The sequence below is a fragment of the Arthrobacter sp. Ha26 genome, assembly GCF_059091705.1.
Genome location: NZ_JBNHGX010000001.1, coordinates 959,457 through 1,151,882 on the forward strand (window position 1 = coordinate 959,457; position 192,426 = coordinate 1,151,882).

Below are 192,426 nucleotides of genomic sequence, written 5' to 3' on the forward strand. Positions count from 1 at the left end.
ACTCCCCCCACCCTCCTTCCCTACACTTTTCATAAAGCAGAATCTAAATTCCACAAAGCGGAAACCGACCGAGAGGCCGGGGAAGCAGGGGAATATGGATCAAAGCCCTCCCCGGAAGGACCTACGATGACGTACACAGTGAACTGCTCCATCCTCCTTACGGAGCTGCCCCTGCTCGAGCGCCCTGCCGCCGCCAAGGCAGCGGGCTTCGATGCCGTCGAGTTCTGGTGGCCCTTCGAAAGCTCCGTACCCTCCGACACCCAGGTCACCGAATTCGAGAACGCCATCACGGACGCCGGCGTCCAGCTCACCGGCCTGAACTTCAACGCCGGCAACATGCCCGGCGGTGACCGCGGCCTGGTGTCCTGGAAGGGACGCTGCTCCGAGTTCAAGGACAACATCGACGTTGTCGCCGGCATCGGCGAGCGCCTGGGCTGCAAAGCCTTCAACGCCCTCTACGGCAACTGCCAGGACGACTTCACCCCCGAAGAGCAGGACGAGCTCGCCGTCAAGAACCTCGCCGCAGCAGCAGAAGGCGTGGCCCGGATCGGCGGCACCGTCCTCCTCGAACCCGTCAGCGGCGCACCCAGGTACCCGCTCCTCACAGCCGACGACGCACTCCAGGTCATCGCCCGCGTCAAGGCCGAGGCCGGCGCAACCAACGTCAGGCTCCTCGCGGACTTCTACCACCTGTCCGTCAACGGCGACGACGTCGAATCCGTCATCGAGAACCACGCCAAGGACTTCGGCCACATCCAGATCGCGGACAACCCCGGCCGCGGCGCCCCGGGCACCGGCACCCTCCCGCTCGGCGAATGGATCGCCCGCAGCCGCGAACTCGGGTTCGAGGGCTACATCGGCCTCGAGTACAAGGAACCGCAGGAAACGGCCTTCAGCTGGGCCATCCGCCAGCGGATCTCCCAGTAACGGTCCCACCCCCGGGCTCGACCACCGCACCACCACACAGACTTTCCAGAAAGAGAACATCATGAGCAACGTTGCAGTTATTGGACTCGGAATCATGGGCCTGCCCATGGCCATCAACCTGGTCAAGGCCGGCCACACCGTCACCGGCTTCAACCGCAGCCAGGACAAGATCGACAAGCTCGTCTCCGAAGGCGGAAAGGGTGCCACCAGCATCGCCGACGCCGTCAAGGAGGCCGACGTCGTCATCACCATGGTGCCGGACTCCCCCGACGTGGAAGGCGTCGTCAGCGGCGAAGAAGGCGTGTTCGCCCACGCCAAAAAGGGCACGCTCTGGATCGACGCGTCAAGCATCCGCCCCGACGTCGCCAAGCGCCTTTCGGACGAAGCGCGCGAAGCCGGCATCCGCCCGCTCGACGCCCCGGTTTCCGGCGGCGAACAGGGCGCCATCGACGCCGTCCTCTCCATCATGGTCGGCGGCGACAAGGAAGACTTCGACGCCGCCGCCGAGGTGCTGAACGCCGTCGGCAAGACCATCGTCCACGTCGGCCCCTCCGGCTCCGGCCAGACCGTCAAGGCAGCCAACCAGCTCATCGTCGCCGTCAACATCGAGGTCCTCGGCGAGGCCATCGCCTTCCTCGAGGCCTACGGCGTGGACACCGACGCCGCCCTCAAGGTCCTTGGCGGCGGCCTGGCCGGCTCCAAGGTCCTGGATCAGAAGGGCCAGAAGATGCTGGACCGCAACTTCGACCCCGGCTTCCGCCTCGCCCTGCACCACAAGGACCTGGGCATCGTCACCTCCGCCGCCCGCGAAGCCAACGTCGCCGTCCCCCTCGGCGCCGTCGTCGCACAGCTCGTCGCCGCCACCGTCAACCAGGGCGACGGCGCACTGGACCACTCGGGACTCTTCAAGCAGGTCCTCCAGCTCAGCGGCCGGGAGTAACCCCGGCGCCAAGGCGCAATAACAAGCACAACCAGGGCAGCCGCCGTCGTGGATCACGACGGCGGCTCCCCCACTACACCCAAAAACAGACTTTCAAGCTTCCAAGGAGCACACCATGAGCAAGATGCGTACCGTTGATGCAGCGGTTGCCATCCTGGAAAAGGAAGGCGCCATCGAGGCGTTCGGCCTGCCAGGCGCGGCAATCAACCCCTTCTACTCCGCCATGCGCGCCCACGGCGGCATCCGCCACACCCTGGCCCGCCATGTTGAAGGCGCCAGCCACATGGCCGACGGCTTCAGCCGCGCCAAGGACGGCAACATCGGCATCTGCATCGGCACCTCCGGCCCCGCCGGCACCGACATGATCACCGGCCTCTACGCCGCCTGGGCCGATTCCATCCCCATGCTCTGCATCACTGGCCAGGCCCCGGTGGCCAAGCTGCACAAGGAAGACTTCCAGGCCGTGGACATCGAGTCCATCGCCAAGCCCGTCACCAAGATGGCCATGACCATCCTGGAGCCCGGCCAGGTTCCCGGCGCCTTCCAGAAGGCCTTCCAGCTGATGCGCTCCGGCCGCCCCGGCCCCGTGCTGCTGGACCTGCCCATCGACGTGCAGCTGGCCGAGATCGAATTCGACATCGACACGTACGAGCCGCTGCCGATCGAGAAGCCCAAGGCATCCCGCAAGCAGCTGGAAAAGGCCCTGGACATGCTGACGGCAGCCCAGCACCCGCTGATCGTGGCGGGCGGCGGCATCATCAACGCCGGCGCCTCCGCACAGCTGGTGGAACTGGCCGAAATCCTGAACGTTCCGGTCATCCCAACCCTGATGGGCTGGGGCACCATCCCCGACGACCACCAGCTCATGGCCGGCATGGTGGGCCTGCAGACCTCGCACCGCTACGGCAACGAGAACTACCTGCACAGCGACTTCGTGATCGGCATCGGCAACCGCTGGGCCAACCGCCACACCGGCGGCCTGGAGACCTACACGGCCGGTCGGAAGTTCGTTCACATCGACATCGAGCCCACGCAGATCGGCCGCGTGTTCTCGCCGGACCTGGGCATCGCGTCCGACGCCGGCGCGGCGCTGGCAGGGCTGGTTGAGCTCGCCAAGGAGCGCAAGGCGGCCGGGTCCCTGCCGGACTACAGCGGCTGGGTTGCCGAATGCCAGGAGCGCAAGGCCTCACTGCACCGCAAGACGCACTTCGAGAACATCCCCATCAAGCCGCAGCGGGTGTACGAGGAGATGAACAAGGCCTTCGGCCGCGACACCATCTACGTGTCCACCATCGGCCTGTCCCAGATCGCCGGTGCCCAGATGCTGCACGTCTTCGGCCCGCGCAAGTGGATCAACGCCGGCCAGGCAGGACCCCTGGGCTGGACCGCTCCGGCCGCGCTCGGCGTCGCACGTTCCAACCCGGACGAGACCGTGGTGGCCCTCTCCGGCGATTACGACTTCCAGTTCATGATCGAGGAACTGGCCGTGGGCGCGCAGTTCAACCTGCCGTACATCCACGTGGTGGTGAACAACTCCTACCTGGGCCTCATCCGCCAGTCGCAGCGCGGGTTCAACATGGAGCAGAACGTGTCCCTGGCGTTCGACAACATCAACTCACCCGAGACCAACGGCTACGGCGTGGACCACCTGAAGGTGGCCGAGGGCCTGGGGTGCAAGGCAGTGCGCGTGGAGGACCCCAACGACCTCGCCGCCGCCTTCGACAAAGCCAAGGCACTGATGGGCGAGTTCCAGGTTCCCGTGGTGGTGGAAGTGATCCTGGAAAAGATCACCAACATCTCCATGGGTGTGGAAATCAACGCGGTGAACGAGTTCGAGGATCTTGCCGAGTCCGCCGCCGACGCCCCCACCGCCATCCTGGCCCTGCAGGCGTGAACCTGCAGGCCTGAAAGAGGAAAGACAGCCATGCGGATCGTCATTGCCCCGGACAAGTTCAAGGGATCCCTGTCCGCTCCGGACGTCTGCAAGCACCTGGAAAAGGGCTTGCAGCGCGGAGCGGGCGGGAACCTTGAGGTCCTCCGGATTCCCGTAGCCGACGGCGGTGAGGGCACCCTGGATGCCGCCGTCGGCTCCGGATTCACCCGCCGGAGTGCCGAAGTGGCGGGACCCGTCGGCGAACCGGTCACGGCCGACTTCGCCGTCCGGGGCAATGAGGCGGTCATCGAAATGGCGGCCGCCTCGGGCCTGGCCCTGCTCCCCGCCGGAGCGTTGGTTGGGGGACGGCCGGGCCCGGCAGCGGCGCGCACGGCCACGAGCCTTGGGACGGGCCAGCTCATCCGCGCCGCCTTGGACGCAGGCTGCAACCGCATCATCCTCGGCGTGGGCGGCAGCGCCAACACCGATGGCGGCGCCGGAGTCCTCCAGGGGCTCGGCGCACGGTTCCTCGATGCGGATGGCAATGAACTTCCGCCAGGTGGTGCTGCTTTGGCGCACCTGGACCGGATCAACTTCAGCGGGTTCGAACCCCGGCTGAGGAACACACGCTTTGTGCTGGCGTCCGACGTCGACAATCCCCTGCTGGGCGCCCAGGGCGCCGCTGCGATTTTCGGCCCGCAGAAGGGCGCAGCACAACAGGACGTCGACTTGCTCGACGCCGCCCTGGCCAGGTTTGTCGAAGTCCTGGCCAGGGAAATCGGTCCTCGCGCACAAAAGGCGGCGGAAGCCCCGGGCGCCGGGGCAGCCGGAGGCGTTGGCTACGCAGCCATCGCCGTACTGGCCGCCACCCGCCGCCCGGGCATCGACGTCGTCCTCGAATTCACGGGGCTGGCTGACCGGCTGGGCGGCGCCGACCTGGTGATCACCGGCGAAGGCAGCCTGGACGAGCAAAGCCTGCTGGGCAAAACGCCCATGGGCGTTGCGCGGGCAGCCGCGGCCCAAGGCGTACCCGTGATCGCCGTCTGCGGCCGGACCACGCTTGGGGCGGGCCAGGCGAACGCCGCAGGATTCGAAGATGTTTACGCTTTGACCGAACTCGAAAGCAATGTAGACAGGTGCATAGCAGAGGCTTCGCAGCTTCTGGAGCAGCTGGGCACGCAGATCAGCGGACGGCTGGCGGCCAACACGCCGGCCGGCACCGCTACCACCAAGGAGGACCTCCATGTCTGAAGAACGTTTTGACCTGGTCATCCGCGGCCAGCGCATCCTCACCACCGCCGGCCTGGCACCCCGGGAAGTGGGTGTCCGCGGCGGAAAGATCGTGGCCCTCGAGCCGCTGGGCAACGGCCTGGCCGGCGCCGAGGTCATCGAACTGGCCGACGACGAAACCCTGATCCCGGGTCTCGTGGACACCCACGTCCACGTCAATGAGCCCGGCCGCACCGAGTGGGAGGGCTTCGCCTCCGCCACCCGGGCCGCGGCAGCGGGCGGCGTGACCACCATCATCGACATGCCGCTGAACTCCGTGCCGCCCACCACCACCGTGGAAAACCTCAAGCTCAAGCGCGAAGTTGCCGAGGACCAAGCCTTCATCGACGTCGGATTCTGGGGCGGCGCGATCCCCGGCAACAAGGGAGACCTGCGCGCGCTGCACGATGAGGGCGTATTCGGCTTCAAATGCTTCCTGCTGCACTCCGGCGTGGACGAGTTCCCGCACCTGGACGCGGACGAAATGGAGGAGGACATGGCGGAGCTGAAGTCCTTCGATTCGCTGATGATCGTGCACGCCGAGGACTCGCACGCCATCGACCGCGCCCCGCACCCGGGCGGCGACCACTACTCCACCTTCCTGGCCTCCCGCCCCCGCGGCGCCGAGAACAAGGCCATCGCCGAGGTCATCGAACGGGCCCGCTGGACCGGTGCGCGTGCGCACATCCTGCACCTCTCGTCGTCGGACGCCCTGCCCATGATCGCCTCAGCCAAGCGCGACGGCGTGAAGCTCACCGTGGAGACCTGCCCGCACTACCTCACGCTGATGGCGGAAGAAATCCCCGACGGCGCCACCGCCTACAAGTGCTGCCCGCCCATCCGTGAGGCCTCCAACCGGGAGCTGCTGTGGCAGGGCCTGCTGGACGGCACCATCGACTGCATCGTCTCGGACCACTCCCCCTCCACCCTGGACCTGAAGGACCTGGAGAACGGCGACTTCGCCGTGGCCTGGGGCGGCGTCTCATCGCTGCAGCTGGGGCTGTCCCTGATCTGGACCGAGGCCCGGCACCGCGGCATCCCGCTGGAGCAGGTTGTCAGCTGGATGGGCGCGAAGCCCGCCGCGCTGGCCCGGCTCACCAACAAGGGCCAGCTGGCGCTGGGCTACGACGCGGACTTCGCCGTCTTCGCCCCGGACGAGGCGTTTGTGGTGGACGTGTCCAAGCTCAAGCACAAGAACCCGATCACCCCCTACGACGGCAAGGCCCTCTCCGGCGTGGTCCGCAAGACCTTCCTGCGCGGCACCCCAGTGGACGGCCAGACCCCCACGGGCAAGCTGATCCGCCGCGGCGGAGTCTAAGGACGCGCCATGGCAGTGGAAGCTCACTATCCGGGGGCGGGGGCGCGGCCAGGATTGCATTCACGGAAGGCCGCTGCCCGCGGCCTCGCTGTGTGGGTGGTTCCCGAAGAAGGCACCAGCCCCGAACTGCTGGCCCGCGCCGCCCAACTGGTCCTGGCCCGGGCCCTACAAACTGCTCCGGAGGCGGAAGTCCACTGGCCTGCCGCCGGAGCCCCCACGTCCGGGGTCTCCGCTGAAACGGAAGGCGCTGCAGACGACTCCTCTCGCAGTACTTCCGCAGCGGAGAACCCCGGCACTCCCGGCGAGGCACCTGGCGGGCTGCTCAACGGGTCCCTCGACGGGTCCCTCAACGGGTCCCTGGAGGAGGCACGTCGTGGGGCACCTGCAGAGGCACCGGGCGAGGACGACGGCGGCACGCGGCTGCCGCCGTCGGCCGGACCTGTCAGCCGGGTGGCCGTAGACCTGGCCGCCGACCAGGTCCTGCTCGACGGCGCACCCGTGGCGCTGACCGGCGTCGAGTTCAAAGTGCTCCGGTACCTGGTGACGCACCTGTCCCGGACCGTGGGGCGGGAGGAACTCCAGGAGTTCCTCGACTCCTTCGAAACCCCCGGCGCCTCAGCCCGGTCCATCGACGTCTACGTGGGCCGCATCCGCCGGAAACTTGGCAATGCCCGCCATGCCGTGGCCACCGTCCGGGGCGGCGGCTACCGGTTTATGCCGGGCGCCTGCGCAACTGTGCGGGGTCCGGCGGAATACTGCATATGACGCAGGAGTTGTACGACTAAGCGGGAACCCGCTTCACTTGATGTTTTGCCATTACCTGACAAAGACTTCCAAAGGAACGCCATGAGCCAGACCCTGACCACCAAGCTTCAGCCCGGAACCCAGGCCCCTGATTTCACCCTTCAGGACGCCCAGGGCCGCCAGACTGCGTTGGCCGACTACCGTGGCAAGAACGTCATCGTGTACTTCTACCCCAAGGCCGCCACCCCCGGCTGCACCACCGAGGCCTGCGACTTCCGCGACAGCCTGGCCTCCCTGCAGGGCAAGGGCTACGAAGTCATTGGCATCTCCCCCGACGCCCCCGAGGCACTGGCCGGCTTCACCGGCGACTTCTCCCTCACCTTCCCCCTGCTCTCCGACGAGGACCACTCGGTTGCCCTGGCCTACGGCGCCTGGGGCGAGAAGCTGGTGGACGGCGAGATCGTCGAGGGCATCGTCCGCTCCACTGTTGTGGTGGACCCCGAAGGCAAGGTCACGCTCGCCCAGTACCAGGTGCAGGCCCAGGGCCACGTGGCAGCGCTGAAAGACGCCCTGGGAATCTAGCCCTCCCCCCGGACGCCCCATCACGTCCTGCGGCTTTCCCCCGGGCGCCCCATCACGTCCTGCGGCTTTCGCCCGGACGCCCCATCACGTCCCGCAGCTTTCCCCCGGGCGTTTAACCCTCCGGGTGCGCGGTCCCCGCCGCCTCCGCATATTCTGCCGACACCCGGCGGTACACCGGGGTCAGGAACGCCAGCAGGGCAGCGGCAATCATGATGATCCCCGCGATCAGGAACACCAGGGCTATACCGCGCGAGGTGCCCTCGCCCAAGAGCGGCTCCAACTGGGCCGCGCCCTCGGCGGACCGCGCGTAGGGGATGATCCAGAACTGGGCAATCGGGGCAATGAGGAATGACGTGATGGGCGCTGCCGCAGACTCAAACGCCATGCCGAATCCGAACACCCTCCCCTGCCGCTCCAGCGGCACCACCCGCTGGATGACGGTCTGTTCGGCGGCCTCCACCACCGGGATCAGCACCAGGTACAGCCAGATCCCCGCGATATACAGCCATGCCCATTCGCGCAGGGTGAAGACCGCGCCGAGGAGCCCCATGGCCGCTACCGCCAGGAGCAGGCTGCGCAGCGGGTTGGACCCCAGGCCGAACTTGCCGATCAACGCCCCGCCAATGATGAAGCCGGTGGAGCCGAGCGCGAAGACCATCCCCCACACTTCCACGGGGAACATCTCCAGGCCGTAAGGGTCCATAAGCGCCATGTAGACGCCGCCGATGAAGTTGTTGAACGTGGAGAAAAGGATCAGCGCGAACAGCCCGGAAATGGCCAGCACTGCGGCGAGGGAGCCGCGGAAGTCGAAGCTGCCGTGTGCGTCTGTTGCCGCCGCACGCACTTCCTCAGGCATGCGGAGGGTGAGCAGGTGCGCGAAGGCGAGCGCCGTGAGGACGAGTGCGACGACGATGGTCCAGCCCATGCCCAGCAGTCCCACCGACAGCCCCGAAAGCAGCGAGGTGACGATAAACGCGAGCCCCTGCACCATGCCCACCACCCCGTTCGCGTTGGCGCGCCGGTCCGGCTCGATGAGGATGGTGACAGTGGTGGACAGTGCGATATTGCGCATGTTCTCCACCACCGCGCCCACCAGGATGACCACCATAAAGACCCAGAACCACGGCCCTGCCAGGTCCAGCAACGCGGCGGCAGGCGTGAGCAGGAACATCACTCCGGACAGCACAAACATCACCAGGGTGAAACCGGCGGCGAAACGCATCACGGCGAGCTTGCGGTAGCGGTCCACGAAGGTGCCGAAGCTGATGCTGGACAGGGCAATCAGCAGCATATACGCGCCACCCACCACCCCGGTGGCAATCACGTTGCGGGTCTCCAGGTACACCCAGAAGGTCAGCGCAAACCACAGATAGCTGGTGGTGACATTGGCAAGGGCAGTGTTCACCAAAATCCCCGCGAAGGTGCGGGACCGTTCGGCCGGGGTGCGCAGGGAAGTGTCAACGGCGTCAGGCTCGGCCAGGCGCAAAGCGTCGCCGTCGTCGGGCGGTGTGGAGGTGCCGGTGATGTCCTCGCGAAGGCTTTTCCCGCCGTCGGGAACCGCAGCGGCCCTGCCTGGGGCCGGGTCCTGCTCGGTCATGGGTTCCAGTGTAGTGACCACCAGGAGGAGCCGACAGGGTCCGGCCCGGAATTAGGGAGGCCACACCGCCCCTCCGTTGCCTGGCTTTCAGGCCAGTGACAGGATGGCCGCATGGTGATCGAGGTCCGTCCGGCTACCGACTTTGAGGACGTCCGGGCGCTGGTGGGGCCCAAGCGGCCCGACGCCAACGTCTGCTGGTGCCTGAGCTACCGCATCCCGTCCAGACAGAACCAGGCCTTGCGCGGCACCGACCGCGGAGACCTGGTGAGGGAGTTGGTGGCCCAGGATCCCCCGCCGGGCGTTGTGGCGTACGACGACGGCGAACCCGTGGGGTGGGCAGCGGTCCACCCGCGTTCGGACACGAGCTTCGCCGGCAACCGGAAAATCCCGCACGTGGACGGCCTGGACGTGTGGTCGGTGTGGTGCATCCGGGTGCGTCCCGGGCATCGGGGCCAGGGCATTTCACACCAGCTGTTGAAGGGCGCCATAGACATGGCCCGTAGCTACGGGGCACCGGCCATCGAGGGCTACCCGGTGGACAACCAGGGGCAGAAAGTCGATCTCACCATGGCCTACGTCGGCACCCGGAAACTCTTCGAGGACGCGGGCTTCGCCAAAGCGGCGGACACGGAATCGGTACTCAACGGCTTCCCGCGCGTGCTGATGCGGCTGAAGCTGGGAAGTTAGGCAAGTGTCAGGGTTTCTTCCGCCAGTTATTCGGCCAGTCCTCGTCGATGGCCCAGAGAGCCAGGAGCAGGGCATCCATTGTCATGAGTCCGGCGATGAGGTACGCCCACCCCGTATACCAAGCCATTGCAATCTCCTGACTGTATCCCCCAGCCACTCGATTGCTCCTAAGTGTGGCACCTAAACCACCGCTGCGGAACGCCCCAAACCCACACTCTTGAAAAGGGCCTCCAGCCTGTTTTGCGCCTCGGTCTCCACCTTGAGGCGGCGCGTCAGCTTCTCCACCTGGGCGGACATCTCCTCACCCACCGGAAGCCGGTCACCCGGCCAGCTTGACGCCTCCCGCGACTCCGCAAGTGCCTGCGCAAGCGCGTTGGCCGCGGCACGCACCTTCCGTGAGTGGAAGTAAACGCGCAGCAACGCCCTGCCCTTGTCCAGGCCCGCACGCAGCACGTCACGTGGTACCGGCCTGCCCGGCTTTGGGCCGGACGCCGGCTCGCCCGGCTGTTGCCCTGATGCCGGCGCGGTGGCAGGTGCCGCCGCAATCCAGTCCTTGATGTTGGTGTTTTCCATGGCTGCTTCGCCTTCCCGCAAGCCGTCCAGCCCCCGGGCGGTCGCCGTCGACCTCACCCGGGGAACCTGCTGTCTGCTTTGAGTGTGGCGGGCCTTCCTCAACGTCCAGGCAAGCCGGTCCAAAGATTTACGCAAGATCCGGCAAGGAGGCCCGAGGGCGAGCGCAAGACGGCTCGCCGGCAACAGCAAAGGCAGGGCCGATCGGCGCAAATCCGCAGGAGTCAATTCAGGGCTGTGAAGCCCGCGACATGCCCTGATGCGGTTAATACTGTAGAAGTAGACGTATGGTCTCTGCCCCCGAAATCCGTCGCGCCGTTGTCATCGAGGATGACCCGGACATCCGCGGGCTCCTGGTCCGTGTCCTGGTAAAGCAAGGCTTCGACGTGACCGAAGCCGGCGCCGGCTTGCCGGGCGTGGAGGAAGTCCGCCGCCGCCAGCCTGACCTGGTCACACTGGACCTGAACCTGCCGGACATTGACGGCCTCGAAGTGTGCAAGCTGCTCCGTGAATTCTCCGACGCCTTCATCGTGATGCTCACAGCACGCGCCGACGAACTGGACAAGCTGACCGGCCTGGACAACGGGGCGGACGAGTACATCAGCAAGCCGTTTAGCCCTCGGGAGCTCCAGTCGCGCATCAACGCACTCTTCCGCCGACGGCCCTCCCCCGCCGCCGATTCCGCCACCCGCAGCGAACTGGAACGCGCCACGGAGGTCCAGCAAAGCCTCCTCCCCAAGGAGGACATCCGCGTGGACGGCTACGACGTTGCCGGCGCCTTCCGCCCCTCCCGCAGCGTGGGCGGGGACTTCTACGACTGGTACCAGACATCCGACGGACTCCACCTGACCTTCGCGGACGCCATGGGCAAGGGCATGGGCGCGGCACTCATCGCGGCAACGGTCCGGGCGGTCATGCGCTCCCGGGGGCACCGGACGGACCTCGACAACGCCTTCGCTTCGGCCAGCAAGGCGATCGCTGCGGACCTGGACTCCTCCAACTCATTCGTCACCTTGTTCCATGCGCGGCTGGACGCAGCGTCGGGAACAGTGAGCTATGTGGACGCCGGGCATGGACTTGCGCTGCACGTCCGCTCCGCCGGGGCTGCTGACCGGCTCCCCTCAGCCGGTCCCCCGGTGGGCGCCTGGTCCGGCTCACAGTGGCCGCAATCCACCCTGGAACTCGCCCCCGGAGATTCCCTGGTGGTGGTCAGCGACGGCGTGCTGGACGTCTTCGATTCGGTAGAGGACTTCACCGAAGCAGTCCGCCGCGCCACCCAGGGCCAGCCTTCGGCGCAAGCCGTGAGCAGCGCCATCCTTGCCCTGGCCCCTGCCGAGACTGCCGAGGATGACGTGACAGTCGTCGTCGTCCGCCGGCTGGCGGTAGAGTCCGCGGCATGACCCGCTTCTGGACCCGGCTGGTTGTGGTGCTTACGGTCATCACCGGACTCAACTACGTCGCCTGGCGCTGGGCCGCGTCCCTCAACTGGGAGGCCTGGTGGATAGCCCTGCCCCTGGTGATCGCCGAGACCTACAGCCTGATCGACGTCATGCTCTTCGGCATGACGGTGTGGAAGCTCAAAGTCCGCAAGGCCGCTCCACAGCCACCGCATGATGCCACTGTCGACGTCTTCATCACCACCTACAACGAAGACCTGGACATGGTGATGACCACCGCCCTGGCCGCCCAGAAGATCCGGCACCCGCACAGCACCTGGATCCTGGACGACGGCGCACGCCCCGAGCTGAAGGCACTCGCCGAACAGCACGGCCTGGGCTACGTTACCCGCAGTGAGGATTGGACCAAGGACCTTCCCCGGCACGCCAAGGCCGGCAACCTGAACAACGCCCTGATGCAGACCCACGGCGAATTCCTCCTGATCCTGGACGCGGACCAGATCCCCGAGCCCGACATCCTGGAAAAAACCCTCGGCTACTTCAACAACCGCCGCGTCGCGCTGGTCCAGACGCCGCAGTACTTCAGCAACGTCCCCGCCAGCGATCCGCTCGGCAGCCAGGCACCCCTCTTCTACGGCCCCATCCAGCAGGGCAAGGACGGCTGGAACGCCGCCTTCTTCTGCGGCTCCAACGCCATCCTGCGCCGCGAAGCCCTGATGCAGCTGGGCCTGGTGGGCTACGTGAAGGAAACCGAGAAAAGCATCCGCCGGGCGCTGGCCGCCTCCCGCTCGGCCATCAAGCAGGCCCGGAAGTCCGCGGACGTGGAGACTCCCCTGGTTGCCCAGGTGCTCGACGAAGTGGAGGCCGCCACCCGGGAAGCCCAGCAGGAGCTGGACGACGGCGGAGCACTGAGCGAGATCACCTACCGGGTCCGCCGCCGCGTGGACGCCGCCGTGCAGACCCTGGTGATGGCCGACGTCGAAGCCCTCCAGGCAGACCTCGAGGAAATCGCCGCCATGGAACTGGCCCACGTGGGCGAGTCCGGCGTTCCCGTGGTTGCGGACGATGCCGTCCAGCGCATGTCCGCCCGCGACTGGTCGCCACTGGGTGCCCTGGAGTCCGTCCAGGCCGTCCTGGACGCGCTGTCCGTGGAACGCAATGACGAAGCCCAGCCCGTAATGCCGCTGGCCACCATCTCCGTGACCGAGGACATGGCCACGGCCATGCGCATGCACGCCATGGGCTGGGAGAGCGTCTACCACCACGAGATCCTGGCCTACGGGCTGGCCCCCGAGGACCTGAAGACCATGCTCACGCAGCGCCTGCGCTGGGCCCAGGGCACCATCCAGGTGCTGCTGCGGGAGAACCCGCTGGTGCAGAAGGGCCTCAAGCTCGGCCAGCGGCTCATGTACTTCGCCACCATGTGGACCTACCTCAGCGGCTACGCGGCGGTCATCTACTTCGCGGCGCCCATCATCTACCTGCTCCTGGGCATCCTGCCGGTGACGAGCCTGAGCGGGGACTTCTTCGTCCGGTTCATCCCGTTCATGGTGGCCAACCAGTTACTGTTCGCCGTTGCCGGCCGGGGCATCCCCACCTGGCGCGGCCAGCAGTACAGCCTTGCCCTGTTCCCCACCTGGATCAAGGCGTGCTCGACGGCGGCCCGCAACGTATGGTTCGGCCGTCCCCTCGGCTTTGCCGTCACCCCTAAAGCGCGCCAGAGCGGCGGGCCCAGCTGGAGCCTCGTCCAGCCACAGATTGTGGTGTCCGTGCTGCTGGCCGTGGCCGCCGTCGTCGGCCTCATCCGCCTGGCCACGGGCCTCGCGGAACCGCTGGGCACCCTGGTGAATGTTGCCTGGGTCATCTTCGACCTGGTGGTGATGAGCATCCTGGTGCGCGCAGTGCTTTACAAGGGTTATGAGCCGGCCGCAGAACCGGCGGTTGTTACAGAGAGGAATCCAGATGGAGCTTAGCTATGAGGTCAAGGACTCGTATGCGGAGGTCAAGGCGGACGGGCGGCTGAACATGGTCTCCGCGCCGAAGCTTCGCGAGTTTGTTACCGACGTAATCGCAGGCGGGTCCAACCGGATCGTGGTGAACCTGGAAAATACGGCGTTTATGGACTCCTCGGGCCTCGGGGCGCTCATCGGCTGCCTGAAGGCGGCCCGGCAGGCGGGCGGGGACCTGCGGATCGCCGCTGTGCAGCCGCAGGTGAAGATGGTTTTGCAGCTCACCAGCATGGACAAGGTCCTGACGGCCTACGGTACCGCCGAGGAGGCGTTCGGCGATGACTGAGGTCCTTGCGTCCCGCAGCTTCCGCGGGCTGGCGGCCGAGCACGCGATCGAGGCCGTCCACAATGATCTGGACAGCCTCTGGCTGGACGTTCCGTTCGTGCAGGACATGGACCAGATGACGTTTACCACCGCCGTGATTGAGTCCGCCTCCAACATCATCCAGCACGCGGAGCCCGCCGGGCAGGATCCGGTGGAGCTGGGCGTGGACATCACAGTCCGGCCTACGCTCCTGCAGGCCCGCGTGAGCGCCTACCACGCCAAGCCGCCCTTCGGGCCGATGGAACCCACCGCGCAGGATGAGGAGGCGGAGTCCGGCCGTGGCCTGGCGTTGATCCAGGCGCTGGTCACCACCGTTATCTTCGAGCGGCAGGACGGCACCAATACCTGGGTCCTGACCCGGACGTCCCAGGGCTGACCAGCCTGCGCAGGACTTCTAGGCTTCGGACGGGAACAACACCGATACCGTGGTACCGCCTCCAGGGGTATCCGTGATGGCCAGTTCTCCGCCGTGCGCCTGGGCAATCCTGCGGCAGGTCGCCAGGCCCAGCCCCGTCCCGGGGCCGTCGCCGGCCCGGTGCAGCCGCACCAGGGGCTCCACCACCTTGGCGCGGTCCTCCGGGAGGATGCCCTTGCCGTTGTCGGCCACCTGGACAGTGACTCCCCTGGGGCAACGGGTGGCAGTAACCGTCACTTTGAGGTCCCGCTGCCCATCCCGGTAGTTCAGTGAGTTGGCGAGCAGGTTCTGCACCATGGTGCGCAGCTGGCCCTGGTCGGCGTACAGCTTGGAGTCCTCGCACAGGATGCCGCTGCCCAGGCCGAGGTCCAACCCGAGGTCCTGCACCGCCTCGGCGGTCACTGCCAACAGGGATACCTGTTCCCGGTTCAGCTGTCCGTCGGCCCGGGAGTAGTCGAGAACGTCGTCCAAGGTGCTCAACATGCGCTGGCCTCCGCTGCCGATGTGCTCCAGGTACTCCTTGGCCGGGTGGCTATGGGGAATCCCGGGATCATCTTCCGCCAACTCCACGTATCCAAGGATGGTGGTGAGCGGAGTGCGAAGGTCGTGGCTGACCCGGCCGGCAAACTCGGCCAGCATGGCGTTGCTGCGCTGGAGTTCCGCAAGGGCCTCGTTGAGCTGCAGCGTCCGGTGCTGCAGCTCAAGAAGCTCCACCACCTGATGCGCCAATACTTCCACCAGCTCGATCTGCTCACGCGTGGGAAGCCCGGCGGCATCGGAAAACACGCAGAGAGAGCCCAAAACCAGCCCGCTGGAAGTCTTGAGAGGTACGGAGGCATAGAAGCGGACTTCCGCGGTCTCCCCCGTCACAAACGGGTTGGAGGCAAAGCGCGGATCCCGGGAGGCGTCCCGCACCACGGTTGTCCCGGGATCGAGGAACACGCTGGCGCACATGGAATCCTCGCGGGAGCAGATGCCCGCATCAATGCCCGAGGCGGCAATCTGCAGCTGTTGGTCAGAGGTGATGATGTTGACCACGCTGTACGGGACCGAGCACAATGACGCAGCCAGCCGCACCAGGTTGTTCAGGGCCGCACGGGCCCGTTCGTCAGGCAGCTCCGGAAGCTGCCCCGCAGCGGCAGGCAACAGCCCGTACTCCCGCAGGTCAAGGTCCCGCGCGTACTCCCGATCGGTCAGCATTTGCATAGCCGTCCCGTCCATCTTCATCTTGTGTCCCCAGCGTTACCGGCCGAGCCCGCGGCTCTCCCGTGATGATACCGGCTGGGTCTCGGGTGCTGCTGTAATCTCTTGACACGACCACCGGGTTCAACTTCAATATTACGTATGCTGAAATAACAGTTCCATGATGCGGAAGCCTTGTTGGCCGTTTTCGGTGACAGGGCGCCGGACATTCCGGCCTCCGCATAGCCGTCACCGTGGATGCCAGCATTTGTCACCGAGGAAGCAGCCAGCATGAAGCTTGCCGAATTCAACACTGCGGATCCCGAGCGGGCCGCGGAAACACTTAAGCCCTGCATCGACGTCCAGCGCTGGGTGGACACCGTAGCGGCCGCCCGGCCCTTTTCCAGCCGGGAAGCGCTCCTGGCATTCGCCACTGAAGCCGCGAATCCGTTCACTTCGGCGGAGGTTGAGTCCGCCATGGTGCATCATCCACGGATCGGCGAACGCCCGACGGCGGCCAGCACCGAAGCGTCCATGTCCCGTTCCGAGCAGGCTGGCGTAGACCCCGCGGACGCCGGCATTGCGCAGGCTCTGGCCCAGGGCAACAGGGATTACGAGGAGAAGTTCGGCCGGGTCTTCCTGATCCGGGCTGCCGGACGCACCGCCCCCGAGATCCTGCAGGCCCTGAAGGAGCGGCTGGAAAACTCCCCTGCCGAAGAAGACAGCATCGTGGCCCAGCAGCTGCGCGAAATTGCCGTTCTGCGGCTCGAAGGACTGATCACCGAATGAGCGTTTCGCACGTCACCACCCATATCCTCGACACCGGTGCCGGACGCCCGGCGGCGGGAGTCGCCGTCGTACTGTTCAAAAACGACGGCGGCACCTGGCAGGAGCTGGCCGGCTCCACCACCGACGCGGATGGCCGCGCGAAGGACCTGGGCCCCGAGCAGCTGGAGCCCGGGCACTACAAACTCAACTTCGCCACCGGAAGCTACTACGCGGGGCTGCAGACCCCCACCTTCTTCCCGGAGGTGGACCTTGTGTTCGAAGTCACGGGCTCCGAGCATTACCACGTCCCCCTGCTGCTCAGCCCGTTCGCCTACTCGACGTACCGCGGCAGCTAACCCCCGTTGCCCTATCACATACGGTCCCCAAACCGGGGTTTTCGTAGCCGTAACTGATAGGGCAACCGCGGAAATGTAGGCTTGATGCATGCCTTCTGAACAACCCGCCGCCGAGCGCCGCGAGGTCACCGTCCGCCGCGCCCCCAAGTATGTGCCGTTCCTCATCCTGGGCGCACTGGTGGGCGTAGCAGTGGCGGCCGCCGTGGCTTACGGCCTGCCCGCAACCCCGGAGTTCGACCCCGGCTCGGTGTTCGGATTCTTCCTGGTGCTGTTCGCCGGCGCGGGAGCGATCCTGGGCGCCGCCCTGGCACTGGTTCTGGACCGCCGGAGCGTCAAGCGGCAGCAGCGGGCAGTGGTGGAAGCGGTTCCCGACTCCGAACCCGATCCGGACAACCAGCAGTAGCCGGTCACAAACGGGCGGCCGGAAAAGTCATAGCGCATATCGTGAGATAATCGACCAGTGGCACGCGGCGATGGAAAACTTTCCCATGATCTTCTCCCTGGCGAAAAAGGCCCGCAGGACGCCTGTGGCGTTTTCGGAGTCTGGGCACCAGGTGAAGAAGTAGCAAAACTTACCTATTACGGGCTGTATGCACTGCAGCACCGCGGTCAGGAGTCGGCTGGTATAGCCACCAGCGACGGCAACCGGATCAACGTCTACAAGGACATGGGCCTCGTCTCCCAGGTCTTCGACGAGACCACCCTGAACACCCTCACCGGCCACCTCGCCGTGGGGCACTGCCGCTACTCCACCACCGGGGCCAGCCACTGGGCCAACGCCCAGCCCACCCTTGGCGCCACCAGCACCGGCACGGTGGCCCTGGCGCACAACGGCAACCTCACCAACACCGCCGAGCTCAACGCCATGATCCAGGAACGCAACGGCGGCCAGCTCACCGGCGAAATGAAGCAGGGCAACACCTCGGACACCGCCCTGGTCACGGCCCTGCTGGAGGGCGAGCCGGGCAAGTCCCTCGAAGACACGGCCATCGAACTCCTGCCCAAAATCAAGGGCGGCTTCTGCTTCGTCTTTATGGACGAGGGCACCCTCTACGCTGCACGCGACACCTTCGGTATCCGCCCGCTGGTCCTGGGCAGGCTGGAGCGCGGCTGGGTTGTGGCCTCCGAGCAGTCCGCACTCGCCACCGTGGGCGCAAGCTACATCCGCGAGATCGAGCCCGGCGAGTTCATCGCCATCGACGAGCAGGGTGTCCGGTCCCAGCGCTTCGCGGAGCCGACGCCGGCGGGCTGCGTTTTCGAGTACGTCTACCTTGCGCGTCCGGACGCCGCCATCGCAGGACGCTCCGTCTACGAGTCCCGTGTGGAGATGGGCCGCCAGCTGGCCCGGGAAAACACGCAGGTGGCGGACATTGTGATCCCCGTTCCGGAATCCGGCACCCCCGCCGCCGTAGGCTACGCCGAAGAATCCGGCATCCCGTTCGCCCACGGCTTCGTGAAGAACTCCTACGTGGGCCGCACCTTCATCCAGCCCTCGCAGACGCTGCGCCAGCTGGGCATCCGGCTCAAGCTCAACGCGCTCGAATCCGTGATCCGCGGCAAGCGCGTGGTGGTGGTGGATGACTCGATCGTCCGCGGCAACACCCAGCGCGCCATCGTCCGGATGCTCCGTGAAGCCGGTGCGGCCGCCGTCCACGTCAAGATTTCCTCCCCGCCCGTGCAGTGGCCCTGCTTCTACGGCATCGACTTCGCCTCGCGTGCGGAGCTGATCGCCAACGGCGCCACCATCGAAGAGATTTCCCAGGCGATCGGCGCGGATTCGCTGGCCTACATCTCTGAGGACGGCATGATCGGCGCCACCCGCCAGCCGCGGGAGCGCCTCTGCACCGCCTGCTTCACGGGCAAGTACCCCATCGAGCTCCCAGGCTCGGACAAGCTGGGCAAGAACCTCCTCGAACGCACGGACCTCGGCGGCCTGAAGCCCTCGCCGTCGTCCCTTCCGGGCGAAACGGCCGCACTCGCGGTGGACTCCGAGGAGGACCCCTCGGAGAAGCCCGGCGCCACAGGCTGCGATCCGGGGCCAGACTCCGAATTCGAGAATTTGCTGACCGAAGCCGACCTTGTGCCAGACGTGCACGCCGCCACCACCGGCGCTGACAAGAAAGAGTCCGTATGACTTCCGCTGCCCCCGCCTCCGGCAACTCCGCCGGCATCACTTACGCGTCCGCAGGCGTGGATGTCGAAGCCGGCGACCGCGCCGTCGAGCTGATGAAGGGTGCCGTCAAGGCAACCCACAACTCCTCGGTGATCGGCGGGGTGGGCGGCTTCGCCGGCCTCTACGACGTCTCCCGGCTCCTGACCTACAAGAAGCCGCTGCTGGCCACTTCCACCGACGGCGTGGGCACCAAGGTAGCCATCGCCCAGGCCATGAACATCCACGACACCATCGGCTTCGACCTCGTGGGCATGGTGGTGGACGACATCGTGGTGGTTGGCGCAGAGCCGCTGTACATGACGGACTACATCGCCTGCGGCAAGGTAGTCCCCGAGCGCATCGCCGATATTGTCCGCGGCATCGCCGCCGCCTGCTCCGTAGCCGGCACGGCATTGGTGGGCGGGGAAACCGCCGAGCACCCCGGCCTGCTGGGCGAGCACGAATACGACGTCGCCGGTGCTGCCACCGGTGTGGTTGAAGCTGATCTGCTCCTGGGACCGGACCGTGTCCGCGCCGGGGACGTTGTGATCGGCATGGCTTCTTCCGGCCTCCACTCCAACGGCTATTCCCTGGTCCGCCGCGTGATCAACCACGCCGGCTGGGCACTGGACCGCCAGGTCTCCGAACTCGGCCGCACCCTGGGCGAGGAGCTCCTCGAGCCCACCCGCGTCTACGCTGCTGACTGCCTGGACCTGGCCCGCGCCTTCCCCGTCACCGGAACTTCCGCTGTGCACGGCTTCAGCCACGTCACCGGCGGCGGCCTCGCCGCCAACCTGGCCCGCGTACTCCCCCAGGGCCTCGTGGCCACCGTGGACCGCGCCACCTGGGAGCTGCCGGCCATCTTCAAGCTGGTCTCCGAGCTGGGCAACGTGCCGCTGGCAGACCTGGAGCGCACCCTCAACCTGGGCGTGGGCATGGTGGCCATCGTGTCCGCCGACGCCGCCGACGCCGCGGTTGCCCGCCTCAACGAGCGGGGCCTTCCGTCCTGGATCATGGGCACCGTCACCGAGGATTCGGAATCGATCCTGAAGTCCGGCCCGGACTACGTTCAGGGCGCCAAGGGCGTGGACGGCGGCGCAGTCCGGCTGGTCAACGCCTACGCCTAAACCTGGCTGTCCCTCGAGTCCATCGAGTGCTGCGTCACCGCCCTTTTGAAGCTCCAATAGGGCGGTGACGGAGCACTCGATGCTTTAACCCGGCACCGCGACTTGTGAATCCGGCATCGATGGACCCGCGCGAGCACTTGCGTTAATGCGAATGATTATTGTTAGTATGAGGACCGATCCATGAGTCCTGCTACGAAACGATGTCCTGATGCCTGCATGCGCCCTATCGGTGAAGAACCTCGCACTTACGTATGCCGGGCGCCGGATAATCCATGACCTGACGTTTTCCCTCCAAGCCGGCGAGAGTGTTGCGCTGCTCGGGGCCTCGGGATCGGGAAAGTCGCTGACTGCTTCTGCCCTGATGGGTACCGTGCCGGACGGGATCCCCGTGAATGGGCAGATCTCCTTTGGGGGCGGCGCCGGCGAGAGGCTGGCATCGGGCGCTGCGCCAGCCGCGCTCATCAGCCAGGACCCGCAGACTTCCCTAAATCCGCTGGTACCGGTCGGTCAACAATTGATGATTCCCCTGCGAAGGTCCGGAGTGAGCCGGCGTGAAGCGCGGCGTTCGGCGGCGCTGATGCTGGCGCGGGCCGGGTTGGAAAACCCGGAGGAGATCATGCTGCGCTACACCGGTGAACTCTCGGGCGGGCAGCTGCAGCGGGTCTGTATCGCCCTGGCCCTGGCATGCCGCAGCACCATCCTGATAGCAGACGAACCCACCACAGCCCTGGACGCCGTCACCCGGCACACCGTTCTTGCGGCCCTCGCCGCATGGGGTGCCGGGGGCCGCAGCCTCCTCTTCATCACCCACGACCTTCCCGCCGTAGCTTCCCTGTGCAGCCGTGCACTGGTGATGGAAGGCGGGCGGATCGTGGAAGCGGCCCCGATGGCAGAGCTGCTGCTTAGTCCCCGCCATCCCTACACGAAGCGGCTCCTCCGGGCGGCCACGGCTGACTCGCTTTCACTGGCAGCTGCCGGAACAGGGGCATCGGCAGTATCGCGGGCAACTGCGGGAAAGCTGACGGGCGCCGCAAACCCGGCACATCCTGGAACGGCCGTGGCAGCATGACCGGGGCCCTGGTCGCGGACAACATCTCCTTCAGGTACAGCAGGCGAGGCCTTCCCGGCCGGAAACCAGCGGACGCCATGAGGAACGTCACCCTGCGCCTGACACCCGGAACCGGCACCGCGCTGGTGGGAAGCTCCGGCTCCGGCAAATCCACACTGGTGCGGATCATGCTGGCCCTGGCAAAACCAAGCACCGGTACGGTCACTCTTGGCGAGCAGGCAATACTGCCCGGACCTGCCCGCCGCCTCCGCTGGTACCGCCGGGCAGTCCAGTACATTCCGCAGAATCCGGCCGGGAGCCTGGACCCTCGGATGACCGTTTCGCAGCTGCTGCTGGAACCGCTGCGGCAACTGCGGGTGGAAGGTAACCACAGGGAGCTGGCGGGCCAGGCCCTGGAGCGGGTGGAGTTGCCGGCTTCGATGATGCAAAGCAGGCCGGGCGAGCTGTCCGGCGGCCAGAACCAAAGGGTGGCCATCGCCCGCGCCCTGGCAGTGAAACCCGCCTATCTGTTGGCAGACGAACCCGTCAGCGGCCTGGACCTGCCCTTGCGCGATTCCGTCCTCGAACTCCTGGACCGGCTGGTGCACGAGGAAGGCCTCGGATTGCTCCTGGTAACCCACGATCTTGCCACCGCCGCGAGGATGTGCGGCAGCACCGCCGTCTTGTCCGAAGGCCGCATCGTGGAACAAGGACCAACGAACTTGGTGCTGGCAGCTCCCGTCAGCCCGGCCGCCGTCGCCCTGGTCCAGGCGGCAGCTGCCGCGCGCCTTCCACACGCAGTCCCGGCGGCTGCCCCCTAGCACCCTCACTCCTGCTGGAGAGCCAGCACACCAACCCGTTCTCCCCTACCTGACCAGCGCCCGGCGCCGGCCACCTCCCACAACCTCACATCTGCCGAACAGGAAATCACCGTGCCCAAAAACCGACTTAGCACAGGGGTGGCCACACTTTCAGCCCTGCTGCTCGCCACCAGTCTGACCGGATGCTTCGCGGGGACCCCACAGGCGGACAGCGGCGAGGGTGCCGGCCGGATCAAACTGGCCATGCTCCAACCTCCCCGGTCCGGGTTGTCGCCGCTGAGCGATGACGCCTATAAGCTCTCACGCTGGAAGACGGCCGAGACCCTGGTGGAGCTGGACAATCTGGGCGAAGCGCGGCCCGCCTTGGCCACCGGGTGGCAGCAGGTGGATCAGACGTCGTGGCGCTTCGCTTTGCGCGACGGCGTGACGTTCCATGATGGAACCGCCATGACGTCTGCCGAGGTTGTTGCCTCCCTCATGGCCGCAGCAAAGGCCAGCCCCAAGCCAAGGATCCTGGACGGTGTGGAGCTGACTGCCCGGGCGGACGGCCCGGCTGCCCTAACCGTGACCACCGCGACGCCCGACCCCCTTTTGCCGCAGCGGCTGTCCGGTCCACAGCTGGCCATCCTTGCAGGCTCGGCGTACCAGCAGGGCGGTGTGGTTGACCCCGTGAACGCCGGGACGGGGCCCTTCCGGCTGGTTTCGGTCCAGGGCACTTCGTCGGCGAGATTGGACCGTTTCGACGGGTATTGGGGCGAACGGGCGGAAGCCGACGGCGTGGACGTGCAATTCGTTCCGGATGGAACCGCCAGGGCAGCCGCGCTGCGGACCGGGGATGCGGACATCGTGGAAGCCATCCCCGTGGGCCAAACCGCCGGGATCGACCCCGCACTGGTGCATGAGGTCCCCATGCCGCGGACCAACACCCTCTACCTGAACACGGCATCCGGTCCCTTTGCTGATCCGGCCATGCGCGCCGCGGCCCGGGAAGCGATCGACGCCGGCACCATCGTGGACCGGGTCTATGAGGGCCGGGCAGACAAAGCCGCCGGCCTGCTGGGCCCCGCACTGCCCTGGGCAGCGGAGGAGCGGAACAGCAGCGACTATGCCGCAACCTTGGCCACCCGGGCCCGGGCCAATGCAGCCAACGCAGCCACCGGGAAGACCATCCGGCTCGGCACCTTCACGGACCGCGCTGAACTGCCCGAGGTTGCCGTCCAGCTCGAGCAGCAGCTGGAAGCCGCCGGATTCATCGTGGAGCAGGACGTCCGCGAGTACCAGCACATCGAGGCGGACGCGCTGGCCGGCAAGTTCGACGCCTTCATCCTTTCCCGGGCTACGGTGCTCGATTCGGGCGATCCTGTTGCTTACCTCTACAGCGACTTCTCCTGCACCGGCTCCTTCAACATCTCGCAGTTCTGTGATCCAGAAGTGGACGCCGCCCTCGCCAAAGCCGCCGGCATTCCCGCCGGCCCCGAGCGCCGCGCCGCCACCGCGGCAGTTGAAAGCCTCATCCTGGCCCGCGATGCCGCCATGCCGCTCCTGCACGAACGCGTCATCCAAGGGGAGTCCAGCCGGGTGCGCGGGGCGGAGCGGGATCCGCGGGAGCGGGCCCTGATTAGCAGCAGGACCGGGATCAGCAGTCCCACGGAGGACGCCGGCAGCACGGGCGCCACAAAATGATGCTCGCCGGCAGGGACTTCCTGATAACCACCGCCTCGCGGACCGGGGCCCTGCTGGGGCTGGTGGTGCTGATCGGAATGCTGCCGTGGCTCTCCGGCCGCGGCGCCGAATACACCATCCTCCGCGCCCGGTACTCGGACAGGGAACCCACACCGGAGGCCCTGGCCGCCATCCGCAATGAGCTCGGCCTCGACCAGGGTCCTATCGCCATGTTGCTGTCCTGGATCCAAGGGGTTTTCGCCGGCGACCTCGGGACGTCGTGGATCAGCAACACTGCTGTTGGGCCCGGGGTAGCGGCCGCATTGGGCGTTTCGGTGACGCTGATGGGATTCGCCATCGCGGCGGGGATGTTCATTGCGCTGCTGATCTGTATACCGGCCGTGGTGGATGGCGTCCGGCAACAACGCAGGCCCGCGTCCGGAGCCCTGGCCGCCGCCCTCACCTCCCTGCCGGAGTTCCTCCTCGCCGCCATGCTGCTCGTGGCAGGTTCCATCTGGCTCCGGTGGTTCCCCCCTTTCGGTTGGCAGGGACCGGAGTACGCCGTCCTGCCGGCCCTCTCGCTCGGGATACCTGCGGGCGGCCTTGTCGGACTGCTCCTGTCCGATGCCCTCCGTTCCGGATTCGGTGAAAAATGGATGGCCACGTGGCGCTTGGCAGGCGCGGGCCCCGTGAAACTCATGGCGGCCGTGCTCCGGCGCGCGCTGCCGTCCGTGTTGCCGCAGGTGGGGCTGGTCCTTATCGGCCTGACCGGTGGGGCCGTCGCGGTGGAAAAGGTGTACGCCATCCCGGGGCTTGGACGCGCACTCCTGGGGGCAGCCAGCGCCCAGGACATCCCCACTCTCCAAGCTGGAATGCTGGCTCTGCTGGGTCTGGCACTGCTGGTGGGAACGCTGACGACGGCGGCCCGGTACCTTCTGATCGGCCCTGCGGTCCGCTTCGGCACACTTCCGCTGCCGGCACCGTCACGAGCCGGGAACCGCCGCCATCTGGCCGGACCGGTAGTTGCTGCAGCCACACTGCTGCTGATGATCGGAGCGGGGCTGCTCCGCGACCCCTACACTTCTGCCCACGCAAGGCTGGCCGCACCTACGTGGGCGCTGCCGTTCGGGGCGGACGCGGCCGGCCGGGATCTGCTGGCCCGGGTGGGGCATGGGGTGCTGGGAACACTGGGGACCGCCTTGGCAGTGGTCCTCGTGTGCCTGGCCGTGGGAATCGCCGTCGGCTTGTTCCCGCGCGCCGCCGCCGGGCCCCTCGAGGTGACCAACGCGGCGCCGCCAATCCTCGCCGGATTAGTCGTCGCGGCCATCACCGGTCCGTCTGCCCAAGGCGCGGCGCTGGCCGTGGCCGCCGTCAGCTGGGCCCCTTTGGCTGCGCACACGGCCGCCCTTGCGCACGAGGCGCGGGCGCAGCCGTACATGCAGATCCTTCCGGTACTGGGAGTGGGCCGGGCCCGTATAGTGCTCCGTTATATCCTGCCCGCGGTAGCCAGGCCCCTGGTTCGCCATGCGATGCTTCGGCTGCCGGGCATCGCCCTTGCCCTTGCCGCACTCGGGTTCCTTGGCCTGGGCCCGCAGCAACCCTCACCCGAGTGGGGGCTCATCCTGGCGGAGGGCATCGGCTACGTGGAACGGGCCCCGTGGGCCGTCTTGGCTCCGGCGTCAGCACTGGTCCTGGCATCGGTACTGGCGGTAGGACTGGCCGAAGCGGATGCCAACCCACGGCATCAAGCAAGGACCCGGAGCTCAGAGGGTAGCGTTACCAACTCAATCACAAGGAATGTGAGATAGAGCACTCCTATCCCTTGACTGCTAAGCATACTTAGCTTTAGGCTCGGAGTTATGGAAGAGCAGTACCGGAGCCGGTATGGGGGTTCTTCTCCAAGGTCAGTGACAGTGGACCTTGACGGGGCAACTACGGCCCGCCTGGCCGAACTTCGGCTGCTTCCCACCGCCGTCGGCGGACAGTAAGAAACCAGAAAAGTCCGTGTTTCCACACGGCCATGCAACACGACGCTGGGGCGTTCAGCCGGTCGCGACTCACCAAGGATGTGCGGGTCAAAACTAGGGAGCAACAATGTCCATCATGCGCAAAATCACTGCAGCTGCAGCAGGATCACTTTTCATCGTTGGAGCGGTCGCAGGCCCCTCTCAGGCTCAGCAGGAAGGCCTTGTCAATGTGAATGTCGGTGACGTCACTATTCTTGAGGACGTTAACGTGGCCGTGGCCGCAAACCTGGTTGCCAACATCTGCAATATCGATGTCGATGTCGTCGTACTCGCCGACAATGGAGAGGGCGCGAAGAACTTCGTTTGTACTACTGGCCGCGGGCACGGCCAAGAAATCGAAATCATCCAAGTGTAGTTGACGATCGGCTCGAACTGCCCCGGTCCCCGGAAGGGGCCGGGGCACTCGCTGAATGGGGTCGGTTGTCGCGCTCCACAAGAACCTTCAAGGACTCCAAGTCTTCAAAACGCAGCAAAAAGCCCGCCTGCCTGCGCCGATAATACGGCGCGGGCAGACGGGCTTTATAACTGAGGTCAGCACCCAGGGTCCGGCCGGATCCGGGTGCCGAAAAAGAAGCGCTGCACTGGTCCGGTCAATAGACCCGGATCCGTTCGTGCGGCGGCGTCACAGGGCTGCCAGGTAAGGCAGGAACCTAGCGACAACTAGCCGATCCGACGGGTGTCTACCTCGTCGTCGTCTTCTTCCAAATCATCCGCGTACTTATCCACATAAGCCGAATAGTCCGGTTCAACCGGTTCGTTCGCATAATGGCTCGTGGCACGACTGCTTGGGCCCGTCAGCTCACGCTGAAGTGCCGAATAGTCAGTGTTCGGGGAGTAGTACTTGATATCCCGAGCCTGCTTGGTAGCTTTTGCCTTTTGACGGCCGCGCCCCATGGCGTGACCCCCTTTTGTACTTGGACCGGAGGTGGTCACCTTGGCGTAGGTGAGGCCCCGGAATGTTTGGTCAATTTGTCGTACACCTAGATTACATGCTTTCTACTGCCCCTGCGTGCCAGTTGGGGCCCGGTATCGCCACATGCAGTACCATTCCGGCCCAATCAGCGCGGGAATCCGGTTTTTTTCTTCGGTAGAGTCGCATATGCAACCGCTGGTACCGGCCGGCAAAAACAGCTGCCCGAGCGGATAAACGCAGGAGGATGCACCCGTGGACCACCAGGACGTCCCGCCCAAGCCCAGCTCTCCGCCCACCGCCGGCCTCCCTCAGATCCCGGCCGCGGAGTACGGCCCGCCACCCGCCGAGCCGCCCGTGCGGAAGCAAGGCCAAGGCGACCTTCCCCGCGGTCCGGTGGCCGGGCAAAGCCATGGAAACAGCCGGACGTTCTGGAAGGTGTTTTTCGTTGTGGTCCTGCTCGCCGTCATCGGATCCCTGGTGTGGCTCGCCACGTGGCTGAACTCCAACGGGCCCCAGAACGAGTCAAATCCCGCCGTCCGGGGAACGCTGGAGACCACCGTCACGCCCCCGGCAACTCCACTGCCCCTGCCGCGCGAGGTAGAGCCCGCCGCTTATGCCCTGGGCGACTGCTTCACGGATTTTCACCCCGAAGCCCTGAGATCCACCGTAGTGCCTTGCGATACAGGCCATTCCGCCCAGCTGGTGGCAGTGTTCCGCTACCCCGAAAATGACGATTATCCGGGCGCGGAGGCACTCAAGGCGAAAGCCCTGGAAGCATGCCAGGCGGCAAAACTGGGGCCTGCTGCAGACCAGTTCACGCTGAATTACGAGCGGAGCTTTCCCAGCTCCACCAGCTGGGACTCAGGGGATCGAAGGGTGGACTGCTACGTGACGTCGCCGGCCGGGAACAACGTCAACGCAAGCGTGCTGCCCTAGCGCTTTTGCAGCACCAGGGCAACAGCGCCGCGTTTCGGCGGGACTGAGCCTACCCGCGAGACTGACCCTTCCGGCGGCGTGAGCCTGCCGGCGGGCCAGTCTTTCGGAAGCCCTAATCCTTCCGGCGGACCACCAGTCCGGTCCCCGGAGCCGCGCCGGCCCCGGCTGTGGACAGCGCCTCGAGGCGCTCGATGGTGAGCTCATCGACGTCGGTTGCCGTGTCCACCAGCACAGTATCCCCGTCGGCGATTTCGCCGGAGAGGATTGCCTTGGCCAGGCGGTCGCCGATCTCCCGCTGGACCAGCCGGCGCAGCGGACGCGCACCGTAAGCGGAGTCGAAGCCGGACATCGCCAGCCAGGCGCGGGCGCCATCTGTGACGTCGAGGGTGAGCCGCCGGTCGTGCAGCCTCTTGCCGAGTTCGGCCACCTGCAGTTCAACGATGCGGGCCAGATCCTCCACTGACAGCGGGTCGAACAGCACCACTTCGTCCAGCCGGTTCAGGAACTCCGGCTTGAACGAGGCGTTCACTGTAGCCATGACTGCATTCCGCTTGGCCTCCGCGTCCAGCGACGGGTCCACCAGGAACTGGCTGCCCAGGTTGGAGGTCAGCACCAGGATGGCATTGCGGAAGTCCACGGTGCGGCCCTGGCCGTCGGTGAGGCGGCCGTCGTCGAGCACCTGCAGGAGGATGTCGAAGACCTCCGGGTGGGCCTTCTCCACCTCGTCCAGCAGAATGACCGAGTAGGGGCGCCGGCGGACCGCTTCAGTCAGCTGGCCGCCTTCCTCGTAGCCCACGTATCCCGGAGGCGCACCCACAAGCCGGGCCACCGAGTGCTTCTCGCCGTACTCGGACATATCGATCCGCACCATGGCGTGGTCGTCGTCGAACAGGAAGTCCGCCAGGGCCTTGGCCAGCTCGGTCTTACCGACGCCGGTGGGGCCCAGGAACAGGAACGAACCCGTGGGGCGGTTGGGGTCGCTGATGCCCGCGCGGGCGCGCCGTACGGCATCGGACACCGCCGTCACGGCCTTCTTCTGGCCGATGAGCCGCTTCCCGAGCTCCTCCTCCATGTGGAGCAGCTTCTGGCTTTCCCCCTGCAGCATCCGGCCGGCGGGGATGCCGGTCCAGGCGGAGATGACTTCGGCAATGTCGTCCGCGGTCACCTGCTCGGCCACCATCTGTGAGGATTTATCGGCGACGGCGGCCTCAGCTTCCGCGGCGGCGTTCAGCTCGCGCTCCAGCGCCGGGATCTCGCCGTAGAGAATGCGTGACGCCGTCTCCAGGTCACCTTCGCGCTGTGCCTTGTCCGCGGTGGAGCGGAGTTCGTCCAGCTTTGCCTTGAGGTCGCCTACCCGGTTGAGGCCGGCCTTTTCGGCCTCCCAGCGGGCGTTTAGGGCTGCGAGCTCCTCTTCCTTGTCCGCCTTGTCCGCGCGGAGCGCCGCGAGGCGTTCCACGGATGCTGCGTCCGACTCGCCTTCCAGGGCCAGCTCCTCCATGGTGAGCCGGTCCACGGCGCGGCGAAGCTGGTCGATTTCCTCGGGGGCCGAGTCGATCTCCATCCGCAACCGGGATGCGGCCTCATCCACGAGGTCGATGGCCTTGTCCGGCAATTGACGGCCCGAAATATAGCGGTTGGACAGTGCGGCGGCAGCTACCAGGGCTGAGTCGGCGATAGCCACCTTGTGGTGCGCCTCGTAGCGCTCCTTCAGGCCGCGGAGGATACCGATGGTGTCCTCGACGCTGGGCTCCCCCACGTATACCTGCTGGAAGCGGCGCTCCAGCGCCGGGTCCTTTTCGATGTTCTCGCGGTACTCATCCAGCGTGGTGGCGCCGATAAGCCGCAGCTCGCCGCGAGCCAGCATGGGCTTTAGCATGTTGCCGGCGTCCATGGAGGACTCCCCGGTTGCGCCGGCGCCCACCACCGTGTGGATCTCGTCGATGAACGTGACGATCTGGCCTTCGGAGTTCTTGATCTCCTCCAGCACAGCCTTGAGGCGCTCCTCGAACTCGCCGCGGTATTTGGCACCGGCCACCATGGAGGCAAGGTCCAGGGCGATCAGCGTTTTGCCACGCAGGCTTTCGGGAACGTCGCCGGCCACAATGCGCTGGGCCAGGCCTTCCACCACGGCAGTCTTGCCGACGCCGGGCTCGCCGATGATCACCGGGTTGTTCTTGGTGCGGCGGCTCAGGACCTGGACGATCCGGCGGATTTCCGTATCGCGGCCGATAACGGGATCGAGCTTCCCGGCACGGGCCATGGCGGTGAGGTCGGTGCCGAACTTCTCGAGGGACTGGAAGGTGTTCTCCGGGTCAGGGCTCGTGACCTTCCGGTCTCCGCGGACACCCGGCAGCGCGGCGAGCAATGCCTCATGGGAGGCACCGGCGTCGCGCAGTAAACGCGCTGCAGCGTCATTCCCGGCCGAGAGGCCCAGGAGGAGCACCTCGGTGGAGACGAACGTATCGCCCAGCCGGTCCGCCTCCTCCTTGGCATTCTGGATGGCCTGCAGGGCCGGCCGTGACAGCTGGGCCTGCTGGCTGGAACCGCCGGAGGTGGCGGGCAGGGCCTTGATGGCGCTGCTCGCCTGGACGCTGACGGCATCCGGGTCGGCGCCGGTGGCACGAAGAAGCGCCACGGCAACGCCTTCGCGCTGGTCCATCAGCGCCTTGAGCAGGTGGGCGGGCTCCACCTGGGGGTTACCGATAGTGGAGGCGTTCATGGCGGCAGCCGACAGAGCCTCCTGGCTCTTGGTGGTGAATTTGACGTCCAAAGAGAGCTCCTTTCCGGGGCAGTTGATCTAGGTTGAGTCTACTACGCTCAACTTTGCTTGGCATGCTTTTTATTTCCTGTTTGCCCACAGCGAACCGGCGTGCCGCGGCCACGGTCTATTTTCGTTTCCAACGCGTCCGGTTCACTTTAGGATCACCGTGTGACCGGCGGAAGGTGCCGCCGGCTAACGGGAGACGGGACAGGCAATGAAAAAGTTTGTTGTTCTCTACATCGCGCCTCAGTCAGCACAAGCGCAAATGGCGGAGAGCTCGCAGGAAGCCGCCCAGGAGGGAATGAAGGCCTGGATGACTTGGGCCGAGCGGGTCGGCGACGGCATGGTGGACCTGGGCACTCCGTTAGGGGCCGGAAAGGAGCTCATGGCAACCGGCTCGACCAATACCAACACCGGAGTAGCCGGCTACACAATCCTCCAGGCTGAGGACCTGGAAGGCGCGCAGGCACTGCTTGATGGCCACCCGCATCTGATGATGCCCGACGCCAGCATCCAGGTGTATGAATCGCTCGATCTGCCGGGCATGTAGACCGGCTGCAGCACGTCCAGCAGCGCCGGTACGGCCAAAAGAAAGAGCGTGCAAAGCAACCGGCGGGCGGCTCCCCCCAGAAGTCGCCCGCCGGTTGCTTTCACCCGCCCACGGGCAACTTTACCGGCTCTTGTGATACTTGTCACCAGATGTGACTAACCTGTAATTTCTCCCGCAGGTACCGGGTTAAGCCGGGTATACCGCCACTGCGGTCGCTTTCACTACGAAGTGCACGGACAGCCCGGGAGCCAACCCCAGGTCTGCTGAAGCAGCCGGAGTGACGTCGGCCGCGAGGTTTCCTGCCCTGACCCGGACGACGTCGCCGTACGGTTCAAGCTCGGTCAGGGTCACCTCGAACGAATTGCGCGGGCTCCCGTGGGCATCGTCGAGGAACACGGAAACAGCCGACGGCGGGAACGCGGCTACGGCTTCATCGTTCCCTTCGCCGGGAGGCCAGGGGTCCTCCACGTGGCCCGCAACGGACCAGCCCTCGGCGGTCCTGATCCCGTCACCGGCCAGGGTCCCGGCCATCAGGTTCAACCCCGCCAGCCCTGCCGCGAACGCGCTGCGCGGACGCTGGAGCACGTCCCGGGTGGGACCCTCCTCGGTAATCCGGCCGTTCTCCAGGATGATGACCCGGTCGGCCAGCATCAGGGCGTCCAGGACGTCATGGGTGATGATGATCGCCTGCCGGCCGGCCAGGACCCGCTTGAGCAGGCGCCGCAGGAGGGGCGCCGAGTGGATGTCCAGCGCTGCCATGGGTTCGTCCAGGAGAAGGAGCCCGGGGTCGGCAGCGAGCGCCCGGGCAACGGCAACACGTTGGGCCTGGCCGCCGGACAGCTCCGCGGGGCGGCGGGCCTGGAGATCCAGCGCGCCCACTTCGGCGAGCCAGCGCAGCGCGTCAGCCTTGGCCCGCTGCCTGGATACACCCGCGCTGCGGGGCCCGAACGCCACGTTGTCCAGCGCGCTCAGGTGCGGGAACAGCAGGGGTTCCTGGGCGAGCAACGCAGTGCCCCGGTGATGTGGCGGTGTCCATGTTCCGCTGCCCGCTGAGAGTTCAAACAGCGTCCGGCTGTTGAGCTCCGCCCGGCCACTGTCCGGCCGGAGCAGGCCCGCGGCGACGGACAGCAGGGTGGACTTTCCGGCCCCGTTCGGACCCATCACGGCCACCGTCTCCGTGGGTCCCACCTGGAGGGCCACGTCGAATCCCCGCCCGGCCACTGCTGCCTCGAGGGTGAACGTCACGGGACATCCCTGCCCTGCGCGGGAGCCGTCGTCGTCCGTTGCTTCCAGAAAGCCAGGCCGCCTCCCGAAGGCTGCCGGTAGGCGAGCGCCACTACGGCAACTGCCACGGCCACGAGCACCAGGGAAAGTGCGACGGCGGCGTCCGGGTCAGATTCACGCTGCAGGTAGATTTCCAGCGGCAGGGTCCGTGTCACCCCTTGCAGGCTGCCCGCGAAAGTCAGCGTGGCGCCAAATTCACCAAGGCTGCGGGCAAAGGACAGTACCGCCCCGGAGGCCAGCCCGGGCAGCACCAGCGGGAGCGTGACGCGGCGGAAAACCCGGCCGGGTGACGCGCCAAGGGTTGCCGCCACGGCCTCGTACCGTTCGCCGCCGGTCCGCAACGCACCCTCCAGGCTGACCACGAGGAACGGCAGGGCCACAAACGTCTGGGCAAGGACCACGGCGGTGGTGGAGAAGGCGATCTGCAGGCCGAGAACCTCGAGTGACCGCCCCAGAAGGCCCTGGCGGCCAAAGGTGTAGAGCAGTGCCAGGCCGCCCACCACCGGCGGCAGCACCAGCGGGAGCAGCACCAGCGAGCGCAGGAGGCCCTGCAGCCGGAACCTTCCGCGGGCCAGGACCAGGGCCAGCGGCACGCCGAGCACGATGCACAGGACTGTACTGGCGGCGGACGTGCGCAGGCTGAGGCCGAGTGCGGACAGGGCCGATTCGGAGGTGACCAGGGGAAGGAAATCCGTCCAGTTGACCCTGGCTGCCATGGCGAACAGCGGCAGGATCACCACCACTGCGGCCAGGACCGCCACAAGGTAGGTCCAGCGCGGAACACTTCGGTAGGCGTGGCTCATTGTGTGGCGCTCACTGTGGACTGCTCTCACCTTGGGGCTGCCTCACTGCTGGCCGCGGCCAAACCCGGCTTCGGCCAGCACGTGTTGGCCTTCGGTGCTGGCCACAAGATCGAGGAATGCCCGCGAAGCCTGGCTGTTCCCGCTGTTGGCCAGCACAGCGATCGGATAGCTGTTGCTGGCAGCCGCAGCTTCCGGAAAGGCCACGCCTTCCACTTTTCCTGCCGCCGCCTTAAGGTCCGTGATGTATACCAGTCCGGCGTCCGCTTCCCCGGAGATGACCTTTCCGAGCACATCCGTCACGGAGTTTTCCTCGCTGACGGGACGCAGTTGCGTTCCCGTCTTCTGTGCAACGGCGGCGGCAGCAGCTCCGCAGGGGACCTGCTGCGCACACTGGACCAGCCGGGTTCCCGGTTTGGCGAGGTCGGTGAAGGAACGGATGCCTGCCGGGTTGCCGGGCGGGACGGCAATGGCGAGGGTGTTGGTGGCGAAAATCCGGGGTTGACCGTCCACCAGCCCTGCCTGCTGCAGCTTGTCCATGTTCCTGGTGTCCGCTGACGCGAACACGTCTGCCGGGGCACCCTGGCTGATCTGGGTGGCGAGGTCTGCCGAGCCGGCGAAACTGAGGGTGACGGTGGAGCCCGGATGCCCGGCTTCGTAGGACTTTGCCAGCTCCGTGAAGCTGGCTTTGAGGGAGGCGGCGGCGAACACGGTCAGGGTATTCTTTCCGTCGCTTGCGGCAGATGAACCATCGGCAGCCGAACCAGTGGAACATCCTGCCAATCCCAGCAATAAGGCGATGGCGGCCGACAATCCGCTGAGCCTTGTCACAGGGCCTTCCCCTGGGGTGTCTCAATGATCACGGTGGTGGCTTTGACCACGGCGGTGGCCACCGAGCCGGGTTCCAGGCCCAGGTCACGGACGGCCTCGCTGCTCATCAGGGATACCACCCGGAAGGGTCCGCACTGCAGCTCCACCTGCGCCATCACCTTGTCCATGGTGATGCCGGTGACCAGTCCCACGAACCGGTTCCGCGCGGAACTGCCGGTCCGGTGGGGATCATCGGGCAGTTGGGCAAGTTTCCGTGCGTGCCGGGCCAGCTCCAGGCCATCCACGGCCAACCGGCCGCCGTCATCCCTTATGGGTGTGAGCGAGCCGTTGTCCAGCCACCGCCGCACCGTATCGTCGCTGACGCCGAGGAACCGGGCTGCCTCCGAAACGCGGATGATCGTCATCCCCTCAGCATAAGGGCGCAGGTGCGGTTCAAAAAGCACTGTTACTCCCGCATCTTCGACTTGTTGGCGTTGAGGTGGTTACGGCCGGATCGCAAACTAGACTTCCTGCATGGCCGTCTACATAGATCCGCCGCTCTGGCCTGCCCATGGAACGCACTTTTCGCACCTCGTCTCGGACTCATCGCTGGCTGAACTGCACACTTTCGCAGCTGCAGCAGGCATTCCGGAGCGCGCGTTTGACGGTGACCACTACGACGTTCCGGAGCGACGCTACGACGAGCTGGTGGCTTCCGGCGCGGTTCCGGTCGAGGCCCGCGTCCTGGTCCGCAAACTGATCGCCAGCGGCCTGCGCATCCCCGCCCGCCAGCGGAACAAGTCCCTCAAGGTGCCGCTGTTCAACCGGTGGGATGCCATCATGCCCGGCCAGGACGCGCTCTTCCTGGACCTCCTGGACCGCTGGAGCGAGCCGCACCGCCGGTACCACCGCTGCACCCACCTGCTCTCGGTACTGGAAGCCCTGGATCTGCTCACCGACCCCGCCGACGCGCCCCGCACCGTGCTGCTGGCCGCCTGGTTCCATGACGCCGTGTACCGCGGTGTGGCGGGCCAGGATGAGGAGGAGTCGGCCCGCCTCGCGGAAGCGCGGCTGTATGCCGCCGGCCTTCCGGAGGCGGAGGTTGCCGAGGTGGCACGGCTGGTGCGGCTGACGTCGGACCACCGCCCGGAGCCAGGGGACGACGACGGCGCCCTCCTCTGTGACGCGGACCTTTCCGTCCTGGGCGGGGAACCAGGCGCGTATGCCCGCTACGTAGCGGACGTCCGCCACGACTATGCGCACATCGGGGACGCCGACTTCGCTGCCGGACGCGCCGCCGTCGTACGCCATCTGCTGGAACTTGACCCGCTGTTCCACACCCGGCGGGCCAAACAGTTGTGGCAGGATGCCGCACACCGCAACCTGTTGGGAGAACTGGCGTGAACGCATCCACCTCAAGCCCGCGCCACACCCTGACCGCGAGCGCCGCGCACCGGCAGCTGCCCTACGCAGTCCGGTTCGACTGGGGGCTCGACGGCGCCAGGACCATCACCTCCGGGGCCGATCTCGCCGTGGTGGTGGACATCCTGTCCTTCAGCACCTGCGTCAGCATCGCCCTCGACCGGGGTGCCGAGGTTTTCCCATTTCCTTGGAAGGACACCCGGGCGGAGGACTTCGCCGCCCACCACCAGGCCGACCTCGCAGGTCCCCGCAATGGCGGCGGGCTCAGCCTCTCGCCTGCGAGCTTCCGGGCCGCGCAGTCACTCAGGCGCGTGGTGCTGCCCTCCCCCAACGGTTCGGCGCTCTGCCACGAGCTGGCGGACCACGTCCCGGTGGTGGCCGCCGCCTGCCTGCGCAATGCGGGGGCAACAGCGGACTGGGTGGCTGCCAATCTGCCGCCGGATGCGGTGATCGCCGTGGTTGCCGCCGGCGAACGCTGGCCGGAAGGCACCCTCCGCCCGGCCGTGGAGGACCAGATCGGGGCGGGAGCCTTTATTGCCGGCCTCGCGGCTGCCGGCAAGGGCGGTTATGAGGCGGAGGTTGGCCGGCACGGCTATTCCCCGGAGGCCATCGCCGCCGCGGCAGTGTTCGAGGCTGCGGAACCGAGGCTCCGCGAGATGCTGCACGGCTGTTCCAGCGGACTCGAATTGTCCGGTGCGGGGTACGGGGGCGACGTGGATATCGCTGCGGAGCTGGATGACAGTGACGCCGTAGCAATCCTGGCGAATGGAGTATTCAGGCCGCGTTGAACGTCCGTGACCGTTAATTGGCCTGCGGGGGACGGCGCTGGTGCCCGCCAGCTTTACCCTTTACGGCCACCGCCCGGGAATGCAACACTGCTCGGATGACCTTGCGCATCCAAGCCATCAGCATCGATTCAACCGATCCGAAAGTGCCCGCGGACTTCTGGGAAAAGGCGCTGGGATGGCGCCGCACCTACGAGGCAGAGGACGAGATTGTCCTTGAACCGCCGGCCGGCAGCCCTGAAGACGGCGTGTCCCCGGACCTGCTCTTCCTCAAAGTGCCCGAGCGCAAGGAACTCAAGAACCGGGTCCACCTGGACCTGCGGCCCCAGGACAGGGACGCAGAAGTCGCCCGGCTGGAAGCCCTTGGCGCCAGCCGCGTTTCAGTCGGCCAGGGCCCGGACGTCACCTGGGTGGTGATGGCGGACCCGGACGGGAACGAGTTTTGCATCCTGCGCGCGCTGCGGCCGGATGAACGGGCAGGGTAAACCCGCCGGCTCGCCCATCTGCCGGATCCCGACTAAGCCTGCCAGCAGGCCTAACGGTACGTGGGCACAAACGGCGCGCTGGTGGGAACAATCTGCTTGCCCAGCGGCATCAAAGACACCGGAATAAGCTTCAGGTTGGCGATGGCCAGCGGGATGCCGACGATGGTGACAGCCATGGCGAACGCGGTGACCACGTGGCCGATCGCGATCCAGATGCCGGCCACCAGCAGCCAGATCACGTTGCCCAGCAGTGAGAACACGCCGGTGCCACCGGGCTTGTCCACCACCGTCCGGCCGAACGGCCACAAAGTGTAGGACGCAATCCTGAACGAGGCGATGCCCCACGGGATGGTGACAATCAGCAGGCAGCAGATCACCCCCGCGGCGAAATAGCCCAGCGCAAGCCAGAAGCCGCCAAAAACCAGCCAGATGATATTGAGCAGTGTCTTCATTTACCCATTGTGCCCCGGAGGCACTGACAAAAGGATGGGGGTCTGCCCAGAGCGGCCCCTGAACCAAAGCTGCACGGCGGCTAACCCGCGGCCATACCGGGGCTACACCGGGGCGGCTGCGCCTTTGGCCGCGCGGACAAAGGCGCGGATCTTGGCCAGGTCCTTGACCCCCCGGGACGCTTCCACCCCGGAGGAGACGTCCACACCCCATGCATGGGCTGCTGTGGTGGCCTCGCCCACGTTGACCGGGTTCAACCCTCCGGCCAGGAGCCAGTGGCGTCCTTGAAGCACAGGAAGCGCGGCAACTGAGGCGTAGTCCCAGGCTTCACCCGAGCCGGGCACGGCGGCGTCGATCAGCAGCAGGTCCTCGCCCCAGTCCTCAAGCTCCTCTGGAGTGGCACCCATGGTGACTGCCCTGATCAGCTTCATGCCGGCGTCGTGCACCGTTGCCACGTCCTCGCGGGACCGGGGGCCGTGCAGCTGGATCCATTCCAGCCCCGCGGCCCGGGCGATAGCCACAGCATCGGCCACCGGTTCATCACGGAACACCCCGATCGGCGCTACGCCTGCCGGGACCCCTGCACGCAAGGAGGACGCCTGCGAGGGCGACACCACGCGGGGACTGGCCGTGAGGACGAAACCGACGGCGTCCGCCCCGGCATCGACTGCTTCGCGGACTGATTCAGGCGTGCTGAGACCACACACTTTAACGAACATTCCCGGCTCCTTCAGGCTGCTTTCGTGTTGTCCCCCCGGAGGAGAGTAGCAGGGAAGGGCCCAACCCGCGACGGCGGGACACCGGCGCGGGAACTAGGCTGAGCGCATGGAGATTATCCGCTTTGCAGACCTTAAACCGGAGCCCTGGCGCAATGGTGGCGGCGTCACCCGCCAGTTGGCCAGCAAACCCGCGGCCGGATCGGCGCAGGACGGCAGCTGGGACTGGCGGGTCAGCATCGCGGATGTCAGCAAGGCCGGCGATTTCTCCCCTTTTCCGGGCATGGAGCGCGTGCTGACAGTGGTGGAGGGCGAGCTGCTGCTGCTGACCGTGGATGGCGCGGAACACCCCCTGGAGAAGTACCGTCCATTTCGTTTCCCGGGCGGGGCCGCCACCCAGGCATCCCTTCCAACCGGCGATATCCGGGACCTCAACGTCATTACGCGCGCCGGAAGCTTCAAGGGCTACACCTCCATCATTGAACTTTCGAAGAAGCGCGCAAAGCCGCTCTTTCAAGACTCGATCGGGATCCTGCTGCAGGGGCAAGCCACGGTTGCCGTTGGAGCGGGCGAACCCGAACCCCTGGCGCGATACGACGCCGTGGTGGGCTCCGACGCCGACACCCCCGAGGTTCTGGGCCGCGGATTCCTGGCAGTGGTCTCGATCGACCCCACCGAGGACGGACCCGGCCGGCAGTAGGCCAGCCTCGCCTTCAGTAGCAGAGCCTTTCCACACTGGTCACTCCCTGCAGCCGTCCCTAGACTCGGCCTATGACCACTTCATCCTTCAATGCGCTCCTGTCCACCCAGATCGGCAACGAATTCACGGCATCGCAGCAGTACATTGCGGTGGCCACCTGGTTTGCCAACCAGGATCTCCCCCAGCTGGCCCGCTACTTCTACAGGCAGTCGGTTGAGGAGCGGAACCACGCCATGATGATGGTGCAGTACATGCTGGACCGGGACATCGCCTTCACCATCCCGGGCGTTCCTGCCGTCCGCAACGACTTCGCCTCCGTCACCGAGCCGCTGGCCCTCGCCCTGCAGCAGGAAAAGGAAGTCACCAAGAACATCGAGGACCTGTTCAGGGCCGCACGCGGTGAGAATGACGCCTTGGGCGAGCAGTTTATGCTCTGGTTCCTAAAGGAGCAGGTGGAGGAAGTCGCCTCCATGACCACGCTCCTGAACATCGCCGAGCGGGCGGACAACCTGTTCGACATTGAGAACTTCATCGCCCGGGAAACCGTGGGTGACGGCGGCCGCGATGCTGCCGCTCCCGTTGCTGCCGGCGGCACCCTCTAAGTTCCACACCGGGGTGATGTGGTGAGGTTGGGCACCACTGCTGGCTGCCCGGCGTCGGGTGTTGCTACGCTGGAAGCCAAGGCTCCGCACGGGAGCCTCCGGACGACGGTTCAGTACCCGGTATGCGACAAGACTGGCCAAAGGATCTGTCATGTCGTGGGTAATCCTTCTTCTCTCCGGCGCACTTGAAGCGGTGTGGGCCGCTTCCCTGCACCGCGCGTCCCAGGTTTCCGGCCGTCGCCGCATCGCCCCCGCTGCCTTGTTCCTGGTCTCCGTCGCGGCCAGCACCGGCGGCCTGGCCATCGCCATGCAGTCCATCCCCACCGGCACGGCCTACGCCGTTTGGGTGGGCGTGGGCGTGGTGCTCACCTCGGCGTACGCCATAGTCACGCGGGTGGAGCGCCCGACGGCGGCGCGCCTCCTCCTGCTGTCCGGCATCGCCGTGTGCGTGGTCGGGCTGAAGGTGGTGGCGTGATGCTGCGGCGTTCGGTTCCCTGGCTGGTTCTGTTGGCCTCGGCCGTGCTGGAGGCAGTGTGGGCAACAGCCCTGGGCCTGTCCGACGGCTTCAGCAAACCCCTGCCCACCCTGGTTTTCGCCCTCACCGCCACCCTGAGCATGCTGGGCCTTGGCATGGCCATCCGGCACATCCCGCTGGGCACCGCGTATGCCGTCTGGGTGGGGATTGGGGCAGCACTGACCGTTGGCTGGGCCATGGCCACCGGAGTGGAACCCTTCAGCGTGCTCAAGGTGGTATTCATTGCCGGCATCGTGGGCTGCGCCGCCGGGCTCAAGGCGCTGCCCGGCGGAGCCGACAGCCCCGAGCCTGAACCTGCCGCCACCTCCGCCTCCACCCGCTGAGTCTCGCCACCTGAGTCTCCCCACCTTTGTCTCCCCACCTTTCAGGACGGCCGACGGCGCGTCCCGGCAAAACGCCGTCGGCCACGGCTTCCCGCGTGCGATAGGTGGGGTGAGTCAGCCCTCGAAATCTGGGCGGTCTAGGATTTTGCCATGGACTCCCCCGAGATCACCCAGGCGATGGACGCCCTCCGCGCCAGGCTGGCTGCCGGCACCCGGACCGTGCTTGGCATCACCGGCGCGCCCGGGTCCGGAAAATCCACCTTCGCGGAATGGATCCGGCAGCAGTTGGGCCCGGGCACGGCCGTCGTGGTTCCCATGGACGGCTTCCACCTGGGCAACGCCATCATTGACGGCACGCCACTGCGGCAGCGGAAGGGCGCCATCGACACGTTCGACGTCGGCGGGTACCTTTCGCTGCTCCGCCGCCTGGTGCGCCGGGACGAGCCAGTGGTCTACGCCCCGGAATTCCGGCGCACCATCGACGAACCGGTAGCTGCCTCCATCGCAGTTCCCGCCGACGTTCCGCTGGTGATCACGGAAGGCAATTACCTGCTGGCGGAACAGGAACCGTGGAAGGAAGTCCGGGCGCAGCTGGATGAAGTATGGTTCGTGGACACTCCCCCGGCCCTGCGGCTCCAGCGCCTCGTGGAACGGCACGTCTCATTCGGGATGGACCAGGCCGCCGCCGTCGCTTGGGCCACCGGCCCGGACGAGGTAAACGCAATGCTTATCCAAGCAACCCGGCCGGCAGCAGACCGCATCATCCCTTGGGATTAGGCCCGACGGAATACAGCAGGCCCGGACGAGGTTCTTGGCTTGGACAACTCGAATGATGGGAGCATGTTCATGGCAGCAACGGTCCGGCTCGGCGACGGCCTCGATGTCAGCCCGCTCGGTTTCGGCGGAATGGCCCTCACACCCGTGTACGGGGAGGTGGATCCCGAAGACGCACTCCGGACGCTGCATCACGCCGTCGACTCCGGTGTCAGCTTTATTGACACCGCGGACATCTACGGCGGAGGCAGCAATGAGGAGCTGATTTCGCGGCTGCTGAAAGAGCGGCGGGACGAGATCCAGCTGGCCACCAAGTTCGGCCTGGTGGGAACGCCGGCGGACGGGTACACGGACATCCGCGGCGACGCCGGGTACATCCGGCAGGCCGTTGACCGCAGCCTGCAACGGCTGGGCACTGACGTGATCGACCTCTACTACATGCACCGCCGTGACCTCCGCGTTCCGATTGTGGAAACCGTGGAGGCCATGGCGGAGCTTGTGCAGCAGGGCAAGGTCAAGCACCTGGGGCTCTCCGAGGTGACAGCGCAGGAGCTCCAGGAAGCGTCCGCTGTACACCCCATTGCGGCGGTCCAGAGTGAATGGTCCATCTGGAGCCGCGACGTGGAACGCAACGTTGTTCCTGCCGCGGCCGCCCTGGGAGTCGGCTTTGTGCCGTACTCGCCGCTGGGCCGGGGATTCCTCACCGGCACCGTTGACGCTGCCAGCCTGGGCGAGAAGGACTTCCGACGCCGGATCCCCCGTTTCGCCCTCGACGCTGCCGATGCCAACCGGGCGGTGGTGGCCACCGTCCAGTCCGTGGCGGACGAACTGGATGCCACACCTGCCCAGGTGGCCCTGGCCTGGCTGCTCACGCAAGGCAAGCACCTGGGCCTGCCAGTGGTCCCCATCCCCGGCACGCGCAAAACGCACCGGATCGACGAAAACCTTGGCGCACTCGACCTGGAACTGACCCCGGCGCAACGGGACGCACTGGGCGAAGCCTCGGACGCCGTCGTCGGCTCCCGCTCGGCGGACGCCAACTGGGTATCTGAAGGCCGGGAGTAACCAGGCCGCGAACAGGCGTCCCTAGACTGAAGCCCATGGACTCACTTGTTTACGACCTGCCCGCGCTGACCATCCGCCGGATCTCGGTCAGCGGGATGGACAACAACGTGTACCTGCTGACCGCCAAAGCCAGCGGTGCGCAGGTGTTGATCGACGCCGCCGACGACCTTCCGGCCATCCAGCAGCTGCTGCGGGACGGTGCCGCGGACTCGTCGGCCACCCCACGGCTCGCGCTGATCGCCACCACCCACCAGCACTGGGACCACATCCGGGCGCTGAAGGAGCTGGTGGACGCCACGGGAGCGCCCGCAGCTGCAGGAGAGGACGACGCCGAGGCGTTGCCTGTTCCGGTGGACCGCCGCCTTGGGCACGGGGACCGGGTTGCCGTGGACGGCTTTGATCTAAAGGCTGTCCACTTGCGCGGGCACACCCCGGGTTCCATCGCGTTGGTGTACGAGGACCCTGAAGGGCGAACGCACATCTTCTCCGGCGACTCGCTGTTTCCCGGCGGCGTGGGCAATACGCAGAAGGATCCGGCGCGGTTCAACCAGCTTTTGGCTGACGTGACCGAGCGGCTGTTTGGCGCCTACCAGGATTCAACAATCGTCCACCCGGGCCACGGCAAACCCACCACGCTTGGTGCTGAGCGCCCGCATCTGGACGAGTGGCGCGCCCGCGGCTGGTAAGCCCGTCTGGAATCCGCCGCGAAGCTGGACGGCCGCTGGAGGATCCCCGAAGCGGCCGTCCATTCACGCAGCTAAAATCTGAATACCTTAGCGGCCGCGGCGTTCGTTCGATGCCGGAGCGGAAGCACGGCGCGGACCGCTGCGCGCGGGACGGCCGGAACCGCCACCGTTGCCCGCACTGAAGGACCCGCCGGACGTCCCACCGGTGTTCGAGGACCAGACGGCCTTGCTGCCGCCGGTTGCGGCGGCACCTGCGGAGCGCTGGCCACCCGTGCGGGCACCTGCACCGGCTGCTGCTGCACGCTGCCCGGTGGCGGGACGGCCGCTGCGCTGCCCGCCTGAGGTAGCCGGACGGCCGGAGGAAGCCGGACGGCCGGTTCCGCCGCGGGGAGCGTCGCTGCGGGTCACGCGGGACTCTGCACGACCGTCTGAACCGCGGCCAGCCGATGCACGGCCACCTGCTGCGGGGACGTCGTTGCGGTGAGTCGAAGCGGTGCCGCGGCCACGGGCGTTGCGGCGTGCCGCTGCTGCGGCAATGGCGCGGTCCTCGTTCTGCTCGGCAACTTTGTCGAACGCTGCACGGGCTTCCGTGCGGCCTTCAAAAGCTGCTGCCCGACGCTCAGCACGGGGAACATCGGTGCGGGGAGCTTCAGCAGAAACTTTGCCGCGCCCACCACGGCCGCCGCGGCCACCGGCAGACGGCGCAGCCTGGCGGCGTGCGCGCTTACGCTCGGCGTTGGCGCCGGTGGAGGTGCCGCCGCCCTGCTGTGCGGCCTTCTTGGCCAGCAGTGCTGCGCGGGTCCGCGGATCGATCTTGTCGGCCATTTCGCCCACGAGTTCGGCAACCAGCGGGGAGGTTGCGGTGACGCGCTCGAAGTTCACGTCTACGCCGGCGGCCTTCATGAGCTTCTTCACGTCGGTCTGCTGCTCCGGCAGGGTGATGGTCACCACGGTGCCATCGGAACCGGCGCGGGCGGTACGGCCTGAACGGTGCAGGTAGGCCTTGTGCTCGGTGGGCGGATCAACGTGGATGACCAGTTCGACGTCGTCCACATGCACACCGCGGGCGGCGACGTCGGTGGCCACCAGGACGCGCACGTCGCCGGAGGAGAACTCGGCGAGGTTGCGGTCACGGGCATTCTGGGAGAGGTTGCCGTGCAGGTCCACGGCGGGGATCCCGGCGTCGGTCAGGGTTTTGGCCAGCTTGCGGGCGTGGTGCTTGGTCCGCATAAAGAGGACGCGGCGGCCGGCGCCCGAGGCGAGCTCAACAATCAGCTGCTTCTTGACGGTCTGGTCGTTGACCACCAGCACGTGGTGCTCCATAGTGGTGACCGCTGCCTGCGGATCGTCCACCGAGTGGGTGAGCGGGTTGGACAGGTAGCGCTCGACGATCTTGTCCACGCCGTTGTCCAGGGTGGCGGAGAAGAGCAGACGCTGGCCCTGGCTGGGGGTCATGTCCATGAGCTTCTTCACCACGGGCAGGAAGCCGAGGTCGGCCATGTGGTCGGCCTCGTCCAGGACAGTGATTTCCACTGCCTCGAGGGTGAGGATGCGCTGGCGGATCAGGTCCTCCAGGCGGCCGGGGCAGGCGATGACGATGTCGACGCCGGCGCGCAGGGCCTTCTCCTGGCGCGCCTGGGAGATGCCGCCGTAGATCACGGTGGTGTTCAGGCCGGCAGCCTTGGCCAGCGGCTCGATGGTGGCGTTGATCTGGGTAGCCAGCTCACGCGTGGGTGCAAGGACCAGTCCCATGGGGCGGCCGGGCTTGCGGAAGTACGGGGCTTCCCGCTCGGCCAGGCGCGCCACCAGCGGGATGGCGAACGCAATGGTCTTGCCGGAGCCGGTGCGGCCGCGGCCCAGGACGTCGCGTCCTGCCAGCGTGTCCGGGAGGGTCTTCACCTGGATGGGGAACGGGGTTTCGATTCCCTGGGCGGTGAGGGTGTCGGCAAGGGCCTTGGGCGTGCCGAGGGCAGCAAAAGTAGTCAAAGTCAAAGGTCTTTCAGGCGGTATCCGTGCGGATATCGGCCCCAACGCCGGTTGGCCCAGGGGTTCGCCGAAGAAAATTCAGGTGATCAACCAGCCTGCTGCCGCTTATGCAAAGCGGCGGCCGGGACCAAATGGAACGCGTTCATCGACGCAGGATGTGCCTCTCACATGAAAAAAGCCCCGCCCCCTAAATGAAGGGGTACATGGGCATCACTGCACATCAAGTTCCACCAGTCTACCATCCCGGGCTCCCTCCCCTTTCCGGCCCTGCCTTTCTCCAGCCCTCCCGTTGCCAACACCGTGGCCGCAGGGCAGGGTTGAGTCATGACGGAACACGCGGCCCACCAGCACGAACACCAGGCAACGCACGACGCCGGCCCCGGCCTTTCGGATGACGGCAGCGGTCAGGGATTGGGCGGTCAGGGATTGGGCGGCGAGGAAGCGGGCAGCCAGGGTATCCGGGACGCGGCATCCCTGTGGGACGAGCGGTACCGCACCAAACCCCAGATCTGGAGCGGCAAGCCGAACCCCCAGCTGGTCCGGGAAGCCGGGGGTCTCCGCCCTGGACATGCGCTGGACCTCGGCTGCGGGGAAGGCGCGGACGCCATTTGGCTTGCCCAGCACGGCTGGACCGTCACCGCCGTCGACGTCTCCGCGGTGGCACTGGAACGTGCCCACGGCCACGAGAAGGCGGCGCTGGCGCGCGAAAGCGTGCATGCCGCGGAGGGCGCCATCGCCAGCCGGATCCATTGGCAGCAGGCCGACCTTGAGGAGTGGCAGCCCCAGGACTCGTATGATCTTGTGACCTCGCAGTTCCTGCACTCCCAGGAGCTGGCCTGGCAGGGACCGCTCCGGACAGCCGCGGCGGCCGTCAAGCCAGGCGGAACCCTGCTGGTGGTGGGCCACCACCCGGACCGGCTGCCGCCATGGGGTGGGGCCCACACCCACCACACCATGTTCTACACCGCCGATGAACTGGTCCGGGAGCTGGGACTGGACGGCCCCGACTGGCAGCTCGAAGTGCAGACCAGCCGGGAACGGCCTGTGACCGGGCCCGAGGGCCAGCAGGCCACCATCGCGGATGTGGTGGTCCGGGCCAGCAGGCTCCCCTGAGTGCTTCGTCGAGGAGTCCTGCATTGAGGAGTCCTGACTGCGGGTTACTCCACCGCCGCCCGGCTGGTGACTCTCGGCGCGACGGCAACCGCGGCTGCGGCGAGCACGGCGGTCAGTGCAAAAACCCCGGCGAAGGATTCCATCGTCGTCGTGAATGCCGCAAACACGATGCCCGTGGTGGCCAGGGCCAGCGCCCCGCCCAGGGAGTCCGAGATGGACATGGCTGAACTGTTGAAGCCCTCGTTCTCCTTGCTTGAAAGCGCCAGGGTCATGACGCTCAGCCGCGGGTAGAGGAGGCCCATGCCGCCGCCGGCCAGCATCCATCCGGCGATGACGACGACGGGTGGCCAGTGCAGCCCGGCGGTTGCCAGTGCCAGGAGCACGGCGCCCAGGACCATGAAGGAGCCGATGCGGACGGCGCGGCTGTGGGACAACCGGGTGCCCAGCCGGCCCTGGACGGCCGACGCTCCCGCCCACGACAGGGCCCCGCCGGTGAGGGTAAGGCCCGCAAAGGTGGGCGAAAAGGCGTACTGCTCAATCAGCAGGTACGGCAGGTAAACCTCCGCGCCGAAGAACCCGGCGGATGCCAGCCCGCGCACCAGGATGACGCTGGGCAGGCCGCGCCGGGCGGCAAGCGTTCCCAGCGGCACCAGTGGCCGCACGGCCACCAGCGCAATTACGACGGCGGCCACCGCCAACAGTGCCGGCGCTGCCGCGAAGCCGGGGAGGCGGACCTCCCGCGAGAGGTTGAGTCCCAGCACGGCCAGCGCGGCCAGGATCGCCCAGGCGAGCCGGCCCGGCGCCCACGGGGTGGGAGGCTGCTCCGGGGCCGTGCCCTGTTCCTGGGCGGGCACCAGATTCCGCAGCACCGGGACGATCATTACGAGCGCTGGAATGACCAGGCCCACCACGCCCAGGAAGACCCAGTGCCAGCTCAACACCTGCGCCACGATGCCGGCGGCAAAGGGCCCCACCAGGGACGGGACCACCCAGGCCGCGGAGAAGGCTGCGAAGATTTTCGGGTGCAGCAGGCCGGGGTAGATGCGCGCCACCAACACGTACAGCGCTACCGTCAGGGCGCCGCCACCAAGCCCCTGCACCAGCCTGCCGGCCACGAGCAGCGGCATGGACACGGCGGTGCCGGCGATCAGCAGGCCCATGACGAACAGCGCCACGGAGGCATACAGGGGAACGGTGGGGCCACGCCGGTCGGACCAGTTTCCCGCCGCCACCATGCCGATCACGCCGGTGGCCAGCGGGCCGGCGAAGGCCAGGGCGTAAAGGTCCGCGCCGTGCAGTTCACGGCTCACCACGGGCATGATGGTGGTCACCGCGAGGGACTCGAAGGCAGCCAGGAACACCAAGGCACACGTGCCGATAGTCACCCACAGGTATGGCCGCTGCAGGATGCCGGCACGGGTATCTGCCGGTGGAAGGGTTGTGTCGCGCACGCTTCTGCCCGATCGCTTGTTCTTGGACGTGCACCACAGCTTAGCTGCCGGGTACGACAGGCCTACCCGGCGCCCGCCACGGCGGCAGGAACAATGACCCGGCCGGTGGCCGTGGAGTCCCGGTTCAGCATCCAACCCACCCGCTTAACGGTGCTGAGCATCACCACGCTTTCCACCAGCTCGATCCCCGGGATCCGCTGCTGCAGGGCAAGCTCGGCATTCATTACATCGGCCAGTGACTGAAGCCACATCACGATCACAAAGTTGGTGCGGCCCGTGGTCGAGGCACTGAGCCGGAGGTTACGGAGACCCCTGAGCTCGGCGGCGGCAGCCTCATGCTGGCCAGGGGGCACGTTGGCGAACCACTGGCACGTTACGGGATAGCCGGAAAACTTCTGCGCCACCTCGCAGCGGAAGGACAGCATCCTGCTGGCGAGGACCCGGTTCAGCTGGCGCTGGACGGTTGCGGGGTTGCGTCCCAGCCCTCGGGCGATATCGGCCGCCGTCGCACGCCCATCCCGCGCGAGGAAGGGAAGGAGCGCCAGATGGCTTTCCGGCAATGGCTCCACGATCGATTCCGGCGGCGCCGATCCGGCCGCTTCAGGGCCCGCCTTTGCCTGCAGCGCCGCGATCTGGGCACGGGAAAGGACGTTCAACCGCCAGGCGTAGCCGCCCGAATGCAGCCTGGTGCAGAGGGCGGTCTGGTACTTCAGCAGGCCCGCAATCTCCTGGAGCCGGGAGGCCACGGCCGAGGTGAAATCCTCCAGCGACTGGGTGAGGACGGTCAGCATCAGGTCCCGGTTGCTGGCGGCCTCCTCGATGGTGACAATCTCCGGGACCGCGGCCAGGGCTTCGGTCACCTCGGCGCGCCGGTGCATATCGCAGTCCACGTCCACAAGTGCCAGGCACATCTGCTTGGGGTCGCCCATCAGGTGGGCTGTTACCCACGCCGCTCCCGAGCCATGAATCCGTTCCCACCGGGCCGCAAGCGTGGTGGCGTGAACGCCCAGGATTTCGCCTGCATCCGCCCAGCTGATCCTTGGCGCAATCTCGAGGGCGTTGACGAGCGCGAGGTCCTCCTCACTCAGTTCCATGCCCTCATTCTTCCGCACCGCTGCATAAAACGTGGAAGAGAAGAAGGGCTCCTGCATTTTTCGAGCAGTTCGGGAACATGTGAACCGAGTCACCCCACACTTGATTCAACTGATTCTTTGGAGGAGCATCAATGACCATCACATCCGCGGCCAGGGAGCTGCAACCCGAACTGACCCGGTTCCGCCACGCCATGCACCAGGAGCCGGAAATCGGCCTTGACCTGCCGCAGACCCAGGAGAAAGTCCTCCAGGCGCTGGACGGGCTCCCTTACGAAATCACTCTGGGCAAGGAGACGACGTCGGTCACCGCCGTACTGCGGGGCACCGGCAGCACAGCCGCCGGCAAGACTGCCGAAGCCGGGCAGGATCTCCCAGCGAGGCCATCCGTCCTCCTCCGCGCGGACATGGACGGCCTCCCCGTCCAGGAAAAAACCGGCGTCGACTACACCTCCCGCGTCGACGGGGCCATGCACGCCTGCGGCCACGACCTGCACACGGCCATGCTGACCGGCGCCGCAACGCTGCTGGCCGAGAACCGGCACCGGCTGGCCGGCGACGTCGTCCTGATGTTCCAGCCCGGCGAGGAAGGGTACGACGGCGCCAGCTACATGATCCGCGAAGGGGTCCTGGATGCGCCCGGCCGCCGGGTGGACGCCGCGTACGGCATGCACGTGTTCTCCGCACTCGAACCGCACGGCACCTTCGCCACCAAACCGGGCGTAATGCTCAGTGCTTCCGACGGCCTCGTAGTCACGGTTCTCGGCGCTGGCGGCCACGGCTCCGCACCACACGCCGCGAAGGATCCCGTGACGGCTGCGGCGGAAATGGTCACCGCGCTGCAGGTCATGGTCACGCGCCAGTTCAACATGTTCGATCCCGTAGTCCTGTCCGTCGGCGTCCTCCACGCCGGCACCAAGCGGAACGTCATCCCGGAAACGGCCCGGATCGAAGCCACCATCCGCACATTCTCCGAAGCCTCCCGCCGGAAGCTGATGGACTCGATTCCGCGCCTGCTCCAGGGGATCGCCTCCGCGCACGGTCTGGAGGTGGACGTTGACTACCAGCAGGAATACCCGCTCACCATCACGGACGAGGATGAAACGCACACTGCCGAGAACGTCATCACCGAAATGTTCAGCGACTCCCGGCTGTCCCGCTGGGCCACTCCCCTGAGCGGCTCGGAGGACTTCTCCAGGGTACTGGCCGAAGTACCCGGCACCTTCATCGGCCTTAGCGCTGTCCCGCGCGGCGCTGACCACGCGGCCTCGCCGTTTAACCACTCACCCTATGCAACGTTCGACGACGGCGTGCTGGCTGACGGCGCCGCCCTCTATGCGGAACTCGCCATGCAGCGCCTGGCCGCACTTTCCACCACCAGCACCAACTCCTGATCCACCCTTCCAGGAAGAGAACTGAGATGACCACTATCGCCAACCCGCAGCGCACCGCGCGCACAGCATTGCGGAAAACCATCGTTGGTACCGGCATCGGCAACGCCGTGGAATGGTACGACTGGGCGATCTACGCCACCTTTACCCCCTTCATAGCCAGCCAGTTGTTCAGCAAGGCGGACCCGGCGTCGGCTGTGCTGTCCACCCTGGCGATCTTCGCCGTCGGCTTCGTTGCCCGGCCCTTCGGCGGTTTCCTGTTCGGCTGGATCGGCGACCGCGTGGGCCGCAAGACGTCCATGACCCTGGCGGTGGGGTTGGCGTCGCTCGGCAGCCTCATGATCGGCATCGCCCCCACCTTCGCGAGCATCGGCGCCTGGGCGTCCCTGATGCTGCTGGTGGCGCGGCTGATCCAGGGCCTGGCGCACGGCGGTGAGCTGCCGTCGTCGCAGACGTATCTGTCCGAGATGGCGCCGAAGGAAAAGCGCGGCTTCTGGGCCACTCTGATCTACACCTCGGGCACCATGGGGATCCTGTTCGGCACGCTGCTGGGCGCAGTCCTGAACATGGCGCTGAGCACTGACGCCATGAACGCCTGGGGCTCGCGGATCCCGTTCCTGATCGGCGCGGCACTGGGCCTGTACGCACTGATCATGCGGTCCCGGCTGCACGAGACCCAGGCGTTCGAGAGCGAATCCGTCCGGGAGAAGCGCGCTCCGATCTGGCCGCAGGTTGTCCGCCACCGGAAGCAGGCCCTGCAGGTCATCGGCCTGACGGTCGGGCTCACGGTGATCTACTACATCTGGGGCGTCGTGGCCCCCAGCTACGCCACCACTGCACTGAAGATCGACCGGGGTGAAGCCCTCTGGGCCGGCGTCATCGGCAACATTGTGTTCATCGCGGCACTGCCGGTGTGGGGCAAACTCTCGGACCGCATTGGGCGCAAGAAGGTGCTCTGGTCCGGTGCCATCGGGTCAGCCGTGATGCACTTCCCCATGACCTGGCTGCTGAAGGACTCCGCCTGGCAGCTGGCCGTCAGTATGTCCGTGATGCTGATCTTCATCGCCGCGAGCGCGGCGATTGTGCCGGCCGTGTACGCCGAACTCTTCCCCACCAGCATCCGGACCGTGGGTGTGGGTGTCCCGTACTCCATCTGCGTGGCGCTCTTCGGCGGCACCGCCCCGTACCTGCAGCAGTGGCTGGGTACCACCCTCCACATGCCGGACCTGTTCAACGTCTACGCCGTGCTGCTGCTGGCGGTCAGCGCAGCGTTTGTCTTCACCATCCCGGAGACGAAGGGCAAGGATCTCACCCACTGATTCTCCCAAGTATGTAGCAGCAAGTGTCGTTATGTGCGCGGTCATGACGACACTTGCTGCTACCCAGTTGGATCACCGACGAAGCGGTCCCGTCCGGCCCGGTAACCGAACACGGCCGCGAGCAGGCCCACGGCCAGGAAGAGGATGCCGCCGGCGGTGAACGCGCCGGTGGACTGGTGCAACTGGCCCACCATCAAGGTTCCTGTTGAACCCAGGCCGTAGCCCACGCCCTGCATCATTCCCGAAAGGTGGGCTGCCGTGTGCCCGTCGCGGGTGCGCAGCATGATCATGGTCAGAGCCACCGCCGTGAGGCTGCCCTGGCCCAGTCCCAAAAGTCCGGCCCACACCCAGATCAGCTCCAGCGGGCCGAAAATGCTCAGCGCAAAGCCGCCGCCGGTCATCAGCGCCACCACAGTGTTGATGGCCCGTTGGTCCCGGAACCCCGCCGCAAGCGCCGGCGCAAACAGCGAGCCGAGCATCTGCAGCACAATACTCACGGACACGATCAGCCCCGCCGTAGCGCCATCCACACCGCGTTCCCGCAGGATGGGCGCCAGCCAGGCGAACACGCTGAAGGACATCATCGCCTGCAGCACCATGAAGATGGTGACCTGCCAGGCCACCGGCGAGCGCCACACGTTCACGCCGTCCTTCACTGCCTGGTGCCGCACGGCCCGTTGCCGGACAGCCACGGGCAGGAACAGGAAAAGGACGACGGCGGCGGGCAGCGCCCAGAACCACAGGGCCTGCGTCCACTCCCCCGTCGCCGTGTAGACGGGGTAAGTGAAGCCGGCTCCGAGGGCTGCGGAGGCACAGATAGCTGTGGTGTAGAGCCCGCCCATCAGGCCCAGACGATGAGGGAAGTCGCGTTTAACGAGCCCGGGAAGCAGCACATTGCACAGGGCGATGGCCGCGCCGCAGGCAGCGGTTCCGGCCAATAGGGCCGGCAGGTGCGGCGGTCCGGCCGGGCGGAGCAGGAGCCCCGCCGTGAGGACGGCCATCGCACCGAGGAGGACGCGTTCGGCGCCGAACCGGCGCGCGAGGACCGGGGCGAGGGGCGCGAAGACGCCCAGCAGTGTCACCGGGACGGTGGTCAGCACTACAACCGCCCACCCGGGCAGCGCCGTCTGGGACGTGACCTCCGGAAGGACCGCCGAAAAACTGGAGAAGAGCGTCCGCAGGTTCAGGCCGATCAGGACCAGGCACAGGCCCAGATAGACGAGGGCCCTTCGGCTTCCCGTCCGGGTTGGTTCCGGCGCAGGCAGTTCATCAATCCCGGCATCCACCAGGTTGTCCGGCCGGGCCTGTTGTGCCTGCCGGGGCCCCGGCACGCGATCCCCGGACCGCCGCTTTTTCGCCGCTGCGTCTGTAGCTTCCGTCACCCGCCCATTCTTGCAGGACGACCCGAGCGACGAAGTTATCCACATAGGGCAACCGGCACCGGCCGGCCTAGCAGCCCGGGTCATAGGTTGGAAGGTATGAGCGACGTCGAACAACCCAGCCCGGACCCGCCCCTGCAGGATCAGCTACCGCCGACCGGGACGGACCGCGGGGCGATCGGAAGTCTGGTCCTTGCTTTCCTTGCACCTGTCAGCATCGGGATCACAGGACCCATCGGCATGTTCACCATGCTGCTGACTGCGGGCCCCTCTGCGCATACCGAACTGACTTGGCTGGCACCTGTAATCTTCTGGAGCCTCCCCCTGCTTGTCGGTATCAGCTCCGTCTCGCTCGGCCGTTCGACCCTTCGGAAGTGCCGGCCACGGTCCAGCAGCTGGGTGGTGGCCGTGATATCTCTGTCGTGGATGACGGTCTTCTTCGCCGTGAGTGCGATTTGCACGCTGCAATTCCTCCTTGGAGCAGGCTTCTTTTGACACACCCACGGTTGACTCCCCGACGCCTTCCTTACTTTCCGTCCTCCGGCCGCCGGTATTCTGGAGGGGATGAGTGAATCCCCAGAAACCCCCCAGCCGCAGCATGTCCCGAGGCCGGTGACCCCCGGCACGCAGGCTTCCTATGGCACATACGGCGGCCGGCCGGTCAGCTTCGTCCGCCGCGGAACCCGCCTTCAGGGACGCCGCCAGGCGGCCTGGGAACTGCATGCCGAGCGGTGGGCCGTGAACGTCCCCCGCCATGTAGCCAACACCTCCGTCCACCCCGACTACACCTTTGACGCCGAGGCGGAATTCGGCCGCAAGGCACCCCTCATCGTCGAAATCGGCTCCGGCCTGGGTGACGCCATTTGCCACGCCGCCGAGCAGAACCCGGACACGGACTTCCTCGCCGTGGAGGTCTACACCCCCGGGCTCGCAAACACCCTCATCAAGATCAACAGCCGCGGCCTTAGCAACGTCCGGGTAGTTGAGGCCAACGCGCCGGAAGTGTTGGCCACCATGCTGCCGGAGGGCTCGGTCAGCGAACTGTGGGTTTTCTTTCCCGACCCCTGGCACAAGTCACGGCACCACAAACGGCGCCTCATCCAGCCCGAGTTCGCCGAACTCGCGGCGCGGGCGCTCAAAAAAGGCGGGCTCTGGCGGATCGCCACGGACTGGTCCAACTACGCGGTCCACGTCCGCGACGTGCTGGCGGACTCGAAGGACTTCGAAAACCTGCACACCGGCGAACGCCGCGGACCCGAAAGCCCGCTGACGCAGGTGTGGCAGTCCGGTGTGGAGTCAGTGGTGGGAGGAGCCCCGGTCCGGGAAGGCCGCGCCCCGGTCAGCACCGAGCACACCGGGCCCAACGAGGGCGTGGATGAGACCGGCGGCTGGGCGCCGCGTTTCGAGGGCCGGATCCGGACGAGCTTCGAGGCCAAAGCGCATGAAGCAGGACGGCTGATCTTCGACCTCTGCTACCGCCGGCGGTAACCCCGGCGCAGGCAAACAGTTGCCGAAAGCCAGCGCCGGTACCCCCCGGGCGATAGTTCACGGGTCAGCCCACGCTGATGGAGCCCACAATCTCTTTCAGCATGCCCAGTCTCGGCTCCATCTCCGGGTTGCTGTAAGGCCAGATGACCACCACACCAATGAAGCGCCCCCGTTCCCACACGCCTACTGTGGCCGCCACCTTTCCCTGCCCTTCGGCGTCGTCGTAGCCCACCACGACGGCGTACGCGGCTTTGCCGGGAAGGCCCAGTTCGCCTTCGGTGAGCAGCGTGCCGCCCTTGTCCTCAAGGTAGAAGACGGCCATAAGGTGCGCCCAGCCGTTGGCCTGCGACGGCCCTTGGACGGAGGTGTCGTCCTTGATGACGGTGACCAGGATGTCCCCCAGCAGCCCGTACTGTTCGGTGTTGGGGCCGGCCGTGGAGTCTTCCAGGACCTGCGTGTGCTCCGGGAAATCTGCTGTGAACCCCAGCGGGGACTCGATGTGGACTGTCATGGTTGCTCCTTGTACAGGGTAAGGCGGTAGGCAGGTACGGCAGGGCCGGGTTGCGGGGCTGCGGTAGGTGGCCGCCCTTACAGCCTCTCCAGACGGGTGTCGTTGGGGACCTTGTAGTAGGTGGAGACGTTGGTGGTGGCCTGGTTCTCGGTCTTGATTTCGACCTCGCCCAGTTTGACATCGAAGCCTGCCTCGTTGGAGGCGGTGACCACGCTGTTGACCTGGACCGTGGCCGAGCCGGCCTCATAAAGCTTCGCCGCATCACGCGCTGCTCCCGAGTCATTCCCCTGCGCGACGTTCCGCAGGTAGCTGTCGATCACGGCTTTGTTCTCCGCTGAATAGTCCACGTCGATCTTGACGGTGCCTTGGGTCCCGACGCTGATGGAGGACTCAACCTTGGCCGCCTTCACGTCCGTGCCTGTGGTGGCACCCTGGGCAACCGTCCCGTCCATGGATACTGAGACGGAGTCGATCTTGTTGTCCTTGTCCATGGTCAGCTCAAGCCCGCCCTTGCCGGACGCTTCGAAGGTGCGGCCATCCAGGTTGAGCTTGCCCTGCGCGGACACCTCTCCGCTGGCGGTGGAGGTTCCGTCGGTCAGGTTCCGCTCGTAGGCGAGGTCCAGCTTTGCCGAGCCTGATGCGGCGCCGGCCTCACCCTCGGCTTCCAGGGAAAGGGTGCCTTTGGCCTTGTCCGTCTGGCCGGTGGACCCGTTGTCGCCGGCTGCCTCGTTAGTGGTGTCCAGGATGTAGCCGGGCGGGTTGCCGGCCACGTCCTTGATCTCGCCCACGCTGTCCGGCGGCAGGTCCCGGTACATCTGCTCACGTGCGGCCTTGGCCTCCTCCACACTGCCGAAGGTGTACTCGCGGGAGACCTGCCCGTTCAAGGTCACGCCAGCGGTTCCGGAGGTGTCGTTGACGCCGAGCCCCATGTTTCCGTAAACCTTCATGGTGGCCGAGCCGTCAGCGTTCTCCACCACTTCGGTCCCCACTTCCGCGCCCCCGTGCACCCAGGCCACGCGTGCGTCGATGGACGCCTTGCCCGTCTCGGAATAGACCGGGATGTCGGCCCTGGCGAGGTCCTGGAGATGCTCTTTCGCCAGCTCCTGCGCTGACTGCGGGATACCGCCGTCCATCCGCATGAGGTCCTCGGCGAACGGGCCGTCCGGGCCTTCACCCTCGATGAGGTACTGCCGGTCGGCAGCGGAAAGGCCGGCCCACCATTCCGCCTGCTGTTCCGGGCCGGCGTCCAGCATCCGCTCCAGCCCGGCTTCCAGCTCCCGGCGGCGCTCCGCCGCAGCGGCGGCTGCGGCAGCCTGCTTCTCCAGCCAGGCCTCAGCCCGGCTGGCCATGGAACTGATCCGGTCCCGGAAACCAGTGCCGCCGCCTCCGCCGGATTGGTTCGAAGCCTTCTCCTGCTCTTCCGCCTGCCGCAGCAGAAGCCGGGAATTTTCCCGCAGGCTGGACACCACCTTGTCCAACCCGGGTCGGTGGCTTCCGGCCCACTCCTGCCGGAACCGGTCGCCGTCCCGCCCCTTCCACGGCGCCGACTGGATCTGGCTCTGCAGGGAAGTCGCCCGGGTGCTCAGCACTGATGCAGCCTTGTCAGCCGCTTTCGCCAAGGCACGCAGCTGGCTAACGTCAGCGCCGTAAAAGGTCATGGTTGTTCCCCCGGGGTCCGTGCCTCGTCAATCGATGGCCTTATCGTGGCATACCGGACCGGACCGGGCGATGGGGATCGCTCCCCATCCGGCCGCAGAGTCCGGCCGTTCAAGACCCGGACCGCATGCTCCACACGTATTCCACATAGTCGTCCCGCCGGCTGGCCCGGACCTCCTCCGCGTGGCACGATGGCGGTGTGCGGGGTACCGTTCGCGCTTTGGCGCCGGCATAAAGGAACAGCGATCAAAAGAGAACTGAAGCAGGCTGCGGACGCGGCAGAGAATGTCACCAACTCCCGCACCCTTGAGCTGCTGGCGAGGGGCGGGTTTGCGGCCGGTGGCCTCCTTCATCTGCTGGTGGGGGCCATCGCCATACGGCTGGCCATGGGCGGCACCGGGAATGCCGATTTCAGCGGCGCCGTAGCTGAGCTCGCTACCCAGCCCGCAGGGCCCTTCCTGTTGTGGGCCAGCTTCGCCGCCTGCGCTGCCCTTGCCCTGTGGCAGGCCGGCGACGCCATCTTCGACTACAACCATCTCCCAACCAAGAAAAAGGCTGGGAAGAAGGCCAAAGCAGCCGCGCAGGCTCTCGTGTACGCGGGTCTTGCCCTGACGTTGGTGTCCTTCGCGCGCGGCACGGGCACAAGCGGGGACAACCAGGAGACGGCCAGCGATCTTACCGCCTCGTTGATGAAGACTCCCGGCGGCATTGCACTGCTGGTCCTGCTGGGCGCCGGCATCGCGATAACCGGGGTGGCCTACGGCATCCGCGGCGTGCGGAAGTCCTTCGAGAAGCAGCTGGTGATGCCCGCCTCCCCCGCCGCACGGAACGCCGTCACTGCGCTGGGCGTGAGCGGGTACGTGGCCAAGGGAACAGTGCTGCTGCTGACCGGGCTGCTCATTGCCATCGCCACCCTTGAGGCGCATCCTGAGGAATCCACCGGACTGGACGGCGCCCTGCGGGCACTGCGCGACCAGCCCTTTGGCCTGTACGTCCTGGCGGCCGTGGGCGCGGGACTGATCTGTTACGGCGCCTACATGGTGGTCCGGGCGCGCCTGGCAAAGATGATCAACTAACGGGACGGCTGGCCTGCGGGTCGCCAGCCGTTGGCCCGCATGGGTGAACGTCTAGGGTTGGACCATGCCCCAGGTACGCGCAGAACGCCTCATCCGCATCGACCCGGACACCGCATTCGCGTTTTCCCAGACCACCGGCGGGTTCCGGCTGAAGTGGGACCCGTTCATCTCCGGCCAACATTTCCTGGGCGGAGCTGTGAGCGCGGGCAAGGGCGTGCGCACGCGAACCCGCTCCCGCCTGGGCCTGGGGATGGTCAGCGAATACGTCTCCTACACCCCGCCCAGGAACGTGGGCATGACCATGGTGTCCGGCCCCTGGTTCTTCGAAAACTTCGGCGGCGGCTGGCGGTTCACGGCGGACGACGGCGGCACGCGGGCAGTCTGGAAGTACACGTTCTCCTGCCGCCCTGCAGTGTTGCGGCCGGTGATGGAGCGGATGGGCGCCTGGCTGCTGGGGCGGGAAATCGAGAAAAGGATCGAAGCGTTTGCCCGCGCCTGCGAGAACCCGGCCCTGGTGGCAGAGTTCCGCCTGCTGGAACAGGGCAGCGTGAACGGGAAGCAGCAGCAGGCTACGGAACGGTAATCACGGCAACGGCATGCTGGGTGCCGTCCCGCAGTTCCACGCTGGAGATGCTGCCCAGCTGGATGGGTGTTGCCCCGGTGACCCTGACCCGGCCGCTGGGCGTAGCTGTCCACGCGCAGGCGCGGTCCTCGCTTCCGGACCGGTCACGGACCCACAGTGACAAGGTGCCGTCAGCCGGGAGGCTGCTGCCGTTCACTGCCAGTTCTGTCCCCCAGGTTTTCCGGGCCAGGTCGATGCTGAACTGCAGCCCGCCGCCTGACTGGACCGAATAGGTAGCGTCGGGCCGCGGCGCCCGGCCCAGCACCGGACCCACGGCGAGTCCTACGGCAAGGCACGCAGCGGCGACTGCGCCCGCCAGGGCCGCCCACCGCCGTCGTACTTTACGACGGCGCCGCGCCAGTTCGGACAGGAGTGCCACCGGGGCAGTTGCTGGTGCAGCGGCGACCGGGGCGTGCGGACCCGCGGTCAGGGCCACTGCATCGGGTACGGGCAGGGCGTCCAGCAGCACGGGCACCTTCTCCAGCCGGCCCAGCTCCTCCCGGCACTGTGCGCACCCACGGAGATGGTCCTCGAAACTCTTCAGGTCCACGGCATCGAGCCCGCCCAGCAGGTAGGCACCCAGGAGTTGATGGAGCCCGTTCACCGTTCCACCCCCATTTCGTCCAGGATGGTCCGCAGCGCGCGGACGGCGTAGTAGGCGCGCGATTTCACCGTTCCGCTGGGGATGTTCAACTGCACGGCGGCCTCGTTGACGGTGAAGCGGCGGTAATGGAGGGCCACCAGGACATCCCGGTGCTCCGAGCTGAGGCGAAGAAGTGCCTCCTCCACCAGCACCCGGTTCAACAGTTCGTCCACCCGCTCCACGGCTTCGGCGTGATCGTTGAGCCCATCATCCAGCGCCTCCGCCGGACGCCGCTGGGCACGGCGGTAGTTGTCGATCATGATGTTCCTGGCTGTCCGGAACAGGTAGCTGCGCAGGCTGCCGGTTATCTGGGGAGCATGCTGCCAGACGCGGAGCACCGTTTCCTGGACCACGTCCTCGGCAAGCTGCGGGTCGCGGGAGGCGCTGAGCACAAAGCGGCGGAGGGCCGCACCATGTTCCCGGTAGATGGACTTCACCACCTCCTCATCAAGCGGCATCCCAGGACCTCCTGTCCCAGCCTCCGGCACGGCTGTTCCGCGCTTCCCGGCTGTTACGACGCCGCCAGCCGGGATTTGGTTCATCCTGAACCATTCTTCACCCTGGCGCGTCGTACTGGTTAGCGTCCGGCGACCGGCGCCGGGCACCATCAAAGGAGCAACCCATGAAACAGCATGTGGGGGCAGGTTTCGCCATCCTGGCCCTGACGGCGGCCCTGAGCGGATGCGCCGGCGGCAGCGGAAACTCTCCAGCTGCCAGCCCACCTGTCACAGCCGGCTCACCTGCCGCTTCGGCAACCGCCCCGGCTGCCTCTGTGTCCCCGCCCTCCGCATCGTCATCCTCAACGGCGAGTGCAGGCGTAGACCTGAAGACCGCATCCTCAAGCGCGGGCACCATCGTGGTGGACGCTAAAGGCAAAAGCCTCTATTTCTTCACCAAGGACGTGAAGGACTCGGGCACCAGCGCTTGCACCGGCGCATGCCTGACCGCGTGGCCGCCGCTCATCACCACCTCTGATACACCCAAGGTGGAAGGGGTCACCGGGAAGGTTGGCACCATCCCCACGCCGGAAGGCGCCAAACAGGTAACCCTGAACGGCATGCCGCTGTACTACTTCGCCAAAGACACCAAGGCCGGCGACGTGCTGGGCCAAGGCGTCAACGATGTCTGGTATCTCGCGGATCCGTCCGGCGAAATGATCAAGAAGATGGCCGCCTCCGGCTACTGACGGAACCGTCCCTCCAGGTTGATATCAGGGCACGGGGACGGCAGGCAGCGTCACCGGCAGGGGAACCTGCGGAGTGGCAGGCACCTCCGGTGACTTGCCCAGGCCGTTCTCGATGTGCTCGGGGAGTGCCCCGGGCAGGGTTTTGGAAGCGGGAACTTCCCCGGGCTTTCCCGGGGAAGTTCGCTGGCCCTTGCCGGTCGACGCAGCAGCGGGACTGTCCGACGGCGGGGCGGCCGGCGAATGCGCGGCCGCAGGGTCCGCGGGGATTGACGCCGGGTCCCCGGGGGCAGCTCCGGCCGGCACCGTTCGGGCGGGAACCGCCCCGGCGGGAGCCGTGGGCATTGGCGTGGCAGGCTGCCCTGCCTGATCGCTGGCGGGAGTTGCGGCGGAGCCGCTGATAAAGGCTGTGACAGCCCGGTTGAGCTGGGTAAACGAGTCGCGGATGCCCTGGTCCGATGCGGCGGCAACAGCGCTGCCGGCTCCGAGCGAAACCGCCACGGACAAGGTGGTGAGGGCAATCCGGCGCTTGGCCCTGCGGCGGGCTGCGAGCTCGTCAAGGGGAGCCGGGGATGCACCCGCTGCGGGTGCCGCCGTTGTTCCGGCAGGGGCGGCAGTCATCAGTGCCAGCAGCTCCGCGGAAGGCCCCGGTGCTGCGGTGCCCAGTGCCTGGAGTTCCAGGAGGACGGGGCGGAGTTGGCTGTCGCCGCCGAAGTCCGCTTCCAGCAGCAGCTGGTCTACTGCCCCGTCGCGGCGGGGTCCTGCGGTGTCACTCATGGTTTGCCTGGTTTCTTTTGACCGTCTGTGCTTTGAGGTTTTGAAGGGCCCTGCGTTGAAGCTGTTTGATGGCTCCCTCACTTTTGCCCATGATGCCGGCCACCTGTTCGATGGACAGGTCCGCCACGACGCGCAAGGCCAGCACTTCCTGGTGTTCGTCGCTGAGCCCCTCCAGCAGGGCTGCGGCGGCACCGTTCAGCTCCACCGCCTGTTCTTCCGCGGAGGGTGTGCTGCGGCGGTCCTCCAGCGGATCGTAGGGAGTCAGCTGCGGCCTGCGTTCCAGCCGCCGGTAGTGGTCCACCATACGGGCGTGGGCGATGGAGAAAAGCAGCGACTTTGCGCCCTGCAGGCCACCGGTGAGGCCGTTGATCTTCGGAAAGAAGGCCAGGAAGACGTCCTGGGTGACCGCTTCGGGATCGTCCACGCCGCGTGCCTTGAGATACCCCAGTACAGGGCCGGCGAAGGTCCGGTAGGCAACGCCGAACAGCGCCGCCGGGTCGGTTCCGGCGGCGTCGTCGAATATGTCGGTCTCTTTTTGGGCCAAAGTGTCTAGCACCAGCGGCTCCTCCATCCCGGGACGCGGCCATGCGCGTCCCGGTTTAGGCTGCGGTCTGCGGGTCCCTCCCGACCTGCCCGGCTGCCTCCGGGCGGCCTCCCCGGACATGGATTCCGGGCCGCGGGTGATGATCGTCAAGATCGGGACAGCCGTACTGCGGGAAAACGGAATCTGACCGGTTTCCCGCAGTACACACTAGCTAAGGCCGCTTAGCGGACCGAAACGGAGGGCGCGTCCACGGCTGCGCTGCCGCCGTCGACGGATGCACCGGGAACGCCGGGAACTGCAGGCACGGCGGGCACTGCGCGCTCGCCGTCGGCACCCGGAACAGCGGGGACTGCCGGAACGGCAGGCAGTTCAGGGCGCTTCACGTCAACAGCGGCGGAACCGGTTGCTTCGGGGCCGGCCTTTGCGGCTGCGTCAGCCTGCGCTACGACGTCGGTGCAGAAGCTTTCGATGTTCGCCTCACCCTGCGCGGCAATGGCCAGCGAGGAGAAGCCTTCGGAGGAAGCGTTCAGGCCACCGTTGGTGAAGGCGGTGCAGAGACCGAAGGAAGCGGCACCGGCAGCATCCACGGCGGTGCCGGCTGCGGCGGAGGCAGAGGCCTGGGCAGCGACGTTTTCGTCGGAAACGGCGGCGTCCCCGGTGGCTTCTGCATCAGCATCGGCCTTGGCATCGGCGGCCACATCCGCAGCGGACGCGGCGGTTGCCTGTGCTTCAGCGGCAGCTTCTGCTGCAAGCTTCGGGGCCGGGGCACCGAAAAGGTCGTGGGCGGTCTGCTGTGCTTCGGTGGGGAGGACACCGGACACAGCGGCGGCTCCGGTTCCGCCCACGGCGATGGTGCCGGCGGCCAGTACTCCGGCGGCGACTTTGCTGGTGGCGAGAACGGTGAACAACGACATAAGACACTCCAAAACCTAGACAACACGTTGCATTCAGACCCGGCGTGCGGGCCCATCACCTCCTACATCGCAGGGGCCGGCGGAAAGGTTACGGGCGGGCAGAATCTTTTTTCGGGGGGCCCTTCCAGGAGGCGCTGCCGGACCAGGCAGGGAGGCCGCTGCGGCGGCGTTACGATCGAGGCATGCCCGCAAACCCTGAGCCACAAAAGAAGCCCGGCACCTGGCAGCTGATGGTGGACAACAACAAGGCCCTCCTGCTCCGGAAGACCGGCAAGGACACCACGCATTGGGCTGGGAAGGCCCGCGCTGCCGGAATACGGGACGACGGCGGGCTCCGCCGCTGGATGCGCGAGGAATTCGGCGTCACCGGATATGCGCAGTACGCGGTGTCCTGGGAAATGTTCGGGTACCCGGACTTCATGCTGCGGGACGCCGACGAACTGATCGACGGCCAGTACGCGAACCATCCGCAGCTGCGGCCCATCGCGGACGCAATCCTGGCGTGGGCGGCTGCCACCGACGGCGTGGGGATCCAGATGCGGAAGGGCTATGTGTCGCTCCACAGCCGGCGTCGGAAGTTCGCCCAGGTCACCAGGACCACCAACAACGCCGTGGACGTGACACTCCGCTTTGAGGCACCTGCGCCCCGCGCGGCTGGCGCTCCTGAAAAGGGCAGGATCGAGCCCATCAAAACCCGGGCCGATGATCCGTTCACCCGCCGGGTCCGGATCACCTCCGTAGACCAGGTGGACGACGAACTGGTGGAAATCCTGGCAACGGCCCTGGACCAGAACAGCTGACGGTGCCTTCTATGCCGGACTACCGGCCGCCAGCTGCAGCACCCGGGCCGGGGCGGGCACCCACGGAGCCGCGCCGGACCAGGGTTGCGGTAAATTCCGGCTTGGCAGCGGGGGCTTTCCTGCCTTGGATCTGGCGAATGAGGGCATCAGCTGCGGCAACGCCCATCTCGTAGACGGGCTGGGCTATGACCGTCAGCGGCGGGGTGGTGAGCCGGGTCCAGGCGAAGTCGTCGTACATCAGGAACGACACATCGTCCGGGATCGAGAGGCCCAGGTCCTGGATTGCCTCGACCACGCTGAGTCCGATGAGCCCGTCAGAGGCAATGATGGCAGTGGCCGGATCGGGCTGTTGCAGCAGCTCCCGGGTGATTTTCTTGATGGACTCAGGACCGCCGGCGTTGAGCCTGACCAGGTCCTCGGGCTGGGAAAGTCCTGCTTCCTCGAAGGCGCGCTTCATGCCGTCCCGCCGGTCCGAGATCTGCGAAGAGTCCAACGGCAAGCCGGCGAAGTAGGGCTCTTCTGTTCGAATGGTGGAGATGAAGGCTATTCGGCGGTGCCCCTCCTGGATCAGGTACTTGGTGGACTCGTAGGAAATTCCCTCCATTTCCACCGCTACCGTGTCAACATCCACCCCCGAGGCTTTGCGGTCCAGGAGCACCAACGGCCGCCCCGATGTGTGAACGTTTTCCAGATGCCCGGTATCAACTGACGACGCCGGAGCGATGATCAGGCCATCTACACGCTTGTCCAGCAGCACCTTGACTGCTTCGACTTCTGCCGCGGTGTCCTCGTCCGTATTGACCAGGATGACGTTGAAGCCGCTTTTCTTCGCAGTATCGGTGATCCCCCTGGTGGCGAGGCCGAAGTGCGGGTTTTCGATGTCGCCAACCACCACGCCGATGGTGTTTGATTTCCCCGTGTTCATGCTGCGGGCGAGTTCGTTTGGGCGGTAGTTCAGCTCCTCGGCCGCTGCCAGTACACGCTCCCGCACGTCATCGCTGACGGCGCCGTAATTTCCCAGGGCGCGGGCCGCCTGGGCCTTCGACACCTGTGCGGCCTTGGCGACGTCGGCGACGGTTACGTCCCGCCGCCGTGAAGCGTCAGTACTCATTTCGGCCTTTCCCGATGGGCGCTTGACGCCCTTTTGTGGCTTGGGTTACATTTCTATCAATCGTGTGAGTCCGGTCTCAATCGTAGGGACTGAGACCGGACTCAGCAAGAGGTACCAGCAAAGCAATACCGCTACGGCGGATCACGATCTCCATCTCCCGCTCCTCCCGATTGGAAAACTCGCTGTGTTTACTCGAAAAACTTTCCGTCCTGCGACAGCCGTCGCAGCGGCCGTTGCCGCGGTCCTGGCACTCTCCGCCTGCGGATCCTCCACCCCCGCCTCATCCACGTCAGCGGACAACCCCTACGGCCTGATTCAGCCCGGCTCCATCCGGGTAGCCAGCCTGGGCGATTCGAAGCCCTACACCTTCACCGACGCCCAAGGTAAGTTCACGGGCTTCGACGTCGAACTTTTTACGGATGTGGCCCATCGGGCCGGTGTAGACAACGTGGTCTTCACGGGCCAGGACTTCTCCGGCCTGCTGGCCGCAGTGGCGAACGGCCAGTTCGATGCCGGCGTCGCTGCCATCGGCATCACGGACAAGCGCAAGGAGACCGTGGACTTCTCCAACGGCTATCTCGCCGGATACCTGACCATCATCACTACTAAATCTTCCGGCATCAGCGGCCCGGAAGGGCTTTCCGGGAAGCGCCTGGGCGTCGTCCAGGGAACCCTCCAGGAAGCCTACGCCGTAAAGAACTTCACCAATGCCAGCCTCGTCCGGTTCCCGGACAACAACACCGCAGTCTCCGCGGTCAACAGTGGAGCAGTGGACGCCCACTTCCTGGACTACGAGGCCGCCAAGTCCTACCAGGAACAGTTTGGGCTGGTGAGCGCCGCGGACATCCCGTCCTTTGATGCTCCAGCCGGCTTCGCCATCGCCAAGGGCAAGACCGAGTTCAAGGAGGCCCTGAACAAGGGCCTGGCCGAAGCCATGGAGGACGGCACCTGGAAGAAGCTTTACCAGAAGTGGTTCCCGGGCTCCCCGATGCCCGAGCAGTACCTCCCCAAAGCCGAGCAAACAGCAAGCCCGGCCCCCAGCAAGTAACCCTCCCAAGGTTGCGGGGGCGGCCGGCCACCGGACCACCGCCCGGCATGCCGCCCCCGTTCCACCAGCTAACCTCCATCAGCCAACAACCGTCTGAGAGCAACCATGGACTGGCTCAACACCATCATCCGCACCTTCTTCGACTTCGGGGCAATGGCCGAAGTCCTGCCCCAGCTTCTGGCCGTGGGCCTCCTTAATACCCTCATCATCTCCGTCGCCGCGACCGTTATCGGCCTTGTGCTTGGCATGATCGTGGCCGTTATGGGCATCTCGCCATCGCGGTGGCTGCGGGTCCCGGCCCGGATTTACACCGACCTGTTCCGTGGACTGCCGGCCATCCTGACCATCCTGCTGATCGGCCAGGGCTTCGCCCGGCTCAGCCAGTCCATCTTCGGCCCGTCACCCTACCCGCTGGGCATTATCGCGCTGAGCCTGATCGCCAGTGCCTACATCGGCGAGATCTTCCGCGCCGGTATCCAAAGCGTGGACAAGGGCCAGGGCGAGGCATGCCGCGCCCTGGGCATGAGCTACGGCAAATCCATGGCCCTGGTGGTCATTCCCCAAGGCATCCGCCGGGTACTCCCGGCCCTGGTGAACCAGTTCATCGCGATCGTCAAAGACTCCTCACTGGTCTATTTCCTCGGGCTGCTGGTCAGCGAGCGCGAACTCTTCCGCGTCGGCCAGGACGCGGCGGTTCTCTCGGGGAACCTCTCCCCGTTGGTCATGGCCGGGGTCTTCTACCTCATCATCACGGTGCCGCTCACGCACCTGGTGAACTACTTTGACAGCCGCTTCCGGGCAGGAAAGCGGCGTCCGACGGCTCCGTCCAGCGGCCTGAACGAAGTCAAGGAACTCGACGCGGCCTCGCCGCTCACTACCGGGAGCAACACATGATCACCAGCACCAGCACCACCCCAGCAGCCGGTATCCAGACCTTCCACGGCTCGAGCCTGGAACTGAAAAACCTGACCATGGCGTACGGGGACATCGAGGTCCTGCGCAACGTCAGCCTCACAGTGGCCCCCGGCACCACCACCTGCATTATCGGGCCATCCGGTTCCGGTAAGTCCACCCTTCTTCGGGGTGTCAACAGGCTGCATGAACCCAAAAGCGGGGACGTGCTCCTGGCCGGCGAAAGTGCTCTGAAGGTCAACCCGGACGTCCTGCGCGCCCGGATCGGGATGGTGTTCCAGCACTTCAACCTCTTCCCGGACCACACTGCCCTGGAGAACGTGGCCCTGGCCCTGTGGAGTGTGAAGAAAATGTCCAAGGCAGAGGCCCGGGAACACGCCCGCCGCCGGCTGGCCGAAGTGGGCCTCGCCGAACGCGCCGACCACCGCCCCCGCGACCTCTCCGGCGGGCAGCAGCAGCGCGTAGCCATCGCCCGCGCCCTCGCCATGGAACCGGAAGTGATGCTCTTCGATGAGGCAACCAGCGCCCTGGACCCCGAGCTCGTCAAGGGTGTCCTGACCCTCATGGCGTCGCTCGCCAAACGCGGCATGACCATGGTCGTCGTCACCCATGAAATGGGCTTCGCCCGCAAAGTCGCCGACCAAGTGGTCTTTATGGACGAAGGGGAAGTAGTCGAAGCAGGCACGCCAGCGGAGATCTTCGACAACCCCAAGAGTGAGCGCCTCCAACGCTTCCTCTCCGAGGTGCTGTGATGGGAACCGCAGCGAGCGCCCCCATCCGTACCGCCGTCGTCGGTTTCGGGATTTCCGGACGGGTCTTTCACGCACCCCTGATCGAGGCAGACCCCTCCTTTTCACTTGAGGTGATTGTCACCGCAGATCCACAGCGTGCTGCCGCAGCCGCGGCCCGGTACCCGAAGGCAAAGATCATCCCAACGCCCGAGGCCCTGTTCGCGCTGGCCGCGGACCTTGACCTGGTGGTCCTGGGCACCCCTCCTGTCACCCACTTCGACCTGGCCGCCCGCGCAATGGCTCATGGGCTCCACGTCGTAGTGGATAAGCCTTTCGTCACCGCATCAGGCCACGGGGAGGAACTCGTGGCCAAAGCAGCCGACGCCGGCGTGCAGCTGACAGTCTTCCAGAACCGCCGCTGGGACGCTGATTTCCTGACCCTCAAAAAGCTCCTGGACGCAGGCGCGCTCGGCGAAGTGCGGAGTTTCGAGTCGAGGTTCGAGTGGTGGCGTCCGGAGGGTTTCGGAAACTGGCGCGACTCCGCCACCACATCCGAAGGTGGCGGCATCCTTCACGACCTCGGCGCCCACCTCATTGACCAGGCGGTCCAACTGTTCGGGCCGGTGGCACACAGCTACGGCGAAACGGGCCACCACGCGCCGCACCCCGAGGCGGCGGAGACGGAAGCCTTCGTGTCGCTGCTTCATGAATCCGGGGTCCGCACGCGGTTGTGGATGAACGGCATGGCCGCCCAGGTGGGCCCCCGCTTCCATGTCCTCGGCTCGAAAGCCGGCTACACAAAGTGGGGCCTGGACGGCCAGGAAGCAGCGCTAAGCGCCGGGCTGACGCCGTCGGATACGGCCTATGGGGTGGACCCCCAGGAGTCTTGGGGGCTCCTGGGCGTCGACGGCCAATCATCAGCCGTGCCTGCCGGGCGCGGGGCGTATCCGGAGTTCTACCGGCTCCTGGCCGGTGCGATCCTGACCGGTTCCCCGCTCCCGGTCGACCCGGCCGACGCCGTCGAAGTTTTGAAAGTCATTGAAGAAGTCCATGCCCTTGCCTGACGCACCGCGTCACGGCAGATCTTCCAACCCAGGAAAGCGAGTCTCCATGTCCTCCGCAAGCCCCGCCACCAAGGTCGTCGTCATCGGCGGCGGAATTCTTGGTGCTTCGACCTCCGCGCACCTCGCCCAGGGCGGCGCGCAGGTAACACTTGTCACAGCCGGCCCGCTCGCGAACGGGGCCTCCGGCCGCTCCATCGCATGGCTGAACTCCTCTGGTGCCCGCTCCGCGGAATACCACTACCTTCGGATGCTTGCCATTGACCGCTACCGCACCTGGAGCGCCCGCCATCCCGAGAGCAGCGCCTACCTGCGGTTTGATGGCGCACTGAAGTGGGCGGGCCCTGAGGAAACCTTCCGCGAGACCTTCGCCTTCGAGCGCTCCGGCGGGTACCACTCCCTCTGGGTGGACCGTACCGACGTTGCCCGGATCGCACCGGATGTCAACGCCGATGCCGTGGCCGAAGAAGGAGCCATCTACAACCCGGGTGAAGGCTGGATCAACATGCCCGACTTCATCCCCGCGCTGGTGGCCGGGGCGGTAGCCCAAGGCGCGGAGGTCATCGAAAATGCCGGCGAGGTGCGGGTTGACGTGCAGGACGGCGCCGCGACCGGTGTAGTACTTGGCGACGGGACGCGGTTGGCCGCCGACCAGGTGGTGCTGGCAACCGGCGGCGAAGTTCCCGCTCAGCTCGCCGCCCTGGGCGTGACTGTTCCGGATGCAACCCCCGGCGCCTTCGTGGTGTTCACCGAACCGGTCGACGTGAAAGTAACAACCGTGCTCAACACCCCCCGCGTCGCGGTGCGGCCCACGCCTGATGGCAGGCTGGTACTCGATGCGGATTGGGCAGAGCAGTCGGTCATCATCGAGGACGACGGCTCGTTCACGGTTCCCGAGGAGTCCGTGCAGGGCCTGCTCGATGAGGCATCGAAGGTGCTCGCCGGAAATCCCCGGCTGACCGCCCAGCGGGTGGCTGCAGGCCTGAAACCCATTCCCGGTGACGGCGAACCCGTGGTTGGCCCGGTGCCATCGATATCAGGACTGCACACGGTATTCACCCATTCCGGAGCAACGCTTGGGCTTATCCTCGGTGAACTCCTCGCCGAGGAGATCCTCACCGGAACCCCTTCTCCTGTGCTCAGGTCCTTCCGCCTTGACCGCTTCGACTCCGGCACCGCCACCCCGGAGACCGTGGGCACGGGCGCCTGGGCGCCGGTGCACCACAGCTAGCAGGTGCACCACAGCTAGCAGGCCGGGAAGTGGTGCAGGCCGGGGCCTCCGCCACTTCCCGGACCAGGTGCGGCTTCCCGGTGCCTGCGGTGGCGCCCGGAGTGCCGTACCAGCCCCAGTTCGTTGCCTGATCACATCGCGCCGACGGTAATAAGCCCGCGGCACGCCCTCCCCCGCGGGCGAACTAAGATGGATCAGATAACCAACCACCGGCTCCGCCCCGCCGCGGCCTGTTGAAAGTAGCGCGCACCATTCCATCCCAACCGGACGAAAGTACGGCACTGGCAATACAGACCCCCGCCATTAACGACCGTTCCCTGGCGGCCGGACTGGCGTATGCCATGGGCAGCCGCGTGTCCGGCATCACGTTCGACCCCGGCACGGGCCTCATGCTGGGCAAGGTCCGCGGCGGCGCGGACGTACCCTATTCCACCACCGCCAAACTGGTCCGCAAGGGCGGTGGCTGGAGCTGCACTGTGGGGGTGTGCAGCTGCCCGGTCCGGAAGGACTGCAAGCACGTGGCGGCGCTGCTTTTCGCGGCGGAGGACAATCCGGCTACCCGCGTCCAGCTGCTGTCGCCGGGCACCGCCACCCAGGTTTCGCGCGAGCCATCGGCTGCTGTCTCCGATTGGGAGAAGGCGCTCAGCCCCCTGATCTCCCAGCCCGGCGCCACACCCTCAACCAGCGGTGTCCCGCTGGCACTCCAGTTCGAGATAGAGGAGCCGGCCCCGCACTTCTCCTATACAGGACGGCGGGATCCCCTGCGCGGCGTCCGGCAGCTGAAGGCCCGCCCGGTGATCATGGGCGCGAAGGGCAAGTGGATCCGTGGTGACGTCTCCTGGAACACCCTGAGCTACCTGAACTTCCGGCGCGAGTGCAATGAATCGCACGTGGAGTGGATGCAGGAGTTCCTCGCTGCCCACTCCGCCTCGGCCAGCCGGATGCAGAACTCCTCCGGCTTGTGGCTGGGCCTGAACACCTACTCCGGAAAGAACGTGTGGAGCCTGCTCTCGGACGCCGGGAAGATCGGGCTGGCACTCGTTAACTCCAAGGGCAGCGAACCTGTGCGGCTCGCGGAGTCTCCCGCCGCCGTCGGCCTTAACCTGGGGCGTTACGGCACTTCCGCTACTGACAGCGCCGACGCCGGGCAAGGCACCCGCGCCCAGGAGCAGGCGTCCGACGCCGGCCTGGAGCTCGCGCCCACCATCACCGTTGAGGGGGAGGACATCGATCCCGCCTCCGTGGGAACAATCGGCCGCCCCGCCCACGGCATCTTCTTCACCTCCGGGGAGGCCGCCCTGCCCGGGGTTCCCGACCCTGACGGCAGCATTACGCTTGCACCCCTGGAAGGCGGCCTGAGCGAGGAGCTGCTGGCGTTCGTCACCGCCGGCAGCACCCTGCACATCCCCGCCAAGGACGAGACCCGCTTCCTCACCGGCTTCTATCCCAAGCTCAAGCAGACCGCCCGGGTCACCGCCCGTGATGAATCCGTTTCGCTGCCTGCCCTGGCCGTCCCCACGCTCTCGCTGCTCGCCAACTACGGCGCCGACCACAGGGTGCGGCTGCACTGGGAGTGGCACTACAAGACCGGAAACCTCGTAACAGCCCAGCCCCTGTGGCGGCACCCCGGCGACCACGGTTACCGCGACGACACTGCCGAAGCCCGCATCTTGGAGGGCGTCGGCCGGCCGTGGGAAGTGGTTCCGGCCTTGGGCGAATCCGCCCCCGGCGGCTGGGGCACTCCCCGGCTCGCGGCATCCGTGGAGCTGAAGGGCCTGGACACACTCGCCTTCACCGAAGAGGTGCTCCCCCGCCTGCGGCAGGCTCCGGACGTGGACGTGGATACAGCCGGCCAGATCGCGGACTACCGCGAGGCCGAGGAAGCGCCGGTGGTTTCGATTTCCACCAAGGCCACCGAACAGCGCGACTGGTTCGACCTCGGCATCCAGATTTCGCTGGAGGGCCAGCCGGTGTCCTTCGCGGCGGTGTTTTCCGCGCTGGCCGCGGGGCAGACCAAGATGCTGCTGCCCAGCGGCGCCTACTTCTCCCTGGACCTGCCCGAGCTGCACCAGCTGCGCGCTCTGATCGAGGAAGCCCGCTCGCTGCAGGACAACAAGGATGCGCCGCTGCAGATCAGCCGCTTCCAGGCCGGGCTCTGGGATGAGCTGGCGCAGCTTGGGATCGTGGACGAGCAGGCCGCGGCCTGGCGCTCGGCAGTGGGCGGATTGCTGGAGGGCGGCGTGGAGGGATTGCCCCTGCCGGCCACGCTCAACGCGGACCTGCGCCCTTATCAGCTGGAGGGCTTCAATTGGCTCACCTTCCTGTATAAGCACAGCCTGGGTGGGATTCTCGCCGATGACATGGGCCTGGGCAAGACGGTGCAGGCCCTCGCGCTGATGTGCGCGGCGAAGGAACTGGCCCTGTCCGGCGCTGAAAGCAACAGCGCCTCCGACGGCGTCGGCCCCACTGGCGATAACCTCGCCGACGCCATCGCAACAGCGAGCCAGCCCGACGCCGGCGCTCCCTTTTTGGTGGTGGCGCCCACCAGCGTCGTGGGCAACTGGGCGCTGGAGGCAGCGCGGTTCGCTCCCGGCCTGAAGGTGCACGCCGTCAGCGAGACCTTCGCCAAGAGCAGCCAGGTTCCGGCCGAGGCACTTGCCGGCGCGGACATCGTGATCACGTCCTACGCGCTGTTCCGGATTGACTACGAAGCTTACGCCTCCCGGAAATGGGCGGGCCTGGTGCTGGACGAGGCCCAGTTCGTGAAGAACCACCAGTCCAAGGCATACCAGTGCGCGCGGAAACTCCCGGCCGCTTTCAAGCTGGCCATCACGGGCACGCCGCTGGAGAACAACCTCATGGAGTTTTGGGCCCTCACGTCCATCGTGGCGCCGGGCCTGTTTTCCAGTCCAAAGCGCTTCGCGGAGTACTACCAGAAGCCCGTGGAGAAAAACGGCGACAAGGGGCAGCTGGACAAGCTCCGACGTCGGGTCCGTCCGCTGATGATGCGCCGCACCAAGGACCAGGTGATCAAGGACCTGCCGCCCAAGCAGGAGCAGATCCTCGAGGTGGTGCTGAATCCGCGCCACCAGAAGGTGTACCAGACGCACCTGCAGCGGGAACGGCAGAAGATCCTGGGGCTGATCGAGGACGTCAACAAGAACCGCTTCACCATTTTCCAGTCGCTGACCCTGCTGCGGCAGCTCAGCCTTGACGCCTCGCTGGTGGACCCGGCACTGACTGCGGTCCGGTCCAGCAAGCTGGACGTGCTGTTCGAGCAGCTGGAGGACCTGGTGGCGGAGGGTCACCGCGCCCTGATCTTCAGCCAGTTCACCGGGTTCCTCGGGAAGGTCCGCGAGCGGCTGGACGAGGAGAAGATCGAATACTGCTACCTCGACGGCGGCACCCGCAACCGTGCCGACGTGGTGAGTGAGTTCAAGAACGGCACCGCGCCGGTGTTCCTGATTTCCCTGAAGGCCGGCGGTTTTGGCCTCAACCTCACCGAGGCCGACTACGTGTTCCTGCTGGATCCGTGGTGGAACCCTGCCTCCGAGGCGCAGGCCGTGGACCGGACCCACCGGATCGGGCAGGCCCGGAACGTGATGGTCTACCGGCTCGTAGCCAAGGACACGATCGAAGAAAAGGTCATGGCGCTGAAGGCCCGGAAGTCGCAGCTGTTCGCCGATGTCATGGAGGGCGACGCCCTGGCCGGGGGTGCCATCACGGCCGAAGACCTGGCGGGGCTGTTCCAGGAGTAGGGCCGCATCCCCTTCCAGTCTCGACGCGGTAGTGGAGGTCCGCGACGGGAACCTGGTCTGCAGCGAGCCGTGGGGATCAAGGCAGGCACGACAAAAGGGCCAAGCCTTGAAACTATAAGCCAGCGGCTGCTGGCACCGGTCCAAGGTTTGGCCCTCTGCCTGACTCGTATTCCGGGCGCCCCCACCCGGAATTCTTTTAGTGCGCGCTAGGCGCGCTGCGGCGAACCGAGCTCCACCGGATCTTCGTCTGTCAGGTAGGCCAGCTCCGAGTGGGCAGCGAGGTCGATGCCGCGCATCTCGTCCTCCGGCTTGATGCGCAGCCCAACGGTTTTGTCCAGGACCTTGGCCAGGACCCAGGTGATACCGAAGGAGTAAACCAGGACGGAGACGGTTGCCAGCGCCTGGACCCCCAGCAGTTCGACGCCGCCGCCATAGAAGAGGCCGCTGACACCGTTGGGTGCAGCATCCGTGGCGAACAGGCCGATCAGCAGGGTTCCGAGGATGCCGCCCACGAGGTGGACGCCGACCACGTCGAGCGAATCGTCAAAGCCGAGCCGGAACTTCAATTCGATGGCGAGGGAGCAGACGGCCCCGGCAATCAGACCGATGGCGACTGCGCCGAGCGGGCTGACTGCACCACAGGCGGGCGTGATGGCTACCAGGGCCGAAATCAGGCCGGAAGCCGCCCCCATGCTGGTGGCCGCTCCGTGGCGGATCCGCTCAACAAGTGCCCAGGCGAGGAGCCCGGCGGAGGCCGCAACAGCGGTGTTCAGGAAGACGACCGACGCCGACTGGCCAGCGGAAAGTGCGGAACCGGCGTTGAAGCCGAACCAGCCCACCCACAGCAGCCCTGCCCCGATGAGGACCAGTGGCCGGCTGTGCGGCTTGGTGTGTTCCATCTTCGGCCAGCCCGAGCTCTTGCCGAGGACCAGTGCCAGGGCCAGGGCGGCAGCGCCGGCGTTCATGTGCACCGCCGTGCCGCCGGCGAAGTCGATGGCCTTGATGCCGTTGGCGATCCAGCCGCCCGTCACGCTGCCGTCGGCCGAGGAGAAGGCGAATACCCAGTGCGCGATGGGGAAGTAGACAATGGTGGCCCAGATGCCGGCGAACAGCATCCACGCGCCGAACTTCATGCGGCCGGCAGCGGCTCCCGCAACCAGGGCCGTGGTGACACAGGCGAAGAAGAGCTGGAAGGCTGCGAACAGGATCACCGGGATGGACGCCTCGTCATCCGCGGCCAGCAGCTGCCCCATGCCCGGGAATTCCGTAACGTCACCGATCAGTCCCATCCCGGATACGGAGTTTCCGAAGGCCATTGAGTAGCCGAAGAGAGCCCAGAGGACGGCCACCAGGCTGGCACCGCCAAAGCACATCATCATCATGTTGAGGATGCGGCGCGAGCCCACCATTCCCCCGTAAAACAGGGCCAGGGCGGGAATCATCATGCAGACCAGCGCGGAGCTGGCCAAAATCCAAGCGACATTTCCCGAATCCATGGGAAACCCCTTTCGTGATGCGAAGAGAGAACGGTAAGTTGCCGTCAGAGCCGCTCCGAAGGAGGGACGCGGGGTAGATTCCACGTTCAAGGAGGGCGGCTTTTGCCGTCGTGCTCCCACTGTATGGCGCCCACTTTTGGCTAGGTTTCGGGGGTGTTAAATGATGGTTTAAGTTATTCACGCCTGAGTTTCAGCAGTCCCACTGATTGCAGCGCAGGTGGGTGGAGTACGACAGCCGCGGGGCAAGCGCCGCTTCCATCGCGGGCACGCGGCTATGCTGGGGAAAACCCGGAGGCAGCACGGCACGGGCATGGGACGGGGCCTGGTCATTGGCCGCGGAAGGACAGGGGCATGGCGCGAGCGACAGTGCAGGACGTCGCCAAAACGGCAGGAGTATCTGTCGGGACGGTGTCACGCGTCCTGAATGGCAGTCCTGCCGTCAGCGCCGCGAGCAAAGAAAAGGTGGCGGGGGCCATCCGAAAGCTGAATTACCGCCCCCTCGCTTCTGCGCGGGACCTGCGCCGCGACCGGACCATGCGTATTTTGGCCCTCGCCAAAAACCTTAACTCCCCCGTGATCAGCGAAGCGTTCCGCGGGTTCGGTGACGCCGCCGCGATGTCCGGCTACGTCAGCCTCATTGCACCCACGTCCGGGGACCTGGAACGTGAACAGCAGTTGGTGGACATGCTGCGCAACGGCTCGGTGGATGGCTTGGTCCTGTTTTCGCCCACCATGCCCGATGCCGAGGTGGAAGCCCTGGCGGGGCAGTTGAGCGTAGTTCAGGTCTGCGAAATCGTTGATTCCGAGGCGGCGTTTGGTGTTTCCATCGACGACCGGCAGGCCGCCTTCGACATCACGCAGCACCTCATCCGAACGGGTGGCCGCCGCTTGGCGATGATTGGCAACAGGCTGGCCCGGTCCGGACGGCTGCGGGAGGAAGGCTTCCACCAGGCATTGGCCCAAGCAGGCTTGTCACCGGACCATCTGTTGTTCGGAGAGGGCGAGTTCGACTTCCACGCCGGGCGCCATCTCGCAAAGCGGCTCCTGCAGCTGGACCCGCTGCCGGATGCCGTATTCTGCGGCAGCGATACCGTGGCCGCCGGATGCGTCCGGGAAATCACCGACGCAGGTTTCAGGGTTCCGGGGGACATCGCGGTGGCGGGTTTTGACGATTCCATCCAGGCGGAGATGTGCGTCCCCGAACTGACCACCATCAGGCAGCCGGCCTACGACATGGGCAAAGTGGCCTTTGCGGCGCTCTTCGAACGGATGACGGAGCCGGGCGAGCACCGCCGCGGCCGCACGTTCCTCCCGCATGAGCTCGTGGTCCGCGATTCAACAAGGGGTTAGCACAGGGGGTTGACAGCCCTCGGGGACGGCTGACAGACTTTTTGGAATCGATTCCACGGGCGCGGCCGAGAGGCTGCCGCCACATGGCACACCTCTCCCTGCTAACGAATAAGGATCATTTTGGACAACGAGCAGCATTCGTCAGCGCAGCCCGCCGGCCTCCCGGAAGGAGCACCGGCAGAGGAGCTGCGGGTAGGCGTCGTTGGTATCGGCTGGGCGGGCCAGCAGCACCTGAAGGCCTACGCTGACATGGATGGTGTCCGCATCGTGTCGCTGGCCGGGATGGAACAGGAACTCCGCGACTCCCTCCAGGCCGAATACTCCATTCCCAACGCCTTCGCCGACTGGAAGGACATGCTGGACAACGGCGGCCTGGACGCCATCAGCGTGGCAGTGCCCACCTTCCTGCACGCACCCATCGCCGTCGCCGCCCTGGAACGGGGAATCCACGTGCTGAGCGAAAAGCCCATTGCACGCAACGCGGTCGAGGGCCAGGCCATGGTTGACGCGGCCCGCAAAGCCGGACGCGTCCTCGATGTCGCCTTCAACCACCGCCGGCGCGGCGACATCCAGGCCCTCAAGGGCGTCATCGACGCGGGCGGGCTGGGCCGTCCGTACTACGCCAAGGCATCCTGGCTGCGCCGGTCCGGCATCCCCACCCTGGGCAGTTGGTTCACCAACCCGGAGCTAGCCGGCGGCGGACCGCTGGCGGATATCGGGGTCCACGCCCTGGACTACGCCCTGCACCTGCTGGGCGAACCGAAAGTCGTGGCCGTCTCGGCTGCCACCCACTCGGAGCTGGGCCCGCAAGGAAGGGGCGGCGGGAAGGCGTACTCCGCCCTGGCCTCCAGCCACGCGTTCGAGGTGGAAGACTTCGCCTCCGCGTTCCTCCGGCTGGAAGGCGGCGGAACGCTCCTGATCGAGGCGAGCTGGGCCACTTATCGGGAAACGGACGACCTCCTGGAGTTCACCGTCTACGGGACCGACGGCGGCGCCGAACTCAAGGTGCAGGGCGCGCCCTTCCCGGCCGTGGGCCAGCTGCGGGTGTTCACGGACAAGGACGGCGAAAGTGCCGATTACGTGCCGCCGGTGCTGCCGGGGCGCGCCCACGACGCCGTGGTGGAAGACTTCGTCACGGCAGTGCGCGGCGGTGAGGCAGTGTGGGGCGGGCATGACGGCTCCCTGGCGCTCTACCGCGCACAGATCATCGACGCGTGCTACCAGTCCGCGCTGGAGCAGAAGGAGGTCCGACTCTAATGAACGGCAAATTGAGGATCCGGGTGTGGAACGAAGGTGTCCATGAGGCCATCAACGAGCCATCCCACATCGGTGACATCTATCCGGACGGCATCCACGGCGCCATCGCCGCGGGCCTCCGCTCCCACTACCCTGACGCGGACATCACGACGGCGGTGCTGGCCACCGATGATGAGCATGGCCTGGACGAGGAGGTGCTCGCCGAGACGGATGTCCTGCTCTGGTGGGGGCACATGGCCCACCATGAGGTGAGCGACGCCGTCGTCGAACGCGTCCACCGGCACGTCCTGGGCGGCATGGGACTGATCGTGCTCCACTCGGGGCACTTCGCGAAGGTGTTTACCAAACTGCTGGGCACCAGCTGCTCGCTGGCCTGGCGGAACGACGGCGAGCGCGAACTGGTGTGGACCGTGAAGCCGTCGCACCCCATCGCCGAGGGTGTGGACAGCCCCATCGTCATTCCCGAGCAGGAGATGTACGGCGAGCTCTTCGACATCCCCGACCCGGACGACCTGATCTTCATCAGCTCGTTCGCCGGCGGCGAGGTGTTCCGCTCCGGCGTTACCTTCACCCGGGGCAAGGGCCGCATCTTCTACTTCAGCCCGGGAGACCAGGAGTACCCGGTGTACCACCACCCGCAGATCCAGCGGGTCCTCGCCAACGGTGTGAAGTGGGCGGCCCAACCCGGGCTGCGCCGCGCGGCGCCGGAAGTCACCAACCCTGCCCGGGACTGGTTCGGCCAGGGCTAGGAAAGGTCGGGTGCGGCAGGGCGGTGCGCCTCCCGCAGCCGCGCCACGAGTGAGGCAGCCAGCAGCGCCGTGGCCAGTTCCAGTCCGATGACGAGCAGCAGCTGGCCGCTGCCCGTCTGGCTTGCAAGAGCGGACGACGCCGGCCTGCCGCCGTGGACGTGCCCGGCACCTCCCGCGCCGAGCAGCAGCACCGTATGCAGGGCCACCATCGCCAACGCAGAGAGGGCCACCTGATGCAGCGCGTCCACCCTGCTGTGCCGCCAGATATGGACCGTGCACGGCACGCAGACTGCCGCGAGCGCCACCATCAGGACGCCCAGCCACATGCCATGGCGTCCGGTTGCGGCCAACCACAGGTGCGCAGCGCACGAAGCTGCGGTGACCACGGCGCAGGCGCGGGGATGCAGTACGGGACCGCCGGCACGTACCCGTCCCGCCGTCGTCGGCCCTCCCCGCACGCTGGAGACGATGCCTGCCGCGGTGCTAATGGCAGGAGCCACCGGCGCTGCCCTCGCTGTGGCAGGCGGCGGCCTGCTGGTTCGGATTGGCGGGCACGTCCAGCACCGGACTGCGGTCGAAGAAGCCTTCCGGGCGCAGCTTGAAGCCCACCGTGTCCACGGGCATGATGGGCCAGTCCTCCACCCGGGGGAAGTGGGTGAGGCCGAAGGTGTGCCAGAGCACGATGTCCTGGCCGTCGATTGCGCGGTCCTGCGCCACATACGCGGGCAGGCCAGCTCCGCCGGAGTGCTGGTTGACGAAGTCGCCGGTGGGGTAGAGCTCGTTTTCCGCGTACCGGGTGACCCACAGGTCCTTGGTGGCGAAGGCTGCGCGCCGTGCGATGGACGATTCCGGGTCCGCGAGCAGCGTGGGCTGGTTCTGGGAATGGAGCTTGTAACCCACAGGCTCGCCCAGCCGGTTGCGGGATTCTGGGTTGGAAATGATCCAGGTGCGGCCCGCCCTTGCGTCAGCTTCGCGGACTGCTTCGGATTCACGGGCCAGCACAGTGCGCTTGCGGGAGAAGGCGTTGCCGCGCTCATTCCCTGGTCCCATCGGCTGCCGGACCACGTCCTCTTCTTCCACGCGGTTGGTGAACCCGTCGACGGCCATGTCCAGCCGGGCGCTGAAGAGGTGCTGGTGGAAGGGCGCGCCCAGGCCCGGGGCGAGCTGGGAGATGTTGTCCGAGCCACCCTCGGGGAAGGCGGATGTGAAGACCACGCCGGTTGCCTTCGCCTCGAACTCGATGGTGCCGTCCAGGTAGAGGTACCAGTAGAAGCCGTAGTCGTAGTTGCCGATGGTGGTGAAGAAGGAGATGACCAGCCTGCGGTTGCGTCGGGTGTAGTTGATTCCGGTCCAGAGGTCGGAGTGTTTGGAGAGGATGCCCCAGTCCTCCTCGTGCATGCAGATGCCGTTGCGGATTTCCCGAGGGTTGCCGAAGGCGTCGGAGATGACGGGGCTGAGGTAGGTGATATCGCCCAGGCAGTCACAGCCCAGTTCAAGCGAGTTGGCGTACTGGCCCACGAGGTATTCGCCGGTGTCGAAGTAGTTCTGCCAGGACCGGATGGGCGACGGGTCGCCGTACGGAACCACCATCTCCGCGATCGACGCGCGGTTGATGATGGGACGCAGCCGGTCGCCGTCGCGAAAGGACAGGTTATGCAGCACCACACCCTCGCGGACATCAAAACCCACGTCCACGCTCCACTTCTCCCACTCCACATGGTTGCCGCCGGTGACGGCGAAGCTTGGACCTTCGGGCTGGGTGATGCTGAGGGGCTTCTGCGTGGTCCGCAGCGGGCCGGTCAGTTCCGGGTCCGTGTAGTTGCCGTGCTCCGCCGGGATGGGCATCACACCGAGGTCGATCACCTGGGTGACTTCCCTGCCCACCACATCCACGTACGCCACCAGCCCGTCCACAGGGTGGGCCCAGGCACTGTCCTCGGGAAAATCCTGGACGAAAGCCAGGCCGCGGAGGATGCGCCGGCCCTTCTCCCCTGCGTATTCGAACACCCCGGCGGACAGGGGCGCCACCCGCACCTTTGCCACGTCGAGTTCCCTGGCGCCAAGGGCGTCCAGCCAGCGCTGGTCGGTGGCGAGCAGCGCCTCCACCACCTCGAACTCCTCCTCAAGGACGGGAAGTTCGCCGGTCACCGCGGTGTCGAGTACGACGGCGGATTCCACCTTTTGGTGCGTAAGGGAGACGATGAGGTCGCGTGGCGCAGCCCCGGAGACGTCGTGGAGAAAGACGCGGAAGCGCCGGTCCTCCTGCTGGTTCGTGCCGGCTTCGGCCACCACTGCTCCCCTGGGCGGATCCAGCAGGCCCAGGTAGGCAATCCGGTGCTGCGGGCCAAGGAGGCCTTCGGACTGCAGGAGGGACCGGACCTCGAGGATCTCGGCTGCGGTGGCAAGGCGGAAGGCTGATGCTGTGTCAACGGGGGCAGTCGTCATGGTGGAACCTTTGGTCGGACCGTTTCGGGTCAGCCGGTTTATTTTCTATAGGTGTAGAGAATAAGCTGAACGTAAGATGGCTCACAAGGGGTTTGGGCAAAATATTTCCGGGGAGAAGCTGCGGTGCCAAAGATTGTCGACCATAACGAGCGGCGCCTGGAACTGGTGGATGCCACGTGGCGGATCATCGCCCGCAATGGCCTGGAAGGTGCCACGATGCGCGAGATTGCAATGGAAGCGGGCTTCGCCAACGGCGCCCTCAAGCCCTACTTTCCCACCAAGGACACCTTGCTCGAATTTGCCTTCAGCCACGTCTTCAACCGGACCAACCAGCGGATTGCCGGGGTTACCGCCGGCCAGACCGGCATGAGGGCGCTGCGCTCGTTTTGCCTTGAGGTGCTTCCCCTCGATGAGGAGCGCATCAACGAGGCGCGGATCGTGATCCCCTTCTGGCAGAGAGCCGTCAACGATGCGCAAAAGGCTTTGATCCATCAGCAGTCGATGGAGGAGTGGCTCCACTCCATCCGGCGCTACCTCGCGGAGGCGCGGGACGCAGGCGACGTGAGTACCGCCGTCGACGACGACGACCTGGCCGGCCAGCTCCTGAACATGCTGCTGGGCGCGCAGATCGAGGCAGCCCTGGCTCCTGCAGGCCGTACGGAGTTCGGACACCGCCGACAGCTCGAGGGCTTCCTCGCCCTGCTGAGCCAGCCGCCGCGCCGATGAGGAACATTCCCCTGGCCATTCCCGCCGGCATCGACACCCCGGACGTCCTGGTGGACGTTGACATCCTGGACCGGAACATCGCGCGGATGGCCGCAGCCGTACAGGAGAAGGGGCTCGTCCTGCGCCCGCATGCCAAGACCCACAAGATCCCGGAGATCGCCGCCCGCCAGCTTGCGGCGGGGGCGGCTGGGCTGACCGTGGCCTCCATCGGCGAGGCGGAAGTGTTCGCCGCGGCCGGAGTGGAAGACCTCTTCATCGCTTACCCCTTGTGGGCCTCGCCGCACAAGGCCGGGCGCCTGCGGCGGCTGGCGGCAACCGCGAAAATTTCAGTAGGGGTGGACTCGGCGGCCGGAGCCTCAGCGCTGGGTGCAGGCCTTGGCGGCGCGGCCGGGGAGTTCAACGTGCTGGTGGAGATCGACAGCGGCCACCACCGCAGCGGCGTGCGCCCCGAAGCGGCAGCAGCCGTTGCCCGGGCCGCATCCGGCGCCGGCCTCAAGGTGGCAGGGGTCTTCACCTTTCCCGGTCACAGCTATGCCCCCGGGATGCCTGCCGAAGCCGCGGCCCAGGAGCAGGATGCCCTGAAGCAGGCAGCTGAAGCGCTGGGCGCGGCAGGCTTCGAGGCAGCCGTGCGAAGCGGAGGGTCCACTCCGACGGCACTCCTCACCGCATCCTCCGCCGCCACCGAAGTACGCCCCGGCGTCTACGTGTTCGGCGATGCCCAGCAGCTGGAGCTGGGCCGTTGCGCACTGGAAGAGATCGCACTGACCGTTGCAGCCACCGTGGTCAGCCACCACAGCACCGCTCCGGGTACCCTGCCGCGTTTTATCCTCGACGCCGGGAGCAAGATCCTGGGCAGCGACCGGCCCGCCTGGGCCACCGGATTCGGCCGCCTGCCGGACCACCTCGGCGCAAGGATCACAGCACTGTCCGAACACCACGCCACGGTGGAATGGCACGACGACGGTCCACCGCCCCCAGTGGGCACGAGGCTCCGGGTGGTCCCCAACCACGTATGCCTTGCCGTCAACCTCGTGGACGACGTCGCCGTGGTAAGCCAGGGGGAGCTTGTGGACCGCTGGGTTGTGGCAGCCCGGGGGAAGAACAAGTAGCGAGGGAAATTCTTTTTTCGCCAACCGTTGAAAAAAGATGCCGCCCGGCGCTACCCTTTGAGGACTGTGTTCCCGGACACAGTCCCGGGGAACGTCAGATGGCCGCCGTCGACAGGAACACCATGCCAGCAGCAACCGCTCCCGCAGCACACCGCACCTCGGCACACCCCACCTCGGTACACCGTGCAGCAAGCAGTCCGTCAGTCCACGATCCCCGCGCCGGCCAGGACGTCACCACCAGCGTTGCCCGGACCTTTGATGACTGGAAGCACCTGGTTGCCGAGTCCTTTGTGCCGCTCACGGCCCGCACGGCAGACGTGGATGGGTTCCGCGGTCAGCTGCGCTCGAGGGTGCTGGACCGGATGTCCATTGTAGAAGTCACTGCCACATCCCATGATGTCCATCGCACCCCGGCACTCATTGCCCAGGCCGGCCAGCGCTACTTTAAGCTCAACCTCCAGCTCGAGGGCACCGGCCTGTTAATCCAGGACAACCGCGAAGCGCTCCTCCAGCCCGGCGATCTGGCCATCTATGACACCAACCGCCCCTATACCCTGGCCTTCGAAGAACGGGCCCGGATGATGGTGGTGATGTTCCCCTGCGATGCCCTCGCGCTGCCTACGGACTACGTTGGCCAGCTCTCCGCCGTGAGGATGGCCGGCAATACAGGCCTCAGCGGCATCGTGGGACAGTTCATCCGCCAGCTCTCCCAAAACCTTGACGTCCTCAGCGGCCCCAGCGGTTCACGGCTGGCCGCCAACGCCCTGGACCTGGTGTCCACCATGCTGCATTCTGAAATGGACATCGCCCCGGACCGGATGAAGCCGCAGGCATTGCTGGCTGCGTCGGTCCGCGAATACATCGAGGCCAATCTATCCGATCCGCTGCTGTCTCCGGCGAGCATCGCGGCCGCACATTTCATTTCAACGAGGCACCTCCACAACGTCTTCCACGAATCCGGCATCACCGTGGCCAGCTGGATCCGGAGCCAGCGCCTTGATGGCGCACGCCGCGACCTGCGGGATCCCCTGCACGCCGGAAAGTCCGTCAGCGCGGTGGCTGCGGCCTGGGGCTTCCTTGATGCAGCCCACTTCAGCCGCACCTTCCGTGACGCTTTCGGTTTGTCCCCCACTGACTGGCGCCGCCAGGCCTGACATCAGCTACGCGGGGGCCAGGGGCGTACGACGGCGGGCGGCTTAGATCAGTCCCTGCGCCAGCATGGCGTCGGCAACTTTTACAAAGCCTCCGATGTTGGCGCCGAGGACGTAGTCGCCGGGTGCGCCGTATTCCTCCGCGGTGGCCGCGCACAGGTCATGGATTCCCACCATGATGTCCGTCAGCCGCTGTTCGGTGTGTTCAAAGGACCAGGAGTCCCGGCTGGCATTCTGCTGCATCTCCAGTGCGGAGGTGGCAACTCCCCCGGCGTTGGCTGCCTTGCCCGGGGCGAAAAGGACGCCTGCCTGCTGGAAGACGGCGACGGCGTCGGGAGTGCTCGGCATATTGGCCCCTTCACCCACGGCGAGCAGGCCGCCCCGCACCAGGGCGGCGGCAGCGGCGCCGTCGAGCTCGTTCTGGGTGGCGCACGGCAGTGCCACGGTGGCGCCGGCATCCCAGACGGAACCGCCGTCGATATAGCTGGCGCCCGGCCTGCGGACGCCGTACTCCTTGAGCCGGGCGCGCTCCACTTCCTTGACCTGGCGCAGCAGCGGAACGTCGATCCCGGCTTCGTCCACGATGTAGCCGCTGGAGTCCGAGCAGGCCACCACCGTGGCGCCCAGGGCCTCAGCTTTGGCGATGGCATTGATGGCCACATTTCCGGAACCGGACACCACCACGCGCTGCCCATCAAAGGAGAGCCCGCGGGTCTTGAGCATCTCGCTGGTGAAGATGACTGTCCCGAACCCGGTGGCTTCCGGCCGCACCAGGGAGCCGCCCCAGGAGATCCCCTTGCCGGTGAGCACGCCGGATTCATAGCGGTTGGTGATGCGCTTGTACTGGCCGAAGAGGTAGCCGATTTCGCGGCCGCCCACGCCGATGTCCCCGGCTGGAACGTCGGTGTACTCGCCAATATGGCGGTAGAGCTCTGTCATAAAGGACTGGCAGAACCGCATCACCTCGGCGTCGCTGCGTCCGCGGGGGTCGAAGTCCGAGCCGCCCTTGCCGCCGCCGATGGGCATGCCGGTCAGTGCGTTTTTGAAGATCTGTTCAAAGCCGAGGAACTTTACGATGCCCAGGTTCACTGAGGGGTGGAACCGCAGCCCGCCTTTGTACGGCCCCAGCGCCGAGTTGAATTCCACCCGGAAGCCGCGGTTGATCTGCACCCTGCCGTAATCATCAGTCCAGGGGACGCGGAAAATGATCTGCCGCTCGGGTTCGCAGAGCCGTTCAAGGATGGCTGCTTCGAGGAATTCGGGGTGGCGGTCGTGGACCGGTCCGAGGCTTTCGAAGACCTCAGTGATGGCTTGGTGGAATTCCGCCTCACCAGGGTTCCGGGCGAGGACTGTATCCCTGATGGCCGTCAACCGTGCATCCATGAATTCTTCCTTACGTGGCCGGGCATGGGGCGGCCACGGAGGCGGCAGTCCCAGAAGGTTTACATTTCAACTTATCCGATTGCGACTGCAGACTGTTAGAAGAGCATGTCCGCTTCCGCTATTCTCCGTATTGTGACAGCAAAATTTCACTTTACGGAAGCGGTAGTGGATGCTTCCCACTGCCGGGAGGCCTCCTGATGCCGTATATCTGCCTCCTTCTCTCTGGCGCCCCGCTCCTGGTCAACGGCCTGGCAACGCTGGGGCATCTACCCCGTCGGGACGCCGGGGTACTTAGCCTGCTGGTGGGATGCGTCCAGCTCGCACTCGCCACGGGATACCTCATGAGTGCGGGAGGCGGCACCACCATACTGATGGGTGCGGCCGGCATGGTCCTGTTTGGCCTGACATACGCGTATGTGGGACTGGACACCGTGCTTGGCCTCGGCTCCAGGGGGCTGGGCTGGTTCTGCGGCATGGTGGCGGTTGTCGGGCTGCTCCTTTCAGCGGCATGGCTTCGGGACGACCCCGTGCTGTCCGTCCTTTGGCTGTGCTGGTCGGCACTGTGGGCGCTGCTTTTCGTATCGATGGCCCTGGGCCTGGCCCACGTGGACCGGTTCACCGGCTGGGCGCTTGTCCTCGCCAGCCAGGTGACCGCCACGGTTCCGGCCTTTTTGGGGCTGGCCGGGCTATGGCCGCGCAGCCCCCCGGTTGCTGCCGGTGCGGCAGTGTTACTGGCGGGGTTGTTCGTCGCCGCCAGCGTCCTGGCCCGGCGGACCCGGGCCCCACGCGGAACGGCCTGCCCGGATGCAGGTGCATCCGGCCAGGCCGCCGGTGGTTCTCCCGCCGGTTTGGCTGAGTACCCGGCAGAGGAAGTTGCGCGTTAGCGGGCGTGCCCCAGGCTGTGGAACCGCTGCCGCCGCTCGATTCGGGCCTCCACGAGGACCCCGGCGGCGAACATCACCGGGACAGCCGCCAGCAGGGCCGCGGCCGTTTCCGCGCTGCCTCCGATCAATGCAGTGAAGTTGCTGATCACCAGGGACAGCACCCACGCCAGCAGCAGGGTGGCAAGGGCGGGCGCCAGGAGGGTCTGCCACACCTGGCCTGCCACCCGTTCGCGCCGGAAAAAGCCCACTACAGCCACCGAACAGAGGATGTACAGCACCAGGAGCGCGGCCACAGCGACTCCGCTGAACCAGGAAAACAGGGTGAGGACGGGGTCCAGTGCGAGCAGGGCGAAGGGAACCACCAGTCCGACGGCGGTGGCGGTCTGGATCCGGGCAGCTGCAGCAGGTGCACGGTGCCGGTTGGTCCGGGCCAGGACGGCCGGCATGGAGCCTTGGAGCGCCAGCGAGTGGAGGTAGCGGTTGATGCCGTTGTGGAAGGCGATGATGCCCGCGAGCAGGGATGTCACCAGCAGGATGCCTGTGGCGATACCGGCCCATGGTCCGAACAGTTCCACCATGGGAGCCAGCACAAAGCTGGTGGAGTCGCCTGATTCCAGTGCTGCACCGGCGGCGTCCATGACCCGGGTGGCGCCGTAGTAGCTGACCAACATCCAGGAGATAAAGGAGAAAAAGACGGCGATCACGGCCACTGAAAGGTAGGTGGCCCGCGCTACGGTGCGGTCGGCGTCCTTGGCTTCGGCCGAATAGATGGCCGTGGACTCGAAGCCGAACATGGAGGCCACGGCAAACATGATGGCTACGCCCGGGGCCCCCGCAGCGATGGCTTCAGGGGAGAAGGACGCCGCGATGCTGATTCCCTCCGGACCGCCGCCGCTGAACAGCACCGTGAAGCCGAACATCAGCAGGACAGCCACTTCGAGCCCCACGAGCAGGGCCAGGACCTTCGCGCCGACCTCAATATTAAGCGAACCCAGCACCCGGACACCCGCCATCGTGGCCAGCGCCAGCAGCCACCAGGGGACGCCGACGCCAACCGAAGCCAACAACCCGGAGAATGCCGCACCATACAGCCCGTACATCGCGGCCTGCACCGTGCTGTAGGCCAGCAGGGCAAGCCAGGCTGCGCCCGCTCCGGTCTTTCGGCCGAACGCCGCCGTCACGTATGCATAAAATGCGCCGTTGGCCTGGATCCTGCGGCTCATGGCCACGAATCCCACGGCGAAGATGACAATAATGACGCCGACAATCAGGTAGGCGCCCGGGGCGCCGGCACCGTTGCCGAGCGCAGCAGCCAGGGGTGACGCACCGGCGATCCCCGTCAGGGGCGCCTGGGCGGACAGAACGAAGAACAGGATTCCCATAACGCCGATGCTGCCGGCACGGAGGGCGGTGGAGTGCTCCTTTGCGGGGCTTGCGTCGGCGGTCCGGGACTCGGAACTCGAAATACTCATTGGATCCTTCTTAACGGTCATGAGCGTTGGAAGAGGTGGGGGTGATCAGTCCGTGCACCATTGAAATCAGCATGGCAGCAGGCGGGCCTGATGGTTTTGTCTGGCAGCGATCAGTTGTTGTCCGTGAGCGCAACGTGGCGGTCAGGCGGGAAGAACCCTGACGCGATCCCGGCCCGGCACGGGCTGGCGCCGCCACCTGACATGCCCCCTCCGTGGCATACTGCCGTAACAGTCACTGCCGGATCCGCCGGCCGAAGGTCGGGAGGGGTCCCTTCATGCAGGAATTCGTCGGTGTGGATGAAACGGCGCGGCAGCACGTCGTCGAGGCCCTTGCCAAGGCTGGCATGGACGCCGGACCTGACTTTCGGCGTCGGCTCGACCGGCATCTTCCGGACCTCGTCCGCCTCTTCCATTCCCTCTACGGCTCACGCGAGGACTGGCTGGACCAGCTCACCGCACTGGTCCTGCAGAGCGCCCGCTTCTGGCAGGAACGCCCGGCCGGGTTGAAGGCGATCGACGCGGAGCGGGAAGCGGACTCCGGCTGGTTCCTGGCCGGCAACATGCTGGGCGGGGTCTGCTACGTGGACCGGTACGCCGAAAGCCTGGAAGGAGTACGCAGCCGCATTCCGTACTTCAAAGAATTGGGCCTGACGTACCTGCACCTCATGCCGCTGTTCCTGGCACCGGAGCCCCACTCCGACGGTGGCTATGCGGTCTCCAGCTACCGGGAGGTCAACCCGAAACTGGGCACTATGGAGCAATTGCGCGACCTCGCCGCCGAACTGAAAGCCAACGGGATCAGCCTGGTGGTGGACTTCATCTTCAACCACACCTCCGATGAGCACGAGTGGGCGCGTAAGGCGGCCGCCGGAGATCCGGAGTACAGCGGCTACTACTGGATTTTCCCGGACCGCACCATGCCGGACGCCTTCGAGCAGGACGTCCGGGAGATTTTCCCCGAGAACCACGCGGGGTCCTTCATCCAGATGGAGGACGGCCGCTGGGTCTGGGCAACATTCCACACCTACCAATGGGACCTGAACTACTCCAACCCGGAAGTTTTCCGCGCCATGGCCGGGGAGATGCTGTTCCTGGCCAACCAAGGTGTGGACATCCTGCGCATGGACGCCGTGGCCTTCATCTGGAAACAGCTGGGAACGCCCTGCGAAAACCTGCCCGAGGCCCATACGCTGCTGCAGGCCTTCAACGCGGTGTGCCGGCTGGCGGCGCCGTCCCTGCTGTTCAAGTCCGAAGCCATCGTGCACCCGGACGAGGTGGCCCGCTACATCGATCCGGCTGAGTGCCAGATCTCCTACAACCCGCTGCAGATGGCGCTCATTTGGGAGTCGTTGGCCACCCGCGATGTTTCGCTCCTGGCCCAGGCGCTGCAGCGCCGGCACAACATCCCGGACGGCACTTCCTGGGTGAACTACGTCCGCAGCCATGACGACATCGGCTGGACCTTCGCCGACGAGGACGCGGCCGAGCTGGGCATTGACGGCTTCAACCACCGCCGCTTCCTGAACTCCTTTTACGTCAACCGGTTCCCCGGCAGCTTCGCCCGCGGCGTGCCTTTCCAGGACAATCCCAAGACGGGTGACTGCAGGATTTCCGGCACGACAGCGTCCCTGTGCGGCATGGAGGTTGAACCCGCAGAGGCTGTGGAGCGGATCCTCCTGGCCCACTCGGTGGCCTTCAGCACCGGAGGCATTCCCCTGCTGTACCTGGGCGACGAGGTGGGCCAGGTCAACGACTACAGCTATGCCTCGGAACCGGGACACGAGGCGGACAGCCGCTGGGTCCACCGGCCGCGCTATCCTGTCGAACAGTATGCCCGCCGCCATGATCCTTCCACTCCCGAAGGCGCCGTCTATGCGGGGCTGAAGCGGATGATCGACGTCCGTGGAGCCACTCCCGAACTGGCGGGCACCAGGCTGGTGGACTTTGCCACCAACAACCGCGGCGTCCTGGCCTACCAGCGGCCCGGCAGGCGCGATCCATCAGGCCCGGAATCAACGGTCCTGGCGCTGGCCAACTTCAGCGACCATCCCCAGACCCTGCCCGCCGGAACCTTCTCCGGATACGCAACCGCCGCCGTCGACCTCCTCTCCGAAGCGGCGCTGCAGCTGCATGAGGGCGTGACGCTGCTCCCGCGCCAGTACCTCTGGCTGCGCGTCACGCCGGTGTAGCATCGGAGGTCCGTTTTCCCAACGGACCTCCGCGCATGAAACCATACGGATCATGGCCTCGAAGATTGCGTACCAGGGTGAGCCCGGCGCCAACTCCAATATCGCGTGTCAGCAGATGTTCCCGGGCATGGAAAGCGTGCCCTGTGCCAGCTTTGAGGACGCTTTCGAGCTCGTGGCCAGCGGCGAGGCTGAGCTGGCCATGATCCCCATCGAGAACTCGATCGCCGGCCGGGTGGCGGACATCCACATCCTGCTGCCGCAGTCCAACCTGCAGATTGTGGGCGAGTTCTTCCTGCCCATCCATTTCGACCTGCTGGGCATCCCGGGCAGCAGCATCGAGGATGCCACCGAGGTCCACAGCCATATCCATGCCCTGGGCCAGTGCCGGAAGCTGATCCGCGAGCACGGGCTCAAGCCGGTCATTGCCGGTGATACCGCAGGGTCGGCCCGCGAAGTGGCCGAGTGGAATGATCCGCGCAAGCTCTCCCTCGCTCCCCCGCTGGCCGCGCAGATCTACGGCCTGGAGGTGCTGGCATCCCGGGTTGAGGACGATCCTTCCAACACCACCCGCTTTGTGGTCCTGGCACGGGAAACCGAGCCGCCGGCCCGGGACGAACTGCCCGGACCGGCGGTCACCAGCTTTGTGTTCCGCGTCCGCAACGTCCCCTCGGCGCTGTACAAGGCCCTGGGCGGCTTCGCGACCAACGGTGTGAACATGACCCGGCTGGAAAGCTACATGGTGGGCAATGAGTTCGCCGCCACCATGTTTATGGCGGACGTCGAAGGACACCCCGAGGACCTGCCGCTGAAGCTGGCCCTCGAGGAACTGGACTTCTTCACCACCGAGGTGCGGATCCTCGGCGTCTACGCGGCCGCGGAGTACAGGACGGCTCAGACCGTCAACGGCTGACCTGTGGCCTTGCCCGGCTTCAGCAGGGCAGCGAAGAATTCTCCGAGTTCACCGGTTGCGGTGAGCGGCAGGACATTAGCCACGTACTGGTCCGGGCGCACCACCACCACCACGCCGCCACGGTCCAGGCCGCGGAGATCGAAGATGTCTGCGCCGGGATCGGTGGCATATACCTTCTCGTAGTCCGTCAGCTTGAACGGGCCCACCTGCGGCTTGAAGACGGCGGGAACCTTCCCGATGTCCGTGGCGGTGTGCGGCTGCTGGTAAATCACCTTTACATCGAACCAGGCGTCCGGATCCGCGTCCGACGGCGTCGCAGCCAAGGGTGAGTCCGGCGAGTTTGCGATCCACTCGGCAAAGTCCGCCACGCCTGAGTGGGCACCCGCCGGTGCGGCATCCGCAAAGACGTAGATGCGCCAGCGGCCGTCCGCCGTGGCATGGTGCCCAAGGTGGATCGGGTTGGTGTCGCCAACACGGACCACGGGCGCCGACTTGAAGCGCTTTCCTACCGGAAAGCCCGTGGCCAGGTCCTGGTGCTTGGCCGGGGCCACCAGCATGGAGGGCGCGTATTCCGTCATGAACCCGGCCGGGAACTCAGCGGTGCGCACGTAGAAGTCCTCGAGGTCCGAGGGGTTTTCGAATTCCTCGGGCTTCTTGGCCATCATGGTGGACCATTCCTTATCGAAGTCGATGAGGTTCTTTGCCACCACCTGGCGTTCTGCCGAGTAGGTGGAGAGCAGGCTCTCCGGGCTGCGGCCTTCCAGCACGTGGCCCAGCTTCCAGGCGATGTTGAAGCCGTCCTGCATGGAAACGTTCATGCCCTGGCCGGCCTTGGCGCTGTGGGTGTGGCAGGCGTCGCCGGTGATGAACACCCTCGGCGTCCGCGTACCGCGCTCTTCCGGCAGGACGTCGTCGAACCTGTCCGTGAGCCGGTGCCCCACTTCGTAGACGCTGTGCCACGCCACGTTCCGTACGTCCAGGGTGTAGGGATGGAGGATCTCGTTGGCCTTGTGGATGATCTGCTCGATGCTGGTGTTGCGCACGGCGTGGTGGGTGGCCGGGTCCACCTCGCCCAGGTCCACGTACATACGGAACAGATGTCCGCCTTCCCGTGGAATCAGCAGGATGCTGCCCTTTTCGCCCTGGATGGCACACTTGGTGCGGATATCGGGGAAGTCGGTGACGGCGAGGGTGTCCATCACACCCCAGGCGTGGTTGGCCTGGTCCCCGGCGAGGGTGCAGCCGATCGCTGCCCGTACTTTGCTCCGGGCGCCGTCGGCTCCGACCACATATTTGGCCCGCACTACGCGTTCCTGCCCTTCGTTTGGCCCGGCGGTGTGCAGGAGCGTCACGCTCACCGGGTATGCGCCCTGGTCCGCGATGCTGAGGGACTGGAATTCGTAGCCGAAGTCGGGCTTCAGGCGGGTGGGCGAGTTGGCGGCAAACTCGGCGAAGTAGTCCAGGACGCGGGCCTGGTTGACAATGAGGTGCGGGAATTCGCTGACGCCCGTCGCGTCGTCCACGGCGCGGGCGGCCCGGACGATGTTGGAGTGGTTGGCGGGGTCCGGCTTCCAGAACGCCATCTCGGTGATGCGGTAGGCCTCGGCGATAATCCGTTCCGCGAACCCGAAGGCCTGGAAGGTCTCGACGCTGCGCGCCTGGATGCCGTCGGCCTGACCGATGGCGAGCCGCCCCGGACGGCGCTCGATGATCCGCGTGGTGACGTTCGGGAACATGGAGAGCTGCGCTGCGGCGAGCATGCCCGCAGGTCCGGTGCCGACAATCAGGACGTCAACTTCTTCAGGGAGTTCATCAGGCCTGTTGAGGCCGACGCCGGCTGCCGGCTTTACCCGCGGGTCTCCGGATACGTAACCGTGGTGATGAAACTGCACGGGATTCCTCACTTCGTTGTGTGGCTGGTCGGCCAAATTGATGTTCGATAATAGAACTCGGGTTTCCATATGAGAAAAACCAGCTGTGGAGCACCACTGTACGCCACGTGTGACGAAGACGACAAGGGCGGAAAATTGCGCGGCACCAAGGGGTTGACAAAGGTGTAGACCCGGGGCGACAGTGATCGTATACGATTTCGTACTTCAGTAGGAGGCGCTTTGGAGCAGGTCAACGGGGACACCCTCGCAGCGGCAAGGAAGGTGATTGCGGTGCATATCAACTACCCCAGCCGCGCTGCCCAGCGGGGACGCACGCCGGCCCAGCCGTCCTACTTCCTTAAGCCGTCCTCATCGCTGTCCCTGACGGGTAGCGGCGTGGAACGCCCTGCGGGATGCGAGCTGCTGGGCTACGAGGGCGAGATTGCACTGGTGATCGGCAAGGCCGCCCGCCGCGTCGGCATCGAGGACGCGTGGAGCCACGTTGCCGCCGTCACCGCCAGCAACGACCTCGGCGTGTACGACCTTCGCTACGCGGACAAGGGCTCCAACCTCCGCTCCAAGGGCGGGGACGGGTTCACTCCCGTGGGCCCGGCGCTGATCCCGGCAGACGCCCTCGACCCTTCCAGGCTTCGGATCCGCACCTGGCACAACGGCGAACTCGTCCAGGATGACACCACGGAGGACCTGCTGTTCCCGTTCCCCCGGCTCGTGGCGGACCTCTCCCAGCTGCTCACTCTCGAAGAGGGGGACATCATCCTCACCGGTACCCCGGCCGGCGCCTCCGTGGCCAGGCCCGGCGACGTACTGGAGGTGGAGGTCTCGGCCGGTGACCTCACCACTGGCCGTCTGGTCACCATGGTGGAGGAAGGCACCACGCCGTTCGCCGACTTTGGTGCCGGGCCCCAGGTTGATGACGTGCAGCGTGAGGAGGCATGGGGTTCGCGCGAAGCCGCCGGCCTCCCGGCCGTCGAAGAGGCTGAGGCGGGGGCCGCCGTCGTTCCCGCCCTCTCCCCCGAACTGAAGGCCAAGCTGGAGTCCGTTGCCACGGCCACCCTGTCGTCCCAGATGCGCAAGCGTGGCCTTAACAACGTCAGCATCGACGGGTTGCAGGCCACCCGCCCGGACCGCCGCGTGGTGGGCCTGGCCCGGACCCTCCGGTATGTCCCCAACCGTGAAGACCTGTTCCAAACCCATGGCGGCGGGTTCAACGCCCAGAAGCGTGCCATCGATTCCGTGAACGAGGGCGAAATCCTGGTTATGGAAGCCCGCGGCGAAAAGGGCACCGGAACCGTAGGGGACATCCTGGCCCTGCGCGCCCAGGTCCGCGGCGCCGCGGCCATCATTACCGACGGCGGCGTCCGCGACTACACCGCCGTGGCCGGGCTGGAAATGCCCACCTACTTCGCCAACCCGCACCCGGCAGTGCTGGGCCGCCGCCACATCCCGTGGGACACGGACATCACCATCGCCTGCGGCGGCGCCACTGTCCAGCCGGGGGACATTATCGTGGCCGACTCCGATGGCATCCTGGTGATTCCGCCCGCCATCGCCGAAGAACTCGTGGACGACTGCATCACCCAGGAACAGGAAGAAACCTTCATCTTCGAGATGGTCAAGCAGGGCAACAGCGTGGACGGCCTCTACCCGATGAACGCCGACTGGCAGGCCAAGTACCAGGAATGGAAGGCAGGCACCATGAAACCAGAAGCAGGCCAGCCCGATGACTGAAACAGGGCTGCTTGCCGACAGTAAGTCAGAACAGGCTTACCGGGCCGTCAAGGCGCGGATCATCGAGGGGACCTACACCCCCGGGTACCGCCTGGTCCTGGGCACTATCGCCAAGGACCTGGGATTCAGCGTGGTTCCGGTCCGCGAAGCCATCCGCCGGCTCGAGGCCGAAGGCCTGGTGACGTTCGAACGCAATGTCGGCGCCACCGTGGCCGGGATCGATCCCACCGAATACCTCTACACCATGCAGACATTGAGCATCGTGGAAGGCGCCGCCACGGCTTTGTCCGCTCCCCTGATCGATTCGGTGGCCATTGCCCGGGCCCGCGCCGTGAACGAGGAGATGCGAGAGTGCCTGGAGCACTTTGACCCCGTCCGCTTCACGCAGCTCAACCAGGACTTCCACAGCGTCCTGTTCGAGCACTGCCCCAACCCGCACATCCTGGACCTGGTGCACCGCGGCTGGAACCGGCTGGCATCCTTGCGGTCCTCCACGTTCCGCTTCGTTCCCGGACGCGCCCACGATTCTGTGGACGAGCACGAGGCACTGCTCCAGCTCATCGAAACCGGAGCAGACGCCGACTCGATCGAAAAAGCAGCCCGCCTGCACCGTTCCGCCACCCTGGACGCCTACCTCGCCCAGGCCAAGCACTAGTAAGGACTTCAACGATGACGACCTCTGCAGAAACCGCCCAGCACTACGTGCCGCAGGACCTCCCCACCCACATCCAGCACTACATCAACGGCCAGTTCGTTGACTCCGTGGGCGGCAAGACCTTCGACGTGCTTGATCCGGTGTCCAACCAAAACTACGCCACCGCCGCTGCCGGCCAGAAGGAGGACATCGACCTCGCCGTCGCCGCTGCCCGCGAAGCGTTCACCAACGGCCCGTGGCCGAAAATGAAGCCGCGCGAGCGTGCCCGCATCCTGAACAGGATCGCCGACGCCGTCGAGGCCCAGGAAGCCCGGCTCGCCGAACTGGAAACTTTCGACACCGGCCTGCCCATCACGCAGGCCAAGGGCCAGGCCCTGCGCGCCGCGGAGAACTTCCGTTTTTTCGCGGACCTCATCGTGGCCCAGTTTGACGACGCCATGAAGGTCCCGGGTTCGCAGATCAACTACGTGAACCGCAAGCCCATCGGCGTCGCCGGGCTTATCACCCCGTGGAACACCCCGTTCATGCTGGAGTCCTGGAAGCTGGCCCCGGCGCTGGCCACCGGCAACACCGTGGTCCTCAAGCCCGCGGAGTTCACCCCTCTCTCGGCCTCGTTGTGGGCCACCATCTTCAAGGAAGCGGGCCTGCCGGACGGCGTCTTCAACCTGGTCAACGGCCTGGGCGAGGAAGCCGGGGACGCCCTGGTCAAGCACCCGGACGTCCCGCTGATCTCCTTCACCGGTGAGACCACCACGGGCCAGACGATCTTCCGCAACGCCGCCGCCAACCTCAAGGGCCTGTCCATGGAGCTCGGCGGCAAGTCCCCCTGCGTCGTGTTCGCCGACGCCGACGTGGACGCCGCCATCGATTCCGCACTGTTCGGGGTCTTCTCCCTCAACGGCGAGCGCTGCACCGCCGGCTCCCGCATCCTGGTGGAACGCGCCATCTACGACGAGTTCTGCGACAAGTACGCCGCCCGGGCAAAGAACATCGTGGTGGGCGATCCCCACGACCCCAAGACCGAGGTGGGCGCCCTGGTCCACCCGGAGCACTACGAGAAGGTGGCCTCCTACGTGGAGATCGGAAAGTCCGAGGGCCGGCTGCTGGCCGGCGGCGGACGGCCCGAAGGCCTCCCGGAAGGCAACTACATCGCACCCACGGTGTTTGCCGACGTCGCGCCTGACGCCCGGATCTTCCAGGAGGAGATCTTCGGCCCCGTCGTGGCCATCACCCCGTTCGAGAACGACGAGGAGGCCCTCGCCCTGGCCAACAACACCAAATACGGGCTGGCCGCATACATCTGGACCCAGAACCTCACCCGGGCCCACAACTTCTCGCAGAACGTGGAGGCCGGCATGGTGTGGCTGAACAGCCATAACGTCCGCGACCTGCGCACCCCGTTCGGCGGCGTCAAGGCCTCCGGGCTGGGCCATGAGGGCGGCTACCGCTCCATCGACTTCTACACCGACCAGCAGGCCGTGCACATCACACTCGGTTCCGTCCACACTCCCAAGTTCGGCAGCGTCGAAGACTCGGCCGCCAACGAAGGCTAGTCGCCGGCACCCACGCCGACCAGCCGCCGTCGTACCTTCCCGAAACCTGCTCAAAGAAGAGAGACCATCATGACCAACTTCGTTCCCACACCTTCTGTCCCTGCTCCGGACATCGTCCGCTGCGCCTACATGGAAATCGTGGTCACCGACCTCGCCAAGTCCCGTGAGTTCTACGTTGACGTCCTGGGCCTGCACGTCACCGAAGAAGACGAGAACGCGATCTACCTGCGTTCCCTGGAGGAGTTCATCCACCACAACCTTGTGCTCCGCAAGGGACCCACCGCCGCCGTTGCCGCCTTCGCCTACCGGGTGAAGTCCCCCGCCGAAGTGGACGCCGCCGAGGCCTACTACAAGGAACTCGGCTGCCGGGTGGAGCGCCGCAAGGAAGGTTTCACAAGGGGCATCGGCGATTCCGTCCGCGTCGAGGACCCGCTGGGCTTCCCCTACGAGTTCTTCTACGACGTGGAGCACGTGGAGCGCCTCACCCAGCGCTACGACCTCTACTCCGCCGGGGAACTGGTCCGCCTCGACCACTTCAACCAGGTCACCCCCGACGTCCCCCGCGGCCGCGCCTACCTCGAAGACCTCGGCTTCCGCGTCTCAGAAGACATCAAGGACTCCGACGGCGTCACCTACGCGGCCTGGATGCACCGCAAGCAGACCGTCCACGACACCGCCCTCACCGGCGGCAACGGACCCCGCATGCACCACGTCGCGTTCGCCACCCACGAGAAGCACAACATCATCCAGATTTGCGACAAGATGGGCGCCCTGCGCATCAGCGACCGCATCGAACGCGGCCCCGGCCGGCACGGCGTGTCCAATGCGTTCTACCTCTACATCCTGGACCCGGACGGGCACCGCATCGAGATCTACACCCAGGACTACTACACCGGCGACCCGGACAACCCCACCATCACCTGGGACGTCCACGACAACCAGCGCCGCGACTGGTGGGGCAACCCCGTGGTCCCGTCCTGGTACACCGAGGCCTCCCTGGTCCTGGACCTGGACGGCAACCCCCAGCCGGTCATCGAACGCGAGGAAAAGAGCGAAATGGCGGTCACTGTCGGTGCCGACGGCTTCTCCTACACCCGCAAGGACGGGGCCCCGGAAGAGGACCGGACCGGTTTTAAGCTGGGGGCGCAGCTGTAGCCATGCTGGATGCCAAGACGATCGAGGCCATCGCCGACGAACTGCTCGAAGCCGGCCGTTCCCGGACGCCCGTTCCCCGCCTGACAGCCCGCTACCCCCACATGACCGTGGAGGACTCCTACGCGGTGCAGCAGTTGTGGCGGCGCCGGAACGAGGAAGCGGGCCGGACCCTGGTGGGCCGCAAGATCGGCCTCACGTCCAAGGCAATGCAGGATGCCACCGGCATCACAGAACCGGATTACGGGGCCATCTTCGATGACATGGTGCTGGAAACCGGCTGCTCGGTGCAGTGGGACCAGTACACCCACCCGCGGGTGGAAGTGGAGCTCGCGTTCGTTTTGAAGGACGGGCTCAAGGGTCCGGGCGTGACCATCTTCGATGTCCTGAAGGCCACCGACTACGTGGTTCCGGCCCTCGAAATCCTGGATTCCAGGATCGAGATGGAGGGCCGGACCATCGTTGACACCATCTCGGACAACGCCGCGATGGGCGCCATGGTGATCGGCGGCAACCCGGTCAAACCCGACGCGATCGACCTGCGCTGGGTTTCGGCGATTCTCTACAAGAACCAGACCGTCGAGGAAACCGGGGTAGCCGCCGGCGTCCTTGACCACCCCGCCAACGGCGTGCACTGGCTGGCCAACAAGATCGCCGCCCACGGCGATTCGCTCAAGGCCGGGGACATCATCCTCGCCGGCTCGTTCACCCGCCCGATGTGGTGCTACAAGGGCGACACCGTCCACGCCGACTACGGACCCCTCGGGAGTGTCACATGCCGTTTCGAATAGAAGACACTTTCCGGTCAGCGCTCGCTGCGCAAAAGCAAAAGGGCAAGGCAGGCCGGCCGCTGGCCGGGATGTGGGTCTGCTCCGGCAGCCCGCTGATCGCCGAACTCTGCGCCGGGTCGGGCATGGACTGGCTGTTGGTGGATGCCGAGCACAGCCCCAACGGGCTTGAATCCATCCTCGCCCAGCTCCAGGCCACCTACGGTTACCCGGTCCACACCCTCGTCCGGCCGCCCGTCAACGACACCGTGATCATCAAGCAGTACCTGGACCTGGGCGTCCAGAACCTGCTCATCCCCATGGTCAATTCCGTTGCTGAAGCGGAGGCAGCAGTGGCCGCCACCCGTTACCCGCCCCAGGGCGTCCGCGGTGTGGGCTCGGCGCTGGCCCGGGCCGCCCGGTGGAGCCGGGTCCCCGACTACCTTGCCCGGGCCGGCGACACCATCAGCGTGACGGTACAGATCGAATCGACGGCAGCCGTCGAGGCGGTCGAGGACATCCTCAAGGTGGACGGCGTGGACGCCGTCTTCATCGGCCCCTCCGACCTCGCCGCGTCCATGGGCCTGCTGGGACAGCAGGAACACCCCGAGGTGCGCGCCGCCGTCGAACAGTGCCTGTCCGCCGCCCGCGCTGCGGGGAAGCCCGCCGGCGTGAACGCCTTCAACCCGGACACCGCCCAGCACTACCTCGCCAAGGGCGCCAACTTCATCCTGGTGGGCGCCGACGTCGCCATCCTCGCCCGCGGCTCCGAAGCCCTCGCGGCGAAGTACATCCCGCAGGACCCGGTGGTTAAGCCCGTCGAAACCCCCACCAGCTACTGACCTGGTCAGCAACTGCGGCGCCGGCCACGGCGCGCTTCTGGCCCATGATTGGCGGCGGGACCTCGGCAACTCCGGGGTCCCGCCGCCGTTTGTGCCGCAAAAGTGGGCCAGTTCTGACGAGGCTGTTCCCTCCACAACAAGGGTCCTGCGCTGAATAACCAGAGCCGGGCCGGGGTCCTCGCGCACACTGAGGAGTAACACGTTTTGCCATCTAGCAATCGCCTGACTACTCGAAGTGGAGTACACCTTGGAAACTTATGACGCGCTTCTGGCGTCCATCAGCCCCGTGGCCGGCACCGGCCGGGCCATCCTGGACCCGGCCACCGGCGAAACCGTTGGCGAGGCGCCCATCCACACCCTCGAATACCTGGAACAGGCCGTTGCCGGGGCGCAGGCAACGCAGCCGGCCTGGGCTGCCTTGGGCCACGACGGCAGGTCCGCTGCCCTGCTCAAAGCAGCCGACGCCGTCGAACGGTCCGCGGAAGAACTCGCCCGCCTGCTCTCCCGCGAGCAGGGCAAGCCGCTGAACGGCCCCAACGCCCGCTTCGAAGTCGGCGCCTGCGCTGCCTGGCTCCGCGCCGCAGCCACCATCGCACTGGAGCCCGAAACGCTCGTGGACGACGGCGAAACCTACGCGGAGCTGCACTACAAGCCCATCGGCGTGGTCGGTGCCATCGGCCCCTGGAACTGGCCCATGATGATCACCGTCTGGCAGATCGCCCCCGCCCTGCGCATGGGCAACGCCGTGGTGGTCAAGCCGTCCGGCAACACCCCGCTCAGCGTCCTGGCCCTGATCAAAGTCATCAACGAGGAACTGCCGGAAGGCGTCCTGTCAGCAGTTTCCTGCGGCCGCGAGGTGGGGGCCCGCCTCACCAACCACCCCGCCATCGGTAAGATCATGTTCACCGGCTCCACCGCCGCGGGAAAGGCGATCATCAAGTCCTCCGCGGACACGGTCAAGCGGCTCACCCTGGAACTGGGCGGCAACGACGCCGGCATCGTCCTGCCCGACGCCGACCCCAAAGCCATCGCCCAGGACCTCTTCTGGGGCGCCTTCATCAACACCGGCCAGACCTGCGCCGCCCTCAAACGCCTCTACGTTCATACGGACATCTATGACGCGGTCTGCGAAGAACTCACCAACGTCGCCGCGGCGATGCCCATGGGCAACGGCCTGGACGAGGACAGCGTCCTGGGCCCGCTGCAGAACAAGTCACAGTTCGACGTCGTGGCGAACCTCGTGGAGGCGGCGAGGGCTTCCGGCGCCCGCATCCTGCTCGGCGGCAACCCGGACACCACCCAGCCCGGCTACTTCTACCCCACCACGCTGGTGGCGGACATCGACAACGGCAATCCGCTGGTGGCCGAGGAACAGTTCGGCCCCGCCCTGCCCATCATCCGCTACAGCACCGTGGACGAGGCCGTGGGGATGGCGAACGCGCTCGACGTCGGGCTGGGCGCCTCAGTCTGGTCCTCCGACCTTCCCGCGGCCCGGGAGGTAGCCTCCCGCATCCAGGCCGGCACCGTCTGGATCAACAAGCACGGCGTGGTGGACCCGCGGATCCCGTTCGGCGGTGCCAAGCAGTCCGGCTATGGCCTGGAGTTCGGCGTCGAAGGCCTCAAGGCCCTGGGAGTGCCGCAGGTCATCAACGGCTAAGCCTCCGCCCGGCCGCCCCCGCCCTGCTCAAAGCGCTACCCCATCGCCGGAGCGGCGGCGGTCCGGCCGGAGAGCTGACGGCGCGCCCAGCGTGCCAGCTTCTTGCCCTTGCCTTTCCACCAGTTGTCCTCATCCTTGTCGTGGTGCAGGCGGAAGATGATGGCCATCAGCACGAACATCCCCATCACGACATCGATCCAGGACGCCAGCACCAAGGCGATCAGCACGGTCACGCCGTTGGCAATGATGGACGGAACGGCCAACGTCCGGAAAACGGTGCTGGCCACGTAGCGCCGGTGGGACCGCGGGACGGACAGGGCACGCACCATATCGAAGCACACGCACACCACCACCACGGTCTGGCCGAGGGCCAGCAGGATCTGGCCCGGAAGTGAACCGCTGAACGCTGCCACAGCTTCCATGCCCGGGCTCATCGGACATCCCCGGCGCCGTCACGGCAGGGAACCTGCCCATGGGTACCAAACATAAAAACCCCCAGAAACTTGGAACCACTGCCGCTGGTCCAGCGGCAGTGGTTCCATTCAAGTTTCCGGAGGTGGAAGCGTCACGAGTAGTAGGTACTCTATTTTCGGCCGGCTCCCCTAGGTGGCTTACCTACTGGCCGATGGCACGCGGCCGCCAAACCACCACGGCCTGGGACCTCGGGCGCGGACGCTGGCCACGGGCAAGGGTCACCACATCACCCGCCGCGCCCGCCGCGAAGATCCGTGAGTCGAAGGACTGCTGGCGCCGGCTGAGTTCTTCGGCGAGCTCGGAAACCCGTCGCTGCAGGGCGGCCACCTGGTTCTCAAGTTCCAGGATCCGTTTGATGCCTTCGAGCGAGACGCCCTCCTGGGACAGCCGCTGAACCTCGCGCAGCATATTGACGTCCCGCTGCGAGTACCGGCGGGACTTCCCGGGCGCACGGCTGGGCGAAACGATGCCCAGCCGGTCGTACTGCCGCAGCGTCTGGGGGTGCATGTCCGCCAGTTCAGCCGCCACCGAGATCACGAAGATGGGCTGGTCTGAGTTGATGTCCACGGCTCACCCCGCTGCTAAAGCCGGGCCTTGGCGGCCAAGCCCTCACGGACGTCGGCTCCGGACGTGGCCTCGGCAAACGCCTTGACCGCGGCTTCGGCTTCCTTGTTCAGGTTCTTGGGAACGGCGACGTCGATGGTCACCAGCAGGTCGCCGGTCCCCTTCGACGTCTTCACGCCTTTGCCCTTCACCCGCAGCGTACGGCCCGACGGCGTCCCGGCCGGAACGCGGACCCGCACCTTTTCGCCCTCGATGGTGGGCACCTCGACGTCTGCGCCCAAAGCCGCCTCCGGGAAGGTGACCGGGACGTGGATGCGCAGGTTGTCGCCGTCGCGCGTGTAGAAGGGGTGCGGCTGGACCGCAACGGTCACCACCAGGTCACCGTTGCCCGCAGGACCGGGCTGGCCCTTTCCGCGGACCCGAACCTTCTGGCCGTCCTTGATGCCGGCCGGGACACGGACGTCGATGACCTCACCGCTCGGCTCGCGCAGGCCGATCTGGGTGCCGCGGATGGAACCGGCAAACGAAATGCTGGTGGAGGCGGTGCGGTCCGCGCCCTTCTGCGGGGCACGCTGGAATCCGGTCTGGCCGAAGCCGCCACCAAACAGGTCGGCGAACTCGGGCGGGATGCCGCCGGAGGACGGGTTGAAGCCGCCCGCATGCCTGCCGGTGTTGCCCGTAAAGAGGCCGCCGAACAGGTCCTCGAACCCGCCGTTGGTGGCACCGCCGCCGCCTGGAGCGAAGCGGGCACCGCCTCCCATCGCCCGGATGGCGTCGTACTGCTGGCGCTCGTCCGGATCGGAAAGGACAGAATAAGCCTCGGAGATGTCCTTGAACTTCTTCTCGGAAGCAGTGTTCCCCGAGTTCGTATCAGGGTGGTGCTGCCGCGCAAGCTTCCGGTAGGCCTTCTTGATGTCGGCGTCGGAAGCGTCCTTGGCAACACCAAGGATCTTGTAAAAGTCCTTGTCCACCCAATCCTGGCTAGCCAATGGCGTTTCCTTTCGAAGTCTTCTAACTAGCAGCTCTCCGCGGTACAGGGGCCCCCGCCCCTTCGCGTGGCGGCTGGTCCTTGCGGACCTCAGCCGCCACGCTCCGGCAGGCCCGATGCCACTCCCGGGGCCCCTGTACCGCTGCGAGCTTTGTGGTTACCTCACCTTAGGCGAGATGACCGCCGGCGCGGAGGCCGGATAGGGGGCGGCGGTGTGGAGGGCACCGCGGAGCGGGCACCGCCCCCTATCCGGCGTAGCGCCGGAAGTACCCCGACTACGCAGGGACCGCGACGATGACCTGGGCTGCGCGGAGGACTCGTTCGCCGGACTTGTAGCCGGACCGGAGTACCTGGCTGACCGTGTCCACTTCGAGGTCCTCGCCCGGCTGCTGGATGAGGGCCTCGTGGATGGTGGGATCGAACTCCACTCCGGTCTCATCGATGCGTACCAGCCCGTACGTCTTCAGCGCGTTCTCCAGCTTCATGGCGATCGCGGCGAAGGGTCCGTCCGTGAGGTCACCGTGCTGGCGGGCGGCGTCGATATCGTCCAATACCGGCAGCAGTGAGTTCAGGACGCCGATGACGGCCATCTCCCCTGCCACGGCCCGGTCGCGTTCAACGCGCTTGCGGTAGTTGACGTACTCGGCCTGCAGGCGGAGGAGGTCGTTCTTCAGCTCGGCCGCCTCGGTGCTGCCGGCACTTGCCGGGACGCCCTGGGCTACGGATTCCTCCGCCGGCACCTCGATGCCGTTGAGGATTTCCTCAGCCTGGGCCAGCGCGTCGCCATCGTCACCGGAACCCGCAGGACCGGCGCCGGGGGCAGTGTTTCCGCCGTCAGCGTGACCGTCCTCGGGGTGCCGGGCCTTGCCGGTCACCGGGTCAACCTTGCGGTTGTCCCGGATGACCGGTTCGCCGTTGCCCTGCTTGGCCTCCTGGAGGTGCTCTTCACGGGGTGACGTGTTGTGCTCTTCCTCGTTACCGTGATGCGGCATGGTTACTTCTTCGCTTCGTCTTCGTCGATGATTTCGGCGTCAACGATGTCCTCGTCGGCAGCTTTGTCCCCGCCTGCGGCACCAGCGGCTCCTTCAGCACCTGCGGAGGCGCCTGCGCCGTCCGGCGAACCGGCCTGGGCGTAGATGGCCTCGCCCAGCTTGGTCTGCGAGGCCTGCAGCTTCTCGAAGGCGGACTTCACCGCGGCGTCGTCGGTGCCTTCGAGCGCCTTCTTGAGATCGTCGACGTCGGTCTGAACCTCGGTCTTGACCTCTTCAGGCAGCTTGTCCGCGTTGTCGGCGATGAGCTTGTCCACGGAGTAGGCGAGCTGCTCGGCGGAGTTGCGGGTATCGGTTGCCTCGCGGCGGGCCTTGTCCTCGGCTGCGTGCTCCTCGGCGTCACGGACCATGCGGTCGATGTCCTCCTTGGACAGCGCGGTGCCGCCGGTGATGGTCATGGACTGTTCCTTGCCGGTGCCCTTGTCCTTTGCGGAGACGTGGACGATGCCGTTGGCGTCGATGTCGAAGGTGACCTCGATCTGCGGGATGCCGCGCGGCGCGGGGGCGATGCCCGTCAATTCGAACGTACCCAGCGGCTTGTTGTCGCGGGTGAACTCACGCTCGCCCTGGAAGACCTGGATTGCCACGGACGGCTGGTTGTCGTCAGCGGTGGTGAAGGTCTCGGACCGCTTGGTGGGGATGGCGGTGTTGCGTTCGATCAGGTGCGTCATCACGCCACCCTTGGTTTCGATGCCGAGGGACAGCGGGGTGACGTCGATCAGCAGGACGTCCTTGCGCTCACCCTTGAGGACACCGGCCTGGAGGGCTGCGCCAACGGCCACAACCTCATCCGGGTTCACGCCCTTGTTCGGCTCCTTGCCGCCGGCGAGTTCCTTGACCAGGTCGTAGACGGCCGGCATACGGGTGGAGCCACCCACGAGGACGATGTGGTTGATGTCGGAGAGCTTGATGCCCGCTTCCTTGATCACATCGTGGAACGGCTTCTTGGTGCGCTCGAGCAGGTCCTTGGTGAGGTCCTGGAACTTGGCGCGGGTCAGCTGCTCATCCAGGTGGACCGGGCCGTCGGGGGTGACGGACAGGTACTGGAGGGAGACGTTGGTGCTGGTGGAGGAGGAAAGTTCCTTCTTCGCCTGCTCAGCTGCTTCGCGGAGGCGCTGCAGGGCGATCTTGTCCTTGGACAGGTCGATGCCCTTGACCTTGAGCTGGTTCAGCAGGTAGTCAACGACGCGCTGGTCCCAGTCGTCGCCGCCCAGGCGGTTGTCACCGGCGGTGGCGCGGACCTGGATGGTGGAGAAGTTGTCTTCGTCCTTGCCGACTTCCAGCAGGGAGACGTCGAAGGTACCGCCACCGAGGTCGAAGACCAGGATGAGTTCGTCTTCCTTGCCCTTGTCCAGGCCGTAGGCGAGTGCCGCGGCGGTGGGCTCGTTGACGATGCGCAGGACGTTCAGGCCTGCGATTTCGCCGGCTTCCTTGGTGGCCTGGCGCTCGGCGTCGTTGAAGTAGGCGGGGACGGTGATCACAGCGTCGGTGACCTTTTCGCCCAGGTAGGACTCGGCGTCGTTCTTCAGCTTCATGAGGATACGCGCGGAGATTTCCTGCGGGGTGTACTTCTTGCCATCGATGTCCACTTTCCAGTCAGTGCCCATGTGGCGCTTGACCGAAGCGATGGTTCGCTCGATGTTGTTGACGGCCTGGCGCTTGGCGATCTCGCCGACCAGCACCTCGCCGGACTTGGAAAATGCAACGACGGACGGCGTGGTGCGGCCACCCTCGGCGTTGGCAATAACGGTGGGCTCGCCACCTTCGAGAACGGAGACGACGGAGTTGGTGGTTCCGAGGTCGATACCTACTGCACGTGACATGTGTTGCTTCCTTCTTTCCTTGGAAACTTGCTGGCGCCCCAAATGATTGAGCGTTCTGCACTCAACTCTACTCAGGGCGCCGACGATGTCAATCCAAAGTTGAGCGGACCACGCTCAAGTTTGGATTTTAAGCAAGTGAAGGACCTGCTCTTTACGTGCAATTCCAGGGTTGAAGGCCGACGGCGGCCCTCCGTTCGCTGTTGGAGAACCGCCGTCACCCGGCTGCTTTACTTGAGGATCGCCTGCTGCTGCTACCTCTCCGTGTCCGTATCGCCGTGCAGGGGTCCCCGCTCCTCGGCGGTGGTGTTCACCTGCCCGTCCGTGAGCCGCTCGCGGACGCCGTCCGCTTCGCGCGCCATACCGGAGGCACCGGCGTCGCCGTAGTCGCCGTCCTCGTATTCGCCACCTTCAAGGTCTTCCGCGGGTGCACCGGCAGTGCCCGCGTCGCCGTAGTCGCCGGAAACATACTGCCCGCCCTCGCCCTCAAGGCCGGGGGCAGTGCTTCCCTTACGTGCCTCCTCGCCGGGAATTTCCGGGTTTTCAGTCATGGTGCATCTCTCCTTTGAGTTCCGCGTCCATGCGGGCGCACTTGCAGTCTAGTCAGCGCGAACTTCCCCCAACAGAGGCCGGCTCCCGGTTCCCGCCCGCCTCACGCTTCACGGCCGCATCCAGTTCGGGGCGCCCCAGCTTGCCGGGCCACCAGATGCGCGGGCCAATGTCGTAGGCGAGTGCGGGAACCAGCAGCGAGCGCACCAGGACGGTGTCCAGCAGCACCCCGAGGGCCACGATGAAGGCGAGCTGCACCAGGAACATGATCGGGATGACGCCGAGTGCGGCGAACGTGGCCGCCAGGACAACTCCGGCCGACGTAATGACGCCGCCGGTCACGCCGAGCCCCCGAAGGATCCCGGGGCGGGTACCGTGCTTCAGGGATTCCTCGCGGACCCGGCTCATCAGGAAGATGTTGTAGTCCACGCCGAGCGCCACCAGGAACACAAAGCCGAACAGCGGAACCGTGGCATCCGCGCCAGGAAAACCAAGGATGTTGTTGAAGACAAAGGCTGAAACGCCCATGGCCGCCCCGTAGGAGAGCACCACCGAGAGCACCAGCAGGACCGGGGCCACGATCGAGCGCAGCAACAGCATCAGGATAAAGAGGATCACCACCAGGACCACCGGGATGATGATCACCAGGTCGCGCTGGGCCGTGGTGTTGGTGTCCAGCGCTGTCGCAGTCACGCCGCCTACGAGCGCTCCGGGATCCACCGCCTTGACATCGGAACGGAGCGCCTTGACTGCCTCCTCGGCCTCCAGGGAGTCCGCGGCACTGTTCAGCGTGGCGTTGACCAGCACCTTCCCTTCCCGGACGTCCGGGGCGCTGGGAGCACCGGGGGTTCCGGTGATGGGCACCGAACCTTGAGCCAGCAGATAGGCGTCGCCCACGCCGTCGGCCGCCTTTACCGCGTCAAGTACCGCCTGCGCCTTCCCCTGGTCGGCAACCACGACGGCGGGGCTGCCGCTGCCGGCGTCGAAATGGCGCGCCAGCGCGTCCTGGCCGTCCACGGCGTTGGAAGCGGTGAGGATAACGTCAGTCTGCGGGACGCCGTTGGCTTTGAGCTGGAGCAGTCCCCCTGCGGCAACCACGAGCAGCAGGACCGAAGCCACCCAGACCGTCCGCGGGCGCCTGGACACCAGGGAGCCGGTGGCACGCCACAAGCCCTTCTGGCCCTCCAGCCCGGTCACGAGTTCGGGTTCCCGCTGGTCAGCCGGGACGAGAGTGGGCCGGAACGGCCAGAAGGCGGCCCTGCCGAGGAGCGCCATCAGGGCGGGAAGCAGGGTGAGGGCGGCAAACAGCGAGCACAGGATGCCGGCCGCCGCCACGGGGCCCAACGCCTTGTTGGAGTTCAGGTCCGAGAAGAGCAGGCACAGGAGCGCGATGATCACGGTGGCGCCGGAGGCCAGGATGGGCTCGAACGAGGCCTTCCAGGCTGTCAGCACGCCGGCGGTGCGGTTGGTGGTGTGGGTCAGGGCCTCCCGGAACCTGGCCACGAACAGCAGGGCGTAGTCCGTAGCAGCACCGATCACCAGGATGGACAGGATGCCCTGGCTCTGCCCGTTGAGCTGGATCCACCCGGCCTTGGCCATCCCGAAGACCAGCAGGATGGCGGCGCAGAGGGCGAAGACGGAGGTCAGCAGCACCACTATGGGCAGCAGGAGCGAGCGGTAAACAACCAGCAGGATCACGAACACAGCGCCCAGCGCCACCAGCAGGAGGATGCCGTCGATGCCGGCGAACGCCGCCGTGAGGTCAGCTGCGAGTCCCGCCGGACCGGTCACGTACGTTCGAACGCCCTCCGGGGCTGCTGCGGCAACCGTATCCCGGAGTTCCTGGACAACCTCCTTCACCTCCTTTGAAGAGTCGATCGGGACAATGAACTGCACGGCTTTGCCATCCTCTGCGGGGATGGGTCCAATCACCGCGCTCCCCGCCTGCAGCCCTTCCAGCTCGGAACGGAGGCTTGCCAAGCCGCCAAGCTGCCCAGGGCTCAGGGCTTCGTCGGCTTCCAGGACGATGACGCCGGGAACCTCGTCTGAATCCCGGAACTTGGCCTGCCAGTCCCGGGCGGCCGTGGCTTCGGCGCTGGCGGGCAGGAAAGATGCCTGGTCGTTTGACGAGACTTCGTCCACGCGCCCGAAGGTGGGTCCACCGACGCCCGCGAGCGCCAGCCAGGTCAGCACCAGGATGACGGGGATAAGCCAGCGCAGCCAGAACGGGACGCGTTCCTTGGCGGAGGAATGGGTTTTCATGATGCCTTCCGGACAGCGACGGGAGTAGGATTGATTCCATCCTAGAGTATCTCCACGATAGAGATAAGTGTTGGCCTAGCTTTTTCTTCCCCTCGCCGATACCAAGGGCTCCCCGCTGCTGAAGTAATATCCGTCAGGACGGCCGGGAGCAGGAGGCGCTCTGGCGCGGCCATACCTATGCAGCAGGAATTGGAGGTGGACGTGGCAGGCAACGATGTTCCGGGAACGCCGGCCCCTGCCCCCGGCCCTCCACCTCCGCGGCTTCAGGGGGGTGACGGCCCGCATCCGCTGATACGGCTCCTTCAGGAGTTCACGCTCGAGGCCAACCGATATGTTGACGCAGCCGGCGGCCGGAAGGACATGCACCGGACGGACCTGAATGCGCTGGCAGTGATCATGCGCCATACGGCAAACGGGGGCACCGTCACGCCCGGGCTGCTCCGGAAGGAACTGAACCTCAGTTCCCCCGCCACCACCGCCCTGATCGACCGGCTGGACAGCTCCGGGCATGTGGTGCGCGAGCGGGACAGTGCCGACCGCCGGCAGGTGCACCTTCGAATGACGCCCAAGGCCTTCGAAGACGGTGGCGCCATCTTCGCTCCGCTCTCGCGCCAGATGGGCGGGGCAATGGCCAACTTCTCCGCGGAGGAGCTGGAAACGGTCACCCGGTTCATGGCGGCAATGGTGGAAGCCACGGTGGCGGCGCGGGAAGAATCCTCGAGCGCACCCGGCTCCCCACCCAAGTAGGTAGCTCTAACTGTCGTTTTGAGGAGTCAAAACGACAGTTAGAGCTACTTGGTTGGGGGTAGCGTTTGCTTATGAGTGCGCAGCAGCCCGAAGACGACGTTTATACGCACGGCCACCACGAGTCGGTGGTCCGTGCCCATGCCGCCAGGACTGCCGAGAATTCGGCCGCGTTTGTCCTGCCGCACCTCACGCCTGGAACAGGCCTGCTCGATGTCGGCTGCGGCCCGGGCAGCATCACCTGCGATTTCGCCGGACTGGTCAGCCCCGGCAAGGTCATCGGCCTGGACCGCTCGCCGGACATCATTGCCCAAGCCCAGGCCCTCGCCGTCGAGCGCGAGGTGGCGAACGTTGAATTCGTAGCGGGCAACATCTACGACCTCCCCTTCGAGGACGAGTCGTTCGACGTCGTGCACGCCCACCAGGTGCTCCAGCACCTGACCGACCCGGTGGAGGCGCTGCGGGAGATGCGCAGGGTGGCCAAGCCCGGCGGGATCGTCGCCGTCCGGGAAGCAGACTTCCACGGCATGAGCTGGTACCCAGCCATCCCCGAGCTGGACGAGTGGATGGAGTTATACCAGCGCATTGCACGCAGGAACGGAGCAGAGCCCGACGCCGGGCGGCGGCTCGTGAGCTGGGCGCAGTCAGCAGGCTTCACCGATGTCGCGCCCACCAGCAGCAACTGGCTCTACGCCACGGGTCAGCAACGCCGCTGGCAGGCGCGCGTGTGGGGCGAGCGGGTCCTCCATTCTGCGTTCGCTGAGCAGGCACTGGAATACGGCTTCGCGAACCCGGCGGACCTGGCCAGGATCTCCGCCGGCTGGCACCGCTGGGGATCCACGGATGACGGCTGGTTCCTGATCCCCAACGGCGAGGTCATCGCGCGGGCTTAGGAACTCAGAAGGAGGCTCAGGGTTTTCCACACAGGCTCTTTCCGAATGCCAGGTCTGCCATCCGACCAAATATCGTCGGGCCATGGACTACTACGGCGACAACGAATACTGGGCGGAGCCTTATCAGGTCGAGGTTGACCAACTAGACTTGGTCAACATGGGACAGTACAACGTCCAGGAAGCAAAGACGCGCTTGTCCGAGCTGTTGAACCAGGTGGAGAACGGCGAGGATGTGGTCATCGCCAAAGCAGGCAGGCCGGTTGCCAGGCTGGTGAAAATCGAGCGCCCCCACAAGCGGGAACTTGGCTTCCTGGGGCCTCTTCACATCCCTGATGAGTTCTACGAGCCCTGGAACGACGAGGAGATGGGAACCACGGAATGACGCGGCTTCTCCTCGACACGCATGTTTTCCTGTGGGCAGTCGCCGAACCGAAGCGGCTCTCAAGCAAGGCTCGGAGCTCGATCACCAAGCTGGAAAACCAAGTGTACGTTTCGCCGGTGACGGCCTACGAGCTTTCATATAAGCATCACCAGGGAAAACTGCCGTCAGGGGCGGCCATCATCACGAGCTTTGGGCGGCAGATCGCCCACCTTTACGCTTCAGAACTTGCAATCTCGTCCCCCCATACCTTGGCCGCGGGGCAACTGGACTGGGACCACAAGGATCCCTTTGACCGGATGCTCGCGGCGCAGGCCATGGTGGAGGGGCTCACCCTCGTTACCGCGGATGAAAACCTCCAGGCTTTCGGGCCGGTGGCAACCCTCTGGTAATTGCTGGCACTAAGCTTGGCTGGTGCAATTTTCCCTTTGGCTCGCCCTGGCGGGTGCCGGCGTCCTAATCAGCTTCACACCCGGCGCCGGAGCCATCAACACGATGAGCAACTCGTTGAACGCCGGGTTCCGGCGCTCCATGTGGGGAATCCTCGGCCAGCAGGCAGCCCTGGTAGTCCATGTGGCGATCGTGGCCCTTGGGGTGGGAGTCCTGGTGGCAAGCTCGCCCATCGCCTTCAACGTCATCCGCTACTCCGGCGCAGCCTACCTGGTTTATCTGGGCGTCCGGCAGTTCCTCGCCAAGCCGGACCTCGAGCAGGAGAAGATTGCAGGGCTCCGGAACGAGCCCGCCTGGTCCATCTTCCGGCGCGGATTCTGGGTAAACCTGCTGAACCCTAAGGCAATCATCTTCTTCCTCGCCTTTATGCCCCAGTTCATCCGGCCCGAGCAACCCCTCCTGGCGCAGTATGCAGTCCTGACGGCGACGATCGTTGCCATCGACATCCTAGTGATGTGGTTCTTCTTCGCGGCGGCCGCCAGATCGTTCGAGAAATTCACCCACAGCGCCCGCGGCCAGCTGGTCCTCAACCGGTCCTTCGGCACGCTGTTTGTGGCAGTGGGAATCCTGCTGGCCCTCCTCCACTGAGCCTCCTCTGAGCGCCCTCCCCCTGCAACCCAGAAGGGAAATGACGAACAGCACAGCTTCTTTACAAGACAGTTAACCTTCATGAACCCATGGCTAGCCAACAGGCCTGTTAGCGCTCATGCTTGGGTCTATGAACTCAACGTCGAGCCCATACCGTGTTATTGCCGTCTGCACCGGAAACATCTGCCGTTCCCCCATGGCTGAGCTGATGCTTGCCGCTGAGCTGGAACGCGAAGGGCTGGGCGGCCTGGTATCCGTTGATTCGGCAGGCACCACCGGCTACGAGGCCGGACGGCCCATAGATCCGCGGGCCGCGCGGCGCCTGGGGGCCATCCAGCTCGCGCGGGGCAAACACATTGCCCGCGAGTGGCAGCACTCCTGGTTCCGCGAACGCGACCTGATCCTTGCCCTGGACATTGACCACCACGCCTGGCTAAGCGAGTCCGCCCCGGACCAGGAATCGCGGAACAAGATCCGCATGCTGCGCAGCTTTGATCCGCGGCTGGCGGACAAGCACCTGCTGGACCAAGGGATTGAGGATCCCTGGTACGGCGGGCAGGCTGACTTCGACGTCGTCTGGCACCAGGTCCATAACGCCCTGCCCGGGCTGGTCGAATACATCAAAGGGGCCGTCCTGGAAAACGCGCAGCTACAGCGGCAGCGCTGACAGGAAACGCAGCACCGGCCCACAACATCAACAGTCAAGGGAGCGCGCATCGCCGCGCACTACCCGAATCCCGCGCTAAAATCCCGGGCGCCCAGATTGTCCGGCGGCGCGGAAAGACGTTCGTCATCAACAAAAAGAACCCCCGGATGAAAGCCCGGCAGGGATAACGGTACGCTCTAATTCATGAGCCCAGCCCCCGTCATCATTGCCATCGACGGGCGCTCGGGCGCAGGGAAGACCACCCTCGCCGTCGAACTGGCTGCACGGCTGCGTGCCCACCACAAGGTTTCACTGTTCCACCTCGAGGACATCTACCCGGGCTGGAACGGGCTGCTGGCGGGCATCGACCGCTACGTCGCCACGGTTCTGGAACCCCTGAGCCTTGGCGACGCCGCCACCTGGACTAGCTGGGATTGGGAAAGACATTACGACGGCGACCCCCGGGTCACGCTGCCCGCCGAGATTGTGATCGTTGAGGGCGTGGGCGCGGCGGCCGCCACGGCACGGCCCCTGCTCAGTGCTGTCATCTGGGCGGACTCCGCCGATGAGGTCCGGCGGTCCCGCGCCCTGGCCCGCGACGGAGGAACCTACGAACCCTACTGGGACCAGTGGGCTGCACAGGAAGAGGAGTGGCTGGGCGCCGACGACGTTCCGCAGCACGCAGACGTGCGCGTGCTGAACCGCGCCGACGGGTCTGCCCCATCCGACGTGCTGCAGCTTCTCCCCTACCTGCCCGCGCTGGCTCCGGTGCTGGCCCCCGAACTCTCGGCCCGGCGCGCCCTCAGCCTCCACGCCGAACGCCTGAACGGACGCCCGAACGCCGCCGCCTTGTTCAGTTCCCTCTATGGCGCCTCGGCGAATGCTGTCTGGCTGGATTCTTCCAACGCGGGCGCTTCCGGTGCAGACTTTTCCAGCGGTGTCCCTGGGGGAGAGGGCTCTCCCCGGGAGGAACAGGCCGGCTCTGCGGCCGCTGAGCGCAGCAGCTTCAGCATCATGGCGGACGACGGCGGGCTGTTGGGCCAGTCCGTCACGCACCGTTCCGGCCGCAGCAGGATGCAGGCGGGATGCGCCTCAGCCACGGTGGAAGGCCCATTCTTCCGCTGGCTCAACGCCGTCTGGGGAGACCAGGCCGTCAGCACCCCGGAGGGATACGCTGGCGAATTCACGCTGGGCTGGCTCGGGTGCCTGGGCTACGAACTCAAGCGGGAAACCGGCGGATCCGATCAAACTGTTCCCACCCCGGACGCGGCCCTGATCTTCGCAGCACGGGCGGTGGTCCTGGACCACGCCAACGGCACTGTATGGCTCCTGGCACTGGACGCCCCGGACGCCGATGATTGGCTCCTGAAGGCGCGAACCGCCGTCGAATCGGCCTCCGGCCCGGCAACCCGGGCGGCCGTGGCAGCTCCGGGCGGCGGCAGCAACGGCGTCGTGCTTCCGGCGGCGCCCACCTTCCGCAGCCGCGACACCGCCGCGGGGTACAAAGGGAAAGTCCGGGCCGCGCAGAACGAAATCACCGAAGGAAACACCTACGAGGTCTGCCTGACCACCGCCCTCTCAGCCCGTCTTCCCGCAACCGCGCTTGACCCCTGGCAGGCGTATCTGGCCTTACGGCGCAGAAACCCCGCCCCCTTTGCCAGCTACCTCCGCTTCGGCGGCCTGGCCGTGGCCAGCACTTCGCCGGAGCGTTTCCTCAAGATAGCCTCCGACGGCGGCATGCGCGCCGAGCCCATCAAGGGAACCCGCGGCCGTTCCTCCGATCCGGCCGAGGACGCAGCGTTGCGCGCCGACCTTGAGACGTCCCTGAAGGACCGCGCCGAGAACATCATGATTGTGGACCTGTTGCGGAACGACCTCAGCCACTTCGCGGTCCCGGGCTCCGTGACCGTCAGCAGGCTCTGCGCCATCGAAACCTACGCCACGGTCCATCAGATGGTGAGCACCATCGACGCCACGCTGCAGCGCGGATCGTCACGGGCCGAGGCCGTGGCAGCGTGCTTCCCTGCCGGGTCCATGACCGGGGCGCCGAAAATCAGCACCATGGCGATTTTGGACCGGCTCGAAGGCGAGGGCCGCGGCCTCTATTCGGGCGCCATCGGCTACTTCTCGTTGAATGGGGCCACGGACCTCGCCGTCGCCATCCGGACCCTGGTGATCAACACCGGAGGCGACGGAACCACGGAACTGACCCTCGGCGTCGGCGGCGCCATCACCGCAGACTCCGTGCCCGACGAGGAATACGAGGAAATCCGCACCAAGGCTTACGGAGTCCTCTCAACACTGGGCACGAAGTTCCCCGAAAGCTAGCTACTGGACCGTGGCGGTCAGCCGTGCCACGTTGTCCACGTATCGGGTGGCCAGGGGCCGCTGGACCCAGTCGGCCAGCCGCAGCTCATGTGAGATGTCCCGGTAGGTGTCTTCCACGGCGCGCATCTTGGTGACGATGTCTGCGCCGAGCAGCATCACGGACACTTCAAGGTTGAGCGAGAAGGAGCGCATGTCCATGTTGCTCGAGCCAAGCACCGCAACCTCGTCGTCGATCGTGAAGTGCTTGGCGTGGAGCACGAAGGGGGCCTTGTAGAGGAAGATCCGGACGCCGGCTTCCAGCAGGGCCTCATAGTAGGAGCTCTGGGCGTGGTGGACCAGGAACTGATCGCCCTTCTCCGAGACGAACAACTCCACCTCCACACCCCGCTGGGCGGCAGTGGTGATGGCGTAGAGCAGCGAATCGTCCGGCACGAAGTACGGGCTGCATATGGAAATCCGGTGCTGCGCCGAGTAGATGAGGGTGTTGAACAGCCGCAGGTTGTTTTCGGTGATGAAACCCGGGCCGCTCGGCACCACCTGGGCCGTGACGTTGCCGGGGTGCGGGTTGGACGGGAGCTGCAGCTGGTGTTCCAACGACTCGTCGGTTTCGGTCAGCCAGTCAGTGGCAAAAACGACGTTCAGGGTGGTGACGATGGGCCCGCGCAGGCAGGCCATCAGCTCCACCCATTCGCGGCCGGCCTTCCGGTGGCGGGGGTTGTTGTAGGAGGGCTCGATGAGGTTCTGCGAGCCGGTGAAGGCGATTTCGCCGTCGATCACCATGATCTTGCGGTGGTTGCGCAGATCCGGCCGGCGCCATTGGCCGTGGATGGGCAGGAGCGGAAGCATGCGCTTCCATTGGATCTTGCCGGCCCGCAGCCGCTTGAGCAGCTTGCGGTAGCCCTTCACGCGGAGGGTGCCGATGTGGTCAAACAGCACGCGGACTTCAACCCCGCGCTCGGCGGCTTCCTCCAGCGCGGTCATCAGGTCGTTGGTGATGTGGTCCGTGCTCATGATGTAGAACTCGGCATTGACGAACTTCTTCGCCTTCCGCACGGCCTTGGTCATCTCAAGGATCGAGTCCGGATACCCCTGGAGGAGATCCACCGAGTTGCCGTCCACCATGGGCAATGAGCCCAGCCGCCGGTTCAACTCCGCCGCAGACCGCACCCATTCCGGGCCGGGATAGTCACTCTCGACGTCAGCGAGCGAGGAAATACCGGCCCGCACCCTGTCATTGACCTGTTGCTGCTGCTGCCGCCGGCGGCTGGAGAGCTTGAAGTTGCCGAACAGCAGGAACAGGATGATGCCCAGGAACGGGACGAAGAAAATCCCCAGCAGCCATGCCATGGCGGTCGTGGGGCGCCGGTTGCCCGGGATGATCCCCAAGGCCAGCACCCTGATCACCAGGTCGGCGACTGCCAGCAGCACCACCACCCACGTCGGCGCGGTGCCGGCAAGCGAAAATGGCCACAACACGTGAATAACCCCCGGAGGACAGGCTCCCGGCGGACGGATTCGGCCAGGGCACTCTGCCCAGCCTACTGGGGGCGGCGCACTAAGCTGGACCCATGACCTCTCCAGCCAACGTGGTTCTCGTTTTCCTCGATCCTGCCTTCCCTGACGGCCGGCTTGCTGATGCTTCCCAGCCCCAGCTGCTGGTGACGGACCAGGGCGCCACGCGGGGCGACGGGATTTTCGAGACCATGCTCGCCGTCGACGGTTCCGTCCGAAAGATCCAGGCGCACCTGGACCGCCTTGCCGGTTCAGCAGAGGCGCTGGATTTGGTCATTCCCAGCGAGGACGAGTGGCGCCGCGCCGTTACGGCGGCCGTATCTGAGCACCGGGGCCAGCACCCGCCCACCGCTGCCGGCGACGAACTGGTAGTGAAGCTGGTGGTGACCCGGGGGGTGGAGGGCGCGTCGACGCCCACGTCCTGGGTCCAGGTGTCCCCTGCCAGTGCCGTCGGACGCCGCCAGCGTGAAACCGGCATCGACGTCATCCTGCTGGACCGCGGTTACGACAGCGATGCTGCCGAGCGCGCCCCCTGGCTGCTGCTCGGCGCCAAAACCCTCTCCTACGCCGTCAACATGGCCGCGTTGCGCCATGCCCAGAAACAGGGCGCCGACGACGTCATCTTCATCTCCTCGGACGGGCGCGTCCTGGAGGGCCCCACGTCTACCGTGCTGATGGCACACGTGGAAACGTCCGACGACGGCACGTCCCTTAAGCGCCTTGTCACGCCGCAGCTGGACAGCGGCATCCTCGCGGGCACCTCCCAAGGTGCGCTCTTCGCGGCTGCCAAGGCCGCGGGCTGGGAGTTGGGCTACGGCCCCCTGGAGCCGCAGGACCTGTTGGACGCCGATGCTGTCTGGCTGATTTCAAGTGTGCGGATGCTTGCGCCGGTGAACCGGATCGACGGCAAGGAAGTGGGCACCCCCTCTGTGCAGAAGGAACTGACGGCCGAACTGAACGAGCTCTTCGCCGGTATTAATTAGCAGGAGCATCGTCTTTGGCACCTCCGGCGTTCGGCGGCGTTCGGATCAGGCAGGCGAGCGGAACTCCTTGGTGAGCTGGCTCTCGAGGCCCGTGAGGAGGATGGTCAGGCCCTGGTCCAGCTCTGCTTCGCCGTCATAGTCGGAGAGGTCCGCAGCCAGCGCCCTCAGCCGGGGAAATTCTTTCGGTGGCAGCCTGTGCAGGCCGAGGCGCAGCAGCGCTTCATTTTCCGCCGGATCCACCACGAACTCCTGCAGTTCATTGAGGATGTGACCGTAGAGGAAGCCGTAGTAGGCGCGGTAAACGTGCAAGGCGCCGGCCGGATCAAACCCCGCGCCAATCAGCAGGGCAAGGATTTGTTCAAGTGGACGCAAAGTGCCCAGTGGCCTGAGCCCGAGCGGTGTGGAGAGCGGCCTGGTCACCAGCAGCGGCACCACATTCGGGTGCTCGAGCGCAAGGAGCCGGAGGCTGTGCCCGATGTGCCTGAGCTGTTCTTTCCAGTCCGGGTCCTCGGCCTCGATGGCGAGTTGGTTGAGGACAAGTTCGGAAACTCCGTCAAGCAAGGCCGCCCGGTTTTCCGCGTAACGATAAAGGCTCATTGGATCACGGCCCAGTTCCTGGCCCAGACGGCGCATGGTCAGCGCGTCCAAGCCTTCGGCGTCGACCAGTTCGAGCGCTTTGGCCAGCACCAGTTCGCGGCTGAGCGGAGCTTTCCGGGTGCGGCCTTCACTGCCTGAGGTCTTCGGCGAGGACATTTGGTTTTCCCGTTCCTGGATCCGCAAGCAGGTACTGCCTGAATGTAATTCCAGACGCTTGCTGTATTGGTGGTCTACGGGTAAAGTCTACAGTGTAGATGAGGTGTTAGCGTCACCTTGCGCCATCGATTCGCAAAGAATCGATCACACTCCATAGCCCTGTGCACGGCTGTGAGGTTCCCGCTGCTGTAGCCGAACGGCGGCACCACGCACGTAGCGAAGGGACGCCGTCATGGCACATTCGCAGTTCGACCTTTTTCTCCAAGAAGCCACCCAATCCGACCACGCGGCAGAATCAACCCTCGACGACGACAGGCTTTACGGCCTCTACACCAGCTGGTGCTTCATCAACCAGCAGAAGCCGGGCAAAGAGTCAGTTTTCTGGGCAGCCATGAAGCACCGTTTTCCCGCAGGCCCCAGCGGCCTGCGCATGAAGGGACCGGCAGCTGCCGATTACATCCTGACAAGTTATCCCGGGCTCGTGTAAGAACCGGGACATCAAAGGCGTGGAGCCCTGCCAGGAAGGCAGGGCTCCACGCCTTTCGCGTTGGTTTTCCGAATTGCTTTAGCTTTTCGTATGCGGCAACAGACCAGAGGACCACTCAGGTGGGAATGATGCGGAAGAGGAACCTCGTCCGGACCATCACCCACAGCAGTCCCAGGACCAGCGCGTAGGCAGCCGTGTTGATCCAGATATCACCCTGGCGGAGTGCAGGGATGTTGGAGATCGCTGCAATCAGCATCACATGGAGGATGAAGACGTACAGGGTTGCCCGGCCCAGGGGAATCAGGAACCAGCCCAGGGCGCGTGCCACCGGCTTCCAGTAGGCAGTCAGGAACGCGTAGGCGGCCACCACCAGAACCAGGACATTAAGCAGCCGGCCGGGGGCAAGGTACGTGCGGCCAAAGAAGAGTTCGTACATGCCCCGGTACAGGCTGTCGGGAAGAATGGCGAGCCTGAGGTCCAAGCCGTTGGCCAGGTACGGGTTGCCCCAGGACAGGAATGCGAAGGCGAACGCGGCCGCTGTGCAGACGGCGACGATCCACATGTGGTCCGCAAGCCAGGAAATGATGCGCTGCCGGTGGAACCCAGCCACCATGCCGATGACGAACAGCACCTGCCACACGAGCAGCGGGAATGCGTCCTCAAACTGTGAGGGAAGGACCCGGAACCGCGTCACGGCGCCCGTTGCGTAAACGGCCAGGCTGGCGGCGAGTACCCATATGGCCCTGCCCCGGTTAAGCGCAGCCAGGATCAGCGGGCTGACAAGCAGCAGCACCACGTACAGGCCCATCACATTGAACTGCCACGGGCCGAACTGCAACAGCAGGATGGCCGGAAGGACCTGCGGCGGTACAGGGAACTGGAAAAGCGCGTCCATCCCGGCGTAGAGGTCGTAGGCGCGGCCGGCGCCGTTCTGGCCTGTGCCGCCGGTTCGCTGGTCGACGAAGGTGGTGAGCGCATCAGTCTGGAATATGGGCAGCAGGGACACCAGGAAGACGCTGATGAGCACCACGAGCGCCACCACGTAGAGCTTGCCCGCGCGGCGTGCAGTCAGGTCTACCACGGTCCCGAAGTCCTCGCTGACCTTGGGCCCGTAAACCATGCCCACTACCAGGCCCGAGAAGAGGACAAAGAGCTCGGCCCCGGAGACGAAACCTACCGCCTCCTGGGTAACCAGCTGGAACAGTGAGGTCATCCCCAGGTGGTTCACCACCACAAATACGATGGCCAACCCGCGCAGCAAATCCACCCGGGAATCCCTCATTGAGGGATCCGCGTAGCTCCACGCTGTTGCGGCGTTGACCCGTCGCGGTACCTGCCACAGCGCAATCAGGACGATGACCAGCGCTGCGCCCACCGTCCAGGCAGCTGCCCCCGCGAGGGTATTCGCGGGCATGTACCCACTGCCGGCGCTGACGTCGGTGGCAGGACCTGTGACAACGGGCGAGGCCTCGAGCCGGCCCCGCGCAGCGTCGGCGACCACAGGGTTTCCGGTGAGCAGCCAGTCGATGCTTGCCACACCGGTGTCCCTGGTGCTTGTCCGCTCATCCCAGACCACAGCCGCCGTCTTGGCGAAGTCCGCAGACGTGGCATCATCAATGACCTGGTCCCACCAGCCCACCTTGAGGTCCACATCAGAAGCACCTCCGGAAGCGGGGCTGTAGAACGCGGAGGTCTCCAGCAGGAACGGCTTGTCCTTCCCCGCTGCATATGCCCCATAGAAGTTTTCCCCGCCGGAAACGGTGAGCATCTCCTGGAGTTCGTTCGGCCGGGGCACGCTGTTGACGGGGCCGCCGCCGCCTGTGTCGTCGTGGACGGCGGTCAGGCCCACCCAATCCACGGCGTCGTCCCCTGGATAGTAGGGGGCATACGCCGCATCAAAGGTGTTCCAGGCGCCGTCACCGTTGGTATCGAGCAGGGCGAACCCGTCACTTCCGGGGGCGGGTGCGTTCCGGTTCCGGTCGAACGGGTAATCCTTGCCCAGGTATGGTTCCCACACCATCTCCGTGCGTCCTCCAGTGCCGGCCTCCCGGAAGGCTGCAGTCACCGTCTGGAACGCGGCGCGGTAGGCGTCAGGTTGCTGCCCCCACTCCACCCAACTGGCATTCATGTCGGGGGCAAACCTGATCAGTACTTGGCCCTTGAAATTCACCGTCAGCCGCTCCACCTCCCCGGCGAATGAGGCGGCAGTTTGATCAGTGACCTGGTTTAGCGGCACCGTCGGGTTCACGGTGAGCATCGCGTGGGCTCCCTGCCGGGATGCCTGCTCCAGGAATCCCCGGATGTCATTCTCCTCCGAGCCGCGGAAAGGGATGGCAATGTCATGTCCAAAAAGGGCAGGGGACGCTCCGAGCCGGTCAGCGAAACCGGCGGCGGTGTCCTCGCCCCATTCCAGGACTGCCCCCAGCAGCGGCTTGCCGTCCTCAGGAAAGCTCCTTGCCGCCTGCGCCGAACCGGCGGGCAGTATGACTGCCAGGACGGTAATCATCATTGCGGCTATGAGGGCAGCACCGGTGCGGGCAAAGGATGCGCGGGAGCGGTACCGACCCCAGGGATGAAGCGGGCGGAGCTCCCCTGCCCGGCAGTGAAGCGAGGCAGCTGTTGGCGTGCTGATAGGGACCCCCATAAACTCTCCTCTGACCAGGGGGCGACGCCCCGATAGAACTCTATCCGCCGGAATACCGCCGCATGGGACACCCCCGTTTCCGCACCCAAGGCGGCCCCCGCCGTCGTACGACTCCAAATCTTCCAGGAACCGCCCCCGAATGCTTCAGGCGCCTTGCGGGCGCTTCGGTTACGGAACATGACGACGGCGGCGGTGCGGCCCCGGGCGCCAAGTGTTACGTTTTTGGGGAGTAATGAGTACCGGCGCCAAGCCCTGACTGGCCGGTCGGCAACCCTCCTTCCGCGGCGGGGTGCCTCAGGTGAATACTCGGCATATCGACCGATTCGAGCTGCAAGCGTGAGAGAAGGAGATCCGTCGTGTCTGACGCACCTGCCCCTGAAGAAAAGTTGTCCTACCGCCTCATCAGCGGCCCGGACGACCGTGCATTTTGCGAGCGGATCTCCGCAGCCCTGGCGGAGGGCTATGTGCTGCACGGCAGCCCAGCAGCAACGTTCAACGGCAGCAGCGTCATCGTGGCCCAGGCCGTGATACTGCCGGCAGCAATCGCGTCCGCCGATGCCGCCGTTGCCACCGCCGTGGACAACCTGGAAGCGGCCTCCGAGGACCTCGAATTCGACGGCGAGGGCCACGCATGAGCTACGCAGGAGACCTCACCCCGCAGGAAGCATGGGAAAAGCTTGAACAGGGCGCCATCTTGGTGGACGTGCGCACGGAGGGCGAATGGGCCCACATTGGCATCCCGGACACCAAGGCCACGGAGAACGATCCGCTGTTCATCCAGTGGACCTTTCCCGGGGGCATCCCCAACCCGGATTTCCTCAAGGACCTGAGCCAGCAGGCGCCGGAGGACTCCTCCACTGAACTGATTTTCCTGTGCCGCTCCGGCCAGCGGTCCATCGCTGCCGCCATCGCCGCCACACAGGCCGGTTTCACCTCCTATAACGTCCTGGAGGGCTTTGAAGGTGAGCCGGACCGCTACGGCGAACGCACCGTGAACGGCTGGAAAAACCGCGGCCTGCCCACCAACCTCGGAAAGAACTAAGTGACCTTCAACGAAGACGCAGCGGGCTGGAGCCCTGATACCCAGGCCGTCCGCGGCGGGCTGGACCGCACCAACTTCCAGGAAACCAGCGAGGCCGTGTTCCTGAACTCGGGCTTCGTGTACGAATCCGCTGCCGCCGCCGAGCGGGCCTTCACCGGCGAGGACGAACGGTTCGTCTATTCCCGTTACGGCAACCCCTCCGTTGCCACCTTCCAGGAGCGGCTCCGCCTCCTCGAGGGGACCGAGGCGTGCTTTGCAACGGCGTCCGGCATGTCCGCCGTTTTCACCGCTCTGGGAGCCTTGCTTGCTGCCGGTGACCGCGTGGTTGCCGCCCGCTCCCTGTTCGGCTCCTGCTTTGTGATCCTGAACGAAATCCTGCCGCGGTGGGGCGTAGAGACGGTATTCGTGGATGGCCCTGACCTGGACCAGTGGCGCGATGCCCTGTCCCAGCCAACCACCGCTGTTTTCTTCGAATCGCCGTCCAACCCCATGCAGGAAATTGTGGACATTGCCGCGGTCAGCGAACTGGCGCACGCGGCAGGTGCCACCGTCGTCGTCGACAACGTCTTTGCGACTCCCCTGCTGCAGCGCTGCGGCCAACTGGGCGCCGACGTCATTGTCTACTCCGGCACCAAGCACATCGACGGCCAGGGCCGGGTCCTGGGCGGCGCCATCCTGGGCACCAAGGACTTTATCGAGGGGCCAGTAAAGCAGCTGATGCGCCACACCGGCCCGTCGCTGTCCGCGTTCAACGCCTGGGTCCTCACCAAGGGCCTGGAGACCATGGCGCTGCGCGTCAACCACTCCTCCGCCTCCGCCCTGCGGATCGCCGAGTGGCTGGAGCAGCAGCCTGCCGTGAGCTGGGTGAAGTACCCTCTGCTGAAGTCGCACCCACAGTACGAACTGGCCGCGAAGCAGATGAGTGCCGGCGGAACTGTTCTCACGCTGGAACTTGCCCCCTCCGGCGGCGGTTCCGGCAAGGAGGCCGCGTTTGCGCTGCTCGACGCCTTGCGGATCATCGATATCTCCAACAACCTCGGCGATGCCAAGTCGCTCATCACCCACCCGGCCACCACCACCCACCGGGCGATGGGACCCGAGGGCAGGGCTGCGATCGGCCTGAGCGACGGAGTTGTCCGGCTTTCCGTTGGGCTGGAGGACGTGGACGACCTCATTAGCGACCTGGAACAGGCTCTCAAGCAGATTTAGCTTTTTGCCTACTACACGTCAGGGATGGCGAGGTGGACCTCTACTTCGTCGCCTTCACTGAGGTGCGCTTTGTCCCTGATGTCCTTCTTAACGGGCAGCAGGTATGAGCCGCTCTTCTTGTCCCGGAAGAGCGATGTCTGCCCGGAGTGTCCCTCCACCTCGGCGGAGACTTTGATGGAGCCGAACGCCTTGCTGGCCCCTGCCGTGAGAACGCGAAGTTCGTCCGCAACCTCTGCCGGCAGGGTCACGAAATGCCAGCCAGCCTCCCCGGGATAGAGCGATAGTTCAGCTTTGAAGGAATACGACGCCGTCACGCGCCGAGTATGGCACGCCGCCTTCGGCTGACGCCACAGTCAGTTCTACGGACCCGGACATCGCCCCGGAAAATGTCAGACCCCGGTTGGATGATGTTTGTATGGGACACGGGACGGGCACGGCAGCGGCGATGGAGGGTATTTATGCCTCCGTCGCGGGCCTCGATGCGCTCTTCCTCGAAGATGCCGCCCTGAGTGACGGCGCCACTGCAGGTGCTGGTGTGGATGTGCTGCAGCGCCAGTATGAGATCCGGCTGGAACGGATGTCGGTAGTGTCTCGGTTGGAGGCCCAGCTGGCCGCGGTGAAAGCCCGGGACGCCGCCGAGGCGATCGAAATTCAGCACGCGATGACCCCGCCTGACGCGCCCGTGCACGAACGGACCTACGCCGAGATGTCCGCGGTCGAGGAAATCGCCGGGGTCCTGACCATCAGCGCCGCCGCCGCCGGAGCACTCGTCACCCAATCCCGACAACTCACCGCCCTCCCCCAAGCTTTCGACGCGTTATCCACTGGCGCCATCTCCTGGATGCACGCCAGGATCATCGCCGACGAAACAGACAACCTCGACCCCACCGGCGCAGCCGCCCTGGCCGCCCATATTCTGAACCCGAACCCGGCCCGCGGAGCCGCCGCGGGTGAACTGATACCCTCCCGGTTCCGGTGCCGAGTCCGTAGCTGGCGTGAACGCCACCACCCCGAATCCCTCGAAAAACGCCACACCAAAAGCGCCGCGGACCGGCGGATGGAATGCACCCCGGACCGCGACGGCATGGCCTGGGTCTCGCTCTACCTCCCCGCCGGCCAGGCCTCGGCCATCTGGAACCGCACCACGGCCCTCGCCCGCGGCCTTCAAGGCCCCGACGAACCCCGGACAATGACACAACTCCGGCCCGACATCGCCGCCAGCCTCCTGCTCGGCGCCCCCGCTGCAGCCGGCAGGGCGGGCGCCCCCGCAGAGGACATCCGTGACGGGGATTCTGCAGAAGGGGCCACCTCAAGGCAGGACACCGCGGCAGGAGAAATCCCAACAACCGGGAAAGTCTCGGCACCCAGGGCCGACGTGCTCGTCACCGTCCCGGTCTTCGCACTGCTCGGCCTCACCGACGAACCCGCCACCCTCGACGGGTTTGGCCCGATCCCGGCCTCGATGGCCCGCAAACTCGTCACCGACGGGGCGAGCTCGTTCTACCGGGTACTCGTTGATCCCCGGGACGGGGCACCACTGGAAATCGGCCGCACCAACTACCGCCTCACCACAGCCATGAAAAAAGCCCTGCACCTCAGGGACGGCAAATGCACCTTCCCCGGCTGCAACAACCCATCCCCGGACAACGACACCGACCACCTCACAGCCTGGCAGCACGGCGGAACCACCGGCATCAGCAACCTCGCCCAACTCTGCCCCAAACACCACCGCCTCAAACACAACAGCCGCTGGACACCCGCCCCAGCCACCCAAAACGAGCCACCCGGCTGGACCTCACCCACCGGCCGCCACTACAAAGCCGAACAACCCGACCGGGAACCACCACAATGGCCACCCGGACTCCTGACTGGTGCAACCGACACAGCCGGATTCCTCACGCCTGCGCAGGATCCACCCACAACCGAAGCACCCGGATTAGACTTCCCCAACGTTGACCCGCCCTTTGAAGAACCAGTCGAGGACAACCTGGAAAATCCGTACGACTATGCGCCCGACGATCCCATCTGGGCCGACTTCTACGCCCACCCACCGAAACTGCCCGAAGACCCTTTTCCGGGCTGGCCCCTCTGGCTGAGCGAATCCTTTTGGGTGCCCTGAGGTCTCCCGTTGGGGCTGCCATGGGGCCTGCCGTGAGGACAGCAACTAAGACTGCCTGACCCGCAGCAGTTCGGGAGCGCCATCGACTTTGGAAAGATCCAGTGAGCCCCTCATGGTGACGTCCACAGCGTGCCGGACCACAGCGCCGAAACCGAGGTCGTCAGGTTCTGAAGCTGCCAGGGCCCTGTCCCGGACAATCCGCTGTTCGGCTGCCCCTGTTCCACGCGCAATAATGTCCTCCACCCCTTGCCGGGCCAAGGCAAGTTCGCCTTGCTCCTCAAGCACCGGGGCGAGGTAATCCACCAGGCTGCGCACCACGTCTGCTGCACGTGCCGGCCGGAAAGTCCCAAAGTCGAGCAGTTCCCCGCCAAGTCCAGCACTGCTCGCCTGCCAGGAAGCCATACGCAAGAGGACGGTAGGCACCGGAGCCGGTTCCACGCCGTCGTTCCACTCGCGGCTCGCAGTCTCCACAAGCGCCCGCACCAATACGGCAATAAGCGCCGCATCCTCGCCCCGAAGGCAGACGTCTGCCACCCTGACCTCAACGGTGGGATGGTTCCGCGACAGCCGCGCGTCGAAGTAAAGCATCCCTTCATCGAGCATTACACCGCTATCCAGGAGCCGGGCAACCACCCGCCGGTAAGCGGAGTAGTTCCCGTAGATTCCGGAAGGACCGGCAGTTGGCCACCGGTTCCACGCCTGCGTACGGTAGCTCTCGAAGCCGGTCTGCAAGCCGTTCCAGAAGGGTGAATTGGCACTGAGGGCCGTCAGGACGGCGAGCTTGTCGCGGATCCGGTCCAGCACCGCCACGCCTTCGTCGTGCGACTCGATATAGGTGTGGACGTGGAAGCCGCAGGTCAGTTGCTCCTGGGCGGTGAGGCCGAACCGCTCCAGCATCCTAGCATAACGGGGATCAGGAGTGGTGTGGCTAGACAAACCCAAAGGCGAGGTGGCCAGCGCCGCCACCCGCGCATCGTTTTTCCTGGCAGCCCTGTCCGCCAGCGCCCGCCCGGCCCGGATCTGCTCCAGCAACTCCTGGTAGTCCAGGCACGGCCGCGTCTGCGTCTCAATCTGCTCCAGCTTGAGTTCAGCACTCAGGCCCATCTCATCGTCGTCGAAAACGGTTTTGTCTTCATTTTCCGGAGCATGAGGGTCGGCCGGAGAATCATCGGCCGCCATCCGCCGTCCGGCCAGCAGCGCATCAGCCAGGGCCAACGGTTCACCGCTCTCCGGATCAACGATCAGGAGTTCTTCCTCCACGCCGAATGTACGCATACTCACATTCTGCGACAGGGCAGGGACTTTTGAGGGCCATCGGCACTTCATGACGAAGCGTTAATGGTCAGTCCTGGAAGTACTCCACCTTGGCCCCAATAGTGTTCAGCCGCTCAGCCAGGTCCTCGTAACCGCGCTCGATGACGTAAATGTTCCGCAGCTCGGATACTCCCCTCGCTGCCAGCATGGCCAGCAACAGGCAGGCGGCTGGGCGGAGAGCCGGCGGGCAGCCAACTTCTGCAGCACGCCATTTGGTGGGGCCGTTGACGTAGATTCGGTGGGGGTCCAGCAGTTGCACCTGTGCCCCTAACCGGTTGAGCTCCGTGAGATAGATGGCACGGTTCTCGTACACCCAGTCGTGGATCATGGTTTGCCCGCTCGCGTTTGCGGCGATCACCGCAAAAAACGGCAGGTTATCGATGTTCAGGCCGGGGAACGGCATGGGGTGGATCTTGTCCTCAGGCGCGCTCAGCTCGGACGGTTTGGTGGTTACGTCCACCAGCCGGGTCTGGCCGTTGCGGGCCATGTACTCGCCGGATATCTCCAGCTGCTGGCCCATCTGCTCGAGCGTGGCGAGTTCGATCTCCATGAACTCGATGGGCACGCGGCGGATGGTCACCTCTGAATTGGTGACGATACCCGCGGTGATGAGGCTCATGGCCTCGATGGGGTCCTCGGAAGGGAAGTACTCGATCTCGGCGTTGATCACGGGGCGGCCGGTGATCTTCAACGTGGTGGTGCCCACGCCCTCAATGCTTACTCCGAGCATCTGCAGGTAGAAGCACAGATCCTGAACCATGTAATTGGGGCTGGCATTGCGGATCACGGTGGTTCCCTCGCGGTGCGCCGCTGCCATGATGGCGTTTTCAGTGACAGTATCGCCGCGCTCGGTCAGTACAAAGGACCGGGCGCGGGTATCGGCAGTGGGCGCCTGCACGGTGTAGAAGCCTTGGGTTGCTTCCACACTGAGACCGAACTGGCGCAGCGCCTGCATGTGCGGTTCGACAGTTCGGGTGCCCAGGTCGCAACCGCCGGCGTACGGCAGGCGGTATTCCGCGGACTCATCGAGCAGTGGCCCCAGCAGCATGATGACGCTGCGGGTGCGGCGGGCAGCCTCCACGTCCATGGCGCCAAGGTCCAGGACATCGGGCCTGCGGAGCTGGAGGTCAGTGTCGTTGAGCCACGTGCAATCCACACCGATGCTGGTAAGCACCTCGACAATGCGGTTGACTTCCTCGATGCGGGCAAGACGGCGAAGAACGGTGGTGCCGCGGTTGATGAGGCTGGCGCACAGCAGCGCCACGCCGGCGTTCTTGCTGCTGTTGACGTCCACTGCACCGGACAGGGTCCGCCCGCCCTCCACGCGCAGGTGGGTCATCTGGGGTTTACCCACATTGACGATGCTTCGGCCAAAAATAGTCTCGAGGCGCTGGATCATCTTGAGGCTCAGGTTCTGCTTGCCCTGCTCCATCCGGGCAATGGCACTTTGGCTGGTGCCAAGCTCAGCGGCCAGCTGGCCCTGGGTCCAGCCCTTCTCGCTCCGGGCATCCCGAAGCATAGCGGCAACGTGTTCCGTGGTCTCCTGCGTCATGCACAAAATATATCATAAATGAGTTATCAGCTCGCCATGCTGCCCGAACGCCGGGAAAACGGAGAGCGTTTACCCATTACGTGCGATAGAAGAACCCGTTTTCTCATTATCTTGACCCGCTTCTCTGTTGGGGAGGAAACTGGTCTGAGCTTCTCTTCAAAGACGATGGAGGCCCCCATGCGTCCGTTCCGAGACACCCGGCCCGCAGCCCGACTGGCTGCTTTGCTGCTGGCGGCCCTGCTACTGATACCTGCCTGGCCGGCTTCCGCAGCCCCGTCACCGGGAGAGGGCACGCAGTCCCTGCTTGGCAATGACATCTCCTGGCCGCAGTGCGGCAAGGACCTGCCGACGGGACAGGCATTCGGCATCGTGGGGGTCAACAACGGCCTCGCCAACACCACTAACCCCTGCCTCGCTGAACAGCTGAAGTGGGCTGCAACCTCGTCCGGCGGCACTCCACAACCAAAGGTCTCCCTTTACGTCAACACGGCCAATCCGGGCAGCGCCGGCTCATGGTGGCCCAGCAGTGACGAGTATCCCGTCGGCACCCCCGTCCACAACCCCTACGGCTCCTGCAAGGAAAGGGACTACGGTAAGGCCTGCGCCTACATGTACGGCTACGCCAAGGCCTATGACGACGCTTATATCCGCGGTATCAGCAACCCGTCACAGTACGTGTGGTGGCTGGACGTGGAAACCGGCAACAGCTGGTCCACCTCGGACAAAGTCGCCAACCGAGCTGTCCTGGAAGGCATGACGGACTTGTTCCGGAGCATCAAGGCCGCTGGTGTGGGAATCTATTCAACCGGCTCGCAATGGAGCCAGATCGTCGGACCTGTCGGCAGCTCCAGCAACCTTTACTCCTTGCCAAGCTGGCTGGCAGGGGCGCGCACCCTGACCAGCGCCAAGGGCAACTGCTCCAACCCGCCGCTGACGGCCGGCGGCAAGGTAACGCTCACTCAGTTCGTGTCACGGGGATTCGATTACGACTACTCCTGCCTTTGAGCCGCTTTCTGAAGAGGGTCCCTGGATCTGCTCCCTGCGCTGCTGCATCCGCCCGAAGACTGATGCCAAGACCCGCGGTTTGAGGGGCAGCAATTTAGGAGCGGGTCAGCTCCCCAGCCACACCATGTTCCAGGTCCCTGCCCACACAGCGGCAGCAAAGGCAGCCCCGGCCATCAGCAGGCCGCCGCCCAGCACCCACACATCCAGGCTGCTGTACGTCGACTCCCGCGCCCACGTCCGGGTTCCCCCGCCGAAGCCCCGGGCTTCCATGGTCACCGCGAGCCGTGACGCGCGCCGAATGGCCTGGACCAGGAGGCCGAAGCTCTGGCCCAGCGTCGCCCTCAACCGCTGCAGCGCGCTGCCCCGCGAGCCCACCCCGCGGGCACGGCGGGCCATCCCGATGGTCTGCCACTCTTCAGCCAGCAGCCCCACCAGGCGCATGGCTGCCAAGGTTCCCAGCACGAACCGGTGCGGGAGCCGCGCCTTTTGCGCCAGGGCATCTGCCAGGTCCGTGGGATCGGTGCAGCTCATCAGCAGCACCGCGGGCAGCGCAATCGCCAGCCCGCGCAGCATGAACCCGGCCCCCAGCTCCAGGGAGCCTTCACTCATGGTCCAGAGGCCGACGTCGATCAGCGTCCTTCCGCTGTCCGGCGCCAGGATGGAGGTGCTCCAGCCGCCCACGGCTGCGGCGATGATCAGCGGCCACCCGCGCTGCCACAGCAGCGTCAGGGTAAGTCCGGCCAGGGGAAACAGCAGGAGTTCGGCAGCGAGCGCAACCGAGGCGGACACCCAGTCGATGGACAGCGCCAGCACTGCGGTCACCAGGAAGACGGCGGCGAACTTGCTCAGCGGGTTGGCGCGGGTCAGCAGGGCGTGGTTTCCCCGCAGGTTCAGCTCCTGCCTCATGTCGCCACCGCCGGCGCCGCACCCATCCGCAGCTCGGCTCCGCCCAAGGCTGCCGTGAACTCGGCATCGTGGGTCACTGAGACCACTGCGGTGCCGGCATCGAGGAGCTCTGACAGGAACGAGGCCAGCTCAGCCCAGGTGTTGGCGTCCTGGCCAAACGTGGGCTCGTCCAGCACCAAAACCTGCGGGTGCGCGGCCAGGACCGTGGCCACCGAGAGCCGCCGTTTCTCGCCTCCCGAAAGCGTATACGGGTTGGCGTCAACGAGCTCCGTCAGCCGCAACCGCTCCAGCAGCTCATCGACCCGCTCCGTCCCATGGCCAAGGTGCCGCGGGCCGAACAGGAGTTCGTCGATCACTTTTCCCGTCACGAACTGGTGCTCTGGCTCCTGGAAAACGGTGCCTACGCGCTCAATCAGCTGTTCCGCCTTCCACTGGTAGGGATCGATGCCGGCACCACGGCTGAGGGCCAAGGTGGCGGAGACCTTGCCGGCGACGGGCTCCAGAAGACCGGCAAGGGTCAGGGCAAAAGTCGATTTTCCGGCGCCGTTGGGTCCCGTAATGGCCAGTGCCTGCCCCACCCGGACCTGGGCGGAGATCCCCTGTTGCACTGGTACCGGCGGGAACTTGCGGAAGCCCCTGCGGCGGGCCCGTTCCCGCGAAACCGCCAGTTCCTCGGCGGCAAGCAGGAGACCGCCTGCTCCGGGGGCAGGCTCCGCGGAACGCTGCCGGGTTTGCGGAACATAGCCGGGCACCCACACGCCGGCCGCGATGAGCATGCTCCGCGCCTCGCTAAGCACCTGGTCAGGCGCCCCGTCCAGGAGTACGGCTGAATCGGTGGATGAACCGGGCTGCAGCACCACGATCCGGTCCACCAGGTCTTTCCAGACGGACACGCGGTGTTCCACCACCACCAGGGTTGCCCCGGTCTTGGCCACGCAACGCGCCACCGCGTCCCGCACCTCCATCACGCCCGCGGGGTCCAGGTTGGCGGTCGGCTCGTCCAAGAGGATCAGCCCGGGCCGCATGGCAAGGATGCCGGCGAGCGCCAGGCGCTGTTTCTGCCCGCCGGACAGGGCCGATGTCGGGTGGTCCAGCGGCAGGTGGGACAGGCCGACGTCGTCCAGCGCCTCATGCACGCGGGTCCAGATCTCATCCCTGGGCACAGCGAGGTTCTCGGCGCCGAAGGCGACGTCGTCACCCACCCGGGACAGGACCACCTGCGTCTCCGGGTCCTGCTGCATCAGGCCGGCCCGGCCGCGCTGCTCACGGGGGAAGGCGCCGTCAACCAATAACGAACCGGACTCGTCGGAATCGCCGGCCTCGCCGCCGTCGTCGTTCACATCACCCAAAACACCTGCCAGGGCATGGAGGAGGGTGGACTTGCCCGCCCCGGACGGACCGAGGAGGAGTACCCGTTCGCCCGGTTGGATATCCAGGTCAAGGGCGCGGAGCGCAGGCTTGGCACGTCCGGCATGCCGCCAGCCCCAGCCGCGGGCGCTGATGGCTGCCGGACGCGCCGCAACCGGCGCTCCGTGGTGGGAGGTGGCCGGCATCAGGAGAAAACGGGCTCCGTTGCTGCCTTGCGCGAGGCGAAGGAGCTCAGGACGCCGGTCTTCGCCAGGCCACGCGTGGCGACCCATGACAGTGCGCCGGCGATGATGGCACCCGAGATCCCGGTGAAGATGATGTACGCCAGCTTGTCCCCGCCCGAGTAGGCGATGTTCCAGCCCCACGGCGCGAAGGAGTCGTTCAGTCCGCAGAACAGGCCCGCACCGGCACCGGCCAGCAGGGATACCGGCAGGTTGAACTTCCTGTACACGAAGATGGCGAAAATAATTTCGGCGCCCAAGCCCTGGACAAAACCGGAGAAGAGCACGGATGCGCCGTACTGGGACCCCATCAGCAGTTCACCGGTGGCGGCGACCGTCTCGCAGAACAGGGCGGCGCCCGGCTTGCGGATGATGAGCATGCCCAGCACGGCCGGGATCATCCAGCCGCCGGCGATCAGTCCGGTCAGGGGCGGATAGACGGCGTTCATGGGGGCCGAAACTGCGGCTGCTCCCTGGGACCAGGCCCAGAAGATGACGCCGCCGGCGATGGCGATCAGGGCCGCCACCACGATGTCCACCACGCGCCAGGACTTGCTGCTGGTCTTCTTTACTGCTGTTGTTGCCATGCGATCCTCCTGAGGAACAGGAGGGGAAAGTGGACGCGGCCGGCACTGCTGCGGCGGCCGGACACACTTCGAGAACTCGACTCCCTTGCGCCGGTACTAACCGGATCAGGTTCGAGGGTCTGCGGCTGTCCGCACTCTCAGCGCCCACCTGCGGATCCTGGCGTGGCCAGAACTGCCCGACGGCGGCGCTCCCCTGTCGTTGAATGATTCTGTGGGTAAATAAACAGCCCTGTTGGGCGTGGTCCAGTTTACACCGGAGTAGGGGTAGATTGTGGGCCATGACTGCCAATTCGCCGGATATGACCGAGTACGATCCCGACTCGGATAACACCCAGCCGGAGGGCTCCCTGCAAGTGCTCATCGCGCGGGTTGAGGGCGAAATCCGGGAACTGCAGTTCCCCCGGTTCTCCATGGATGATGCCCTGAACCTGGGGCTGCTGCTGGTGGAGCTGGGCAAAGAGGACCAGCTCCCCATCGCGATAGACATCACCAAGGGTGAACAGGTCCTGTTCCATGTGGCCCTGCCGGGAGCCACCCCGGACAACGAGCACTGGATCCGGGCCAAGCAGCGGACCGCCGCGCGTTACGAGGTGCCGTCCCTGCTGGTGGGACTGCGCGGCCGGCTCCGTGGCGGCAGCATCGAGGACCAGGGCTGGTTCGACCAGAGCTTGTACGCAGCCCACGGCGGCTCCTTTCCGGTGTACGTAGCAGGGGTGGGCGCGGTAGCAACGGTGACCGTTTCGGGGCTTCCGCAGGTCCAGGACCACAATCTGGTGGTGCAGGCCCTGCGGGAAGTCCTTGGCTCCATGGGCGCGGACTGACCCAGCGTTACTGGCACGGTTTCAGGTTGAGGAGGACGCCATGGGCGGTCCTGGGGAGGAAAACCAGGTGCGGGCGGCATTGGACAAGGCCGAGGACGAGATGATTTTCATTGGCCCCGACCACCCCTACTATTCCCTGCTCGCTGAACTTGTGGCCGCCGTCGGGAAGGCCTGGGAGCAGGGGTGTGAGCAAGGCCGCCACGGCGGGAAGCACCCGAACCCTTACCGATGGACCGCCCCGGATGAGTGAGCGCCTGCTGGTTTAAGCTCCACTGCCCGCGCTAACGAAAACAGAGCATGCCCGTGCCGTTCGCCAAAACAGGGTAAGGAAGCCTGCTTAGCTTTTATTAGTAATCATGCTTACTATGTTGTTCCCGGCTTTTGAGGAGAACAGGTATGGCGGTCAGCACCCGCGCCACAGCAGCGAGGACGGGCCTGCAGAAGGCCACCTTTGCCACGGGTGGCATCTTCCTCCTGATGGGCATCCTGGGATTCATCCCCGGTATCACCACGAACTACGGCTCCCTCGGGCTTGCCGGTCCCGGCTCCAAGGCAGAGCTGTTCGGCATCTTCCAGGTGTCGGTGCTGCACAACGCAGTCCATATCCTGTTCGGAGTTGCCGGCCTGGTGATGGCGCGAACCCACCGGCAGGGGCGGAACTACCTCATTTATGGCGGCGTCACTTACCTGTTCCTGTGGCTGTACGGCCTGCTGATCGGTGACGACCTGCCGGCCAACTTCCTTCCCGAAAACAACCCGGACAACTGGCTCCACCTGGCCCTGGGCTTGGCCATGATCGCGCTTGCCGTCCTGCTGTCCCCCAAGATCACCCCCGGCAGCCCGGCCCGGGAACCGGCCCCGCACCTGGACAGCGAGACCTGAACGCCGAACCGAAGCCGCTGTCAAAGACGCAGCACCGCCAGCACCGCCATCCCAGAAGGAGCACCATGAAGATCCCGGAACCTCGAGGCCCGCTCAGCAGTACGCTGTTCAAGGCCCTCGCGAACGCACCTGCCAGCACCGAGGGAGCAGCCGCCGTCGAGGAACTGCACCTGCTGGTTGCGGCCCACGCTGTAGCCTCCGCTGACATCGTCGAGGACGACGACGTCCAGCTGACCCTCTTCTGCCTCTACGAGCTCCACTACTCCGGGCTTGAGGGCGTCAGCGATGACTGGGAATGGGAACCGGGGCTGATCCAGGTCCGCCGCCTGCTTGAAGCGCCCTTCGAAGCAGCACTTCGGGCCGCCGCCGCGTCCGCTGCCGAAGGCATCACCCCGCCCGCCGCGGCGGAGCTCACCAGCGACGCCGTTGCAGACATTCTTTTCGGCCTGGCCGCCACCGACTCCGGGCCCAGCGTCTCCCGCTTCGTGGCCAAAAAGGCGACGCTGGACCAGCTCAAGGAATTCCTGATCCACAAGTCCATCTACCAGCTGAAGGAAGCCGACCCCCATACCTGGGCCATCCCCCGCCTGACGGGAAGGCCCAAGGCCGCGCTTGTGGAAATCCAGGCCGACGAGTACGGCGGCGGACGCCCCGAACGCATGCACAGCGCATTGTTTGCCCGGACCATGCGCGGATTGGGCATGGATGACCGGTACGGCGCGTACGCCGATGCCGTTCCCGCCGTCTCCCTCGCCGCCGTGAACATGATGTCCCTCTTCGGCTTGAACCGGCGGCTCCGCGGAGCCATCACCGGGCACCTGGCGATCTACGAAATGACCTCTTCCCAGCCGAACCGGCTGTATGGCAACGGCTTTCGGCGGCACGGGTTCGATGCTGACGTGACCCACTACTTCGACGAACACGTGGAAGCCGACGCAGTCCACGAGCAGATCGCCGGGCGCGACCTCGCAGGCGGCCTGGTGGAGGCTGAGCCCGGTCTGCTCGCGGACGTCCTGTTCGGGGCAACGGCGGTGATGGCCATCGACGGCCGGCTTTCCGCGCATCTGCTGGCCAGCTGGGAAAACGGAGCAACATCGTTGAGGGCGGCCCTGCCGGCGGCGGCATGAGCACCCCTCCCCCGGGTCCGTCCGCCGAGTACATCCTGCCGTTGCGCTGGACGGCGGAGTCGGCAGCGGATTCGGACCTGCAGGACCTGGCTGCCTACCTCGAGCGGCTTCTTGAATGGATCCCTGTCACTGTGGTGGACGGCTCTGCCCCTGAGTTGTTCGGCCAGCACCGGGCGGCTTTTCCGCCGGGCGTGCGGCACATCCGGCCCGAGCCGGCCGCGGGCCGCGGCAATGGCGGCAGTGGGGGCGCCAATGGCAAGGTGGCAGGCGTGATGACGGGTGTACGCGCCGCTCACGCAGAGCTGCTGGTGATAGCCGACGACGACGTCCGCTACACGCGCGAGTCCCTCGCCGCCGTCGTCCATCACCTCAACTCGGCGGACATTGTGCGGCCGCAGAACTACTTTGACCCGCTGCCCTGGCACGCCTGGTGGGACACCTCGCGGAGCCTGGTGAACCGGGCCTGGTCCGCGGACTTCCCCGGCACCCTGGCCGTCCGCCGGAGCGCGTTGCTGGCCACGGGCGGTTATGATCCAGTGCTTTTCGAGAACCTTGAGCTGATCCGCACCGTCAAAGCGGCCGGTGGCCGCGAGGAGATCGTGCCCGATCTCTTCGTGGCGCGCAGGCCGCCGAAGCTGCGGCACTTCCTCAAGCAGCGCACGCGCCAGGCTTACGACGATTTCGCCCAGCCCCGGCGCCTCGCCTTTGAACTTGCCCTGCTCCCGGCGCTTGCCTGCGCTGCCTGCCTTCCCGCCGGCCGCCGTCGCATGACCGCCCTCGTGGCCCTGGCGGCGGCGCCGATACTCATTGCGGAGGCCGGACGGCGGCGGCACTCCGGGGCCTCGGCCTTTCCCCTGCGAGCCGTATGGTTCGCCCCGCTGTGGACCATGGAGCGGGCCGTATGCATATGGTTGGCCCTCGCGCTCCGGCTGGCCGGCGGCGTGCCATACGCGGGAACCCGGCTCAAAACCGCCGCGCATTCTGAGACCGAACTCCGGCGCCGCCACCAGGGCAAGCTTGCAGCAATGCGGCGCCAGGGCCGGACAGCCACCACCACCAACCCGAACCAGGAGCTGCCATGAACCAGGAACCCGCCGAAAGCTCGATCGTGGTGTGCCCCGACGGCCCCCTGATTGTCCGGGGTGATTTCGAGATCGTCACTCCGTCCGGCAGCCCGGTCCCGCGCCAGCGCCAGACGGTGGCACTGTGCCGCTGCGGCGCGTCGGCCATCAAGCCGTACTGCGACGGGACGCACAAAATGATCAAGTTCCGGACCGAACCGCCTGCCGGCTGACCCCATTCCCGCCCGCGGCTGCTGTCCTTTTGCCGCAGAATGGGCGGTTAGGCTGGGTACAGCCCGTTTTTCCGCCCGCAAGGAGTACTCCGAATGAATCTCTTCATCAAGCTGCTCGGTACCGGTGTGAGCCTCGGCGCCGGCTTTATCGGGACCAAGCTGGTCAACACCGTCTGGGAGAAGTCCACCGGGCGGAAGCCGCCCACCGGCAAGCACGAGGACATCCCCACCAGCCTGCAGTCGGCGCTGACGTTCGCTTTGATCTCGGCCTCCGTCAGCACCATCATCCAGGTCCTGGCCAACCGCGGCACCCAGCGCGCCATCACCCGGTTCGCCAAGAGCCAGGACATCGTCTAACAACAGCCGGAGCTATTAGTTCAGCTGGCCGTCGCCGGAACCGTCCTCCCGGGCGGTTTTGGCGGCGGCCTTCTGTACTACAGCCTCAAGTTCGTCCGCCGTCAGCAATTCACGGTGCAGGTGCTTGGTGCGGTAACCGGCCCGGCCCACCATGTGCGCGGAAACCGGCACCGTCAGCAACTGGAAAATCCAGGCGACCACCAGCACCGGCCACACCCACCAGGTGCGCATCTGCAGCCCGATGGAGGCCAGCAGCAGGAACAGGCCCAGAACCTGCGGCTTGGTGGCGGCGTGCATGCGGCTCAAAAGGTCCGGGAACCGGAGCAGGCCGATCGCGGCGCCCAGCGACAGTACGGCCCCGGCCACCATAAACACGGCGGACAAAAGGTCGATCCAGAAATCCAGTCCAGTCGCGTCAGGACTCATCCGGCTGCTCCCTTCGGTCGGCCACGAACCGGGCAACGGTCACGGACCCGATGAAACCGATGATGGAGATGGCCACCACCAGCATCAGGTTGTTCAGGTGCCGGTTCACGGCCATGTCCACGCACAGGGCCCCGCCCAGGATGGCGAGCAGGACGTCCGCCGCGAGCACCCGGTCCAACAGCGACGGGCCGCGCGAGATCCTGATAATCGCCCCGGCCGCAGCGAGCGAGAAGATGACTGCTGTGAGAACCAGGACAATCTGCATCATGCGGCTGACTCCGTCCGGACGGCTTCGAGTTCTTCCCGGGTGCCCATAATGCGGATCAGGCCGGCCTCGATGGACCGGACCTCCTGGCGGAAGTTCTCCACGTCTTCAGCAGAGCTGATGTTCAGCGCGTGCAGGTAAAGGGTGGAGGTTGACCGGTCCACCTCCACCACGAGCGAGCCCGGAATCAGGGAAATGACGTGGCCGGTGGCGGTAACCAACAGATCCTGGTGGCTCCGCAGCGTCACCGCCACCAGCGCGTTCTTGACCTTGGGCCCGCGCATCACCGCCAGGTACAGGACCTGGGCACTGGCCATCGCCACCTTGGCCAGGAACATCAGTGCGAAGGGCACGGCGTGAAGGATGTTGAAGCGGCCGCTCAGCTCAACCGGCGGCAGGTAGAACAACCTGGCCACAGCAACGGCCAGCAAGGCACCGAAAAGGAGGTTCCCCGGGCTGAAATCCTGCCAGAGGGCGCCCCATACGATCACCAGCCAGACCAGGAGCGGGAGTTCCTGGCGCAGCGAAATACGGCGCCGGCTCATTTTCCTCCTCCGGCCGTGAGGATCATCGGAACCACGGTGTCCTCACCCAGGACCGCCTGGATGTAGGAGGACCTGTTGAGCATGTCGTGGGCCGCCTGGTCAGAAAGCGCAAACAGCGGGCCAGCGAAGACAGTCAGCGCGACGCCGAGGGCCACCAGCCCCAGCGTGGAGCCCACCATGGTGCGCGGCAGGAGCGTGACGGTGTTGAGCTTGGCCCCGGGCCCGGCAACCCTCACCCCGGGCGTTGCCAGCAGGACCGGATCCGGGTGCTCGGCGTCGGTGGGCCGGCGCCAGAAAGCCCGGTTCCACACCCTGGCGATGGCCAGCAGCGTCAGGAGGCTTGTGACCACGCCGCCGATCACCAGGGCGTACGCCAGGGGGGTGCCCAGCTCGATGCCTGCCTGCATCAGCCCCACCTTGCCGAGGAATCCGGAGAACGGCGGGATGCCGGCCAGGTTCATGGCGGGGACAAAGAAGAGCAGCGCCAGCAGGGGCGAGAGTTTGGCGAGCCCGCCCAGGCGGTCCACGGACGAGCTGCCGCCGCGCCGCTCGATCAGGCCGGTCACCAGGAACAGGCTGGTCTGGATGGTGATGTGGTGGGCCACGTAGAAGACCGCCGCCCCCAGCCCGGCGGTGGAGGACATGGCCAGGCCGAACACCATGTAGCCGATATGGCTGACCAGCGTGAACGAGAGCAGGCGCTTGATGTCGTTCTGGGCCAGCGCGCCGAGGATTCCCACCACCATGGTCAGCAGCGCGGCCACCATGAGGGGCGTGTTGAGGCTGTCCCCGGGGAAAAGCAGGGTCTCGGTGCGCACCATCGCGTACACGCCCACTTTGGTCAGCAGGCCCGCGAACACTGCGGTGACCGGCGCGGGCGCCGTGGGGTAGGAGTCCGGCAGCCAGAAGGACAGCGGGAAAACAGCGGCCTTGATGCCGAACGCCACCAGCAGCATCACGTGCAGGAGGGTTTTGGTGCCCTGGTCCAGTTCGCCGAGCTTGATGGCGAGGTCCGCCATGTTGACGGTTCCGGTGGCCCCATAGACCATGGCGATGGAGATCAGGAACAGCACCGATGACACCACGGACACCACCACGTACGTCACGCCCGCCCGGATGCGCGGCCCGGTCCCGCCGAGCGTCATGAGCACGTAGCTTGCCGTCAGGAGGATCTCGAAGCCCACATAGAGGTTGAAGAGGTCCCCGGACAGGAACGCGTTGGAAACCCCGGCCACCAGGATCAGGTACGTCGGGTGGAAGATCGAAACCGGCGCGTCCTGGTCGCCGTCGGCCATACCCTGCCCGGTGGCGTAGATGAGCACGGCCAGGCTGACCGCGGACGAAACCACCAGCATCAGTGAGGAGAACTGGTCCACCACCATCACGATGCCCCATGGCGGAAGCCAGCCGCCGATGGTCACCGCTGCCGTGCCGCCGTCCCATACCGAGGCCAGCAGCAGGCATTCGAGCAGGAGGGTGAGGGACAACAAGGCGATGCTGACCGCCCGCTGGGCGCGTGAGTGCCGGATCAGCAGGAACGTCAGGGCGGCGCCCAGGATGGGAAGTACGACGGCGAGCGGGGCAAAGCTTGCGATGTTCACTTTCCGCCTCCTTCCGGACCGAGGGCCACATTGATGGAGCCGGGTTTTTCTTCTGCAACTGCCAGTTCCGCGGGCATTTCCCGGCCGCCTGCCATTACCGTCGCCACCGGGAACTCGGACGTCTCGGCCGGGACCTCGGCGTCGTCCTCAGCATCGAAGCTCGGAGTTTCCGCCACGCGGAGGTCTTCCACGTCGTCCTGGATCTCGTCCTGGCGCGCCAGGACCCAGGTGCGGTAAATGATGCCGAGCATAAAAGCCGTCACGGCAAACGAGATGACAATGGACGTCAGGATCAGCGCCTGTGGAAGGGGATCGTTGTAGTCCTGCGCCGGCGTGTCCTTGGAATACAGGGGCGCCAGGCCGGCGTAGCCGCCGGTGGCCAGGATCAGCAGGTTGGTGGCGTTGGCGAGGAGCATCAGCCCCAGCAGCACGCGCGTCAGGCTGCGTTCCAGGATCAGGTAGATCCCGCAGGCGTACAGGGCACCCATCACGATCAGGAGGGTCAGGTTTACGCTCATGCTTGGCCCCTCGCGGTGCTCTCGGCGGGGAAGTCTTCGGGCTCGATATCGCTGGCGCGGCCCGTTGCCGCTGCCGCCTCCGAGGCGATGTCCTGTTCATCGGCGGCAAGGCCGGTGGCAAGGTCGTCGGCCAGGCCGTCACCCAGGCCGCCGGCGGGATCGGCGGCGCGCTGTTCGAAGTGCTCGTCGATCTCGGCTCCGAGGCTGCGCAGGACGTCCAGCACCAGGCCCACCACCACGATGTACACGCCGATGTCGAAGATGGTGGAGGTGACGAACTTGATGTCGCCGAACACCGGCAGCCAGAGTTCGATGATGGCCGACTGGAACACTTGGCCGCCCAAAAGCAGCGGCACCACGCCGGAGGCCGCGGCAACTGCCAGTCCAATCCCCAGCAGGGCGCCTGCACTGACGGGTGTGGCCTCGCGGAGTTCAAACCGTCCGCCGGCAAGGTAGCGGATGGTCAGGGCAAGGCCTGCGGTGAGGCCGCCGGCGAAACCACCGCCCGGCAGGTTGTGGCCGGCCAGGAGCAGGTAAAGCGAAAAGATGATCATGGAGTGGAAAACCAGCCTGGTGACCACTTCGAAGATGATGGAGCGGCGTTCGGGAGCCAAGGTTCGGCCCGCCACGATCCACGCGTCGCGTGCCGATGCGGCGAATTTCCGGCTGACGGCCAGCGCCGCGGCGGCCCGCGTGCCGGGATCGACTCCCCGAAGCCGGCCCACCGTACCTTCGGCCACGGTGGCGGAGTTCCTGATCCGGTCGCCGCGGCCGCGGACGAAGATCAGGCTCGCCACTCCCGTGGCGGCCAGGGCCAGGACGCTGATTTCGCCGAACGTGTCCCAGGCCCGGATGTCCACAAGCGTCACGTTGACGATGTTCAGGCCGCCGCCGCCTTCGTAGGCGAGGCGGGGGAATTCCAGCGACACCGGTATGGCGATCCGGGCTCCCATGGCCTGGATTCCGGCGAAGACCATGGTGACGCCGAAGCCCAGCCCGATGATCACGCGCACCACCCGGTATTTCCCGCCCGTACGGTCCCGCAGTTCGGGGGGCAGGCTGCGCATCGCCAGGACGAAGGCAACCAGGATGATGGTCTCCACGAGCATTTGGGTCAGGGCCAGGTCCGGGGCGCCCTGCAGCGCAAACATCAGGGCGATGCCGTAGCCGGTGACCGAAACCATCAGGACTGCCAGGAAGCGTTTGTTTGCCTTGACGGCGGCCAGGGCGCCGATCACGATGCCTGCTCCCACCACCAGTTGGAGCGGGGACCCCGGGTCCAGGAGGTAGATCCCGTCCGGAAGCGGTTTGCCCGCCAGCAGGATGGCCGAGAGGGGCAGTACAAAGGCGACGCTGAGGATGACCGCCAGGTAGTAGTACAGCGAACCGCGCTGGGTGCGGCCGGTGATCCACACCGCCACGTCGTCCAGCGCACCGATGGTCAGCTGGTAGGCCTTGTCCCCGTCCACCCACGGCGGCACCAGCGACTGCGCCCGCGAGACGGCGTTGCGGCCGAAGTACATTGCCGCGCCCAGCGCAAAGGTGAGGGCCGTCAGTCCGAGCGCCGGCGTAAAGCCATGCCACAGGGCAAGGTGACCGGCCTGCCCAGCCGCGGTGCCGGCGTCGGCCGCCGTAGAGGCAAACAGTGCGGCGTACGGCTGGATCCAGGCATCCACGGGGACCGGCCACAGGCCGTAGGCGATGGTCAGGAGGCTGAGGATGGCCGGCGCAGCCAGGAAGGAGGGGCTGATGGCCTTGAAAGGCGTGGGTTCCATGCCTGGTTTCGTGGCGAAAGCTCCCCACATAAACCGGGCGCTGTACGCGAAGGTGAGGACGGATCCCAGAACCAGCCCCGCAAGGATGCCCATGCCCCAGGCACCGGCGTCCGGGTCACCGGCGTGGTGGACGAACGCCTCGAGTACCGATTCCTTGGCGACGAACCCGCCCAGCAGCGGAACACCGGCCATGGAGGCGGCACCCACGGCCGCCACGATTCCCAAGGCGCGCGAGGATCGGAAAACGCCGGAGAGCTTGGTGACATCGCGGGTGCCGGATTGGTGGTCGATGATGCCCACCACCAGGAACAGGGTGGCTTTGAAGAGGCCGTGGGCCAGCAGCATGGCCAGGCCTGCGAGCGCTGCATCCGGCGTGCCGAGTCCTACCACCATGGTGAGGAAGCCGAGCTGGCTGACCGTGCCGTAGGCGAGGATGAGCTTGATGTCTGTCTGGCGCAGTGCCCGGTAGCCGCCCACGAGCATCGTCGCCAGTCCGAGGCCCAGCACCACGGGCTGCCAGTACGGCGTCCCCGCGAAGCCCGGGGCCAGCCGCGCTACCAGGTAAATGCCCGCCTTGACCATCGCTGCGGCGTGCAGGTACGCGCTCACCGGTGTGGGCGCAGCCATGGCTCCGGGTAGCCAGAAGTGGAAGGGCACCAGCGCGGATTTGGTGATGGCGCCCACCAGGATAAGTACGACGGCGGCGCTCACCATTGCCGCGGATGTTCCGTCCACCAGTTCCGGGGCCTGCTGGAGGATGGTTGAGATCCGGTAGGTGCCGGCGGCCTGCCCCAGCATGATCAGGCCCACCAGCATGGCAAGGCCGCCCGCAGTGGTGACCATCAGCGCCTGCAGCGCCGACCGGCGGGCCGCCAGCCTGGTCCGGGCGAACCCGATCAGGAGGTAGGACAGGATGGTGGTGAGTTCCCAGAAAATGAACAGGAGCAGGAGGTCGTCCGCCACCACGAGGCCGAACATGGCGCCGGCGAAGGCCAGGAGCTGGGCACCAAACGGGCCGAGGTCCTCGTCCTTTTCCTTGAAGTACCGGGCGCAGTAGACCAGGACCAGCGAGCCGACGCCGAGCACCAGCAGGGACATCACCCAGGCAAGGGCGTCCATCCGGAAGGCGAACTCAAGTTGGAGGCCCGGGATCCAGGGCACCACGTCCGCCACCGCTCCCGCGTCTGAATAAACAGGGGCGTGCTGGAAAAGCAGCCAGGTGAAGGACGCGGCAGGAACAGCTGCCAGTGCATAAAAGGCGTTTCGGCCCCACGCCCTGAAGAAGAACGGCGCCAGCACAGCCACCGTAAAGTGCACGGCAAGGACTGTTATCACTGGGATCTCCGCAACGTCAGGGATTCGATTGTCAAAAGTTGGAGCAGGCGGTTAATTCGTTAGGTTCGGGAGCAACCAGTTTATCAAGGCTTCGGTACCCATTCGGTCCCCGCTGCTGTATCCTCCGGCCACTGTCCCCGGTTTCACGGCCCCAGTTCCGCCGCCTGTTCGCCATGGGCGGATACGATGCATCGTATGAACAGCGCCAGCGCTCCAGGGGCAACGCAGCCCTCCTCCGAGCTTGAGTCGGGGAACCAGGCAACCAGCAAGGGCCGTGTCCTGGCCTGGGCATCCTGGGACTGGGGTTCGGCAGCCTTCAACGCCGTCATGACCACCTTCGTCTTTACCGTGTACCTCACCTCGAACGCCTTCGGAGGAGAGGACGAGGCCTCGGCCGTTCTTGGCGCTGCGCTTGCCATCGCCGGTTTTGCCATTGCGTTGCTGGCCCCGGTCACCGGGCAGCGCTCCGATGCCGGCGGGCGGCGCAAGCTGTGGCTGGGAGTCAACACAGCCGCAGTCGCGGTCCTCACGGCGCTGTGTTTCTTTGTGTTCCCGCGGCCCGAGTTCCTCCTGCTGGGCGTGTCCCTGATCGCTCTGGGCAACGTGTTCTTCGAGTTCGCCGGCGTGAACTACAACGCCATGCTGGCCCAGGTCTCCACACCGCGGAACATCGGCAAGGTCAGCGGCCTGGGCTGGGGCGCAGGCTACCTCGGCGGCATCGTCGCGCTGCTGATTGTCCTGCAGCTGTTCGTCCAGCCGCGTTTCGAATGGTTCGGCGCCTCAACCCAGGACAGCCTGAACATCCGGCTGGTAGCGGTTTTCTCGGCCCTCTGGTTCTTCGTCTTCGCCCTCCCGGTACTGTTTGCCGTTCCCGAGCTGCCCAGAACCCCGCAGGCCCAACGGCTGGGCATCATTGCCAGCTACGGGCTGCTGATCCGGCGGATCAAGGCGATCTACGCCACCAGCCCGCACACCATCTACTTTCTGTTGGCCAGCGCCGTTTTCCGGGACGGCCTGGCGGCAGTGTTTACCTTCGGTGGAATCATTGCCGCAGGCACGTTCGGCTTCGAGCTGTCCCAGGTGATCTTCTTCGCGATCTTCGGGAATGTGGTGGCCGCTTTGGGGGCGATCATGGGCGGCTTCCTCGACGACAAGGTGGGGCCCAAAGCCGTGATCCTCGGCTCGCTGGTGGGGCTCCTGGTTGCCGGGACCGTCATCTTGGTACTGGGCAACGGTGAATATTCCTTCTTCGGCATGCAATGGCACGGGTCAACCACCTTTTGGGTATTCGGGCTTTTCCTCTGCCTCTTCGTGGGGCCGGCCCAATCTTCATCCCGCGCCTACCTGGCACGCCTTGCGCCACACGGCGAATCCGGCGAGCTGTTCGGGCTTTATGCCACCACAGGCAGGGCCGTAAGTTTCCTGGCACCTGCCCTCTTTACGCTCTGCATCACCGTGGCCACGCCGCTGGTGGCACCGGGCCAGGCCCAGCGCTGGGGCATCCTTGGGATTATGGTGGTGCTCCTGGCCGGGCTCCTGGTGTTGCTGCCGGTGAAGTCCCCGGACAAGGCTCCCATCGCCGTGGTTCCGTCCGCCTGATGCCGCAGCGCTTCGTGGCGCCGCAGCTTCAGGTGCCGCACCCTCACGTTGCGGGCCTTCAACAGCTTTCCCTGGGGACTTCCGGATGCCCACACCACAGAGGCCCGCGCCAGACTAGGCTGGAATCATGAACGTGGACGAGACGGACCTTCCGGGCCTTGGCCGGCGGAAGGATTTCATGACAGCTTCCGGGCGTCGGATCGGCGTCGTGGAGCTGCGGGAAGGCCAGACGGAACTCATAGTTTCCACCTGGGACGATCCCGATACCTGCCAGGCTTCAATCCCGTTGACCGCGGACGAGGCAGCCACCCTCGGCAACCTGCTGGGCGGGCAGCACCTGGCCATGCGGCTGACGGAGGAGCACAAGGATGTTCCCGGCATCGTCACCCGGCAGTTTTCCATCGCCCCCGGCTCCCCGTTCCAGAACCAGCCCATGGGAAAGGCCTGCATCCGCACCCGATGCGGCGTTTCCATTGTGGCGATCATGCGCGAAGGCGAGGTGCTCCCGTCGCCGGGACCCGACGTCGTGCTCCACACCGGTGACCTACTTGTCGCCGTGGGTACCCAGGAAGGCCTCGATTCGGCGGCCGATATCCTTCGTAACGGATAAAGGCCATGGACCCGCTGGCCCTGACCCTCATCGAACTGGGGGCCGTTGTGTTCTGCCTCGGCCTTTTGGCCAGGCTGGCCGGACGGATCGGAATGTCACCCATCCCGCTGTACCTGCTCGGCGGGTTGGCCTTCGGGGCCGGCGGGATCGTCAAGCTCGAGGGTATGCACGAGTTCGCCCACCTTTCGGGCGAAATCGGCGTGATCCTGCTGCTGCTTATGCTCGGGCTGGAATACACGGCCGCCGAGCTCTTCACCGGACTGCGCCGCTCCTGGCAGGCCGGCGTCCTGGACCTCGTGCTGAACTTCCTCCCCGGGGCCGCCCTCGCCCTGATGCTGGGGTGGGGCGGCGTTGGGGCCATGGTGATGGGCGGGGTCACCTATATTTCCTCCTCGGGAATCGCCGCCAAGGTCATCACGGACCTGGGCCGGCTGGGTAACCGCGAGACGCCCGTGGTGCTGTCCATCCTCGTGTTCGAAGACCTGGCCATGGCCGTCTACCTGCCCATCCTGACAGCCACCCTCGCCGGGGTGAGCTTCCTGGGCGGGCTCACCACCGTTGGCATCGCATTGGCAGTAGTGAGTGTGGTGCTGATGGTGGCGCTGCGGCACGGCCACCATGTCTCAAAGGCCGTGCACAGCGAAAACTCCGAGGTCTTCCTCCTGAACGTCCTGGGCGCGGCCCTGCTGGTGGCGGGCGTGGCCTCGGCCATGCAGGTGTCCGCGGCGGTGGGGGCGTTTATGCTGGGCATCGCCATTTCCGGCGCCACAGCCCACAACGCAACCCGCATTCTCGAGCCGCTCAGGGACCTGTTCGCCGCGATTTTCTTTGTGGCCTTCGGCCTGAACACCGATCCCACGTCCATCCCGCCGGTGCTCGGTTGGGCCCTGGTGCTGGCCGTCATCACCGCCATCACCAAAATGGTGACGGGCATCTGGGCGGCGAAGCGTGCCGGTATTGCACGGCCCGGTCGCGTCCGCGCCGGAGCCGCGCTCGTTGCCCGCGGCGAATTCTCTATCGTGATCGCGGGACTGGCCGTGGCCTCCGGCGCCGTCACTGATGAACTTGCTGCCCTGGCCACTGCCTATGTGCTGCTGATGGCGGTCATGGGCCCGCTCGCAGCCCGTTACGTGGAGCCCCTGGTCAAGCCCTTGCTGCGGCCCGTAGCTGTGGCTGCGAAAACCTAAACCCGCCGCTGACCAGCCCTTGCTGCTGCTGGCTCCCGTGCCGGTGCAGGTTGCCCTGCGATCCTGGATTGTGCTGCTGGATTGCGGTGCTAGATCGCGGTGCGGTGGAAGTTCAGGTGGCTGCGGCTGGCTGTGGGTCCCCGCTGGCCCTGGTAGCGGTTCCCGTAGTCGCCCTGGCCATAGGGGTATGCGGCCGCGGAGGACAGCCGGAAGAAGCAGAGCTGGCCGATTTTCATGCCCGGCCACAGCTTGATGGGCAGGGTTGCCATGTTGGAGAGTTCCAGCGTGACGTGCCCTGAGAAGCCGGGGTCGATGAACCCGGCCGTGGAGTGCGTCAGCAGGCCGAGCCGGCCCAGCGAAGACTTACCTTCCAGCCGTGCCGCGATGTCATCGGGCAGGGTGACGGTCTCATAGGTTGAGCCGAGGACGAACTCGCCGGGGTGCAGGATGAAGGGCTCATTCTGTTCCACCTCAACCAGCCGCGTGAGTTCCGGCTGTTCTTCTGCAGGATCGATGTGCGCGTACTTGTGGTTGTCGAACAGGCGGAAGAATTTGTCGATCCGCACGTCCACGGACGACGGCTGGACCATCGCCGGATCGTACGGTTCAAGCACGATCCGCTGGGAGTCAATTTCGGCACGAATATCGCGGTCAGAGATCAGCACCGTCCCAAATTACCGTATCGGTTATCCACAGCCACATTCTTTCGTTGTTGCTGTGCCCTCGTGGGGCTAATGTTGCCTCAGTGATAAGGCGCCGGATGGTCTCCCGGATGGCCCAACAGAGCTGGGGATGTTGTGAATAAATTAGTGGCGCCTGCGTTTCTTGGCGTGCTCTGTTCTTTAGCGCTGGTCTCCTCTTCCGTGGGGGTCCTTCCCGCACCGCAGGCGGCAAGCCAATCTTCGTCCGCCGGTCCCCGCACCGTGGCGTTGGGCCCGGTGACGGTCGACGACGGCCGGGCGGCTCGGGGCGACGGCTCAGCGCTGTCCCGGCTCACCCCAGCCGTGGACCCGGACATCAAGCCGGCGTCGCCATCCCTTGTGGCGGGAACGTTGACCACCCAGCCGGCCGTGCTGGAGCCCGCGCCCGTGCAGCCGGCCGCTGTTGTGGCCTCAAGCGAGGCCTTGGTGGCCCCCGTGCCCTCCACAACGTCCCCGGCACCCACGCCCGAAGTTCCCTGGATCCCCCCGCTTTGGGCTCCGGACGGGGAACTGGCTTCTCCCCCAGCCACCCGGCTCGCAGCACCCGAGTCCGCTGCCGGACTGCCCTCGACGGAGGCCCTGGTACCGGACAGCAACGCGGCAGCGGTCCTCACAGTGTTCAACAGGATTAACGAGTACCGGGCGTCCAAGGGCCTGAACCCGGTGAAGTACCACCCCACCGTGGCAGGACTGGCTCAGGAGTGGTCGGACAGCATTGCCTCCCGAGAGGTGATTGAGCACCGCGCCAACTTCTGGACAGACCCCCGCGCCATGAATCCGAACAACGGCGCCGGTGAGGTCATCGCCATCCGCACTGATCGGGACGCCGCCCAGCTGGTGGAATGGTGGAAGGGATCCCCCGGCCACAACGCCATGCTGCTTGATCCGCGCTTCAACGTTATGGGCGCCGGCATCTCCTACACCAACTCCACCTACCAGATCTGGGGCGTGGTGAACTTCTTTGGCTACACCACCCTTCCCGCCGGCACCGTCAATTCCCCCGGCGGCACGGGCTCGGGCATTGCTTTCCCGCCGCCGGCCCCCAGCATGTGTGACGCCCCGGTGCGGCACATGCCACCTACGCTGGATCTCTCGGCCGCAGCCATCAAGGGCCCCGGCGACCTTGTCGCCGTTGACTCAGCCGGACAGCTCCTGGCCCGCCAGGCCACCGGTGGACGCACCTTCGCCCCCTCCAGGGTCATTGGGTCCGGCTTTGCCGGCGCCAAGGAAGTGTTCACCACCGATTGGGACCGTGACGGCGCCTTCGATCTCCTGACCCAGTGGACCAACGGAACCCTGACCCTGCACCGGGGCAACGCTGCCGGAGGCTTCCAGGCTCCGGCCACCCTGGGGAACGGAGGATGGGAGACGCTGACCCTCGCCGTGGGCGGCTGGTGCGCCAACAACAGGCTTCCCCAGATTCTTGCCCTCGACGGCGCGGGGAACCTGTACCTGTACCCCAACAAGGGCACCGGAGACCTCGCGGAACGCACCGCGGTAGGTACCATCGGCGCCGCGCGGAAGGTGTCCATGGTGGATTACGACGTGGACGGCTTCCAGGATGTGCTTGCCCTGCGCGCGGACGGCTCCGTACAGCTCTACCGCGGCTGGGGAACCACTGCGCTACGGGCCGAGACCAGGCCTACCGTCGCCACCGGATGGGGCGACGTTACAGGCGTTCGCCCGCTCAAGGACGTCACGGGGCTGAACTCCACAGGCCTTGCCCTGCGCAGGGCCAACGACGTGGTGCAGTACTGGGACCTGACCTCGGGAAGCCTGGCATCGCCGTCGAACATTGCCGGCCCCTGGACGGGGCAACGGCTGGCGCAGTAGGGGCCGTCCGCGTCGCGATCCGGGGCCGGCCAGTCTCAGCAAGGTCAGGCGGCCGGCTGGAATTCCAGGATGTCGTTGAGTCGCTCCAACTGGGCCACCTCCGAGCAGAGGTCCCGCTGGGCCATCCTGCTCAGGAAGCCGAACCGGTGAAGGACACCGAACCGCCCCTCCGGCTGGAATTCCAGAGCGAAGCGGACGCGGGTTCCCGATGCCTCGGAGCTGAGGTAGTAGCCGCCCGTCCGCTGGCCCAGCCCTGACCTGACCTGGAACTGGATTTCGGCCCCCGGCCTTGCCTCAGTGATCTCCAGATCGGCGGGAATACTCAGTCCGGACCGCCCTGCCACCATTTTCCTGTAAACGGCACCTTTGGTTCCCGCGGGACCCTGGAGCAGCTTGACGCTTCGCACCCCGTCCCGCCACCGCGGAAGGTTGGTGGGATCCAGCAGATACAGGTACACAGCCATGGCGTCACGCCGGATGAGGACCTCATGCTCTGCGAATGCCATTGGGATCTTTCGTGGTTGACGTCAGCCTGCCGCATAGCTGCACCCCCCGGCACCGCAGCTACCGGATCAGGTTAGCCAGCGCTCCATATCCCTACCTAGCCAGCGGCGGTGACGTTATTGAAGAGTTACTGGATGACGCCACGGTGACCGGACACGGCCCTCTTGCCCGCCGCTTGGCAGGCCCGCCACCACATCTGCGCTAAGCTATGTTCTGCCCCCGAAACGGGGGCATTGCGGCTGTAGCTCAATGGTAGAGCGCTAGCTTCCCAAGCTTGATACGCGGGTTCGATTCCCGTCAGCCGCTCCACTTCACCCTGGACTCTAGCCCTCCCTGCAGGCCGCGGGCCGGGGAGTGATCCGTACCAGGTGGCGCCGGTCCTTCAAATCAACCCTCAGCAGCAGCGAGCCCTTCCGGGCCAGAATGACGGCGACCGTCAGGGCGGCGAGGGCCGGGACTCCCCCGGCCACCAGCAGGGCTACGTGGGGGGTGGCGTGCTCGGAGAGCCAGCCGAGCATCGGCCCGCCGATAGCCTGGCCGCCGATCAGCACCATGATGTACAGGCTCATGACGCGGCCGCGGATCCTCATGTTCGAGCTCACCTGGACCAGCTGGTTCGATCCCGTCAGGAACATCAGGCACCAGAAACCGGACAGCACCATCACGGCGCCGAACACCGGCATGGACGGCGCAACAGCCGCGAGGCAAAGCATCACCCCGTACATGCCGGCACAGAACACCACGGACCGGAGCCGCAGTTGGCGCCGCCGAGTGGATGCCACTGCGCCGGCGAAGGCGCCGAGCGCGACGAGGGCGTTCAGCAGCCCATAGCCTCCAGCGCCAATGTGAAAGACGTGGTCCGCGAAAGCGGCCAGCACCACGGGCAGGCTCATCGCGAAAACCGCAATGAACCCCGCCATCAGCCAGGGCCAGTAGATGGTGGGCTTGCTGAGGGCGTAGCTCAGGCCTTCGCGGAGCATCCCCTTGCTCTTGGGGGCAGGGGCACTGACGAACAACTGGTCCTTCCGCAGGATCAGGAGCATGGCCACCGTGCAGCAGCAAGCCGCGGCGTTGCCGGCGAAGGCCCACCCTGCCCCCACGGCGGTCAGCAGCCAGCCGGCGAGGGCAGGACCGATCAGGCCTCCCAGCTGGAACGTCGTGGAGTTGACGCTGATCGCGTTGCGGAGGTACTTCGGGCCCACCAGTTCATTGACGAACACCTGCCGGGCCGGCTGGTCCAGCACGGTCACCAGGCCAAGGACCAGCGCAATAACGTAGACGTGCCAGACCTGGACCGCTCCTGTCAGTGCAAGAACGGCGAGGGCTGCGGCCAGGACCGCGGCCATGCTTTGGCACAGGATGAGGATCTTCCGCTTGGCGAACCGGTCCGCGATCATGCCGCCCCACGGTCCGAGCAGGAGGGAGGGCAGGAACTGCAGCGCCACGGTGATGCCCACAGCGGTCACGGATCCGGAAAGCTGCAGGACCATCCAGTCCTGCGCAATGCGCTGCATCCAGATGGCGATGACGGCAATGAAGTGCCCCATGGCGAAGATCCTGAAATTGGGGACCTTCAGCGAGATGAACGTGTGCTTCCACGGGAGCCGTTCAGGGACAACGCCGAGGGGCTGGGTCTGGTGGTCCCGCGGTGGGGAGCCGGCTGAGTCGATGACGGGCTGGGAGACGGTTGCCGATGACGGCGGTGGGGGTGCCACAGGAATGTCCTCAAATTGCGGTCGGTCCGGGATGACCTTAACGCTAAGCTGGGGCAACGGGATTATGGAGACGTATTGTCCCTATAACTCGTATTGCGAACCGCAATGTCTGCTACGCCCACACGGCCACTGGAGTCCCTCGTGTTTGAACCAGCCCAGCTGCGCTCCTTCCTCGCTGTGGCCGAAACCCTCAGCTTCACCAAGGCAGCCGAGCGGCTGGGACTGGCCCAACCCACCGTCAGCCAGCACGTCCGCAAACTTGAGACCGCGGCCAAGCGGGTGCTGATCACCAGGGACACGCGGGACGTGCGCCTGACCGATAACGGTGACGCCATGGCAGGTTTTGCCCGCAATATTTTGTCTGCGCATGACGCCGCCGCCCGGTATTTCTCGGGTTCAGCCATGCGTGGAAGGCTGCGCTTCGGTACCGCGGACGATCTTGCCATCACCGGCCTGCCCCGGATCCTTCGCGAATTCCGGCAGATCTACCCGCAGATCAACCTGGAACTGACGGTGGGCCAGAGTGACCAGCTCTACCGGAAGCTCAACGCAGGCCAGCTGGACCTGGTGTTTGTGAAGTGGGTGGCCGGGGCCAAGGACGGCACCGTGGTGCAGCATGACTCATTCTCCTGGGTGGGGCAGGAACAGACCATGCTTGAGCCCGGGGCACCGGTCCCGCTGATCGCCTACCCCTCGCCCAGCCTGAGCCGCAAGCTTGCCATCGACGCTTTGGAATCCCACGGCAGGACCTGGCGCATCACCTGCACCACCCGCCAGATCAGCGGGGTGCTTGCAGCGGTCCGCGCGGGAATCGGAGTAGCCGTTATGCCGTCATCCCTGGTACCCGAGGACCTGAAAATCATCACGCGCCGCTTCGACCTTCCGGCGGTGGGCGACGTTGACTTCACCCTGATCAGGAATCCGCTGGCCAACTCCGAGGTCATCGATGCCCTGACGCAGTCCATCGTGGGCAGGACCATCAACCGCCCGGCCTAGGGAACACCGAATCGGCCCGGGAAGGCCCGGGAAAACGGACAATAGCGGGGCATGGACGGCGGAAGACAACTCGTTCTCCGTTGATCCCGGAAGGTCGCATCACCTATGCTGGTTTTCCCATGGTCAAGCAGCTGGCCGGTTCACTAACACGAGCGCGCCCCTGCATGTCAGGTTCCGCTCGCTCGGGACAGGCAGCCAATGACGACAGCCAAGAACACCCACCTGAGCTCCTCCACCCATGCCCGCCCGCATAATTCCGCGCGTCCGCCGGCCACCCGGAATTCCAGCCTCGGCGCCGGCTTTGCCACCACGGACTCCGGATATGTTGGCAAGCCTACCTGCGATACCTGCCGGACCGACGAATTTGTCTACCTCGAGTCCTACATCCCGCCCACCTACCGGCGTGACGGCAACGTCGCCACTCTCGGCGAAGTCGCCTACACCTGCACCCACTGCGAACAGTTTTCCGCCCACAGCGTTCCCGTGACCTGGTCACCCCCGGGATGGTACCTGGGCTGATACCCCTGTTGGGGCCCTGTTTCCACAGGGTCCGGCACAGGAAGACAAAGAGGCCGGCGGCCACCGTATCAAGGTGGCCGCCGGCCTCTTCCCTGTGCCAGATGAACTAAATCAAGGCGTCCGAGAGGTGGTTCGGGGTCCCGAACCGGTGGGCGGTGATGCTGACAGCCTGTTCGTGCAGGAACGGCAGCAGCTCAACGCGTCCGGCTTCGGTGACCGGGTGCGCGTAGACGGCCAGGTCGGGGCGGCCTCCGGTGGCCTTCGCCAGCGCAGCGGCGTCCCCGCCTATCAGGCGGATCCGTGCCCCGGACAGCTTCCCCGCAGAGGCCAGTCGCTCAGCAGAAGCCATCCACTCGGCGTCGGACTCCACTGTCACATCAATGTCCAGCGCAGTCAGCACCGGGCGCAGCTGGGCGGGAAGCGCGACGGCGGTGGACACCGTCACTGCCGAGCCTGCCAGCACGCCGGCTGCTACCGTCCGGACCAGGTGCGCCAGCGGGGCACCCTCGGACAGGCGCACGGTGACCGGCAGGCTCCGGTACCGGAAGATGTTGCGCTCGGCACTCAGGCCGGAGACATCCTTGGCAGCGCCGAATTCCTCAGCCCAGGCCTGCGCATCCGAGGACAATGCCCTCTGGACAGACTCAAGTTCGGCAGGTTCCAGGGCAGCGCCGGCGGCGTTGATGATCCGGCGGACACCGGGGTGTGTGACAGGCGTGTCCACCGTGCTGACGGCGGGGGTCCAGTCGCCAAGTCCGGCAAGGTAGTTGGGCCCGCCGGCCTTGGTTCCGGCCCCAACGGCCGACTTCTTCCAGCCGCCGAACGGCTGGCGCTGCACAATGGCGCCGGTGATGCCGCGGTTCACGTAGAGGTTTCCGGCCTGAATGCTCTCGAGCCAGATCCCGAGCTCTTCCGAGTTCAGGGAGTGGAGGCCGGCGGTGAGGCCGTACTCGATCTGGTTCTGGATGGCGATGGCCTCTTCCAGCGTGTCAGCAGTCATCACGCCCAGGACCGGGCCGAAGAACTCGGTCAGGTGGAAGTAGGAGCCGCGCTTGACGCCGTAGCGAACGCCCGGGCTCCAGAGCCGTCCGGTGCTGTCCAGCTTCCTGGGTTCAACCGCCCAGTTTTCCCCTTCACCGAGAGTGGTGAGGGCGTTGAGGAGCTTGCCATTGGCCGGCTCAATGATGGGTCCCATCTGGCTGGTGGGGTCCTCCGGGTAGCCCACCTTCAAGGAGGTGACGGCGTCGATCAGCTGGTTGTGGAACCGCTTGGACTTGGCCACCGAGCCCACCAAGATCACCAGTGAGGCGGCGGAGCACTTCTGGCCGGCGTGGCCGAACGCGGAGTACGCCACGTCCTTGGCTGCCAGGTCCAGGTCGGCGCTGGGGGTGACGATGATGGCGTTCTTGCCGCTTGTTTCGGCAAGAAGCGGCAGGTCCTGGCGGAAGGAGCGGAACAGCTCCGCTGTTTCGTAGCCGCCGGTGAGGATCACGCGGTCCACTTCCGGGTGCGAAATCAGCTGCTTGCCAAGTTCCCGTTCGCCCAACTGCACCATCGTCAGCACATCGCGGGGCACGCCGGCTTCCCACAGCGCTTCCACCATCACCGCGCCGCTGCGGGCGGCCTGCTTGGCGGGTTTGATGACGACGGCGGAGCCGGCGGCGAGTGCCGCGAGGGTGGACCCTGCCGGGATGGCAACCGGGAAGTTCCACGGCGGGGTCACAACGGTGAGCTTGGCTGGGACGAACGTGGCGCCGTCGACCTTGTCCAGCTTCCGTGCGGACTCGGCGTAGTAGTGGGCGAAGTCCACGGCCTCGCTGACCTCGGGGTCGCCCTGGTCGATGGTCTTGCCGGTTTCGCTGGCCATGACTTCCAACAGGTCGGCACGGCGGGCCTCCAGGACGTCGCCGGCGCGGTGCAGGATTTCGGCGCGCTCGGCTCCGGACAGCTCCCCCCAGGCCTTGCCCTTGTCCAAGGCAGTCTGGATGACATTGTTCAGCGTGGCTTCGTCCGTGATGGATGCCGCGGCGACGGAAGCGTTGCCCAGGGTGGAGGACGGGACGCGTTCCAGGATGGCCCGGCCCCAGTCACGGTTGGCCGGCAGGGACGGATCGGTGTCCGGGGTGTTCTCGAAGCCTTGGTGGGGCATCGGGAGCGGCGGCAGGCTGCGGTTCTGCCGCCGGTTCGGCAACGGGACGCTGTTGTCCAGTGCGGCGAGCGAGGCAAGGAAGCGCTGCTTCTCGCGCTCGAACAGGGCCTCGTTTTCGCTCAGCTCGAACACCGCGGACATGAAGTTGTCCTGGCTCGCACCCTCTTCGAGGCGGCGGATCAGGTAGGCGATGGCGACGTCGAACTCGGCCGGGTGCACCACGGGGGTGTAAAGCAGGAGGGATCCGACGTCCTTCTTGACGGCCTCGGCCTGGCCCTGGGCCATGCCCAGCAGCATCTCGAACTCGATACCGGATTCAACTCCCCGCTGCTTGGCCAGGAGCCAGGCGAACGCGATATCGAACAGGTTGTGGCCGGCGACGCCGATGCGGATGTTCTGGATTCGGTCGGGGTGCAGCGAGTAGTTGATGACGCTCTTGTAGCTGGTGTCGGAGTCCTGCTTGCTGCCCCAGGTGGCCAGCGGCCAGTCGTGCAGGGATGCTTCCACCTGCTCCATGGGCAGGTTGGCGCCCTTGACCACGCGGACCTTGATGGCGGCGCCGCCGTGGGCACGGCGTTCGGCGGCCCAGTCCTGCAGGCGGATCATCGCGGAGAGCGCGTCGGGGAGGTAGGCCTGGAGCACGATGCCGGCCTCCATGTCCTTGAACTCGGGCTTGTCCAGGATCCTAGTGAAGACCGCAATGGTCATGTCCAGGTCCTTGTACTCCTCCATGTCCAGGTTGATGAACTTGGCCTTCCCGCCGTTCCGGGCAAAGGAAGCGGCGCGCTGGAACAGCGGCGTGAGCTTCTCGACGACGTGCTCCACGGCTTCGTCGAAAGCCCAGGCGGAGTGCGGAGCAACGGTGGAGGAAACCTTGATGGAGACGTAGTCGACGTCGGGACGGGCCAGCAGGGTGTGCGTGCCTTCGAGCCGGCGGGATGCCTCGTGCTCGCCGAGGACTGCTTCGCCCAGGAGGTTGACGTTGAGCTTGATGCCGTCCTTGCGGATCTTGGCGATAGCCGGGCCCAGCTTGGCGTCGGTTGCGTCCACGATCAGGTGGCCCACCATTTCGCGCAGCACTTTGCGGGCGATGGGGATAACAACCTGCGGCATGACCGGGGCCATGGTGCCGCCGAGCTGGACTGCGCGGCGCATGTACCAGGGCAGGAATGCGGGCACCTTGGGGGCGAGTGCTGCCAGGTTCCGGGCGGCAACATTCAGGTCCTCGGGGCGGACCACGCCGTCCACGAACCCCACCGTGAACTCCAGTCCGTTGGGATCCTTGAGGACTCCTGCCAGCTGCTGGGCGGAGGCATCCACCGGGACCTTGGAGGCTTCGGTGAGCCAGTGCCGGACGAGGGCTACGGCCTCGTTAGCAAGAGCCTTGGCCTGGGGCACATCAACGTCAACGGTGGGGACAGATCCGGAGGCGACTCCGGGCTCCATTGCAATGTGGGTCATGGCTTTTCCCGTTCTTTCCTGTGGTTCGAGGAGGTCTTATCCATCAGTATGAGCCTCGAATCACATAAGATAAAGCGATGTTTTCTAAGCAATACAGGTTAGAAAAACCGATGGTTTACCTGAGCCTTAAACGGCAATCGGCAGACCTCCCACCCTCTCCCCTTGCCCTATCACTTTTGGTCCCCAAAACAGCTGTTTAGGGACCAAAAGTGATAGGGCAACGGGTGTTGAGGGGGAAGGCCTGCCGATGAGAAAGGCTCAGCTTTGAGTAGCCTGCTCCGGGAGGGTCAGCGGAGGGGGCGGTGCATCTCCACGATCTCCTCGTGCCGCGGGCTGTTCGGGTTCATCAGCGAGTTCTTCTTCCCATAGAAGAAGTAGATGGCCAGGCCGATGACCAGCCAGACGCCGAACCGGAGCCAGGTTTCCCAGTGCAGCTGGAACATCAGGAAGGCTGACGCCAGGACGCCGAAGGCGGGAACCAGCGGCATCAGCGGCAGGCGGAAGGTGCGCGGGGCGTCCGGGCGCTTGTAGCGGAAAATGATCACGGACAGGCAGACGACAACGAACGCGGCCAGGATGCCGATGTTGGTCAGGTCAGCCACCGCCTTGATCGGGAACACACCGGCCAGCAGGGCTGAGGCAATGCCGGCGATCCAGGTGACCCTTTGCGGGGTGCCGTGGTGGTCGGTCTTGGCGAACCAGCCGGGCAGGAGGCCGTCACGGCTCATGGAGAACCAGACGCGCGTGACACCCAGGAGGAAGGTCAGCATCACGGTAAGGATGGACAGCACGGCAAACACCGAGATGATGGTGGCAATGATCGGCAGGCCAACACCGGTGAACGCTGAGGCGAAGCCGGCCTTCGGGTCGATGTCTTTGTAGTTCTGCATGCCCGTCAGGACCAGGGTTGCCGCTACGTACAGGAGCATCGCGATGATCAGCGACAGCACAATCGCCTTGGGCATGTGCTTCTTGCCGTCAGTGGCCTCCTCCGCCGCCGTACTCATGGCGTCGTAACCGAACACCGCGAAGAACACGGTGGCCGAGCCGGCCAGCACGGGGCCAAAACCGCTGGGCATGAACGGGTTGTAGTTGTTGGTGTCGATGTAGAAGACGCCCAGGCCGATGATGAAGAGGATCAGGACCACCTTGATGGCAACAGCCACAAGTTCGAAGCGGCCAAAGGCCTTGGTGCCGCGGGACAGGATCCACGTGACGAGCAGGCAAACCACAATGGCGGGAATGTTGACGATGCCGCCCTTGCCTTCATCGGGAGTGGAGGTCATCCAGACAGGCATGTGGATGCCGATACCCGAGAGGAACGCGTCAAAGTAGCCGGAGATGCCGATGGCCACAACGGCCACGATGGCGATGTATTCGAGCAGCAGGTCCCAGCCGATGAACCAGCCGATCACCTCGCCGAGCGCAACATATCCGTAGGTGTAGGCGGAGCCGGCCCGCGGAATCATGCCGGCGAATTCTGCGTAGGACAGGGCGGCGGCCGCGGAGGCAAGACCGGCGATCAGGAAGGAGAACAGCACGGCGGGCCCCACCCCGGGTGTGCTTTCACTTCCGGCTGCCACCAGTCCGGCAAGGGAGAAGATGCCGACGCCGATGATGCCGCCCACTCCGATTGCCGTCAGCTGCCACAGCCCGAGTGACTTGAAGAGGCCACTGTGCTTGTTTTCTTCCTCGATGTCGTCGATCGGCTTCCGCCGCATGATCGATTGGGTCATGTCTCTAGTACTCATCAGGAACTCCTGCTTGGGGTGCGACCCCGCCGCGGCACGCCAGGAAATGGCTGTGACGGGGGTAACTCGGTCCCAACAGTATGCAAGGGTGCTTGCGTTAGATAAAGTGACTACTTCTAACCTATATTCATTAGTTTCGGTAAGGATTTCCTCATGCTCGACGTCCGCCGGCTCCGACTGCTCCGGGAACTAAGCATCCGGGGAACCCTTGCGGAGGTGGCCGAGGCACTCCAGTACAGCCCGTCGTCAGTATCACAGCAGCTTGCCCTGCTCGAGAAGGAAGTGGGCGTGGAGCTGCTCCGGAAAACCGGGCGGCGGGTCCAGCTCACCCCGCAGGCCGAGGTGCTGGTGGCGCACACGGCGAACCTCCTCGAAACCATGGAGCAGGCGGAGGCGGACCTTGCTGCTTCCCTGACCACTGTCACGGGCACGGTCCGGATCGCGGTTTTCCAGTCGGCGGCCCTGGCCCTGATGCCGGACACCCTGACGAGGATGGCCAAGGCCTACCCGGAGGTCCGGATCGAAATGATCCAGCGCGAGCCGGAAACTGCGCTCCATGAGACCTGGGCGCGGGACTTCGACCTTGTCATTGCCGAACAGTATCCGGGCCACGCGGCCCCGCGCTACCCCCAATTGGACCGCGTCCGCCTGACCACCGATGCGATCAGGCTGGCCGTTCCGCCGGCGTCCGACGGCGGGCCCTCCATCCGTTCGCTGGAGGACACCGCGGAACTCGCCTGGGTCATGGAACCGCGGGGTGCGGCATCCCGCCACTGGGCGGAGCAGGCGTGCCGCAGCGCCGGCTTTGAGCCCGATGTGCGCTTTGAAACCGCTGACCTGCAGGCCCAGATCCGGCTGATCGAATCGGGCAACGCGGTGGCCCTGATGCCGGACCTGGTGTGGACCGGCCGCGGCACCACGGCGGAGTTGCTGGAGCTTCCGGGAAAGCCGCACCGCACCGTTTTTACGTCCGTCCGGCGCTCCAGTGCGCAGCGGCCGGCCATCCTGGCTGCGAGGGAAACCCTGGCTGCAGCAGCCGCGGCGGTGGCGGGGAACGACGGCGGGTGACCGGCCGGCGTCGTACGCCCTTCTAAGACAGGCAACGAGGGCCGTCGCACGTCACCAGCCGCTGCGCCCGTAACATCCGCCCGTCACTGTTCCCTGCGTCACTGCGCCGTTGAGCCCCCGCGCTAGACTGATGCAGTTATGAATCGAACAATGTTCAAGTCCAAAATCCACCGGGCCACCGTCACGCACGCCGACCTGCACTACGTCGGTTCCGTCACCGTGGACCTGGACCTGCTCGAGGCCGCCGACATCCTTCCCGGCGAGCTCGTGTCCATTGTGGACGTCACCAACGGCGCCCGGCTTGAGACTTACACCATCGCCGGCGAGCGCGGTTCCGGCGTCATCGGCATCAACGGTGCAGCGGCGCACCTCATGCACGAGAACGATATTGTCATCCTGATTACTTACGCCGCAATGACCACCGAAGAGGCCAAGGCCTACGAGCCGCGGGTGGTCCACGTGGACGAAAACAACCGGATGATCCAGCTGGGCAACGACCCCGCCGAGGGCCTCACTCCTGGGATGATGCGCCCCCCTTTCGCACTTAATAACGCCACCGTCTAACCGGATCCGGCCGTCCGGGACTCCTGATTGATGGAAAAGATGCTGGACACCGTGGTGATCGGCGGCGGAGCCATGGGCTCGGCCACCGCCTGGGAACTGTCCCGCCGCGGACGGCAGGTGACGCTGGTAGAGCAGTTTGGTCCGGGCCACAAGATCGGCGCCTCGCACGGCACTACCCGCAACCTGAACCCCGGTTACCACCGGCCCGAATACGTGGCCATGCTGGCCGAGGGGCTGGCCCTGTGGGACGAGCTGGAGCAGGAGAGCGGCGAAACGCTGCTTGCCCGCACGGGCGTCGTCAACCACGGCCCGGACCCGAGGCTTCAGGACGTCGCCGCCGCGCTGACCCAGGCCGGCATCCGCGCCAAATTCCTGTCCGCCGCAGAGGCAGGCGAACGATGGCGAGGCATCCGGTTCGACCAGCAGGCACTGCACATGCCCGACGGCGGCCAGCTCAACCCGGAGGCAGCCCTTCCCGCTTTCCAGCGGCTCGCCGCAGCCCGCGGCGCCGAGATCCGCCACCACACCACAGTGGTTGAACTGCAGGTAATGGACGACGGCGTCCGGCTGGCTTTCGAGTCCGAGGCCGGTGCCGAGGTGGTAACCGCAGCCCAGGTGGTGGTGACGGCCGGCGGCTGGACCGAGAAGCTCCTAGGCGCCCGTGGTGCCGGGTTCCGGCTGCCAAAGCTCCGGGTTACGCAGGAGCAGCCGCTGCATTTCCGGGTGGCGGATGCGGACGCGGTATGGCCCGGGTTCAACCACACGCCGGGCAACAGTGCGGAATACAAGAACTGGTACTCCCCCGTCTATGGGATGCAAACCCCGGGCGAGGGCATCAAGGCCGGCTGGCACGGCGTGGGTCCGCTGGTCGACCCGGACCGGCGGTCCTTCCAGCCCGAACCAGCGCAGCTCGCCGCCCTGCAGGATTATGCCCGCACCTGGCTTCCCGGCGTGGACGCCGATTCGTTCGAGGCCATCAGCTGCACCTACACCACCACTCCGGATGAGGATTTCATCCTGGACCGGATCGGCCCGGTGGTGATCGGCGCCGGCTTCTCCGGGCACGGGTTCAAGTTCACCCCCGTGGTGGGCCGGATCCTCGCCGACCTGGCAACGGGCACCCGGCCTGCGCCGGCGATTTTCCGCGCTTCCCGGTAAGTACCCGCACTACGTGTCGGCGCCGCTCCGGCTGCTTTCCTCGTCCAGGTCCGGCTCAGCGTCGTCCCCTGAACTGCCCTGGGCCTCCTCGTCCACTGCGCCTGGCTTTACCGCGGGCATGGCCAGCACCGCGGCGACGGTGAGGATGCCGCCCACCAGCGCCGCGAGGAAGACTGCGCCGGAAGCGGCCACCACAGCGGGCGCATCGCCTTTCGCGGCCGCGCCTGCGTGAACCGCATTGGCCACGGCGCCGAAGACCGCCACGCCCAGGGCGCTCCCAATGGACCTGGCGAACATGTTGGTGCTGGTCACCACGCCGCGCTCATTCCACGAGACGCTGGATTGGGCAGAGATCAGGGTGGGCGTGGCCACGAGCCCCAGACCTAGTCCCACCACGAAGCAACTGGTTGCCACGAGTGCCACGTTGGGAGTGGCTGCGGTCAGTGACAGGACCAGCAGGCCTGCCACGGTGACGGAGATACCGATCAATGCCGTGGCCTTGAACCCGATCCGCAGGTACAACCGGCCGGCCTGCGAGGCACTGATCGGCCAGCCGAGGGTGAGTGCTGCGAGCGCCAGGCCGGCAACGAGGGGCGAGGCGTCCAGCGCTCCTTCCAGGAACGTTGGCACGTAGGAGGTCAACCCGATCATCACGGCCCCGACCCCGAAGGAGACCAGTGCCGTGGTGCCAAGAAGCCGCCGCGACACCACCCATGACGGCAGGACCGGTTCCGCTGCCCGCCGCTCCACCATCAGGAACGCGGCCAGCAGCACCACGCCAACCGTAAAGATTCCGATGCTGATCGGAGAGTTCCACTCCCACCCTTGTCCGCCCTGAAGGGCGCCAAGGATCAGCAGGCCAAGCGAAACCGCCAGCAGGGCCGCGCCGGCGTAGTCCACCCGGTGTTTGGCGCGTTCAACGTTCTCGTGCAGGGTCCGGAGCAGCATCCACCCGGCCAGCAGGCACAGCGGAACATTGACAAGGAAGATACCGCGCCAAATGCCCAGCGAAGAGAAGATCCCGCCGAGGCTAGGGCCCACCACCGAGGAGACAGCCCAGACGCTGGCAAGGTAGCCCTGGACCTTGGCGCGCTCCTCCAGGGAGTAGATATCCCCGGCGATGGTGATGGATACCGGCAGGACGGCCCCTGCTCCGAGTCCTTGCAGGGCGCGGAACGCGATCAGGGCGGGCATGCTCCATGCAATACCGCACAATACTGACCCGAGCAGGAACAGCCCGATGCCCGCCAGGATGATCGGCTTGCGGCCCACCATGTCGGACAGCTTGCCGTAGATGGGTACCGATACGGCCTGGGCCAGCAGGTAGGCCGAAAACAGCCAGGGGAACGACTCGAACCCGCCTACATCCCGGACGATCGACGGCACGGCAGTGGCCACGATGGTGGAATCAATGGCCACCAGTCCGGTGGACAGCATCAGGGCGATCAGGATGGGGCCGCGTTCAGAACGGAACCCCACTCCCTGGGCACGGGCGGTCATCATCAGTCTCGTTTCGGTTTGGGTCCCTGTTACCTCCACTCTAGGTACCCACGACTGGCACCGGCTATCTTCTGCCCTGGTGTTCGTCCAGGAGCCGGGCGCAGCGGATGAACCCCAAGTGCGAATAGGCCTGTGGGTGGTTCCCCAGGTGGGTCTCCGTGCCGGGGTCGTACTCTTCGGGCAGCAGCCCGGTGGGGCCGAAAAGGTTTACCAACTGGTCGAACAGGTCCCAGGCCTCGTCGATGCGTCCCACGGCCACATAGGCTTCGATCAGCCAGGTGGTGCAGATGTGGAACCCGCCTTCCAGGCCCGGCAGGCCGTCGTCGTACCTGTACCGGAAGACGGTGGGCCCCACCCGCAGCTCCCGCTCCACGGCACTGACGGTGTCCAGGAAGCGCTGGTCCGCAACGTCCAGCAGTCCGGAGAGGCCAATGTGCAGGACCGCCGCATCAAGGTCGGGGCTGTCGTAGGCCACGGTGTAGGACTTCGCCGACTCATCCCAGCCCTCCCGCAGCACCTCCTCACGGATAGTGGCGGCGGTCGGCGCCCAGGCCGCATCCGGCTCCCGGCCGTGGCGGGCCGCTGTCCGCAGCGCGCGGTCCAGGGTCACCCAGCACATCACCTTCGAATAGACGTGGTGGCGCGCTGCCCGCCTCGCCTCCCAGATGCCGTGGTCGGGCTCGTGCCAGCGGGCCAGGACGGCTGAGGCCATTTGGACCAGCAGCTCCCAGTGGTCATCGGCGAGCGCGCCCTCCTTCTCGCTCACGGCATGGATCAACTCAGCAACGGGGCCAAAAACGTCCAGCTGCACCTGATGGTCCGCTGCGTTGCCGATCCTCACGGGCCGGGATCCCGCATATCCCGGAAGGCTGTCGACGACGGCTTCCGTGGAGAGCGGCGCGCCGGTCACCGAGTACAAGGGGTGCAGCCACTCGGGGCCGGGAGCGTGTTCGAGGATACGGCCAAGCCAGCCGAGGAATCCGGCGGCCTCCGCCGTGGAGCCCAGGTCCACCAGCGCGTTGACCGTCATGGACCCGTCCCGCAGCCAGCAGTACCGGTAGTCCCAGTTCCTTGTCCCGCCGATTCCCTCGGGCAGGGACGTGGTGGGGGCCGCAAGGACGGCGCCGGTGGGCTGGTGCACCAGGGCGCGCAGTACCAGGGCTGACCGCCGCACCAAGGAGGGTTTGACGGATGGCAGGACGAGCTTTTGCACCCACTGGCGGGCGTGAAGGGCCACCCCGGCGCGCCGCTCCGTCTCCCCATCCGGGTCCGCGGCCTGCGGTTCGGTATCGCCGCAGCGCAGGTTGAGCACCACGGGCCCGTCCTGCAGGTTCACGGATGCAGTGGCTGTGGCATGGCGTCCGTCGGAGGTAATGCTGAAGCTGGCTCCTGGAGCGAACAGGATGATCGGTTCGGACGTCCCCACCACATGGAGCTCGTCACCGCGGGCTTCCATGGCGAACGGGGCGTTGGCGTAGTCCGGCCGGGGAGCAAAGACGATCCTGGCCGCTCCGGTGCCCGAGAGTACCCGGACCAGGCTGGTGATGCCGTCCGGGGCAGGCTCAAGGTAATCGGTGACCGTGACGTCGGCCCAGCGGGTTTCGACGATCATGGTGCTGTCCACGTAGCGCTGCCCCAGCACCTGGGAAGCCTTGACCGGCTCCACGGAGAAGTGGCCGGCAGCGTCACCGCCCAGGATGTGGGCAAACAGGGACCCGGAATCCGGCAGCGGGTGGCTCATCCAGCAGATCTTCGCGTCCGGTGTCAGCAGCGCCGTGGAGGATCCGTTGCCGATCATCGAGTGCCGTTCCAGTCCCACCGCATCCTCGCCGAAGAGCCAGGCCCGCCGCAGTTCGAAGAGGAGCGCCAGTACCCTGGCGAAAGACTGGGGGTCTCGGACGCGGTGCGCGGCGGTGGTCTCACCGGGGCCCACCCGAAGGCCAAGGTCGGGCCCGCGCAGGGTGGCGATGGCCAGTTCGTCGCTGTAGGCGTCCCCGGCGAACATGGCGGCGCTGGCTCCGAGCCGGGACCGAAGGCTCTCCAGCGCCTCCGCTTTGGCGGGTTCCTGCACGGACAGGTCCAGCACTGAACCGTCCACGATGAAGAACAGGCCATGGGCCCGGGCAATCTCACGGGCGGTTTCGGTCACGGACTCCACAATGTCCGGCGGAGCGGACCGGGTATGGACAGACACGGCCACAGGTTTGCGTTCAATCCAGATGCCTTTTTGGAAACCCACGGCCTCATTGAGCGCTGCGTTGACCTTCTGCAGGACGGATTCCGTGGCCAGTGTCTGGGCGTGCGCGAAGCCCATGTCCGATTCCGCGCCATGCGAACCGATGAGGTGAACCTCCACGGGAAGGCGCGAGACGGCCGCAAGGTCACGGAGCGAGCGCCCGGAAATGATGGCTGCATGGGTGTTGGGCAGCGCGGCAAGGGCGCGCAACGCTATGGCCGCACTGCCCAGCGGGAGGATCTCGGTGGAGATGCCCTCGGCGTCGCACAGGGTGCCCCCATAGTTGCAGGCCACCAGCAGCCCGGGGACGCGGGCCAGAACTTTGAGCTCCGCGAGCAGCGCAGGCGTCAGGCCGTCGTCCGCCGCGTCCGAGTGCACGAAGGAGCGGAGCATGTCCAGCGGAAGTGAGCGGGTGAGCAAGGCGGAATCCGCCACGCTTTGGTTCAAGGGCGTCGGCATCCGTGTACCCCTCTGAGGCGGGACCAGGCCGGGAACTCAGCCGCTGGATTGCCTGCGGACTACCGGTTGGTGCCCCACCCGCGAATCCCAGCGATTCAGCGAGGGGGCACTCCCATGGTCAACCTCAGCCGTTTCCCCCGAAAGTCCCCTTCATTGCGTATGTGTAAAAGTCCGCCGGCCGCGCACAGCCTAGACCCGCGCCAGCCCGGCGGCCTGGGCCAGGAGCTCCACTGAGCGCAGCCGCTCCTGGGTGCCGTTGCTTTGGTGGGCCACGATCAGTTCATCGGCATCGGCGTGCTTGCCGAAGCCGTCCAGGTAATCGATCACGGCTTCGGGCGTGCCCACCGCGGAGTAGGTCATCATCTGCGAGACGTGCTGGCCCTGCGGGGAGTCGAGGATCATGTCCGCTTCGTCGTCGGTGAAGTCGCGGCCGCCGCCGAAGAACAGGGACACCCTGGCCCGCATGGTGGCGCGCAGCATGGCCTGCGCTTCAGAGGCGGAATCGGCGGCCACCACGTTCACGCCGGCGATGACGTGCGGCGCATCCAGCTGTGCCGAGGGCTTGAATTCGCGGCGGTAAAGGGCCACGGCGTCCTGCAGTGCGTTGGGCGCAAAGTGGGAAGCGAACGCGTACGGCAACCCCAGCTGGGCGGCCAGCCGCGCCCCGAACAGGGAGGATCCCAGGATGTAAAGCGGAACGTTGGTGCCCTTGCCCGGGGTGGCCTCCACACCCTGGATCCGGGTGGGGCCGGTCAGGTAGCCCTGCAGCTCCAAGACGTCCTGCGGAAAGCTGTCCGCGGACATGGGGTCCCGCCGCAGTGCGCGCATGGTGTTCTGGTCGCTGCCCGGCGCGCGGCCCAGTCCCAGGTCGATCCGGCCCGGGTGCAGGGTCTCCAGGGTGCCGAACTGTTCGGCGATGGTGAGCGGCGAGTGGTTAGGCAGCATCACGCCGCCGGCACCGAGGCGGATGCTTTCGGTGTGCGCGGCCACGTGGGCGATGAGCACGCTCGTTGCGGAGGAGGCGATGGAGGACATGTTGTGGTGCTCGGCGTACCAAACGCGCCGGTATCCCAGCCGCTCGGCGCTCTGCGCCATGGCCACGCTGCCCGCGAAGCTCTCCGCCGCCGTCTGGCCCTTGCCGATTGTTGCGAGGTCAAGGATGGAGAGGGGAAGAGTCACGGTGAGTGCCGGCCTTTCGGGACGTTTCGCAGGAAGGTGCCGGCCGGGATGGCGGCGGGCACCAAAGGCATAACGACGGCGGCGGCCGGCTTATTTCTGTGACCTTCGGAATACTCAGCAGGCTGATGATGTTGCCGCCCCTATGAGCCTAGAGACGACGAACCAGTTGGAACTGTCCGAAACGATTGACCTGAAGGACCTCGGGACCGTGCACCGGCTCGGCTTCGGTGCCATGCGCATCGTGGGCGACGGCGTCTGGGGCGAGCCCGCGGACCGCCAGGCCGCCGTGGACGTGGTACGCCGCGCCGTCGACCTCGGTGTGGACTTCATCGATACCGCAGACTCTTACGGCCCGAACATCAGCGAAGAGATCCTTGCCGAGGCCCTGCACCCATACAAGGACGGGCTGAAGATCGCCACGAAGGTGGGTTTCACACGCACCGGGCCCAACAGGTGGATCCCCGTTGGCCGTCCGGAATACCTGCGCCAGCAGACGGAACTGAGCCTGCGGAAGCTGAAGGTGGACACGTTGGACCTGCTGCAGCTGCACCGGATCGACCCCAAGGTGGACGCCGAGGAGCAGTTTGGCGTGCTCCGCGAACTTCAGGACGAGGGCAAGGTGCGGGCGTTGGGCCTCTCGCAGGTCAGTGTTGCCGAGCTGGAAGCCGCGGGGAAGTACTTCACCGTTTCCACTGTGCAGAACCGGTACAACCTGACGGACCGGAGCTCGGAGGACGTGCTGCGGTACTCGGAGGAGAACGGGATCGGCTTCATTCCGTGGGCGCCGATTTCGGCCGGTGAACTCGCGCTGCCGGGCGGGCCGCTGGATGAGGCTGCGAAGCGCCTCCGTGCCACCGCTTCGCAGGTTGCGCTGGCCTGGCTGCTGCGCCGCTCCCCCGTGATGATGCCTATCCCCGGCACCGGTTCCGTGAAGCACCTCGAGGAGAACATGGCGGCGGCGGGCCTCACGCTCGACGACGACACGTACGCCGAGCTCGAAGCCGCCGGCAAGTAGCCCCTTCGGGAAACAGACAGGAGAAACACGATGGCAAACATCCTGATGGTTGTATCAGCCGCCGATTCCCTCACCATGAAGGACGGCAGCGAGCACCCCACGGGTTTCTGGACGGAGGAGCTGGTGGTGGCCCACCAGTCGCTGGCCGACGCCGGACACACCGTCCGTATTGCGACGCCCGGCGGGGCCCAGCCCACGGTGGACCAGGTTAGCCTGGCCGCTGAATCGGCAGGTGGCGAGGAGAGGGCGAACGGATTCCGGGACTACCTGGCTGCCGTCGATGCCGAGCTCTCGCACCCTCTGGTGCTGGCCGACGTAGACCTCTCCGCCTACGACGCCATGGTGATGCCCGGCGGGCACGGGCCCATGGCCGACCTGTACAAGGACGCAGACCTTGGCCGGCTGCTGGTGGCGGCGGACAGGGACGGGAAGATCATTGCGCCGTTCTGCCACGGTCCCGCCGGGCTGCTGAGCGCAACGGACGACGACGGCACGTTCGTTTTCGAGGGACGTCGCCTCACCGTCTTCACCAACGAAGAGGAACTGGGCGGCGGCACCGGCGAGAACACGCCGTGGCTGGTGGAGGATGCGCTAAAGGAGAAGGGCGCGGTGGTGGACAACGCCGCCGCGTGGACGTCCCACGTGGTCCGGGACGGTAACCTCATCAGCGGGCAGAACCCGCAGTCCAGTGAAGACGTGGCCAAGGAAGTCATCAAGGCGCTGGGCTGACGCACCCTCGCATTGCGGTGTTGAACACAGAGAAGCGGCCCGGTCTGGTGACCGGGCCGCTTCTCTGTGGCGCACGTCGTTGGGCGCTCCCGCTGTCAGGATCAGACGGCGCAACCTCCCAAGGCGATGGTTCCGTCGATGGCGGCGATCTGCTTTTGGACGTCGCCCAGTTTGGTCGTCAGGGCGTTGACGACCAGCCTCTGTGCCGCAACTGCATCCTTGTTTGCCCCTTTCTTGGCTTCCAGATTCCTCAGGGTTGTCTGGGCCGCCGTGATCTGCTGGTCCAGGGTGGTCAGCTGGCCCTGCAGGGTTTTCAGGTTCGCCTCCGCGGCGGTGATTTCACCGTTGAGCTGGTCGAGCTGGTCGAGAAGGGGCTTCACCCGGTTCTGCAGGGACAGGATCTCGTTTTCCTTGATAATGACCTGGCTGTTGATCGCTGACACGTCCGCTGCCAGGCTTTCGGCCAGCCGGTCCAGGGACTCGACCTGCACCGTTTGGTCGGTCACGGCACCGTTCGCGGACTCCAGGGCCGACTGCAGACGCTTGAGCTGGTCCTGCAGCGTTGCAAGTTCGGTCTTCTTGCCCTCCACCGCCTGGTCGGCCGCGGCCAGTTCTTCCTGTGCCGTCCCCAGCGCGGACTTCTTGCTTTCCAGCACAGTTTCCTGGTCGGCGACGGCCTGCTCTGCCTGAGTGGCGCCGGACTCCAGTCCCGGAAGGGCGTTTTTCAGATCCGTGACCACAGTTTGCTGGGCCGCCACGGCTTTGGCTGCGTCGGTGGTGGCCTGCTCGAGGGCGGACAGGCCGCCCTGCAGGTCCGCCAGTTCGGTCTGCTTGGCGGTCACCGCGGCGGTGGCCTTGTCGACAGCGCCCTGCAGGGCGGAAATCCCGACCTTGAGCGACGCGATCTGGGTTTCCTTGGCCGTAACGCCCTCATTGGCTGCTGTCAGAGCCGCCTGCAGCGGTGCTGCCTGCTGCTGGAGGGTACTGCTCTCCGTCTGTTTGGCGAGGAGTTGGGCGTTGAGGGTGTTCACTTGGTTCTGGAGTGTTGCCAGGTTGCCCTGCAGCCCGGAGATCTGCGCGGTTTTGTCGGTGATCTGGCCAGTGACAATACCCAGCTCGTCCTGCTTCGCCTTGCGCTGGGCCTGCAGCACAGTCTTCTCGTCCGAATTTCCCTTGATGGCGGCAATTTGCCTTGTCAGATCGTTGATTTGGGTTTGCAGGGATGCAGCTTTGTTCTCCAGCGCCGTGAGCTCGTTCGTGGCGGCAGTCAGTTCAGCCCGTTTTGCGGTGATGCTGGCGTTCAGCGTGGTGACCTGGCCCTGAAGGGTTGTGGTCTCGGCGCCCAGGGTGCTGGCCCGGTCATTGTTATCCTCCACCGCTTTCGCGGCAGCCGCCGCAGCAGCCTGCAGGGTGATCAGCTCGGCCTCAGCCGCTGCGATGGCATCGTTCTGTGCGTTAAGGGCGTTCGTCGCGGCGGTAGACGTGGCCTCAAGTGTGGTCAGTTGAGTCCCGGCGCCGGCGATCTGCGCTTTCTTGTCCGCGACGGCCGCATCTGCGGCTGTCGCTAGGGTTTGGAAGTCAACCAACGTCTGTTCCTCGGTGGCCAGCTGATCCTTCGCGGCCTCCAACGTCCCGGTGGCCCAGGCACTGTCCGTTACGAGGCTGTCCAGGTGCTCCTGAGCCTTGGTGACTTCCAGCCGAGCAGCGTCGACGGTGGTGGCTGCGTCGGCAGCCGCGGCCATCAGGATTGCCAATTCGCCGTCGGCCTGCTGGATTTGGCCTTCCTTGGCCGAGACGGCACCCGCCGCGTCAGCCGCCGCCGTCTGCAGCGTTTCGAGCTCCGTCCGGGCGTCGGTGAGTTCCTGTTCGTTGGCTGCCTTGCGGGCTTCGAGCCGGGCAGCCTCCGCCTCAAGGTCTGCGGTTGCGCCCTCGGCGGCCGCCAGTTCTTCCTGAAGGGGTGAAAGCTCGCTGACGACGGCCGCTTGCTTCGCCTCAAGGTCAGAGATGGCAGCCTCAGTTTCCTTTACCTGTGCCGCCTTGCCGGCCCTATCCTCAGTTAGCCGGGCTAGTTCCTGCACTGCGGCAGCCTCGTTATCCACGAGTTGTTTCTCCTCAGCCGCAAGTTCCGCGAGGGCTATGTCTGCAGCCTGGATCCCGGCCTTCAGTTCAGCTTCCTGCGCCTGCAGCTGCGCCTTTTCGGCCTCCAGCTTGGCGATGACATCCGCGTTCTTCTTCGCCGCCGCCCTCAGCAGGTTCTCCTGCACTGTTCCGCGATGCGCGAACTGGTTCACCACGCCGTTGCACATCCCGGTCGTGGACGTCGTTGCCGCCGTGGCGGGCTGGACCAGCACCAGGCTTGTGGTGAGGAGACCCGGCAGGACAACAGCTGCGGCGAGACGGCGGGAAAGGACAGACCTTGATGCTGCAGTGCGCATGTGAACTCCTGTTGAGACCAAAAGCGACTCACCCGAGCCGCTGCCTTAGCCAACGGTAGGTCCCGCTGAGGGGCCAGCACACGCGTAATCGCCCACCTGTCTTTACCCGTGAGTACTCGTTTTCTGAAGCCGTTGCCCAGATTGGCTACTTGGTTTTGGTTTTACTACGCGGTCTCCAAATATGACCGCCGCGGTCGCCCGGTTAACCGCCGTTACTCCCTGTATCCCAGCGTTTCAGCCCCTTTGGTTCCCCCGGCGGCGCTCACGCATAGTTGCTGCAACGAGCACACTCCGATGCATCCGCGACCCACCTCCGAGGAGGAAAAATGGCCATTATCAAGGCGAAACCGGCTGCTGCCGTGGCCCTCACCATCACCGCGCTGCTGGGGCTGGCAGCATGCGCAGACCCAGGCGCCACGGCGGCGACAGCACCGACGTCGGGATCCTCCACCACTGCTGCCGGCAAGACCTTCAACCTGTCCCCGCAGCAGGACCGCTTTAAAGTTTCCGTGGACTCCGACGCCGCCGCACTGGTCCCTGAAGCCATCAAGGCCGATGGCAAGCTCACGGTAGTCAGCACCGGGGGCACGGCGCCGCTGAGCTTTTTCGCAACCGACAATAAGACCCTCATCGGCAGTGAACTTGATATTGCCTACGCGGTCGGCGAGACGCTCGGGCTGGAGGTTGAGGCTCTTCCCGTGGCTTGGGCAGACTGGCCGCTGGGGGTTGAGTCCGGCAAGTATGAGGCCGTGCTCTCCAACGTCACGGTCACCGAGGCGCGCAAGGAGAAGTTCGACTTCGCCACCTACCGGAACGATCTCCTGGGCTTTTACGCGAAGAGCGATTCCGATATCGGCGAAATCAAGGAGGCCAAGGACGTTGCCGGCAAACGCGTCATCGTCGGGTCCGGCACCAACCAGGAAGCCATCCTGGTGCGCTGGGACGAGGAGAACAAGAAGAACGGCCTGAAGCCGGTCGAGTTCCAGTATTACGACGACGACTCCGCCTCCACCCTGGCGCTTCAGTCGGGCCGCGCGGACCTGACGTTCGGGCCTAACGCCGGCGCGGCCTACAAGGCCGCCCTGGACGGCAAGAGCAAGCAGGTGGGCACCCTCAACGGAGGGTGGCCACTGACAGCGGAGATCGCGTTCACCACCAAGAAGGACAACGGCCTGGCAGTGGCCGCCCAGGCGGCGCTGAACGAACTGATCGAAAACGGCACCTACGCCAAGATCCTGGACCGCTGGGGCCTGTCTTCCGAGGCCATCAAAAAGTCCGAGCTGAACCCGGCAGGCCTGCCCAAGAAGTAAGCGGCCCGCCGACGAAGGAATCCCCGCCGGGTACAGACCCGGCGGGGATTCTTCGTGGGGGGGTACCCGCCCCTTACCTTGCCGGGGCTACTCGGTAGGAGCTGCTGATCGCTATCCGATTGAAGGCATTGATGGCCATCGCCACCCAGATAACAGCTGACACTTGACCTGGGGTCAGCTCCCCGGCCGCAGACTCGTACAGGCCCCTGTTCGAGTGTGAATCCTTGATCAGCGTGACGTATTCGGCCAGTGCCAGGGCGGCGCTTTCCTGCGCGTCGAAGTACTTGGTCTCCCTCCACGCTGACAGGACGCTCAGGCGCTCGGGACTCTCCCCCTTAGCGAGTGAATCTGCGCTGTGTATGCGAAGGCAGTAGGCGCATCCGTTGATTTGGGATACCCGGATCTTGATGAGTTCAATGAGCAGCGGGGAGATGCCCTCGCCCAAGGCCGCCTGCTCGGCCATCTGGGCCATAGAGCCTACGGTCGCGTAAAGATCCGGATGCCGGGTGCCGATGTTGGTGCGCGCGGGTGTGGCGGTGACGGTCATGGTGCGCCTTCTTGCTGGATGGGTGCCTGTTAGGGCCTTGGTCCAACCTTCGGCCCTGGGGCTTGCCCGGGACTAAGAAATGGGACGAAGTGGCACCAAACGTCCCACTCAGTCCGGTCGCGCCCCGGCAAGGACCTGGAGGTAGGAAGGCGTCCCGCATCCGAGGACGGCAAGGCGAGTGAGGCCGTCCAGGAACGCCGGGTCAACGGCCTCTCCTGTCGAGATGAGCCGGTGGTGGATGGCTCCATACAACGCATCAACAATGGTTCCCAGATCGGCGTCCGGACGTATCTGACCGTGGCCGCGCCCCCGTTCCAACACATCAAGGAAGCCTTGGCGCCGGTCCCGCAACAGGGTCTGGCGGTACAGGAGCGCGAACTCAACACTGCGGACCGCTTCCGCGAGCAGGTTCGCCACTGTCGAAGCGGTTTGGCCATCATCAAGGCACCTGGTCAACGCCACAAGGTAGGCGTACAGGTCGCGGGAAACGTCGCCCGTGTCCTTGACCTGCGTTTGGAGGTTGGTTGTGTAGGTGAAGGCCTCCAGCACCAGTACTTGTCGCGAGGGCCAGTACCGGTACAGCGTGGACTTGCTCACCCCCGAGGCGCGGGCCACGGCGTCGATGGTGACGTCGTCATAACTGAGGCGGTCAATCAGCTCCCCCGCAGCCTGCAAAACCTGCAGGCGCACCTCAGATTTGCGCGACGCCGGTGGATGGGCGGGATCCGCAGCCCTGCGCCCGGCAGCGGAAACCGTCCGTCGGGCATGGCGGGCATCGCCGGACTGCACTTCCCCTGTTCCCACAGAAACTCCTCACGGACCGCAGCGGACTGACCCGGCAAGTCTCCCACGGACCTGGAAAGTGCGCTCTTGGCCTGTTTGGCAATAGTGTGGCCAGATGGGGACAAACACCGTCAACGGCGAACAGATCGACAGGCAGACGCGGATTCTCGAAGCGGCGCTGGATCTGCTGTCCCGCCACGGCATCTCAGGCGTGAGCATGCGGGCCGTGGCACGCGAAGCCGGTGTTGCCCTGGGGCTCGTGAACTACTACTACGAGGACAAACTGAGCCTGATCCGGGCCGCGTTGCACCGGGTGGACGAGCACGACCTCAGGCTGGTGGCCCCCGACCCCTCGTCATCCCCGGACGAACAACTGCGTAAAGCCCTGCGCCGGGTTGCCGGCGCGGAGCTGCTGACCACCCGGTACCTCTCCCTGCGGCTGCACCTCTGGGCCCTGGCCCAAGCGCATGAAGACTTCGCGGAGATCAACGCTGCCGCCTTCGACCGGTACCTCGACCGGCTCGCGGCACTCGTCTCCAACGCCAACCCCGACCTCTCCCCCGAGGAATGCAGGGAACGGGCAGCTGACATCGTCGTCGTTCAGAACGGCATGTGGCTGACGGCGCTCCTTGGCGTGGACAAGGAGTCCATCCAGCGAAGCATTGCCCGCACGGAAGAGATCGCTTTCGCGCCGCCGCAGGGCAAGGACACCGGCAAGAACAGCGGTAAAGACACCAGCCAGGACGCCCTTCAGGAGCGCTAAGCCTCCACAGCGTCACCCGCTGCGGCGTCGGTCCCGTCATCTTGAACGAATGTTCAAGATTTCTATTGAACACTCGTTCAACTTGCCCTAATCTCTTCCTATGACTTACGCCACACCGTCCAACGACGCGTCAGCATCCACCCTCTTCATCAACGGCTCCTGGGAGCCGGCCGCCTCCGGCGCCGTCCGTGAAATCCGCAACCCGGCCGACGGCGAGCTGGCAGCCACCGTGTCCGAGGCAGGCCGGGAAGACGCCGAGCGCGCCATTACCGCCGCCCGAATTGCCTTCGACTCCGGAGTCTGGTCAAGTGTTCCCGCGCCGGAACGCGGGACCTTCCTGCTCAAGGTCGCCGCGGAACTGCGCGAGCGCCGGGAAAAATTCGCCCGCGCCGAGTCGCTGGACACCGGAAAGCGGATCGCCGAAAGCCGCATCGACATGGATGACATCGCCGCCTGCTTTGAGTATTTCGGCAGGCTTGCCGGCCAGCAGGCGGGCCGCATGGTCGATGCCGGGGATCCCGCCGTCGTCAGCAGGATCGTTTACGAGCCGGTGGGCGTCTGCGGCCTGATTACGCCGTGGAACTACCCCCTGCTCCAGGCCGCGTGGAAGATCGCCCCCGCACTGGCCGCCGGCTGCACCTTCGTCCTCAAGCCCTCCGAACTCACCCCGTCCACCGCCATCCTCGCCATGCAACTGCTGAAGGACCTCGGCCTGCCGGACGGCGTCGCCAACCTCGTGACCGGACCCGGCGCGGAGGCGGGCGCACCGCTCTCGGAACACCCCGCCGTCGACCTCGTCTCCTTCACCGGCGGCCTCGAAACCGGCAAGCGCATCGCCGCAGCCGCCGCCGGAACCGTCAAGAAGGTGGCGCTGGAGCTAGGCGGCAAAAACCCGAATGTGGTCTTTGCGGACGCAGACTTCGACGCGGCCGTGGACAATGCCCTGAACGGCGCCTTCGTCCACTCCGGCCAGGTTTGCTCCGCCGGGGCACGGCTGCTGGTGGAGGAATCCATCGCCGAACGCTTCGTTGACGAACTGGTCCGCCGGGCGCAGGACATCCGGCTCGGTGGCCCGTTCGATGAAGCCGCGGAAACCGGCCCCCTCATCTCCGCCGCCCACCGGGACAAAGTCCACGCCTACGTCCAGCGCGGCATCCAGGAGGGTGCGCGGCTGAGGGTTGGCGGCGAGGCGCCTGCCGGAGGGAAGTACGACGGCGGGTTCTACTACCAGCCCACCATCCTGGACCAGGTGCAACGCGGCATGTCCGTGGTCACCGATGAGGCGTTCGGCCCCGTCGTGACCGTCGAAACCTTCCGTACCGAGGACGAGGCCGTGGCCACCGCCAACGACACCATCTACGGACTGGCGGGCGCGGTCTGGACCCAGGACGCAGGCAAGGCGCAGCGCGTGGCAGCCCGGCTGCGGCACGGCACCATCTGGATCAACGACTACCACCCCTACCTGCCCCAGGCGGAGTGGGGCGGCTTCGGCCAGTCCGGCGTCGGCCGCGAGCTTGGCCCCACCGGGCTGGGCGAATACCAGGAAGCCAAGCACATCTACCAGAACACCAGCCCCCAGGTGACCGGCTGGTTCGCTGACCACGGCAAGGAGAACTAGATGCACTTCGACAACATCGAGGACCTCACTGACCGCGCCTTTGACTACATCGTCATCGGCGGCGGATCCGCCGGAGCGGCGGTCGCCTCACGCCTGAGCGAGGACCCGGACGTGACCGTGGCCCTGGTGGAAGCCGGCCCGGACGACCGCGGGCTGCCTGAGATACTGCAGCTTGACCGCTGGATGGAACTGCTGGAATCAGGCTACGACTGGGACTACCCGGTGGAACCGCAGGAAAACGGCAACTCCTTTATGCGCCACGCCCGCGCCAAAGTCATGGGCGGCTGCTCCAGCCACAACTCCTGCATCGCCTTCTGGGCTCCGCGCGAGGACCTGGACGAGTGGGAAGCCAAGTACGGTGCCACAGGCTGGAATGCTGACGCCGCCTGGCCGCTGTACAAGCGGCTGGAAACCAACGAGGACGCCGGCCCGGACGCACCCCACCACGGGGACTCAGGCCCCGTGCACCTGATGAACGTGCCCCCGGCGGATCCTGCCGGCGTCGCCCTCCTGGACGCCTGCGAACAGGCCGGAATCCCGCGCGCAAAGTTCAACACCGGAACCACCGTGGTGAACGGCGCCAACTTCTTCCAGATCAACCGCCGCGCGGACGGCACCCGCTCCTCCAGCTCGGTCTCCTACATCCACCCGATCATGGAGCGCAGCAACTTCACGCTGCTGACCGGCCTCCGCGCCCGCCAGCTCGTGTTCGATGCGGACAAGCGCTGCACCGGTGTGGACGTGGTTGACTCGGCCTTCGGCCGCACCCACCGGCTCACCGCCCGCCAGGAAGTCATTCTGTCCACAGGCGCCATCGACTCACCCAAGCTGCTGATGCTCTCCGGCATTGGCCCGGCAGCCCACCTCGCCCAGCACGGCATCGAGGTCCTGGTGGACTCCCCCGGCGTGGGCGAGCACCTGCAGGACCACCCCGAAGGCGTGGTGCAGTTCGAGGCCAGGCAGCCCATGGTGCAGACCTCGACGCAGTGGTGGGAGATCGGCATCTTCACTCCCACCGAGGACGGCCTGGACCGCCCCGACTTGATGATGCACTATGGCTCGGTCCCGTTTGATATGAACACCCTGCGGCACGGCTACCCCACCACCGAAAACGGCTTCAGCCTCACCCCGAACGTCACGCACGCGCGCTCCCGCGGCACGGTGCGGCTGCGCAGCCGCGACTTCCGGGACAAGCCCATGGTGGATCCGCGCTACTTCACCGATCCGGACGGCCACGACATGCGGGTGATGGTAGCCGGAATCCGCAAGGCCCGGGAAATAGCCGCCCAGCCCGCTATGGCGGAATGGACCGGACGCGAGCTGTCGCCCGGCATCGAGGCGCAGACCGACGAGGAACTGCGGGACTACATCCGGAAGACTCACAACACGGTGTACCACCCGGTGGGCACCGTCCGGATGGGACCGGCCGACGACGTGATGTCGCCGCTGGATCCCGAGCTGCGAGTGAAGGGCGTCACCGGCCTGCGCGTCGCCGACGCCTCCGTGATGCCTGAACACGTCACCGTCAACCCCAACATCACCGTCATGATGATCGGCGAGCGCTGTGCTGATTTGGTCCGGGCGGACCTCATCCGCGCCGACCGGGCCGGCGAAACCATGGCCACGGAAGAAATGGAGCTCACCGCTTCCCTCGCCTGACAGGCAAGGCGCCGGCGGCAGGACATCAGCACTTCCATGTGCCATGCCGGCCGGTCATCAGTTATCGTGCTTTTCTGAACTAGGAGTCCACATGGCGGAACCCAGCAAGAGTATTGATTCAAGCGGCATGGACGAGTTTGGCTATACGCAGACCCTGGACCGCAGCATCGGCAAGTTTGCCAGCTTCGCGGCAGGGGTCAGCTACATCTCCATCCTCACAGGTGTTTTTCAACTGTTCTACTTTGGTTTTTCCATGGCCGGCCCTGCTTACGCATGGTCCTGGCCCCTCGTTTTCGCCGGCCAGCTCATGGTGGCGCTGTGCTTCGCTGAACTGGCGGGACGCTACCCGGTGGCCGGCTCCGTATACAACTGGGCCAAACGGCTGACCTCCGGGACATGGTCCTGGCTTGCCGGCTGGCTGCTGCTCATCTCCTCCATCGTGGCGCTCGGGGCGGTGGCCCTGGCCCTGCAGCTCACCCTGCCGCAGCTCTGGTCCGGCTTCCAGATCATCGGAGACGGAACGGGCACCTACGACTTCGCCCTCAACGGCGTGCTGCTCGCGAGCATCATGATCGGCATTTCCACCATGATCAACGCCTTCGGCGTGAAGCTCATGACCAGGATCAACAGCATCGGCGTCTTCGTGGAGCTGATCGCGGCGGTCCTGCTCATCCTGGCCCTGGGCTGGCATGTGGTCCGCGGCCCCGAGGTCCTTTTCGACACCGCCGGGTTCGGCACCGAGCACCCGCTGGGCTTCTTCGGGGTGTTCATGATCGGCGCGATGGCGTCCGGCTATGTCATGTACGGCTTTGATACGGCAAGCTCACTGGGCGAGGAAACCAAGGATCCCAAGCGCACGGCACCCAAGGCGATCATCCGCGCGGTCACGGCGTCCTTCCTGCTGGGCGGCCTCATCCTGTTCTTCGCGCTCCTGGCAGCCCCGGACCTGGATGACCCCAAGCTCGGCGCTGCCGACGGCGGCCTGCAGTACCTGGTGCTCTCGGTGCTCGGCGGCCCCTTCGGCAAGGCCTTCCTGGTGTGCATCGTGGTGGCCGTGGTGGTGTGCACCCTGGCCGTCCATGCCGCAGCCATCCGGATGATGTTCGCCATGGCCCGGGACAACAACCTGCCCTTCAGCCGCCAGCTCAGCAAGGTGGACCCGGTCCGCAGGACCCCTGCCGTTGCTGCAATCGTCATCGGAATCCTGGCCGTGATCCCGCTGCTGGTCAACGTGATGCAGCCGGCCATCTTCACCATCCTGTCCAGCATCAGCATCGTCCTGATCTACCTGTCCTACCTGCTGGTCACCGTCCCGCTGCTCCGCAACCGGCTGCTGAAGAAGTGGCCGATCGCGGACGACGGTTCCGAGCCCGGCTTCAGCCTGGGCAAGTGGGGGCTGCCGGTGAACATCCTCGCGGTCCTGTGGGGCGGGGCCATGACACTGAACCTGGTGTGGCCGCGGCCGGAGATTTACAACTCGGTGCCGCCGTTCGAGTGGTACCTGCAGTGGGGCGGGGTGCTCTTTGTGGGCGCCGTCGCCGGCGGCGGAGCGCTGCTCTACCGCCTGAAGATCCGCCATCAGACGGGCGTGCTGGCCGAGCATGCAGCGGCCGTCGCCGCGCACCCGTCCACAGGACCCGCCGACCCGGCCACGCCTGCGGAGCCCCGTGGGGTGAACGCGACCGTGGCCTAGGTCCACTGCCCGCACACTGTCAGCTACAGCTTTCACAGCCCCGCAGAAGGGCCGACGGCGGCACTCACCCGAGTGCCGCCGTCGGCCCTTCTTCTATGTCCAAGTGCCAGTTGGCGAAGGGCCGTTACCGGCTCCTTAGGGTCACCCTCTGGCCGGAGTCACCCCACCAAGTCCTGAGGAGCCGGCGTGCGGGTCCCCGTTGCGGAAGCTGCGGCGGGCGCGGGAAGTTGAGCGAGAACCCGGTCAACAATGCTGTCGATGGGGTGACCAGCGGGCACGATGAATCCCGCTTCATCTGCTTGCAAAGGCTCAAGTGTCTCCAGTTGTGAATGGAGGAGGGATGAGGGCATGAAGTGCCCGGGCCGCTGGGAGACGCGGTCTTGCAGGACCGGGAGCTCGACGTCCAGCTGGACGAATCTTGCGGAGGGTGCTTTGACCCGGATTGCGTCCCTGTAGGCGCGCTTCAGTGCTGAGCATGCCACGACGATTCCATCGGGGTGGTGCGCAGCCAATTCGGTGCCTACCCGTCCAAGCCAGGGCCACCGGTCCTCGTCTGTCAGTGGGTTGCCGGCGGACATTTTGTCGACATTCGCCTGGGGATGAAGGGAATCGGCATCAACAAACTCGGCACCGATGCGCAGTGCAAGAGCCGCGCCGACGGTTGATTTTCCTGCCCCCGAGACGCCCATGACCACTATGACCGGGTTCACTAGAGCATTCCCTGGTGGGGTCTTCCGGCGGGGATGGGGGACAGCCTGGTGACTGCTACGGGCTCCTCCAGGAGGCCCTCGAGTGAGGCGTTGAGACGTTTGACCGGCTCTCCTCCGCCGTGCGCGTCGAGCAGTTCCGCATTGTCCCATTTTTCGATCATGACGATCTGGCCGTTGGGGGCTTCATGGATGGCGTAGAGCTGGCATCCACGTTCCTCGTGGACTTCCGCGATGGCGGGGGCAAGGGCGGCAGCAACCTGGTTAAAGGCGCCTTCCTTGGGCGTGAAGACGGCGGTAACGATCACGGTCATGCTGGTTTTCCTTATCTGGTTGGTGACAGCAGGAGCGGGGAGCAGCTGCTGCGCGGGACAAAGTCCGCTTTGACTTCGATGGTGCGGGGGGTGTCCGGGAGCCGGCCCTGCATCCGTCCGAGCACCAGGTCCAGGGAATGCACGGCGAGCATGCTGATGGGCTGGCGGATCACGCTCAACGGAGGGCTCGTCATTTCGGTCCAGGGGTTGTCATCAAAAACAATGACCGACAGATCCTCGGGGATACGTTCGCCCATCTGGACGAGGCGCCGGACCGAGCTTTGAACCTGAGCGGTGTTGGCCACGATGAGCCCGCTGGGGCGATTGGGCATGGCGAGCAGGGATCCCACTGCGTCGCCGCCGCCATCTCCGCGAAAGGGGACATCGCGGATCAGCTGGGGGTCAACACTGATCGAGCGGTTTTCATGGGCGGCCTGGTATCCCTGAATCCTGGCCCGGCCGGTTGAGGTGCTGACCGGCCCGGAAATGAGGCCGATCCGGGTATGTCCGAGACTGAGCATGTACTCGGTGGCCTGCCGGGCCGAATCCACGTTTTCGATACTCACCACATCGACGTCCCCAAGATCTGCAATGGTGCGGTCGACAAAGACAACGTTCACTCCCAGGGCCTGCAGGCGGGCCCATTTTTCGACATTCGCGCCGGTGGGCGTAGCGATCACTCCCCCGACCGAGCGGTCAAGGAGGGTGTCAAGGGAATCGGCTTCAAGGTGGGGGTCTTCCTGGGTGGTCATGACCACCACCTGCACCCCATGGCTGCGGGCTTCCCAAACGATGCGGTCCGCAAGCTGTGCGAAGAAGGGGTTCGCCAGGTCCGCGACCACCAACCCGACCGTCGGAGCCTGCCCGACGCTCAGTTCGCGTGCTGCGGCGCGCGGGCGGTACCCCAGCTCCTCGATGACCCGCAGCACCATGTCACGCTTGGCGGGCGCAACAGGGCCTGACTCCGGATTCAGGACCCGGGACACCACGGAAACTGATACGCCCGCCGCCGACGCGACATCGCGAATAGTTGGCGCCTTCTTCACTTCTCCTCCTCATGGAAGTCCTGTATGCGGAGCAGGTTACCCGCAGGCATCACAGTGTCGTTGATGCCTACAAGCGGTGCGAGCCCGAAACCGGACTTCCGCTGTGACTGTTGACACAGCCTAACACTGACTGGTACAAAAGTGGAACCGGTTCCACTCCGGTCCTAATTCCAGAAAGCGACGAAGAAGTTGCTCCGCCATTTCCGGTGGAGGGTCCTTCCGACGCTCAACGCAACCAGAGAGATCCCCATGAACCTCCACAAGCTTCTTAGCGACCGCGAGCAGCAGGGCCGCCCCGTTCGAGTCGGGCTCATCGGAGCCGGCCGCTACGGAACGATGTACCTGGCCCAGGCGAACAACATCCCCGGGATCCACGTGGTGGCCATTGCCGACATCAACGTCAAGCGCGCCGAGGGTGCTTTTGATCTTGTCGGTTGGCCGAAGAACCAGATCGCCCCGGATATCGCCACGGCCCTCAGGGACCGCACAACCACTATTGTTGCGAACGCCGATGAGCTGTTTGACGTGGACATTGATGTCATTGTTGAGGCGACCGGCAACCCGATCGTCGGGGTGAAGCATGCCCTGCGCGCCATCGAGACCAAGAAGCACATCATCATGGTCACGGTCGAGGCCGACGCGCTGGCCGGTCCCGCCCTGGCACGCCGTGCCGAGGCGGCAGGCGTGGTGTACTCCATGGCCTACGGCGACCAGCCAGCACTGATCATGGAGTTGGTGGATTGGGCCCGTACGAGCGGCTTTGATGTTGTCTGTGCCGGCAAGGGCGCGAAGTACCTTGAGCACTATCACGAGATGAACCCGGACAACGTATGGGAGAACTGGGAGTTCTCCAAGGAGCTCACCGATTCCGGGCAGTTGAACCCCTACATGCACACTTCGTTCCGCGACGGCACCAAGGCAGCCATTGAAATGGCGGCTGTTGCCAACGGCGCCGGGCTGGTACCGGCCGACACCGGCCTCAGCTTCACACCCGGCGATGTCGAGGAAATCGCAACCGTCTGCCGCCCGAGCGACGTCGGCGGGGCCCTCGCCCACGAAGGCAGCGTGGACGTTATGTCCAGCGTCAACCGCGACGGCAGCTGGATCAGCCACAACACCCAGGAAGGCGTCTTCGTGGTGGTCAAGGCCACCAACGGCTACGTCTCCGGGTGCTTCACCGAATACCCCTGGCACCCGGACCCCACCGGGCAGTACGCCGCCCTTTACCGCCCCTACCACTACGTGGGCCTGGAACTGAACGTCTCCATCGCCAATGCTGCGATTCGCGGCATTGCCACCGGTTCCCCGGTGGGCTTCTTCGGCGACGTCGTAGCCACGGCCAAGAAGGACCTCAAAGCCGGGGAATTCCTTGACGGCGAAGGCGGGTTCACCGTCTGGGGCAAACTCGTCTCGGCAAAGCACTCCGTCTCAACCGGTGCCTTGCCGGTGGCTCTGGCCCACCACGTGGAACTGCGCAATGACGTGCCCAAGGGCGCAATCGTCGGCTGGGATGACGTCATCATGGACGACTCCCTGGCCCAGGCGCTCGAGCTGCGCCGGGAAACGGAAGCCCTCGTCGCGGAATCGGCCCTCACTGCCTGACCCGCCACACTCTCCTCCGGAGCGCGGCCATGAACTTCAGCCGATGCGGTTCACGCCTCCGAAAAAGACTCCTTCCAACGAAGAAAGGCATCACATGAAAACCAAGACCCGCGCCCTCACGGGAGTGCTGGCATGCACCCTCGCAGCCTCAGTCCTGGCAGGATGCGCCTCGGGCGCACCCGCCGCCGGCGGCGGCGGTGCCCCACCGGCCAAGATCCAGCTCTCCATCCCGGACCCGCTCACCTCCTCCGTCGGCGTCTCAGCACAGCATTTCGCTGACCAGGTCAAGAAGACATCCAACGGATCTGTGACCGTCACGGTGGTCCCCAACGGAACAAGCTTCAGCGGGGACCAGAACGCGGCCGTTACGCGCCTGCAGGGCGGCTCCCTGGATGCACTGATCCTCTCGACGTCCGTTTACGCATCCGTCGTGCCGGAAATGAACGCCATCAGCATCCCGTATCTCTTCAAGGACACCACCGAGGAAGCTGCCTTCCTCAGCGGGGAACCCGGTAAGGCGCTGAAAGACAAACTGGCGGAAAAAGACACCGTCGCGCTCAGCTTCCTGACCAGGACGGGCCGCGAGATCACCAACTCCGTTCGCCCCATCCAGCAGCCCTCCGATCTAAAAGGCCTGAAGATCCGTGTCCCGGGCAATACGCTGTGGACGGATTACTTCGGCAAGCTCGGCGCCAGCCCCACGACCATGGCCTTCTCGGAAGTGTTCACCGGCCTTCAGACCGGCACTATCGATGGGCAGGAAAACCCCATCGAAGTGCCCTGGACCAACAAGTTCTCTGAAGTCCAGAAGTACGTTTCGCTGACTAACCACATCAACGACGCCTGGGTCCTGGCGCTGTCATCCAAGAAGTGGGACAGCCTGTCCGAGGACCAAAAGAAGGTCCTCACCGATGCTTCCGCTGAGACCGCGACTTTCAAGACCGGGTACGACGAGGAGCAGTCCAAGAAGCAGCTGGACGAGCTGAAATCCAAGGGCATGCAGGCCAATGAAGTGAGTGCCGCGGGCTTGGAGGAATTCAAGGCCGTCTCGAAGAGCCTCTACCCGGAGTTCTCCAACCTGATCGGCAAGGAGTTCTTCGACCAGGCCATCGCCTTCAAGGCCAGCAAGTAGCACACTGGCCCGGGGAGCCTCGCTCCCCGGGCCAGTGCAACAAATCCCCACTCTCAACGTCGACAGTCTGGAAGAGAACACATGAAACACGTCACTACGCCCGAGGAAATTGAGGAGGTCCTCCCCTCAGACGCGGAAGAAATCCTTCACCATGATCACGTTCCACCACGCTGGAGTGGCGCGCTGTGGTTCGACAAAGCCCTCGAATCGCTGGTGGGCGCGGCCATCATCGCAGAGCTCGTGGTCATCCTGCTCAACATCATGGTCCGGGTCATTACCGGCGACTCGGTTCTCTGGACCCAGGAAGTCTCCGAGATCGCGCTTCTGACCATCGCATTCATCGGCGGGGCCATCGCCTACCCCAAGGGCGCGCACATGTCCGTCCAGGCTCTCATCATGCGGCTTCCCGCATCCTGGAAGCCTTATCTCGCAGCCCTCGTGGACTGGCTCGTCCTGGTCATGAGCGCCGGAACGTTCGCTCTCTTCGTTCCCACTTTGGTCCAGCAGCTCGAGGAGAAGACTCCCATCCTGCAGCTGCCGGTCTTCTGGGTCTCGCTGCCTTTCTCCCTGGGCATGGTCCTCATAGCCTGGTTCGCCCTGCTGAAACTCTGGCGCCAGGAGCGACGCCCAGTCCTGATTGCCGCCGGCATCACCGCCGTCCTCTTTGCCCTCGTCGTCATGGCCCAGCCGCTCTTCTACTACGCCTCCCCGAACCTCCTCCTCGGCGTCGTGCTGGCAGTCCTGTTCATCCTGCTGTTCCTCGGCCTGCCCATCGCTTTCGTACTCGCCCTGGCATCCGGAATCTACCTGTACCTGGGCGGCATCTCTGAGGTCAGCGCCATCCCGATCGGCATGGCCTCCGGCGCCAAAGGCTTCGTCCTTTTGGCCATCCCCTTCTTCATCCTCGCCGGAACCGTCATGAACTCGGCCGGCCTGACCCTCCCGCTGGCCAGGCTCGTCGACGCACTCATCGGACACCTCCGTGGCGGGCTCCTCCAGGTCGTCGTGGTCACCATGTACATCTTCTCGGGCATCTCCGGTTCGAAGGTCGCGGACGTCGCAGCAGTGGGAACAACCATGCGCGGCATGCTCGAAGAGCGGAAATACCCGCGCGGAGAAGTCGTGGCCGTCCTGTCCGCCTCGGCGATCATGGGCGAAACCATTCCACCGAGCATCGTGTTGCTCATCCTGGGATCCATCACCACTATCTCCACCACTACCCTCTTCCTGGCGGGCTTCGTGCCGGCCGCCTTCCTGGCCCTGGTGGTCATGGCGCTGGTCTTCCTCCGCGCCAAGAAACAGGGCGGCGTCGCGAGCCCCAAAGCTACCTGGCGGGCACGGGGAACAGCCACATTCTTCGCTATCCCCACCCTGCTGCTCCCGGTAGGCATGGTCGTCGGAATCCTCAGCGGTTTCGCCACCCCTACCGAAGTGTCTTCCGTCGCGGTCGCCTACGCCTTCGTCCTCGCCGCAGCGTACCGGCGCGGCAGCAGGAAGCTGCTGGGTGACACGCTGCGGGAAACCACGACGACGGCGGGCATGGTGCTGTTCATCATCGCCGCGGCCTCGCCCCTGGCCCAGACCCTCGCCGTCGCAGGGGTCTCGCAGCAGATCCACGACCTCATGTCAGGACTGGGCGATTCACCGCTGCTCTTTATGCTCTTCACCATCGTGCTGCTGGTCATCATGGGCCAGCTGCTCGAGGGCCTCCCGGCTGTCCTGATCTTCGCCCCGCTGCTCCTTCCCATCGCCGTCGACTTCGGCGTCAACCCCGTGCAGTACGCCATGGTCCTGATCATCTCCATGGGCATCGGATCATTCGCCCCGCCCGCCGGCGTCGGCTTCTACGTAGCCTGCGCCACCGGTCACGAAACTGTGGAACGAAGCCTCAAGCACTTCTGGCCATACCTGATCGCCGTGTTCTTTGGGCTGCTGGTGCTCGCCGCCGTCCCGTGGTTCAGCACCTTCCTGCCCGCCCTCGCCGGACTCATCCCCTTCTAAATAGATGACGACGCCGACAATTGGGCAGCAGGGCCTGCCCCAGAGCTATCCCTCCGTGGCCCTCCTGGGTACCGGCCCCATGGGCGCCCCCATCGCGCGAAATATCATCAAAGGCGGTGTTGCCCTCACGGTTTGGAACCGCAGCCTGGACAAGGCCCGGGCCATCAAAGGAGCGACTGTTGCCGCTTCTCCCGCCGCCGCAGCCAGCGACATTGTCCTCACGGTGCTGCCGGACCTGCCCCACGTTGAAGCCCTGCTCCTCGGCGAAGACGGGCTGCTGAACGGGTGGAGGAAGGCCGGAATTGGGCAGCCGATCCTCGTCATCCATGGGACAGTCTCACCAGTGGCGGTGGCAGAGTTTGCGGACCGGTGCCAGCGCAACTGGGGTGTAACGGTGGTCGACGCCCCTTTGAGCGGCGGAACCATCGGCGCTGAGGAGGGCCGCCTGAGCATCATGGCAGGCGGCCCCGGCGCCGCTGCCGAACGCGTCACGCCGCTGTTTGAGCTGTACAGCTCAACGGTGGTGTGGTTCGGTGAAACAGGGGCCGGATCAACCGTGAAAGCGTGCAACCAGATTGTCGTCGCTGCTACCGTCACAGCCCTGGCCGAAGCAATGGCCCTTGCCAGCGCTTCTGGGCTGGACCTCGAGAAGGTGCAAACCGTCCTGGCCGGAGGCCTTGCCAACTCCGAAGTCCTGCGGCAAAAAGGCCGGCGCTGGATCGACCAGGATTTTGCAGGTGGCGGATCCGCGAAAAACCAGCTCAAAGACCTCAACTTCATAGCAGAGATCGCTGCGGCATCGGGTCTGGGCCTGCCGCTCTCCACGAGCATCCACGAGGCCTTCGCGGTCATGATCGAGCGGGGAGACGGGGAACTGGACCACACCGGGATATACCGGACCATCTTCGCTGAGGCCCGGGCGGTTTAATCAGCTCACAGGGCTCCATGCGCCAGCGCCTCGACGGATTGCCGGTGGCAAGCCGTCGAGGCGCTGGGTTGGCTCTGCACCCCCCTTCCCGTACGGGGGTCCGCCAGGTTCAGGCCGGCGTTGGTTGCCTGCGGATGGCAAGGACAGTGACGTCGTCGGGGTTGCTTTTTTCGGTGGCCTTGGCGGTGATGGTGTCCACGATGTCCTGGGCGGAGGAGGCGGAGAGGGCCAGCTGGGCCACATTGTTGATCGAGGCAAGTGTTCCGTCGTAGAGGTCCAGGATTCCGTCGCTGAAGCTGACGAGCATATCTCCTGGGTTGAGGATCAGTTCGTGGGATTCCCAAAGCGTGTCCGGCATCAGGCCAACGGGAAGGTCCCTGGAGCTGAGGCGTTCCCACGTCCGGTTCGCTCGGATCAGGATGGTCAGGCCGTGCCCGGCGTCAGAGAACAGCACCCGCCCGTCTTCCGCCCGCAGCCTTGCGTGGAACAGGGTCGCGAAGGATGAGGCCTGGCCAAGATCGGTGGCGAAGCAGTCGGCAGTGAGGGTCAGCGCGGTAACGGGGTCTTGGCTGTTTTTGGCGCTGCGGATGACAGCCCTGGTTGTCGCCGCGATCATGCCGGCTCCCGCGCCCTTGCCCATGACATCTCCCAGGGTGAAGGCGAGGCCCCCGTCGATGAGGTACCAGTCGAAAAAGTCACCGCCCACGGCTTGGAGGGAAGGCACGCTCCTGCTGTCTCGTACCCGGGCAGGGGAGCGGCACCTTGTGGCAGGAGGAAACGCTGGATCTGCGCGGCCCGGCTCAATTCTTCTGTCGCCGTGGCGGCCTGCTTCCGAGCAGTGGCCAGCTTTTGCCGGGCCCTGCGGGCCAGTTCGTTCACGACAGCGGCGGCCAGCGCGAAAATCAGGGTGCTGTAAACGCCCCGCAAAAGCTCATTTGGGTTGTTTCCGATGCTTGAACCCATCGCGAAGGGAACAAGGATGGCGATGGCCGCTCCTGCGACCGCGTAACCTACGTACCGGCGCCCGTTGGTGGAGGCGAACCAGAGTACCGGCAGGAGAACCAGGGAGGCGTAGATGGACTGGCTTTCTCCTGTTCCGTGGCGCAGGGCTCCGGCAGCCAGAAAGTCCAGCGCGGGGACGATGAGAGCGAAACGGACCAGTCCCTGCCGCGTGAGAAGGACTGCCAGCCCCGTCGCGACGGTAATCAGCACCGCACCGGCAATGAGAGCGGGCCAACTGCTCACGGTCAGCGTTTTAATCGAGGCGCTCATGACTGCAGCCAAACCGAATAAAAGGAAGATCGGGATCTGCTTCAGGGCCGGTGACAGCTCGTCCAGTCCTGCCAATTTTTCCACCGGACTGAACGCTATTGCCATGTATTCTCTCCTAGCCATCACCGCCTGCAAGACTGCATCCCAGGGCCCTTGCTTGCGCCGTGCCCGGGCTACCGGGCCAGGGCGCATCGCACCAGGGTTCCCCGGACACTCTTGCGATCCTACCCATGTGTAGCCAATAAGCTCCCCACCGGGCCGGGGTCATTCCCATCTGCGGAATCGCAGAGGGAAAGGAAGGCGGCAAAAGCGGCGTCCTGGCAGCAACGCCGGTTCCGATGCAGGCACCATCTTCAGGCCGGTGAACGGGCAGGGCGTGCCCGCCCGCTTTCCAGCTTGAACGGGCGGGTACGGCTCATGATGCTTAGTTCCTCGCGGCCAGTGCGGTGGCCATGGCGGTGGTGGAGGTGGTGGTGCTGTTGATTCGCCAGTCGACTTCCTTGTTGTGGTGGAACCAGACGAAGCCGGTGACATCCGGTTGGGCTGCCAGGTAGGAGACCAGAGCGGTGTTCCAGTTGGCTTTGGACCCTCCTGCCTCGGCTGAGGCTGTCTCGGCAATGATGATGGGTTTGGCCGGTGCGAGGCTGCGGAGAGCGGACAGGCCTTCTCCGAACAATGCCGATGGTGAGCTCCATGAGCTCCATGACGTTGCAGTGCCCCAGTTGTAGCCGTCAAGTGCCACCACGTCGACATAGCCGGCGCCTGGGTAAAGCCCGGCCAAGGCGGTGGAGCCCCAGTACGGGACGTTGGGGCTCCAGACCCAGGAGACATTCGCGACGCCGGTGGCGGCAATCACGTCGTGGACGTGACGCCACGCTGCGACATAGTCGCCGGCGCCGTTTCCGTTGGCGGCCTCGGCCCACGGGTACCAGTTGCCGTTCATCTCATGGGCAAACCTGAGCATGACCGGTTTTCCCCACGCCTTCAGTGCTGTGCCCCACTGCTGGATGTAGGCGTCGAAGTCCCCGGCGGTGATCCGGTCCAGGGCGTAGGCCGGCTGGTTGGCGCCGTTACCGCTCCAAAGCCAAGGTTCCCAAGTGATGAGGCTGGTCGCGCCCCGCGCGGCCACGGCATTCAGGTCCGCGATCGGTGCTCCCTGGCTGAAGTCCTTGTATGACATCACGATAGAGGGGTTCTCATCGACTAGGGTGGCGACGGCGTTGAGCTCACTCGCCGCTTGAGGACCACCGGGGGTCGAGACGCCAAAACGCAGCTGATCGGTGCTGATTGGAGGCGTTGCTGTTGCCGCCGAGGTCTTGGTAGTGGTCGCCATGGCCAGCGGAGCGGGACCGGCGGCGGTCTCTTGCCCTGCTGTGAGGGATGCCGGGCTATACATCACGGTGTACCGCGCCGACGCCGAGACCTTCCCGGTCGCCGCCGTCACCAAAACCGATGCCGAAACCGTCGGTTCGATGATGACAGAGGCCCGGAAGGAGCCATCGGCGCCCACCGCGAAGGGAACAGCCGTCGATCCGGCCGTCAACGTGCCCGGGCTTCGCCGGGCAAAACCGGAACCGGTCACCGTAACGGAGGCACCGGCAGGACCGGCAACAGCACTCAAGCTGATATCCGCCCTGCCGGTGGCTTCCGCCGGCACGATGACACCCAACAACACAGCAAGGGACGCGACCACACCGGACACCAACAGTCGGACGAAACGGTTCTTAAACACACATACTCCCCAATAGCGCGGATATACCCTTGTGCAGGGCAAGTTGAGATTGGTCCCAGACGGGCTGAGACTAATGACCCCGGTCCAAAACTGACCAAGAGCTTCAAAGCCCGGCGTTACCGATAAACAAGCGGCCTGGGCTGCCAAAACAATGCTCGCAAACGGATACAGCCAAAAGACGGTTACCGCGGAAAACCTCGCCAAGTCCTGCGCTATTGCTGAGCTGGAGCCGTCCCCGGCTGGTCCGCCGTACGCGGACGGATGTAAAACGGGGGACTGTCCGTCATCTGCCCTCGCCGGGACGAACCAGCCTGTACCCGCTCCTCCACTCCCGCCAGGCAGCAATGCTCGCCCTGACCACTACGCCAGTCGGCGCCGTCCTCCGTCTTGAGCGTCCGGGCACCGGTAAACGGCCGATGCTGTTTACACACCACCGGTTAGAAGTGTGGTTGTAAGGTGACGGCCCGCACGCGTCTTCTTTCCACCGCAGGGGAGCACAACCGCCGCAACCTTCCCTGACCCAGCCGTGCGGTAGTAGTTCCAAGCTCAGGTGAAAACGAAAATACAGGCAGCTCCGGGCTTTCGACGCCCACGGCACTCGTTTCCGTGCTTATGGACGCGCTGCCCGAGGAGACCCTTTACAGATGGGTCTAACGGCAACTAAATTGTTGGAGGCCGATCCAGGGCGAGGAAACAAGGTCATCGATGTCGGCAGACAACTGGAGGGACGACGCCTAGCCTCCGCCAACTGCCGGCTGTGCTTCCCAACGTTCCCGATACTTTTTCGGCGCGGTCAGCCGTGATGCTCCAAGTAGGTCTCCCCGGCCAAAATCGGGAGCCGATAACCGACGTTATGTAAAGCTGAGCCTTACGTATCTCACTAGATGGATTAATTTCAGCCATTTTCTTATCTATTGAGACTGCAACCCACGCCGCGATAGAGTTTGCTCCCCCCGAGACTTACAGAACTCACGAGGACTCACCGCATGCCCGCCAGGACCGCAAAGGTCCTTGACGATCCTCCCGGATGCCCGGACACTCAATTCCACGCATCAAGGGTTGGAGGCGGGCATGGTTGGTCAACGGATCGGTTACGTTCGGGTCAGCACACTTGATCAGAATGAAAAGCGCCAACTTGAGGGACAGGTCCTCGACCGGGTCTTCACCGACAAGGCATCCGGCAGAGACACCACAAGGCCGGAACTCGCCGAACTGTTGCGCTTCGCCCGCGACGGTGACACAGTCGTTGTGCACAGCATGGACCGCCTGGCCCGAAACCTCGACGATCTACGCGCTCTCGTTCAGGGACTAACTCGGCGAGGGATCCGGGTTGAGTTCACCAAAGAGCAGCTTGTCTTCACCGGGGAGGACTCCCCCATGGCTAGCCTAATGCTCTCGGTTATGGGGGCCTTCGCTGAATTCGAACGCTCCCTCATACGAGAACGGCAGCGGGAAGGCATAGCCCTTGCCCAGCAGCGAGGCGTGTACAAGGGGCGGAAACGAACCCTAACGCCGGAACGCGCCGCCGAATTGGTTCAACGCGCCGGCGGCGGAACTCCGAAGGTTATCCTCGCCCGCGATTATGGGATTAGCCGAGAGACCGTCTACCAGTACATCCGCCACGCGAATGAAGTGACTCAAAAGCCCCTTCCGCCCTCAAAGCTTCTCTAGGCACCGAGGCAATAACTTCATGCCGGGCGGAAGGCATACCTCTAAGCTTGTGGGAAGGACTCTCTTCGGCCTCGTGTCGTACTAGCAACTTCTTGGGGGATTTTTGTCTTCAACCTGGCGCCCGAGAAAGCGTCGCGAATTCTCCCCGTGGCTTATCTTCCTAGCCGCTCTTTTCGCGGCAGGAACGGTCTTCATCAGTAAGGTCGGGTGGCCCGCTTGGGTGCTTGGTTCTTTCGCCATAACTTGCGTAGTGGGAGGTCTAATTGTTCAAGCCGCAAAGGACAGAGCGAAGGCAAAAGACACCAGCGACGGGATTCGCCACCAAGCTATCAGAACCATAAGCGCCAACGCCGCCGACGCCCCTCTCGCTAAGGACATCTCCCAAAGGACATGGGGAGTCCATGAGTCCTTGGTTGGGATTCCCTACCTAGACCGTGACGCGGAGAAGGAATTCCTAGCTGCCCTGGAAGATGATCAGCCCGTCCTCGTACTAGGTGATTCTATGGTTGGAAAAACGAGAATGGCGTCCAAGTTGATGGCTGAAGTCTTCCCTGCACGCCCAGTTGTTATGCCTGATATTCCGGACGGAATGGCAACGCTCATGAATGCGGGCGAAATCCCTCATGAATCAATAGTTTGGCTTGACGACCTAGAAAGATACCTTGCTGATCCAAAGAACTTGAAGACCAAGTGGATCGACCAACTCCAGACGAGTGGAAACGTTGTGGTTGCCACCATGCGCGAGAGCTTCTACGAGCGTTTTCAGCCCAGTGACGACATGCCCCGAACCCAATGGGACACCATCTGCAGGTTCCGAGTTGTGCGTCTCAAGAATGAGCCGGACGAACGCAAGAAGTTGGCTGCTTTAAGTCCCAGCGCACGGACTAAAGAGGGCATATTGAAGCACGGGTTGGGAGCATACGCAGGTGGGGGTTTTTTGGCGGTTGAGAGATTGGAAGGCGGACGTGTTACAAACCCACTCGGCGCAGCACTCGTATCAGTTGCAATCGATTGGCAGCGATCGGGCATCAGTGACGCCATATCAGAGGAAACGGCATCGAATCTAGTCGGGTTCTATCTTCCCGAGCCTCTTCCCCTGCCCAATCCTGAGGGACTGCAGTTAGGCCTTAATTGGGCTACCGGGACCTCCTCAGGGGGAAAAGGCTATCCGCTTATCTCCCGATCGAGCGACGGTTCCCTGCAGCCCTTTGACTATCTCGTAGACCACGTGGCCTTCTCCGGCAAGGAGATTCCACTAGAAGTATGGGAGGCCGCCGCGCAGAGTGATGCGTCTCCTGGGCGGCTGAACACTGCCGGAACCACGGCAAGCATGCTTGGGAAGGCGGAGGTCGCTGCTCAATTCTTCGCGCGAGCAGCAGACATGGGTGACCCCGAAGGAATGGCGAATTATGCAACGACACTTGAGCGGCAAAACCGCCTCGCTGAGGCAGAAGCCTTACACCGCAAGGCAGCTGAGGCGGGCAGCCCCCATGGCATGACAGGCCTAGCAGTCATCCTCTTACGGAGTGGCAAAATTCAGGAGGCCGAGCCACTCCTTCGGCAGGCCGCAGCAGAAGGTGACGCCGATGCCATGGCCAACCTAGGTTTTCTTCTGATGCGCCGCGGAGATGAAGACGGGGGCCGCGACTGGTACAGGCGGGCAGCCATGGCAGGCAGTGGTCTTGGCATGACAAATCATGGCATGCAGCTAGAGCGCGAAGGCCGGCACAAGGAAGCCGAGGCGCTCTATCGGGTTGCAGCAACTGGGGGCAACGGAGCCGGCATGTATCAACTGTCCCTCATCCTTTCTCGCCGGGGCGAACATGCAGAATCCGACGAACTCTTGCGCCGAGCAGTCCGGCACGGTAACCCAGCCGCGATGGCTGCCCTTGCCGCACAAATGGAGGCTGTGGGTAATCAAACTGAAGCTGAAAGGCTAGCCGAGATGGCGGCCGATCGAGGTGATGCCTACGGATTAGCCCTGCTCGGCAAGAGGATGGCCGAGCGTGGGGAGTTTGAAGGCGCCGAGAAGCTTCTCAGAATGTCAGCTGAACAAGGCTTCACCTTCGGAATACATTGCTTGGGAGTTCTCCTTGCCCGCAGCGGTCGAGTCGAAGAAGCAAAAGTCGAGTATAGAAAAGCGATTGCCGACGGTGATGCGCAGAGCATGGCTAATCTCGGTCTCCTTCTCGCAGAAGAGGACCGGAAGGAGGACGCCACGGTCCTTTACCAGCAGGCAGCCGCTCTAGGTGTACTGCCCAGGGACGTTGGTTCGGCGAATGTGATGACTCGCTGGAGTCGTTGAGCCAAAGGTGAGGACCTCCGGTTGCACAGTGGAGTTG

At 65.7% G+C, this 192,426-nt stretch carries 178 protein-coding genes, 1 tRNA gene and 3 riboswitches; of the genes, 111 read left to right on the forward strand and 68 right to left on the reverse strand.

The window, feature by feature from the left end:
• The first annotated feature begins 126 nt into the window (after nucleotides 1-126).
• The 7 genes from AC5RVY_RS04575 (at nucleotide 127) to bcp (ending at nucleotide 7,653) form a co-directional block, all read left to right on the forward strand.
• A complete protein-coding gene (locus tag AC5RVY_RS04575) occupies nucleotides 127-927 on the forward strand; it encodes a hydroxypyruvate isomerase family protein (RefSeq protein WP_493953498.1) in 801 nt (266 codons plus the stop codon).
• Between the two features lie 58 nt (nucleotides 928-985).
• Entirely contained in the window at nucleotides 986-1,867 is an 882-nt protein-coding gene (locus AC5RVY_RS04580; RefSeq protein ID WP_493953704.1) for a 2-hydroxy-3-oxopropionate reductase, read from the forward strand.
• 115 nt (nucleotides 1,868-1,982) lie between these two features.
• On the forward strand, nucleotides 1,983-3,761 hold the full coding sequence (gene gcl / locus AC5RVY_RS04585) for a glyoxylate carboligase (RefSeq protein ID WP_493953499.1): 1,779 nt from the start codon (nucleotides 1,983-1,985) through the stop codon (nucleotides 3,759-3,761).
• Between the two features lie 30 nt (nucleotides 3,762-3,791).
• Nucleotides 3,792-4,991: a glycerate kinase gene (locus AC5RVY_RS04590; protein ID WP_493953500.1), complete on the forward strand. Its 1,200-nt coding sequence runs from the start codon at nucleotides 3,792-3,794 to the stop codon at nucleotides 4,989-4,991.
• Nucleotides 4,984-6,327 carry an allantoinase AllB gene (gene allB, locus AC5RVY_RS04595; RefSeq protein WP_493953501.1) on the forward strand — a complete coding sequence of 448 codons (1,344 nt, stop codon included), beginning with the start codon at nucleotides 4,984-4,986 and terminating at the stop codon, nucleotides 6,325-6,327. Before AC5RVY_RS04590 ends, allB begins: the two co-directional genes overlap by 8 nt.
• 9 nt (nucleotides 6,328-6,336) lie before the next feature.
• Nucleotides 6,337-7,092 carry a winged helix-turn-helix domain-containing protein gene (locus AC5RVY_RS04600; RefSeq protein WP_493953502.1) on the forward strand — a complete coding sequence of 252 codons (756 nt, stop codon included), beginning with the start codon at nucleotides 6,337-6,339 and terminating at the stop codon, nucleotides 7,090-7,092.
• 81 nt (nucleotides 7,093-7,173) lie between these two features.
• On the forward strand, nucleotides 7,174-7,653 hold the full coding sequence (bcp, locus tag AC5RVY_RS04605; protein WP_493953503.1) for a thioredoxin-dependent thiol peroxidase: 480 nt from the start codon (nucleotides 7,174-7,176) through the stop codon (nucleotides 7,651-7,653).
• A 112-nt stretch (nucleotides 7,654-7,765) separates the two neighbouring features.
• On the opposite strand, the gene AC5RVY_RS04610 is transcribed toward bcp, so the two are convergent.
• Nucleotides 7,766-9,250 carry an MFS transporter gene (locus AC5RVY_RS04610; protein ID WP_493953504.1) on the reverse strand — a complete coding sequence of 495 codons (1,485 nt, stop codon included), beginning with the start codon at nucleotides 9,248-9,250 and terminating at the stop codon, nucleotides 7,766-7,768.
• Between the two features lie 111 nt (nucleotides 9,251-9,361).
• On the opposite strand from AC5RVY_RS04610, the gene AC5RVY_RS04615 reads away from it, so the two are divergent.
• The gene (locus tag AC5RVY_RS04615) at nucleotides 9,362-9,937 is read left to right on the forward strand and encodes a GNAT family N-acetyltransferase (RefSeq protein ID WP_493953505.1); all 576 of its coding nucleotides are present in this window, start codon (nucleotides 9,362-9,364) and stop codon (nucleotides 9,935-9,937) included.
• A gap of 180 nt (nucleotides 9,938-10,117) precedes the next feature.
• Here the strand turns inward: AC5RVY_RS04615 and AC5RVY_RS04620 are convergent, their stop codons facing one another.
• Nucleotides 10,118-10,510 (reverse strand): hypothetical protein, encoded by a 393-nt coding sequence (locus AC5RVY_RS04620; protein ID WP_493953506.1) that lies wholly within the window; start codon nucleotides 10,508-10,510, stop codon nucleotides 10,118-10,120.
• Nucleotides 10,511-10,794: 284 nt separating this feature from the next.
• On the opposite strand from AC5RVY_RS04620, the gene AC5RVY_RS04625 reads away from it, so the two are divergent.
• From AC5RVY_RS04625 to AC5RVY_RS04640, 4 genes are read left to right on the forward strand one after another with little or no spacing between them, the layout of a single operon-like run.
• On the forward strand, nucleotides 10,795-11,907 hold the full coding sequence (locus AC5RVY_RS04625) for a PP2C family protein-serine/threonine phosphatase (protein ID WP_493953507.1): 1,113 nt from the start codon (nucleotides 10,795-10,797) through the stop codon (nucleotides 11,905-11,907).
• Nucleotides 11,904-13,877, forward strand: a complete 1,974-nt coding sequence (locus tag AC5RVY_RS04630) for a glycosyltransferase family 2 protein (protein ID WP_493953508.1) — start codon at nucleotides 11,904-11,906, stop codon at nucleotides 13,875-13,877. The genes AC5RVY_RS04625 and AC5RVY_RS04630 overlap by 4 nt, the downstream gene beginning before the upstream one ends.
• Entirely contained in the window at nucleotides 13,867-14,199 is a 333-nt protein-coding gene (locus tag AC5RVY_RS04635; protein ID WP_493953509.1) for an STAS domain-containing protein, read from the forward strand. Before AC5RVY_RS04630 ends, AC5RVY_RS04635 begins: the two co-directional genes overlap by 11 nt.
• Entirely contained in the window at nucleotides 14,192-14,614 is a 423-nt protein-coding gene (locus AC5RVY_RS04640; protein WP_493953510.1) for an ATP-binding protein, read from the forward strand. The genes AC5RVY_RS04635 and AC5RVY_RS04640 overlap by 8 nt, the downstream gene beginning before the upstream one ends.
• An 18-nt stretch (nucleotides 14,615-14,632) precedes the next feature.
• Here AC5RVY_RS04640 and AC5RVY_RS04645 read toward each other — a convergent pair whose 3' ends face one another.
• The gene (locus AC5RVY_RS04645; RefSeq protein ID WP_493953511.1) at nucleotides 14,633-15,859 is read right to left on the reverse strand and encodes a sensor histidine kinase; all 1,227 of its coding nucleotides are present in this window, start codon (nucleotides 15,857-15,859) and stop codon (nucleotides 14,633-14,635) included.
• A gap of 267 nt (nucleotides 15,860-16,126) precedes the next feature.
• Between AC5RVY_RS04645 and uraD the strand changes: the two genes are divergently transcribed.
• The 11 genes from uraD (at nucleotide 16,127) to AC5RVY_RS04700 (ending at nucleotide 26,151) form a co-directional block, all read left to right on the forward strand.
• The gene (gene uraD / locus AC5RVY_RS04650) at nucleotides 16,127-16,624 is read left to right on the forward strand and encodes a 2-oxo-4-hydroxy-4-carboxy-5-ureidoimidazoline decarboxylase (protein ID WP_493953705.1); all 498 of its coding nucleotides are present in this window, start codon (nucleotides 16,127-16,129) and stop codon (nucleotides 16,622-16,624) included.
• Nucleotides 16,621-16,959, forward strand: coding sequence for a hydroxyisourate hydrolase (gene uraH, locus AC5RVY_RS04655; RefSeq protein ID WP_493953512.1), 339 nt, complete (start codon nucleotides 16,621-16,623; stop codon nucleotides 16,957-16,959). The genes uraD and uraH overlap by 4 nt, the downstream gene beginning before the upstream one ends.
• A gap of 88 nt (nucleotides 16,960-17,047) precedes the next feature.
• On the forward strand, nucleotides 17,048-17,362 hold the full coding sequence (locus AC5RVY_RS04660; protein WP_493953513.1) for a hypothetical protein: 315 nt from the start codon (nucleotides 17,048-17,050) through the stop codon (nucleotides 17,360-17,362).
• Nucleotides 17,363-17,419: 57 nt separating this feature from the next.
• On the forward strand, nucleotides 17,420-19,093 hold the full coding sequence (gene purF / locus AC5RVY_RS04665; protein ID WP_493953514.1) for an amidophosphoribosyltransferase: 1,674 nt from the start codon (nucleotides 17,420-17,422) through the stop codon (nucleotides 19,091-19,093).
• Nucleotides 19,090-20,238, forward strand: a complete 1,149-nt coding sequence (gene purM / locus AC5RVY_RS04670; RefSeq protein WP_493953515.1) for a phosphoribosylformylglycinamidine cyclo-ligase — start codon at nucleotides 19,090-19,092, stop codon at nucleotides 20,236-20,238. The genes purF and purM overlap by 4 nt, the downstream gene beginning before the upstream one ends.
• Before the next feature lie 208 nt (nucleotides 20,239-20,446).
• A complete protein-coding gene (locus tag AC5RVY_RS04675) occupies nucleotides 20,447-21,307 on the forward strand; it encodes an ATP-binding cassette domain-containing protein (protein WP_493953516.1) in 861 nt (286 codons plus the stop codon).
• On the forward strand, nucleotides 21,304-22,107 hold the full coding sequence (locus tag AC5RVY_RS04680; protein WP_493953517.1) for an ABC transporter ATP-binding protein: 804 nt from the start codon (nucleotides 21,304-21,306) through the stop codon (nucleotides 22,105-22,107). Before AC5RVY_RS04675 ends, AC5RVY_RS04680 begins: the two co-directional genes overlap by 4 nt.
• Nucleotides 22,108-22,218: 111 nt before the next feature.
• Nucleotides 22,219-23,790: an ABC transporter substrate-binding protein gene (locus AC5RVY_RS04685; protein WP_493953518.1), complete on the forward strand. Its 1,572-nt coding sequence runs from the start codon at nucleotides 22,219-22,221 to the stop codon at nucleotides 23,788-23,790.
• Nucleotides 23,787-25,577 (forward strand): ABC transporter permease subunit, encoded by a 1,791-nt coding sequence (locus AC5RVY_RS04690; RefSeq protein ID WP_493953519.1) that lies wholly within the window; start codon nucleotides 23,787-23,789, stop codon nucleotides 25,575-25,577. Before AC5RVY_RS04685 ends, AC5RVY_RS04690 begins: the two co-directional genes overlap by 4 nt.
• A gap of 51 nt (nucleotides 25,578-25,628) precedes the next feature.
• Complete coding sequence (locus tag AC5RVY_RS04695; RefSeq protein ID WP_493953520.1) at nucleotides 25,629-25,757, forward strand: hypothetical protein; 129 nt, start codon at nucleotides 25,629-25,631, stop codon at nucleotides 25,755-25,757.
• 106 nt (nucleotides 25,758-25,863) lie between these two features.
• Complete coding sequence (locus tag AC5RVY_RS04700; protein WP_493953521.1) at nucleotides 25,864-26,151, forward strand: hypothetical protein; 288 nt, start codon at nucleotides 25,864-25,866, stop codon at nucleotides 26,149-26,151.
• A 305-nt stretch (nucleotides 26,152-26,456) separates the two neighbouring features.
• Here the strand turns inward: AC5RVY_RS04700 and AC5RVY_RS04705 are convergent, their stop codons facing one another.
• The gene (locus AC5RVY_RS04705) at nucleotides 26,457-26,690 is read right to left on the reverse strand and encodes a DUF3073 domain-containing protein (protein ID WP_009359485.1); all 234 of its coding nucleotides are present in this window, start codon (nucleotides 26,688-26,690) and stop codon (nucleotides 26,457-26,459) included.
• A 271-nt stretch (nucleotides 26,691-26,961) separates the two neighbouring features.
• Between AC5RVY_RS04705 and AC5RVY_RS04710 the strand changes: the two genes are divergently transcribed.
• Complete coding sequence (locus AC5RVY_RS04710; protein ID WP_493953522.1) at nucleotides 26,962-27,645, forward strand: septum formation family protein; 684 nt, start codon at nucleotides 26,962-26,964, stop codon at nucleotides 27,643-27,645.
• Nucleotides 27,646-27,757: 112 nt separating this feature from the next.
• Here AC5RVY_RS04710 and clpB read toward each other — a convergent pair whose 3' ends face one another.
• Complete coding sequence (gene clpB, locus AC5RVY_RS04715; protein WP_493953523.1) at nucleotides 27,758-30,415, reverse strand: ATP-dependent chaperone ClpB; 2,658 nt, start codon at nucleotides 30,413-30,415, stop codon at nucleotides 27,758-27,760.
• Between the two features lie 205 nt (nucleotides 30,416-30,620).
• Here clpB and AC5RVY_RS04720 point away from each other — a divergent pair, with 205 nt between their 5' ends.
• A complete protein-coding gene (locus AC5RVY_RS04720; RefSeq protein WP_493953524.1) occupies nucleotides 30,621-30,956 on the forward strand; it encodes a YciI family protein in 336 nt (111 codons plus the stop codon).
• A gap of 186 nt (nucleotides 30,957-31,142) precedes the next feature.
• Here the strand turns inward: AC5RVY_RS04720 and AC5RVY_RS04725 are convergent, their stop codons facing one another.
• Genes AC5RVY_RS04725 through AC5RVY_RS04740 form a run of 4 tightly spaced genes read right to left on the reverse strand, consistent with a single transcriptional unit; the run spans nucleotide 31,143 to nucleotide 34,275 of the window.
• Nucleotides 31,143-32,201 carry a sulfate/molybdate ABC transporter ATP-binding protein gene (locus AC5RVY_RS04725; protein WP_493953525.1) on the reverse strand — a complete coding sequence of 353 codons (1,059 nt, stop codon included), beginning with the start codon at nucleotides 32,199-32,201 and terminating at the stop codon, nucleotides 31,143-31,145.
• Nucleotides 32,198-33,043 (reverse strand): ABC transporter permease, encoded by an 846-nt coding sequence (locus AC5RVY_RS04730; RefSeq protein ID WP_493953526.1) that lies wholly within the window; start codon nucleotides 33,041-33,043, stop codon nucleotides 32,198-32,200. Before AC5RVY_RS04730 ends, AC5RVY_RS04725 begins: the two co-directional genes overlap by 4 nt.
• Before the next feature lie 42 nt (nucleotides 33,044-33,085).
• A complete protein-coding gene (gene modA / locus AC5RVY_RS04735) occupies nucleotides 33,086-33,871 on the reverse strand; it encodes a molybdate ABC transporter substrate-binding protein (RefSeq protein WP_493953527.1) in 786 nt (261 codons plus the stop codon).
• On the reverse strand, nucleotides 33,868-34,275 hold the full coding sequence (locus AC5RVY_RS04740; protein WP_493953528.1) for a TOBE domain-containing protein: 408 nt from the start codon (nucleotides 34,273-34,275) through the stop codon (nucleotides 33,868-33,870). The genes modA and AC5RVY_RS04740 overlap by 4 nt, the downstream gene beginning before the upstream one ends.
• Before the next feature lie 109 nt (nucleotides 34,276-34,384).
• Between AC5RVY_RS04740 and AC5RVY_RS04745 the strand changes: the two genes are divergently transcribed.
• From AC5RVY_RS04745 to AC5RVY_RS04755, 3 genes are all read left to right on the forward strand, one after another.
• Complete coding sequence (locus AC5RVY_RS04745; RefSeq protein WP_493953529.1) at nucleotides 34,385-35,254, forward strand: DUF4031 domain-containing protein; 870 nt, start codon at nucleotides 34,385-34,387, stop codon at nucleotides 35,252-35,254.
• Nucleotides 35,251-36,060, forward strand: a complete 810-nt coding sequence (locus AC5RVY_RS04750) for a 2-phosphosulfolactate phosphatase (RefSeq protein WP_493953530.1) — start codon at nucleotides 35,251-35,253, stop codon at nucleotides 36,058-36,060. Before AC5RVY_RS04745 ends, AC5RVY_RS04750 begins: the two co-directional genes overlap by 4 nt.
• Before the next feature lie 95 nt (nucleotides 36,061-36,155).
• The gene (locus AC5RVY_RS04755; protein WP_493953531.1) at nucleotides 36,156-36,542 is read left to right on the forward strand and encodes a VOC family protein; all 387 of its coding nucleotides are present in this window, start codon (nucleotides 36,156-36,158) and stop codon (nucleotides 36,540-36,542) included.
• Between the two features lie 50 nt (nucleotides 36,543-36,592).
• On the opposite strand, the gene AC5RVY_RS04760 is transcribed toward AC5RVY_RS04755, so the two are convergent.
• Together AC5RVY_RS04760 and AC5RVY_RS04765 are read right to left on the reverse strand one after the other, a co-directional pair.
• A complete protein-coding gene (locus AC5RVY_RS04760; RefSeq protein WP_493953532.1) occupies nucleotides 36,593-36,994 on the reverse strand; it encodes a YccF domain-containing protein in 402 nt (133 codons plus the stop codon).
• A 102-nt stretch (nucleotides 36,995-37,096) separates the two neighbouring features.
• Nucleotides 37,097-37,711 (reverse strand): phosphoribosylanthranilate isomerase, encoded by a 615-nt coding sequence (locus AC5RVY_RS04765; RefSeq protein ID WP_493953533.1) that lies wholly within the window; start codon nucleotides 37,709-37,711, stop codon nucleotides 37,097-37,099.
• Nucleotides 37,712-37,817: 106 nt separating this feature from the next.
• On the opposite strand from AC5RVY_RS04765, the gene AC5RVY_RS04770 reads away from it, so the two are divergent.
• From AC5RVY_RS04770 to AC5RVY_RS04800, 7 genes are all read left to right on the forward strand, one after another.
• A complete protein-coding gene (locus tag AC5RVY_RS04770) occupies nucleotides 37,818-38,408 on the forward strand; it encodes a HutD/Ves family protein (protein ID WP_493953534.1) in 591 nt (196 codons plus the stop codon).
• Nucleotides 38,409-38,479: 71 nt separating this feature from the next.
• Nucleotides 38,480-39,010 (forward strand): ferritin, encoded by a 531-nt coding sequence (locus AC5RVY_RS04775; protein ID WP_493953535.1) that lies wholly within the window; start codon nucleotides 38,480-38,482, stop codon nucleotides 39,008-39,010.
• A gap of 76 nt (nucleotides 39,011-39,086) precedes the next feature.
• Nucleotides 39,087-39,152, forward strand: a riboswitch (guanidine-III (ykkC-III) riboswitch).
• Between the two features lie 9 nt (nucleotides 39,153-39,161).
• Nucleotides 39,162-39,485 carry a DMT family transporter gene (locus tag AC5RVY_RS04780; RefSeq protein WP_493953536.1) on the forward strand — a complete coding sequence of 108 codons (324 nt, stop codon included), beginning with the start codon at nucleotides 39,162-39,164 and terminating at the stop codon, nucleotides 39,483-39,485.
• Complete coding sequence (locus tag AC5RVY_RS04785) at nucleotides 39,485-39,868, forward strand: DMT family transporter (RefSeq protein ID WP_493953706.1); 384 nt, start codon at nucleotides 39,485-39,487, stop codon at nucleotides 39,866-39,868. The genes AC5RVY_RS04780 and AC5RVY_RS04785 overlap by 1 nt, the downstream gene beginning before the upstream one ends.
• Nucleotides 39,869-40,018: 150 nt before the next feature.
• Nucleotides 40,019-40,645, forward strand: a complete 627-nt coding sequence (locus AC5RVY_RS04790) for a nucleoside/nucleotide kinase family protein (protein WP_493953537.1) — start codon at nucleotides 40,019-40,021, stop codon at nucleotides 40,643-40,645.
• Between the two features lie 69 nt (nucleotides 40,646-40,714).
• On the forward strand, nucleotides 40,715-41,707 hold the full coding sequence (locus tag AC5RVY_RS04795) for an aldo/keto reductase (protein ID WP_493953707.1): 993 nt from the start codon (nucleotides 40,715-40,717) through the stop codon (nucleotides 41,705-41,707).
• 35 nt (nucleotides 41,708-41,742) lie between these two features.
• Nucleotides 41,743-42,393 (forward strand): MBL fold metallo-hydrolase, encoded by a 651-nt coding sequence (locus AC5RVY_RS04800; RefSeq protein WP_493953538.1) that lies wholly within the window; start codon nucleotides 41,743-41,745, stop codon nucleotides 42,391-42,393.
• Nucleotides 42,394-42,480: 87 nt separating this feature from the next.
• On the opposite strand, the gene AC5RVY_RS04805 is transcribed toward AC5RVY_RS04800, so the two are convergent.
• Nucleotides 42,481-44,379: a DEAD/DEAH box helicase gene (locus tag AC5RVY_RS04805; RefSeq protein WP_493953539.1), complete on the reverse strand. Its 1,899-nt coding sequence runs from the start codon at nucleotides 44,377-44,379 to the stop codon at nucleotides 42,481-42,483.
• A 324-nt stretch (nucleotides 44,380-44,703) separates the two neighbouring features.
• Between AC5RVY_RS04805 and AC5RVY_RS04810 the strand changes: the two genes are divergently transcribed.
• Nucleotides 44,704-45,492, forward strand: a complete 789-nt coding sequence (locus AC5RVY_RS04810; protein WP_493953540.1) for an SAM-dependent methyltransferase — start codon at nucleotides 44,704-44,706, stop codon at nucleotides 45,490-45,492.
• A gap of 44 nt (nucleotides 45,493-45,536) precedes the next feature.
• Here AC5RVY_RS04810 and AC5RVY_RS04815 read toward each other — a convergent pair whose 3' ends face one another.
• A complete protein-coding gene (locus AC5RVY_RS04815; protein WP_493953541.1) occupies nucleotides 45,537-46,943 on the reverse strand; it encodes an MFS transporter in 1,407 nt (468 codons plus the stop codon).
• Nucleotides 46,944-47,005: 62 nt separating this feature from the next.
• A complete protein-coding gene (locus AC5RVY_RS04820) occupies nucleotides 47,006-48,037 on the reverse strand; it encodes an Lrp/AsnC family transcriptional regulator (RefSeq protein ID WP_493953542.1) in 1,032 nt (343 codons plus the stop codon).
• A gap of 131 nt (nucleotides 48,038-48,168) precedes the next feature.
• Between AC5RVY_RS04820 and AC5RVY_RS04825 the strand changes: the two genes are divergently transcribed.
• Together AC5RVY_RS04825 and AC5RVY_RS04830 are read left to right on the forward strand one after the other, a co-directional pair.
• Complete coding sequence (locus AC5RVY_RS04825) at nucleotides 48,169-49,428, forward strand: M20 metallopeptidase family protein (RefSeq protein ID WP_493953543.1); 1,260 nt, start codon at nucleotides 48,169-48,171, stop codon at nucleotides 49,426-49,428.
• A 26-nt stretch (nucleotides 49,429-49,454) separates the two neighbouring features.
• Nucleotides 49,455-50,744 (forward strand): MFS transporter, encoded by a 1,290-nt coding sequence (locus AC5RVY_RS04830; protein ID WP_493953544.1) that lies wholly within the window; start codon nucleotides 49,455-49,457, stop codon nucleotides 50,742-50,744.
• A gap of 59 nt (nucleotides 50,745-50,803) precedes the next feature.
• On the opposite strand, the gene AC5RVY_RS04835 is transcribed toward AC5RVY_RS04830, so the two are convergent.
• Nucleotides 50,804-52,075 carry an MFS transporter gene (locus AC5RVY_RS04835; protein WP_493953708.1) on the reverse strand — a complete coding sequence of 424 codons (1,272 nt, stop codon included), beginning with the start codon at nucleotides 52,073-52,075 and terminating at the stop codon, nucleotides 50,804-50,806.
• 147 nt (nucleotides 52,076-52,222) lie between these two features.
• On the opposite strand from AC5RVY_RS04835, the gene AC5RVY_RS04840 reads away from it, so the two are divergent.
• Together AC5RVY_RS04840 and trmB are read left to right on the forward strand one after the other, a co-directional pair.
• On the forward strand, nucleotides 52,223-52,618 hold the full coding sequence (locus AC5RVY_RS04840) for a hypothetical protein (protein ID WP_493953545.1): 396 nt from the start codon (nucleotides 52,223-52,225) through the stop codon (nucleotides 52,616-52,618).
• Nucleotides 52,619-52,687: 69 nt separating this feature from the next.
• Nucleotides 52,688-53,611, forward strand: a complete 924-nt coding sequence (trmB, locus tag AC5RVY_RS04845) for a tRNA (guanosine(46)-N7)-methyltransferase TrmB (RefSeq protein ID WP_493953546.1) — start codon at nucleotides 52,688-52,690, stop codon at nucleotides 53,609-53,611.
• Nucleotides 53,612-53,675: 64 nt separating this feature from the next.
• Here trmB and AC5RVY_RS04850 read toward each other — a convergent pair whose 3' ends face one another.
• Complete coding sequence (locus tag AC5RVY_RS04850) at nucleotides 53,676-54,122, reverse strand: hypothetical protein (RefSeq protein WP_493953547.1); 447 nt, start codon at nucleotides 54,120-54,122, stop codon at nucleotides 53,676-53,678.
• 77 nt (nucleotides 54,123-54,199) lie between these two features.
• Complete coding sequence (locus tag AC5RVY_RS04855) at nucleotides 54,200-55,780, reverse strand: fimbrial protein (protein ID WP_493953548.1); 1,581 nt, start codon at nucleotides 55,778-55,780, stop codon at nucleotides 54,200-54,202.
• A gap of 189 nt (nucleotides 55,781-55,969) precedes the next feature.
• Here AC5RVY_RS04855 and AC5RVY_RS04860 point away from each other — a divergent pair, with 189 nt between their 5' ends.
• Nucleotides 55,970-56,854, forward strand: coding sequence for a DUF1206 domain-containing protein (locus tag AC5RVY_RS04860; RefSeq protein WP_493953549.1), 885 nt, complete (start codon nucleotides 55,970-55,972; stop codon nucleotides 56,852-56,854).
• Between the two features lie 64 nt (nucleotides 56,855-56,918).
• On the forward strand, nucleotides 56,919-57,437 hold the full coding sequence (locus AC5RVY_RS04865) for an SRPBCC family protein (RefSeq protein ID WP_493953550.1): 519 nt from the start codon (nucleotides 56,919-56,921) through the stop codon (nucleotides 57,435-57,437).
• On the opposite strand, the gene AC5RVY_RS04870 is transcribed toward AC5RVY_RS04865, so the two are convergent.
• Together AC5RVY_RS04870 and AC5RVY_RS04875 are read right to left on the reverse strand one after the other, a co-directional pair.
• Nucleotides 57,424-58,080 carry a zf-HC2 domain-containing protein gene (locus tag AC5RVY_RS04870; RefSeq protein WP_493953551.1) on the reverse strand — a complete coding sequence of 219 codons (657 nt, stop codon included), beginning with the start codon at nucleotides 58,078-58,080 and terminating at the stop codon, nucleotides 57,424-57,426. The two genes, AC5RVY_RS04865 and AC5RVY_RS04870, sit on opposite strands and share 14 nt — an antisense overlap.
• A complete protein-coding gene (locus tag AC5RVY_RS04875) occupies nucleotides 58,077-58,577 on the reverse strand; it encodes a sigma-70 family RNA polymerase sigma factor (RefSeq protein ID WP_493953552.1) in 501 nt (166 codons plus the stop codon). Before AC5RVY_RS04875 ends, AC5RVY_RS04870 begins: the two co-directional genes overlap by 4 nt.
• Nucleotides 58,578-58,741: 164 nt before the next feature.
• Here AC5RVY_RS04875 and AC5RVY_RS04880 point away from each other — a divergent pair, with 164 nt between their 5' ends.
• Complete coding sequence (locus AC5RVY_RS04880; protein WP_493953553.1) at nucleotides 58,742-59,305, forward strand: COG4315 family predicted lipoprotein; 564 nt, start codon at nucleotides 58,742-58,744, stop codon at nucleotides 59,303-59,305.
• Nucleotides 59,306-59,329: 24 nt separating this feature from the next.
• Here AC5RVY_RS04880 and AC5RVY_RS04885 read toward each other — a convergent pair whose 3' ends face one another.
• The 3 genes from AC5RVY_RS04885 to AC5RVY_RS04895 form a co-directional block, all read right to left on the reverse strand.
• Complete coding sequence (locus AC5RVY_RS04885) at nucleotides 59,330-60,079, reverse strand: hypothetical protein (RefSeq protein WP_493953554.1); 750 nt, start codon at nucleotides 60,077-60,079, stop codon at nucleotides 59,330-59,332.
• Complete coding sequence (locus AC5RVY_RS04890; protein ID WP_493953555.1) at nucleotides 60,072-60,650, reverse strand: RNA polymerase sigma factor; 579 nt, start codon at nucleotides 60,648-60,650, stop codon at nucleotides 60,072-60,074. Before AC5RVY_RS04890 ends, AC5RVY_RS04885 begins: the two co-directional genes overlap by 8 nt.
• A gap of 194 nt (nucleotides 60,651-60,844) precedes the next feature.
• Nucleotides 60,845-61,537 carry a protein tyrosine phosphatase gene (locus AC5RVY_RS04895; protein WP_493953556.1) on the reverse strand — a complete coding sequence of 231 codons (693 nt, stop codon included), beginning with the start codon at nucleotides 61,535-61,537 and terminating at the stop codon, nucleotides 60,845-60,847.
• A 182-nt stretch (nucleotides 61,538-61,719) separates the two neighbouring features.
• Between AC5RVY_RS04895 and AC5RVY_RS04900 the strand changes: the two genes are divergently transcribed.
• A complete protein-coding gene (locus AC5RVY_RS04900) occupies nucleotides 61,720-62,337 on the forward strand; it encodes a DUF5655 domain-containing protein (RefSeq protein WP_493953557.1) in 618 nt (205 codons plus the stop codon).
• Between the two features lie 19 nt (nucleotides 62,338-62,356).
• On the opposite strand, the gene AC5RVY_RS04905 is transcribed toward AC5RVY_RS04900, so the two are convergent.
• Nucleotides 62,357-63,448 carry a LacI family DNA-binding transcriptional regulator gene (locus AC5RVY_RS04905; protein ID WP_493953558.1) on the reverse strand — a complete coding sequence of 364 codons (1,092 nt, stop codon included), beginning with the start codon at nucleotides 63,446-63,448 and terminating at the stop codon, nucleotides 62,357-62,359.
• 184 nt (nucleotides 63,449-63,632) lie between these two features.
• On the opposite strand from AC5RVY_RS04905, the gene AC5RVY_RS04910 reads away from it, so the two are divergent.
• The 6 genes from AC5RVY_RS04910 (at nucleotide 63,633) to AC5RVY_RS04935 (ending at nucleotide 72,189) form a co-directional block, all read left to right on the forward strand.
• Complete coding sequence (locus tag AC5RVY_RS04910; RefSeq protein ID WP_493953559.1) at nucleotides 63,633-64,496, forward strand: ABC transporter substrate-binding protein; 864 nt, start codon at nucleotides 63,633-63,635, stop codon at nucleotides 64,494-64,496.
• Between the two features lie 105 nt (nucleotides 64,497-64,601).
• A complete protein-coding gene (locus AC5RVY_RS04915; RefSeq protein ID WP_493953560.1) occupies nucleotides 64,602-65,390 on the forward strand; it encodes an amino acid ABC transporter permease in 789 nt (262 codons plus the stop codon).
• Nucleotides 65,387-66,160, forward strand: coding sequence for an amino acid ABC transporter ATP-binding protein (locus AC5RVY_RS04920; RefSeq protein ID WP_493953561.1), 774 nt, complete (start codon nucleotides 65,387-65,389; stop codon nucleotides 66,158-66,160). Before AC5RVY_RS04915 ends, AC5RVY_RS04920 begins: the two co-directional genes overlap by 4 nt.
• Nucleotides 66,160-67,203, forward strand: coding sequence for a Gfo/Idh/MocA family protein (locus tag AC5RVY_RS04925; RefSeq protein WP_493953562.1), 1,044 nt, complete (start codon nucleotides 66,160-66,162; stop codon nucleotides 67,201-67,203). Before AC5RVY_RS04920 ends, AC5RVY_RS04925 begins: the two co-directional genes overlap by 1 nt.
• Before the next feature lie 46 nt (nucleotides 67,204-67,249).
• A complete protein-coding gene (locus AC5RVY_RS04930; protein WP_493953563.1) occupies nucleotides 67,250-68,431 on the forward strand; it encodes an NAD(P)/FAD-dependent oxidoreductase in 1,182 nt (393 codons plus the stop codon).
• Between the two features lie 251 nt (nucleotides 68,432-68,682).
• Nucleotides 68,683-72,189, forward strand: a complete 3,507-nt coding sequence (locus AC5RVY_RS04935) for a DEAD/DEAH box helicase (RefSeq protein WP_493953709.1) — start codon at nucleotides 68,683-68,685, stop codon at nucleotides 72,187-72,189.
• 206 nt (nucleotides 72,190-72,395) lie between these two features.
• Here the strand turns inward: AC5RVY_RS04935 and AC5RVY_RS04940 are convergent, their stop codons facing one another.
• A complete protein-coding gene (locus tag AC5RVY_RS04940) occupies nucleotides 72,396-73,685 on the reverse strand; it encodes an ammonium transporter (protein WP_493953564.1) in 1,290 nt (429 codons plus the stop codon).
• Between the two features lie 351 nt (nucleotides 73,686-74,036).
• Here AC5RVY_RS04940 and AC5RVY_RS04945 point away from each other — a divergent pair, with 351 nt between their 5' ends.
• The 3 genes from AC5RVY_RS04945 (at nucleotide 74,037) to AC5RVY_RS04955 (ending at nucleotide 77,041) form a co-directional block, all read left to right on the forward strand.
• On the forward strand, nucleotides 74,037-75,035 hold the full coding sequence (locus AC5RVY_RS04945; RefSeq protein ID WP_493953565.1) for a LacI family DNA-binding transcriptional regulator: 999 nt from the start codon (nucleotides 74,037-74,039) through the stop codon (nucleotides 75,033-75,035).
• A 120-nt stretch (nucleotides 75,036-75,155) separates the two neighbouring features.
• Nucleotides 75,156-76,292, forward strand: a complete 1,137-nt coding sequence (locus AC5RVY_RS04950; protein WP_493953566.1) for a Gfo/Idh/MocA family protein — start codon at nucleotides 75,156-75,158, stop codon at nucleotides 76,290-76,292.
• The gene (locus AC5RVY_RS04955) at nucleotides 76,292-77,041 is read left to right on the forward strand and encodes a ThuA domain-containing protein (protein WP_493953567.1); all 750 of its coding nucleotides are present in this window, start codon (nucleotides 76,292-76,294) and stop codon (nucleotides 77,039-77,041) included. Before AC5RVY_RS04950 ends, AC5RVY_RS04955 begins: the two co-directional genes overlap by 1 nt.
• Here AC5RVY_RS04955 and AC5RVY_RS04960 read toward each other — a convergent pair.
• Complete coding sequence (locus tag AC5RVY_RS04960) at nucleotides 77,038-77,541, reverse strand: hypothetical protein (protein ID WP_493953568.1); 504 nt, start codon at nucleotides 77,539-77,541, stop codon at nucleotides 77,038-77,040. The two genes, AC5RVY_RS04955 and AC5RVY_RS04960, sit on opposite strands and share 4 nt — an antisense overlap.
• The gene (locus AC5RVY_RS04965; protein ID WP_493953569.1) at nucleotides 77,525-79,486 is read right to left on the reverse strand and encodes a primary-amine oxidase; all 1,962 of its coding nucleotides are present in this window, start codon (nucleotides 79,484-79,486) and stop codon (nucleotides 77,525-77,527) included. Before AC5RVY_RS04965 ends, AC5RVY_RS04960 begins: the two co-directional genes overlap by 17 nt.
• 123 nt (nucleotides 79,487-79,609) lie before the next feature.
• Here AC5RVY_RS04965 and AC5RVY_RS04970 point away from each other — a divergent pair, with 123 nt between their 5' ends.
• From AC5RVY_RS04970 to AC5RVY_RS04980, 3 genes are all read left to right on the forward strand, one after another.
• Nucleotides 79,610-80,212: a TetR/AcrR family transcriptional regulator gene (locus tag AC5RVY_RS04970; protein WP_493953570.1), complete on the forward strand. Its 603-nt coding sequence runs from the start codon at nucleotides 79,610-79,612 to the stop codon at nucleotides 80,210-80,212.
• Nucleotides 80,209-81,321 (forward strand): alanine racemase, encoded by a 1,113-nt coding sequence (locus AC5RVY_RS04975; protein WP_493953571.1) that lies wholly within the window; start codon nucleotides 80,209-80,211, stop codon nucleotides 81,319-81,321. The genes AC5RVY_RS04970 and AC5RVY_RS04975 overlap by 4 nt, the downstream gene beginning before the upstream one ends.
• Nucleotides 81,322-81,443: 122 nt before the next feature.
• Entirely contained in the window at nucleotides 81,444-82,475 is a 1,032-nt protein-coding gene (locus AC5RVY_RS04980) for an AraC-like ligand-binding domain-containing protein (protein ID WP_493953572.1), read from the forward strand.
• Nucleotides 82,476-82,517: 42 nt separating this feature from the next.
• Here AC5RVY_RS04980 and gdhA read toward each other — a convergent pair whose 3' ends face one another.
• Nucleotides 82,518-83,855, reverse strand: a complete 1,338-nt coding sequence (gene gdhA / locus AC5RVY_RS04985) for an NADP-specific glutamate dehydrogenase (protein WP_493953573.1) — start codon at nucleotides 83,853-83,855, stop codon at nucleotides 82,518-82,520.
• Between the two features lie 197 nt (nucleotides 83,856-84,052).
• Between gdhA and AC5RVY_RS04990 the strand changes: the two genes are divergently transcribed.
• Nucleotides 84,053-84,739 carry an AmiS/UreI family transporter gene (locus tag AC5RVY_RS04990; RefSeq protein WP_493953574.1) on the forward strand — a complete coding sequence of 229 codons (687 nt, stop codon included), beginning with the start codon at nucleotides 84,053-84,055 and terminating at the stop codon, nucleotides 84,737-84,739.
• On the opposite strand, the gene AC5RVY_RS04995 is transcribed toward AC5RVY_RS04990, so the two are convergent.
• Nucleotides 84,736-86,211 carry an APC family permease gene (locus AC5RVY_RS04995; RefSeq protein ID WP_493953575.1) on the reverse strand — a complete coding sequence of 492 codons (1,476 nt, stop codon included), beginning with the start codon at nucleotides 86,209-86,211 and terminating at the stop codon, nucleotides 84,736-84,738. The genes AC5RVY_RS04990 and AC5RVY_RS04995 overlap by 4 nt on opposite strands.
• Nucleotides 86,212-86,486: 275 nt before the next feature.
• Between AC5RVY_RS04995 and AC5RVY_RS05000 the strand changes: the two genes are divergently transcribed.
• Both AC5RVY_RS05000 and AC5RVY_RS05005 read left to right on the forward strand, forming a co-directional pair.
• Nucleotides 86,487-88,400: an amylosucrase gene (locus AC5RVY_RS05000; RefSeq protein ID WP_493953576.1), complete on the forward strand. Its 1,914-nt coding sequence runs from the start codon at nucleotides 86,487-86,489 to the stop codon at nucleotides 88,398-88,400.
• 52 nt (nucleotides 88,401-88,452) lie between these two features.
• Nucleotides 88,453-89,310, forward strand: coding sequence for a prephenate dehydratase (locus tag AC5RVY_RS05005; RefSeq protein WP_493953577.1), 858 nt, complete (start codon nucleotides 88,453-88,455; stop codon nucleotides 89,308-89,310).
• Here AC5RVY_RS05005 and AC5RVY_RS05010 read toward each other — a convergent pair.
• Nucleotides 89,292-91,202, reverse strand: a complete 1,911-nt coding sequence (locus AC5RVY_RS05010) for an FAD-binding monooxygenase (RefSeq protein WP_493953578.1) — start codon at nucleotides 91,200-91,202, stop codon at nucleotides 89,292-89,294. The genes AC5RVY_RS05005 and AC5RVY_RS05010 overlap by 19 nt on opposite strands.
• A 219-nt stretch (nucleotides 91,203-91,421) precedes the next feature.
• Between AC5RVY_RS05010 and AC5RVY_RS05015 the strand changes: the two genes are divergently transcribed.
• The 7 genes from AC5RVY_RS05015 (at nucleotide 91,422) to AC5RVY_RS05045 (ending at nucleotide 99,556) form a co-directional block, all read left to right on the forward strand.
• Nucleotides 91,422-92,930, forward strand: coding sequence for a fumarylacetoacetate hydrolase family protein (locus AC5RVY_RS05015; RefSeq protein WP_493953579.1), 1,509 nt, complete (start codon nucleotides 91,422-91,424; stop codon nucleotides 92,928-92,930).
• The gene (locus tag AC5RVY_RS05020; protein WP_493953580.1) at nucleotides 92,923-93,585 is read left to right on the forward strand and encodes a GntR family transcriptional regulator; all 663 of its coding nucleotides are present in this window, start codon (nucleotides 92,923-92,925) and stop codon (nucleotides 93,583-93,585) included. Before AC5RVY_RS05015 ends, AC5RVY_RS05020 begins: the two co-directional genes overlap by 8 nt.
• A gap of 14 nt (nucleotides 93,586-93,599) precedes the next feature.
• On the forward strand, nucleotides 93,600-95,138 hold the full coding sequence (hpaE, locus tag AC5RVY_RS05025) for a 5-carboxymethyl-2-hydroxymuconate semialdehyde dehydrogenase (protein WP_493953581.1): 1,539 nt from the start codon (nucleotides 93,600-93,602) through the stop codon (nucleotides 95,136-95,138).
• Nucleotides 95,139-95,207: 69 nt separating this feature from the next.
• A complete protein-coding gene (hpaD, locus tag AC5RVY_RS05030; protein ID WP_493953582.1) occupies nucleotides 95,208-96,293 on the forward strand; it encodes a 3,4-dihydroxyphenylacetate 2,3-dioxygenase in 1,086 nt (361 codons plus the stop codon).
• A gap of 2 nt (nucleotides 96,294-96,295) precedes the next feature.
• Nucleotides 96,296-97,081: a 2-oxo-hept-4-ene-1,7-dioate hydratase gene (hpaH, locus tag AC5RVY_RS05035; protein WP_493953583.1), complete on the forward strand. Its 786-nt coding sequence runs from the start codon at nucleotides 96,296-96,298 to the stop codon at nucleotides 97,079-97,081.
• Nucleotides 97,066-97,899 carry an HpcH/HpaI aldolase family protein gene (locus tag AC5RVY_RS05040; RefSeq protein WP_493953584.1) on the forward strand — a complete coding sequence of 278 codons (834 nt, stop codon included), beginning with the start codon at nucleotides 97,066-97,068 and terminating at the stop codon, nucleotides 97,897-97,899. Before hpaH ends, AC5RVY_RS05040 begins: the two co-directional genes overlap by 16 nt.
• Before the next feature lie 247 nt (nucleotides 97,900-98,146).
• Complete coding sequence (locus AC5RVY_RS05045) at nucleotides 98,147-99,556, forward strand: aldehyde dehydrogenase family protein (protein ID WP_493953585.1); 1,410 nt, start codon at nucleotides 98,147-98,149, stop codon at nucleotides 99,554-99,556.
• Nucleotides 99,557-99,591: 35 nt separating this feature from the next.
• Here AC5RVY_RS05045 and AC5RVY_RS05050 read toward each other — a convergent pair whose 3' ends face one another.
• From AC5RVY_RS05050 to AC5RVY_RS05080, 7 genes are all read right to left on the reverse strand, one after another.
• Entirely contained in the window at nucleotides 99,592-99,978 is a 387-nt protein-coding gene (locus tag AC5RVY_RS05050; protein ID WP_493953710.1) for a hypothetical protein, read from the reverse strand.
• Nucleotides 99,979-100,171: 193 nt separating this feature from the next.
• Nucleotides 100,172-100,597, reverse strand: coding sequence for a heat shock protein transcriptional repressor HspR (locus AC5RVY_RS05055; RefSeq protein WP_493953586.1), 426 nt, complete (start codon nucleotides 100,595-100,597; stop codon nucleotides 100,172-100,174).
• A 14-nt stretch (nucleotides 100,598-100,611) separates the two neighbouring features.
• Complete coding sequence (locus tag AC5RVY_RS05060) at nucleotides 100,612-101,583, reverse strand: DnaJ C-terminal domain-containing protein (RefSeq protein ID WP_493953587.1); 972 nt, start codon at nucleotides 101,581-101,583, stop codon at nucleotides 100,612-100,614.
• 274 nt (nucleotides 101,584-101,857) lie between these two features.
• Nucleotides 101,858-102,574, reverse strand: a complete 717-nt coding sequence (locus tag AC5RVY_RS05065; protein ID WP_493953588.1) for a nucleotide exchange factor GrpE — start codon at nucleotides 102,572-102,574, stop codon at nucleotides 101,858-101,860.
• 2 nt (nucleotides 102,575-102,576) lie between these two features.
• Nucleotides 102,577-104,454, reverse strand: coding sequence for a molecular chaperone DnaK (gene dnaK / locus AC5RVY_RS05070; RefSeq protein ID WP_307607751.1), 1,878 nt, complete (start codon nucleotides 104,452-104,454; stop codon nucleotides 102,577-102,579).
• 251 nt (nucleotides 104,455-104,705) lie between these two features.
• A complete protein-coding gene (locus tag AC5RVY_RS05075) occupies nucleotides 104,706-105,002 on the reverse strand; it encodes a hypothetical protein (RefSeq protein WP_493953589.1) in 297 nt (98 codons plus the stop codon).
• Nucleotides 105,003-105,054: 52 nt separating this feature from the next.
• Nucleotides 105,055-107,262, reverse strand: a complete 2,208-nt coding sequence (locus AC5RVY_RS05080) for an MMPL family transporter (protein WP_493953590.1) — start codon at nucleotides 107,260-107,262, stop codon at nucleotides 105,055-105,057.
• Nucleotides 107,263-107,439: 177 nt separating this feature from the next.
• On the opposite strand from AC5RVY_RS05080, the gene AC5RVY_RS05085 reads away from it, so the two are divergent.
• The 8 genes from AC5RVY_RS05085 (at nucleotide 107,440) to pabB (ending at nucleotide 113,290) form a co-directional block, all read left to right on the forward strand.
• A complete protein-coding gene (locus AC5RVY_RS05085) occupies nucleotides 107,440-108,009 on the forward strand; it encodes a MarR family winged helix-turn-helix transcriptional regulator (RefSeq protein WP_493953591.1) in 570 nt (189 codons plus the stop codon).
• A gap of 71 nt (nucleotides 108,010-108,080) precedes the next feature.
• Nucleotides 108,081-108,899 carry a methyltransferase domain-containing protein gene (locus AC5RVY_RS05090; protein WP_493953592.1) on the forward strand — a complete coding sequence of 273 codons (819 nt, stop codon included), beginning with the start codon at nucleotides 108,081-108,083 and terminating at the stop codon, nucleotides 108,897-108,899.
• Between the two features lie 82 nt (nucleotides 108,900-108,981).
• The gene (locus AC5RVY_RS05095) at nucleotides 108,982-109,281 is read left to right on the forward strand and encodes a type II toxin-antitoxin system Phd/YefM family antitoxin (protein ID WP_493953593.1); all 300 of its coding nucleotides are present in this window, start codon (nucleotides 108,982-108,984) and stop codon (nucleotides 109,279-109,281) included.
• The gene (locus AC5RVY_RS05100) at nucleotides 109,278-109,670 is read left to right on the forward strand and encodes a type II toxin-antitoxin system VapC family toxin (RefSeq protein WP_493953594.1); all 393 of its coding nucleotides are present in this window, start codon (nucleotides 109,278-109,280) and stop codon (nucleotides 109,668-109,670) included. Before AC5RVY_RS05095 ends, AC5RVY_RS05100 begins: the two co-directional genes overlap by 4 nt.
• 22 nt (nucleotides 109,671-109,692) lie before the next feature.
• Nucleotides 109,693-110,316 (forward strand): LysE family transporter, encoded by a 624-nt coding sequence (locus AC5RVY_RS05105; RefSeq protein WP_493953595.1) that lies wholly within the window; start codon nucleotides 109,693-109,695, stop codon nucleotides 110,314-110,316.
• Nucleotides 110,317-110,446: 130 nt separating this feature from the next.
• Entirely contained in the window at nucleotides 110,447-110,983 is a 537-nt protein-coding gene (locus AC5RVY_RS05110; RefSeq protein ID WP_493953596.1) for a low molecular weight protein-tyrosine-phosphatase, read from the forward strand.
• Nucleotides 110,984-111,009: 26 nt separating this feature from the next.
• On the forward strand, nucleotides 111,010-111,150 hold the full coding sequence (locus AC5RVY_RS05115) for a ribosomal protein bL36 (RefSeq protein WP_493953711.1): 141 nt from the start codon (nucleotides 111,010-111,012) through the stop codon (nucleotides 111,148-111,150).
• Between the two features lie 16 nt (nucleotides 111,151-111,166).
• Complete coding sequence (gene pabB, locus AC5RVY_RS05120) at nucleotides 111,167-113,290, forward strand: aminodeoxychorismate synthase component I (protein ID WP_493953597.1); 2,124 nt, start codon at nucleotides 111,167-111,169, stop codon at nucleotides 113,288-113,290.
• On the opposite strand, the gene cls is transcribed toward pabB, so the two are convergent.
• On the reverse strand, nucleotides 113,291-114,766 hold the full coding sequence (gene cls, locus AC5RVY_RS05125) for a cardiolipin synthase (protein WP_493953598.1): 1,476 nt from the start codon (nucleotides 114,764-114,766) through the stop codon (nucleotides 113,291-113,293).
• 92 nt (nucleotides 114,767-114,858) lie between these two features.
• Here cls and AC5RVY_RS05130 point away from each other — a divergent pair, with 92 nt between their 5' ends.
• Nucleotides 114,859-115,785, forward strand: coding sequence for an aminodeoxychorismate lyase (locus AC5RVY_RS05130; RefSeq protein ID WP_493953599.1), 927 nt, complete (start codon nucleotides 114,859-114,861; stop codon nucleotides 115,783-115,785).
• A 45-nt stretch (nucleotides 115,786-115,830) separates the two neighbouring features.
• Here AC5RVY_RS05130 and AC5RVY_RS05135 read toward each other — a convergent pair whose 3' ends face one another.
• Entirely contained in the window at nucleotides 115,831-116,538 is a 708-nt protein-coding gene (locus tag AC5RVY_RS05135; RefSeq protein ID WP_493953600.1) for a TetR/AcrR family transcriptional regulator C-terminal domain-containing protein, read from the reverse strand.
• A 232-nt stretch (nucleotides 116,539-116,770) separates the two neighbouring features.
• On the opposite strand from AC5RVY_RS05135, the gene AC5RVY_RS05140 reads away from it, so the two are divergent.
• Complete coding sequence (locus AC5RVY_RS05140; RefSeq protein WP_493953601.1) at nucleotides 116,771-117,025, forward strand: hypothetical protein; 255 nt, start codon at nucleotides 116,771-116,773, stop codon at nucleotides 117,023-117,025.
• Between the two features lie 115 nt (nucleotides 117,026-117,140).
• Here AC5RVY_RS05140 and opgC read toward each other — a convergent pair whose 3' ends face one another.
• Complete coding sequence (gene opgC, locus AC5RVY_RS05145; protein WP_493953712.1) at nucleotides 117,141-119,534, reverse strand: OpgC domain-containing protein; 2,394 nt, start codon at nucleotides 119,532-119,534, stop codon at nucleotides 117,141-117,143.
• Between the two features lie 363 nt (nucleotides 119,535-119,897).
• A riboswitch (SAM riboswitch) is annotated at nucleotides 119,898-120,012 on the forward strand.
• A 13-nt stretch (nucleotides 120,013-120,025) separates the two neighbouring features.
• Here opgC and AC5RVY_RS05150 point away from each other — a divergent pair.
• The 3 genes from AC5RVY_RS05150 to AC5RVY_RS05160 are packed head-to-tail and all read left to right on the forward strand — an operon-like array spanning nucleotide 120,026 to nucleotide 121,920.
• Nucleotides 120,026-120,304 (forward strand): DUF1737 domain-containing protein, encoded by a 279-nt coding sequence (locus tag AC5RVY_RS05150; RefSeq protein ID WP_493953602.1) that lies wholly within the window; start codon nucleotides 120,026-120,028, stop codon nucleotides 120,302-120,304.
• On the forward strand, nucleotides 120,301-120,711 hold the full coding sequence (locus tag AC5RVY_RS05155; protein ID WP_493953603.1) for a rhodanese-like domain-containing protein: 411 nt from the start codon (nucleotides 120,301-120,303) through the stop codon (nucleotides 120,709-120,711). The genes AC5RVY_RS05150 and AC5RVY_RS05155 overlap by 4 nt, the downstream gene beginning before the upstream one ends.
• A complete protein-coding gene (locus AC5RVY_RS05160; protein WP_493953604.1) occupies nucleotides 120,712-121,920 on the forward strand; it encodes an O-succinylhomoserine sulfhydrylase in 1,209 nt (402 codons plus the stop codon).
• 11 nt (nucleotides 121,921-121,931) lie between these two features.
• On the opposite strand, the gene AC5RVY_RS05165 is transcribed toward AC5RVY_RS05160, so the two are convergent.
• Nucleotides 121,932-122,234: a DUF1905 domain-containing protein gene (locus tag AC5RVY_RS05165; RefSeq protein WP_493953605.1), complete on the reverse strand. Its 303-nt coding sequence runs from the start codon at nucleotides 122,232-122,234 to the stop codon at nucleotides 121,932-121,934.
• Nucleotides 122,235-122,335: 101 nt separating this feature from the next.
• Between AC5RVY_RS05165 and AC5RVY_RS05170 the strand changes: the two genes are divergently transcribed.
• Nucleotides 122,336-124,039 (forward strand): HNH endonuclease signature motif containing protein, encoded by a 1,704-nt coding sequence (locus tag AC5RVY_RS05170; protein ID WP_493953606.1) that lies wholly within the window; start codon nucleotides 122,336-122,338, stop codon nucleotides 124,037-124,039.
• Between the two features lie 45 nt (nucleotides 124,040-124,084).
• Here the strand turns inward: AC5RVY_RS05170 and AC5RVY_RS05175 are convergent, their stop codons facing one another.
• Together AC5RVY_RS05175 and AC5RVY_RS05180 are read right to left on the reverse strand one after the other, a co-directional pair.
• Nucleotides 124,085-125,314, reverse strand: a complete 1,230-nt coding sequence (locus tag AC5RVY_RS05175) for a glutamate--cysteine ligase 2 (RefSeq protein ID WP_493953607.1) — start codon at nucleotides 125,312-125,314, stop codon at nucleotides 124,085-124,087.
• A 67-nt stretch (nucleotides 125,315-125,381) separates the two neighbouring features.
• Complete coding sequence (locus tag AC5RVY_RS05180; protein ID WP_493953608.1) at nucleotides 125,382-126,905, reverse strand: UDP-N-acetylglucosamine 1-carboxyvinyltransferase; 1,524 nt, start codon at nucleotides 126,903-126,905, stop codon at nucleotides 125,382-125,384.
• A gap of 177 nt (nucleotides 126,906-127,082) precedes the next feature.
• Between AC5RVY_RS05180 and AC5RVY_RS05185 the strand changes: the two genes are divergently transcribed.
• On the forward strand, nucleotides 127,083-127,910 hold the full coding sequence (locus AC5RVY_RS05185; RefSeq protein ID WP_493953609.1) for a glycoside hydrolase family 25 domain-containing protein: 828 nt from the start codon (nucleotides 127,083-127,085) through the stop codon (nucleotides 127,908-127,910).
• 105 nt (nucleotides 127,911-128,015) lie between these two features.
• Here AC5RVY_RS05185 and AC5RVY_RS05190 read toward each other — a convergent pair whose 3' ends face one another.
• From AC5RVY_RS05190 to AC5RVY_RS05200, 3 genes are read right to left on the reverse strand one after another with little or no spacing between them, the layout of a single operon-like run.
• The gene (locus AC5RVY_RS05190; RefSeq protein WP_493953610.1) at nucleotides 128,016-128,816 is read right to left on the reverse strand and encodes an energy-coupling factor transporter transmembrane component T family protein; all 801 of its coding nucleotides are present in this window, start codon (nucleotides 128,814-128,816) and stop codon (nucleotides 128,016-128,018) included.
• Nucleotides 128,813-130,369: an ABC transporter ATP-binding protein gene (locus tag AC5RVY_RS05195; RefSeq protein ID WP_493953611.1), complete on the reverse strand. Its 1,557-nt coding sequence runs from the start codon at nucleotides 130,367-130,369 to the stop codon at nucleotides 128,813-128,815. Before AC5RVY_RS05195 ends, AC5RVY_RS05190 begins: the two co-directional genes overlap by 4 nt.
• The gene (locus AC5RVY_RS05200) at nucleotides 130,369-130,992 is read right to left on the reverse strand and encodes an ECF transporter S component (RefSeq protein WP_493953612.1); all 624 of its coding nucleotides are present in this window, start codon (nucleotides 130,990-130,992) and stop codon (nucleotides 130,369-130,371) included. The genes AC5RVY_RS05195 and AC5RVY_RS05200 overlap by 1 nt, the downstream gene beginning before the upstream one ends.
• A gap of 64 nt (nucleotides 130,993-131,056) precedes the next feature.
• Nucleotides 131,057-131,197: riboswitch (TPP riboswitch) on the reverse strand.
• A gap of 73 nt (nucleotides 131,198-131,270) precedes the next feature.
• Between AC5RVY_RS05200 and AC5RVY_RS05205 the strand changes: the two genes are divergently transcribed.
• The 7 genes from AC5RVY_RS05205 to AC5RVY_RS05235 all read left to right on the forward strand — a co-directional run bounded on the left by AC5RVY_RS05205 (nucleotide 131,271) and on the right by AC5RVY_RS05235 (nucleotide 135,473).
• A complete protein-coding gene (locus AC5RVY_RS05205; RefSeq protein WP_493953613.1) occupies nucleotides 131,271-131,813 on the forward strand; it encodes a heme-degrading domain-containing protein in 543 nt (180 codons plus the stop codon).
• Between the two features lie 40 nt (nucleotides 131,814-131,853).
• Entirely contained in the window at nucleotides 131,854-132,063 is a 210-nt protein-coding gene (locus tag AC5RVY_RS05210; RefSeq protein WP_493953614.1) for a hypothetical protein, read from the forward strand.
• Nucleotides 132,064-132,209: 146 nt separating this feature from the next.
• Entirely contained in the window at nucleotides 132,210-132,695 is a 486-nt protein-coding gene (locus AC5RVY_RS05215) for a DUF4383 domain-containing protein (protein WP_493953615.1), read from the forward strand.
• Nucleotides 132,696-132,760: 65 nt separating this feature from the next.
• Nucleotides 132,761-133,822 carry an iron-containing redox enzyme family protein gene (locus tag AC5RVY_RS05220; protein ID WP_493953616.1) on the forward strand — a complete coding sequence of 354 codons (1,062 nt, stop codon included), beginning with the start codon at nucleotides 132,761-132,763 and terminating at the stop codon, nucleotides 133,820-133,822.
• Nucleotides 133,819-134,904, forward strand: coding sequence for a glycosyltransferase family 2 protein (locus AC5RVY_RS05225; protein WP_493953617.1), 1,086 nt, complete (start codon nucleotides 133,819-133,821; stop codon nucleotides 134,902-134,904). Before AC5RVY_RS05220 ends, AC5RVY_RS05225 begins: the two co-directional genes overlap by 4 nt.
• Complete coding sequence (locus AC5RVY_RS05230) at nucleotides 134,901-135,116, forward strand: CDGSH iron-sulfur domain-containing protein (RefSeq protein ID WP_493953618.1); 216 nt, start codon at nucleotides 134,901-134,903, stop codon at nucleotides 135,114-135,116. Before AC5RVY_RS05225 ends, AC5RVY_RS05230 begins: the two co-directional genes overlap by 4 nt.
• 93 nt (nucleotides 135,117-135,209) lie before the next feature.
• On the forward strand, nucleotides 135,210-135,473 hold the full coding sequence (locus AC5RVY_RS05235; RefSeq protein ID WP_493953619.1) for a DUF4235 domain-containing protein: 264 nt from the start codon (nucleotides 135,210-135,212) through the stop codon (nucleotides 135,471-135,473).
• 15 nt (nucleotides 135,474-135,488) lie between these two features.
• Here AC5RVY_RS05235 and mnhG read toward each other — a convergent pair whose 3' ends face one another.
• Genes mnhG through AC5RVY_RS05265 form a run of 6 tightly spaced genes read right to left on the reverse strand, consistent with a single transcriptional unit; the run spans nucleotide 135,489 to nucleotide 141,938 of the window.
• Nucleotides 135,489-135,899 (reverse strand): monovalent cation/H(+) antiporter subunit G, encoded by a 411-nt coding sequence (gene mnhG, locus AC5RVY_RS05240; RefSeq protein WP_493953620.1) that lies wholly within the window; start codon nucleotides 135,897-135,899, stop codon nucleotides 135,489-135,491.
• Nucleotides 135,889-136,167, reverse strand: coding sequence for an MrpF/PhaF family protein (locus AC5RVY_RS05245; RefSeq protein ID WP_493953621.1), 279 nt, complete (start codon nucleotides 136,165-136,167; stop codon nucleotides 135,889-135,891). The genes mnhG and AC5RVY_RS05245 overlap by 11 nt, the downstream gene beginning before the upstream one ends.
• Nucleotides 136,164-136,709 carry a Na+/H+ antiporter subunit E gene (locus AC5RVY_RS05250; protein WP_493953622.1) on the reverse strand — a complete coding sequence of 182 codons (546 nt, stop codon included), beginning with the start codon at nucleotides 136,707-136,709 and terminating at the stop codon, nucleotides 136,164-136,166. The genes AC5RVY_RS05245 and AC5RVY_RS05250 overlap by 4 nt, the downstream gene beginning before the upstream one ends.
• Entirely contained in the window at nucleotides 136,706-138,310 is a 1,605-nt protein-coding gene (locus AC5RVY_RS05255; RefSeq protein WP_493953623.1) for a Na+/H+ antiporter subunit D, read from the reverse strand. The genes AC5RVY_RS05250 and AC5RVY_RS05255 overlap by 4 nt, the downstream gene beginning before the upstream one ends.
• Nucleotides 138,307-138,828, reverse strand: coding sequence for a Na(+)/H(+) antiporter subunit C (locus AC5RVY_RS05260; RefSeq protein ID WP_493953624.1), 522 nt, complete (start codon nucleotides 138,826-138,828; stop codon nucleotides 138,307-138,309). Before AC5RVY_RS05260 ends, AC5RVY_RS05255 begins: the two co-directional genes overlap by 4 nt.
• Complete coding sequence (locus tag AC5RVY_RS05265) at nucleotides 138,825-141,938, reverse strand: Na+/H+ antiporter subunit A (protein ID WP_493953625.1); 3,114 nt, start codon at nucleotides 141,936-141,938, stop codon at nucleotides 138,825-138,827. The genes AC5RVY_RS05260 and AC5RVY_RS05265 overlap by 4 nt, the downstream gene beginning before the upstream one ends.
• A 195-nt stretch (nucleotides 141,939-142,133) precedes the next feature.
• Between AC5RVY_RS05265 and AC5RVY_RS05270 the strand changes: the two genes are divergently transcribed.
• The 3 genes from AC5RVY_RS05270 (at nucleotide 142,134) to AC5RVY_RS05280 (ending at nucleotide 145,334) form a co-directional block, all read left to right on the forward strand.
• Nucleotides 142,134-143,537, forward strand: coding sequence for an MFS transporter (locus tag AC5RVY_RS05270; RefSeq protein ID WP_493953626.1), 1,404 nt, complete (start codon nucleotides 142,134-142,136; stop codon nucleotides 143,535-143,537).
• A gap of 127 nt (nucleotides 143,538-143,664) precedes the next feature.
• Nucleotides 143,665-144,147, forward strand: a complete 483-nt coding sequence (locus AC5RVY_RS05275; RefSeq protein ID WP_493953627.1) for a cation:proton antiporter regulatory subunit — start codon at nucleotides 143,665-143,667, stop codon at nucleotides 144,145-144,147.
• Nucleotides 144,148-144,152: 5 nt separating this feature from the next.
• Nucleotides 144,153-145,334 (forward strand): cation:proton antiporter, encoded by a 1,182-nt coding sequence (locus AC5RVY_RS05280; protein WP_493953628.1) that lies wholly within the window; start codon nucleotides 144,153-144,155, stop codon nucleotides 145,332-145,334.
• An 89-nt stretch (nucleotides 145,335-145,423) separates the two neighbouring features.
• On the opposite strand, the gene dcd is transcribed toward AC5RVY_RS05280, so the two are convergent.
• Nucleotides 145,424-145,999: a dCTP deaminase gene (gene dcd, locus AC5RVY_RS05285; protein WP_493953629.1), complete on the reverse strand. Its 576-nt coding sequence runs from the start codon at nucleotides 145,997-145,999 to the stop codon at nucleotides 145,424-145,426.
• Between the two features lie 132 nt (nucleotides 146,000-146,131).
• Between dcd and AC5RVY_RS05290 the strand changes: the two genes are divergently transcribed.
• Complete coding sequence (locus AC5RVY_RS05290; RefSeq protein ID WP_493953630.1) at nucleotides 146,132-147,868, forward strand: CAP domain-containing protein; 1,737 nt, start codon at nucleotides 146,132-146,134, stop codon at nucleotides 147,866-147,868.
• 44 nt (nucleotides 147,869-147,912) lie between these two features.
• Here AC5RVY_RS05290 and AC5RVY_RS05295 read toward each other — a convergent pair whose 3' ends face one another.
• Nucleotides 147,913-148,374, reverse strand: a complete 462-nt coding sequence (locus tag AC5RVY_RS05295; RefSeq protein WP_493953631.1) for an SRPBCC family protein — start codon at nucleotides 148,372-148,374, stop codon at nucleotides 147,913-147,915.
• A 233-nt stretch (nucleotides 148,375-148,607) separates the two neighbouring features.
• Between AC5RVY_RS05295 and AC5RVY_RS05300 the strand changes: the two genes are divergently transcribed.
• A tRNA-Gly gene (locus AC5RVY_RS05300) sits at nucleotides 148,608-148,681 on the forward strand.
• A gap of 14 nt (nucleotides 148,682-148,695) precedes the next feature.
• On the opposite strand, the gene AC5RVY_RS05305 is transcribed toward AC5RVY_RS05300, so the two are convergent.
• Nucleotides 148,696-150,087, reverse strand: a complete 1,392-nt coding sequence (locus tag AC5RVY_RS05305; protein WP_493953632.1) for an MFS transporter — start codon at nucleotides 150,085-150,087, stop codon at nucleotides 148,696-148,698.
• 141 nt (nucleotides 150,088-150,228) lie between these two features.
• Between AC5RVY_RS05305 and AC5RVY_RS05310 the strand changes: the two genes are divergently transcribed.
• The gene (locus AC5RVY_RS05310) at nucleotides 150,229-151,083 is read left to right on the forward strand and encodes a LysR substrate-binding domain-containing protein (RefSeq protein WP_493953633.1); all 855 of its coding nucleotides are present in this window, start codon (nucleotides 150,229-150,231) and stop codon (nucleotides 151,081-151,083) included.
• Between the two features lie 198 nt (nucleotides 151,084-151,281).
• Nucleotides 151,282-151,602 (forward strand): hypothetical protein, encoded by a 321-nt coding sequence (locus tag AC5RVY_RS05315; protein ID WP_493953634.1) that lies wholly within the window; start codon nucleotides 151,282-151,284, stop codon nucleotides 151,600-151,602.
• A 106-nt stretch (nucleotides 151,603-151,708) separates the two neighbouring features.
• Here AC5RVY_RS05315 and AC5RVY_RS05320 read toward each other — a convergent pair whose 3' ends face one another.
• Together AC5RVY_RS05320 and AC5RVY_RS05325 are read right to left on the reverse strand one after the other, a co-directional pair.
• Nucleotides 151,709-155,212: a bifunctional proline dehydrogenase/L-glutamate gamma-semialdehyde dehydrogenase gene (locus AC5RVY_RS05320; protein ID WP_493953635.1), complete on the reverse strand. Its 3,504-nt coding sequence runs from the start codon at nucleotides 155,210-155,212 to the stop codon at nucleotides 151,709-151,711.
• Between the two features lie 287 nt (nucleotides 155,213-155,499).
• The gene (locus AC5RVY_RS05325) at nucleotides 155,500-156,963 is read right to left on the reverse strand and encodes an amino acid permease (protein ID WP_493953636.1); all 1,464 of its coding nucleotides are present in this window, start codon (nucleotides 156,961-156,963) and stop codon (nucleotides 155,500-155,502) included.
• A gap of 153 nt (nucleotides 156,964-157,116) precedes the next feature.
• Between AC5RVY_RS05325 and AC5RVY_RS05330 the strand changes: the two genes are divergently transcribed.
• The 3 genes from AC5RVY_RS05330 to AC5RVY_RS05340 all read left to right on the forward strand — a co-directional run bounded on the left by AC5RVY_RS05330 (nucleotide 157,117) and on the right by AC5RVY_RS05340 (nucleotide 159,753).
• Nucleotides 157,117-158,031, forward strand: a complete 915-nt coding sequence (locus AC5RVY_RS05330; RefSeq protein WP_493953637.1) for a LysR family transcriptional regulator — start codon at nucleotides 157,117-157,119, stop codon at nucleotides 158,029-158,031.
• A gap of 138 nt (nucleotides 158,032-158,169) precedes the next feature.
• Complete coding sequence (gene panD / locus AC5RVY_RS05335) at nucleotides 158,170-158,595, forward strand: aspartate 1-decarboxylase (RefSeq protein ID WP_493953638.1); 426 nt, start codon at nucleotides 158,170-158,172, stop codon at nucleotides 158,593-158,595.
• A gap of 30 nt (nucleotides 158,596-158,625) precedes the next feature.
• Nucleotides 158,626-159,753, forward strand: a complete 1,128-nt coding sequence (locus tag AC5RVY_RS05340; RefSeq protein WP_493953639.1) for an FAD-dependent oxidoreductase — start codon at nucleotides 158,626-158,628, stop codon at nucleotides 159,751-159,753.
• 9 nt (nucleotides 159,754-159,762) lie between these two features.
• Here the strand turns inward: AC5RVY_RS05340 and AC5RVY_RS05345 are convergent, their stop codons facing one another.
• The 3 genes from AC5RVY_RS05345 to AC5RVY_RS05355 form a co-directional block, all read right to left on the reverse strand.
• Nucleotides 159,763-161,256 (reverse strand): MFS transporter, encoded by a 1,494-nt coding sequence (locus tag AC5RVY_RS05345; protein ID WP_493953640.1) that lies wholly within the window; start codon nucleotides 161,254-161,256, stop codon nucleotides 159,763-159,765.
• 61 nt (nucleotides 161,257-161,317) lie between these two features.
• Nucleotides 161,318-163,948, reverse strand: coding sequence for a trehalase-like domain-containing protein (locus tag AC5RVY_RS05350; RefSeq protein ID WP_493953641.1), 2,631 nt, complete (start codon nucleotides 163,946-163,948; stop codon nucleotides 161,318-161,320).
• 189 nt (nucleotides 163,949-164,137) lie between these two features.
• On the reverse strand, nucleotides 164,138-165,127 hold the full coding sequence (locus AC5RVY_RS05355) for an LLM class flavin-dependent oxidoreductase (protein WP_493953642.1): 990 nt from the start codon (nucleotides 165,125-165,127) through the stop codon (nucleotides 164,138-164,140).
• Nucleotides 165,128-165,269: 142 nt separating this feature from the next.
• Between AC5RVY_RS05355 and AC5RVY_RS05360 the strand changes: the two genes are divergently transcribed.
• Nucleotides 165,270-166,142: an aldo/keto reductase gene (locus AC5RVY_RS05360; RefSeq protein ID WP_493953643.1), complete on the forward strand. Its 873-nt coding sequence runs from the start codon at nucleotides 165,270-165,272 to the stop codon at nucleotides 166,140-166,142.
• A gap of 30 nt (nucleotides 166,143-166,172) precedes the next feature.
• Nucleotides 166,173-166,871 (forward strand): type 1 glutamine amidotransferase domain-containing protein, encoded by a 699-nt coding sequence (locus tag AC5RVY_RS05365; RefSeq protein WP_493953644.1) that lies wholly within the window; start codon nucleotides 166,173-166,175, stop codon nucleotides 166,869-166,871.
• A 101-nt stretch (nucleotides 166,872-166,972) separates the two neighbouring features.
• Here the strand turns inward: AC5RVY_RS05365 and AC5RVY_RS05370 are convergent, their stop codons facing one another.
• On the reverse strand, nucleotides 166,973-169,306 hold the full coding sequence (locus AC5RVY_RS05370; protein ID WP_493953645.1) for a coiled-coil domain-containing protein: 2,334 nt from the start codon (nucleotides 169,304-169,306) through the stop codon (nucleotides 166,973-166,975).
• 326 nt (nucleotides 169,307-169,632) lie between these two features.
• On the opposite strand from AC5RVY_RS05370, the gene AC5RVY_RS05375 reads away from it, so the two are divergent.
• Nucleotides 169,633-170,616 carry an ABC transporter substrate-binding protein gene (locus AC5RVY_RS05375; RefSeq protein WP_493953646.1) on the forward strand — a complete coding sequence of 328 codons (984 nt, stop codon included), beginning with the start codon at nucleotides 169,633-169,635 and terminating at the stop codon, nucleotides 170,614-170,616.
• Between the two features lie 73 nt (nucleotides 170,617-170,689).
• Here the strand turns inward: AC5RVY_RS05375 and AC5RVY_RS05380 are convergent, their stop codons facing one another.
• Together AC5RVY_RS05380 and AC5RVY_RS05385 are read right to left on the reverse strand one after the other, a co-directional pair.
• Nucleotides 170,690-171,163: a carboxymuconolactone decarboxylase family protein gene (locus AC5RVY_RS05380; RefSeq protein ID WP_493953647.1), complete on the reverse strand. Its 474-nt coding sequence runs from the start codon at nucleotides 171,161-171,163 to the stop codon at nucleotides 170,690-170,692.
• Nucleotides 171,164-171,271: 108 nt separating this feature from the next.
• Entirely contained in the window at nucleotides 171,272-171,967 is a 696-nt protein-coding gene (locus AC5RVY_RS05385) for a TetR/AcrR family transcriptional regulator (protein ID WP_493953648.1), read from the reverse strand.
• Between the two features lie 94 nt (nucleotides 171,968-172,061).
• On the opposite strand from AC5RVY_RS05385, the gene AC5RVY_RS05390 reads away from it, so the two are divergent.
• From AC5RVY_RS05390 to AC5RVY_RS05405, 4 genes are all read left to right on the forward strand, one after another.
• On the forward strand, nucleotides 172,062-172,709 hold the full coding sequence (locus AC5RVY_RS05390) for a TetR/AcrR family transcriptional regulator (RefSeq protein ID WP_493953649.1): 648 nt from the start codon (nucleotides 172,062-172,064) through the stop codon (nucleotides 172,707-172,709).
• 100 nt (nucleotides 172,710-172,809) lie between these two features.
• Complete coding sequence (locus AC5RVY_RS05395; RefSeq protein WP_493953650.1) at nucleotides 172,810-174,327, forward strand: aldehyde dehydrogenase family protein; 1,518 nt, start codon at nucleotides 172,810-172,812, stop codon at nucleotides 174,325-174,327.
• Complete coding sequence (locus AC5RVY_RS05400) at nucleotides 174,328-175,986, forward strand: GMC family oxidoreductase (RefSeq protein ID WP_493953651.1); 1,659 nt, start codon at nucleotides 174,328-174,330, stop codon at nucleotides 175,984-175,986. It abuts the gene before it with no gap.
• A 91-nt stretch (nucleotides 175,987-176,077) separates the two neighbouring features.
• Nucleotides 176,078-177,679 carry an APC family permease gene (locus tag AC5RVY_RS05405; protein WP_493953652.1) on the forward strand — a complete coding sequence of 534 codons (1,602 nt, stop codon included), beginning with the start codon at nucleotides 176,078-176,080 and terminating at the stop codon, nucleotides 177,677-177,679.
• A gap of 158 nt (nucleotides 177,680-177,837) precedes the next feature.
• Here the strand turns inward: AC5RVY_RS05405 and AC5RVY_RS05410 are convergent, their stop codons facing one another.
• The 3 genes from AC5RVY_RS05410 to AC5RVY_RS05420 are packed head-to-tail and all read right to left on the reverse strand — an operon-like array spanning nucleotide 177,838 to nucleotide 179,746.
• Nucleotides 177,838-178,389: a gluconokinase gene (locus AC5RVY_RS05410; RefSeq protein ID WP_493953653.1), complete on the reverse strand. Its 552-nt coding sequence runs from the start codon at nucleotides 178,387-178,389 to the stop codon at nucleotides 177,838-177,840.
• Nucleotides 178,389-178,700, reverse strand: coding sequence for a putative quinol monooxygenase (locus tag AC5RVY_RS05415; RefSeq protein ID WP_493953654.1), 312 nt, complete (start codon nucleotides 178,698-178,700; stop codon nucleotides 178,389-178,391). The genes AC5RVY_RS05410 and AC5RVY_RS05415 overlap by 1 nt, the downstream gene beginning before the upstream one ends.
• Before the next feature lie 11 nt (nucleotides 178,701-178,711).
• Nucleotides 178,712-179,746 (reverse strand): LacI family DNA-binding transcriptional regulator, encoded by a 1,035-nt coding sequence (locus tag AC5RVY_RS05420; RefSeq protein WP_493953655.1) that lies wholly within the window; start codon nucleotides 179,744-179,746, stop codon nucleotides 178,712-178,714.
• 249 nt (nucleotides 179,747-179,995) lie between these two features.
• On the opposite strand from AC5RVY_RS05420, the gene AC5RVY_RS05425 reads away from it, so the two are divergent.
• The 4 genes from AC5RVY_RS05425 to AC5RVY_RS05440 all read left to right on the forward strand — a co-directional run bounded on the left by AC5RVY_RS05425 (nucleotide 179,996) and on the right by AC5RVY_RS05440 (nucleotide 185,409).
• Nucleotides 179,996-181,348 (forward strand): NAD(P)H-dependent oxidoreductase, encoded by a 1,353-nt coding sequence (locus AC5RVY_RS05425; protein ID WP_493953656.1) that lies wholly within the window; start codon nucleotides 179,996-179,998, stop codon nucleotides 181,346-181,348.
• A 94-nt stretch (nucleotides 181,349-181,442) separates the two neighbouring features.
• Nucleotides 181,443-182,480, forward strand: a complete 1,038-nt coding sequence (locus AC5RVY_RS05430) for a DctP family TRAP transporter solute-binding subunit (protein WP_493953657.1) — start codon at nucleotides 181,443-181,445, stop codon at nucleotides 182,478-182,480.
• 81 nt (nucleotides 182,481-182,561) lie between these two features.
• On the forward strand, nucleotides 182,562-184,481 hold the full coding sequence (locus AC5RVY_RS05435; RefSeq protein ID WP_493953658.1) for a TRAP transporter large permease: 1,920 nt from the start codon (nucleotides 182,562-182,564) through the stop codon (nucleotides 184,479-184,481).
• A 4-nt stretch (nucleotides 184,482-184,485) separates the two neighbouring features.
• A complete protein-coding gene (locus AC5RVY_RS05440; RefSeq protein ID WP_493953659.1) occupies nucleotides 184,486-185,409 on the forward strand; it encodes an NAD(P)-dependent oxidoreductase in 924 nt (307 codons plus the stop codon).
• Between the two features lie 109 nt (nucleotides 185,410-185,518).
• Here the strand turns inward: AC5RVY_RS05440 and AC5RVY_RS05445 are convergent, their stop codons facing one another.
• The 3 genes from AC5RVY_RS05445 to AC5RVY_RS05455 all read right to left on the reverse strand — a co-directional run bounded on the left by AC5RVY_RS05445 (nucleotide 185,519) and on the right by AC5RVY_RS05455 (nucleotide 188,413).
• Nucleotides 185,519-186,049, reverse strand: a complete 531-nt coding sequence (locus AC5RVY_RS05445; RefSeq protein ID WP_493953660.1) for a PP2C family protein-serine/threonine phosphatase — start codon at nucleotides 186,047-186,049, stop codon at nucleotides 185,519-185,521.
• Nucleotides 186,022-186,786, reverse strand: coding sequence for a hypothetical protein (locus tag AC5RVY_RS05450; RefSeq protein ID WP_493953661.1), 765 nt, complete (start codon nucleotides 186,784-186,786; stop codon nucleotides 186,022-186,024). Before AC5RVY_RS05450 ends, AC5RVY_RS05445 begins: the two co-directional genes overlap by 28 nt.
• A 319-nt stretch (nucleotides 186,787-187,105) precedes the next feature.
• Nucleotides 187,106-188,413 (reverse strand): glycoside hydrolase family 26 protein, encoded by a 1,308-nt coding sequence (locus tag AC5RVY_RS05455; RefSeq protein ID WP_493953662.1) that lies wholly within the window; start codon nucleotides 188,411-188,413, stop codon nucleotides 187,106-187,108.
• 1,071 nt (nucleotides 188,414-189,484) lie between these two features.
• Between AC5RVY_RS05455 and AC5RVY_RS05460 the strand changes: the two genes are divergently transcribed.
• Together AC5RVY_RS05460 and AC5RVY_RS05465 are read left to right on the forward strand one after the other, a co-directional pair.
• Complete coding sequence (locus AC5RVY_RS05460) at nucleotides 189,485-190,084, forward strand: recombinase family protein (protein WP_493953713.1); 600 nt, start codon at nucleotides 189,485-189,487, stop codon at nucleotides 190,082-190,084.
• 250 nt (nucleotides 190,085-190,334) lie between these two features.
• Nucleotides 190,335-192,389 carry an SEL1-like repeat protein gene (locus tag AC5RVY_RS05465; RefSeq protein WP_493953663.1) on the forward strand — a complete coding sequence of 685 codons (2,055 nt, stop codon included), beginning with the start codon at nucleotides 190,335-190,337 and terminating at the stop codon, nucleotides 192,387-192,389.
• Nucleotides 192,390-192,426: the final 37 nt, after the last annotated feature.

Bases quoted from the DNA above. Each gene is read 5' to 3' on its own strand.
- AC5RVY_RS04575 (WP_493953498.1), top strand. From the start codon at position 127: ATGACGTACACAGTGAACTGCTCCATCCTCCTTACGGAGCTGCCCCTG.
- gcl (WP_493953499.1), top strand. From the start codon at position 1,983: ATGAGCAAGATGCGTACCGTTGATGCAGCGGTTGCCATCCTGGAAAAG.
- AC5RVY_RS04590 (WP_493953500.1), top strand. From the start codon at position 3,792: ATGCGGATCGTCATTGCCCCGGACAAGTTCAAGGGATCCCTGTCCGCT.
- allB (WP_493953501.1), top strand. From the start codon at position 4,984: ATGTCTGAAGAACGTTTTGACCTGGTCATCCGCGGCCAGCGCATCCTC.
- AC5RVY_RS04600 (WP_493953502.1), top strand. From the start codon at position 6,337: ATGGCAGTGGAAGCTCACTATCCGGGGGCGGGGGCGCGGCCAGGATTG.
- bcp (WP_493953503.1), top strand. From the start codon at position 7,174: ATGAGCCAGACCCTGACCACCAAGCTTCAGCCCGGAACCCAGGCCCCT.
- AC5RVY_RS04610 (WP_493953504.1), bottom strand. From the start codon at position 9,250: ATGACCGAGCAGGACCCGGCCCCAGGCAGGGCCGCTGCGGTTCCCGAC.
- AC5RVY_RS04615 (WP_493953505.1), top strand. From the start codon at position 9,362: ATGGTGATCGAGGTCCGTCCGGCTACCGACTTTGAGGACGTCCGGGCG.
- AC5RVY_RS04620 (WP_493953506.1), bottom strand. From the start codon at position 10,510: ATGGAAAACACCAACATCAAGGACTGGATTGCGGCGGCACCTGCCACC.
- AC5RVY_RS04625 (WP_493953507.1), top strand. From the start codon at position 10,795: ATGGTCTCTGCCCCCGAAATCCGTCGCGCCGTTGTCATCGAGGATGAC.
- AC5RVY_RS04630 (WP_493953508.1), top strand. From the start codon at position 11,904: ATGACCCGCTTCTGGACCCGGCTGGTTGTGGTGCTTACGGTCATCACC.
- AC5RVY_RS04635 (WP_493953509.1), top strand. From the start codon at position 13,867: ATGGAGCTTAGCTATGAGGTCAAGGACTCGTATGCGGAGGTCAAGGCG.
- AC5RVY_RS04640 (WP_493953510.1), top strand. From the start codon at position 14,192: ATGACTGAGGTCCTTGCGTCCCGCAGCTTCCGCGGGCTGGCGGCCGAG.
- AC5RVY_RS04645 (WP_493953511.1), bottom strand. From the start codon at position 15,859: ATGCAAATGCTGACCGATCGGGAGTACGCGCGGGACCTTGACCTGCGG.
- uraD (WP_493953705.1), top strand. From the start codon at position 16,127: ATGAAGCTTGCCGAATTCAACACTGCGGATCCCGAGCGGGCCGCGGAA.
- uraH (WP_493953512.1), top strand. From the start codon at position 16,621: ATGAGCGTTTCGCACGTCACCACCCATATCCTCGACACCGGTGCCGGA.
- AC5RVY_RS04660 (WP_493953513.1), top strand. From the start codon at position 17,048: ATGCCTTCTGAACAACCCGCCGCCGAGCGCCGCGAGGTCACCGTCCGC.
- purM (WP_493953515.1), top strand. From the start codon at position 19,090: ATGACTTCCGCTGCCCCCGCCTCCGGCAACTCCGCCGGCATCACTTAC.
- AC5RVY_RS04675 (WP_493953516.1), top strand. From the start codon at position 20,447: ATGCCTGCATGCGCCCTATCGGTGAAGAACCTCGCACTTACGTATGCC.
- AC5RVY_RS04680 (WP_493953517.1), top strand. From the start codon at position 21,304: ATGACCGGGGCCCTGGTCGCGGACAACATCTCCTTCAGGTACAGCAGG.
- AC5RVY_RS04690 (WP_493953519.1), top strand. From the start codon at position 23,787: ATGATGCTCGCCGGCAGGGACTTCCTGATAACCACCGCCTCGCGGACC.
- AC5RVY_RS04695 (WP_493953520.1), top strand. From the start codon at position 25,629: ATGGAAGAGCAGTACCGGAGCCGGTATGGGGGTTCTTCTCCAAGGTCA.
- AC5RVY_RS04700 (WP_493953521.1), top strand. From the start codon at position 25,864: ATGTCCATCATGCGCAAAATCACTGCAGCTGCAGCAGGATCACTTTTC.
- AC5RVY_RS04705 (WP_009359485.1), bottom strand. From the start codon at position 26,690: ATGGGGCGCGGCCGTCAAAAGGCAAAAGCTACCAAGCAGGCTCGGGAT.
- AC5RVY_RS04720 (WP_493953524.1), top strand. From the start codon at position 30,621: ATGAAAAAGTTTGTTGTTCTCTACATCGCGCCTCAGTCAGCACAAGCG.
- AC5RVY_RS04730 (WP_493953526.1), bottom strand. From the start codon at position 33,043: ATGAGCCACGCCTACCGAAGTGTTCCGCGCTGGACCTACCTTGTGGCG.
- AC5RVY_RS04740 (WP_493953528.1), bottom strand. From the start codon at position 34,275: ATGACGATCATCCGCGTTTCGGAGGCAGCCCGGTTCCTCGGCGTCAGC.
- AC5RVY_RS04745 (WP_493953529.1), top strand. From the start codon at position 34,385: ATGGCCGTCTACATAGATCCGCCGCTCTGGCCTGCCCATGGAACGCAC.
- AC5RVY_RS04755 (WP_493953531.1), top strand. From the start codon at position 36,156: ATGACCTTGCGCATCCAAGCCATCAGCATCGATTCAACCGATCCGAAA.
- AC5RVY_RS04760 (WP_493953532.1), bottom strand. From the start codon at position 36,994: ATGAAGACACTGCTCAATATCATCTGGCTGGTTTTTGGCGGCTTCTGG.
- AC5RVY_RS04765 (WP_493953533.1), bottom strand. From the start codon at position 37,711: ATGTTCGTTAAAGTGTGTGGTCTCAGCACGCCTGAATCAGTCCGCGAA.
- AC5RVY_RS04770 (WP_493953534.1), top strand. From the start codon at position 37,818: ATGGAGATTATCCGCTTTGCAGACCTTAAACCGGAGCCCTGGCGCAAT.
- AC5RVY_RS04775 (WP_493953535.1), top strand. From the start codon at position 38,480: ATGACCACTTCATCCTTCAATGCGCTCCTGTCCACCCAGATCGGCAAC.
- AC5RVY_RS04780 (WP_493953536.1), top strand. From the start codon at position 39,162: ATGTCGTGGGTAATCCTTCTTCTCTCCGGCGCACTTGAAGCGGTGTGG.
- AC5RVY_RS04785 (WP_493953706.1), top strand. From the start codon at position 39,485: ATGCTGCGGCGTTCGGTTCCCTGGCTGGTTCTGTTGGCCTCGGCCGTG.
- AC5RVY_RS04790 (WP_493953537.1), top strand. From the start codon at position 40,019: ATGGACTCCCCCGAGATCACCCAGGCGATGGACGCCCTCCGCGCCAGG.
- AC5RVY_RS04795 (WP_493953707.1), top strand. From the start codon at position 40,715: ATGGCAGCAACGGTCCGGCTCGGCGACGGCCTCGATGTCAGCCCGCTC.
- AC5RVY_RS04800 (WP_493953538.1), top strand. From the start codon at position 41,743: ATGGACTCACTTGTTTACGACCTGCCCGCGCTGACCATCCGCCGGATC.
- AC5RVY_RS04810 (WP_493953540.1), top strand. From the start codon at position 44,704: ATGACGGAACACGCGGCCCACCAGCACGAACACCAGGCAACGCACGAC.
- AC5RVY_RS04820 (WP_493953542.1), bottom strand. From the start codon at position 48,037: ATGGAACTGAGTGAGGAGGACCTCGCGCTCGTCAACGCCCTCGAGATT.
- AC5RVY_RS04825 (WP_493953543.1), top strand. From the start codon at position 48,169: ATGACCATCACATCCGCGGCCAGGGAGCTGCAACCCGAACTGACCCGG.
- AC5RVY_RS04830 (WP_493953544.1), top strand. From the start codon at position 49,455: ATGACCACTATCGCCAACCCGCAGCGCACCGCGCGCACAGCATTGCGG.
- AC5RVY_RS04840 (WP_493953545.1), top strand. From the start codon at position 52,223: ATGAGCGACGTCGAACAACCCAGCCCGGACCCGCCCCTGCAGGATCAG.
- trmB (WP_493953546.1), top strand. From the start codon at position 52,688: ATGAGTGAATCCCCAGAAACCCCCCAGCCGCAGCATGTCCCGAGGCCG.
- AC5RVY_RS04850 (WP_493953547.1), bottom strand. From the start codon at position 54,122: ATGACAGTCCACATCGAGTCCCCGCTGGGGTTCACAGCAGATTTCCCG.
- AC5RVY_RS04855 (WP_493953548.1), bottom strand. From the start codon at position 55,780: ATGACCTTTTACGGCGCTGACGTTAGCCAGCTGCGTGCCTTGGCGAAA.
- AC5RVY_RS04860 (WP_493953549.1), top strand. From the start codon at position 55,970: ATGGCGGTGTGCGGGGTACCGTTCGCGCTTTGGCGCCGGCATAAAGGA.
- AC5RVY_RS04865 (WP_493953550.1), top strand. From the start codon at position 56,919: ATGCCCCAGGTACGCGCAGAACGCCTCATCCGCATCGACCCGGACACC.
- AC5RVY_RS04875 (WP_493953552.1), bottom strand. From the start codon at position 58,577: ATGCCGCTTGATGAGGAGGTGGTGAAGTCCATCTACCGGGAACATGGT.
- AC5RVY_RS04880 (WP_493953553.1), top strand. From the start codon at position 58,742: ATGAAACAGCATGTGGGGGCAGGTTTCGCCATCCTGGCCCTGACGGCG.
- AC5RVY_RS04885 (WP_493953554.1), bottom strand. From the start codon at position 60,079: ATGAGTGACACCGCAGGACCCCGCCGCGACGGGGCAGTAGACCAGCTG.
- AC5RVY_RS04890 (WP_493953555.1), bottom strand. From the start codon at position 60,650: ATGGAGGAGCCGCTGGTGCTAGACACTTTGGCCCAAAAAGAGACCGAC.
- AC5RVY_RS04895 (WP_493953556.1), bottom strand. From the start codon at position 61,537: ATGTCGTTGTTCACCGTTCTCGCCACCAGCAAAGTCGCCGCCGGAGTA.
- AC5RVY_RS04900 (WP_493953557.1), top strand. From the start codon at position 61,720: ATGCCCGCAAACCCTGAGCCACAAAAGAAGCCCGGCACCTGGCAGCTG.
- AC5RVY_RS04905 (WP_493953558.1), bottom strand. From the start codon at position 63,448: ATGAGTACTGACGCTTCACGGCGGCGGGACGTAACCGTCGCCGACGTC.
- AC5RVY_RS04915 (WP_493953560.1), top strand. From the start codon at position 64,602: ATGGACTGGCTCAACACCATCATCCGCACCTTCTTCGACTTCGGGGCA.
- AC5RVY_RS04920 (WP_493953561.1), top strand. From the start codon at position 65,387: ATGATCACCAGCACCAGCACCACCCCAGCAGCCGGTATCCAGACCTTC.
- AC5RVY_RS04925 (WP_493953562.1), top strand. From the start codon at position 66,160: ATGGGAACCGCAGCGAGCGCCCCCATCCGTACCGCCGTCGTCGGTTTC.
- AC5RVY_RS04930 (WP_493953563.1), top strand. From the start codon at position 67,250: ATGTCCTCCGCAAGCCCCGCCACCAAGGTCGTCGTCATCGGCGGCGGA.
- AC5RVY_RS04940 (WP_493953564.1), bottom strand. From the start codon at position 73,685: ATGGATTCGGGAAATGTCGCTTGGATTTTGGCCAGCTCCGCGCTGGTC.
- AC5RVY_RS04945 (WP_493953565.1), top strand. From the start codon at position 74,037: ATGGCGCGAGCGACAGTGCAGGACGTCGCCAAAACGGCAGGAGTATCT.
- AC5RVY_RS04955 (WP_493953567.1), top strand. From the start codon at position 76,292: ATGAACGGCAAATTGAGGATCCGGGTGTGGAACGAAGGTGTCCATGAG.
- AC5RVY_RS04965 (WP_493953569.1), bottom strand. From the start codon at position 79,486: ATGACGACTGCCCCCGTTGACACAGCATCAGCCTTCCGCCTTGCCACC.
- AC5RVY_RS04975 (WP_493953571.1), top strand. From the start codon at position 80,209: ATGAGGAACATTCCCCTGGCCATTCCCGCCGGCATCGACACCCCGGAC.
- AC5RVY_RS04980 (WP_493953572.1), top strand. From the start codon at position 81,444: ATGCCAGCAGCAACCGCTCCCGCAGCACACCGCACCTCGGCACACCCC.
- gdhA (WP_493953573.1), bottom strand. From the start codon at position 83,855: ATGGATGCACGGTTGACGGCCATCAGGGATACAGTCCTCGCCCGGAAC.
- AC5RVY_RS04990 (WP_493953574.1), top strand. From the start codon at position 84,053: ATGCCGTATATCTGCCTCCTTCTCTCTGGCGCCCCGCTCCTGGTCAAC.
- AC5RVY_RS04995 (WP_493953575.1), bottom strand. From the start codon at position 86,211: ATGAGTATTTCGAGTTCCGAGTCCCGGACCGCCGACGCAAGCCCCGCA.
- AC5RVY_RS05000 (WP_493953576.1), top strand. From the start codon at position 86,487: ATGCAGGAATTCGTCGGTGTGGATGAAACGGCGCGGCAGCACGTCGTC.
- AC5RVY_RS05005 (WP_493953577.1), top strand. From the start codon at position 88,453: ATGGCCTCGAAGATTGCGTACCAGGGTGAGCCCGGCGCCAACTCCAAT.
- AC5RVY_RS05020 (WP_493953580.1), top strand. From the start codon at position 92,923: ATGACTGAAACAGGGCTGCTTGCCGACAGTAAGTCAGAACAGGCTTAC.
- hpaE (WP_493953581.1), top strand. From the start codon at position 93,600: ATGACGACCTCTGCAGAAACCGCCCAGCACTACGTGCCGCAGGACCTC.
- hpaD (WP_493953582.1), top strand. From the start codon at position 95,208: ATGACCAACTTCGTTCCCACACCTTCTGTCCCTGCTCCGGACATCGTC.
- hpaH (WP_493953583.1), top strand. From the start codon at position 96,296: ATGCTGGATGCCAAGACGATCGAGGCCATCGCCGACGAACTGCTCGAA.
- AC5RVY_RS05040 (WP_493953584.1), top strand. From the start codon at position 97,066: ATGCCGTTTCGAATAGAAGACACTTTCCGGTCAGCGCTCGCTGCGCAA.
- AC5RVY_RS05050 (WP_493953710.1), bottom strand. From the start codon at position 99,978: ATGGAAGCTGTGGCAGCGTTCAGCGGTTCACTTCCGGGCCAGATCCTG.
- AC5RVY_RS05065 (WP_493953588.1), bottom strand. From the start codon at position 102,574: ATGCCGCATCACGGTAACGAGGAAGAGCACAACACGTCACCCCGTGAA.
- dnaK (WP_307607751.1), bottom strand. From the start codon at position 104,454: ATGTCACGTGCAGTAGGTATCGACCTCGGAACCACCAACTCCGTCGTC.
- AC5RVY_RS05075 (WP_493953589.1), bottom strand. From the start codon at position 105,002: ATGACTGAAAACCCGGAAATTCCCGGCGAGGAGGCACGTAAGGGAAGC.
- AC5RVY_RS05080 (WP_493953590.1), bottom strand. From the start codon at position 107,262: ATGAAAACCCATTCCTCCGCCAAGGAACGCGTCCCGTTCTGGCTGCGC.
- AC5RVY_RS05085 (WP_493953591.1), top strand. From the start codon at position 107,440: ATGCAGCAGGAATTGGAGGTGGACGTGGCAGGCAACGATGTTCCGGGA.
- AC5RVY_RS05090 (WP_493953592.1), top strand. From the start codon at position 108,081: ATGAGTGCGCAGCAGCCCGAAGACGACGTTTATACGCACGGCCACCAC.
- AC5RVY_RS05095 (WP_493953593.1), top strand. From the start codon at position 108,982: ATGGACTACTACGGCGACAACGAATACTGGGCGGAGCCTTATCAGGTC.
- AC5RVY_RS05100 (WP_493953594.1), top strand. From the start codon at position 109,278: ATGACGCGGCTTCTCCTCGACACGCATGTTTTCCTGTGGGCAGTCGCC.
- AC5RVY_RS05110 (WP_493953596.1), top strand. From the start codon at position 110,447: ATGAACTCAACGTCGAGCCCATACCGTGTTATTGCCGTCTGCACCGGA.
- pabB (WP_493953597.1), top strand. From the start codon at position 111,167: ATGAGCCCAGCCCCCGTCATCATTGCCATCGACGGGCGCTCGGGCGCA.
- AC5RVY_RS05130 (WP_493953599.1), top strand. From the start codon at position 114,859: ATGACCTCTCCAGCCAACGTGGTTCTCGTTTTCCTCGATCCTGCCTTC.
- AC5RVY_RS05135 (WP_493953600.1), bottom strand. From the start codon at position 116,538: ATGTCCTCGCCGAAGACCTCAGGCAGTGAAGGCCGCACCCGGAAAGCT.
- AC5RVY_RS05140 (WP_493953601.1), top strand. From the start codon at position 116,771: ATGGCACATTCGCAGTTCGACCTTTTTCTCCAAGAAGCCACCCAATCC.
- opgC (WP_493953712.1), bottom strand. From the start codon at position 119,534: ATGATGATTACCGTCCTGGCAGTCATACTGCCCGCCGGTTCGGCGCAG.
- AC5RVY_RS05155 (WP_493953603.1), top strand. From the start codon at position 120,301: ATGAGCTACGCAGGAGACCTCACCCCGCAGGAAGCATGGGAAAAGCTT.
- AC5RVY_RS05170 (WP_493953606.1), top strand. From the start codon at position 122,336: ATGGGACACGGGACGGGCACGGCAGCGGCGATGGAGGGTATTTATGCC.
- AC5RVY_RS05175 (WP_493953607.1), bottom strand. From the start codon at position 125,314: ATGCGTACATTCGGCGTGGAGGAAGAACTCCTGATCGTTGATCCGGAG.
- AC5RVY_RS05180 (WP_493953608.1), bottom strand. From the start codon at position 126,905: ATGACGCAGGAGACCACGGAACACGTTGCCGCTATGCTTCGGGATGCC.
- AC5RVY_RS05185 (WP_493953609.1), top strand. From the start codon at position 127,083: ATGCGTCCGTTCCGAGACACCCGGCCCGCAGCCCGACTGGCTGCTTTG.
- AC5RVY_RS05190 (WP_493953610.1), bottom strand. From the start codon at position 128,816: ATGAGGCAGGAGCTGAACCTGCGGGGAAACCACGCCCTGCTGACCCGC.
- AC5RVY_RS05195 (WP_493953611.1), bottom strand. From the start codon at position 130,369: ATGCCGGCCACCTCCCACCACGGAGCGCCGGTTGCGGCGCGTCCGGCA.
- AC5RVY_RS05200 (WP_493953612.1), bottom strand. From the start codon at position 130,992: ATGGCAACAACAGCAGTAAAGAAGACCAGCAGCAAGTCCTGGCGCGTG.
- AC5RVY_RS05205 (WP_493953613.1), top strand. From the start codon at position 131,271: ATGACTGCCAATTCGCCGGATATGACCGAGTACGATCCCGACTCGGAT.
- AC5RVY_RS05210 (WP_493953614.1), top strand. From the start codon at position 131,854: ATGGGCGGTCCTGGGGAGGAAAACCAGGTGCGGGCGGCATTGGACAAG.
- AC5RVY_RS05215 (WP_493953615.1), top strand. From the start codon at position 132,210: ATGGCGGTCAGCACCCGCGCCACAGCAGCGAGGACGGGCCTGCAGAAG.
- AC5RVY_RS05220 (WP_493953616.1), top strand. From the start codon at position 132,761: ATGAAGATCCCGGAACCTCGAGGCCCGCTCAGCAGTACGCTGTTCAAG.
- AC5RVY_RS05225 (WP_493953617.1), top strand. From the start codon at position 133,819: ATGAGCACCCCTCCCCCGGGTCCGTCCGCCGAGTACATCCTGCCGTTG.
- AC5RVY_RS05230 (WP_493953618.1), top strand. From the start codon at position 134,901: ATGAACCAGGAACCCGCCGAAAGCTCGATCGTGGTGTGCCCCGACGGC.
- AC5RVY_RS05235 (WP_493953619.1), top strand. From the start codon at position 135,210: ATGAATCTCTTCATCAAGCTGCTCGGTACCGGTGTGAGCCTCGGCGCC.
- mnhG (WP_493953620.1), bottom strand. From the start codon at position 135,899: ATGAGTCCTGACGCGACTGGACTGGATTTCTGGATCGACCTTTTGTCC.
- AC5RVY_RS05245 (WP_493953621.1), bottom strand. From the start codon at position 136,167: ATGATGCAGATTGTCCTGGTTCTCACAGCAGTCATCTTCTCGCTCGCT.
- AC5RVY_RS05250 (WP_493953622.1), bottom strand. From the start codon at position 136,709: ATGAGCCGGCGCCGTATTTCGCTGCGCCAGGAACTCCCGCTCCTGGTC.
- AC5RVY_RS05260 (WP_493953624.1), bottom strand. From the start codon at position 138,828: ATGAGCGTAAACCTGACCCTCCTGATCGTGATGGGTGCCCTGTACGCC.
- AC5RVY_RS05270 (WP_493953626.1), top strand. From the start codon at position 142,134: ATGAACAGCGCCAGCGCTCCAGGGGCAACGCAGCCCTCCTCCGAGCTT.
- AC5RVY_RS05275 (WP_493953627.1), top strand. From the start codon at position 143,665: ATGAACGTGGACGAGACGGACCTTCCGGGCCTTGGCCGGCGGAAGGAT.
- AC5RVY_RS05280 (WP_493953628.1), top strand. From the start codon at position 144,153: ATGGACCCGCTGGCCCTGACCCTCATCGAACTGGGGGCCGTTGTGTTC.
- AC5RVY_RS05295 (WP_493953631.1), bottom strand. From the start codon at position 148,374: ATGGCATTCGCAGAGCATGAGGTCCTCATCCGGCGTGACGCCATGGCT.
- AC5RVY_RS05315 (WP_493953634.1), top strand. From the start codon at position 151,282: ATGACGACAGCCAAGAACACCCACCTGAGCTCCTCCACCCATGCCCGC.
- AC5RVY_RS05320 (WP_493953635.1), bottom strand. From the start codon at position 155,212: ATGACCCACATTGCAATGGAGCCCGGAGTCGCCTCCGGATCTGTCCCC.
- AC5RVY_RS05325 (WP_493953636.1), bottom strand. From the start codon at position 156,963: ATGAGTACTAGAGACATGACCCAATCGATCATGCGGCGGAAGCCGATC.
- AC5RVY_RS05330 (WP_493953637.1), top strand. From the start codon at position 157,117: ATGCTCGACGTCCGCCGGCTCCGACTGCTCCGGGAACTAAGCATCCGG.
- panD (WP_493953638.1), top strand. From the start codon at position 158,170: ATGAATCGAACAATGTTCAAGTCCAAAATCCACCGGGCCACCGTCACG.
- AC5RVY_RS05340 (WP_493953639.1), top strand. From the start codon at position 158,626: ATGGAAAAGATGCTGGACACCGTGGTGATCGGCGGCGGAGCCATGGGC.
- AC5RVY_RS05345 (WP_493953640.1), bottom strand. From the start codon at position 161,256: ATGATGACCGCCCGTGCCCAGGGAGTGGGGTTCCGTTCTGAACGCGGC.
- AC5RVY_RS05350 (WP_493953641.1), bottom strand. From the start codon at position 163,948: ATGCCGACGCCCTTGAACCAAAGCGTGGCGGATTCCGCCTTGCTCACC.
- AC5RVY_RS05360 (WP_493953643.1), top strand. From the start codon at position 165,270: ATGAGCCTAGAGACGACGAACCAGTTGGAACTGTCCGAAACGATTGAC.
- AC5RVY_RS05365 (WP_493953644.1), top strand. From the start codon at position 166,173: ATGGCAAACATCCTGATGGTTGTATCAGCCGCCGATTCCCTCACCATG.
- AC5RVY_RS05370 (WP_493953645.1), bottom strand. From the start codon at position 169,306: ATGCGCACTGCAGCATCAAGGTCTGTCCTTTCCCGCCGTCTCGCCGCA.
- AC5RVY_RS05375 (WP_493953646.1), top strand. From the start codon at position 169,633: ATGGCCATTATCAAGGCGAAACCGGCTGCTGCCGTGGCCCTCACCATC.
- AC5RVY_RS05380 (WP_493953647.1), bottom strand. From the start codon at position 171,163: ATGACCGTCACCGCCACACCCGCGCGCACCAACATCGGCACCCGGCAT.
- AC5RVY_RS05390 (WP_493953649.1), top strand. From the start codon at position 172,062: ATGGGGACAAACACCGTCAACGGCGAACAGATCGACAGGCAGACGCGG.
- AC5RVY_RS05395 (WP_493953650.1), top strand. From the start codon at position 172,810: ATGACTTACGCCACACCGTCCAACGACGCGTCAGCATCCACCCTCTTC.
- AC5RVY_RS05400 (WP_493953651.1), top strand. From the start codon at position 174,328: ATGCACTTCGACAACATCGAGGACCTCACTGACCGCGCCTTTGACTAC.
- AC5RVY_RS05405 (WP_493953652.1), top strand. From the start codon at position 176,078: ATGGCGGAACCCAGCAAGAGTATTGATTCAAGCGGCATGGACGAGTTT.
- AC5RVY_RS05415 (WP_493953654.1), bottom strand. From the start codon at position 178,700: ATGACCGTGATCGTTACCGCCGTCTTCACGCCCAAGGAAGGCGCCTTT.
- AC5RVY_RS05425 (WP_493953656.1), top strand. From the start codon at position 179,996: ATGAACCTCCACAAGCTTCTTAGCGACCGCGAGCAGCAGGGCCGCCCC.
- AC5RVY_RS05430 (WP_493953657.1), top strand. From the start codon at position 181,443: ATGAAAACCAAGACCCGCGCCCTCACGGGAGTGCTGGCATGCACCCTC.
- AC5RVY_RS05435 (WP_493953658.1), top strand. From the start codon at position 182,562: ATGAAACACGTCACTACGCCCGAGGAAATTGAGGAGGTCCTCCCCTCA.
- AC5RVY_RS05440 (WP_493953659.1), top strand. From the start codon at position 184,486: ATGACGACGCCGACAATTGGGCAGCAGGGCCTGCCCCAGAGCTATCCC.
- AC5RVY_RS05445 (WP_493953660.1), bottom strand. From the start codon at position 186,049: ATGGGCAAGGGCGCGGGAGCCGGCATGATCGCGGCGACAACCAGGGCT.
- AC5RVY_RS05450 (WP_493953661.1), bottom strand. From the start codon at position 186,786: ATGGCAATAGCGTTCAGTCCGGTGGAAAAATTGGCAGGACTGGACGAG.
- AC5RVY_RS05460 (WP_493953713.1), top strand. From the start codon at position 189,485: ATGGTTGGTCAACGGATCGGTTACGTTCGGGTCAGCACACTTGATCAG.